The organism is Kribbella swartbergensis (assembly GCF_054784135.1).
On sequence record NZ_BAAGPM010000026.1, the window covers coordinates 1 to 230210 of the forward strand.

The 230210-nt window shown below is 69.2% G+C and carries 205 protein-coding genes, 1 tRNA gene and 1 riboswitch; of the genes, 118 read left to right on the forward strand and 88 right to left on the reverse strand.

Going from position 1 to position 230210, the window contains the following annotated elements; translation table 11 throughout:
• Positions 1-62: 62 nt before the first annotated feature.
• Positions 63-134, reverse strand: a tRNA-Arg gene (locus tag ACYVOK_RS24125).
• Between the two features lie 194 nt (positions 135-328).
• On the opposite strand from ACYVOK_RS24125, the gene ACYVOK_RS24130 reads away from it, so the two are divergent.
• The 11 genes from ACYVOK_RS24130 (at position 329) to prmC (ending at position 12533) form a co-directional block, all read left to right on the forward strand.
• Positions 329-514, forward strand: coding sequence for a PspC domain-containing protein (locus ACYVOK_RS24130; protein ID WP_460664796.1), 186 nt, complete (start codon positions 329-331; stop codon positions 512-514).
• A gap of 45 nt (positions 515-559) precedes the next feature.
• On the forward strand, positions 560-1090 hold the full coding sequence (locus ACYVOK_RS24135) for a hypothetical protein (protein WP_460664797.1): 531 nt from the start codon (positions 560-562) through the stop codon (positions 1088-1090).
• A 73-nt stretch (positions 1091-1163) separates the two neighbouring features.
• Positions 1164-2822: an arginine--tRNA ligase gene (argS, locus tag ACYVOK_RS24140; RefSeq protein ID WP_460664798.1), complete on the forward strand. Its 1659-nt coding sequence runs from the start codon at positions 1164-1166 to the stop codon at positions 2820-2822.
• The gene (gene lysA / locus ACYVOK_RS24145) at positions 2819-4222 is read left to right on the forward strand and encodes a diaminopimelate decarboxylase (RefSeq protein WP_460664799.1); all 1404 of its coding nucleotides are present in this window, start codon (positions 2819-2821) and stop codon (positions 4220-4222) included. Before argS ends, lysA begins: the two co-directional genes overlap by 4 nt.
• Positions 4219-5514 carry a homoserine dehydrogenase gene (locus tag ACYVOK_RS24150; RefSeq protein ID WP_460664800.1) on the forward strand — a complete coding sequence of 432 codons (1296 nt, stop codon included), beginning with the start codon at positions 4219-4221 and terminating at the stop codon, positions 5512-5514. The genes lysA and ACYVOK_RS24150 overlap by 4 nt, the downstream gene beginning before the upstream one ends.
• Positions 5515-5518: 4 nt before the next feature.
• Entirely contained in the window at positions 5519-6595 is a 1077-nt protein-coding gene (gene thrC / locus ACYVOK_RS24155; RefSeq protein WP_460664801.1) for a threonine synthase, read from the forward strand.
• An 11-nt stretch (positions 6596-6606) separates the two neighbouring features.
• The gene (thrB, locus tag ACYVOK_RS24160; RefSeq protein ID WP_460664802.1) at positions 6607-7596 is read left to right on the forward strand and encodes a homoserine kinase; all 990 of its coding nucleotides are present in this window, start codon (positions 6607-6609) and stop codon (positions 7594-7596) included.
• Positions 7597-7949: 353 nt separating this feature from the next.
• Positions 7950-10226, forward strand: a complete 2277-nt coding sequence (gene rho / locus ACYVOK_RS24165; RefSeq protein ID WP_460664803.1) for a transcription termination factor Rho — start codon at positions 7950-7952, stop codon at positions 10224-10226.
• A 109-nt stretch (positions 10227-10335) separates the two neighbouring features.
• Positions 10336-10542, forward strand: coding sequence for a 50S ribosomal protein L31 (rpmE, locus tag ACYVOK_RS24170; protein ID WP_460664804.1), 207 nt, complete (start codon positions 10336-10338; stop codon positions 10540-10542).
• Positions 10543-10632: 90 nt separating this feature from the next.
• Positions 10633-11709, forward strand: a complete 1077-nt coding sequence (gene prfA / locus ACYVOK_RS24175) for a peptide chain release factor 1 (RefSeq protein ID WP_460664805.1) — start codon at positions 10633-10635, stop codon at positions 11707-11709.
• Positions 11706-12533, forward strand: a complete 828-nt coding sequence (gene prmC, locus ACYVOK_RS24180; RefSeq protein WP_460664806.1) for a peptide chain release factor N(5)-glutamine methyltransferase — start codon at positions 11706-11708, stop codon at positions 12531-12533. Before prfA ends, prmC begins: the two co-directional genes overlap by 4 nt.
• Positions 12534-12541: 8 nt before the next feature.
• On the opposite strand, the gene ACYVOK_RS24185 is transcribed toward prmC, so the two are convergent.
• Positions 12542-12742 (reverse strand): hypothetical protein, encoded by a 201-nt coding sequence (locus ACYVOK_RS24185; RefSeq protein ID WP_460664807.1) that lies wholly within the window; start codon positions 12740-12742, stop codon positions 12542-12544.
• Between the two features lie 243 nt (positions 12743-12985).
• Here ACYVOK_RS24185 and ACYVOK_RS24190 point away from each other — a divergent pair, with 243 nt between their 5' ends.
• On the forward strand, positions 12986-13435 hold the full coding sequence (locus ACYVOK_RS24190; protein ID WP_460664808.1) for an STAS domain-containing protein: 450 nt from the start codon (positions 12986-12988) through the stop codon (positions 13433-13435).
• 45 nt (positions 13436-13480) lie between these two features.
• Here ACYVOK_RS24190 and ACYVOK_RS24195 read toward each other — a convergent pair whose 3' ends face one another.
• Positions 13481-14431, reverse strand: a complete 951-nt coding sequence (locus ACYVOK_RS24195; protein WP_460664809.1) for a hypothetical protein — start codon at positions 14429-14431, stop codon at positions 13481-13483.
• Between the two features lie 51 nt (positions 14432-14482).
• Positions 14483-15499, reverse strand: coding sequence for an adenosine deaminase (locus ACYVOK_RS24200; RefSeq protein ID WP_460664810.1), 1017 nt, complete (start codon positions 15497-15499; stop codon positions 14483-14485).
• A 194-nt stretch (positions 15500-15693) separates the two neighbouring features.
• On the opposite strand from ACYVOK_RS24200, the gene ACYVOK_RS24205 reads away from it, so the two are divergent.
• From ACYVOK_RS24205 to ACYVOK_RS24270, 14 genes are all read left to right on the forward strand, one after another.
• Positions 15694-17943 carry a WD40/YVTN/BNR-like repeat-containing protein gene (locus ACYVOK_RS24205; RefSeq protein ID WP_460664811.1) on the forward strand — a complete coding sequence of 750 codons (2250 nt, stop codon included), beginning with the start codon at positions 15694-15696 and terminating at the stop codon, positions 17941-17943.
• Between the two features lie 96 nt (positions 17944-18039).
• Positions 18040-19059 carry an L-threonylcarbamoyladenylate synthase gene (locus tag ACYVOK_RS24210; RefSeq protein ID WP_460664812.1) on the forward strand — a complete coding sequence of 340 codons (1020 nt, stop codon included), beginning with the start codon at positions 18040-18042 and terminating at the stop codon, positions 19057-19059.
• Positions 19059-20177 (forward strand): glycosyltransferase family 4 protein, encoded by a 1119-nt coding sequence (locus tag ACYVOK_RS24215; protein WP_460664813.1) that lies wholly within the window; start codon positions 19059-19061, stop codon positions 20175-20177. Before ACYVOK_RS24210 ends, ACYVOK_RS24215 begins: the two co-directional genes overlap by 1 nt.
• 204 nt (positions 20178-20381) lie before the next feature.
• On the forward strand, positions 20382-20846 hold the full coding sequence (locus ACYVOK_RS24220) for a hypothetical protein (RefSeq protein WP_460664814.1): 465 nt from the start codon (positions 20382-20384) through the stop codon (positions 20844-20846).
• Between the two features lie 123 nt (positions 20847-20969).
• Positions 20970-21185 carry an AtpZ/AtpI family protein gene (locus ACYVOK_RS24225; protein ID WP_460664815.1) on the forward strand — a complete coding sequence of 72 codons (216 nt, stop codon included), beginning with the start codon at positions 20970-20972 and terminating at the stop codon, positions 21183-21185.
• 97 nt (positions 21186-21282) lie between these two features.
• On the forward strand, positions 21283-22065 hold the full coding sequence (atpB, locus tag ACYVOK_RS24230) for a F0F1 ATP synthase subunit A (RefSeq protein ID WP_460664816.1): 783 nt from the start codon (positions 21283-21285) through the stop codon (positions 22063-22065).
• An 82-nt stretch (positions 22066-22147) separates the two neighbouring features.
• Positions 22148-22372, forward strand: a complete 225-nt coding sequence (gene atpE, locus ACYVOK_RS24235) for an ATP synthase F0 subunit C (protein WP_460664817.1) — start codon at positions 22148-22150, stop codon at positions 22370-22372.
• A gap of 30 nt (positions 22373-22402) precedes the next feature.
• Positions 22403-22972: a F0F1 ATP synthase subunit B gene (locus tag ACYVOK_RS24240; protein WP_460664818.1), complete on the forward strand. Its 570-nt coding sequence runs from the start codon at positions 22403-22405 to the stop codon at positions 22970-22972.
• Positions 22972-23769, forward strand: a complete 798-nt coding sequence (locus ACYVOK_RS24245; protein ID WP_460664819.1) for a F0F1 ATP synthase subunit delta — start codon at positions 22972-22974, stop codon at positions 23767-23769. The genes ACYVOK_RS24240 and ACYVOK_RS24245 overlap by 1 nt, the downstream gene beginning before the upstream one ends.
• Before the next feature lie 90 nt (positions 23770-23859).
• A complete protein-coding gene (atpA, locus tag ACYVOK_RS24250; RefSeq protein WP_460664820.1) occupies positions 23860-25497 on the forward strand; it encodes a F0F1 ATP synthase subunit alpha in 1638 nt (545 codons plus the stop codon).
• Positions 25498-25503: 6 nt separating this feature from the next.
• Positions 25504-26415 carry a F0F1 ATP synthase subunit gamma gene (locus ACYVOK_RS24255; protein WP_460664821.1) on the forward strand — a complete coding sequence of 304 codons (912 nt, stop codon included), beginning with the start codon at positions 25504-25506 and terminating at the stop codon, positions 26413-26415.
• A 5-nt stretch (positions 26416-26420) separates the two neighbouring features.
• Positions 26421-27878, forward strand: a complete 1458-nt coding sequence (gene atpD / locus ACYVOK_RS24260; RefSeq protein WP_460664822.1) for a F0F1 ATP synthase subunit beta — start codon at positions 26421-26423, stop codon at positions 27876-27878.
• Position 27879: 1 nt separating this feature from the next.
• Positions 27880-28284: a F0F1 ATP synthase subunit epsilon gene (locus tag ACYVOK_RS24265; RefSeq protein ID WP_460664823.1), complete on the forward strand. Its 405-nt coding sequence runs from the start codon at positions 27880-27882 to the stop codon at positions 28282-28284.
• Between the two features lie 135 nt (positions 28285-28419).
• Positions 28420-28851: a DUF2550 domain-containing protein gene (locus ACYVOK_RS24270; protein ID WP_460664824.1), complete on the forward strand. Its 432-nt coding sequence runs from the start codon at positions 28420-28422 to the stop codon at positions 28849-28851.
• Between the two features lie 29 nt (positions 28852-28880).
• Here ACYVOK_RS24270 and ACYVOK_RS24275 read toward each other — a convergent pair whose 3' ends face one another.
• Positions 28881-30734: a sialidase family protein gene (locus tag ACYVOK_RS24275; RefSeq protein ID WP_460664825.1), complete on the reverse strand. Its 1854-nt coding sequence runs from the start codon at positions 30732-30734 to the stop codon at positions 28881-28883.
• Between the two features lie 130 nt (positions 30735-30864).
• Between ACYVOK_RS24275 and ACYVOK_RS24280 the strand changes: the two genes are divergently transcribed.
• Positions 30865-33366: a DEAD/DEAH box helicase gene (locus tag ACYVOK_RS24280; RefSeq protein ID WP_460664826.1), complete on the forward strand. Its 2502-nt coding sequence runs from the start codon at positions 30865-30867 to the stop codon at positions 33364-33366.
• On the opposite strand, the gene fabV is transcribed toward ACYVOK_RS24280, so the two are convergent.
• Both fabV and murA read right to left on the reverse strand, forming a co-directional pair.
• A complete protein-coding gene (gene fabV / locus ACYVOK_RS24285) occupies positions 33353-34546 on the reverse strand; it encodes an enoyl-[acyl-carrier-protein] reductase FabV (protein WP_460664827.1) in 1194 nt (397 codons plus the stop codon). The two genes, ACYVOK_RS24280 and fabV, sit on opposite strands and share 14 nt — an antisense overlap.
• Before the next feature lie 21 nt (positions 34547-34567).
• Complete coding sequence (murA, locus tag ACYVOK_RS24290; RefSeq protein ID WP_460664828.1) at positions 34568-35854, reverse strand: UDP-N-acetylglucosamine 1-carboxyvinyltransferase; 1287 nt, start codon at positions 35852-35854, stop codon at positions 34568-34570.
• A gap of 50 nt (positions 35855-35904) precedes the next feature.
• On the opposite strand from murA, the gene ACYVOK_RS24295 reads away from it, so the two are divergent.
• Positions 35905-36489 (forward strand): cob(I)yrinic acid a,c-diamide adenosyltransferase, encoded by a 585-nt coding sequence (locus tag ACYVOK_RS24295; RefSeq protein ID WP_460664829.1) that lies wholly within the window; start codon positions 35905-35907, stop codon positions 36487-36489.
• Between the two features lie 36 nt (positions 36490-36525).
• On the opposite strand, the gene sppA is transcribed toward ACYVOK_RS24295, so the two are convergent.
• The 4 genes from sppA to ACYVOK_RS24315 form a co-directional block, all read right to left on the reverse strand.
• Positions 36526-38178, reverse strand: a complete 1653-nt coding sequence (gene sppA / locus ACYVOK_RS24300; RefSeq protein ID WP_460664830.1) for a signal peptide peptidase SppA — start codon at positions 38176-38178, stop codon at positions 36526-36528.
• Between the two features lie 121 nt (positions 38179-38299).
• Positions 38300-39412, reverse strand: coding sequence for a CU044_5270 family protein (locus ACYVOK_RS24305; RefSeq protein WP_460664831.1), 1113 nt, complete (start codon positions 39410-39412; stop codon positions 38300-38302).
• Complete coding sequence (locus ACYVOK_RS24310; protein WP_460664832.1) at positions 39409-40023, reverse strand: RNA polymerase sigma factor; 615 nt, start codon at positions 40021-40023, stop codon at positions 39409-39411. Before ACYVOK_RS24310 ends, ACYVOK_RS24305 begins: the two co-directional genes overlap by 4 nt.
• A 143-nt stretch (positions 40024-40166) precedes the next feature.
• Complete coding sequence (locus ACYVOK_RS24315; RefSeq protein WP_460664833.1) at positions 40167-40499, reverse strand: hypothetical protein; 333 nt, start codon at positions 40497-40499, stop codon at positions 40167-40169.
• A gap of 132 nt (positions 40500-40631) precedes the next feature.
• On the opposite strand from ACYVOK_RS24315, the gene ACYVOK_RS24320 reads away from it, so the two are divergent.
• The 3 genes from ACYVOK_RS24320 to ACYVOK_RS24330 all read left to right on the forward strand — a co-directional run bounded on the left by ACYVOK_RS24320 (position 40632) and on the right by ACYVOK_RS24330 (position 44625).
• Positions 40632-40952, forward strand: a complete 321-nt coding sequence (locus ACYVOK_RS24320) for an STAS domain-containing protein (RefSeq protein ID WP_460664834.1) — start codon at positions 40632-40634, stop codon at positions 40950-40952.
• Positions 40953-41038: 86 nt separating this feature from the next.
• The gene (locus ACYVOK_RS24325) at positions 41039-43018 is read left to right on the forward strand and encodes a protein meaA (protein WP_460664835.1); all 1980 of its coding nucleotides are present in this window, start codon (positions 41039-41041) and stop codon (positions 43016-43018) included.
• Between the two features lie 776 nt (positions 43019-43794).
• Complete coding sequence (locus tag ACYVOK_RS24330; RefSeq protein ID WP_460664836.1) at positions 43795-44625, forward strand: aldo/keto reductase; 831 nt, start codon at positions 43795-43797, stop codon at positions 44623-44625.
• Between the two features lie 953 nt (positions 44626-45578).
• Here the strand turns inward: ACYVOK_RS24330 and ACYVOK_RS24335 are convergent.
• Positions 45579-46067: a pyridoxamine 5'-phosphate oxidase family protein gene (locus tag ACYVOK_RS24335; protein WP_460664837.1), complete on the reverse strand. Its 489-nt coding sequence runs from the start codon at positions 46065-46067 to the stop codon at positions 45579-45581.
• 84 nt (positions 46068-46151) lie between these two features.
• Here ACYVOK_RS24335 and ACYVOK_RS24340 point away from each other — a divergent pair, with 84 nt between their 5' ends.
• The gene (locus tag ACYVOK_RS24340) at positions 46152-48044 is read left to right on the forward strand and encodes a hypothetical protein (protein WP_460664838.1); all 1893 of its coding nucleotides are present in this window, start codon (positions 46152-46154) and stop codon (positions 48042-48044) included.
• Here ACYVOK_RS24340 and ACYVOK_RS24345 read toward each other — a convergent pair.
• From ACYVOK_RS24345 to ACYVOK_RS24355, 3 genes are all read right to left on the reverse strand, one after another.
• A complete protein-coding gene (locus ACYVOK_RS24345) occupies positions 48041-48766 on the reverse strand; it encodes an isocitrate lyase/PEP mutase family protein (RefSeq protein WP_460664839.1) in 726 nt (241 codons plus the stop codon). The two genes, ACYVOK_RS24340 and ACYVOK_RS24345, sit on opposite strands and share 4 nt — an antisense overlap.
• An 8-nt stretch (positions 48767-48774) precedes the next feature.
• Positions 48775-49242 carry a carboxymuconolactone decarboxylase family protein gene (locus ACYVOK_RS24350; protein ID WP_460664840.1) on the reverse strand — a complete coding sequence of 156 codons (468 nt, stop codon included), beginning with the start codon at positions 49240-49242 and terminating at the stop codon, positions 48775-48777.
• Between the two features lie 79 nt (positions 49243-49321).
• The gene (locus ACYVOK_RS24355; protein WP_460664841.1) at positions 49322-50155 is read right to left on the reverse strand and encodes an alpha/beta fold hydrolase; all 834 of its coding nucleotides are present in this window, start codon (positions 50153-50155) and stop codon (positions 49322-49324) included.
• 178 nt (positions 50156-50333) lie between these two features.
• On the opposite strand from ACYVOK_RS24355, the gene ACYVOK_RS24360 reads away from it, so the two are divergent.
• Genes ACYVOK_RS24360 through pdxR form a run of 3 tightly spaced genes read left to right on the forward strand, consistent with a single transcriptional unit; the run spans position 50334 to position 53236 of the window.
• Positions 50334-51254, forward strand: coding sequence for a GTP-binding protein LepA (locus ACYVOK_RS24360; RefSeq protein WP_460664842.1), 921 nt, complete (start codon positions 50334-50336; stop codon positions 51252-51254).
• The gene (locus ACYVOK_RS24365) at positions 51251-51826 is read left to right on the forward strand and encodes a TetR/AcrR family transcriptional regulator (protein ID WP_460664843.1); all 576 of its coding nucleotides are present in this window, start codon (positions 51251-51253) and stop codon (positions 51824-51826) included. Before ACYVOK_RS24360 ends, ACYVOK_RS24365 begins: the two co-directional genes overlap by 4 nt.
• 24 nt (positions 51827-51850) lie before the next feature.
• Positions 51851-53236, forward strand: a complete 1386-nt coding sequence (gene pdxR, locus ACYVOK_RS24370) for a MocR-like pyridoxine biosynthesis transcription factor PdxR (RefSeq protein ID WP_460664844.1) — start codon at positions 51851-51853, stop codon at positions 53234-53236.
• Here pdxR and ACYVOK_RS24375 read toward each other — a convergent pair.
• The gene (locus ACYVOK_RS24375) at positions 53218-53880 is read right to left on the reverse strand and encodes a winged helix-turn-helix domain-containing protein (RefSeq protein WP_460664845.1); all 663 of its coding nucleotides are present in this window, start codon (positions 53878-53880) and stop codon (positions 53218-53220) included. The two genes, pdxR and ACYVOK_RS24375, sit on opposite strands and share 19 nt — an antisense overlap.
• Before the next feature lie 261 nt (positions 53881-54141).
• Between ACYVOK_RS24375 and ACYVOK_RS24380 the strand changes: the two genes are divergently transcribed.
• From ACYVOK_RS24380 to ACYVOK_RS24390, 3 genes are read left to right on the forward strand one after another with little or no spacing between them, the layout of a single operon-like run.
• Complete coding sequence (locus ACYVOK_RS24380) at positions 54142-61680, forward strand: Ig-like domain-containing protein (RefSeq protein WP_460664846.1); 7539 nt, start codon at positions 54142-54144, stop codon at positions 61678-61680.
• Positions 61681-61705: 25 nt separating this feature from the next.
• Complete coding sequence (locus tag ACYVOK_RS24385; protein ID WP_460664847.1) at positions 61706-61888, forward strand: hypothetical protein; 183 nt, start codon at positions 61706-61708, stop codon at positions 61886-61888.
• A gap of 10 nt (positions 61889-61898) precedes the next feature.
• A complete protein-coding gene (locus ACYVOK_RS24390; RefSeq protein WP_460664848.1) occupies positions 61899-62336 on the forward strand; it encodes a hypothetical protein in 438 nt (145 codons plus the stop codon).
• 14 nt (positions 62337-62350) lie between these two features.
• Here the strand turns inward: ACYVOK_RS24390 and mmuM are convergent, their stop codons facing one another.
• From mmuM to ACYVOK_RS24440, 10 genes are all read right to left on the reverse strand, one after another.
• Positions 62351-63226 carry a homocysteine S-methyltransferase gene (gene mmuM, locus ACYVOK_RS24395; RefSeq protein WP_460664849.1) on the reverse strand — a complete coding sequence of 292 codons (876 nt, stop codon included), beginning with the start codon at positions 63224-63226 and terminating at the stop codon, positions 62351-62353.
• Positions 63216-64142: an FAD-dependent oxidoreductase gene (locus ACYVOK_RS24400; protein WP_460664850.1), complete on the reverse strand. Its 927-nt coding sequence runs from the start codon at positions 64140-64142 to the stop codon at positions 63216-63218. Before ACYVOK_RS24400 ends, mmuM begins: the two co-directional genes overlap by 11 nt.
• Before the next feature lie 43 nt (positions 64143-64185).
• A complete protein-coding gene (locus ACYVOK_RS24405) occupies positions 64186-65271 on the reverse strand; it encodes an esterase-like activity of phytase family protein (RefSeq protein ID WP_460664851.1) in 1086 nt (361 codons plus the stop codon).
• A 70-nt stretch (positions 65272-65341) separates the two neighbouring features.
• A complete protein-coding gene (locus ACYVOK_RS24410) occupies positions 65342-66664 on the reverse strand; it encodes an enolase C-terminal domain-like protein (protein WP_460664852.1) in 1323 nt (440 codons plus the stop codon).
• Entirely contained in the window at positions 66661-67575 is a 915-nt protein-coding gene (kdgD, locus tag ACYVOK_RS24415; protein WP_460664853.1) for a 5-dehydro-4-deoxyglucarate dehydratase, read from the reverse strand. Before kdgD ends, ACYVOK_RS24410 begins: the two co-directional genes overlap by 4 nt.
• A 40-nt stretch (positions 67576-67615) precedes the next feature.
• Positions 67616-68527: a LysR substrate-binding domain-containing protein gene (locus tag ACYVOK_RS24420; RefSeq protein ID WP_460664854.1), complete on the reverse strand. Its 912-nt coding sequence runs from the start codon at positions 68525-68527 to the stop codon at positions 67616-67618.
• The gene (locus ACYVOK_RS24425) at positions 68527-69246 is read right to left on the reverse strand and encodes a FadR/GntR family transcriptional regulator (protein WP_460664855.1); all 720 of its coding nucleotides are present in this window, start codon (positions 69244-69246) and stop codon (positions 68527-68529) included. Before ACYVOK_RS24425 ends, ACYVOK_RS24420 begins: the two co-directional genes overlap by 1 nt.
• Positions 69243-70370 (reverse strand): L-talarate/galactarate dehydratase, encoded by a 1128-nt coding sequence (locus ACYVOK_RS24430; RefSeq protein ID WP_460664856.1) that lies wholly within the window; start codon positions 70368-70370, stop codon positions 69243-69245. Before ACYVOK_RS24430 ends, ACYVOK_RS24425 begins: the two co-directional genes overlap by 4 nt.
• A 67-nt stretch (positions 70371-70437) precedes the next feature.
• The gene (gene glmS, locus ACYVOK_RS24435; RefSeq protein WP_460664857.1) at positions 70438-72258 is read right to left on the reverse strand and encodes a glutamine--fructose-6-phosphate transaminase (isomerizing); all 1821 of its coding nucleotides are present in this window, start codon (positions 72256-72258) and stop codon (positions 70438-70440) included.
• A 69-nt stretch (positions 72259-72327) separates the two neighbouring features.
• On the reverse strand, positions 72328-72609 hold the full coding sequence (locus tag ACYVOK_RS24440) for a hypothetical protein (protein WP_460664858.1): 282 nt from the start codon (positions 72607-72609) through the stop codon (positions 72328-72330).
• Positions 72610-72883: 274 nt separating this feature from the next.
• On the opposite strand from ACYVOK_RS24440, the gene ACYVOK_RS24445 reads away from it, so the two are divergent.
• Entirely contained in the window at positions 72884-74761 is a 1878-nt protein-coding gene (locus ACYVOK_RS24445) for a M4 family metallopeptidase (RefSeq protein ID WP_460664859.1), read from the forward strand.
• 6 nt (positions 74762-74767) lie between these two features.
• Here the strand turns inward: ACYVOK_RS24445 and nucS are convergent, their stop codons facing one another.
• Complete coding sequence (nucS, locus tag ACYVOK_RS24450) at positions 74768-75427, reverse strand: endonuclease NucS (RefSeq protein WP_460664860.1); 660 nt, start codon at positions 75425-75427, stop codon at positions 74768-74770.
• A 73-nt stretch (positions 75428-75500) separates the two neighbouring features.
• Here nucS and ACYVOK_RS24455 point away from each other — a divergent pair, with 73 nt between their 5' ends.
• The 6 genes from ACYVOK_RS24455 to ACYVOK_RS24480 all read left to right on the forward strand — a co-directional run bounded on the left by ACYVOK_RS24455 (position 75501) and on the right by ACYVOK_RS24480 (position 81097).
• Complete coding sequence (locus tag ACYVOK_RS24455; RefSeq protein WP_460664861.1) at positions 75501-75824, forward strand: hypothetical protein; 324 nt, start codon at positions 75501-75503, stop codon at positions 75822-75824.
• A complete protein-coding gene (locus ACYVOK_RS24460) occupies positions 75821-76714 on the forward strand; it encodes a class I SAM-dependent methyltransferase (RefSeq protein ID WP_460664862.1) in 894 nt (297 codons plus the stop codon). The genes ACYVOK_RS24455 and ACYVOK_RS24460 overlap by 4 nt, the downstream gene beginning before the upstream one ends.
• Positions 76715-76779: 65 nt before the next feature.
• A complete protein-coding gene (locus tag ACYVOK_RS24465) occupies positions 76780-78555 on the forward strand; it encodes a 3-hydroxyacyl-CoA dehydrogenase family protein (protein ID WP_460664863.1) in 1776 nt (591 codons plus the stop codon).
• A 67-nt stretch (positions 78556-78622) separates the two neighbouring features.
• Positions 78623-79480, forward strand: coding sequence for an ABC transporter substrate-binding protein (locus ACYVOK_RS24470; protein ID WP_460664864.1), 858 nt, complete (start codon positions 78623-78625; stop codon positions 79478-79480).
• 16 nt (positions 79481-79496) lie between these two features.
• Positions 79497-80357, forward strand: a complete 861-nt coding sequence (locus ACYVOK_RS24475; protein ID WP_460664865.1) for an amino acid ABC transporter permease — start codon at positions 79497-79499, stop codon at positions 80355-80357.
• Entirely contained in the window at positions 80354-81097 is a 744-nt protein-coding gene (locus ACYVOK_RS24480) for an amino acid ABC transporter ATP-binding protein (protein ID WP_460664866.1), read from the forward strand. The genes ACYVOK_RS24475 and ACYVOK_RS24480 overlap by 4 nt, the downstream gene beginning before the upstream one ends.
• A gap of 20 nt (positions 81098-81117) precedes the next feature.
• Here ACYVOK_RS24480 and ACYVOK_RS24485 read toward each other — a convergent pair whose 3' ends face one another.
• Positions 81118-82623, reverse strand: a complete 1506-nt coding sequence (locus tag ACYVOK_RS24485) for an Nramp family divalent metal transporter (protein ID WP_460664867.1) — start codon at positions 82621-82623, stop codon at positions 81118-81120.
• Positions 82624-82736: 113 nt separating this feature from the next.
• On the opposite strand from ACYVOK_RS24485, the gene ACYVOK_RS24490 reads away from it, so the two are divergent.
• Positions 82737-83735, forward strand: a complete 999-nt coding sequence (locus ACYVOK_RS24490; protein WP_460664868.1) for an aminoglycoside phosphotransferase/kinase family protein — start codon at positions 82737-82739, stop codon at positions 83733-83735.
• An 8-nt stretch (positions 83736-83743) separates the two neighbouring features.
• Here ACYVOK_RS24490 and ACYVOK_RS24495 read toward each other — a convergent pair whose 3' ends face one another.
• The 4 genes from ACYVOK_RS24495 to ACYVOK_RS24510 all read right to left on the reverse strand — a co-directional run bounded on the left by ACYVOK_RS24495 (position 83744) and on the right by ACYVOK_RS24510 (position 87433).
• Positions 83744-84508: an alpha/beta fold hydrolase gene (locus tag ACYVOK_RS24495; RefSeq protein ID WP_460664869.1), complete on the reverse strand. Its 765-nt coding sequence runs from the start codon at positions 84506-84508 to the stop codon at positions 83744-83746.
• 10 nt (positions 84509-84518) lie between these two features.
• Positions 84519-84812 (reverse strand): hypothetical protein, encoded by a 294-nt coding sequence (locus ACYVOK_RS24500; RefSeq protein ID WP_460664870.1) that lies wholly within the window; start codon positions 84810-84812, stop codon positions 84519-84521.
• Positions 84813-84872: 60 nt separating this feature from the next.
• Entirely contained in the window at positions 84873-86264 is a 1392-nt protein-coding gene (locus tag ACYVOK_RS24505) for a M28 family peptidase (protein WP_460664871.1), read from the reverse strand.
• Positions 86265-86398: 134 nt separating this feature from the next.
• Positions 86399-87433, reverse strand: coding sequence for a fatty acid desaturase family protein (locus ACYVOK_RS24510; protein ID WP_460664872.1), 1035 nt, complete (start codon positions 87431-87433; stop codon positions 86399-86401).
• 230 nt (positions 87434-87663) lie between these two features.
• Here ACYVOK_RS24510 and ACYVOK_RS24515 point away from each other — a divergent pair, with 230 nt between their 5' ends.
• From ACYVOK_RS24515 to ACYVOK_RS24540, 6 genes are all read left to right on the forward strand, one after another.
• Positions 87664-88959 carry a sensor histidine kinase gene (locus ACYVOK_RS24515; protein ID WP_460664873.1) on the forward strand — a complete coding sequence of 432 codons (1296 nt, stop codon included), beginning with the start codon at positions 87664-87666 and terminating at the stop codon, positions 88957-88959.
• The gene (locus ACYVOK_RS24520) at positions 88911-89558 is read left to right on the forward strand and encodes a response regulator (protein WP_460664874.1); all 648 of its coding nucleotides are present in this window, start codon (positions 88911-88913) and stop codon (positions 89556-89558) included. Before ACYVOK_RS24515 ends, ACYVOK_RS24520 begins: the two co-directional genes overlap by 49 nt.
• Positions 89559-89673: 115 nt before the next feature.
• A complete protein-coding gene (locus tag ACYVOK_RS24525; RefSeq protein WP_460664875.1) occupies positions 89674-90774 on the forward strand; it encodes an exo-beta-N-acetylmuramidase NamZ family protein in 1101 nt (366 codons plus the stop codon).
• Entirely contained in the window at positions 90771-91718 is a 948-nt protein-coding gene (locus ACYVOK_RS24530; protein WP_460664876.1) for a GNAT family N-acetyltransferase, read from the forward strand. The genes ACYVOK_RS24525 and ACYVOK_RS24530 overlap by 4 nt, the downstream gene beginning before the upstream one ends.
• Positions 91719-91728: 10 nt before the next feature.
• Positions 91729-92436, forward strand: a complete 708-nt coding sequence (locus ACYVOK_RS24535; protein WP_460664877.1) for a PIG-L deacetylase family protein — start codon at positions 91729-91731, stop codon at positions 92434-92436.
• Positions 92437-92564: 128 nt separating this feature from the next.
• Positions 92565-92804 carry a hypothetical protein gene (locus tag ACYVOK_RS24540; protein WP_460664878.1) on the forward strand — a complete coding sequence of 80 codons (240 nt, stop codon included), beginning with the start codon at positions 92565-92567 and terminating at the stop codon, positions 92802-92804.
• 14 nt (positions 92805-92818) lie between these two features.
• Here ACYVOK_RS24540 and ACYVOK_RS24545 read toward each other — a convergent pair whose 3' ends face one another.
• The 5 genes from ACYVOK_RS24545 to mce form a co-directional block, all read right to left on the reverse strand.
• Positions 92819-94438 carry an AI-2E family transporter gene (locus ACYVOK_RS24545; protein ID WP_460664879.1) on the reverse strand — a complete coding sequence of 540 codons (1620 nt, stop codon included), beginning with the start codon at positions 94436-94438 and terminating at the stop codon, positions 92819-92821.
• Positions 94435-96417 carry a transposase gene (locus ACYVOK_RS24550; RefSeq protein WP_460664880.1) on the reverse strand — a complete coding sequence of 661 codons (1983 nt, stop codon included), beginning with the start codon at positions 96415-96417 and terminating at the stop codon, positions 94435-94437. The genes ACYVOK_RS24545 and ACYVOK_RS24550 overlap by 4 nt, the downstream gene beginning before the upstream one ends.
• 92 nt (positions 96418-96509) lie before the next feature.
• The gene (ccrA, locus tag ACYVOK_RS24555) at positions 96510-97841 is read right to left on the reverse strand and encodes a crotonyl-CoA carboxylase/reductase (protein ID WP_460664881.1); all 1332 of its coding nucleotides are present in this window, start codon (positions 97839-97841) and stop codon (positions 96510-96512) included.
• A 137-nt stretch (positions 97842-97978) separates the two neighbouring features.
• The gene (locus tag ACYVOK_RS24560) at positions 97979-98881 is read right to left on the reverse strand and encodes an anti-sigma factor RsbA family regulatory protein (protein ID WP_460664882.1); all 903 of its coding nucleotides are present in this window, start codon (positions 98879-98881) and stop codon (positions 97979-97981) included.
• An 89-nt stretch (positions 98882-98970) separates the two neighbouring features.
• Positions 98971-99414: a methylmalonyl-CoA epimerase gene (gene mce / locus ACYVOK_RS24565; protein ID WP_460664883.1), complete on the reverse strand. Its 444-nt coding sequence runs from the start codon at positions 99412-99414 to the stop codon at positions 98971-98973.
• Between the two features lie 65 nt (positions 99415-99479).
• Here mce and ACYVOK_RS24570 point away from each other — a divergent pair, with 65 nt between their 5' ends.
• The 5 genes from ACYVOK_RS24570 to ACYVOK_RS24590 all read left to right on the forward strand — a co-directional run bounded on the left by ACYVOK_RS24570 (position 99480) and on the right by ACYVOK_RS24590 (position 104324).
• Positions 99480-100796 carry an AMP-binding protein gene (locus tag ACYVOK_RS24570; protein ID WP_460664884.1) on the forward strand — a complete coding sequence of 439 codons (1317 nt, stop codon included), beginning with the start codon at positions 99480-99482 and terminating at the stop codon, positions 100794-100796.
• A 42-nt stretch (positions 100797-100838) separates the two neighbouring features.
• On the forward strand, positions 100839-102053 hold the full coding sequence (locus ACYVOK_RS24575; RefSeq protein ID WP_460664885.1) for an acetyl-CoA C-acetyltransferase: 1215 nt from the start codon (positions 100839-100841) through the stop codon (positions 102051-102053).
• Positions 102054-102061: 8 nt separating this feature from the next.
• Positions 102062-103018: a methylmalonyl Co-A mutase-associated GTPase MeaB gene (meaB, locus tag ACYVOK_RS24580; protein ID WP_460664886.1), complete on the forward strand. Its 957-nt coding sequence runs from the start codon at positions 102062-102064 to the stop codon at positions 103016-103018.
• Between the two features lie 317 nt (positions 103019-103335).
• Positions 103336-103494 carry a hypothetical protein gene (locus ACYVOK_RS24585; RefSeq protein WP_460664887.1) on the forward strand — a complete coding sequence of 53 codons (159 nt, stop codon included), beginning with the start codon at positions 103336-103338 and terminating at the stop codon, positions 103492-103494.
• A gap of 119 nt (positions 103495-103613) precedes the next feature.
• A complete protein-coding gene (locus tag ACYVOK_RS24590) occupies positions 103614-104324 on the forward strand; it encodes a PH domain-containing protein (RefSeq protein WP_460664888.1) in 711 nt (236 codons plus the stop codon).
• A 5-nt stretch (positions 104325-104329) separates the two neighbouring features.
• On the opposite strand, the gene ACYVOK_RS24595 is transcribed toward ACYVOK_RS24590, so the two are convergent.
• The 3 genes from ACYVOK_RS24595 to ACYVOK_RS24605 all read right to left on the reverse strand — a co-directional run bounded on the left by ACYVOK_RS24595 (position 104330) and on the right by ACYVOK_RS24605 (position 106744).
• Positions 104330-105556, reverse strand: coding sequence for an RNA polymerase sigma factor (locus ACYVOK_RS24595; RefSeq protein ID WP_460664889.1), 1227 nt, complete (start codon positions 105554-105556; stop codon positions 104330-104332).
• 15 nt (positions 105557-105571) lie between these two features.
• Positions 105572-105919, reverse strand: a complete 348-nt coding sequence (locus tag ACYVOK_RS24600; protein WP_460664890.1) for a YciI family protein — start codon at positions 105917-105919, stop codon at positions 105572-105574.
• 78 nt (positions 105920-105997) lie between these two features.
• Positions 105998-106744, reverse strand: a complete 747-nt coding sequence (locus ACYVOK_RS24605) for a maleylpyruvate isomerase family mycothiol-dependent enzyme (RefSeq protein WP_460664891.1) — start codon at positions 106742-106744, stop codon at positions 105998-106000.
• 87 nt (positions 106745-106831) lie between these two features.
• Between ACYVOK_RS24605 and ACYVOK_RS24610 the strand changes: the two genes are divergently transcribed.
• The 6 genes from ACYVOK_RS24610 to ACYVOK_RS24635 all read left to right on the forward strand — a co-directional run bounded on the left by ACYVOK_RS24610 (position 106832) and on the right by ACYVOK_RS24635 (position 114287).
• Positions 106832-107335, forward strand: a complete 504-nt coding sequence (locus ACYVOK_RS24610; RefSeq protein ID WP_460664892.1) for a MarR family winged helix-turn-helix transcriptional regulator — start codon at positions 106832-106834, stop codon at positions 107333-107335.
• A gap of 92 nt (positions 107336-107427) precedes the next feature.
• Entirely contained in the window at positions 107428-109101 is a 1674-nt protein-coding gene (locus tag ACYVOK_RS24615; protein WP_460664893.1) for an acyl-CoA mutase large subunit family protein, read from the forward strand.
• 67 nt (positions 109102-109168) lie between these two features.
• Positions 109169-110839, forward strand: coding sequence for an NAD-binding protein (locus ACYVOK_RS24620; protein ID WP_460664894.1), 1671 nt, complete (start codon positions 109169-109171; stop codon positions 110837-110839).
• Positions 110840-110864: 25 nt separating this feature from the next.
• Positions 110865-111815, forward strand: coding sequence for a co-chaperone YbbN (locus ACYVOK_RS24625; RefSeq protein ID WP_460664895.1), 951 nt, complete (start codon positions 110865-110867; stop codon positions 111813-111815).
• A gap of 113 nt (positions 111816-111928) precedes the next feature.
• A complete protein-coding gene (locus tag ACYVOK_RS24630; protein ID WP_460664896.1) occupies positions 111929-112813 on the forward strand; it encodes a MurR/RpiR family transcriptional regulator in 885 nt (294 codons plus the stop codon).
• A gap of 43 nt (positions 112814-112856) precedes the next feature.
• The gene (locus ACYVOK_RS24635) at positions 112857-114287 is read left to right on the forward strand and encodes a hypothetical protein (protein WP_460664897.1); all 1431 of its coding nucleotides are present in this window, start codon (positions 112857-112859) and stop codon (positions 114285-114287) included.
• Here the strand turns inward: ACYVOK_RS24635 and ACYVOK_RS24640 are convergent.
• Positions 114268-115437 carry a citrate/2-methylcitrate synthase gene (locus tag ACYVOK_RS24640; protein ID WP_460664898.1) on the reverse strand — a complete coding sequence of 390 codons (1170 nt, stop codon included), beginning with the start codon at positions 115435-115437 and terminating at the stop codon, positions 114268-114270. The two genes, ACYVOK_RS24635 and ACYVOK_RS24640, sit on opposite strands and share 20 nt — an antisense overlap.
• Before the next feature lie 94 nt (positions 115438-115531).
• On the opposite strand from ACYVOK_RS24640, the gene ACYVOK_RS24645 reads away from it, so the two are divergent.
• The gene (locus tag ACYVOK_RS24645) at positions 115532-116671 is read left to right on the forward strand and encodes a citrate/2-methylcitrate synthase (RefSeq protein ID WP_460664899.1); all 1140 of its coding nucleotides are present in this window, start codon (positions 115532-115534) and stop codon (positions 116669-116671) included.
• 47 nt (positions 116672-116718) lie between these two features.
• Here ACYVOK_RS24645 and ACYVOK_RS24650 read toward each other — a convergent pair whose 3' ends face one another.
• Positions 116719-118161, reverse strand: coding sequence for a flavin-containing monooxygenase (locus tag ACYVOK_RS24650; RefSeq protein WP_460664900.1), 1443 nt, complete (start codon positions 118159-118161; stop codon positions 116719-116721).
• A gap of 197 nt (positions 118162-118358) precedes the next feature.
• Here ACYVOK_RS24650 and ACYVOK_RS24655 point away from each other — a divergent pair, with 197 nt between their 5' ends.
• The gene (locus tag ACYVOK_RS24655) at positions 118359-118730 is read left to right on the forward strand and encodes a YciI family protein (protein ID WP_460664901.1); all 372 of its coding nucleotides are present in this window, start codon (positions 118359-118361) and stop codon (positions 118728-118730) included.
• 70 nt (positions 118731-118800) lie between these two features.
• Positions 118801-120126, forward strand: a complete 1326-nt coding sequence (locus tag ACYVOK_RS24660; RefSeq protein WP_460664902.1) for an RNA polymerase sigma factor — start codon at positions 118801-118803, stop codon at positions 120124-120126.
• Here ACYVOK_RS24660 and ACYVOK_RS24665 read toward each other — a convergent pair.
• Positions 120089-121042 (reverse strand): sigma-70 family RNA polymerase sigma factor, encoded by a 954-nt coding sequence (locus ACYVOK_RS24665; RefSeq protein WP_460664903.1) that lies wholly within the window; start codon positions 121040-121042, stop codon positions 120089-120091. The genes ACYVOK_RS24660 and ACYVOK_RS24665 overlap by 38 nt on opposite strands.
• Positions 121026-121928 (reverse strand): alpha/beta hydrolase, encoded by a 903-nt coding sequence (locus ACYVOK_RS24670; RefSeq protein ID WP_460664904.1) that lies wholly within the window; start codon positions 121926-121928, stop codon positions 121026-121028. The genes ACYVOK_RS24665 and ACYVOK_RS24670 overlap by 17 nt, the downstream gene beginning before the upstream one ends.
• A 142-nt stretch (positions 121929-122070) precedes the next feature.
• Between ACYVOK_RS24670 and ACYVOK_RS24675 the strand changes: the two genes are divergently transcribed.
• Positions 122071-122901, forward strand: a complete 831-nt coding sequence (locus ACYVOK_RS24675) for a phosphotransferase (RefSeq protein WP_460664905.1) — start codon at positions 122071-122073, stop codon at positions 122899-122901.
• Here the strand turns inward: ACYVOK_RS24675 and ACYVOK_RS24680 are convergent.
• From ACYVOK_RS24680 to arfA, 8 genes are all read right to left on the reverse strand, one after another.
• Positions 122894-123769: an NUDIX hydrolase gene (locus ACYVOK_RS24680; protein ID WP_460664906.1), complete on the reverse strand. Its 876-nt coding sequence runs from the start codon at positions 123767-123769 to the stop codon at positions 122894-122896. The genes ACYVOK_RS24675 and ACYVOK_RS24680 overlap by 8 nt on opposite strands.
• A 10-nt stretch (positions 123770-123779) precedes the next feature.
• Positions 123780-126032 carry a 1,4-alpha-glucan branching protein GlgB gene (gene glgB, locus ACYVOK_RS24685; protein WP_460664907.1) on the reverse strand — a complete coding sequence of 751 codons (2253 nt, stop codon included), beginning with the start codon at positions 126030-126032 and terminating at the stop codon, positions 123780-123782.
• 76 nt (positions 126033-126108) lie between these two features.
• Entirely contained in the window at positions 126109-127521 is a 1413-nt protein-coding gene (locus tag ACYVOK_RS24690; RefSeq protein ID WP_460664908.1) for a maltokinase N-terminal cap-like domain-containing protein, read from the reverse strand.
• Positions 127518-129242, reverse strand: coding sequence for a maltose alpha-D-glucosyltransferase (gene treS / locus ACYVOK_RS24695; protein WP_460664909.1), 1725 nt, complete (start codon positions 129240-129242; stop codon positions 127518-127520). The genes ACYVOK_RS24690 and treS overlap by 4 nt, the downstream gene beginning before the upstream one ends.
• Before the next feature lie 302 nt (positions 129243-129544).
• Positions 129545-129925 carry a type II toxin-antitoxin system HicA family toxin gene (locus ACYVOK_RS24700; protein ID WP_460664910.1) on the reverse strand — a complete coding sequence of 127 codons (381 nt, stop codon included), beginning with the start codon at positions 129923-129925 and terminating at the stop codon, positions 129545-129547.
• Positions 129925-130134, reverse strand: a complete 210-nt coding sequence (locus ACYVOK_RS24705) for a type II toxin-antitoxin system HicB family antitoxin (protein WP_460664911.1) — start codon at positions 130132-130134, stop codon at positions 129925-129927. The genes ACYVOK_RS24700 and ACYVOK_RS24705 overlap by 1 nt, the downstream gene beginning before the upstream one ends.
• 6 nt (positions 130135-130140) lie before the next feature.
• Positions 130141-130866: a sunset domain-containing protein gene (locus tag ACYVOK_RS24710; protein WP_460664912.1), complete on the reverse strand. Its 726-nt coding sequence runs from the start codon at positions 130864-130866 to the stop codon at positions 130141-130143.
• 106 nt (positions 130867-130972) lie between these two features.
• A complete protein-coding gene (gene arfA / locus ACYVOK_RS24715; RefSeq protein ID WP_460664913.1) occupies positions 130973-132061 on the reverse strand; it encodes a channel-forming protein ArfA/OmpATb in 1089 nt (362 codons plus the stop codon).
• Positions 132062-132327: 266 nt separating this feature from the next.
• Between arfA and ACYVOK_RS24720 the strand changes: the two genes are divergently transcribed.
• Positions 132328-132882, forward strand: coding sequence for a winged helix-turn-helix domain-containing protein (locus tag ACYVOK_RS24720; RefSeq protein WP_460664914.1), 555 nt, complete (start codon positions 132328-132330; stop codon positions 132880-132882).
• 59 nt (positions 132883-132941) lie between these two features.
• Here the strand turns inward: ACYVOK_RS24720 and ACYVOK_RS24725 are convergent, their stop codons facing one another.
• Positions 132942-137315 carry a S8 family serine peptidase gene (locus ACYVOK_RS24725; protein WP_460664915.1) on the reverse strand — a complete coding sequence of 1458 codons (4374 nt, stop codon included), beginning with the start codon at positions 137313-137315 and terminating at the stop codon, positions 132942-132944.
• Between the two features lie 351 nt (positions 137316-137666).
• Between ACYVOK_RS24725 and ACYVOK_RS24730 the strand changes: the two genes are divergently transcribed.
• Positions 137667-138272, forward strand: a complete 606-nt coding sequence (locus ACYVOK_RS24730) for a winged helix-turn-helix domain-containing protein (RefSeq protein WP_460664916.1) — start codon at positions 137667-137669, stop codon at positions 138270-138272.
• An 11-nt stretch (positions 138273-138283) separates the two neighbouring features.
• Positions 138284-139444 (forward strand): threonine synthase, encoded by a 1161-nt coding sequence (locus ACYVOK_RS24735; protein WP_460664917.1) that lies wholly within the window; start codon positions 138284-138286, stop codon positions 139442-139444.
• On the opposite strand, the gene ACYVOK_RS24740 is transcribed toward ACYVOK_RS24735, so the two are convergent.
• Together ACYVOK_RS24740 and ACYVOK_RS24745 are read right to left on the reverse strand one after the other, a co-directional pair.
• On the reverse strand, positions 139413-139751 hold the full coding sequence (locus tag ACYVOK_RS24740; protein WP_460664918.1) for a hypothetical protein: 339 nt from the start codon (positions 139749-139751) through the stop codon (positions 139413-139415). The two genes, ACYVOK_RS24735 and ACYVOK_RS24740, sit on opposite strands and share 32 nt — an antisense overlap.
• A gap of 106 nt (positions 139752-139857) precedes the next feature.
• Positions 139858-141846: an alpha-1,4-glucan--maltose-1-phosphate maltosyltransferase gene (locus ACYVOK_RS24745; protein ID WP_460664919.1), complete on the reverse strand. Its 1989-nt coding sequence runs from the start codon at positions 141844-141846 to the stop codon at positions 139858-139860.
• A gap of 265 nt (positions 141847-142111) precedes the next feature.
• On the opposite strand from ACYVOK_RS24745, the gene glgP reads away from it, so the two are divergent.
• Complete coding sequence (gene glgP, locus ACYVOK_RS24750; RefSeq protein ID WP_460664920.1) at positions 142112-144721, forward strand: alpha-glucan family phosphorylase; 2610 nt, start codon at positions 142112-142114, stop codon at positions 144719-144721.
• 24 nt (positions 144722-144745) lie between these two features.
• On the opposite strand, the gene ACYVOK_RS24755 is transcribed toward glgP, so the two are convergent.
• The 7 genes from ACYVOK_RS24755 to glgX form a co-directional block, all read right to left on the reverse strand.
• The gene (locus ACYVOK_RS24755; RefSeq protein WP_460664921.1) at positions 144746-145300 is read right to left on the reverse strand and encodes a DUF2269 family protein; all 555 of its coding nucleotides are present in this window, start codon (positions 145298-145300) and stop codon (positions 144746-144748) included.
• Between the two features lie 162 nt (positions 145301-145462).
• Positions 145463-146347, reverse strand: a complete 885-nt coding sequence (locus ACYVOK_RS24760; protein ID WP_460664922.1) for a transglutaminase-like domain-containing protein — start codon at positions 146345-146347, stop codon at positions 145463-145465.
• On the reverse strand, positions 146347-147174 hold the full coding sequence (locus ACYVOK_RS24765; RefSeq protein WP_460664923.1) for a MerR family transcriptional regulator: 828 nt from the start codon (positions 147172-147174) through the stop codon (positions 146347-146349). The genes ACYVOK_RS24760 and ACYVOK_RS24765 overlap by 1 nt, the downstream gene beginning before the upstream one ends.
• Before the next feature lie 112 nt (positions 147175-147286).
• Entirely contained in the window at positions 147287-147673 is a 387-nt protein-coding gene (locus ACYVOK_RS24770) for a hypothetical protein (RefSeq protein WP_460664924.1), read from the reverse strand.
• On the reverse strand, positions 147670-148080 hold the full coding sequence (locus tag ACYVOK_RS24775; protein ID WP_460664925.1) for a MarR family winged helix-turn-helix transcriptional regulator: 411 nt from the start codon (positions 148078-148080) through the stop codon (positions 147670-147672). The genes ACYVOK_RS24770 and ACYVOK_RS24775 overlap by 4 nt, the downstream gene beginning before the upstream one ends.
• A gap of 28 nt (positions 148081-148108) precedes the next feature.
• Entirely contained in the window at positions 148109-148876 is a 768-nt protein-coding gene (locus tag ACYVOK_RS24780; protein WP_460664926.1) for an SGNH/GDSL hydrolase family protein, read from the reverse strand.
• 60 nt (positions 148877-148936) lie between these two features.
• Entirely contained in the window at positions 148937-151021 is a 2085-nt protein-coding gene (glgX, locus tag ACYVOK_RS24785) for a glycogen debranching protein GlgX (protein ID WP_460664927.1), read from the reverse strand.
• 149 nt (positions 151022-151170) lie between these two features.
• Between glgX and ACYVOK_RS24790 the strand changes: the two genes are divergently transcribed.
• The 6 genes from ACYVOK_RS24790 to ACYVOK_RS24815 all read left to right on the forward strand — a co-directional run bounded on the left by ACYVOK_RS24790 (position 151171) and on the right by ACYVOK_RS24815 (position 156984).
• Entirely contained in the window at positions 151171-152193 is a 1023-nt protein-coding gene (locus ACYVOK_RS24790) for a Gfo/Idh/MocA family protein (protein WP_460664928.1), read from the forward strand.
• Positions 152190-153236, forward strand: a complete 1047-nt coding sequence (locus tag ACYVOK_RS24795; protein WP_460664929.1) for a Gfo/Idh/MocA family protein — start codon at positions 152190-152192, stop codon at positions 153234-153236. The genes ACYVOK_RS24790 and ACYVOK_RS24795 overlap by 4 nt, the downstream gene beginning before the upstream one ends.
• Before the next feature lie 92 nt (positions 153237-153328).
• Complete coding sequence (locus ACYVOK_RS24800) at positions 153329-154108, forward strand: enoyl-CoA hydratase/isomerase family protein (protein WP_460664930.1); 780 nt, start codon at positions 153329-153331, stop codon at positions 154106-154108.
• A gap of 1 nt (position 154109) precedes the next feature.
• Entirely contained in the window at positions 154110-155057 is a 948-nt protein-coding gene (locus ACYVOK_RS24805; protein WP_460664931.1) for a class I SAM-dependent methyltransferase, read from the forward strand.
• A gap of 9 nt (positions 155058-155066) precedes the next feature.
• Complete coding sequence (locus ACYVOK_RS24810) at positions 155067-155927, forward strand: acyltransferase (RefSeq protein WP_460664932.1); 861 nt, start codon at positions 155067-155069, stop codon at positions 155925-155927.
• The gene (locus ACYVOK_RS24815; RefSeq protein WP_460664933.1) at positions 155920-156984 is read left to right on the forward strand and encodes a hypothetical protein; all 1065 of its coding nucleotides are present in this window, start codon (positions 155920-155922) and stop codon (positions 156982-156984) included. Before ACYVOK_RS24810 ends, ACYVOK_RS24815 begins: the two co-directional genes overlap by 8 nt.
• Here the strand turns inward: ACYVOK_RS24815 and ACYVOK_RS24820 are convergent.
• Entirely contained in the window at positions 156981-157724 is a 744-nt protein-coding gene (locus tag ACYVOK_RS24820) for a class I SAM-dependent methyltransferase (protein ID WP_460664934.1), read from the reverse strand. The two genes, ACYVOK_RS24815 and ACYVOK_RS24820, sit on opposite strands and share 4 nt — an antisense overlap.
• 168 nt (positions 157725-157892) lie before the next feature.
• Between ACYVOK_RS24820 and ACYVOK_RS24825 the strand changes: the two genes are divergently transcribed.
• The 3 genes from ACYVOK_RS24825 to ACYVOK_RS24835 all read left to right on the forward strand — a co-directional run bounded on the left by ACYVOK_RS24825 (position 157893) and on the right by ACYVOK_RS24835 (position 160552).
• A complete protein-coding gene (locus ACYVOK_RS24825; RefSeq protein ID WP_460664935.1) occupies positions 157893-158675 on the forward strand; it encodes an electron transfer flavoprotein subunit beta/FixA family protein in 783 nt (260 codons plus the stop codon).
• Between the two features lie 14 nt (positions 158676-158689).
• The gene (locus ACYVOK_RS24830; protein WP_460664936.1) at positions 158690-159652 is read left to right on the forward strand and encodes an electron transfer flavoprotein subunit alpha/FixB family protein; all 963 of its coding nucleotides are present in this window, start codon (positions 158690-158692) and stop codon (positions 159650-159652) included.
• Between the two features lie 75 nt (positions 159653-159727).
• A complete protein-coding gene (locus ACYVOK_RS24835) occupies positions 159728-160552 on the forward strand; it encodes an NAD-dependent epimerase/dehydratase family protein (RefSeq protein WP_460664937.1) in 825 nt (274 codons plus the stop codon).
• Here ACYVOK_RS24835 and ACYVOK_RS24840 read toward each other — a convergent pair.
• A complete protein-coding gene (locus ACYVOK_RS24840) occupies positions 160549-161025 on the reverse strand; it encodes a pyridoxamine 5'-phosphate oxidase family protein (protein ID WP_460664938.1) in 477 nt (158 codons plus the stop codon). The two genes, ACYVOK_RS24835 and ACYVOK_RS24840, sit on opposite strands and share 4 nt — an antisense overlap.
• Positions 161026-161108: 83 nt before the next feature.
• Here ACYVOK_RS24840 and ACYVOK_RS24845 point away from each other — a divergent pair, with 83 nt between their 5' ends.
• The 6 genes from ACYVOK_RS24845 to ACYVOK_RS24870 all read left to right on the forward strand — a co-directional run bounded on the left by ACYVOK_RS24845 (position 161109) and on the right by ACYVOK_RS24870 (position 168351).
• A complete protein-coding gene (locus ACYVOK_RS24845; protein WP_460664939.1) occupies positions 161109-162311 on the forward strand; it encodes a cysteine desulfurase family protein in 1203 nt (400 codons plus the stop codon).
• The gene (gene mnmA / locus ACYVOK_RS24850) at positions 162311-163402 is read left to right on the forward strand and encodes a tRNA 2-thiouridine(34) synthase MnmA (RefSeq protein WP_460664940.1); all 1092 of its coding nucleotides are present in this window, start codon (positions 162311-162313) and stop codon (positions 163400-163402) included. Before ACYVOK_RS24845 ends, mnmA begins: the two co-directional genes overlap by 1 nt.
• On the forward strand, positions 163399-164379 hold the full coding sequence (locus ACYVOK_RS24855; protein WP_460664941.1) for a uroporphyrinogen decarboxylase/cobalamine-independent methonine synthase family protein: 981 nt from the start codon (positions 163399-163401) through the stop codon (positions 164377-164379). Before mnmA ends, ACYVOK_RS24855 begins: the two co-directional genes overlap by 4 nt.
• A 64-nt stretch (positions 164380-164443) precedes the next feature.
• Positions 164444-166573: an NAD-dependent DNA ligase LigA gene (gene ligA, locus ACYVOK_RS24860; protein ID WP_460664942.1), complete on the forward strand. Its 2130-nt coding sequence runs from the start codon at positions 164444-164446 to the stop codon at positions 166571-166573.
• A gap of 546 nt (positions 166574-167119) precedes the next feature.
• Positions 167120-168106: a hypothetical protein gene (locus ACYVOK_RS24865; RefSeq protein ID WP_460664943.1), complete on the forward strand. Its 987-nt coding sequence runs from the start codon at positions 167120-167122 to the stop codon at positions 168104-168106.
• A gap of 20 nt (positions 168107-168126) precedes the next feature.
• Complete coding sequence (locus ACYVOK_RS24870) at positions 168127-168351, forward strand: hypothetical protein (RefSeq protein ID WP_460664944.1); 225 nt, start codon at positions 168127-168129, stop codon at positions 168349-168351.
• 75 nt (positions 168352-168426) lie between these two features.
• On the opposite strand, the gene ACYVOK_RS24875 is transcribed toward ACYVOK_RS24870, so the two are convergent.
• Positions 168427-169074, reverse strand: coding sequence for an ACT domain-containing protein (locus tag ACYVOK_RS24875; protein WP_460664945.1), 648 nt, complete (start codon positions 169072-169074; stop codon positions 168427-168429).
• 293 nt (positions 169075-169367) lie between these two features.
• Between ACYVOK_RS24875 and gatC the strand changes: the two genes are divergently transcribed.
• From gatC to gatB, 3 genes are read left to right on the forward strand one after another with little or no spacing between them, the layout of a single operon-like run.
• Complete coding sequence (gene gatC / locus ACYVOK_RS24880; RefSeq protein ID WP_360488511.1) at positions 169368-169664, forward strand: Asp-tRNA(Asn)/Glu-tRNA(Gln) amidotransferase subunit GatC; 297 nt, start codon at positions 169368-169370, stop codon at positions 169662-169664.
• A complete protein-coding gene (gene gatA / locus ACYVOK_RS24885; RefSeq protein ID WP_460664946.1) occupies positions 169664-171169 on the forward strand; it encodes an Asp-tRNA(Asn)/Glu-tRNA(Gln) amidotransferase subunit GatA in 1506 nt (501 codons plus the stop codon). Before gatC ends, gatA begins: the two co-directional genes overlap by 1 nt.
• A complete protein-coding gene (gene gatB, locus ACYVOK_RS24890; protein WP_460664947.1) occupies positions 171166-172668 on the forward strand; it encodes an Asp-tRNA(Asn)/Glu-tRNA(Gln) amidotransferase subunit GatB in 1503 nt (500 codons plus the stop codon). The genes gatA and gatB overlap by 4 nt, the downstream gene beginning before the upstream one ends.
• 78 nt (positions 172669-172746) lie before the next feature.
• Here the strand turns inward: gatB and ACYVOK_RS24895 are convergent, their stop codons facing one another.
• The 4 genes from ACYVOK_RS24895 to ACYVOK_RS24910 form a co-directional block, all read right to left on the reverse strand.
• Positions 172747-173280 carry a general stress protein gene (locus ACYVOK_RS24895; protein WP_460664948.1) on the reverse strand — a complete coding sequence of 178 codons (534 nt, stop codon included), beginning with the start codon at positions 173278-173280 and terminating at the stop codon, positions 172747-172749.
• A gap of 92 nt (positions 173281-173372) precedes the next feature.
• Positions 173373-174539: a PQQ-dependent sugar dehydrogenase gene (locus ACYVOK_RS24900; protein WP_460664949.1), complete on the reverse strand. Its 1167-nt coding sequence runs from the start codon at positions 174537-174539 to the stop codon at positions 173373-173375.
• A gap of 31 nt (positions 174540-174570) precedes the next feature.
• Entirely contained in the window at positions 174571-174855 is a 285-nt protein-coding gene (locus ACYVOK_RS24905) for a hypothetical protein (RefSeq protein ID WP_460664950.1), read from the reverse strand.
• Positions 174856-175057: 202 nt separating this feature from the next.
• Positions 175058-175333, reverse strand: a complete 276-nt coding sequence (locus tag ACYVOK_RS24910) for an LLM class flavin-dependent oxidoreductase (RefSeq protein ID WP_460664951.1) — start codon at positions 175331-175333, stop codon at positions 175058-175060.
• 552 nt (positions 175334-175885) lie between these two features.
• Here ACYVOK_RS24910 and ACYVOK_RS24915 point away from each other — a divergent pair.
• Positions 175886-178429, forward strand: a complete 2544-nt coding sequence (locus tag ACYVOK_RS24915) for a LamG-like jellyroll fold domain-containing protein (protein ID WP_460664952.1) — start codon at positions 175886-175888, stop codon at positions 178427-178429.
• Positions 178430-178639: 210 nt separating this feature from the next.
• Here the strand turns inward: ACYVOK_RS24915 and ACYVOK_RS24920 are convergent, their stop codons facing one another.
• Positions 178640-178873: a hypothetical protein gene (locus tag ACYVOK_RS24920; protein ID WP_460664953.1), complete on the reverse strand. Its 234-nt coding sequence runs from the start codon at positions 178871-178873 to the stop codon at positions 178640-178642.
• Here ACYVOK_RS24920 and ACYVOK_RS24925 point away from each other — a divergent pair.
• Genes ACYVOK_RS24925 through ACYVOK_RS24935 form a run of 3 tightly spaced genes read left to right on the forward strand, consistent with a single transcriptional unit; the run spans position 178866 to position 185612 of the window.
• Complete coding sequence (locus tag ACYVOK_RS24925; protein WP_460664954.1) at positions 178866-180710, forward strand: hypothetical protein; 1845 nt, start codon at positions 178866-178868, stop codon at positions 180708-180710. The two genes, ACYVOK_RS24920 and ACYVOK_RS24925, sit on opposite strands and share 8 nt — an antisense overlap.
• Positions 180605-185110, forward strand: a complete 4506-nt coding sequence (locus ACYVOK_RS24930; protein ID WP_460664955.1) for a polymorphic toxin-type HINT domain-containing protein — start codon at positions 180605-180607, stop codon at positions 185108-185110. Before ACYVOK_RS24925 ends, ACYVOK_RS24930 begins: the two co-directional genes overlap by 106 nt.
• Positions 185082-185612 (forward strand): DUF4265 domain-containing protein, encoded by a 531-nt coding sequence (locus ACYVOK_RS24935; RefSeq protein ID WP_460664956.1) that lies wholly within the window; start codon positions 185082-185084, stop codon positions 185610-185612. The genes ACYVOK_RS24930 and ACYVOK_RS24935 overlap by 29 nt, the downstream gene beginning before the upstream one ends.
• A gap of 205 nt (positions 185613-185817) precedes the next feature.
• Here ACYVOK_RS24935 and ACYVOK_RS24940 read toward each other — a convergent pair whose 3' ends face one another.
• Both ACYVOK_RS24940 and ACYVOK_RS24945 read right to left on the reverse strand, forming a co-directional pair.
• Entirely contained in the window at positions 185818-187104 is a 1287-nt protein-coding gene (locus tag ACYVOK_RS24940) for a class I SAM-dependent methyltransferase (RefSeq protein WP_460664957.1), read from the reverse strand.
• The gene (locus ACYVOK_RS24945; protein ID WP_460664958.1) at positions 187101-188480 is read right to left on the reverse strand and encodes an FAD-binding oxidoreductase; all 1380 of its coding nucleotides are present in this window, start codon (positions 188478-188480) and stop codon (positions 187101-187103) included. Before ACYVOK_RS24945 ends, ACYVOK_RS24940 begins: the two co-directional genes overlap by 4 nt.
• Before the next feature lie 70 nt (positions 188481-188550).
• Here ACYVOK_RS24945 and ACYVOK_RS24950 point away from each other — a divergent pair, with 70 nt between their 5' ends.
• From ACYVOK_RS24950 to ACYVOK_RS24960, 3 genes are read left to right on the forward strand one after another with little or no spacing between them, the layout of a single operon-like run.
• Positions 188551-189480 carry a 2-hydroxyacid dehydrogenase gene (locus ACYVOK_RS24950; protein ID WP_460664959.1) on the forward strand — a complete coding sequence of 310 codons (930 nt, stop codon included), beginning with the start codon at positions 188551-188553 and terminating at the stop codon, positions 189478-189480.
• Positions 189481-189492: 12 nt separating this feature from the next.
• Complete coding sequence (locus ACYVOK_RS24955) at positions 189493-190590, forward strand: WD40/YVTN/BNR-like repeat-containing protein (protein ID WP_460664960.1); 1098 nt, start codon at positions 189493-189495, stop codon at positions 190588-190590.
• Position 190591: 1 nt separating this feature from the next.
• A complete protein-coding gene (locus tag ACYVOK_RS24960) occupies positions 190592-190858 on the forward strand; it encodes a MoaD/ThiS family protein (protein WP_460664961.1) in 267 nt (88 codons plus the stop codon).
• Positions 190859-190879: 21 nt separating this feature from the next.
• On the opposite strand, the gene ACYVOK_RS24965 is transcribed toward ACYVOK_RS24960, so the two are convergent.
• On the reverse strand, positions 190880-191248 hold the full coding sequence (locus tag ACYVOK_RS24965) for a nuclear transport factor 2 family protein (RefSeq protein ID WP_460664962.1): 369 nt from the start codon (positions 191246-191248) through the stop codon (positions 190880-190882).
• A gap of 69 nt (positions 191249-191317) precedes the next feature.
• Between ACYVOK_RS24965 and ilvD the strand changes: the two genes are divergently transcribed.
• The 6 genes from ilvD to serA all read left to right on the forward strand — a co-directional run bounded on the left by ilvD (position 191318) and on the right by serA (position 199841).
• The gene (gene ilvD, locus ACYVOK_RS24970) at positions 191318-192985 is read left to right on the forward strand and encodes a dihydroxy-acid dehydratase (protein ID WP_460664963.1); all 1668 of its coding nucleotides are present in this window, start codon (positions 191318-191320) and stop codon (positions 192983-192985) included.
• A gap of 279 nt (positions 192986-193264) precedes the next feature.
• On the forward strand, positions 193265-195013 hold the full coding sequence (locus ACYVOK_RS24975; protein ID WP_460664964.1) for an acetolactate synthase large subunit: 1749 nt from the start codon (positions 193265-193267) through the stop codon (positions 195011-195013).
• 76 nt (positions 195014-195089) lie between these two features.
• A complete protein-coding gene (gene ilvN, locus ACYVOK_RS24980) occupies positions 195090-195719 on the forward strand; it encodes an acetolactate synthase small subunit (protein ID WP_460664965.1) in 630 nt (209 codons plus the stop codon).
• Positions 195720-195795: 76 nt separating this feature from the next.
• A complete protein-coding gene (gene ilvC / locus ACYVOK_RS24985) occupies positions 195796-196815 on the forward strand; it encodes a ketol-acid reductoisomerase (protein WP_460665163.1) in 1020 nt (339 codons plus the stop codon).
• A gap of 104 nt (positions 196816-196919) precedes the next feature.
• A complete protein-coding gene (locus tag ACYVOK_RS24990; protein WP_460664966.1) occupies positions 196920-198125 on the forward strand; it encodes a S1 family peptidase in 1206 nt (401 codons plus the stop codon).
• Between the two features lie 117 nt (positions 198126-198242).
• Positions 198243-199841 (forward strand): phosphoglycerate dehydrogenase, encoded by a 1599-nt coding sequence (gene serA / locus ACYVOK_RS24995; RefSeq protein ID WP_460664967.1) that lies wholly within the window; start codon positions 198243-198245, stop codon positions 199839-199841.
• A gap of 113 nt (positions 199842-199954) precedes the next feature.
• Here serA and ACYVOK_RS25000 read toward each other — a convergent pair whose 3' ends face one another.
• On the reverse strand, positions 199955-200521 hold the full coding sequence (locus tag ACYVOK_RS25000) for an O-methyltransferase (protein ID WP_460664968.1): 567 nt from the start codon (positions 200519-200521) through the stop codon (positions 199955-199957).
• Positions 200522-200635: 114 nt separating this feature from the next.
• Here ACYVOK_RS25000 and ACYVOK_RS25005 point away from each other — a divergent pair, with 114 nt between their 5' ends.
• From ACYVOK_RS25005 to ACYVOK_RS25030, 6 genes are all read left to right on the forward strand, one after another.
• Positions 200636-200851, forward strand: a complete 216-nt coding sequence (locus ACYVOK_RS25005; RefSeq protein WP_460664969.1) for a hypothetical protein — start codon at positions 200636-200638, stop codon at positions 200849-200851.
• Complete coding sequence (locus tag ACYVOK_RS25010) at positions 200848-201897, forward strand: 3-isopropylmalate dehydrogenase (RefSeq protein WP_460664970.1); 1050 nt, start codon at positions 200848-200850, stop codon at positions 201895-201897. Before ACYVOK_RS25005 ends, ACYVOK_RS25010 begins: the two co-directional genes overlap by 4 nt.
• A gap of 119 nt (positions 201898-202016) precedes the next feature.
• Positions 202017-203108, forward strand: a complete 1092-nt coding sequence (locus tag ACYVOK_RS25015; protein WP_460664971.1) for a branched-chain amino acid aminotransferase — start codon at positions 202017-202019, stop codon at positions 203106-203108.
• Positions 203109-203320: 212 nt separating this feature from the next.
• Positions 203321-203722: a hypothetical protein gene (locus ACYVOK_RS25020; protein WP_460664972.1), complete on the forward strand. Its 402-nt coding sequence runs from the start codon at positions 203321-203323 to the stop codon at positions 203720-203722.
• A 227-nt stretch (positions 203723-203949) separates the two neighbouring features.
• Complete coding sequence (gene cimA / locus ACYVOK_RS25025) at positions 203950-205539, forward strand: citramalate synthase (protein ID WP_460664973.1); 1590 nt, start codon at positions 203950-203952, stop codon at positions 205537-205539.
• Positions 205536-205772, forward strand: a complete 237-nt coding sequence (locus tag ACYVOK_RS25030) for a hypothetical protein (protein ID WP_460664974.1) — start codon at positions 205536-205538, stop codon at positions 205770-205772. The genes cimA and ACYVOK_RS25030 overlap by 4 nt, the downstream gene beginning before the upstream one ends.
• Here the strand turns inward: ACYVOK_RS25030 and ACYVOK_RS25035 are convergent.
• Genes ACYVOK_RS25035 through ACYVOK_RS25045 form a run of 3 tightly spaced genes read right to left on the reverse strand, consistent with a single transcriptional unit; the run spans position 205763 to position 208844 of the window.
• Positions 205763-207028, reverse strand: coding sequence for an MGH1-like glycoside hydrolase domain-containing protein (locus ACYVOK_RS25035; protein WP_460664975.1), 1266 nt, complete (start codon positions 207026-207028; stop codon positions 205763-205765). The two genes, ACYVOK_RS25030 and ACYVOK_RS25035, sit on opposite strands and share 10 nt — an antisense overlap.
• Positions 207025-207819, reverse strand: a complete 795-nt coding sequence (locus ACYVOK_RS25040; RefSeq protein ID WP_460664976.1) for a sugar phosphate isomerase/epimerase family protein — start codon at positions 207817-207819, stop codon at positions 207025-207027. Before ACYVOK_RS25040 ends, ACYVOK_RS25035 begins: the two co-directional genes overlap by 4 nt.
• Positions 207816-208844, reverse strand: a complete 1029-nt coding sequence (locus ACYVOK_RS25045) for a zinc-binding dehydrogenase (protein ID WP_460664977.1) — start codon at positions 208842-208844, stop codon at positions 207816-207818. The genes ACYVOK_RS25040 and ACYVOK_RS25045 overlap by 4 nt, the downstream gene beginning before the upstream one ends.
• Before the next feature lie 115 nt (positions 208845-208959).
• Here ACYVOK_RS25045 and ACYVOK_RS25050 point away from each other — a divergent pair, with 115 nt between their 5' ends.
• Genes ACYVOK_RS25050 through ACYVOK_RS25070 form a run of 5 tightly spaced genes read left to right on the forward strand, consistent with a single transcriptional unit; the run spans position 208960 to position 214183 of the window.
• On the forward strand, positions 208960-210351 hold the full coding sequence (locus ACYVOK_RS25050) for an ABC transporter substrate-binding protein (RefSeq protein ID WP_460664978.1): 1392 nt from the start codon (positions 208960-208962) through the stop codon (positions 210349-210351).
• 7 nt (positions 210352-210358) lie between these two features.
• Positions 210359-211339 carry a carbohydrate ABC transporter permease gene (locus ACYVOK_RS25055; protein WP_460664979.1) on the forward strand — a complete coding sequence of 327 codons (981 nt, stop codon included), beginning with the start codon at positions 210359-210361 and terminating at the stop codon, positions 211337-211339.
• Positions 211336-212202: a carbohydrate ABC transporter permease gene (locus tag ACYVOK_RS25060; protein ID WP_460664980.1), complete on the forward strand. Its 867-nt coding sequence runs from the start codon at positions 211336-211338 to the stop codon at positions 212200-212202. Before ACYVOK_RS25055 ends, ACYVOK_RS25060 begins: the two co-directional genes overlap by 4 nt.
• A complete protein-coding gene (locus ACYVOK_RS25065) occupies positions 212183-213352 on the forward strand; it encodes an ROK family transcriptional regulator (protein ID WP_460664981.1) in 1170 nt (389 codons plus the stop codon). The genes ACYVOK_RS25060 and ACYVOK_RS25065 overlap by 20 nt, the downstream gene beginning before the upstream one ends.
• A gap of 27 nt (positions 213353-213379) precedes the next feature.
• Positions 213380-214183, forward strand: a complete 804-nt coding sequence (locus ACYVOK_RS25070) for a GNAT family N-acetyltransferase (RefSeq protein WP_460664982.1) — start codon at positions 213380-213382, stop codon at positions 214181-214183.
• Positions 214184-214421: 238 nt separating this feature from the next.
• On the opposite strand, the gene ACYVOK_RS25075 is transcribed toward ACYVOK_RS25070, so the two are convergent.
• The 8 genes from ACYVOK_RS25075 to ACYVOK_RS25110 form a co-directional block, all read right to left on the reverse strand.
• Positions 214422-214793 carry a glyoxalase superfamily protein gene (locus ACYVOK_RS25075; protein WP_460664983.1) on the reverse strand — a complete coding sequence of 124 codons (372 nt, stop codon included), beginning with the start codon at positions 214791-214793 and terminating at the stop codon, positions 214422-214424.
• A 12-nt stretch (positions 214794-214805) separates the two neighbouring features.
• A complete protein-coding gene (locus ACYVOK_RS25080) occupies positions 214806-216029 on the reverse strand; it encodes an RNA polymerase sigma factor (RefSeq protein ID WP_460664984.1) in 1224 nt (407 codons plus the stop codon).
• 11 nt (positions 216030-216040) lie between these two features.
• Positions 216041-216379, reverse strand: a complete 339-nt coding sequence (locus ACYVOK_RS25085) for a YciI family protein (RefSeq protein ID WP_460664985.1) — start codon at positions 216377-216379, stop codon at positions 216041-216043.
• Positions 216380-216511: 132 nt separating this feature from the next.
• Complete coding sequence (locus ACYVOK_RS25090) at positions 216512-217438, reverse strand: serine hydrolase domain-containing protein (RefSeq protein WP_460664986.1); 927 nt, start codon at positions 217436-217438, stop codon at positions 216512-216514.
• A gap of 45 nt (positions 217439-217483) precedes the next feature.
• Positions 217484-218539: a ribonucleotide-diphosphate reductase subunit beta gene (locus ACYVOK_RS25095; RefSeq protein ID WP_460664987.1), complete on the reverse strand. Its 1056-nt coding sequence runs from the start codon at positions 218537-218539 to the stop codon at positions 217484-217486.
• A complete protein-coding gene (locus tag ACYVOK_RS25100) occupies positions 218536-221367 on the reverse strand; it encodes a ribonucleoside-diphosphate reductase subunit alpha (protein WP_460664988.1) in 2832 nt (943 codons plus the stop codon). Before ACYVOK_RS25100 ends, ACYVOK_RS25095 begins: the two co-directional genes overlap by 4 nt.
• Positions 221368-221500: 133 nt before the next feature.
• A riboswitch (cobalamin riboswitch) is annotated at positions 221501-221656 on the reverse strand.
• Positions 221657-221722: 66 nt separating this feature from the next.
• Complete coding sequence (locus ACYVOK_RS25105; RefSeq protein ID WP_460664989.1) at positions 221723-222304, reverse strand: DinB family protein; 582 nt, start codon at positions 222302-222304, stop codon at positions 221723-221725.
• 82 nt (positions 222305-222386) lie between these two features.
• Positions 222387-223661, reverse strand: a complete 1275-nt coding sequence (locus ACYVOK_RS25110; RefSeq protein WP_460664990.1) for a Fic family protein — start codon at positions 223659-223661, stop codon at positions 222387-222389.
• A gap of 107 nt (positions 223662-223768) precedes the next feature.
• Here ACYVOK_RS25110 and ACYVOK_RS25115 point away from each other — a divergent pair, with 107 nt between their 5' ends.
• Genes ACYVOK_RS25115 through ACYVOK_RS25125 form a run of 3 tightly spaced genes read left to right on the forward strand, consistent with a single transcriptional unit; the run spans position 223769 to position 226292 of the window.
• Positions 223769-224596 (forward strand): class I SAM-dependent methyltransferase, encoded by an 828-nt coding sequence (locus tag ACYVOK_RS25115; protein WP_460664991.1) that lies wholly within the window; start codon positions 223769-223771, stop codon positions 224594-224596.
• A gap of 50 nt (positions 224597-224646) precedes the next feature.
• Complete coding sequence (locus ACYVOK_RS25120) at positions 224647-225177, forward strand: RNA polymerase sigma factor (RefSeq protein ID WP_460664992.1); 531 nt, start codon at positions 224647-224649, stop codon at positions 225175-225177.
• On the forward strand, positions 225174-226292 hold the full coding sequence (locus ACYVOK_RS25125) for a hypothetical protein (protein WP_460664993.1): 1119 nt from the start codon (positions 225174-225176) through the stop codon (positions 226290-226292). The genes ACYVOK_RS25120 and ACYVOK_RS25125 overlap by 4 nt, the downstream gene beginning before the upstream one ends.
• A gap of 7 nt (positions 226293-226299) precedes the next feature.
• Here ACYVOK_RS25125 and ACYVOK_RS25130 read toward each other — a convergent pair whose 3' ends face one another.
• The 3 genes from ACYVOK_RS25130 to ACYVOK_RS25140 are packed head-to-tail and all read right to left on the reverse strand — an operon-like array spanning position 226300 to position 227837.
• Positions 226300-226497 (reverse strand): hypothetical protein, encoded by a 198-nt coding sequence (locus ACYVOK_RS25130; RefSeq protein ID WP_460664994.1) that lies wholly within the window; start codon positions 226495-226497, stop codon positions 226300-226302.
• A 9-nt stretch (positions 226498-226506) separates the two neighbouring features.
• Positions 226507-227358 carry a 3-methyladenine DNA glycosylase gene (locus tag ACYVOK_RS25135; protein WP_460664995.1) on the reverse strand — a complete coding sequence of 284 codons (852 nt, stop codon included), beginning with the start codon at positions 227356-227358 and terminating at the stop codon, positions 226507-226509.
• A complete protein-coding gene (locus ACYVOK_RS25140) occupies positions 227355-227837 on the reverse strand; it encodes a GNAT family N-acetyltransferase (RefSeq protein WP_460664996.1) in 483 nt (160 codons plus the stop codon). Before ACYVOK_RS25140 ends, ACYVOK_RS25135 begins: the two co-directional genes overlap by 4 nt.
• A 41-nt stretch (positions 227838-227878) precedes the next feature.
• Here ACYVOK_RS25140 and ACYVOK_RS25145 point away from each other — a divergent pair, with 41 nt between their 5' ends.
• A complete protein-coding gene (locus ACYVOK_RS25145) occupies positions 227879-228667 on the forward strand; it encodes a fumarylacetoacetate hydrolase family protein (RefSeq protein ID WP_460664997.1) in 789 nt (262 codons plus the stop codon).
• Positions 228660-230207 carry a glutamate--tRNA ligase gene (gltX, locus tag ACYVOK_RS25150; RefSeq protein ID WP_460664998.1) on the forward strand — a complete coding sequence of 516 codons (1548 nt, stop codon included), beginning with the start codon at positions 228660-228662 and terminating at the stop codon, positions 230205-230207. The genes ACYVOK_RS25145 and gltX overlap by 8 nt, the downstream gene beginning before the upstream one ends.
• Positions 230208-230210 lie beyond the last annotated feature (3 nt).

Below are 230210 nucleotides of genomic sequence, written 5' to 3' on the forward strand. Positions count from 1 at the left end.
GAACAGGTGAACCCACAAATCGTGGGTTCACCTGTCGCCGATGTCCTGAGACATCACATCCGCGCCCCCGGCAGGATTCGAACCTGCGCACCCGCCTCCGGAGGGCGGTGCTCTATCCCCTGAGCTACGGGGGCTCAGGAACGTGCAGAACAGTAGCAGGTAACTCGCCGGAATCCCGAATCGGGGACCGGTGCGTCGGGTGGGTACCGGAGGCGGGGACCGGGGTGACCCTGACGGGACCCTGGAAGCGCCGTACGGCGGGATCGTGTCCGGCCGGAACGGCGTCATAGTGGTTGTACGGCCCATCAGCGAAAGGAAGTCGGTACCCATGGCTAGCACTCTGGTCCGCCCGTCCCGCGGACGCATGATCGGCGGTGTCTGTGCCGGGCTGGCCCGCCGGTTCGGCATGTCCCCGAACACGATGCGCCTCATCTTCGTGATCAGCTGCATCCTGCCCGGCCCGCAGTTCCTGATCTACATCGTCCTGTGGGCCTTGATGCCGTCGGAGGACTGACCCCGGAGTCCCGCGCTTCCGGCGCCGCATGGCAACCTGCTCCTCATGACAGCAGGCAGGTGGCGCCGGGCGGGTGCGACGGCGGCCGCTCTGCTGCTGGTCGGCGGTGTCGCCGGCGGTTGCCAGGTGGGTCCTGCGCCGCCCGGTCCGGCCGAGCTCCGGACCGGGCCGCCGCCGTGGGACGCTCCGCGTGACGCGGTCTCGTACATCGACAAGGCGGGTTTCGAGCGTCTCCCGCTCGACTTCTCCGGCCCGTCGCCGTACACCCTGACCCTCTCGGTGAGCGTGGACGGCGTCCCGGTGCAGGTCCCGGCCGGTATCGGCGTCGACCGCGTCCGCGCCGAGCAGGCCGCCGTACACACCCACACCTCCGACGGTCTGGTGTACGTCGAGGCGAAGACGACCTCCGAGCGCCCGACGCTGGCCCAGTTCTTCACGCTCTGGGGAGTCCGGTACGACGCCAAGTGCCTGGGTGACGCCTGTCAGTCGTTGAAAGTCGTCGTGAACAACCAGCCGGCCGCCTGGAACGCGGAGCTGACCCCCAACGCGCACGTTCAGATCGCCGCCCGGCACTGACCGTGACGGCCGCGTGTACCGGGCTGTGGATGCTGAGTCAAGGGTTTGGGGGCGTGGCCATTAGGCTGATCCGGTGACTCCGGAACAGCTCGCTGAGAAGATCCTGCAGGCCCTGGCCGCGCTCGCCGACGACGGCGCCATCACCGTCGAGGGCGGGCTGCCGCGCGAGCTGAAGGTCGAGCGACCCAAGAACCCCGAGCACGGGGACTACGCCACCAACGTCGCGATGCAGCTGGGCAAGCGCGCCGGGCTGAACCCGCGCCAGTTCGCGGAGCTGCTGGCGGCCAGGCTGCAGGCCGACGACGCGATCACCGCGGTGGAGATCGCCGGCCCGGGTTTCATCAACATCCGCGTCGCGGCCGACGCCCAGGGCAAGGTCGCGCAGGCGATCCTGGACGCCGGTACGGCGTACGGCCACAGCGACACCCTGCACGGCGAGACGGTGAACCTGGAGTTCATCTCGGCCAACCCGACCGGCCCGCTGCACCTCGGCCACACCCGCTGGGCGGCGGTCGGCGACGCGCTCGCCCGGGTGCTCGCCGCGGCCGGCGCGAAGGTCACCCGCGAGTTCTACATCAACGACCGCGGCGCGCAGATGGACAAGTTCGGCGCCAGCCTGCAGGCCGCCGCGCTCGGTCGGCCGATCCCCGAGGACGGCTACCACGGCGAGTACATCCTCGACCTCGCGAAGCAGATCGTCACCGAGGTCCCGGACATCCTGACGCTGCCCGAGGACGAGCAGCTGGTCGCGTTCCGCGAGGCCGGGTACGAGCGCCAGCTCAAGGAGCAGCAGTCGCAGCTCGAGCACTTCCGGACCAGTTTCGACGTCTGGTTCTCCGAGCGCAGCCTGCACGAGCAGAACGGTGTCGGCCACGCGATCGACAAGCTGCGTGACCAGGGTCACCTGTACGACGCCGACGACGCGCTGTGGATGCGGACGACCGACTTCATCGACGACAAGGACCGGGTGCTGATCCGGTCGAACGGCGAGCCGACGTACTTCGCCTCCGACGCGGCGTACTACGTGAACAAGCGCGAGCGCGGTTTCGACGTCTGCATCTACCTGCTCGGCGCCGACCACCACGGGTACGTGAACCGGCTGAAGGCGATCGCGGCCTGTGCCGGTGACGACCCCGAGTACAACATCGAGATCCTGATCGGCCAGTTGGTCAAGATCCTCAAGGGCGGCGAGGAGATGCGGCTGTCCAAGCGGGCCGGCACCATCGTCACGCTGGCCGAGCTGGTCGAGGAGGGCGGTGTCGACCCGCTGCGGTACACGCTCTGCCGCTACCCGGTCGACTCGCCGCTGACCCTCGACATCGAGGAGATGACCCGCCAGGTCAGCGAGAACCCGGTGTACTACGTCCAGTACGCGCACGCCCGGCTGGCGTCGATCCTGCGCAACGCCGACGAGCTCGGCGTCAAGCTGGACGAGTTCGACCCGGGGCTGCTCAGCCACGAGCGTGAGGGCGACCTGCTCCGCGCGCTGGCCGAGTTCCCGCGCATCGTCGCCACCGCCGCCGAGTTGCGCGAGCCGCACCGGATCGCCCGCTACCTGGAGGACACCGCGTCGGCGTTCCACAAGTTCTACGACAGTTGCCGCGTGCTGCCGCGCGGAGACGAGGAGGTGGAGCCGGTGCACAAGGCTCGCCTGACCCTGGTCGGCGCGACCAGGACCGTACTCGCCAACGGGCTGGACCTGCTCGGCGTCTCAGCTCCGGAGCGGATGTGAGGGCGCACGAGGCGGGGGTGCTGCACGCGGACATCGGCCACCGCGGCCCGGGCTGGCTCCGCGCACCCCGCAACGTCAATGACCTCGTTCCGCAGCTGTGGTCGTCGACCGCCAAGAAGACCGCCGAGGGTTCGCTGGTCGTCGGCGGCGTCGACGTCCGCGACCTGGTCGCCGAGCACGGCAGCCCGGCGTACGTGCTGGACGAGGACGACTTCCGGGCTCGCGCCCGCGCGTTCAAGCACGCCTTCAAGGACTTCGACGTCTACTACGCCGGCAAGGCGTTCCTCTGTACGACGGTCGTGCGCTGGGTGATGGAGGAAGGCCTCAACCTCGACGTCTGCAGCGGGGGAGAGCTGGCTGTCGCTCTCCGGGCCGGCGCCGACCCGCGCAGGCTGGGCTTCCACGGCAACAACAAGTCCGAGTCCGAGCTGGGCCGCGCGCTGGACGCGGGCGTCGGCCGGATCATCGTCGACTCGCTGTACGAGATCGACCGGCTGATCGTGCTGGCCCGCGAACGGGACACGGTCGCGCCGGTGATGGTCCGGGTGACCGCGGGCGTCGAGGCGCACACCCACGAGTACATCGCGACCGCGCACGAGGACCAGAAGTTCGGCTTCTCGATCACCTCCGGCGCGGCTTTCGAAGCCGTTGCCCGGGTCAACGAAGCGCCCGAGCTGGAGCTGCTCGGGCTGCACTCGCACATCGGCTCGCAGATCTTCGACTCGTCCGGGTTCGAGGTGGCCGCGAGGCGGGTGATCGCCTTGCACGCAAGGGTCTCCGAGGAACTCGGTGTCGACATGCCGGAGCTCGACCTTGGCGGCGGCTTCGGGATCGCGTACACCACCCAGGACGATCCGTCCGACCCGGCGCAGCTGGCCACCGAGCTCGGCAAGATCGTCGAGCACGAGTGCCGTGCCTTCGAGGTCGACGTCCCCAAGGTGTCGATCGAGCCCGGCCGGGCGATCGTCGGCCCGGCCGTCTGCACCGTTTACACGGTCGGCACGGTCAAGGAGGTCGAGCTCGACGCCGGCGCCTCCCGCACCTACGTCTCGGTCGACGGCGGGATGAGCGACAACATCCGCGCCGCCCTGTACGACGCCGACTACTCCTGCACCCTGGCCAACCGGTACTCCGACGCCGAGCCGATCCTCGCCCGGGTCGTCGGCAAGCACTGTGAGGCTGGTGACATCGTGGTGAAGGACGAGTTCCTCCCGTCGGACGTGCGGCCCGGCGACCTGGTCGCCGTACCCGGGACCGGGGCGTACTGCCGGTCGATGGCGAGCAACTACAACCACGTACCGCGGCCGCCGGTGATCGCGGTCAAGGACGGTCACACCCGGGTCGTCGTACGCCGGGAGACCGAAGACGACCTGCTTCTCCTGGACATGGGGGCCGAGTGAACGACGACAAACCGCTGAAGGTGGGCCTGCTCGGTTGTGGCGTGGTCGGCACCGAGGTGGTGCGGATCCTGACCGAGCAGGCTGACCATCTCGCCGCCCGGGTCGGCGCGCGGCTGGAGATCGCCGGCATCGCCGTCCGCCGGGCCGGCCGGGCGCGCGACATCGCCGTCGACCCGGACCTGATCACGACCGACGCCCAGGCGCTGGTGTCGCGCGACGACCTGGATGTCGTGATCGAGGTGATCGGCGGCCTGGAGCCGGCCCGGAGCCTGATCCTGACCGCGCTCGAGCACGGCGCGTCCGTGATCACCGCGAACAAGGCGCTGCTCGCCGAGGACGGGCCGACGCTGTTCGCCGCCGCGGAGAAGTACGAGCGCGACCTGTACTTCGAGGCCGCGGTAGCCGGCGCGATCCCGATCCTGCGGCCGCTGCGCGAGTCGCTCGCCGGTGACGACGTGACCCGGGTGATGGGCATCGTCAACGGCACCACCAACTACATCCTCGACAAGATGGACACCACCGGCGCCGGTTTCGACGAGGCGCTCGAGGAGGCGCAGGCGCTCGGGTACGCCGAGGCCGACCCGACCGCCGACATCGAGGGCTTCGACGCCGCCGCGAAGGCCGCGCTGCTGGCCAGTCTGGCCTTCCACACCAGGGTTTCCATCGCCGACGTGCACCGCGAGGGCATCACCGAGGTGTCCGCGACCGACATCGCGTCGGCCCGCGAGATGGGCTGCGTGGTGAAGTCGCTGGCGATCTGCGAACTCGACGAGGCGACCGATTCGGTCAGCGCCCGGGTCTACCCGGCGATGATCCCGGCGACCCATCCGCTGGCCTCCGTCCGGGACGCGTACAACGCCGTTTTCGTGGAATCCAAGGCGGCCGGCCAGCTGATGTTCTATGGTCGTGGTGCCGGCGGCGCCCCGACGGCCAGTGCAGTCCTCGGGGATCTCGTGTCCGCCGCGCGCAACCGGCTCAAGGGTGTGCCGGGGGTCGGCGAGTCGTCGTACACCCAGCGAGCCGTGCGGCCGATGGGCGACGCGATGACCCGCTACCACGTGTCGCTGGATGTCGCCGACAAGGCCGGTGTGCTGGCGGCGGTGGCCCATGCCTTCGCCGAGCACGACGTGTCCATCCAGACCGTCCGGCAGGAAGGCCGGGGCAGTGACGCGCAGCTGGTGGTGGTCACCCACACCGCGACCGACGCCGCGTTGTCCGCGACCGTGGAGGCCCTGCGTGACATGGACATCGTTCGGGAAGTCAGCAGTGTGATGCGGGTAGAAGGCGAGTAGTTCAATGGCTCAGCAGCGGCCTCATCAATGGCGTGGCGTGATCGAGGAATACAGGGACCGGTTGCCCGTTTCGGCGGACACGCCGGTGGTCACGCTCGGCGAGGGCGGGACGCCGCTGGTGGCCGCGCAGTGGCTCAGCGAGCAGACCAACTGCGAGGTCTGGCTCAAGGTCGAGGGCAACAACCCGACCGGCTCGTTCAAGGACCGCGGCATGACGGTCGCGATCTCGCTCGCCGCGCAGGCCGGTGACAAGGCCGTCGTCTGCGCCTCGACCGGCAACACCTCCGCGTCCGCGGCCGCGTACGCCGTCCGCGCCGGGCTGCTCCCGCTGGTCCTGGTCCCGGCCGGCCGGATCGCGAAGGGCAAGCTGGCGCAGGCCATCGTGCACGGCGCGCAACTGGTCTCGATCGACGGCGGCTTCGACGACTGTCTGCGGATCGTCCGCGAACTCGGCAAGAACTACCCGGTCGCGCTGGTGAACTCGGTGAACCCGGTCCGGCTGGAAGGCCAGAAGACCGCCGCCTTCGAGGTCTGCGACGCACTCGGCGACGCCCCGGACCTGCACCTGCTGCCGGTCGGGAACGCGGGCAACATCGCGGCCTACTGGAAGGGTTACCAGGAGTACGCCGAGGACAAGGTGGCCTCGAAGACCCCGCGGATGTGGGGTTTCCAGGCCGAGGGCGCGGCGCCGATCGTGCGCGGCGCGATCGTCGAGCGGCCGGACACCGCGGCGACCGCGATCCGGGTCGGCAACCCGGCATCCTGGACGCTGGCCGAGGCCGCCCGGGACGAGTCCGGCGGCCGGATCGAGATGGTCACCGACGAGCAGATCCTCACCGCGCAGCGTGAGCTCGCCGCGCGTGAGGGCGTGTTCGTCGAGCCCGCCTCGGCGGCCGGCGTCGCCGGACTGCTGCATGCGAAGGCGCAGGGCTGGCTGGACGGCGGCTCGACCGTGGTGATCACGGTCACAGGCCATGGCCTGAAGGACATCGACACGGCGCTCGACCACGCGAACGTGAAGGAATCACCGGTCACCCCGGCCGACACCGACGCGGTCGCACGCGTCGCCGGCCTGATCTGACGGCGGCCGCCGTGGAGACTGTGGAGACGAGGGACGAGCGCCGGCCCTGCGACCAGGTGCGGGTCCGCGTCCCCGCGACGAGTGCCAACCTCGGCCCCGGCTTCGACGCCTTCGGACTCGCGCTCAGCCTGTACGACGAACTGATCGTCACCCCGGGCGGCTCCGGGGTCACTGTCGAGGTGACCGGCCCGGGTGAGGGCGAGGTGCCGCTGGACGAGTCGCACCTCGTCGTCCGGTCCATCCGCCGCGGCCTCGAGGTGCTGGGTGCGTCGGTGCCCGGATTCACCTTGCGTTGCGAGAACCGGATCCCGCACGGCCGCGGTCTCGGGTCGTCGTCGGCCGCGATCGTCGGCGGCCTCGCGGCGGCGTACGGGCTGGCCGGGGTCCGGCTGGATCGCGAGCGTCTCGTCGTGCTGGCGAACGAGATCGAAGGACATCCCGACAACGTGGCCGCGGCCGCGCTGGGTGGGTTCACCATCGCTTGGACAGAAGGCGTTGTGTCCGATGGTGCTGTCGGCCGGGCCGTTCGATTGGACACCGTTGAAGGTCTGGCGGCGGTCGCCTACGTACCCGACAACCGGGTGCTGACGAAGGAGGCGCGCGGATTGCTGCCGGGCGTCGTTCCTCACAGTGACGCGGCGGCGAACGCGGGCAGGGCCGCACTGCTCGTCGCGGCGTTGACCGGACGGCCGGAGTTGCTGCTGACCGCGACCGAGGACCGGCTGCACCAGGAGTACCGGGAGCCCGCGATGCCGGAGAGTCTGGCGCTGGTGCACAAGCTGCGCGGGAGCGGACTGCCGGCGATCGTGAGCGGTGCCGGCCCGACCGTCGTCGTACTGGGCTGCCCAGCTGGAACCTCTTCTCCTGCGGGGAAATCCGCAGGTCAGAGCGCGGTTACGGCCCTGTCCCGCACGGTACCGCCTCCGCCGGACGGCTGGACGCGGTACGACCTGGGGATCGATCCAGTCGGCGTACAGGTCTGGTCACTGGAAGCCGGGTAAGTCGTTCGCCGGGGCGGGAATGACCGGCGACTGACACGCGTTGTACCCCTCGAGTCAGCAGAAGGACCCGCAGTGGTGCTAGTCTCGACTCACCCGATCCCCTCCAGGTGATCGGTGAACTCTCGTCACGATCCGGGCTGTGCTCCCGGCACCCTGTGTTGTGTGGCGACCCTCCTGCGGAACGACCTTGCGCCGCCTGCGCCGGGGATGTCCGGGGGGACTCAGATCGAACGAGAGCCTCTTGTACCCATGTCGCCGCCGCAGCCGGAACAGTCGGCCCCGCGTCGGTCGTGGGTGATGAAACGGTCGATGAGCTTCCGCGTCGTCGACGATCCGTGTGGGAAGGACCTCACGTGACAGAAATTGTTGAAGCCTCCAGCGGCGCCGGCTCCACGCCGGACCCGGGTACCGACGCAGCGGCCACCCCCGCGACGCGTCGCCGGAAGGCCGGAGGCGGCCTCGAGGGCATGCTGCTCCCCGAGCTCAAGCAGCTCGCCGGGACGCTCGGCATCAAGGGCACCGGCGCACTGCGCAAGGGCCAGCTGATCGAGGCGATCAAGGCCGCCCAGGAAAGTGGCGCTGCGAGTGGCGCCGCGGGCGGCGCCGCGGGCGGCGCCGCGGGCGGTTCGCGCCCGAAGGCGAGCCAGCCGACCTTGGACGAGGCCGCCGCCGAGGCGCCCGCGGCCAAGGCCGCGCCGGCCAAGCGGGAGGGCGGCAGCCGCCGGTCCCGCGCCGCGGCCGAGAAGGCCGCCGACAAGGACGCGTCCCAGAACGGTGCCGTTGCCCAGCAGGACGCCGCCGCGGCGGTCGAGACCGCTGCCGCGCCGGCCGCGATCGCAGCCGCCGACGCGCCCGCCGCCGAGGTCGCGACGCAGAACGGCACCACCGTCGCCGAGCCGAGGACCGAGCAGCCCGCCGAGAGCCGTGGCAGCCGGGACGGCGAGGGCGACAGCCAGAACCGCAACCGCGACCGGAGCCGGGACAACCAGGGCCGCGACGGCCAGCAGAGCCGGGCGGACCGCGGCGAGCAGGCCCGGGACCGCAACCGGGACAACCAGGGCCGCGACGGCCAGCAGAACCGCAGCGACCGCGGCGAGCAGAACCGCGCTGACCGGGCCGACCAGAACCGCGGCGACCGGATCGACCAGAACCGCGGTGACCGTGCGGAGCCGAGCCGCGCTGACCGGGCCGACCAGAACCGCGGTGACCGTGCGGAGCCGAGCCGCGGCGACCGTGCCGACAACCGCGGCGACCGTGGTGAGCAGAACCGCGACAACCGCGGGGACCGTGGCGAGCAGAACCGGGGCCGCGACCGGCAGGACCAGAACGACCGCGGCGAGGACGGCGAGGGCCGTCGCCGGCGCCGCCGGGGCCGCGACCGGGACCGCAACCGCGACGGCAACCAGGTTCGCGACGGGGGCCGCAACCGCGGCCGCGGCGAGCGGTTCGACCCGGAGCCGACGATCAGCGAGGACGACATCCTCGTGCCGGCGGCCGGCATTCTCGACGTACTGGACAACTACGCGTTCGTCCGGACCAGCGGCTACCTGCCCGGCCCGAACGACGTGTACGTCGCCCTGTCGATGGTGAAGCGGTACGGCCTGCGCAAGGGTGACGCGATCACCGGTGCGGTGAAGCAGCCGCAGGAGGGTGAGCGCAAGGAGAAGTTCAACCCGCTGGTCCGGATCGACACCGTGAACGGGTCGGACCCGGAGATCGCCAAGCAGCGGCAGGACTTCAACAAGCTGACCCCGCTGTACGCGACCGAGCGGCTGCGACTGGAGACCGAGCCCGGTGTGCTCACCACCCGGATCGTCGACATCGTCAGCCCGATCGGCAAGGGCCAGCGCGGCCTGATCGTCTCGCCGCCGAAGGCCGGCAAGACGATGGTGCTGCAGGCGCTGGCGAACGCGATCACCACGAACAACCCCGAAGTGCACCTGATGGTCGTGCTGGTGGACGAGCGGCCCGAAGAGGTCACCGACATGCAGCGCACGGTCAAGGGCGAGGTCATCGCGTCGACCTTCGACCGGCCGGCCGACGACCACACCACGGTCGCGGAACTGGCGATCGAGCGGGCCAAGCGCCTGGTCGAGCTGGGTCACGACGTGGTCGTCCTGCTCGACTCGATCACCCGGCTCGGCCGCGCGTACAACATCGCCGCACCGGCCAGCGGCCGGATCCTGTCCGGCGGTGTCGACTCCTCGGCGCTGTACCCGCCGAAGCGGTTCTTCGGCGCGGCCCGCAACATCGAGGACGGCGGCTCGCTGACCATTCTGGCCACCGCGCTGATCGAGACCGGCTCGAAGATGGACGAGGTCATCTTCGAGGAGTTCAAGGGCACCGGCAACATGGAGCTGCGGCTGCGCCGCGAGTTCGCCGACCGCCGGATCTTCCCGGCCATCGACGTGGTCGCCTCCGGTACCCGCCGCGAGGAACTGCTGATGAGCAAGGACGAGACCCAGGTGGTCTGGAAGCTCCGCCGGGTGCTCTCCGCGCTCGACGGCCAGGCCGCGCTGGAGCTGCTGATCGGCAAGCTCAAGGAGAGCAAGTCGAACATCGAGTTCCTGCTGCAGGTCAACAAGACCACCCCGTCGGCGGGCGGTCGCAGCACCGACGACGGCAACTAGAAGCACTCGATTACCGGTTTGCCGCCCCCGGGTGGCAAACTGGTCTGTCGGTTCCGGTTCACGTCCGCATCCGTGGGCGACCCGGGGCACCTGAGACCTAGGAGATCCCTTGAAGAGCGACATCCACCCGACCTACGTGGACACCACGGTGACCTGCACCTGTGGGAACACGTTCACCACGCGCTCGACCGCGGAGAACGGCGTGATCCACGCCGACGTCTGCTCGCAGTGCCACCCCTTCTACACCGGCAAGCAGAAGATCCTCGACACCGGTGGCCGGGTGGCCCGCTTCGAGAAGCGGTACGCCAAGAAGTAGCTTTCACACCGCGCGCCGGTCCGCGAGTCGCCGTACTCGCCGGACCGGCGCGCGGTTTGTGCGTGGATCAGCGGAAGGGAGGAGTGCGGCATGTTCGAGGCGGTACAGACGCTCAAGGCCGAGTACGCCGAGCTGGAGCGGCAGATGGCGGATCCGGAGCTGCACTCCGACCAGGCCAACGCCCGCCGGGTCGGCAAGCGGTACGCCGCGCTCGCACCCGTCGTCCGGACGTACGACGAATGGCTGCAGACCGGCGGCGACATCGAGGCGGCGCGTGAGCTCGCGGCCGAGGACCCGGCGTTCGCCGAGGAGGCCGCGAAGCTGACGGCCCGGCGCGAGGAGCTGGCCGAGAAGCTGCAGTTGCTGCTGGTCCCGCGCGATCCGAGCGACGACAAGGACGCGATCCTCGAGATCAAGGCCGGTGAGGGCGGCGACGAGTCCGCGCTGTTCGCCGGCGACCTGCTGAAGATGTACCTGAAGTACGCCGAGTCGCAGAACTGGAAGACCGAGGTGCTCGACTCGGCCGAGTCCGATCTGGGCGGGTACAAGTCGATCACCGTCGCGGTGAAGGCGAAGGGTACGCCGGAGCCGGGTGAGGCGCCGTACGCGAAGCTGAAGTTCGAGGGCGGCGTGCACCGGGTGCAGCGGGTGCCGGTGACCGAGTCGCAGGGCCGGATCCACACCTCGGCGGCCGGTGTGCTGGTGTTGCCGGAGGCCGAGGACGTCGATGTCGAGATCGACCCGAACGACCTGCGCATCGACGTGTTCCGGTCGTCCGGCCCGGGTGGGCAGAGCGTGAACACGACCGACTCCGCGGTCCGGATCACCCACCTGCCGACCGGCATCGTGGTCTCGATGCAGAACGAGAAGTCCCAGCTGCAGAACCGCGAGCAGGCGATGCGGGTGCTGCGGGCGCGGCTGCTCGCTGCCGCGCAGGAGGCCGCCGACCAGGAGGCCTCGGACGCCCGCCGGTCGCAGATCCGGACCGTCGACCGGTCCGAGCGGATCCGCACCTACAACTTCCCGGAGAACCGCTTTTCCGACCACCGGGTCGGCTACAAGGCGCACAACCTCGACCAGGTCCTCGGCGGTGACCTCGCACCGGTGATCCAGGCCCTGACCGACGCCGACCTCGCCGCCCGCCTCGAGGCCGTCGAGAGCCAGTGAGCGTCAAGGCCCTCGTCACCGACGCCGCGACCAGGCTGCGGGAGGCCGGCGTCGCGTCACCCGACTACGACGCCGCCGAGCTGCTCGCCTTCGTCACCGGCTCCAGCCGGCTCAACCTGGCCGAGCCGACCGAGGACCAGCTGCGCCGGTACGACGAACTGATCGCCCGCCGGGCCGCGCGCGAACCACTGCAGCACCTCATCGGTACGGCGGCCTTCCGCTATCGCGAGCTCGCCGTCGGACCCGGCGTCTTCGTCCCGAGGCCGGAGACCGAGGTGATGGTCGGCTGGATCCTCGAGAAGCTGGCCGATGTGGAGTCACCGCTCGTCGTGGACCTGTGCACGGGATCGGGCGCGATCGCGGGAGCGGTGGCGACCGAGCGGCCGGACAGCGTCGTACACGCCGTGGAGCTGTCGCCCGAGGCGTGCGTCTGGGCCCGTCGCAACCTCGCGGGCACCGGTGCCGTCCTGCATGAAGGTGACATCGACGGGTGCCTGCCCGAGTTCGACGGGCAGGTCGATGCGGTGATCTCCAATCCGCCGTACATCCCTTTGACTGCGTGGGAATCGGTCACCGCGGAGGTCCGCGACCACGACCCCGCGCTCGCATTGTGGTCCGGCGACGACGGGCTCGACGAGATCAAGGTCGTGGCCGCGACCGCCGCCCGGTTGCTGAAACCGGGCGGCTGGTTCGCCTGCGAGCACGCCGATGTCCAGGGCGAGTCCGCACCGGCGGTTTTCACCGCGACCGGCCTGTTCACCGAGGTCCGCGACAACAAAGACCTGGCCGGCCGCAACCGCTTTGCGACCGGCCGGAGGATCTGAGCCGCGACCTAGAGCGCGGCGTTCAGTGTGAAGACTGCCGCGGCCATGACGAGCAGTACGCCGGCGGCGGCGAACTCGGCGCGGTCGCCGTGCCGGAGCCAGCAGGCCCGGATCCGGTCGACGGCGGCGTACCACGGCCTGACGGTGAGCGGTGGAGCGATCTGGTCCGTGACTTCGACGGCACACGACGATTCGACGGTGGTGACCACGAAAGCTGCTTTCCCTGCGTGTAGCTCCTCGGGCGGCTGTCTGTGCCCGCCTTCATAACTAACCAGAATCCAAACGGCTGAAACATTGCGGATGGTCAAGGATTCGTCGCAGTCCGTACCCGGCCGCGTCGCCACGTTCGCCGGTGGTTGATCGGCACCGGCCGCGGTGATAGGCATAGCGCGGCCGATCGGTTCTGCCAGTAGCCGGAGCATCGGCCCGGTCCCGACAGGAGACCTGCCGTCATGGCCGAGAAATTGTCCCTTCAGACCGCCGACTCCGGCGAGTACGTGCTCGTGCGGTTGAACGGCGACCTCGAGATGGAGAGCGCGCCGGCCGTCACCGCCGAGCTCAAGCGTCTGGTCGGCCCGCGGCCGCTCGTCGTCGACCTGAGTGGTGTGGACTTCATGGATTCGAGCGGACTCGGTGTCCTGATCGGCGCGCACAAGGCGTCCGCGGCGCTGGGCGGCGCGCTGGTCGTCGCGGGGCCGGGACCCCGGGTGCAGAAGATCTTCCGGATCACCAAGCTGAACAAGGTGTTCACCGTGCACGAGACGCTTGAGGAGGCCGTGGCCAGTCTCGCTGCACCCCTGGAAGTGAAGGCAGCGCCGGTGGAGACCGTGGTGCCCGGCTTCGACGCGGAGAACTCCGATCGAGAGCGGTCAGGCCCTGGACCAGACGGACGAGCCGGCTAGCTGCGGCCCGGCACCGGCCACGTTCGCGAAGGCGAGCTGCATTTCCTACTCGTACACGACGAGCTCTGGCCGCGGCCGCAGCGCCAGCACCTGGGCCGGCGTCATCAGCGGACCGTGCCGGGTGTCCTCGACGCGGAACAGCTTGAAGCCGGCGTGCACGCCGGCGGGCAGGCGCTGGGTCAGCCGTCCCCACGTCTCCAGCTTGTCCGCACGCGCGCCGATCCCGTCCACCGACTTGATCGTCACCACGCCGGGGTGCTTCTTCAGCGCCTGTTCTCCGCTCACGATCCGCGGCGACAGCTGATGAAAGACGAACACCTTCTCCGGCAGCTTGTGCGTCCGGACGAGTCCCGAGAGGTACGACGCGATGCTGTCGAGCTCGGCACCCGTCGTACGGCCGAAGACCCGGCCGGGCACCTGGTTCGGCCCGACCGCCCACTCCGGATCGAACGCCAGCCCGACGTCCGGCTCCTTCAGCCAGCGTTCCAGCCGCTTGACCTCCGGCAGGATCTTCGCGCGACCGGGCTGGATGTCGAGCAGCAACAGCATCCGGTGCTTGCGGGCGACGGTCAGGTATTCCTGGATCTTCGCGTCGGGCAGGCGGCCGCGGTACATCCCGTCCTTGCCGGGCGCGGCTTTCGCGACCACCACGATCAGCTCCATCACCGGCAAAGGCGTCCGGCCCGCGGCGTACGCGCGCGACAGCTTCTCCAGCCTGGCCGCCTTCGTCTCCAGGTCCTTGTCGAGTGGCCCGAGGGCCGGTGAGCCGGGCAGGCCGACGTACGCGACCAGCTGGTACTTCGGGAAGATCGTCCGCCCACCTCGTGGCAGGTCCCCTTCAGCCGGAGCCGGTGGTGGAGAGGGAGTGCTCCTCGACGGGCCGGCTGACGACGGCGGGGGAGTGGCACCCGGTGCCGCTGCCCCCGGTTCGTCGCTACAGGCCGCCACACCTAGCAGCAGCCCGAGCACTGCCATCACCCCTGGAACGCTCCGCACCCCACCTAGGGAACCACGCCGGGCCTGAGAACCCGAGCCAAGCCGTGTCGTCTACGCCTTGGCGACGTACTCATCGATCTCGGCGAGCAGGGCGTTCTTCACCGAGTCCTCCGCGAAGGACACCTGCACGGCGGTCCTCGCCAGCTCGGCCGCACCAGTCTCGTCCAGGTCGAGCAGGCCGGCCGCGACGGCGTACTCGTTGGTGAGGTCGGTGCCGAACATCGGCGGGTCGTCGGAGTTGATCGTGACGACCAGTCCGGCCTCGACCATCGCGCGCAGCGGGTGTTCGTCGTACGACGCGACGGCGCGGGTGGCGATGTTCGACGTCGGGCTCACCTCGAGCGGGATCCGGTGCTCGCCCAGGTACTCGACCAGAGCCGGGTCCTGCATGGTCGACGTACCGTGGCCGATCCGCTCGGCCTTGAGCACCCGGACCGCGTCCCAGATCGTCTCCGGGCCGGTGGTCTCGCCGGCATGCGGCACACTGCGCAGCCCGGCCGCGACGGCGGCTTCGAAGTACGGCTGGAACTGCGGCCGCGGTACGCCGATCTCCGGCCCGCCGAGCCCGAAGCCGACCAGGCCCTGCGGACGGATTGTGGTAGCGATCCGCAGCGTCTCCTCGGCGGCCGGCAGCCCGGCCTCACCGGGGATGTCGAAGATCCAGCGCAGCGTGACGCCGAGCTCCTTCTCGGCGGCGATCCGCGCGTCCTCGATCGCCTCGCAGAACGCCTCGGCCGCGATCCCGCGGAGCACCGACGTGTACGGCGTCACCGTCAGCTCGGCATACTGCAGGTTCTGCGCGGTCATCTCACGGGCGATCTCGTAGGTCAGCAGCCGGACGTCGTCCGGGGTTTTGATCAGGTCGACGACGGTCAGGTAGATCTCGACGAACTTGGCGAAGTCGTCGAACTTGAAGTACTCCGCGAGCGCCGCCGGGTCGGCCGGCACCGGCGACTCCGGGTGCCGGGCGGCGAGCTCGGCGACGATCCGCGGCGAGGCGGATCCGACGTGGTGGACGTGCAGTTCGGCCTTCGGCAGGCCGGCCAGGAACTCCCGCGACACAGTCATGTCCCGGGATCCTAGGCGGGACCACGGCTGGGCAGGGACGAAGCTGACAGTGTTTTGTCAGCAGTGCGCGCTGCGGTGACTCCTGGTGGGGACTCGCGGAGAATCCCCGCGCCGAGCGGTCGGCTCCTAGTAGCGTCAAGCGTCCGGCGGCCCCGCCTGGCCGTCGGTACCACTGCTCATGTGAGGGAGCCGTGATGCGCCGTCCCAGCAAGTTCCTGTCAGCCACTGTCACCACCGCCCTGGCCGCGGCCCTGCTCGCCGGCACCGGCGCCGGCGGCACTGCCGCTGCCGCCGAGCCCGACGAGTACCGCCCGGTGCGCGGCCCGTCGGCCCCCGAGGAGCACCGCTACCGCCAGAAAACCCTGCCCGGCCAAGGCATCCCGCGCGACGCCTACGCGACCGCCGCGGCGCAGGCTCAGCGCATCCCGCAGACCGGCGGGAAGTGGCAGTCGCTCGGTCCCGCCAACATCGGCGGCCGCATCGTCAGCGTGGCGCTCGATCCGCACCGCCGCGACACCGTGTACGCCGCCGCGGCCAGCGGCGGGCTCTGGCGCAGTACGGATGCCGGCCGGACGTTCGCCCCTGCCTGGCCGGACCACTGGACCCAGGCGATGGGAGCGGTGGCGGCGTCGCCGGACGGCACGCTGTACGTCGGCACCGGAGAGCCCAACCCGGGCGGCGGCAGCATCACCTACGAGGGCACCGGTTTGTACGCGTCGAACGACGGCGGCCGGAACTGGCGGGCGATCGGCCTGCGCGACTCCGGCGCGATCAGCGCCATCACCGTCGATCCGCGTGACCCACGCCGGATCTTCGTGGCCGCGGCCGGCTCGCTCTACAACGGCGGCGGCGAGCGTGGCGTCTACCGCAGTCTGGACGGCGGCCGCAGTTGGAGCAGAGTCCTCGCCGGCAGCAACGAGTTCACCGGCGCCACCGAGGTGATGATCGACCCGTCCGACGCCGACCGGCTGTACGCGGTGATGTGGGACCACCGCCGGGTCCCGGAGAAGCGCTCGTACGGCGGAGTCGGGTCCGGCGTGTACCGGTCGACCGACGGCGGCCGGAGCTGGCAGCGGCTGGACAGTCTCGTCCCGGTCGGTCCGGAGGTGGGCCGGATCGGTCTCGGACTCGCGCCGAACGACCCCAAGCGGCTGTACGCGATCCTGAGCAAGGGCAGCGGCGGCAGCGGTACCTTCGACGGCTTCCTGTCGTCGACCGACGGCGGTGACACCTGGACCAGGCTTCCCCACAACACCGACCTGGCGGCGTCACAGTCGAGCTTCCCCTGGTGGTTCGGCAAGGTCTGGGTCGACCCCGACGACGCGAACCATGTGCACGTCGCGGGCGTCGGGCTGCTGACCACCAAGGACGCCGGCCGGACCTGGACCTCCGACACCACGTCGATCCACGTCGACCACCACGCGATGGTCTGGGACCCGCGTTACCCGAGCCGGGTCTACCTCGGCAACGACGGTGGCATGTATCGCTCGGACGCCGACGGCGACGGCGGCTGGGTCAAGGCCGAGCACCAGCCGTACATGCAGTTCTACAGCGCCGCGATCACCCCGCAGGACACCACCCGGTACTCCGGCGGCACGCAGGACAACGGGTCGCTGCGCTCCTGGGGGAGCACGGAAGGCTTCAACGAGTACCTCGGCGGCGACGGCGAGGAGAACCAGATCAATCCGCGGGACAAGCAGAACGTCTTCGCCTGCTACCAGTACGGCAACTGCTTCCGTTCCACCGACGGTGGCGACACGCTGACCTACTTCGGCAACAAGATCGTTTCCGACCGGCGGAACTGGTTCACCCCGATCGAGCTGGACCCGGCCGACCCGAAGGTGCTCTACACCGGCGGCAACCGGCTCAACCGCTCCACCGACGGCGGCGTCACCTGGGCGGCCATCAGTCCGGACCTGACCGGCGGACCCGGCCAGGACAGCTACCCGTTCGGCACCATCACGACCGTGGCGCCGGCGCGCGACGGCCGGACCGTGTACGCCGGTACGGACGACGGCCGGATCTGGGTCACCCGCGACACCGGCGCGACCTGGTCCCTGATCCGTGCCGGCGGCGTCTGGGTCACCCGGATCGCGGTGTCCGCGACCGACCCGGCCCGGATCTGGGTCACTCTGTCGGGCTACCGGAGCGGCTCGGCCTCGCCGTACGTGCTGACCAGCTCCGACGCCGGCCGGAGCTGGTCCGACCTCAGCGGCAACCTGCCGCAGGCGCCGGTCAACGACGTGATCCAGGGTGCCGGGCGCACCCTGTACGTCGCCACCGATCAGGGCGTCTTCGTCAGCCACGACGGCGGACCCCGGTGGCTCCGCCTCGGCCGGGAACTCCCGATGGTCCCGGTCGACGACATCGAGTACGACGGCCGGAACCACCGTCTGGTCGCAGCGACCTTCGGGCGCGGGCTCTACCGGACCACGGTCGGCTGATCCGCGGGCGGTGGCCCGGGTGAAACGCGCCCCGGCCACCGCCCGCGAGGCCACCCACGTGGAGACTGACCGGCATGGAGTGGCACGATTCGGTGCGTGAGTGAGCGCTTCGACTTCACCGGCGACGAGCTGGCACCGGCCTACCGCGCGGCCGTGGACGCCATCGAGGCCGGCGACCTGGTCGTCCTGCCGACCGACACCATGTACGGGATCGCCGCGGACGCCTTCAAGGCCGACGCGGTCCAGCGACTGCTGGACGCCAAGGGCCGCGGCCGCGACATGCCGCCGCCGGTGCTGATCTCGGTGGTCGAGTCGCTGGACGCGCTCGCCACCGACATCCCGGAGGCGGGACGCAAGCTCTGCCAGGAGTTCTGGCCCGGGCCGCTGACGGTGATCTGCCACGCGCAGACGTCGCTGATGTGGGACCTGGGGGAGACCCAGGGGACGGTCGCGCTCCGGGTGCCGGACCACGAGAACACCCGCGAGCTGCTGTCCCGCACCGGGCCGCTCGCGGTCAGCTCGGCCAACCTGAGTGGACGACCGGCCGCGCTGGACGTGTACGACGCCGAGGAGCAGCTGAAGGACGCGGTCGCGGTCTACCTCGACGGCGGTCCGGCGACCGGCGGACAGCCGTCCACCATCGTCGACCTGACCGGCGACACCCCGCACGTCGTCCGCCTCGGCGCCCTCTCCCTCGCCGAGCTCCGCGCCGTAGTCCCCGAAGTCACCTCCGACCTCGAAAACGACCAGCCCGCCGAGGACGAGCAACCGGCCGAGAACCAGAAGCCGGTCGAGGAGAAGTCAGCCGGCGACGAGCCGGCTGCCGAGAAGGCGACTGAGGACAAGAAGCCGGTCGAGGCGGACCAGGACGGCAAGCCGGTTGCCGAGAAGGCGGCCGATGGCGAGGAGCCGGCGGGGCAGAAGGCCGCGGGCGACGAGCCGGCTGCTGAGAAGGCGACCGACGCAACGCCGGTTGCGGATGAGAAGGCGGCCGACGTAACGCCGGTTGCGGGTGAGAAGACGGTTGGTGGGGAGCCAACCGGTGGGGCGGTTGGGGCGTCCAAGTCCGAGGAGACTGACAAGGCGACCGAACCCGATGTGAGGCCTGCGGACTAGTGCGCGAGTACCTGCTGGTCCTGTTCGTGGCCATGGCCACGACCTTCCTGCTGACCGGCGTGGCACGGCAGGTCGCCCTGAGGTACGGCGCCGTGGCCAAGGTCCGGGCCCGGGACGTGCACAAGGTCCCGATCCCGTACTTCGGCGGCGTCTCCATCCTCGGCGGCCTGATCGCCGCCTTCGCCGTCGCCTCCAGCCTGCCCTTCCTCGGCGACAGCCTGCAGGTCGCCCACGACGCCCGGGCGATCCTGATCGGCGGCGTGGTGATCTGTGCCGTCGGCGTGGTCGACGACCTGTACGAGCTGGACGCGATCACCAAGCTCGCCGGTGAAGTCCTCGCCGTCGGCGTGATGGTTGTCCAGGGCATCCAGTTGTACTGGCTGCCGCTGCCCGGCGGTGTGGTCTCGCCGCCGCCCGCGCAACTCGCCGTACTCACCGCCGGGATCCTGCTGGTGTCCTGCAACGCGGTGAACTTCGTCGACGGACTGGACGGCCTGGCCGCCGGGGTGACCGCGATCGGCGCGACCGCGTTCTTCACCTACTCGTACCTGCTGAACGTCGAGCAGAACCTCGACCGCGCGACCACCTCGACGCTGATCACCGTCGCGTTGGCCGGTGCGTGCCTCGGTTTCCTGCCGCACAACTTCTTCCCCGCCAGGGTTTTCATGGGCGACTCCGGTGCCCTGCTGATCGGTCTGATGCTGGCCGCGTCGACGATCAGCCTGACCGGCCAGATGGACCCGAACGCGGTGCCGTACGAGGTCGGCGGGTCCAGCCTGCTGCCGGCGCTGCTCCCGCTGATCCTGCCGATCGCCGTCCTCGCGATCCCGGCGCTGGACCTGACGCTGGCCTACATCCGCCGGACCAAGGCAGGCCGCTCGCCGTTCGCCGCGGACAAACTGCACCTGCACCACCGCCTGATGCAGCGCGGCCACTCGCACCGCCGGGCCGTCCTGCTGATGTACCTGTGGACCGCGTTGATCGCGTACGGCGTGGTGGTCCTCGGACTCGTGTTGTTCTGGTGGACCGCCCTGATCGTGCTGGCCGTCACGGTCACCGCGATCCTGCTCACGACCGGTCTCCCCCGCCGCCACCGGAAACCGCTCGCCAAGGTCTGACGGCGCTCAGGCGGGGACCAGACCACTCGTGCGCGTGGCCTACCGATAGGGTGTGCGTGTACAGCGGCAGGGACCTCGTTTTGCTGACCGTGCAGACTTTGTGCTAGTTTTCACAAGCACCAGCAAAGAACAGTGTCACCCCTGACCCCGCCCACCCGACGACCGAGCCGCGAGACCCGGTCGCCAGCAGGACGGAACCACCAGATGGCTTCCTCGGCCCAGAGCCCGAAAGTCGCCGGCCAGGCAACCAGGCACCCGGCGCTGGCAATGCTGCGTGGCGCACTCGTCGCCGCGCTCGTCGTCGGTGTGAACGCGGCCGCGGTGTCCACGGTCGCCGCCGGCCTCGCCGGGCTGTGGGGTGCATTGCTGGGTCTGCTGATGGTGGTCGTCTTCTCCGGTGCGGGCCTGTTCGCCCTGCACCTGTCCCGCCGGGCCACGCCGACGACGCAACTCGCGGTCGCGATGGCGTCGTACACCGGCCGGATCGCGATCTTCGGTGGCCTGCTCGCCCTCGCGCTGAGCTCGGAAGGCCTTGCCCGGCACGTGAATCTCACCGTGCTCGGGGTCTGCGCGATGGTCGTCGTGATGGGCTGGATGGCCGGCGAGATCTGGGCCTGGTCGCGGCTGCGCGTCCCGATCTACGACCTGGACGGGGAGGTGACCGCATGAGCACCCTGGGTGACGACGTGAACCAGCCGAGCGAGTTCACCGTCCGGCGCTTCCCTGCTGTGGTGGAGGTTACGGGTGCCGATGTGACCGGATCTGTTGCCTCCTGGTACCTTTCGGATGCCAATGAGCGAGCATCAGGATCCGAAGCCATCACCCGGGAACGCGGGCGACGGCTGGCGGGTCCTGTCCTACTTGATCGGCGGTGTCGTGGTGTACGGCGGCATCGGCTTCGGGTTGGATCGCCTGCTCGGCACCCAGTTCCTGCTTCCGGTGGGCATCGTCCTCGGTGCCGGGCTCACCGTTCTGCTGTTGCACTTCCGGTACGGGTCGCGGTCCTGATCCCCACCGGGTCTGACGTTGTTGACCGCCATGCCCTGAGCCGCCCTGCCCTTGCCCACAAGGCGTCCGACTTGAGCACGACGCGAGAGGAGACCCGGTGATTGCCGGCGTTTCGACCGAGTTCACCCCGCCCGGTCCACAGAGTTTCGACACCCCGCCGATCATCGACGGCGTCGACTGGTTCACCAAGCCGGTCCTGGTCGCGGCGCTGTCCGTCGTAGTGATCGTCTGGTTCTTCTGGGGTGCTTCCCGCAAGGCCGAGATCGTGCCGAGCAAGCTGCAGTTCGCCGGTGAGCTGGGCTACAACTTCGTCCGGAACTCGATCGCCCGCGACGCCATCGGCAGCCACGAGCACATGAAGTACGTGCCGTACCTGTGCGGCCTGTTCTTCTTCATCCTGCTGAACAACGTCGCCGCCACGGTGCCGCTGATCCAGTTCCCGACCTTCAGCCACATCGGCTGGGCCTACGTCGCCGCGGTGATGAGCTGGGTGATCTACAACGCGGTCGGGATCAAGAAGCACGGCCCCTGGGGCTACTTCAAGCACCAGACGATGCCGGCCGGCGTCCCGGCCTGGCTGATGCCGCTGATGATCCCGATCGAGTTCATCTCGAACATCCTGGTCCGGCCGGTCTCGCTGAGCCTGCGGTTGTTCGCGAACATGTTCGCCGGTCACATCCTGCTGCTGGTGTTCGTCCTCGGCGGCGAGTACATGCTGCTGCACACCGGCAACATCGGCCTGGCCGGCGTCGGCATCCTGACCCTGCTGATGGGCATCGCGATCGCCGGGCTGGAGCTGTTCGTCCAGTGCATCCAGGCCTACATCTTCGTCGTCCTGACCGCGCAGTACATCGGCAGCGCCATCGCCGAGGACCACTGATCCGCACCACCCGCAGTACTCCCAGACCCGCAGTAACGGAAACCCGGATAGCCCCTATCCGTACCGAAAGGAACAACCTGCAATGAACGCTCTCGAGATTGCCGGCAACATCGCCGTTCTCGGATACGGCCTTGCCGCGATCGGCCCGGGCGTCGGCGTCGGCCTGATTTTCGCCGCCGTGATCAACGGCACCGCGCGGCAGCCGGAGGCACAGAGCAAGCTGCAGTCGATCGCGTGGATCGGCTTCGGCGTGACCGAGGTTCTGGCGATCATCGGTATCGCGCTCGCCTTCGTCTTCCGTTCCTGAGCTACTTCCTCCGACTGACAGGATTCAGACATGTTGACGATGGTGCTTCCGCTGACGGAGGCGGGTGAGGAAGTCAACCCGCTGCTGCCGCACACCGCCGAGATCATTTTCGGTTTCGTCTTCCTGATCCTGCTGGCCATCGCTTTCGCCAAGGTCGTCGTCCCGAAGTTCGAGAAGGCGTACGCCGATCGGACCGCGGCCATCGAAGGCGGGATGAACGAGGCCAAGCAGGCCCAGGCCGAGGCGAAGGCGGCACTGGAGAAGTACAACGCGCAGCTGGCGGAGGCCCGCCAGGAGGCTGCGAAGATCCGTGAGGACGCGCGTGAGCAGGGTGCGCAGATCATCGCGGAGATGCGTGAGCAGGCGAACGCCGAGGCGGAGCGCATCGTGTCGCACGCGCGGACCCAGATCGACGCCGAGCGGGCGCAGGCGGTCGCCGCGCTGCGCAGCGAGGTCGGCCACATGGCCACCACGCTGGCCGGCCGGATCGTCGGTGAGTCGCTCGAGGACGAGGCGCGGCAGCGTCGCACCGTCGAGCGGTTCCTGGCCGAGCTCGAGACGTCGGAGTCCGCACGTCAGGCCGTCGGAACGGACGGCTGATGCGCGGCGCGTCGCAGGAGTCACTCGCCCGGGCCGAGGAGGCCCTGGCGGGTGTCACCGTCTCCGAGGAGCTGGGCACCGAGCTGTTCTCGGTCGCCAAGGTGCTGGACAGCAACGGCGCGCTCCGGCGCGCGCTGACCGACCCGGCCCGCCCGCAGGCCGCTCGCACCGGGCTGGTCGAGCAGCTGTTCGGCGACAGGATCTCCGCCCAGGCGCGGGAGATCCTGACCGCCGCCGTGTCCGGTCGCTGGGTCAGCGGCCGCGATCTCGGCGACGCGCTCGAGCAGTTGAGTGTCGAGGCCGACGTGGCGTACGCCGACGGCCGGGGCAAGCTGGACGAGATCGAGGACGAGCTGTTCCGGCTGGACCGGGTCGTCGTGGCCGAGCGGGCGCTGAGCGACAAGCTGAGTGACCGGAGCATCCCGGTCGGCCTGCGCCAGCAGCTGATCCACGGTCTGCTGGAGGGCAAGGCGGACGCCGTCACCCTGCGGCTGGTCGAGCGCGCGGTGGACGGACGGGGCCGGAGCTTCGCCGCCTCGATGCGGGCGTACCAGGTCGCCGCGGCGGCCCGGCGCAACGCCAGCATCGCCACTGTGCGGGTCGCCACCGACCTGTCCGAGGCGGATCGCACCCGGCTGGCCGAGGCGCTCGGCCGGCAGTACGGCCGGGACATCCAGCTGAACGTCATCGTCGACCCGAGCGTGGTCGGCGGTGTCCGGGTCGACATCGGCGACGAAGTGATCGACGGAACCATCGCGGCCAGGCTCGACGAGGCGCAACGGCGCATCGCGGGCTGACGGCCCTCAACGACAGACAGCGGTTCCCGGGCCCGGCAAAGCCTGTGGGGCCAACAACAGGCCAGCAAGGTCAAGGAAGCAGGAAACACAATGGCTGAGCTCACGATCAGGCCGGAGGAGATCCGGGACGCCCTGGATCGGTTCGTCACCGAGTACCAACCGGCCGAGACGAGCCGGGAAGAGGTCGGCACCGTCATCGACGCCGGTGACGGCATCGCGCACGTCGAGGGCCTGCCCTCGGCGATGACCAACGAGCTGCTCGAGTTCGAGGACGGCACCCGCGGTATCGCGCTGAACCTGGACGTCCGCGACATCGGTGTCGTGGTCCTCGGTGAGTTCGACGGGATCGAGGAGGGCCAGCAGGTCCGCCGCACCGGGCAGGTGCTGTCCGTGCCGGTCGGCGAGGGCTACCTCGGCCGTGTGGTCGACCCGATGGGCAGGCCGATCGACGGCCTGGGCGAGATCAAGGACATCGAGGGCACCCGTGCGCTCGAGCTCCAGGCGGCCGGTGTGATGGACCGCCAGGAGGTCCGCGAGCCGCTGCAGACCGGGATCAAGGCGATCGACGGCATGATCCCGATCGGCCGCGGCCAGCGGGAGCTGATCATCGGCGACCGCAAGACCGGCAAGACGGCGATCGCGGTCGACACGATCATCAACCAGAAGGCGAACTGGGAGTCCGGCGACCCGAAGAAGCAGGTCCGCTGCATCTACGTCGCGATCGGCCAGAAGGGCTCCACGATCGCCGCGGTCCGCGGCGCGCTCGAAGAGGCCGGCGCGATGGAGTACACCACCATCGTGGCCTCCCCGGCGTCCGACCCGGCCGGCTTCAAGTACGTCGCGCCGTACACCGGCTCGGCCATCGGCCAGCACTGGATGTACCAGGGCAAGCACGTGCTGATCGTCTTCGACGACCTGACCAAGCAGGCCGAGGCATACCGCGCGATGTCGCTGCTGCTGCGCCGCCCGCCGGGCCGCGAGGCGTACCCGGGTGACGTCTTCTACCTGCACAGCCGCCTGCTGGAGCGCTGCGCGAAGCTGTCCGACGAGCTCGGCGGCGGCTCGATGACCGGTCTGCCGATCATCGAGACCAAGGCCAACGACGTGTCGGCGTTCATCCCGACCAACGTCATCTCGATCACCGACGGCCAGATCTTCCTGCAGTCCGACCTGTTCAACGCGAACATCCGCCCGGCCATCGACGTCGGTATCTCGGTGTCCCGGGTCGGTGGTGCCGCGCAGGTCAAGGGCATGAAGAACGTGTCCGGTTCGCTGAAGCTGGACCTGGCCCAGTTCCGCGCGATGGAGGCGTTCGCGATGTTCGCCTCCGACCTGGACGCGACGTCGCGCCGCCAGCTCGACCGTGGCCAGCGCCTGGTCCAGCTGCTCCGCCAGCCGCAGTACTCGCCGTACCCGGTGGAGGAGCAGATCGTCTCCATCTGGGCCGGTACGAAGGGTCACTTCGACGAGGTGCCGGTGGACGACGTGCTCCGGTTCGAGCGTGACTTCCTCGACTACCTGCGGCGGGAGAGCAAGGTGCTCGACGGCATCCGCGAGTCCGGCCTGTTCGGCGACGACGAGGCGCAGGCCGTGACCGAGGCCCTGAAGGCGTTCAAGCCGACGTTCCAGACCTCGGAGGGCACGCTGCTCGGCACCGAGGCGGAGGCCGACGCGATGGACGAGGGCGATGTCGAGCACGAGCAGATCATCCGGCAGAAGCGGGGCTGATCGACCGTGCCAGCCAGTCTGCGGGAGCTTCGTGAGCGCCGGGCCTCGGTCTCGACGATCAAGAAGCTGACTCGCGCGATGGAGCTCATCGCGGCGTCCCGGATCGTCAAGGCGCAGCAGCGCGCCCAGGCGGCCGGTCCGTACGCGCGTGAGCTCACCCGTGCCGTGTCGGCGGTGGCGACGTTCTCGAACGTCGACCACCCGCTGACCACCGAGAAGCCGAACCCCAAGCGGGCCGCGGTGCTGCTGATCACCTCCGACCGCGGTCAGGCGGGGGCGTACTCGGCGAACGTGATCCGCGAGGGCGAGCGGCTGCACCAGCTGCTGCGCGAGGAGGGCAAGGAGATCGTGCCCTTCCTCAGCGGCCGCAAGGCCATCGCCTACTACACCTTCCGGCAGCGGGAGGTCGAGCAGTCGTGGAGCGGTGACTCCGACAACCCGAGCTTCGCCCGGGCCCGGGAGATCGCCGACGCGCTGATCGAGGCCTTCCTGACCCCGACCGAGGAGGGCGGCGTGGACGAGATCCACATCGTCTTCACCCGGTTCGTGTCGATGCTGACCCAGCGCCCGGACGTGATCCGGCTGCTGCCGCTCGAGGTCGTCGAGGGCGAGGAGCCGCCGGCGCCGGACGAGGTGCTGCCGCTGTACGAGTTCGAGCCGTCCGCCGAGGACGTGCTGGACGCGCTGCTGCCGAAGTACGTCGCGAGCCGGATCCACTACTGCATGCTGCAGGCGGCGGCGTCGGAGCTGGCGAACCGCCAGCGGGCGATGAAGTCCGCGACGGACAACGCGCAGGAGCTCATCGAGAAGCTGACGCGTGACTTCAACCAGGCGCGTCAGGCGCAAATTACCCAGGAAATCAGCGAGATCGTCGGCGGCGCCAGCGCGCTGGCCGATGCGACCGCCGGGAGCGAGTGAGAGAGATGACTGCCACGGTTACCGAGAAGAACGGCAATGGCGCAGCGGCGGGTTCCGTTGGGCGCGTCGCCCGGGTGATCGGCCCGGTCGTCGACGTCGAGTTCCCTGTGGACGCGATGCCGGAGATCTACAACGCGCTCGAGGTCGACATCGACCTCGGCGACACCAGCCAGACGATCACCCTCGAGGTCGCCCTGCACGTCGGCGACAACATCGTCCGGGCGATCTCGATGAAGCCGACCGACGGCCTGGTCCGCGGCGCCGAGGTGCGCGACACCGGTTCGTCGATCTCCGTCCCGGTCGGTGACGTCACCAAGGGCCGGGTCTGGAACGTCACCGGCAAGTGCCTGAACCAGGACGAGTCGGAGTTCGAGGTCACCGAGCGCTGGCCGATCCACCGCAAGGCGCCGGCCTTCGACCAGCTCGAGTCGAAGACCGAGATGCTGGAGACCGGCATCAAGGTGCTCGACCTGCTCACGCCGTACGTGCAGGGCGGCAAGATCGGCCTGTTCGGTGGTGCGGGTGTCGGCAAGACCGTGCTGATCCAGGAGATGATCTACCGGATCGCCCACAACTTCGGTGGTACGTCGGTGTTCGCCGGCGTGGGCGAGCGGACCCGTGAGGGCAACGACCTCATCAACGAGATGGAAGAGGCCGGCGTCTTCAAGGACACCGCGCTGGTGTTCGGCCAGATGGACGAGCCGCCGGGCACCCGGCTGCGGGTCGCGCTGTCGGCGCTGACGATGGCGGAGTACTTCCGCGACGTCAAGCAGCAGGACGTGCTGCTGTTCATCGACAACATCTTCCGGTTCACCCAGGCCGGTTCCGAGGTGTCCACGCTGCTCGGCCGGATGCCGAGCGCGGTGGGTTACCAGCCGAACCTGGCCGACGAGATGGGCGTGCTGCAGGAGCGGATCACCTCGACCCGGGGTCACTCGATCACCTCGATGCAGGCGATCTACGTGCCCGCGGACGACTACACCGACCCGGCGCCGGCCACCACGTTCGCCCACCTGGACGCGACCACCGAGCTGTCGCGTGACATCGCGGCCCGTGGTCTGTACCCGGCCGTGGACCCGCTGGCCTCGAGCTCGCGGATCCTGGACCCGCAGTACATCGGCCAGGAGCACTACGACGTGGCCGTCCGGGTCAAGCAGATCCTGCAGAAGAACAAGGAACTGCAGGACATCATCGCTATCCTCGGTGTGGACGAGCTGTCCGAAGAGGACAAGATCACCGTCGCCCGCGCGCGCCGGATCGAGCAGTTCCTCTCCCAGAACACCTACATGGCGGAGAAGTTCACCAACATCCCGGGCTCGACCGTGCCGCTGAAGGACACCATCGAGTCCTTCAAGAAGATCGTCGACGGCGAATGCGACCACATCGCCGAGCAGGCGTTCTTCAACGTCGGTTCGCTCGAGGACGTCGAGCGCAAGTGGGCCGAGCTGCAGAAGGAAAACTGAGATGGCCGAGGATTCTGCCAAGCACCTGGAGGTCGCGCTGGTCGCGGCCGAGCGGACGGTGTGGCAGGGCCAGGCCAAGATCGTCATCGCCCGGACCACGGACGGTGACGTCGGTATCCTGCCCGGCCACGCGCCGCTGCTGGGTCTGCTGCAGGGTGGCACCGTCCAGGTGCGGACCGTCGACGACGAGTACTTCGTCGCGGCCGCGCCGGACGGCTTCATCTCGGTGGCGAACGACCGGGTCTCGATCCTGGCCGAGAACGCCGAGATGGGTCACGACATCGACCTGGAGGAGGCCCGCCGCGACCTCGAGCGGGCCCAGGCCACCGGTAGCGACACCGAGGCCGCCCAGGAAGACGTCCGGCTCGCCGAAGCACGGGTGAGGGCCGCCGAGAAGGCGACCTGACCGGGGCGGTGGGGTGGGGCCGCAGTGGCACAGTTCCCACCTGCCATAATTGAACATCGTCACTGACAGTACGGTTCTCCGGCAGTGCCCGGGGCGGTACCGGACCACGGGCACTGGGAATGGGGTCGGCAAGGTATGAGGACAGTCCTCGATGTCGTCGGGGTCTGTCTGCTTGCCGCCGTACTGCTGATCATCGCCTTCGCGTGCCGCCGTCGCTGGTTGTCCAGGGACGGCGGCACGTTCGATTGCAGCCTGCAGTTGGCGGAGAAGGACCATGGTCGCGGCTGGGCCCTCGGCCTGGCCCGCTACGTCGGTGACGACCTGCAGTGGTTCCGCGTCTTCAGCCTGGCCTGGTGGCCCAAGCTGGTGGTCAACCGCCGCCAGCTGGAAGGCATCACCACCCGCCGCCCGATGGGCAACGAACCCCTCGTCACCTATGCCGGCCACGTCATCGTCGACGCGAAACTGCACGACCGGACCGTCCACTTCGCCATGACCGAAGAGGCTCTCACCGGCGTCCTCGCCTGGATGGAGTCCGCCCCACCCAGCAGCCAGACCTACCACTGACGGCAGGTCCGGCCGCTGCCAGGTGAACGTCAGCGCACCGCGCCGTAGATGTTCTGGTCGAGGCCTCCCGCATTGGGGCAGGTGTCGGGCCCGAAGGTGCCGTCCGGGTTGGCGGCCCGGCACTGGAGGACGTCGAAGCCGTCGACACCGTCCACTGGGTAGCGTGGGTCGGTGCCGGGGACGACGTCGCGGTGGTCGGTCCAGGTCATGAACGCGGTCGTGCCCGACGCGGCGATGTAGTTGTAGTCGCCGAAGAACGGGACGTCTCGGTCACCGAACTGTTCGTACTGCGGCATCGTGCGGACGGTGCTCACCTCGCTGCGCGTCCACGTCGCGCCGCCGTTGACCGAGACGGCGTAGAAAGCCGCGAGACCTGCGCCGGCGGACACCGAGCCTGGCGGATTCGTTGCCACCGCACGGTTCCCGACCGGCACACTGCGGAAGTCACGCCCGCCCGGGCCTGAGGCGGCATCGAACCGGCTGTCCTGCCAGACGGCGTGCAACCGCCCGGACTCGGCCACGATGTCGGGGAAGTACTGATGGCCGCGCACCTGCGGATCGATCCGTGCCGGCGTCGTCCAGGAAGCACCGCCCGTCGTCGTCCGCACCAGGTAGATCGACGCCTGACTGCCGACGCCCTCGCTGATCGTGCCGTACGTCGTGCCGGTCGACGTCTGCGAGCCGGGCACGCTTGCGTCGTACACCACGAACACCGCATTCGGATTACCGGACGCGGTCGGGTCGGCCGTGATGCGGACCTGCGAGTTCGCCCGGTGGAAGACGTAGCCGGACCGGCAGGCGAGCGGGCCGTCACCGCAATCGCGCGCGAACGCCCGTGGTTCCGGGCTCGCGCACGCGCCCGGCGTCCCGTCGCCGCGCAGGCAGGCTTCGTACTTCGCCCGGCCGTAAGCGGGAGCCGAGACCGTCTGGTCGCCCGGGTCCCAACCGATGAAGCCGGTCGCCACGGCCGGCTTGGTGAACGACTTCCCGCCGTTGGTCGACTTCACCCACGCGACCGCGTTGCCCTGCATCTGCCCACGGTCCGCACGGAACTCGAACTGTCGCCAGGCGACGTAGACGTCACCGTTCCGGGTGACCGCGATGTCGCAGAACTGGCTGCCGTGCACCGACTCGGAGACCTTCTGGCTGCGGAAGGTCCGCCCGCCGTCGCTCGATCGCGCCAGGAACACCCCGTTGTTCGGGCCGCTCGCGGTGAATCGGGCCCAGCACACGTAGACGTTGCCGTCGTACGGGCTGTCGGCGCCGCGGTCAACCTCGAGTTGGATCTTGTCGTGGAACAGACCGAGGAAGATCGGGCTGGGCGTACCACGTTCGACCAGCGTGGTGAACTCGTACGACGGAGCCGGACCACTCGGCCACGCGTACCGGGCGACCCAGATCGAGCCGAGCGCCGGCCGAGCCCGGTTGAAGCCGATGCCCGCGTAGTAGAGGTGTCCGTGGTTGTCCCAGGCCTGCACGGGGTCGCCGGCGTTGGCGACACCGATCCGCTGCAGCGGCGAGGCCGTACCGGCTGGTGAGGTGTCACCCGGGTAGCCCGGCAGCAGGCTGTTGGTCCACGACGTACCGCCGTTTCCCGAGTAGTAGAAGCCGGCCCAGGTCCCACCGGTCGTCGGGACGGTGCAGTAGTCGTTGGATCCGGACGACATCAGCAGCGGATTGTGCGGCGCCACGCTCGCGGCAGGCTCGTTCTGCTGCCTGTTGTTGGTCGAGCACGCGGCCAGCGCCGCATCCGTGCCGCCGTCGTACCTGATGTACGCGCGGTCACTCACCTTGACGTCTCCTGGTGCCGCACCGGCCGGTACCGACCCGAGCGACGCCACCACACCGGCGCACAACACACCGGCCACCACGAAGCGCTTCACGCCCTCACCCCCTGTGAGAATCCCCTTCCCACAGGAGACGACCGCCCCGGAACCCTGTCAACGGCCCAGACCGAACCGGAAACGGTGTGGTCGCGCGCCTGGCCTGGCGCGTCAGGGACAATGGGTGGTGATGACGCTGACTGAGGTAGTGCCGGGGACGACTGAGCCTGATGACCTGTACGACGCGTTCGCGCGGTGGGTGGGGGAGCAGGGGATCTCGCTGTACCCGGCGCAGGAGGAGGCGCTGATCGAGGTGATGACGGGATCGAACGTGATCCTGTCCACGCCGACCGGGTCGGGGAAGAGCCTGGTCGCCACCGGGTCGCACTTCTCGGCGCTGGCGAACGGCAGACGCACCTTCTACACCGCGCCGATCAAGGCGCTGGTGTCGGAGAAGTTCTTCGCGTTGTGCGACGTCTTCGGGGCCGACAAGGTCGGCATGCTGACCGGCGACGCGTCGGTGAACGCCGGCGCACCGATCATCTGCTGCACCGCCGAGGTGCTCGCCAACGTCGCGCTGCGCGAGGGCGCGGCCGCGGACGTCGGTCAGGTGGTGATGGACGAATTCCACTTCTACTCCGAGCCCGACCGCGGCTGGGCGTGGCAGGTGCCGCTGCTGGAACTGCCGAACGCCCAGTTCGTCCTGATGTCGGCGACCCTCGGCGACGTCGAACGGTTCAAGATCGACCTGTCCCGGCGGACCGGCCGCCCGACCGCGATCGTGTCCAGCGCCGAGCGCCCGGTGCCACTGATCTACAAGTACGTCACCACTGCGCTGCACGAGACTCTCGAGGAGCTGCTCACCACCCATCAGGCGCCGGTGTACGTCGTTCACTTCACGCAGGCCGCCGCCCTCGAGCGCGCCCAGGCGCTGATGAGCATCAATGTCTCCTCGAAGGAGGAGAAGGACAAGATCAACGAGCTGATCGGCAACTTCCGGTTCAGCAAGGGCTTCGGCCGGACCCTCCAGCGGCTGGTCAAGCACGGTATCGGCGTCCACCACGCCGGCATGCTGCCGAAGTACCGCCGCCTGGTCGAGCAGCTCGCGCAGGCCGGTCTGCTCAAGGTCATCTGCGGCACCGACACCCTCGGCGTCGGCATCAACGTCCCGATCAGGACCGTCGTACTGACGGCGCTGAGCAAGTACGACGGACGCCGGCAGCGGATCCTGAAGGCCCGGGAGTTCCACCAGATCGCGGGCCGGGCCGGACGGGCCGGGTACGACACGTCCGGGACGGTCGTGGTCCAGGCGCCGGACCACGTGGTGGAGAACGTGAAGGCGCTGGCGAAGGCCGGTGACGACCCGAAGAAGCAGCGCAAGGTGCAACGGAAGAAGCCGCCGGAGGGTTTCGTCACCTGGGGCGAGGACACCTTCGACCGGCTGGTCGCGGCCGAGCCCGAGGCGTTGCAGTCGCGGATGCGGGTCAGCCACGCGATGCTGCTCAACGTGATCGCCCGCGACGGTGACGCGTTCGAGAGCATGCGGCGGCTGCTGCGCGACAACCACGAGGACTCCAAGGCCCAGGTCCGGCTGATCCGCCGCGCGATCCAGATCTACCGGACGCTGCTGACCGCGGGTGTGGTCGAGCGACTGGACGAGCCCGACGAGTACGGGCGGACGCTGCGGCTGACCGTCGACCTGCAGAAGGACTTCAGCCTCAACCAGCCGTTGTCGACGTTCGCGCTGGCCGCCCTGGACCTGCTCGACCCGGAGAGCCCGGAGTACGCGCTGGACGTGGTCTCGATCATCGAGGCGACACTCGAGGACCCGCGGGCGGTGCTGTGGGCGCAGGAGCACCACGCCCGGGGTCAGGCCGTGAACGCGATGAAGGCGGAGGGTATCGAGTACGACGAGCGGATGGAACTGCTCGAGGACGTCACCTGGCCCAAGCCGCTCAACGAGTTGCTCGAGGCAACGTTCGAGATGTACCGGCAGACGCACCCGTGGATCGCCGAAGCCGGGTTGTCGCCGAAGTCGGTGGTCCGGGACATGTTCGAGCGGGCGATGACGTTCGGCGAGTTCATCGGGTTCTACGGGCTGGCGCGGTCGGAGGGAATCGTGCTGCGGTATCTCAGCGACGCCTACAAGGCGCTCCGGCAGACCGTTCCGCCCGACAAGGTCAACGACGACCTGACCGACATCGTCGAATGGCTCGGCGAGGTGGTCCGGCAGACGGACTCCAGCCTGCTCGACGAATGGGAGGAGCTGACCAACCCGTCGGTCGAGGAGGTCGCCGAGCCGACGCCGGCCGGGCCGCGCCGGATCACCTTGAACAGCAGGGCGTTCCGGGTCCTCGTCCGCAACGCGATGTTCCGCCGCGTCGAGCTGATCTCCCTGCACCGCTGGGCCGAGCTCGGCCAACTCGACGCCGACTCCGGCTGGGACGCCGCCCGGTGGGCCGAGGCCGGTACGGCGTACTACGCCGAACACTCCACCCTGAACACCGGCCCGGCGGCCCGCGGCCCGGCGCTGTTCATCGTCGAGGAGCACCCCGGCTACTGGGAGGTCCAGCAGATCATCGACGACCCCGAAGGCAACCACGACTGGCGGATCAGCGCCACCGTCGACCTGGCCGCCTCCGACGAAGCCGGCGATCTCGTCCTGGAGATGGTGTCGTTCAAGCCCCTGTAGAAGCCGCGGCAGGCCAGTCGACGTCGACCTCGGTCGGGGCCTCGTACTCGACCCCCGGTACGTCGAAGCCGTAGAGCCGTCGTACCTCGGCGAAGAACCACGCGGTGTCGGCGACGTCCGCGAGGTTCTCCTGGGTCGCCGCCTCCCATCGAGCGCGTACGGCGGCTTGGACGTCGTCGGCCAGTTCCCAGCGGTCGAGGCGGATCCGGCCTTCGTCGTCCAGGTCCAGTGGTGCCGAGCCGGTGAGCTGGTCCCACAACGCGATCGACTGCTGGATCGGGGTCTGCAGGCCGTCGCCGAGGACCTTGTGCAGCAGGCTGACGTACAGACCGATGCCGGGGATCGCGGAGGACGCCTGGGTGACGGCGGCGCCGTTCACCGACGTCATCGCCTGCACACCGCCGTCCTTGCCGAGTGTCAGCGCGGTCTGTTCGAGGTCGGCCTTGGCGGCGCCGATCGAGCCCTGCCGATAGATCGGGCCGGTCAGGTCGGAGCCGATGTAGGTGAGCGCGACCGTGCTGAAGCCGGGCTTCAGCAGCCCGCGCTCGTCGAGTGCGGAGACCCAGCGCGCCCAGTCCTCGCCGCCCATCACCTTCACCGTCTGGGCGATCTCGTCGTCGGTCGCCACGTCGATCCCGACCTCCTGCAGGACGGGTGCGCGGTCCTCGAAGGCGAGACTCTTGGTGGTGTGCGGGGAGCCGATCGTCTTGAGCGCCGACTGGTAGGTCTCGCCGTTCCGGGGGTCCACCCGCCGGGGTGCGGCGACGCTGTAGATCAGGTGGTCGATCCCGCCGAACCGCTCGGCGATCAGGTCGAGCACCTCGGTCTTCGTCGTGTCCGCGAAGGCGTCCGCGTTGACGAACCGGAAGTCCCGGCCGAGCTCGGCAGCCAGTGCGGCTGTCTCGGCCGTGCGGTACCAGCCGGCGGTCGCGGTCCGGCGGGCGGTCGGTGCCTTCTCAAAGGAAACACCCACCCCGTCGATGCCGTAGCGCACGAGGCCCGCGATCGTCGCGGCCAGGCCGTAGCCGGAGCTCGATCCGATCACGAGCGCCGTACGGCGTTCCGGCGTACGGCGCTCGACCTGTCCGGCCAGGTCGCGGACCAGGCGGGCACATCCTGCCGGATGCGAGTCCAGGAACAGGAATCCACGGCCGAGAGGCTTGATCACGCGCGCAGTCATGCGCACGACCCTAACCGGCGGCTAGTTCCAGTACATCTCCACGTCGTCCGGCTCGACCGTGACGTCCGCGCCGAGGCGGCGGAGGTTGCCGGCGAAGTCGGTGTAGCCGCGGTGGACGTGATGGGCGGCGGACACCAGGGTCTCGCCTTCGGCTGCCAGACCCGCGAGCACCAGGGCGGCACCGGCCCGGATGTCGCTGGCGACCACCGGCGCACCGGACAGCCGCGGAACGCCGCGGACCACCGCGTGGTGACCGTCGGTCTGGATCTGCGCGCCGAGCCGGGTCAGCTCCTGGGCGAACGTGAACCGGCCCTCGAACAGGTTCTCGGTCACCATCGCAGCGCCGTCACTCAGCGCGTTCAGCGCGATCACGAACGCCTGCAGATCGGTCGCGAAGCCCGGGTACGGCAACGTGACCACGTCCACCGGCTTGGGCCGGTCGTGCATCCGCACCCGGAACCCGGACTCCAGCACGCTGATTTCCGCGCCGGCCTTGGTCAGCTTGTCCAGCGGCAGTTCCAGGTGCTCGGCGTGGCCGTTCGTGATCGTCACGTCGCCTTTCGTGATCGCGGCGGCGAACGCCCAGCTCCCGGCGACGATCCGGTCCGGTACGACGGTGTGCTCGACCGGCTGGAGCGGTCCGGCGACGCCGTTCACCTCGATCCGCGGCGACCCGGCGCCGTCGATCTGGGCGCCCATCTCGACCAGCATCGCGGCGATGTCCTGGATCTCCGGCTCCCGGGCGGCGTTCTCGATCACGGTGGTGCCCCTTGCCAGGACGGCGGCCATCATGATCGTCTCGGTCGCGCCGACACTCGGGAAGTCCAGCCACACCTCGGCACCGTGCAGGCCCTGCGGCGCCTCGGCGATGACGAAACCGTGCGCGATGTGCACCTTCGCACCCATCGCCTCCAGGCCCGCGACGTGCATGTTCAGCCCGCGCGAGCCGATGTTGTCACCGCCCGGCAGCGCCACCTCCGCCCGGCCGCACCGGGCCAGCAGCGGTCCGAGCACCGAGATCGACGCCCGCAGCTTGCGGACGAGCTCGTAGTCGCACTGGTGCCCGACCTCACCCGGTACGGCGATCGTGGCCGTCCGCTCGTCGGCGTCGACCTTCACCTCGCACCCGAGCGTGTCCAGCAACTGGGCCATGAAGGTGACGTCGAGGATGTTCGGGACCTGCCGCAGGAGCGTCGTACCCTCCGCCAGCAGGGCCGCCGCCATCAGCTTGAGCACACTGTTCTTCGCCCCGGCGACCTCCACGGCACCCTCGAGCCGTGCTTCACCCGCGATCCGAAACCGTTCCACCGGTCGACTGTAGCGTTTGACCGATCCGCGCTTTGCGTAGAGTCCTTGCCATGGCTGTGAACTTGACGCGGATCTACACCCGGACCGGTGACGCCGGCGAGACCCGCCTGGGCGACAACTCGACGACCTCGAAGACCGATCCGCGGCTGGCGGCGTACGGCGAGGTGGACGAGGCCAACTCCGCGATCGGAGTGGCCGTCGCCGCCGGGCACCTGAACAGCAACCTGGTGGTGCTGCTGACCAGGATCCAGAACGACCTGTTCGACGTCGGCGCCGACCTGTGCAACCCGATCACGCCGAATCCGGAGTACCCGCCGCTGCGGATCACCCAGGACTACATCGACCGCCTCGAAGGCTGGTGCGACGAGTACAACAGCCGGCTGACCAAGCTTCGGTCGTTCGTCCTGCCCGGCGGCACCGAGGGCGCCGCCTACCTGAACCTCGCCCGGACCGTCGTCCGGCGGGCCGAACGCGCCGGCTGGGCCGCGGTGGAGGCGCTCGGCCCGTCGATCAACCTGCTCGCCATCACCTACCTCAACCGCCTCTCCGACCTGCTGTTCATCCTCGGCCGGGTCGCCAACCTGTCCTCCGGCGGCGACGTCCTGTGGGTGCCAGGAGGCGATCGCACGCAGTGACGGGCAGCCGGGTCCGCGCTCGACGACGCGGCTCAGTCAGACCAGCTGCCAGTTCAGCGGCATCCGCAGCAGGCCCTCGGGTGGTAGGCCCAGGGCGGTGTAGATGCCGGTGGTCAAGCCGTCGAGGGTCAGTGGCTGGGCCCTGACGGCCAGGTCGTCGGTGGTCGTGGGTGCGCGCAGCTGGTCCAGGAAGTTGCGGTGGGGGACCGTGGCCAGGGCGATGTTGTCGCGGTCCAGACCGGCCCGGTTGCAGGCGATGGTCAGCGCGTGCTGGAACCCGCCGAGCTCGTCGACGAGCTTGCGGGCGTGGGCGTCGGCACCCGTCCACACGCGACCGCGTGCGAGAGTCTCCAACTGCTCCTCGGGCAGACCGCGGTCCTGGGCGGCCTTGGCAACGAAGTCCTTGTAGATGCGGTCGAGCGTCTCCTCGAGCCGCGCCCACTGCTCGTCGGTGAACTCCTCCTGGGCGGAGTACATCCGCGCGTTCTCGCCCTCGGACACGGCCTGCTGTGAGATGCCGATCCGGCCGAGCGCGTCCCGTACGACGCCCTTGCCGGACAGCACGCCGATCGAGCCGGTGATGGTGCCCGGCTGCGCGACGATCACATCGGCCGGCATCGCGACGAAGTAGCCGCCGGACGCCGCCACAGTGCCCATCGACGCGATCACCGGCCGCCCGGTGGACCGCAGCCGCAGTACTTCGTTCCGGATCGCGTCCGAGGCGACGTACGAGCCTCCCGGGCTGTCCACGCGCAGTACGACGGCTTTCACCTTGTCGTTGTCGGCGACGGCACGCAGCGCGGCGCCGACCGTGTCAGAGCCCGAGCCGGAACTGCCGAGGGGACTGCTGGAGTTCCGCCCCACGTTGATGGCGCCAGACACGCGTACGACGGCCACGACTGGCTTCTGTGGCCACGGGAGTTGTTTGCGAAGGTCCTGCAGCGTCCGCGGACCACGGCGGATGTACCGCTCGGCCAAGAGGCGTGTGGTCTCGCCGAGTGCCTTCCGCAGCTCGTCGTACACGTCGGAGCGATAGCCGACCCGGTCGACGAGTCCCGCCTCGAGCCCGGCCTGTGCGGGCAGTGGTGCGCTGTCCACGAGCTCCCGCACTCGTGCGGTGTCCAGACGGCGTCGTACGGCGATGCCCTCGACGATCTGCTCGTACGCCGACTCGGCCAGCCGGGACGCCATCTCGCGGGCCGGCTCGGTCATCTCCTTCTCCGTGAAGGTGTCCGCGGCGGTCTTGTACTCGCGGCGCTTGCCGAACTGCGGGATCACGCCGGCCTTGTCCAGCGCGCCGCGGACGAAGACGGCCTGCACGGACACGCCGGTGATCGCGAGATCGCCGGACGGCTGCACCCAGATCTCGTCGAACGCGGTGGCCAGGTAGTACGGCACCGTCCCATGACCGGTCTCGCCGAACGACTCCGTCCACGCCACCGCCGGCTTCCCCGACGTACGGAAATCCGCGACCGCTTCCCGCAGGTCCTGCACCTGGGCGAGCGACAGTCGCTGTCCGCCCAGATGAGCGACCAGACCGACGACCGAGTCGTCGCGGGCACCCTTGCGCAGGGCCGCGACCAACTCACGCAGTGTCGGCAGGTGCCGCGCGCGGAACGCGGCCACCGGCGATGCGGGCGGCGTCTCGAGCACACCCCTGGTCAGATCCAGCTCCAGCAGAATCCCCATGCCACCGACCCTAGACGCCGCCACAAGAACCCTCGGTCTCGATGGAGTCGAAGTACCCGCAGGCCCGGGCACCGAACGGCTTGTAGGTGTCCGGCAAACAGTTCGATGTCGACCGGTGCAGTCAACGGACGGCAGGTGAGGGTGGCGTCGGGTTCTCGTCGGTCCAGCCGGATTCCAGGACGACGGTCGCGGCGAGCTTCCCGCCGTACGTCGAGCTGAGCAGGCGCCCGGTTGCGGGATCGATGATGTACCGGGCGCCGCCGCGGATCATGAAGGTCTTGCCGCCGCTCGGCAGGTCCGGCTTCGTGCCGATGGTGATCTCGGTGCCGAGCCGGCCGATCGGGTCTTCGACACCGGTGCGGACGTGGGTGCCGGGCAGCGCGGCCAGCACGCGAAGGGCCGCGCCGCGGAGCTTCGGTGGCGAGGGCATCTCGAACAACAGCCGCCCGGCTGCGGCGAACACCACGTAGTCGCGTTCGAACGCGGTCGCATCCGGGTCGGCAGTGCGGGCGAGGACGGCGCGGAGCTTCACCGGGTCGGTCGGGAGCGCCGCGATCTGCTGTGCGGTCAGGGACTTGCCGCCGGTCAGGTAGTAGCCGGACGGGGCCTCGTCGAACGCCATCTTGGTCACCACCGGTTCGCTGGGAGCCATGGTGATCGGGTCCTCCTCGTAGACCAGTTGCCATGATCGTGGTGACCCCTGGGCTCGCCACTTGGCCACGTCGGCGGGTGCGGCCGGGCGGTAGCCGAGGTCCACCCAGCCGAACCAGGACTGCACACCCGGCTTCATCGGCATCCAGCTCTCGCCGATCGTGCGCCGCTCCAGCGTGTACTTCGGATTGCCCACCCGCGTCGCCGCACCGATGTGCAGGCTCCGCACTCGGAAGAACTTTCCCGAGACTTTCTCATCTGTTTCCTGCTGCACCGCCGTGGCGATCAGCACCTGGCTCGCACTCGTGAACCGCGGCGCGGTCGGTGTGATGGTCGCCGGAGCCGCCTCAGGTGCGGGGGATCCTCGCAGCAAGGGCACACCCAGACCGACCACCGTCACCACAGCGGTGGTAGCGGTGAGCGCCGTACCGACCCACGCCGCCCTGGCCCGAGCGCGGCGCCGTGTCGGTCGCTCAGCCTCGCGGATCAACTGCTGCACCTGCCGCCGCGCGGCCGCGGTCGTCTCGGCGGTGGGGCCCTCCGGCTCCGGGAACGCCTTGCGGATCCTCTCGAGTTCGTTCACAGCGGGTCCAGGGAGTCTCGGAGGATGCGGCGCGCCCTGGACAGGCGGGAGCAGACGGTTCCGTACGCGATGCCGAGTGCTTCGGCCACTTCGTCGTACGTGAGTTGTCCGATTGCCACCAGCAACAGCACCTCGCGGTCCTTGGCGGAGACCTTCGCGAGGGCGGCGGCGAGTTCGCGGCTCGCGCCCTGCGCGGTGACCTGTGCGGCGATGCGGTCCTCGTGCTCGGTGGAAGCTGTCGGCGGTGGCAGTTTCGCCACCGCACGCCAGGCCCGGACCTCGTCGCGGCGGTGCCGGCGGATGAGGTTCGTCGCGATGCCGTACAGCCAGGCGCGCACCACACCGTTGCGCCGGTCGAACCGGTCGCGCTGCCGGAACGCGATCAGGAACGTCTCCGCCGCGAGGTCGTCCGCGATGTCGGTGCCGAGCCGCCGGGCGACGTACGAGTGCACCTGCGCGAAGTACCGGTCGAAGATCAGCGTGAACCGGTCCGGCTCCCGCACCGACGCCTCCAGCACCCGGCCGTCCTCGTCCGCATCGCTCGCTGGTACGGCGGTGGCCGGCAACCGACCGGGGAACGCAAGCGTCGCCAAGGCCAGGTCGGGCGTCATCGGACTCCTCACGTCTGGTGTGCCGGTCGGCTCACCCTCTTCTTGTCCGATGTCCCCAGACCCCTTCTCGCGATCGCCGCTCCGGGAAGATGACGCGCGAGAACGCTCTCAGGTGGACAGCGTCGTCAAAGACGACGGCAGAGTCAGGAGGCGTCGAGGAGTCCGCGGGCCGCGGCCTCGTCCCGCGGCCAGACGTACACGGTCCAGCCGTCCTTCGTCCGGGCCGCGGTGGCCTTGATGCCGAAGTCCTTCAGCATCGAGACCGTGACCCGGGCCTCGTTGTATGTCGGCAGGGTCCGTACGTCGATCAGCAGGCCGAACGCGTCGCGTTCCGCCGGGCTGTGGTCGACCCGGCGCACCAGCGAGCCGCCTTTCGCCTTCGAGAACGCCCAGCGGCACAGCAGCACCATCAGCCCGGCCAGCGCCATCGCGACCAACGGGAAAAGGAAGTACTGCTCGGCGAACACGGACACCATTGTCTCGCGAAATAAAAGGTCGCGAGGCCTTGGCAACCTTTTGCGTTCCCAGGGAGTCTTTACGTTCACAAGCAGGCACGCTGCAGTGCGGCCGATGACTCGGGGGCCGCCGGGAGAGCGGAGGGCACGGACATGCTCGCACCGACCCATGACAAGCCGAACGTGGTACACCTGACCGGCATCCTGGACGTTCGCTCGGTGGGCGACGTCCGTCAAACTCTCAACCAGGTGATCGACACCTCGGTCGGCGACGTCATCGTCGACCTCGAGGAAGTCGACGCCGTCGACGCGACCGGGCTCGGCCTGCTGGTCGCGACCCATCGCCGTACCCAGTTGCTGGGCCGTCAACTCGTCCTGTGGCACCCGATGCCGTCGGTGGTCCGCATCCTCGCGGTCACCCGCCTGCACCGCGTCCTGCACGTCGAGCGGACTCCGCTGGCGATCAGCGCCTGAGGTGACGGTCAGTGTGATCTAACCCCCTGGTGACTCCGGTCACGAGGTGCGGACTCACCAGGGAACACGGTCCTACTCTCGGGTACATGGCGACCGAGAAGGATCGACCGTGGGTGATGCGGACGTACGCGGGCCACTCGTCCGCGGCGGAGTCGAACGCGTTGTTCCGGCGGAACCTGGCCAAGGGCCAGACCGGGCTGTCGGTCGCGTTCGACCTGCCGACCCAGACCGGGTACGACGCCGATCACCCGCTCGCGAAGGGTGAGGTCGGGAAGGTCGGCGTACCGGTCGCGCATCTCGGCGACATGCGTGCGCTGTTCGACCAGATCCCGCTGGCGCAGATGAACACGTCGATGACGATCAACGCGACCGCGATGTGGTTGCTCGCGCTCTACCAGGTCGCCGCGCAGGAACAGGGCGCGCTGCCCGACGAACTGACCGGCACGACGCAGAACGACATCGTCAAGGAGTACCTGTCCCGTGGGACGTACGCCTTCCCGCCGGACGCGTCGCTGCGGCTGACCACCGACCTGATCGCCTACACGGTCGCCAACATCCCGAAGTGGAACCCGATCAACATCTGCAGCTACCACCTGCAGGAGGCCGGTGCGACGCCGGTCCAGGAACTCGCCTTCGCGCTGTCGACCGCGATCGCCGTACTGGACCGGGTTCGCGACGGCGGCCAGGTGCCGCCGGAGCGGTTCGGCGACGTGGTGCAGCGGATCTCGTTCTTCGTGAACGCCGGCGTGCGGTTCATCGAGGAGATGTGCAAGATGCGCGCGTTCGTGCGGCTCTGGGACGAGCTGACGCTGAACCGGTACGGCGTACAGGACCCGAAGGCGCGGCGGTTGCGGTACGGCGTCCAGGTCAACTCACTCGGGTTGACCGAGGCGCAGCCGGAGAACAACGTCCAGCGGATCGTGCTCGAGATGCTCGGTGTCACGCTGTCGAAGAACGCCCGCGCCCGCGCCGTCCAGTTGCCGGCGTGGAACGAGGCACTCGGCCTTCCGCGTCCGTGGGACCAGCAGTGGTCGCTGCGGATGCAGCAGGTCCTCGCGTACGAGTCGGATCTGCTCGAGTACGACGACATCTTCGACGGATCGCACGTGATCGAGGCCAAAGTGGACGAACTCGTCGCCGGTGCCCGTGAGGAGATCGACCGGGTGCAGGCGATGGGCGGTGCGGTCGCGGCCGTCGAGAGCGGTTACCTGAAGCAGGCGCTGGTCGCGTCCCATGCCGAACGGCGGCAGCGGATCGAGTCCGGTGAGCAGATCGTCGTCGGGGTGAACAAGTTCGAGAACACCGAGCCGTCGCCGCTCACCGCCGACCTCGACACCGCGATCCAGACCGTCGACCCGGCCGCCGAGAGTGCGGCGCTCGAGTCGCTGCGGACGTGGCGCGCCGAGCGGGACCAGAAGGCGGTCGAGGCCGCGCTCGCCAAGTTGCGTGACGCGGCGAAAGGCACCGACAACCTGATGCCGGTCACCCTGGAATGCGCCCGGGCGGGTGTGACGACGGGGGAGTGGGCAGGGGTGCTGCGCGAGATGTTCGGCGAGTACCGCGCACCGACCGGGGTCTCCGGATCGGTCGGCGTCTCGGCCGGCGGTGAGGCCATCGCCGCCGTCCGGTCGAAGGTCGCGGCGACGTCGGAAGAGTTGGGCGGGCGGCTGCGGCTCCTCGTCGGCAAGCCGGGGCTCGACGGTCACAGCAACGGCGCCGAACAGGTCGCCGTACGGGCTCGGGACGTCGGGTTCGAGGTGATCTACCAGGGCATCCGGCTGACACCCGAGCAGATCGTCGCGGCCGCCGTCGCCGAGGACGTCCACTGCGTCGGCCTGTCCATCCTGTCCGGATCGCACATGGAACTCGTCCCGCAGGTCGTCGCCGGCCTCCGCGAAGCCGGCCTCGAAGACGTCCCGGTCGTCGTCGGCGGCATCGTCCCCGACGCCGACGCCCGCACCCTCCTCACCGCCGGCGTCGCCGCCGTCTACACCCCCAAGGACTACGACCTCACCGGCATGATGTCCGACGTAGTAGACGTCATCCGCCGGGCCAACAAGCTCTAAGGCCTTCCTTCCCACGCGTGCTGGAAGGGCTTCTTTCCCACGCGTGCTACGCGGCCGCTCCTCCGTCGCCCCCGCTACGCCCGCTCCCGCCCACCCGATCTTCTGTGCGGGCTATCGCCCTTCCCTGCGGGCTACCGCCCTTCCCTGCGGGCTTAGCGCCCTTGGTTGGCGGGCTGCCGCCCGCGTGCGCGCTCCTGCGTCGCGCTCGGACGACTGCTTGTCGGTGTCCGTCGGCCCGACAACGGGTGTCACGCGGACTGGGGCGTCCCCACGCGAGCTGCGCGGCCGCTCCTGCGTCGCCCCCGCTACGCCCGCTCCCGCCCACCCGATCTCATGTGCGGGCTACCGCCCTCACCTACGGGCTTAGCGCCCTTGGTTGGGGGGCTGCCGCCGGCGTGCGCGCTCCTGCGTCGCGCCCGGTTTCCTGCTGGCCGGTTGTCCGTCACCCCGACAACTGGCGTCATGGCCGACCCGCCACCAGCCTGAACGCGCTCGTGGTGCCACCAGCTGCAGCAGCACGAACGAGACCCGGGGGCGTCCCCACGCGAGCTGCGCGGCCGCTCCTGCGTCGCAACCGCTACGCCCGCTCCCCCCACCCGAGCTTTCCCTGCGGGCTACCGCCCCTCACCTGCGGCTTAGTGCCCTTGGTTGGCGGGCTGCCGCCAGCGTGCGCGCTCCTGCGTCGCGCTCGGACGGCTGCTTGGCGGTGTCCGTCGACAGGCAACTGGTGTCACGTTCGCCGGGGATGTTGTGGGTGGCGTGGTAGAAGGGAGGGCATGGGCGCGAACGGTGAGCAGGCGACTCGGACATTGTCGAACGGTGCGGAGATTCCCGTGCTGGGGCTCGGGGTTTGGCAGGTGCGGGACGGGCGGGAGTGTGAGCGGGCGGTTGCCGCGGCGCTCGAGACCGGGTACCGGCTGATCGACACGGCGCAGGCCTACCGGAACGAAGCGAGTGTCGGGCGAGCGATCCGGAGCAGCGGCATTCCGCGCGAGGAAATCTTCCTGACCACGAAGTTCTATCCGGGAAGCCGCGATCCGTTTGCCGAGGCGCAGAGAAGTTTGGAGCGGCTGGGCACCGACTACCTCGACCTGTATCTGATCCACTGGCCGCAGCGCGGGCCGACGTGGGCCTGGCCCGGTATGGAGCGGGCCAGTGAGGCCGGGCTGGCGCGGGCGATCGGAGTGTCGAACTTCAGCGCCGCGGAACTGCGGGAGCTCTCGAAGGTGAGCCAGATCCCGGCGGCGGTCAACCAGATCCAGTTCAGTCCGTTCGAGTACCGCCGGTCCTTGGTCGAGGCGTGTGAGGACGCGGGCGTGGTCGCCCAGGCCTACAGCCCGCTGGGAACCGGCCGGCACCTCGATGATCCGGTGGTCGGGCGAATCGCGTCCGCAACCGGACGCACTCCCGCGCAGGTCCTGATCAGATGGGCAATCCAGAAGGGCTTGTCGGTCATCCCCAAGTCGACACATCGGGAACGCATCGAGGAGAACTTCGCCGTCTTCGACTTCGACCTGGACGAAGACGCCGTCGCCGCCCTGGACGCCCTGGACACCACCAACCAAACCGCCGACGCCCTGGCCCGCCGCCAGAAATGGTGGTCCTGACCGGGGTTCCGTAGACCCGAGCGATTCCCCGGGTGCGCGTGTCGTGGAACCCACGCATGCTGCGCCCTCTAAACAGGTCCACACCGAGGACAACATATAGACCGAGACGAACGGCGGCCCTGCGGACAACGCCGCTCGGACAAGTCGACCGCGCGATGAAGGAGCGGGCTGCCTAGCCGCCTGGGAATCCCACGCTCAGCGCGACACCACCCGTCTGCCGGACGGACACCGGAGAGCAGGAAACCAAGCGCCGCGCAGGAGCGCGCACGCGGGCGGCAACCCCGCCGGCTGAGGGCGAAGCCCGCACAACAAGCGCGATAGTCCCGCACACATGCGGGCGGCAGACCGCCAACTGAGGGCGGTAGCCCGCGAGGTAGATCGGGTGGGGGGCGCAGCACGCGTGGGCGACTTCCCGATGAGCGTGACCACCACCTGTCTGCCTGACGGACACCGGCCAGCCGAAAATCAAGCGCGACGCAGGAGGCGCACGCTGGCGACAGCCCCGTCAGTTGAGGGCGGCAGCCCGCAGATCGAGGGCGGTAAGCGCGCAGGTGAGGGCGGTAGGCCGCGAGGAAGATCGGGTGGGTGGGAGCGGGCGTAGCGGGCGCGACGTAGGAGCGGCTGCGCAGCACGCGTGGGTGAATTGCACGGTGAGCGTGACCACCACCTGTCTTGCCTGGCGGACACCGGCATGCGGGAAACCGGGCGCACGCAGGAGCCGCGCACGCGGGCGGCAGCCCGCCGACTGAGGGCGGTAGCCCGCACATTGAGGCGGTAGCCCGCGAGGAAGATCGGGTGGGTGGGAGCGGGCGTAGCGGGCGCGACGTAGGAGCGGCTGCGCAGCACGCGTGGGCAATTTCCCGTGAGCGTGACAACCACCTGTCTGGCTGACGGACACCGACAAGCAGTCGTCCGAGCGGGACGCGGGAGCGGCTGCGTGGCAGGGGTGGGGATTAGCCGGGTGATTTCTGCTTGATGAGGTCTTCGACGGATTTGGGGAGGGTGGTTTCGAAGTCGAGGAGTTTGGCCCAGGTGAGGGTGACGGTGATGAGGACCATCTCGGTGTAGAGGCCTTTCACGCCGGTTTCCCACCCGGGGTACTGCTCGTCGGTCATCACCTTGTGGCCGGCCTGCAGGTAGCCCTCCGGGATGCCCTGGACCAGTTCGACCTCGGCGGTGCCGCGCAGCAGCAGGACCTTGGGCGGGAACGCGCCCTTGTCGATGGTGATCGCGACCTTCGGGTTCTTGCGCAGGGCCGCGACCTTCGCCGAGGTCGGCACGGTCGCCATCGCGAGGTGCTCACCTTCGGTCCAGAACCCGATCGGGATCACCCGCGGGTCGCCGTCCAGGCCGTTGTACGCCAGCCGCGCCGGCTCGGGGCCGTGCAGCAACTGCTGTGCGTACGGCTTGGCCAGGATTTCGGCGATCTCGTCCTTGGTCATGGTCCGATCCTTTCGTCGGAGGAGTGTTCTCACCAGGGGGACGGAGCCGATGAGCGGCTTTCGACATCGATAGGTTGGGCAATCGTGGAAATCTTCGGATTCGGTGCGGGCACGGTCCAGGTCGGTGACGACGGCGCTGTCGAGCAGGTGATCCACCCGGACGGCCGGCGCGTGCTGCTCGACGACGAGGGTGGTGTGCACGACACGCTGCATGCCTGGGGCAAGGGGTTCGTGATCACCGACCGGGGAAGCCACCGCTTCGACCATCCGGAGTTGGTGCGCTGGCGGCAAACCGGCATCGACCTGCTCTATCAACTGGGCGGGCTGGAGTTGCGCGTCGGCCGCCGGTTCGGTGACCAGTGGACCGAGACCTACGAGCTCCGCAACGCCGGGACCGCACCGGTCGACATCGGTTCGCTGGCGATCAGTACGCCGTACCGCGACATCTACCGGTCGAGTCGCGAGAGCCTGACCGGCGCGGTCCATGCGCACGTGTGGACGGGCGGCGCCGACGCGTGGGTGTGGGCGGTGCCGATGGACGGCAGCGGTCCTGGCCTCGGCCTGCAGCTCAAGGAAGGCGAGCTGTGGGCGTACTCCGTCGAGTCGCGCGAGGCCGGCACCAGCAGCAACATCCGCGGTCACCTCTACCTGCACGTCACCGACCACGCCCGCGCGCCGCACGCGATGGGCGGTCAGCCGCCGATCACCCTCGCCCCGGGTGCGTCGTACCGCTGGACCTGGCAGCTTTCCTGGTACGACGACCTGCCCGGCTTCCACGCGGATCGGCAACCGCTGATCGACGCGGACACCCTGGCAGCCGAGGTGGGTGAGACGATCCGGCTCACCGGAAGCGGACCGACCGAGGTCACCAGCGACGAGGCCGGCATCCAGCACGTCGAGGCGAAGGACGGCGACCGGACCGCGCGGATCGCCGTACTGTTCCATGAGCCGCTCAGGCAGATCGCCGAACGGCGGGTGCGGTTCATCCTCGACAAGCAGCGCCGGCCGGAGCTGGCGGACAGCCGTCGGTACGCGTTCGTGCCGTACGACAACGAGAGCGGGCTGACCGTGCTCTCCGGGGCGTGGGGCGACTGGTCCGATGCGCGCGAGCGGGTCGGTATGGCCCTTCTGTTGCAGGAGGTTCGCGATCGCGGCTGGGGTGACCGGGCCGAGCTGGACGAGGCGCTCGCCGGGTACGAGCAGTTCGTTCGCGAGCACCTGGTCGACGAGGACGGGACGGTCCATGACGACAGCATCCACAAGGGCCGGGTGCGGCTGTACAACTTCCCGTGGTTCGCGCGGTTCCTGCTCGGCCAGGGCGACCGCGCCGGCGCGACGCGCATCCTCGAGCGGTATTACGAGCTGGGCGGCGCACACTTCCTCGCCTTCGACCTCGGTCCGCTGCTGAGCGAGCTGGAACTGCACGACCAGCTCGTCGAGCACGCGCGCACGTTCCTCGAGTACGGCGACGAACTGCCGCCGCACGAGGTGAACTACGAGCAGTCGATGGTCGCGCCGCTGCTCGAACTGCTGGTCGCGGCGTACCGGATCGCACCCGACCAGATCGACGGCTCCGAATTGAACCGCCGGCTGAAGTGGCTGACCTCGTTCGCCGCCGACCAACCCGACGTACGGCTGCGGCACGTGCCGATCCGCCACTGGGACGGGTACTGGTTCGGCCGCCTGCGGTTGTGGGGCGACGTGTTCCCGCACTACTGGTCCGTGCTGAGTGCGGCCGTGTACGCCGCCTGGCCGCGCGAACTGGTCGGCGAGTCCGACGCGGCCTGGCTGGACGCGGCGAGCGAGGCGATCCTGCGCTCGAATCTGGTCAACTTCGAGGCAGACGGTACGGCGACCTGTGCCTTCGTCTACCCGAGTTGCGTCAACGGACAGCCGGCGTACGTGGCGGATCCGCTTGCGAACGACCAGGACTGGGCGCTGGTCTACGCGCTGAGGTTCAGCAAGGGCAACCTCTAGGCGGAGAAGTCTTCCCCGACCAGAGAGGGCAGCAGGTCCCGCAGTGTGCTCATCAGGTGGTTGTGCACGCTGGTGCCGTACGAGATCCGGATGGCGCCGGCCGCCGTCAGTTCGGCCGGCGTCGGCCCGCCCACCGCCGCGTGGGCGTTGATCGGTCCGCCGATTCCGGTCACGACGTCGGGCAGGACGTCCAGCGGGGCGAAGATCGGGTAGACGCAGTCCGCGCCGGCCCGGCGATAGGCGCGACCGCGCTCGATCGCGTCGGCAACATCCTCGCCGTACAGGAAGGTGTCGACCCGGGCGTTGAGGACCAGGTCCGCGCCGGCGGTGGCGCGGACCTCGGCCAGGTAGTCGGCGAACTGGGCCGGGTCGGTCAGTACACCGTCGATGGAGTCCTCGAGGTTGCAGCCGGCCGCGCCGGTCTCCAGCAGCCGTTCCGCGAACTCCTGTGCCGGCAACCCGTACCCGGCCTCCATGTCCGCGGTGACCGGTACGTCGACGGCCCGGACCATCCGTGCCACCGCGGTGAACATCTCGTCCGGCGGGGTCAACTGCCCGTCGTCGTACCCGAGGACGCGGGCGACCGCACCGCTGCTGGTCGCGACCGCCGGGAAGCCGGCCTCGGCCACGATCCGGGCGGTGACCGGGTCCCAGGCGTTCGGCAACACCAGCGGCGTACCGCCGTGGTGCATCGCCCGGAACGACTGGGCTTGGGATGCCATCGCCCGCCTCAGCTCGGCTTGTAGTGGCCGGGCTCCATCCGCCCGGTGACACCGATCCGGGTCCACGCGTTGATCGTCACGATCAAGGCGATCAACTGAGCGAGGTCCTTCTCGTCGAACGCCTGGGCCGCGACCTCGTAAACCTCGTCGGGAACGTGGTCAACACTGATCAACGTGATCGCTTCGGTCAATGCCAGCGCGGCCTGCTCCTGCTCGGAGTAGAAGGAGCGCGACTCCCGCCAGACCGGCAGCAGGGTGATCCGCTGCTGGTCGTCGCCGAGGTGCAGCAGGTCGAGCGAGTGCATGTCGGTGCAGTAGGCACAGCCGTTCAGCTGGGACGCGCGGATCCGGACCAGGTGCGCCAGCTTGGGGTCGAGCCCGGTGTCGGACACCGCGTCCAGCGCGATCATCGCCTTGTAGAAATCGGGAACCAGGTTGGCGAGCTTGACCCGCCGAGTTGTCGTCGTTGTGCTCATGTCGCCAACCTATGTCCTGATCGGCCCAGGCCCCTGGTCCACCTTCGAGACGATTTCAGGGGCCAATTTTCCCCGGGCCTCAGGCCTCAGGCACGGGTGCGTCCAGGAAGGTCAGCACCACGTCCCGGACCAGGTCGGTGCGCGCGAGGCCGAAGAAGTGGGTAGTGCCGGGGAAAACCGCCAGCTGCGAGCTGGGGACGCCGACGAAGTCGCCGTTCACGTCACCGCCGCGCAGCTGAAGGAACCGGACGGCGTGCTCCAGCTTGACCGCATCGCAGTCGCCGACCGTGATCAGCGTCGGCGCCGCGATGCCGCGGATGTCGTCGTCGGACCAGCCGGCCGTGCCGCGGTCGTAGGTGCCGAGCTTGTCGAGCAGAGTTTGCAGGTGCTCCAGGTCGGGGTGCGGCGACTTGGCCAGGTACTCGGCCTCCATCGGCGTACCGGCGATCATCTCGACCTTCATCTCGCCGACCGCCTCCGCGTTCTCGGCCCGGTCGCCGTCGGGGTGGAACGACACCGAGGAGATGATCGCCTTGCGGATCAGCTCGGGCTTGCGGATGGCCAGATGCAGCGCCACCGCGCCGCCCACGCTGAAGCCGAACACGTCGACCTCCGGTACGCCGAGGTGCTGCAGCAACCCGACGACGTCGGAGGCAAGGTCGGCGGTGCCGAGCGGACGGTCGATGTCGTTGGTCCGCCCGTGTCCCTGGAAGTCGGTGGCGATGACCTGCCGGTTCTCGGCCAGGCTCGGCAGCAGCGGGCCGAACTGCAGGTCGATGTTGAACAGGCCGCCGTGCAGCAGCAGCAACGGCGTGCCGCCCGAGCCGTGGATCTCGTAGTACATCTGCAGGCCGTTCACCGGTGCGTACCCGGACTCCGGTGCGGGCGGAGCTGGGGTGGTGTGGTCGGACACGGTGTCTCTTCCCTTGGTCGTGGCTCGCGATGTCCCAGCGATGCTATCCACCCGGGTCGTTCACCGGCGGCGCGCGCATGTCGGCGACGTCACAGAGAAGTGACTGACTGATCAGTCAGTTACTCGCTACGATGGGGAGCAGATCGGGCATTCCTGTCAATGGAGTGGGGGGCCGCGCATGGCGCTGGTGGAGGTGTCCGCCCGGCGGCGGGCGAAACGCCGCAGGGAGCAGCGGAGGCTGGCAGACCACGTCGACCGGCTGGGGGAGGAGCACCCGCCGATCCCGCTGGACAGCGTCGACTACACGATGCGCCGGCCGGAGGTCCTGGCCGAGCGGTTCGGGCCGGTGCTGTCGTACATGTCGCGGGTCGAGCTCGAGGTCGAGCGCAACGTCCTCGAACTGAACGCATTGCTCCCGGATCCGCCGGAGGTCGATCGGCGGTTCTACGCCGACGTGTGGCTGCCGCAGGAGACGCACCACGGCCTGATTCTCGATCGTCTCCAGGTGCTGGCCGGCCTGGATGCGGCCGAGCCGAACGTGTCCGACGTATCGTTCCGGCTCCGGCTGCTCGGTGCGCTCGGCCGGATCGGCGCCGTACAGGACGTGAGCCGGATGCTCTACTACCTGACCGGGGTGGCCACCGAACGATCGGCGGTCCTTGCCTACAACAAGCTTCACACCGGGCTGCTCGAGCTGGGGGAGCGGGCCATCGCGACCACGGTGGTCGCACCGATCCGCCGCCAGGAGCCCGGGCACTTCGCCTACTACCAGATGGCCGCCCGTGATCTCTGGGAGCACCTGGCCGGCTGGCAGCGGTGGCTGGTCCGGACGTTGCGGAAGCGGACGTTCTCGCCGGTCGGCGTCGGCAACGACGAGCAACGCGCGGAGTTCGGCCGGACGATGCGCGCGCTGGACATCAGCGCCGGCGGCGACCCCGGCCTGCGGAACTACGCCCGTCAGGTGGCCAGGGTCGAGCACGAGTTGCTGTGGGCCGATCGCCGCGGCCTGCGCGTTCCGGAGTACGTGTTCCAGGCGTTCCGGCGGGCGGCCGAGGCGGCGGGGGACCTGCACCCGGTGCGCAGACGGGGCAAGCAATGACCTCTCACCCCGTCCAGGGGCGCAACACCAAGCGTCAGGCGATCATCGAGACCGCCGAGCGCCTGTTCGCCGAGTGCGGGTACGACGCGACGTCCACCGCGCGAATCGCGCAGGAGGCCGGCGTCCCCACCGGCCTGGTGTTCTACCACTTCGCGACCAAGCAGGACCTGCTGCTCGCGGTGGTCCACGAGCGGGCCAGACCCGCCGAGGTACTGCGCGCCGCCGCCCGGGGGCGTTCGCTGCACCGGCGGCTGCGTTCCGTCGTCACCGTGATGTACCAGCAGCTGGAACGCGACCGCTCGGTGCGTATCATCGTCTTCCGGGAGGCGCAGGCCTCTCCCGAGATCGCCGACCGCGCGGCCGAGTTGTTCGCCGAGGCCACCAGCACCGTCGCCGACATCCTCAGCGGCGCCGAGGACGTCGTCGCCGACCCGGACCGGATCCGCGCCGCCGCGGAACTCCTCGTCAGCCGCGTCTTCCTGGACGTGGTCGCCTTCGGCCGGTCCGACACCGAGGCCAAACGTCACACCGCCATGATCAACCTGCTCGAGGAATCCCTGACCGCCCGCTGACAGGTGGCGATAAGGTCCACTGTCATGGCGGGCACTTCGGCGGGGTCGGATCTGCACCTCGATCTGGCGGCGTCGCGGGGGCGGAACGATCTGGTCCGGGCGTTGCACGAGTCGATCCGGAGCGGGCGGTTGCCGGCCGGGACCCGGTTGCCGTCGTCCCGGTCGCTCGCCAGGGACCTCGGGATTGCCCGGAACACGGTGGCCGACGCGTACGGGCAACTCGTCGCCGAGGGGTGGCTGACCGCGCGCCAGGGCTCCGGCACGGTGGTCGCCAACCGCGCGAGCACTCCCCCGGACGCAGTACCCCCGCTCTCGCCGTCGTTGTCCGCGGCAAAGAACTACCGGTACGACCTGACGCCGGGCGCACCCGACCTGTCCAGGTTCCCACGCAGTGAATGGCTGGCCGCCGCCCGGAAGGCGTTGCCGTCGGCACCCAACGAGGCGTTCGGGTACGGCGATCCGCGCGGCCGGATCGAGTTGCGCCGCCAGCTCGCCGACTACCTCGCCCGGGCCCGCGGGGTCCGGGCCGATCCGGAACGGATCCTGATCTGCTCGGGCTACGTGCAGGCGTTGAGCCTGCTCGGCGAGGTGCTGACGTCGCAGGGTGGTACGACGGTGTCGGTCGAGGAGTTCGGGTACGCCCTGCACCTGGACGTGATCCGGTCGCGCGGGCTCGAGCCGGTGCCGGTCCCGGTCGACGAGTTGGGCGCGCAGGTGACCGGGCTGTCGGGGCAGGCTGCGCTGCTGACGCCGGCCCACCAGATGCCGACGGGTGTGCCGCTCGCTCCTGAGCGTCGTACGGCGGCTGTCGAATGGGCCCGCGATGCCGGTGCGGTGCTGATCGAGGACGACTACGACGGTGAGTTCCGGTACGACCGGCAAGCCGTGGGTGCCTTGCAGGCGCTGGATCCCGAGCGGGTCGTGTACACGGGCACGGCGAGCAAGAGCCTCGCGCCCGGGCTGCGGCTCGCGTGGATGGTGTTGCCACAGGCGATGATCGAGCCGGTGATCGCGGCCAAGCGGACCGCGGACCACCAGACCGCGACGCTGGACCAGTTGGTCCTCGCCGAGTTCATTGCCTCGGGTCACTACGACCGGCACATACGGCGCTCGCGCCTGCACTACCGGCGGCGCCGCGACCGCCTGGTCGAACTGCTGGCGGTCCGCGCACCCGAGGTCAAGGTGGCCGGGATCTCGGCCGGTTTGCACGTCCTCCTCGAGGTCCATGGCGACGCCGAGGAGATCGTCGCCCGGGCCGCCCGTCAGGGCCTCGGCCTCACCACCCTCGGCAACTACCACTTCGACCCGACCCCGGCGACCCGCCAGGCGGTCATCGTCGGTTACGGCACCCCGCCCGACCACGCGTTCCCGGGTGCACTGGATCTCCTCTGTCAGGTCCTCGGCGTCTGACCGTCGGCTGAGCCGGCGGCGTCGTCGTCGGAGTCGGGCTCCGCGAGGCGGAGGCCTTCGCCTCGGACGGTGAGGAGAAAACGAGGGTGCGAGGGGTCCTTCTCCAGAAGGTGGCGTAGCCGGCGGACGTGGGCATCGAGGCGGTCACCCGTTCGGTCGAAGGTGTCGCCGAAGACCCTGGCCGCGATCTGCTGCCGGGTGACGACCTCGCCGCCGGCGGCGACGAGCAGGGAGAGCAGGCGCAGTTGGATCGGTGAGAGCGCGAGGGGCCGCCCGTGCCAGGAGGCGGTGAACAGCCGTGGCTGGATCTCGAGCGGACCCCACACCAGCGTCCGGCCCCGGCCGGCTCGCATCATCAGGTCGCGAACGGTGAGTGCGGTCTGGATCTCGGCCTGGCCCTGGCACAGCCATCGGCTGAGCAGGGGCCAGTCCGGCTCGACCAGCCGTAACTCGGCGTAGTTGTCCTCGACCTGGAGCAGGCCGTCGACGTCGGAGTCGGCCAGCCGCTCGGCGTGGTCGGCGTCGACCGCGAGCATCGGCACCAGGCCGACCAGCCCGAGTGACACGACGAGCCGCCAGCCTTCCTCGGGCTGCTCGTGGCGGACGACCAGCCGGATGGCCTGCTCATGGTTGTGTCGGCGCATTCTCAGACACCCCCAGCGCCTGTACGGACGGAACCTCCCCCGAGGTTTACGCACCGCTCACCGTAGGTCTCTGTTGGGTCATGATCCAGATCTCGCGTGTCGGAGAGTTGCACGGAGTCCACGCTCCGCTGTCGGTACCTGTCGGCGAATTGCCGGATTGTGACGGCTGGTGGCGGCCCAGTGAAGGGAACCGCCCGGTGACGCGCGGCGAGGGGGATGGCCAGCCTGGGCTGATCTGCTCAGCGCCAAGAGGGGGCCGCGATGTACGCCGTGCGATGGAATCGGGTTCTGGTCGGCATGATCGTGGGAGCGCTCCTGGTCGGGTCGAGCTCCTTGCCCGTGCTCCCACGACCACCCGCGGCGTACGCGGCCGTGGCGGTGACGCTCGATGCCCCGGCGACCCGGCACAGCGACGGCGCCGAGCTCTCGTGGAGCCGCTTCGTCCCGGACACGACAACGGGCTTCACCAGCTACGAGGTCCACCGGTCGGCGACCGCCGGCTTCACGCCGTCGGCCGGCACTCTGCTGACCACGATCAGTGACATCGGGACCACGCGGTACCGTGACACGACGGCGAAAGCCGCTACGGCGTTCTCGTACAAGGTGAAGGTCGGCTCGCTGGTCTCGGCCGAGCAACGCGTGACCCTTCCGGTCAGTGGCAGGACCGACAAGACGCTCACCGCCCAGGCGTCGTACGTCGCCCAGGACACGACGACTCCGGTCACCTGCTACAACGACTACAACTACGGCGGCGCAAGCTGGTTGCGGATCGGTCCGGCGACCAACGGCGTGGTGCACCGGCCGGTGCTGCGGTTCGACCTGCGGGACATCCCGCCGACGGCGACGGTGACCTCCGCCACCCTGTCACTCAACTACGCCGCGACTGCCAACAGCGCCGGTCAGCTCACCGTTCACCGGCTCAAGCAGCCGTGGACCGAAGGCACCGGCACCGGCCAGTGTGACGGGACCGGCGTGACCTGGAACGAGACGCAGAGCGGTGTGAAATGGGCTGCCGCCGGCAGCGCGTACGACCCCGCGGTCAACGCCTCGGTCGCGGCCAAGGCACGGACCACAGCGGGGACCGACAGCTTCGCCATCGGTGCGATGGTCCAGCGCTGGGTCTCCGGCACGCCGAACCACGGCTTGCTGCTGAAGGCCTCGACCGAGACGTTGCCCACCGCCCAGCAGTACTTCGACTATCGCAGCGACGACTACTCCGTGGCCGCCGAGCGTCCGCGTCTGATCCTCAGCTACACCGACGCCACGGCGCCGCGCCCGCCGCGTGCGGCCGTCGCGGAGCCCGCCTCCGGCCAACTCGTGTCCGGGACCGCCGCGGTCCTCACGGCGGCCGCGGGTGACGACCGCCGCGTGGACAAGGTCGAGTTCCTGGTGGACGGCGTGGTCGTCGCCACCGACACCGCGGCCCCGTGGACGACGACATGGAACTCCACCGGCGCGACCGCTGGCAGTCACACCCTGGCCGTCCGCGCGACCGACGACGCCGGCAACGTCACCACGTCACCGAACAGCTCGATGATCGTGGACAACTCGGCCGCACCGTCGGCCGCTTCCGTCACCTCGCCGGGCACCGGCGCATCGGTGAGCGGCACCGTCACGGTCAACGCGTCCGCCACCGACGACGTCGCCGTGACCAAGGTCGAATTCCTGGCCGACGACGAGGTGTTCGCCACCGACACCGTCGCGCCCTGGTCCGCGAGCTGGAACACCCTCGACACGTTGCGTACGGCGTACGACGGCTCGCACGCCCTCACCGTCCGCGCGTACGACGCCGCCGGCCGCGTGCGGGTGTCGACTGCGGCCGCCGTGACGGTGGCGAACACGGCGGGCACGGCGTACCAGGCGGGGTACGACCTGAACGTGCTCGGCAACGCCGACGATCCGTTTGCGATCCCGCCCACCATCCTGGGCAACGAACTCGCGGCGGGCGTGGACTCCGGCACTGCGACGAAGGACCTGGTGAGCGCACCGGTCGACAGCACCCAGGCGTACCAGTCCGAAACGGCGACGCAGTCCGCCGAGGACACGATCGTGGTGCCGCCGCCACCCGACATGGTGTCGGCGAACGCCTTCCAGGCCGACGTGACGGTGACCAACAACAGCACGGTGACCTGGCGCAACACCGGTAGCACCGACCTGCAGCTCTGGTACCGCTGGTACACCAACGACGGCGTCGTACTGTTCGAGGGCCCGGGGACGGACTACTTCCCGCAGACCGTTCAGCCGGGGCAGAGCAAGCGGATCCCGATCACCGTCGAACCCCCGGCCATCCCGCTGGGCACCGATCTGTCCCAGGTCCGGTTGCGGTTCGACATCTACGACCGGAACGCGACGACCCTGAACAAGTGGTACGCCGGCCGGGGCAACAAGCCGGTCGACCATCCGGTCATCGTGGAGAAGAACCTGGAAGGCGCGCTCGGCCTGGAGAAGTACTGGCAGTACGAGGGCGAGCCGGGCGGCGCCGGCCTGAACGTGCTCACCAACGTTGCCAACGGCAACATGCTGTGGCGCTGGTCACCGTTCTACGCGCCCGGCCGCGGCCTGGCCACGATGCTCGACCTGACCTACAACTCCCTCGAGGACCACTCCGAGTCGCCGGCCGGCAACAACGTCTCGCTGTCGATCTCCGGCCTGACCCGGTGGGGCTACGGTCTGGACATCCACCCGAACAACGCCGACCAGATCAGCGGGAAGTCCCGCAAGTACGTCGTCGTGACCGACGGCGACGGCACCACGCACGAGTTCAAGGGCACCACGAACGCCGACGGCACCACCACGTGGACCGAGCCGGCCGGAGTGAACCTGTACCTGCGGTCGACGACGGATCCGGTCAAGCACTGGGCGCTGACCCGGCCCGACAACGTGACGTTCTGGTTCGACGCCGACGGCTACCCGACGTACCTCACCGACCGCAACGGCAACCAGTTGCGGTTCGAGCTCCAGGACACGCCGCCCGGTGAGGACCCGGGCGGGCCGAAGCGGCGGATCGTCAAGGTCCACGACGCGGCCGGCCGGTTCTTCGAGGTCGACTACTACAGCAAGGCGGAGGCGAAGAAGGCGCACGTCCGCGGCAAGATCCAGCGCATCCTCGACCACTCGCGTTCGGCGCTGGACTTCGAGTACTACGACGACGGAAACCTGCTGCGGATCACCCAGCGCGGTGGCCTGCAGGCCAACGGCACGCGGCTCGCGGACCGATCGTTCGTCTTCACCTACACGGTCCCGAACGGCACCGGCCCGGCGATCCCGGACGCCGCGGCCCGAGTCAACCCGGACCCGCACACGCCGAGCCAGTCGACCCGCCTGTTCAGCATCGGCGACCCGCGCGGCGCCGAGACCACCTTCGCCTATTACGGTCCGTCCGAGGGCGCGCACCTGCGCTGGAAGCTGAAGAGCCGGACAAACCGGTCCGGCAAGACGACCACGTTCGCCTACAACATCACCAGCCGCGTCACCACCGTCAACGCGCCGCTGAGCCGGGACACCGACTACGCCTACGACACGCTCGGCCGGGTCACCACGATGACCAACCCGAACGAGGAGACCACGGCGCTGCAGTGGACCACCGACAACCAGGTGGCCCGGGTGACCGAGCCGACCGGCGCCTATCGCGCCTTCACGTACGACCACAACGGTTACCTGCGCACCCAACGAGACCAGGTGGGCGCTGTCACCACCCTCGAGTACCAGTACCGGGCCCTGGACGCCCGGGACACCGCCGGGCACTGGGGTGTGCTCACCAAGAACATCCCGCCGAAGGGCGTCAGCCACCAGACCACCTGGACACCGGATGCGGCCGGCAACCCGGTGACGATGCGGGACCCGGCCGGTTTCGAGACCCACTACACCTGGAACCTGGCCGGCTCCACCGCGCCCGGCACGGTGGCGCGCATCGACCGTCCACGCGGCGGGCCGATCACCTACCAGTACGACGCGTCCGGCCAGCCGAGCCGGATCGACGAGGCCGGCATCCGCGTTACCACAATGGGATACGACGCGGACGGCCAGCTGGTGTGGGTCCAGGACCCGAACCACCAGGGCGACAGTGGTGCCGACGTCCGGGCGTACCGCTCGTACTTCGACTACGACGCCTTCCACCGGCTGGGCCGGCAGAGCGCCCCGAAGTCCACCTCCACCGACCGCGGCAAGCTGGTCTGGTCCTCGGCGGGGTTCGATGCCAACGACAACATTGTTCGCCAGGTCGATCCGCACTACGGCGGCGTCCTGGACGACGACGAGAGCGCCGGCGTCCGGACCGCGTCGTACGATCCGATGGACCGCCTGCTGTCGCAGGTGAACCCGGACAAGTCGGTGGACCCGCTCGGCGAGCGGACCGAGTACCGGTACGACGACGCCGGCCGGATGGTGGAGACCACCAAGCCGAAGGGCGTGCTCACCGACGAGGCGACCAGTCCGCTCGACCACTCCACCGTGTACGCGTACGACGTACTGGACCGGGTGGTTCGGCAGACCGACCACGGCGTGTCCACCGACGTGCCGCGCAACACCTGGTTGTGTTACGACCTGGCCGGCGACCTGAGGTCGGTGACCTCGCCGCGAGCGGGTCTGAGCAGCCTCACCTGCCCGGCGGCGGCCGCGCAGCCGTTCACCAGCCGCTACACGTACGACGCCGCCCACCGGCGGGTCACCGAGACCGATCCTCTCGGCCACCAGACCCGGACCGCGTTCGACCTGCATGGCAACGTGACCGGGCGCGAGCGCGACATCGAGAGCGGCCGGGTCCAGAAGACCACGACGACGTACGACGTCCGCGACCTGCCGGTCCGGGCGGATCAGAACCTCGACGCCGCCAACGGCAAGACGATCACGTCGCTGACCTTCTACGACGCCAACCGGAACAAGACCAAGACCGTGTCGCCGCGCGCCTTCGACGCGGCCGGACGGCCGGCGTCGTACACCGAGGCGACGTTCTCGCAGTTCGTCACCAGCCACGAGTACGACCCCGTGGACCGGATGGTGAGGACAGTCCAGCCGTTCTCCACCGCGGAGCCGGAGCGGCAGTACGTGCACGTCGCCTACGACGCGAACGGGAACATCCTGTGGCAGTCGTTCCCGGTCGTCACCGCTGATCCCAGCCAGGTGCGCGACAGCGCGAAGACCACGATGACCTATTTCGACCCGGGCTGGATCCGCACCACGAAACGGCCGACCGACCCGCAGGAGGTCTACGACTACGTCGCCCAGGGCTGGCAGCAGGTCATGACGCCGGACGTGAAGGGCAAGCCGGGCACGCCGAACACCGAGCGCCAGATGCGCTGGGACCACTTCCTGGACGGCATGCTGAAGACCCGGACCGACCGGGACGGCAACGACAGCACGTACAGCTACGACGCGAACAACAACATCACCCGGGCCCTGGACGCCTCCGGTGTCAGCGACGCGAACGATCTGCCGGTCGAGACGCAGGCGACCTGGACCGGTTTCGACCAGCCGGGCAAGGTCCGGCACCGCAAGGAGAACGCCGCCACCTGGAAGTTCAGCCGGTACACCTACGACCCGAACGGCAACGTCACCGAGCGCCTCGAGAACGGTGAGGAGAGCGCCTCGACCGGTGCGGAGTCGAAGCGGCCGCGGCAGCATCTGCTGACCTACGACGGCGCCGACTGGCTGGCGGAGCAGCGGGACCTCGGCACCGACGACCAGTGCAAGGACGACCAGCGCGTCGTGAACACGTACTGGGCCACGGGCTGGGAGAAGCAGCGCGACATCTTCCGGGCCAAGGACGGCTGCACGGCCGACGTGTCGACCTGGAAGCAGCGCCAGCGCACGACCTGGCGGCACTTCGACAACGGCAAACTGCAGGACCTGAAGACCCACGCGTACAACGACGACGGCACCAGCCGGGTGACCGAGTCGCACGACATCGGCTACCACGAAGGCACCCGCTACGAGAACGGCAACCGGACGACCGACCGGTTCATCCTGGAGCGGGCCGAGGCCAAGAGCGGTGTCACCACGTGCGTCGGCACCACTCCGTGCCTGGCGGACTGGGACTACGACCCGCGCGGCAAGGTGGTCAAGCACCAGAAGAAGGAGAACAACGTCGCCCGCTACACCCTGGACCAGCCGGGCATGCTGCTGACCGACGACACGATCCGGGCCGGCAACGTCACCACCGAACAGGACGACGGCGACACCGTCAGCAAGTTCTACGAGTCGAACCAGCTCAAGAAGCTTCAGGTCGGCGGCAGCACGTCGTCGGCGGACTTCCGGTACGACGACTACGGCAACGTCGACTGCGTCACCCTCGGCGCGCAGGCCAGCTGCCCCAACGGCGGCTCGACGATGATCACCGACTACAGCTACGACCCGCTGAACCGGCTGTCCACGCAGCGGCAGTACTCCGGCGGCTCGGTATCGGACTCGGCCGAGTACACCTACGACGCCCTCGACCGGGTGACGCGGGAGAAGGAGACCCACTCCGGCGACGCCGCGAACTCGCGGACCACCGACTTCTCCTTCGAGGGCCTGACCAACAACGTCACGGAGGAGAAGCAGACCGGCGGCACCAACCCGAAGACGAAGACGTTCTCGTACGACGCGTTCGGCCACCGGATCTCGATGACCGACACCGTCAACGGGTCGACCCAGACCGACACGTTCACCTACTCCTACGACGTCCACGGCTCGGTCAGCCAGCTGATCGACAGCTCCGGCAAGGTGCGGGCGTCGTACGGGTACGACGCGTACGGCGGCCAGGACTCGCCGGACGACGACGCCCAGGGGCTCACCACCGGTGACCTCAACGACAAGGCGCCGCTGAACCCGTACCGCTACTCCGGACGCAGGCTGGACTCGGGATCCGCGACCGCCACGAAGCCGGCCACGAGCATGGACATGGGCGCCCGCCGGTACGGCGTCGACACCGGGCGGTTCCTGCAGGAGGACATGTTCGGCAACGCCCTCGGTGACCTGCGGCTGACGCTGGACCCGCTGAGCGGCAACCGCTACGCACTGGCGGCCGGCAACCCGGTCAGCTTCGTCGAGGTCGACGGTCACATGCTGATGGCCGACGGCGGCGGTGGCGGCACGTCCGATCCGACCACCGGCGACGACTCCGGCGGTATCGGCAACATCGTGGAAGGCGTCGCCAACGTCGTCGACAAGGTGGCGACCCAGGTGGAGAACCTCGGCGAGCGGGCCCAGGAAGCGGGCCGGGACATCCGGACGATCTCCGCTGCCGTCAGCCGCCTCGGCAAGGAACTCGGGGACAACGTCGACGACCTGATGGACCGGCTGCCCGGTCTTCGCCGGTACGCCGACCGGGCCGAGGACGCCCTGCGCGCCGGTGCCTCCCAGGCCGCCGACAAGCTCCGCTCGTGGGGCCCGGCGATGGAACGCTGGGGCTCCAGGATCAAGAAGGCCGGGTTCATCGGCGGTCTGGCCGGCAACGCCCTGGACTTCACCGGCCAGGTGTTGCAGGGCAAGCCGGTGGGTGAGTCGCTGGTGCGCACCGGGGTCAAAGCCGGTGCCCAGGCCGCCGGCGGCTGGGCGGGCGGCGCCCTTGGTGCCGCTGCCGGAGGCGTCTGCGGTCCCGCCGCGGCCGTCTGCAGTCCGATCTTCGCGGCCGGAGGCGCCGCAGCCGGCGCCTGGGTGGGTGAGAAGGTCGGTGGCTACATCGGCGACGTCATCTACGAAGGCGGGTTCGACAAGGTGGGTGAGGACGTGTCGAATCTCGCCGGAGATGTGGCCGAGGGAGTCGGTAATGTAGGTGAATCCATCAGTAGCGGGGTGGAGGACGCATGGAACTCGGTCTTCTGAGCTCCGGCCGGTCGGAGGTGACCTGATGTACTGGCTCCGGTGGTTCGGTTTCTCGATGCTCGGCATCGCCATCGCGGCTCTGCTGGTCATCCCCTGGCTGCGGGCCAACGGGCGAGCCGACGAGACCGGTGACGCGATCATCGGCTCGCTCGTGGCCGGCGGCATCGCCGCCGCCTGCCTGCTGTGGCGCCGCGATCGGCCGTCGTAGCGAGGGCGGGATGTTCGGGATTCAGCGCTACGCCCGTCCGCGTGGCCAGGGCCGTGATGCCTGGCCGCGCGGAGCCGTGCCCGGTTCGCTGCTGATCGCCCTCGCCGCCGTCGTCGTCTGCCTCTGGGCGCTCGGCCGGGCCGCACAGCGGAGTCCGGCCGCGGTCTCGGTGTGGATCGCGCTCGGCGGTGCAGTCGCCGGCCTGTTCGCCGGCTATCTGGCGATCCGGGCGGTCACGAACCGCTGGCTGGCCGGAGACCGGGAGGAGGGATTCGCGGCGAAGGCCGTGCTGCTGTCACTGGCGGTCGCGATTCCGCTGGCGGTGCTCGGACTCGTGCCGGCGACCCGGCCGTACGCCGTCGCGGCGTTCGCCGGCGGGACCGTCGGGCTCATGCTCGGCAACCTGCACGCCATCTACCGGAGCACCCGTCCCCGCAACAGCGGTTGAGTCAGGGGCCCCGATCAGTTGACGGCGGCGGCCAGTGCCTGGATGTCGGCCGGACCGACCCGGCAGCAGCCGCCGACGTACGACGCTCCGGCCTCCACCCACCCTGACGCGAGCGTGCCGGGGTTGGTGGCGTCGCCGGTCCAGCGGCGGCCGCCGGCGTCCCAGGTCTCACCGCTGTTGGGATAGGCGACGGCGGGTTTGCCGGTGACGGCGACCGCGGTTTCGACCGCGGCCCGGACGTCGCCGGGGGCGCAGCAGTTGATGCCGACAGCAACCACCTGGTCGACCGCGGCGACTGCGAAGGCGTCGGTGAGAGGTTGACCCGCCCGGGTGTGCGAGCCGGTGATCGAGTAGGAGAACCAGGCCGGGAAGTCCAATTCGCGCAGCAGTTCCGCAAGCACGACCGCTTCGTCCACATCGGGGATGGTCTCGACCGCCAGCAGGTCAGGGCCGGCCTTGATCAGCAGCTCCAGCCGGGGCCCGTGGAAGTCACGCAATGCCGTCGCACTCACGCCGTACAGGCCGCGATACTCCGATCCGTCCGCGAGCACAGCGCCGTACGGCCCGACCGACGCCGCGACCAACCGCTGCCGTCCGTCGGTCAGCGAGTCCCGGACCTCACGTGCGATCCGCACGCTGTCACCGATCAACCGCTCGGCCTCGACGCGATCGACCCCGGCACGCTCGAAGCCGGCGACACTCGCCTGGTAGCTGGCCGTCGTCGCGACCATCGCGCCGGCTTCGTAGTACGCCCGATGCACCGCGGCGATCTCGTCCGGAGCGTCCTTCAGCAAGCGCGCGGACCAGAGCTCGTCGGACAGGTCGTGCCCGCGGTCCTCGAGCGCGTTCGACAGACCGCCGTCGAGAACGATCGGCCGCTCAGATGCCATGGATCAGCTCGAAGACCTCGTTGGCGCAGCCCCAGGACAGCGTCACACCGGAGCCGCCGTGGCCGTAGCAGTGGATCACCGGTTCGCCGGTGGTGGTGCGGACGAGCTCGCAGCGGATGGACGGCCGGGCCGGGCGGAGGCCGACGCGGTGGCGCAGCACCTCGGCCTTACGCAGTTGCGGAACCAGCTCGGCCGCGCGGGTGAGGATCTGGTCCGCGGTGGCCGGGTCGACGGCGAGGTTCCAGTTCCCGGGCTCACTGGTACCGCCGACGACGATGTCGTTCTCCCGCGGGATCACGTAGGTGAGGTCGTCGGGCGCACGGTCGGCGATGAGCCATTCGGTCACCCCGCACTGGGCGACGGTCATCACCTGGCCGCGTACCGGGATGACGGTCGGGTCGGCGGCGGTCAGCCGGGCGCCGAGGCCGGTGCAGTTGACGACCACGTCGGCCGTGGTCGGCAGTGCCGACAGGGCCGCCCGGGTCAGGGTGCCGCCGGCGTGCTCGAGCCGCTTGACCAGGAACCGCAGGTAGTCCGGCATCTCGACCACCGGCGCGGTGAACGCCCAGCCGTCCTCGAAGCCGGCCGGCGGCGAGGCGACCCTGGTCAGATCCGGCAGTACGTCGGCCCAGCGCGGATCCGGCGTCCGGTGCACCAGGAACTCGCGTCCGTGCCGCATCCGCACCGACGGCTCGATCTCGGCCAGCTTGGCGAACTCGTCGTACGACGTCCTGGACCAGGCCGCGACACGGTCCTCGGGGGCGGACAGGTACGGGTACCAGATGGCGGCCGCGACCGCCGAGGTCGTCTCCAACGGCAGGTCGCGGGCGAACACGGCGACGTCGTACCCGCCCTCGGCCAGCCGGACAGCACAGCTCAGCCCGATCACGCCCGCACCGACCACGATCACGCGCATTCACTCATTGTGACCCGCGGGTGGTCGTCGCGCCACGGTGACCTCAGCGCAGGTCGACTGCCAGCGAGTAGAAGCGGGTGATCTGGCTGGCGCCGTTGTTGTCGTCGGACAGCAGGTAGAGCTGACGCCGGCCGCCGGGCAGGTGCCCGCCGAGCGCGAGGGCTTCCACGTTGTCGAGCAGCGGGTTCGGCTGCGGCTGCTTCGCCACGGCACCCGACGGCGGGCAGTTCACCAGGTCGAACAGGAGCTTCTTCTGCAGGAACACCGTGTCCGGCGCGTCGGCCAGCGACGTACGCGCGGTGACGTCGGCGGCCCGGCGCAGCGACACCGTGAACACGCGGATCGTGTTTCCGACACCCGGGACGAACGTGCGCTCCATCGACAGCAGTTCGTCCCGGTCCACCACGGCCAACTCGACCAGGGACAGACCCGGATCCGTCTTGTAGGCGTACTGCGCGACCGGCTCGTAGTCGCGGCCCGGCAGACCGGCGTACCGGATGATCCGGTTCCGGGACCGTCCGTCGGCGTCCGTGCCGTCGGGTGCAAGCGGGCCTTCCATCCCGGCGAACAGCGACAGGCCGTCCCGGCTGACCGCGAGCGACTCGAAGGTCGCGTTGTTGGTCGCCTCGCCGGCCGGCGCGACCTGGAAGCGGGCGGGCACCGGCAACGAGCCGGTCTGCAACCCGTCCGACAGCCGGAACCGCCGGATCGACGGCTCCCGCTCGGACGTCGTCAGGATCGTCCGCTCGCCGCGCTCGACGACCAGTCCTTCGCCGTCGAAGTCAGCACCGGTGTACGGCGTACCGTCCGGCCGCCGCAGGATCGTCATCCCGTCGACGCTCACCGTCGGCGTGCTGGAGATCCTCAGGTCGAAGACCCGGGCCGGCGTGCTCGCGACGTTGTCGACCAACGCCACGGCGCTGTTGCGACCGGTCACGTCCAGCGCGGACAGCCCGGCCACGCGTTGTCCCTCGAACTCCGTCTTGTCCAGCCCGTCGCTGAACCCGAGGAACCGTGCGTCCGGCGAGCAGTCGCCGCCGGTGTGACCGGCAGGCGTCGCCGAGGCGGTCAGCGTGGTGGTGAGAGCGGTCAGGACAACAGCAGCGGCGAGCGGCTTCTGCCAGCGCATGACATTCCTCCGGCGAGGTCTGGGCGACTGCAACCGATCGAAACCTACCCCGGGCAACACCAGGTGAACATCAGCGCACCAGACAGGGCCGCTTCGGGTCGAAGACCCAGTCCTTGATCAGGTACTGCATCGCCACCGCGTCGTCCCGGCTCCCGAGCCCCTTGGACAGATAGAGCTCGTGCGCGGCCTGCAAGGCGTCGCGATCCAGTTCGACGCCGAGCCCAGGAGCAGTCGGTACGGCGATCGCGCCGTCGACGATCCGCAGTGGCTCCTTGGTCAGCGCCTGGCCGTCCTGCCAGATCCAGTGCGTGTCCAGCGCGGTGATCTCGCCCGGCGCGGCCGCGCCGACGTGCGTGAACATCGCCAGCGAGATGTCGAAGTGGTTGTTCGAGTGCGAACCCCAGGTCAGCCCGAAGTCGTTGCACAACTGCGCGACCCGCACCGACCCGGCCATCGTCCAGAAGTGCGGATCCGCCAGCGGGATGTCGACCGCGCCGGCCCGGACCGCGTGGGCGAGTTCGCGCCAATCGGTCGCGATCATGTTGGTCGCCGTCCGCAGGCCCGTCGCCCGGCGGAACTCCGCCATCGTCTCCCGGCCGGAGAATCCCGGCTCGGCGCCACACGGGTCCTCGACATATGCGAGGACGCCGCCCAGACCCGAGCACAGCGCGATCGCCTCGCGCACCGGCCACGCGCCGTTCGGATCGACCGTGATCCGCGCCGACGGGAACCGCCTGGCCAGAGCGGTCACCGCCTCGATCTCCGCCGTACCGTCGAACACTCCACCCTTCAGCTTGAAGTCGGTGAACCCGTACCGCTCCTGGGCCGCCTCGGCCAACGCCACCACCGCGTCCGGCGTCAACGCCGGCTGCCGCCGCAACGCCGACCACCGATCGCCGAACCCGTCACCGGTCAGATAGGGCAGATCAGTGCGCTGGACATCACCCACGTAGAACAGGTAGCCGAGCACTGGCACCGTGTCTCGTTGCTGACCGTCGCCCAGCAGCTCCGCAACCGGTACGCCGAGATGTTGTCCCAGCAAGTCGAGCAGAGCCGACTCGAGGCCGGTCACCGCGTGGACGGTCGTCCGCAGGTCGAATGTCTGGAGACCGCGACCACCCGCGTCCCGGTGGGAGAAGGCGGCAGCGACGGACCGGAGGAGCTGGCGGTAGCGCACGAGCTCGTGCCCGACGACGAGCTCGGCAGCTTCCCGGATGGTCCCGGCGATGCTCTCGCCGCCCGGAACCTCGCCCAGGCCGGTGTTCCCCGAGCTGTCGGTCACGATGACCACGTTGCGCGTGAAGAACGGCCCGTGCGCACCGCTCAGGTTGAGCAGCATGCTGTCATACCCGGCCACCGGCACGACCTCGACGGACGCGATGGTCGGCGTCATTTGATCCTGCCGATCAGCTCGGTGAGCTGGGCGAGTTCGTCCTCGGTGAGGTCCTGCAGGGGTGGGCGGACCGGGCCCGCGGAGCGGCCGATCGCGGTCACGCCGGCCTTCACGATCGAGACGGCGTACCCCTTCGTCCGGTCCCGGATGTCCAGGTAGGGAAGGACGAACTCGTTCAGCTTGCGGTACACGGACTCGCGGTCCTGCGCGAGCACGTCGGCGTAGAAGCCGAGGGCGAACTCGGGGACGAAGTTGAAGATCGCCGACGAGTAGGTGCTGACGCCGAGTTGGAGCAGCGGCAGCGCGAAGGTCTCCGCGGTCGGCAGGCCGCCGATGTAGGTGAGCCGGTCGCCGAGGCGGGCGTAGGTGCGGGTCATCATTTCGATGTTCCCGACGCCGTCCTTGAGGCAGACCAGGTTGGCGTTGCGGTCGGCGAGTTCGGCGACGGAGACGTCGGTGAGGATCGCGTTGGCGCGGCTGTAGACGGTCACGCCGAGCGACGTACTGCGGCAGACGGCGGACACATGCTCGATCAGGCCACGCTGGCCCGCCTCGGTCAGGTACGGCGGCAGCAGCAGTACCCCGTCGGCACCGGCGGCCTCGGCGGCCTGAGCCTGAGCGATCGCGGTCCGGGTCCCGCCGGTGGCCGGGGCGATGACCGGTAGCTTGCCGTCGACCTCGGAGACCGCCGTGCGTACGACGGTGTCGATCTCGGCCGCGGTCAGGGAGAAGCCCTCACCGGTCCCGCCCGCGGCGAACAGGCCGGCCACGTCGTACTGGCTCAACCAGGCTAGGTGCTCGCGGTACCCCTGCTCGTTGAAGCTGAGGTCCGCGTGGAAGTGGGTGACGGGGAAGGACAGCAGTCCCGTCTTGAGCTGGGCGGCGAGGTCGGCGGGGGAGTAATGGGTCACGCCCGTCAGCGTAGGAACGGCGGTGGATACCTGTCCAAGATCATTCGTGGATCTCATGATGCTTGGGGAGCATCGTCAAGACGCGCTGAAGGACCGGGTTGGTTGATTCGCGGTGCCAGATCGCGTGGAGTTCGACAGGCTCACCCGGTACGTCGAGATCGCAGTACGCCACGCCCTCGACGCCGAGACCGCGTGCCGACGCGGGGACGAACGCCACCCCGCGACCGGTCGCAACCAGCAGGATCACGGTGAGGATCTGTTGAACCCGCTGCTCGATCCGGGGATGGGAGGCGCCGAGGAACCCGACCGTGAGGTCATGAAAGTAGCGGGCCTGCCTGGGGGAGTAGCCGATCACTTTCTCGTCCGCGAAATCGGCAGGCGCCAACGGACGGCCGAGCGTCGCGAGCCGATGGTTGCCCGGCACAACGGCACACAGCGGCTCGCGGAACACCACCCGCGACTCGAGCATCCGAGCGTCGAACGGCGGCCGGCCCAGACCGAGGTCCAGTTCACCGCGCAGCAGACCCTCGAGCTGTGCGGCCGTCACCCGCTCGTGCAGGATCACGTCGACACCGGGCAACTCCTCGGACATCCGGCGCAGCAACGGGCCGAGGGTCCGGATCGCCGACGTGGCGGTGAAGCCGAGGCGCAGCGTCCCGGCCGCGCCCTGGTCGATCCGGCGGGCCAGGTCGCCCGCGGTCCCGACCAGCGTGAGCAGCCGGCGGGCCTCGGTCAGGAACGCCCGGCCCGCCTCGGTCAGCACCACCCGGCGGTTGTCGCGCTCGAGCAACCGGACCCCGACCGCCCGCTCCAGCTTCTGCACCTGCCGGCTCAGCGGCGGCTGCGTCATGTTCAGCCGCTCGGCGGCCCGCCCGAAGTGCAACTCCTCGGCGACGGCGACGAAGGCGCTCAGTTGGTCGAGCGAGAACGAACGGTCGTGGGCGGGCGTCATCAGGTGCCCGGTTCCGTCAGGCGGTGCCGGGTGTTCGACAGGTGCACGCGCGCCGCGGCCCGCGCCGCCTCGGGATCGGAACGGGCGATCGCGTCGTGGATGTTCTGGTGCTCGAGCACCACCCGGGTCAGGTGAGTCGCGTCCGACATCTCGTACGCCGAATCGAGGCGGGTGCGCGGCAGCATGATCATCATCGGGCCGAGCGAGTCGATCAGGTCGGTGTAGAAGCGGTTCCCGGACGCGGCCGCGATCTTGCGGTGGAACGCGAAGTCCGCCTCGACCGACCGGGCCGGGTCGTCCCCGATCCGCCGGAAGTCGTCCAGCGCCCGCTCGATCGCCTTCAGCTGACGGTCGGTACGACGTACCGCCGCCAGCCCGGCCGCCTCACTCTCCACTCCGATGCGGAACTCGAGCAGCTCCAGCACGTCCCGATGCGACCGTACCTCCCGCAGAGCGAGGTGGTCCGTTGCCTGAGGCACCTCCAGGACGAACGAGCCACGCCCCTGGAACGTCTCCACCAACCCGGCAGCCTGCAACCGTGACACAGCCTCCCGTACCACCGTCCGGCTGACCCCGAATTCCTCGACCAAGGAGCTCTCGGTCGGCAGCCGGTCTCCCGGGGCGATCTCGCCGCTGAGGATCCGGTCCTTCAGCCGCTCGACCAGCTCATGCGCAAGCCCTCGCCGGGCGTCGCGATCCAGCCCCTCCGGCGCGTTCACCGGGTGCCGAACTCGCAGGCGTCGACCGTCCAGGCGGCGCACCGGTCGGACGTGGTGAAGCCGAGGCCTGGGCGGTCGGGCACGAGCATCCGCCCGTCCAGCGTCTCGAGGCGTTCGTTGAACAGCGGGTCGAGCCATTCGAAGTGCTCGACCCAGGGCTCGCGCGGGTACGCCGCGGCCAGGTGGAGGTGGATCTCCATTGCGAAGTGAGGGGCCAACTGGAGTCCGTTGTGGTCGGCGAGCGCGGCCAGGCGGAGGAACGGGGTGATGCCGCCGATCCGGGGCGCGTCCGGCTGGATGATGTCCGCGGCCCGCGCCTCGATCATGCGGACGTGTTCGGTGACGCTGGACAGCATCTCGCCGGTGGCGATCGGGGTGTCGAGTGCGGCCGCCAGTTGCGCGTGCCCTTCGGCGTCGTACGCATCCAGCGGCTCCTCGATCCAGACCAGGCCGAACTCCTCCAGCACCCGCCCGAACCGCAGTGCCGTCGGCCGGTCCCACTGCTGGTTGGCGTCGACCATCAGCGGTACGTCGTCGCCGAGGTGCTCGCGGACGGCCCGGACCCGTTCCAGGTCGATCCGGGTGTCGGGCTGGCCGACCTTGATCTTGATGCCGCCGATGCCGTCCGCCAATGACTTGGCCGCGCGTTCCTTGACCTCCTCGATCGGCGCGTGCAGGAACCCGCCGGAGGTGTTGTACGCGCGGACCGAGTCGCGATGCGCGCCGAGCAGTTTGGCCAGCGGCAGATTCGCCCGCTTCGCCTTCAGATCCCACAGCGCGATGTCGATCGCCGCGATCGCCTGGGTGGCCACCCCGGACCGGCCGACCGACGCACCGGCCCACAGCAACTTGTCGTACACCTTGCCGATGTCCGACGGGTCCTCGCCGATCAGGTTCGCGGCGATCTCCTTGGCGTGCGCGTACTGCGCCGGCCCGCCGGCCCGTTTCGCATAGCTGAAGCCGATCCCGTGCCGGTCCTGCGACGTCGCGATCTCGGCGAACAGCAGCACGATCTCGGTCATCGGCCGCTGCCGGCCGGTCAGCACCTTGGCGTCGCTGATCGGCCGTTCGAGCGGCAGCACGACGGACGAGAGACGGACATGGCGGATCTGGTCGCTCGGCATCCAGTCATCATACAAGTCATAAACCTGTATGACGACTGCCCGGGCGACCGGATCCGCCCGCGGGGTCCTACTCGACGGTGACCGACTTGGCCAGGTTGCGCGGCTTGTCCACGTCGTGGCCGAGGGCAACGGCCGCGTAGTACGCGATGATCTGCAGCGGGATGGTGAGCAGGATCGGGTCCAGCTCCGGCTCGTTCTTCGGTACGACGATCTTCGCCGCCACCCCGTCCGGGATCTCCACGCCCGGGTGCGTCACGACGTACAGCGGACCGGACCGGGCGCCGATCTCGTGCAGCGCGCCGATGTTGCGGTCCAGCAACTCGTCGTCGGGGACGATCGCGACACTCGGCACGTCCGGCGAGATCAGCGCCAGCGGGCCGTGCTTCAGCTCCGAGGTCTGGTACGCCTCGGCGTGCCGGTAGGAGATCTCCTTCAGCTTCTGCGCGCCCTCGCGGGCCACCGGGTAGCCGCGGGTCCGGCCGACGAAGAACAGGCTCTCGTGCTGGGCCAGCCGGCCGGCGATCTTGGCCAGTTCCTCCTCCTGGGCGACGATCTCGGCGATCTGCCCGGGGATCTTCTTCAGGCCCTCGATCAGCCGGCGGCCGTCGGCGGGGGAGACGTCGCGGATCCGGCCGAGGTGGATGCCGAGCATCGCGAACGCGACCGCCATGTTGGTCAGCGCCTTGGTGGACGCCACCGAGACCTCGGGGCCGGCGTGCAGGTAGACACCGCCGTCCACCTCACGGGCGATGCTGGAGCCGACCGCGTTGACCAGGCCGATCACCCGGCCGCCCTTGCGCTTCAGCTCCTGGACCGCGACCAGGGTGTCCAGCGTCTCGCCGGACTGACTCACGGCGATGTACAGGGTGTCCCGCTCGACCACCGGGTTGCGGTAGCGGAACTCCGAGGCCGGCTCGGCGTCGGCGGGGATCCGGGCCACCTCCTCGATGAACTGCGCGCCCATCTGGCCGGCGTAGTACGCCGAACCGCAGCCGAGGATCTTGACCCGCTTGATCTCCCGGGCCTCCCGCGCGTCCATGTTCAGGCCGCCCAGGTGGACGGTGTGGAAGCGCTCGTCCAGGCGGCCGCGGATCGCCCGGCCGACGGCGTCCGGCTGCTCGTGGATCTCCTTCATCATGAAGTGCTCGTGCAGGCCGCGCTCGTACTCGTCGGCCTCCCACTCGACCGTCTTGGCGGTCTTGGTGGTCGGCGACGCGTCCTGGGTGAAGGTGCGGTAGCCGTCGGCGCGGACGGTGGCCAGCTCGCCGTCGTCCAGGTAGACGACCTGGCGGGTGTAGCGGATCAGCGCGGCCGCGTCGGAGGCGACGTGCATCTCGCCGTCGCCGATGCCCAGGATCAGCGGGCTGCCGTTGCGGGCGACCACGATCCGGTCCGGGAAGTCCAGGTCTATCACGGCGATGCCGTAGGTGCCGTCGATCCGGCGCAGGCTGGCCAGCACCTTCTCCTCGAGCGTGTCGCCCTCGGCCTGCTCGATCAGGTGCGCGAGCACCTCGGTGTCGGTGTCCGAGCGCAGCTTGACGCCGGCGTCCTCCAGCTGGGCGCGCAGCGCGGCGGCGTTGTCGAAGATGCCGTTGTGCACGACGGCGATCCGCTCGTTGCCGCTCACGTGCGGGTGTGCGTTGTCCTTGCTCGGGCCGCCGTGGGTCGCCCACCGGGTGTGGCCGATGCCCAGCTTGCCGCCGAACCGCTTCGGCAGCGACGCCTCCAGCTCGCGGACCCGGCCGGCGTCCTTGTGTACCTTCAGCTCACTCGACCCCAGCACGGCGACACCCGCCGAGTCGTAGCCGCGGTACTCCAGTCGCGCCAGTCCGTCCACCAGGATGGGCGCGGCCGGCTTGGTGCCGACGTACCCGACGATTCCGCACATGTGTTCATGCCTTTCGGAGGTTGTCGTGGGAGGGGCCCGCCGCTCGGCGGGCGCACGGGATGGTCGCCGTCAGCCGTAGACGATCCGTCGCAGCTGGCGGGCGGAGAGTTCGGGTGAGCGGACCGGCCAGTGCCGGAGCTCGGTGCCGATGCGGGCGAAGATCTCGTCGTTGCGGGCGCCGTAGGTCTGCAGCTCGCGGTGCCGGCGCCGAACGTACTCCTCGGTCGTCTCGGTGAAATAGGCCAGGACGTCGGCGACCACGCGGCGCGCGTCGTCCGGCGGGAGGCCGGTGGTCCGGCTGATCTGTTCGGCGAGTTCGTCCACCGGACCCGCCGCCGCCTCACTGATCACCCGTCAACTGTGCAGTGTTTCCAGGGTCAACGCAAAGCATCTGCCCGAAATCGGGCAAATTTCACTGAATTGACAACGGGTGCCCACACCGGTGCCGGGCGTGGACCTTACTCCTGTCGTCCCACGTGAGGGAAATCCCCACGTCGGTGCGCCGGGTCTTGCCGGTTCACGGAGCCGGGCGTAGGACTGCCATGAACGGGGCGACCGTCGGGGGGGCCTGGGGGCTGGGTCCGGCCGCGCCCGTCGAATCCGCTCGATCGGGGAGGTCCCTGTCATGCCGAGATCACCTGTCGTGGCCGCTCTCGCGGCCCTCGCGCTGGTCACCGCCGGTGCCGCCACCGCGACCGCCGAGCCGGCGGCCACGACGTCACTCCGGGGCGGGTCGATCGCCCTGTCCGGATCCGACGCCCGCACGTTCGCCGTACCACCGGGGATGGTGAAACTCTGGTCGGCACAGCGTGCCGACGGAGGTACCCAGACCCGTTACCAGCAGATGGTCGGGTCGGCCTCCGTCCTCGGCGGCCAGCTGACCGTACTGACCGACAGGTCCGGCGCGACCGCCGCGGTGATCGGCGCGTACTTCCCCGGTCTGCAGGCCAAGAACAGCGCCGTGGTCTCGGCCGCGAGCGCCCGCGGAGTCGCGGCGAAGCGGGTCGGTGCCGACGGCAAGTGGTCGTCGACGCTGCGGATCGACCCGAAGGACGGCCGGCTGTTCCACGAGGTCGTCAGCCAGCGGATGGAAAACCGCTGGGTGCACTGGATCGACGCGGATACGGGCGCGGTGAAGAAGCAGTACGACGCGGTCGCGCACGGCGACGGTGTCGGAGTCAAGGGCGACACCAAGCAACTCGACACCACCCGGGCCGGGAGCACGTACGTCCTGCGGTCGGCGGACGGGCGCCAGGTGACGTATGACGCCGGCAACCGGGCCGTCCTGCCCGGCGCCCTGATGACCGACAGCGACGACCACTGGAACTTCAACCTGCCGAACCTGCTGTCGCCCAGCCAGGCACCCGGTGTCGACGCGCACTACTACGCCAACGTGACCGACGACTTCTACCGCGAGGTGTTCAAGCGGAACAGCCTGGACAACAAGGGCATGCCGGTCGTCTCGACCGTGCACTTCGCGAACCGGTACTGCAACGCGTTCTGGAACGGCGAGCAGATGGGGTACGGCGACGGCGACGGCAAGACCTGCATCTCGCTGTCCGGCGGCCTCGACGTGGTCGGGCACGAGCTCACCCACGGCGTCACCCAGTTCACCTCCAACCTGATCTACGAGAACGAGTCCGGCGCGCTGAACGAGGCGTTCAGCGACATGATGGGCAACACGATCGAGTTCTACGCGGCCCAGCGCGGTCTGGACCCGGCCGTGTCACCGGACTGGCTGATCGGCGAGGACATCATCCTGTCGCCGGACGCCGCACCCGGCTTCCGGAACATGGGCGACCCGCGTGAGGACGACGACCCGGATCACTACAGCGAGAAGCTGGTCGGTGAGGCGGACAGCGGCTTCGTCCACAGCAACAGCGGGATCCCGAACCACGCCTACTACCTGGCCGTCACCGGTGGCCGGAACGCCGGCTGCGACACCGTCGGGTCCAACGGTCACACCCACACGGCCGACTGTGACGTCGTGGTTCCCGCCGTCGGGTTGAACACCGCCCGGAAGGTGTTCTACGACGGGTTCACCAGCCTGCCGGAGTACGCGAACATGTGCGACGCGCGGAACGCCACGGTTGCGGTCGCGGGCGCGAACCGGGCCGCCATCAGCGCGGCCTGGGCAGCCGTCGGCCTGCACCAGGGCTGCACGCCGGGCACCCCGCCGCCACCGCCGTGTGTCGGTGATCCGGACGCCACCATCCCGTTCGAGTCACCGCACCCGTACGGCAACAACGGTGACTGCACCTGGACCTTCGACAACGGGTCCGGCGGGTTCGCGTTCCACTTCAGCCTGCTCGACACCGAGAAGGACTTCGACTACGTCATCGTGTACGACGGGAACGGCAACGAACTCGCCCGCTACACCGGCCTGCACCGCAACGGCGCCACCTCACCGTGCATCAGCACGTCGACCGGCTCCGTCCGCCTGCTGACCGACCCGGCGGTCACAGCCCAGGGCTTCATCGTGGACGCGGTGGTCGCCTGCTGAGAGGAGTCAGAACAGCCGGAGTACGTCGGACTCCATGCCGCGCAGCGCGTCGTAGTCGACGGTCAGGCACTCCAGGCCTCGGTCGGTAGCCAGGACCTTGGCCTGGGGCTTGATCAGCTGGGCGGCGAAGATGCCGCGGACCGGGGCGAGCATCGGGTCGCGGTTGAGGAGTTCGACGTACCTGGTCAGCTGCTCCACGCCGTCGATCTCGCCGCGGCGCTTCACCTCGACCGCGACGTGCCGGCCGTCCGCGTCCCGGCAGAGCAGGTCGACCGGCCCGATCGCGGTCGGGTACTCGCGCCGTACCAAGGTCCAGCCCTCGCCGAAGGTGTGGACGTGCTCGGCCAGCAGCTCCTGCAGGTGCGCCTCGACGCCGTCCTTGATCAGTCCGGGGTCGGTGCCCAGGTCGTAGGCGGTGTCGCTGTGCACCTCCTCGATCGTGATCCGGAGCTCCTCGCCGGCCTTGTTGGTGACGCTCCAGACGCCCTCTTCTTCCGTGAGCCTGCACGGCGGGGACATCCAGTTGAGCGGTTTGTACGACCCGCCGTCGGCGTGGATCAGCACCGATCCGTCCGCCTTCACCATCAACAACCGCGGCGCCATCGGCAAATGAGCCGTCAGCCGCCCGGAGTAATCCACAGAACAGGTAGCAATCACCAAGCGCACGAGAAAGCACCGTAGTCGACAACCGGCGCGGAACCTATGCCGCCGGGCCGTCCGGGGTGGCAGGCTGGTGGGCATGATGCCGAAGGTCAGCGAGCGGGCGATCGCCGAGTACGACGGGGTCGCGGCCGGGCTGGAGTCGTCCGGAGTGGTCCGGGGCAGCATGTTCGGCATGCCCTGCCTCAAGATCGGGCGCAAGATGGTCGCCGGGCTGTACGGCGACGCGATGACGTTCAAGCTGCCGCCGGAGCCGCGGGAGCGGGCGCTCGGTCTGCCGGGGGCGGAGCCGTTCGACCCCGGCATGGGCCGTCCGATGAAGGAGTGGGTGCTGATCCCGCTGAGCCAGGCCGCGGTGTGGCCGGACTACGCGGCCGAGGCGTTGGGGTACGTGCGCGAATGAACCTCATGTGTCCCGCGCGGATCCTGTTGCTGCCCGGTGATGTGGTCGAGGCGGCGGTGGGAGATCGGATCGCACAGGTGTATGCGGGGCCGTTCGAGGCGGCCGCCGGGGCTCGGTTGGCGGAACGGCTCGGGGTGCGGCTGACCGTCGTACCGGAGCTGGTACGGCGGTCCGACGACGAGCTGCAGGCGATCGCGGACCTGCACCGGGGCGAGACCGTGATCGTGCTCGGGGTGGATCTCGGGCTGCGGCTGCCCGCGGTCGTCGAACACAACGGCGACGGGTGGACCCGTGTCCCGAGCGACAACGAGCTCACGCTGGCGACGTACGAGCAGGCGGCGGAGAAGTTCCGGGATTCGATCCCCAAGGAGCCCGGCCCACTGCTGATGGAGCTCATGGACCTCCTCGCCGAGCGGGTCGGCCCCGGTGCCCGCGTGCTGGAGCTCGGCAGCGGGACCGGCCGTGGCGCGCTCGAGCTCGAGCGCCGGGGCATGACGGTACGACGGACCGACGCGGCCGCCTCGTTCATCCAGATGATGCGGGCCGACGGGTACGACGCCGACCGGCTCAACGCACTCACCGACGACTTCGGCGGTCCGTACGACGCCGTGTTCGCCAGCGCCGTGTTCCTGCACTTCGATCGCGCCCAGCTGGCCGACGTACTCAGGAAGGCGGTCCGGGCGGCGCCGCTGCTGGCCTTCACCACGCGGGAGGGCAAGGGCGAGGAGTGGTCGAACCGGTTCCTCGACCTGCCCCGCTACTTCGTCATGTGGCAGGAGGAGCCGCTGCGCGGGCTGCTCGCCGACACCGGCTGGACGGTCGATCACCTCACTCGCGACGAGGGCCGCAACGGCGGGTGGTTCCAGGTTCTGGCGAGCCGCGCCGTGTGAGGTTGGCCTCCCGGGGTGACTCAGCTCATGGGCGGACCACTGGGCGGACTGGCATAGTTCGGAGCATGGCTCGGGAACTGAAGACGGTCGGTGTGGTCGGTCTCGGCACGATGGGCGCCGGGATCGCGGAGGTGTTCGCGCGCAACGGGCTGACCGTGGTCGGCGTCGAGCGCGACGAGGCGGCGGCGGAGCGCGGCCGCGGGCACATCCAGCACTCGACCGACCGTGCGGTGAAGCGCGGCAAGCTGTCGGTCGAGGAGCAGCAGGCCCTGTTCGACCGGGTCACCTTCGCCACCGACCTGGAGGCGCTCGCCGACTGCGACCTGGTCATCGAGGCCGTGGTCGAGCGGCTCGAGCTCAAGCGCGAGGTGTTCTCAGCGCTGGACAAGATCGTCCGCGAGGACGCGATCCTGGCGACCAACACCTCGTCGTTGTCGGTGACCGAGATCTCGGTCGCCACCGAGCGCCCGGGCCGCGTCGTCGGCATGCACTTCTTCAACCCGGCGCCGGTGCAGGAGTTCGTCGAGGTGATCAAGACGGTCGTCACCGAGCCGCACGTGGTCGAGGACGTGCAGGAGCTCGCCCGCCGGCTGGACAAGGTCCCGGTGGTCGCGGCCGACCGGGCCGGTTTCATCGCCAACGCGCTGCTGTTCGGCTACCTGAACCACGCGGTCTCGATGGTCGAGTCTCGCTACGCCACCCGCGAGGACGTCGACGCGGCGATGCGGCTCGGCTGCGGCTATCCGATGGGCCCGCTGGCGCTGCTCGACCTGATCGGCCTCGACACGGCGTACGAGATCCTCGACACGATGTACAAGCAGGGCCGCAACCGCCTGCATGCGCCGGCCCCGATCCTCAAGCAGATGGTCACCGCCGGCCTGCTCGGCCGCAAGACCGGCCGCGGTTTCTACACCTACGAAGCGCCCGACTCCCCGGTCGTGGTCGACGACGACCTCACCCCGAAGCCCAGCGGCAAGGAGACCGTCGTACGCCCGGTTCGCCAGGTCGGCGTGGTCGGCTCCGGGACGATGGCGGTCGGCATCATCGAGGTCTGCGCCAAGGCCGGGTACGACGTCGTCTACGTCGCCCGCGGCACCGAGAAGGTCGACCGGGTCCGGGCCGCCCTGGAACGCTCGCTGGAGAAGGGCGTCCAGCGCGGCAAGCTGTCCTCCGACGAGCGCGACGCGGCCCTGCGCCGGATCGTCGGTACGGCGAAACTCGACGACCTGGCCACCGTCGACCTCGTGATCGAGGCCGTGGTCGAGGAACTGAGCGTCAAGCAGGCGCTGTTCGAGACGTTCGACGAGATCTGCAAGCCGGGCGCGATCCTGGCCACCACCACCTCGTCGCTGCCGGTCATCGACCTGGCGATGGCGACCAAGCGGCCGGGCGACGTGGTCGGCCTGCACTTCTTCAACCCGGCACCGGTGATGAAGCTCGTCGAAGTGGTCAGCACCGTGAGCACGTCCCCGGACGTGGCGGACACGGTCGCCGAGCTGGCCGTTGCCGCCGGCAAGCACCCGGTGCGGTGCGGTGACCGGGCCGGGTTCATCGTGAACGCGCTGCTGTTCCCGTACCTGAACGACGCGGTCCGGATGCTCGAGGCGCACTACTCGAACGTCGACGACATCGACGCCGCGATGAAACTGGGCTGCCGCCTCCCGATGGGCCCGTTCGAGCTGCTCGACGTGGTCGGCCTGGACGTCGCGCTGGCGATCCAGCGCACCCTGTACCTGGAGTTCCGCGAACCCGGCTTCGCCCCGGCCCCGCTGCTCGAGCACCTGGTCACCGCGGGCTACCTCGGCCGCAAGACCGGCCGAGGCTTCCGCGACTACAGCTGAGAGCATGCTGCTCGGCGCTCCGGACTCCTCGATGGTTTGTGTCCGTTCGTGCCTCTACGCTGCTGCCATGATCTCTCGTTCAGTCGTGGCGGTGCTGGTCGCGTTTGCTTGTGCCGGTTTGGCTGCCTGTGCTCCGGAGGACGAGCCGGCCGGTTCGACGACACCGTCCGCGGCCGATGCTTGTACCAAGGACAAACTGGCGCTGAAGGTGCCGGGGACGTTCTCCGTCGGGACCGACAAGCCGGCGTACGAGCCGTGGTTCTCCGGCGACGACCCGAGTAACGGCAAAGGATACGAGTCGGCGGTCACGTACGCGGTTGCGGAAAAGCTCGGCTTCCAGCGCGCCGAGGTGAAGTGGCAGACCGTGCCGTTCAACGCGGCGTTCGCGCCCGGGCCGAAGAAGTTCGACGTGGACGTCAACCAGATCTCGATCTCCGAGGATCGCCGCAAGGCCGTCGACTTCTCCACCGGGTACTACGACGTCCGGCAGACGGTGATCACCACGGCGGGCAGCAAGATCGCCGGCGCGAAGTCGGTCGCCGAGCTGGCCGACGCCAAGCTCGGGGCCCAGGTGGGGACGACGAGCTACGTGGCCCTGCGCGACGTGATCAAGCCGAAGCAGTCACCGGCCGTGTTCGACACCAACGACCTGGCCGTGCAGGCTCTGAAGAACAAGCAGATCGACGGCATCGTGGTGGATCTGCCGACCGGCTTCTACATGACCGCTGCGCAGCTCGACGGCGGCAAGATCGTCGGCCAGCTTCCGGCTGCCGGCCAGACCGAGCAGTTCGGCTTCGTGCTGGAAAAGGGCTCGGAGCTGACGCCGTGCGTCTCGCAGGCCGTGGATGCGCTCAAGGCCGACGGCACACTCGCGAAGCTCCAGCAGCAGTACCTCACCGCGGAAGGCGCGCCAGAGCTGTCGTGAGCCTCGTGGGGGAGTGGTGAGGAGTTCCGACGGCTGGCAGCCGTCGCAGCTACAGCTCGAGCGGCTCGCATACCGGCGGCGGCGCACGCTGCGGTCGGGTGTGATCGCCGGGATCAGCACCGTGGTCCTGCTCGGGCTGATCGTGCTCGGCATCGGGTCCACGCCCGGCTGGCCGCGGGTCCGGGAGACGTTCTTCGACGTCCACCGGGGGTGGGACGCGTTGCCGGTCGTCGCCCAGGGCCTCTGGCTGAACATCCGGGTGATGCTGGTCTGTGCCGTCCTCATCCTGATTCTGGGACTGACCCTCGCGATCCTGCGGACGCTGCGCGGACCGGTGTTCTTCCCGCTGAGGATCTTCGCCGCCGCCTACACCGACGTGTTCCGCGGGCTGCCGCTGCTGCTGGTGATCTTCCTGCTGGGCTTCGGCGTGCCCGCCCTCCAACTGCGGGGGCTGCCGAACCAGGCCGTCATCTGGGGCGGTGCCGCGCTGGTGCTCACGTACTCGTCGTACGTCGCAGAGGTCTTCCGGGCGGGAATCGAGTCGGTGCACCCGTCCCAGCGAGCCGCCGCGCGCTCCCTCGGGCTGTCGCACCGCCAGACGCTGCGATTCGTCGTATTGCCACAGGCTGTTCGGCGGGTGCTGCCGCCGCTGCTGAACGACTTCGTGTCGCTGCAGAAGGATTCCGGCCTGATCGCGGTGCTCGGCGTGATCGACGCCATCCGGGCCGCGCAGCTGGAGACGGCCGAGGACTTCAACTTCACTCCGTACGTCGTGGCCGGATTGCTGTTCGTCGCGTTGACGATCCCGCTGACGCGGCTGACGGACTGGGTGGCGCGCAGGCAGGGCTGGTACGGCGGGGGAGGTGGTCCGGTGTGAGCCTCTTGTCGATCCGCGGGGTGCGGAAGGCGTTCGGGGCGAACGTCGTGCTCGACGAGTTCGACCTCGAGGTGGAACAGGGCGAGTGCGTCGTCCTGATCGGTGCGTCCGGCTCGGGCAAGTCGACGTTGCTGCGCTGCGTGAACCTGCTGGAAACGGTCGACGACGGCGTCATCGAGCTCGACGGCACCGACATCACCGATCCCCGCGCCGAGGCCGACCGGATCCGCGCCGGCATCGGCATCGTCTTCCAGGCCTACAACCTGTTCCCGCACCTCACGGTGCTCGACAACGTCACGCTGGCGCCGATCCGGGTTCACCGGGTACGCCGTGATGTCGCGCGAACCCGGGCCCTGGAGATGCTGGAGCGGGTCGGGCTCGCGGACAAGGCGATGGCCAAGCCCGACGAGCTGTCGGGCGGGCAGCAGCAACGGGCCGCCATCGCCCGGGCGCTGGTGAACTCGCCGAAGCTGATGCTGCTCGACGAGGTCACGTCCGCGCTGGATCCCGAGCTCGTCGGCGAGGTGCTCGATCTGCTCCGCGAGCTGAAGGCCGACGGCATCACGATGCTGATCTGCACCCACGAGATGACGTTCGCCCGGGACGTGGCCGACAAGGTCTGCTTCCTCCACCAGGGCCGCCCGCTCGAGGTCGGGCCGCCCCAGCAGGTCCTCGCCGATCCCCGCGAACCCCGCACCCGCGAATTCCTCAGCCGCATCATCTCCTCGGGCCGCCTCTGAGCCGGTACCGCGGACGTTCGTCAGAACGTGACCAGCGGGTCACCGATGAAGTCGGCGATGAAGTTGACGAAGAAGAACCCGAAGAACAGGAAGTTCAGCAGCAGGATCAGGTAGTGCCACGGGCGCGGCCGGGCCGGCTCCGGCAGCTTGCTGTTCAGGTACATCAGCAGGAACGGGTAGATCAGCGCGCCCAGGTTCGACATGTTCGCCGACCACTGGACCAGGCCGACCGGCACGGCCAGGTGGATGACGATCGAGATCACCACCAGCAGCAGGATCATGAACGGGTAGTAGAACTTCCGCGGGTCGCCCTCGATGTGCGCCCGCAGTTTCGAGCTGCTGGCGTGGGAGGCGTCGGTGGTGACCCGGACCATCGCCTCGAAGATGCCGAGCTGGGTGCTGAACAGGATCAGCACACCCATCAGCAGGGCGATGTAGAACACGAAGCTGCCGTACTCGCCCCGCAGTACGTCGGCGACGAAGGTCGGCACGTTGGCCTGGGTCGGCCCCTCGCCGCGGATCTCGACGGCCCGCGTCATCAGGATCGTCGGCAGCAGCATGCCGAGCATGGCGCCGACGAAGAAGACACCCCACATGTCGATCAGCAGCAGGCGGTACCAGCGCCGCCACAGGCCGCGGTTCTTCTCGTCGTCCGGGAACGTGACACCGCTGGCCAGGACCTGCTTCCGCTCACCGCGCATCCCGGCGAGGTAGCCGGCCCGGTGGCCCATGCCGTAGCCCTTGTCCCGGTAGTGACCGAGGACGTACCAGTTCAGTCCGGAGGCGAGCGCGGTGAACCCGGCGAGCGCCCCCAGTTGCGTCGCCGAGATCCCGTCCGGCGGGGCGGCCGGGGTGAAGAAGCCGCTGATACCGTCCCACCAGATCCGGCCCGGGACGAGCACGATGTCGATGATCAGCAGGACGACGAGGATCGTCACCACCATCATCCAGTTCGCGAGCTCCAGGGCACGGCTGATCCGGCGGGCCGCCGCGGTGATGGCGAACACCAGGACGAGCAGCAGGATCGCGTAGATCCTGGGTTCCTCGGCGTCACCGGAGCCGGCCACCCGGCCGTGCACCAGGGCGTACACCCCCTGCCCGGCCGATGCCGCCCAGCCGCCGGCGATGAACGCGAAGATCACCAGGAACACCGAGACCGGAACCCAGAAGAACCAGCCCGGCGGGACGCGGCCCCACCCGACGACCGGCACCTCGCCGGTGGCCACGACGTACCTGGCGCACTCGACGTTGTAGAAGGTCTGCAGCAGCGCCGACACGGTGATGATCCAGCCGACCCCGACGAAACCGTACTGGCCCACGCTGAGCGGGCCGAGCAGCCATTCGCCGCTGCCGACCGAGATCCCGAGCGCGATCAGGCTCGGTCCGACGGCGAACTGGATCAGCTCGCGGGGACCCAGGCGGCGGACCTTGAAGACCTCCTCCGGGGTCGGCAGGTCCTGCACCGTCAGATCGGGGCGGCTGACGCCGAGCGGGTAGGTGTTCTCCGACTGCGTGATATCGGCCATCTGACTCTCCTCCGGCCAAGCGGACGGCTCCGACCGTCACGCCCTGTCCTGATGGTCACGCGCCGTCGCGGGGTTGGCAAGACCGTGCCGGGACCGAGACCTAGGGTGGGGGCGTGAAGAGACGGTTGCCCGCGCCACGGTCGCTGTTGGCGGATGCGGAAGGTCAGTGGGTACGGCGCTGGACCGGTGACGACTGGTTTGCCGAGGCCGACCGTTGGGTGCGGGAGCGGTTGGCCAGGGCCGGGACCGCCGTGACCGGGGAACCGGTGCCGTACAAGATCCGCTTCTGGGCGGCCGTCTGGTGCTACCCGACCGACCGAGGGCTCTTCTGGTTCAAGGAGAACAACCCCGGTCAGGCCTTCGAGGCCGCGCTGGTCGGTGCGATGGCGGAGGCGCTTCCGCAGCACGTTGTCGCACCACTAGCGATCGACCCGGACCGCGGCTGGCTCCTGACCGCCGACCAAGGCCTGACACTCGCCGATCAGAATGGCGCCGAATGGCATCGGCTCGTCGTCGAGTACGCCGCCTTCCAGCGCGACACCGTTCCACTCGAGCAGCCCTTGCTCGCCAGCGGGCTGACCTCCCTCGCGCCGTCCCAGCTGACCGGAGCCGTCCACGGCATCGCCGACTGGTTCGGCTCGTTGGCAGCCGATCATCCCCTGCGCCCCGACGCGGCGACGTTGTCCGGCCTGCGACGGGCCGCCGAGGCCGTCGCCGAGGTGGAGAAGTGGCTGCCGGGCGTCGTCCCGATGGCGCTCGATCAGAACGACCTGCATGCGCGAAATGTGTTCCGGCCCGATCCCGGCGGTCCGTTCCGGTTCTTCGACTTCGGCGACGCGATCTGGGGTCATCCGTTCGCCACGCTGGCCAGCGTGCGTGACGACGTCGACGACGCGGTCGTGACGGCGTACCTGGCGGAATGGTCGGACCTGGCGCCGATCGCCGTACTGCGCAAGGAGCTGGAGATCGCGGAGCCGCTGCACACCGTTCACCGGATGGTGTCCTGGCATCGTCTGCTGCGCCACGCGGACGAGATCGAGTGCGCAGCCTGGACCGAAAACGTCGACCACTGGCTCCGTGAACTCGTCCGGGCCTACGGCTCCACGTCGTAGCGCCGCAGCTAGGGCAGGAACGGCGTCAGTGTGGTGAGGAAGTCGTCGAGGCGTTCGGCGTGGACCCAGTGGCCGGCCTCGGGGATTTCGGCGTACCGGACCTGGGGGAAGTACGACGCGATGGTCGCGCGATGGTCCTGCTGGACGTAGTCGGACTTGCCGCCGTAGATGAAGAGTGTCGGGCCCTCGTAACGCAGCCCCTCGACGGCCGGCCAGCCGGAGATCGCCGGCAGTGCGGCCTCGATCACCGGCAGGTTCGGGCGCCAGCGTGCGCCCGCGTCGTCGAGGATCAGGTTCTGCAGCAGGAAGGCGCGGGTGCCGGGGGACTGGACCGCGCCGGCCAGTTGGGCGTCGACGTCGGCCCGGCGCTGCACTGCCGACAGGTCGGCGTTGCGCATGGCGCGGGCGTACTCGACGAAGGCCGGGGGATACGCGACCGGCGCGGCGTCGACGACGACCAGCCGCTCGACGACCTCGGGGTGCTCGAGCGCGGTGAGCATCGCGGTCTTGCCGCCCATCGAGTGACCGACCAGGGCGACCGGCCCGGCGCCGAGCGACTCGATCGTCTCGCGGACGTCCTCGGCCATCTCCGGGTAGCTCATCGTCTCGGTGTGCGGTGACGAGCCGTGGTTGCGCAGGTCGAAGGCGAACACGCGATGGTCCCCGGACAACCGCCGGGCCGCGGTCATCCAGTTCCGGCCGGAGCCGAACAGGCCGTGCATGACCACGACTGGCGTACCCGTTTCGCCGTACGACGTGACCGGAAGCTTCATGTCCTGCCTTTCAGCGGCGGCGTTGCCAGCAGGCGGAGTGCCAGTGGCGTCGCTCGTCGAGGGACTGGGCGCCGCCGATCGCGGCGAGCAGGCTGGGGTTCTCCGGCCAGACCACGACGTGCGGCGTGGCCGGCGGGATCAGCTGGTCGCACCCCGGGCAGCGGTAGGGCTTGCTCGACGCCGAGCCGGACACGCGGCGGACGAGCCAGTCGCCGTCGGACCGAGCCTCCCGCGCCTGGGTACCGCCGAGCAACGGCCGGTCGTTGACGGGCCGTTGCCACTTCGACGGTTTTCTGCGCGACATAGCCCCTCAAGGCTAGCCGTGTGGGGCAGGTCACCCGGGGGTGCCTGCCCCACCACCCGGTCAGCCCCGGGCGACGGCGTACGCCGCGGTGCCGATCAGCTCCATCGAGACCTGGAGGCGCTCCAGGCTGACGTTCTTCGCGATGGTGTCCTCCGGCGAGTGGTACGGCGGCTCGAGGAAGGCCGGCGAGATCTCACCGCGCCAGGAGAAGTTGGCCGACGCGATGCCGACCTCCTGGAACGACTGGTGGTCCGACGCGCCGCGCTGCACCGGGCCGACCATCTGTGGGTCGTACCCGAGCCGCTGACCCGCCGCCCGGACCGCGTCCGTCGCCGTGTTCGCGAGGCCGGTGAACGACAGCAGCCAGTACGTGATCGCCGGGTCCCAGCTGGTCGCGACCATGTCGTTCTGGAACACGGCCTTGTGCCGGTCCCGCTGCTCCTGCGACAGCTGCGCCACGTGGTAGCGGGAACCGATCAGGCCCTGCTCCTCCGAGCCCCACAGCGCGAACCGCAGCGTGGCTTCCGTCGGGATCCGGCTGAACACCCGGGCCAGCTCCAGCGTCAGCACGGTGCCGGAGCCGTCGTCGTTCGCACCCGGTGCGCCGATCACCGAGTCGTAGTGGCCGCTGACCACCACGATCGGCGAGTTCGGCCCGCCCTTGCCGCGCCGCTCGCCGATCACGTTGTTCGAGATCAGCCCGCGGTGCGCCTTGGTGCTGATCCGCAGCGGCAGCGAGTTCACCACCGCGAGGGCCTCGCGGATCAGCCGCTTCTGCACCTGGGCCACCCCGATCACCGGGATCGGCGCATTGGTCAGGCCGGCCGGCGAGAACGCCTGCGCCCGGCGCGGGAACACCAGGTCGGCCGGAAGCAGGATGACACCGACAGCACCCCGGGCCGCGGCCTCCGCGACCAAGGCAGGACGGGCGGCCGCGTTGTCGTCGGCGATCACGATCGACCCGGCGACGGTGGCCGGCCAGACCGGAGCGGTCGCCGGACCGACGTCGCGGACCGGACCTTCGACGGTGACGTCCAGCTTGCCGCCGGGCGCGGCGCCGGCCTGCCAGCACAGGTCGTTCGGCAGGATGTTGCGGACGTCCTCGATCTGGGCGAGGAACTTGTCCGCGACCGGGAACGGCTCCAGCCGGGTGTGGTAGCCGAACTTGTCGAGCTGGCCGGCGATGTAGTCGGCCGCCCGCTTCTCGCTCTCCGTACCGCCGATCCGTGGCCCGATCTCCTCGGACAGGACCTGCAGGTGGCGCAGCGCCCTCTCCGAGGACAGGGTCGACACGATCTGCCGGTCGTACCGGTCCAGGTTCGGGCGGTTCACCGCGCCGGGACGCTGGTCGTCGGCGGCCCAGGCCGGAGCGGCAGGCAGTGCGGTGGCGGCGGTCACTCCGGCGACGGCGCCGAGCAGGCCGCGGCGACTCAAACCGGATCTTTCGGTCATGCAGGTCTCCTCACAAGGTGGTGCGGCCCCGAGAGCAGAGACCGTAACCGATCAATCACCCGGGGCGCTGCATCTCGTGAGGTTTTTTCCTGAGCAGTGAGGGGAATCCCGCACCTGGAGCGGCGTACGGCGTACTACGCCTGCTGAGCCCGGAGGTCTTCGCCGACCTCGTGCAGGTGCTGCAGACCCAGCCGGTACGACTCGACCAGGCTCGTGCTCAGATACGGCATCCCGATCCGGGCGCAGTACGAACGGACGATCGGCTGCGCGAACCGCAGGTTCGCCCGCGGCATGCTCGGGAACAGGTGGTGCTCGATCTGGTAGTTCAGGCCGCCCATCATCCAGTCGGTGACCAGGCCGCCGTTCACGTTCCGCGACGTCAGCACCTGCTTCTCCAGGTGACCCCAGGTGGTGTCGGCGTCCGGCATCTCCATGCCCTTGTGGTTCGGCGCGAACACGCTGCCCAGGTGCAGGCCGAAGACCATGTGGTGGATCAGGGCGAACAGCACCGCCTGGCCCGGCGACATGATCAGGAACAGTGCGCCGAAGTACAGCACCAGGTGAGCGGCGATCAGGCCGAGTTCGAGCCGGGCCTCGCGACGCGGCCGGCCGAGCAGGAAGCGGATGCTGGAGACCTTGAGGTTGAACCCCTCGAGGGTGAGCAGCGGGAAGAAGATCTTGGCCTGGTTGCGGCTCAGCCAGCCGTGCAGACCGGTCCGGCCCTCCGCCTGCTCCAGCGTCCAGACCAGCACGCCCTCGCCGACGTCGGGGTCCTTGTCGGTGTGGTTCGGGTTGGCGTGGTGACGGTTGTGCTTGTCGTTCCACCAGCCGTAGCTCATGCCCAGCAGCACGTTGCCGTGCAGCATGCCGATCCAGTCGTGCAGTTTGCGGGAACCGGCGATCTGCTGGTGGCCGGCGTCGTGGCCGAAGAACGCCGCGCGGGTGGTGAGGATGCCGAGCGGGATCGCCAGGAACAGCACCCACCAGGAGGTGCCGAGGATCGCGACCCCGGCCCAGGTCGCGGCGAGCAGGGCGACGTTGATCCCGATCGCCATGACGTAGGCCGCGGTCCGCCGCTCCAGGAGTCCGGCGGCCTTGATCTCGCGCAGCAGCGGCGCGAAGTCGCTGCCTTTGGTGACAGTGGGGGGTGAAGCCGTTGGCTGAGCCATCAGGTCCTCGTCTCGAAGCGGTGGGGGCCTAGGCGTACAGCCACGGCCAGCGTACGGCATCAACCCTCGTCGCCCTAACGGCCGAAAACATGAGTGCTATCACCCGAACACGATGTGGGGACAGTGCCCCGGCAACGGTGGATCTAACACCCCTGAGACCCGGATCACCTTCGGTCATGATGGTGGGTGGACGGGCCACGCCGTACGGGCCCCCGAACGGGAGAGACACGATGACCACCATGGCCACCCCGGCGCCGCCGCTGCGGTACCCCAAGCTCGCACAGCCCTGGATCGCGCTGTTCCTGGCGATTCTGGCCGAGATCGGCATCGCCTTCTTCGTGCTCAACGTGGTGGCCGTCCCGCTGATCGCGGTCTGGGTCGGCATCCCGATGCTGCTCGCGTTCGTGCCGGCCACCCGCTGGTTCGCGAACTGCCACCGGACCATGCTGGCCGGCTTCCTCGGCGAGCCGATCCCGCGCCCGTACAAGAAGCCGCCGGTGCCCGGCATCCTGATGTGGCTGCGGACCACGCTGACCGACCCGGCCACCTGGCGTGACATCGTCTGGCTGCTCGTCAACGCGGTGCTCGGGTTCACGTTGAGTCTGCTGTCCGCGGTGCTGTTCCTGGCCACGCTGTTCTACCTGGTCTATCCGCTGCTCGTCGGCGTCACTCCGGAAGGTGTCTTCACCGAGCCGTTCGGCGGGCTGATCACGGTGAACTTCTGGACCAGCTTCCTGCTGTTGCCGCTGGCACTGATCGCGTTCATGATCTGGCACGCCGCCGGCGAGCGGCTGCTGAAGGCGAACGCGTACATCGCCCGCTCGCTGCTCGGCCCGACCGAGAGCGCCAAGCTGGCGCTGCGGGTCCGTGAGCTGGCCGAGTCCCGCGCGGAGACCGTCGACACCCAGGCGGCCGAGCTGCGCCGGATCGAGCGCGACCTGCACGACGGCGCCCAGGCCCGGCTGGCCGCGCTCAGCATGAATCTGGGTATGGCCGAGGAGATGGTGAACCGCGACCCGGCCCAGGCGGCCGCTCTGCTGACCGAGGCCCGCGAGTCCGCCAGTACGGCGTTGTCCGAGCTGCGTGACCTGGTGCGCGGCATCCACCCGCCGGTGCTCGCCGACCGCGGCCTGGAGGGAGCGGTCAAGGCGCTCGCGCTGACCTGCCCGTTCAAGGTCGACGTCACCTTCGAGATGCCCGGACGGCCACCCGCGCCGGTCGAGTCGGCGGCGTACTTCGCGGTGGCCGAGGCGCTCGCGAACGCGGTGAAGTACTCGGGCGCGACCACCGCCTGGATCCAGATCACCCACGAGCAGGAGCGGCTGCACATGATCGTCGGTGACGACGGCGTCGGAGGTGCGGAGGTCAGGCCCGGTGGCGGTCTGTACGGTATCGAGCGGCGGCTGGCCGCCTTCGACGGTACGTTGACCGTGGTCAGCCCGACCGGCGGGCCGACCACCGTGATCATGGAGCTGCCTTGCGAGTCCTCATCGCTGAAGACCACGCCCTCCTCCGGGACGGCCTGATCCGCCTGCTGGAGGCGCACGACTTCAAGGTCGTCGAGGCAGTCGACAACGGCCCCCGGCTGGTGCCGGCCCTGGTGGAACACCGTCCGGATGTGGCCGTGGTCGACGTACGGCTGCCACCCACGTTCACCGACGAGGGTCTGAAAGCGGCGATCGAGGCGCGCCGCCAGGTGCCCGGCCTGCCGATTCTCGTGCTGTCGCAGTACGTCGAGCAGCTGTATGCCCGCGAGCTGCTGACCGGGGGCGGCGGCGCGGTCGGCTACCTGCTGAAGGATCGCGTCTCGAACGTCGCCGAGTTTCTGGACTCGGTACGACGGGTGGCCGCCGGCGGGACCGCGATGGACCCGGACGTGATCGGCCAGCTGCTGGCCCGCAACACCCGGGACGAACCGATCGGCCGCCTCACCCCGCGCGAGGCCGAGGTCCTCGGACTGATGGCCGAGGGCCGCTCGAACGCCGCCATCGCCGGCGCCCTCTTCATCACCGAGAAGGCCGTCAGCAAACACACCAACAACATCTTCGCCAAACTCGACCTGCCCCCGTCGGAAGACGACAATCGCCGGGTGATGGCAGTCCTCACCTACCTGTCCTCCCGCTGAGTTGCGCGGAGCTGTTCGGGTAAGCGTTTGTCGGTAATCCGTTGACCTTTGACTGAAGGCGTCGGTAAGTTTTCAACCCAGTCCTGCATGATCCACGATCTGGGTGGTGGTGGCGATGGCGGTCCGGACCGGCGCGGAGCGTCTGGCCGGCGAGCCGGGGCTGGTGGGCGACGGACGCCTTGGGCTGATCACGAACTTCACCGGCGTCCTGCCCGATCTGCGACCGACCGCGGTCGCGCTGCTCGACGCCGGCCTCCGGTTGACCGCCCTGTTCGGACCGGAGCACGGTCTGCGCGGCACCGCCCAGGCCGGCGCGAGGGAGGCCGAGGGCATCGATCCCGACACCGGACTGCCGGTCTTCGACACCTATGATCGGCAGGGTTCCGCGCTCGACGAACTGTTCGCGGACGTGGATGTGCTGCTGTTCGACATCCAGGACATCGGGACGCGGTTCTACACCTACATCTGGACGATGTACGACTGCCTGCAGTCGGCCTCGCGCCTCGGCAAGCGCTTCGTCGTCCTCGACCGGCCGAACCCGCTCGGCGGTCTGCGCGTCGAGGGTCCGCTGCTGGAACCGGGGTTCGAGAGCTTCGTGGGCCGCGCGCCCATCCCCTTGCGCCACGGCGTCACGGTCGGCGAATTGGCGCTGCAGCTGGGCGAGGCCGAGGTCATCCCGATGGACGGCTGGGCCCGCGACTCGTGGGGGACCGGTGCGGTCTGGGTGCCGCCGTCGCCGAACATGCCGACCCTCGACACCGCCCTCGTCTATCCCGGCACCGGGCTGTTCGAAGGCACCAACCTCAGTGAGGGCCGCGGCACCACCCGCCCGTTCACGACGATCGGGGCGCCGTACCTCGACGAACGGTTCGTGCCGGCGCTGCGCGACTTCGAGTTGCCCGGCGTCGTCTTCCGCCGTACCTGGTTCGAACCGGTCTTCAGCAAGTACGCCGGTGAGGTGGTGCCGGGTGTCCAGCTTCACGTCGTGGATCCGGCGACGTACGAGCCGGTGCGGACCGCGCTGGAGATGCTGCACGTGATCGCGCAGCTGTATCCGGACGACCTGACACTGCTGCCGTCGCTCGACAAGCTGTGGGGCTCCGACTCGTTGCGCACGGCACTCGAAGCCGGCGACGACCCGTTGACGCTGTTGCCTGCGGCAACACTCGACTGGGTGCGGCCCGGCGTACTGCTCTACGAAGGGAGCGAGCGATGATCCGGTCCTTCGAAGTCGGCGACGGGCCGGTGCTGGCCGAGGCGTGGACGGCGGCGGCACCGGCGGATCCGATCGGGTACCGGCGCTTCCGCAATCTCTTCCTGCTCGACCGGAACTTCGACCCGGCCGGGCTGAAGGTTGCCGTGGACGACGATCAGGTGGTCGGCGCGGCATACGCCGTACGACGTCTGGTCGCTGCCTCCGGCGACGACCTCGAGCCGTCCTCCGGGTGGATTCCGTTCTTCTTCGTGCACCCGGATCATCGCGGTCGCGGACTCGGCCGGGAACTGCTGACGGCGGCTCTGGACTGGCTTCGGAGCGTCGGGCGGACCGAGGCGTACTTCTCGTCGTACACGCCGAACTACTTCCTGCCCGGTCTGGACGTCGATCGGTATCCGTCCGCCGAGCGGTTGCTGTCGGCACTCGGGTTCGAGCCTCAGTACGACGCCGTGGCGATGGACCGGAGCCTGGTCGGCTATCAGATCCCGGCCGAGGTTCGTGCGCAGATCGCCGGGTTGACGGCTGCCGGCTACACCTTCGGTACGCCGGACGGCGACGAGCTGACCTCGCTGATCGCGATCGCCGGCTCGGAGTTCAACCCGGACTGGGCCCGGGCGATCCGGGAGGCAGTCGTCGGCGGGATGCCGCTGGAGCGGATCGTGCTGGCGCGGGATCCCGCCGGCCGGGTGCTCGGCTGGGCGATGCACGGCACGTACGAGGGCGTCATCGACCGGTTCGGGCCGTTCGGCGTACTGCCGGCCTCTCGTGGCACCGGGCTCGGCAAGGTGCTGCTGCATCTGACGCTGGAGCGGATGGCCGGGCTCGGCGCGCACAGCGCATGGTTCCTCTGGACCGGCGAACAGTCGGCCGCCGGGCAGCTCTATCTCAAAACCGGATTCACCATCACCCGCAAGTTCACCATCCTCCGGGCGCCACTGAAGTGAGGAGTTGCCTGTGACCAGAACAGTGCTCGCCGTCGGAGCGCACATCGGCGACATGGACCTGACCGCCGGCCCCACCCTGGCCAAACTGGTCCTGGAAGGTGCGAACGTGACCATCGTGGCGCTGACGCCGGGGGAGCGCGGCCACCCGCGGCTGGCGCCGTCGGAGTACAAGAAGCAGAAGATCGCCGAGGGCGAGGAGTTCGCGTCGGCCATCGGCGCCGACTTCGTCGTCCTCGACCACAGCGACGGCTTCCTCCCCGACACCGACGAGGTCGCGACGGAACTCGCCACCATCATTCGCGACAAACAGCCCGACACCCTCATCACCCACTGGAAGCACAGCATCCACCGCGACCACGAACACGCCGCCCGCCTGTCCGAACGCGCCCGCTTCCTCGCCGGCCTCCCGTCCGAAGGCGTCGGCAGGCTGGACGACTACCCGCGCCACTCGGTCCGGACCTTCCTGCACGCGGAGAACTGGGAAGACATGGAAGGCTTCCAGCCGACGCTGTACGTCCCGATCCCGGACGAAGCCTTCTATCGCTGGGTCTCCGCCATCCGCCACCAAGCCTTCGCCCGCGGCGAAACCTACGGCTTCCGCTACATCGACTACTACACAGCCCTCATGACCACCCGAGGCTGCCTGGCCGGCTACCCCCGAGCCTGCGCCTTCCGCTCCACCCCCACCCCCGAAATCACCAAACTCCCCGCCCCGTAGCCGGAACGGACACCAGGCTTTTCGCAACTCTCTGTAACAACCCTGGGCGTCGGCCGATGGAGTCAGTGGGGGTGTCATCACTCAGGGCAGGCGAATCGGGCGTCGGCTGGTGGCATCGAGGGGGAATGATGGGCGCAGCAATTCAGGGGTATCTGGCCACATCCGGGATCCTCGCGCTGGTCGGGGGTGTGATCGGCTGGTTCGTCTTCAACCAGGTGGCGACCCCGGCACCGAACTGCATCCTGCCGGGTTCGGACACGTGCCTCGAGGCGTTCGGCATGACGTTCGTACCGTTCGTCGTCTTCACCGCCGCCATCGGCGGCGCCATCGGCCTGGCCGCCCAGTTCATCAAAGGCGAGCTGTTCTAGGCGGCGCCGGCGTACTAGGAGGCGTCGGCTTTGCGGACCCAGACTTCTCGGATGATGAGGAGGAGGGCGGCGGCGCTGGGGATGGCGAGGAGGGCGCCGACCACGCCGAGGAGGGCGCCGCCGAGGAGGGCGGCGATGACGGTGACGGCGCCGGGGATGTCGACGGCGCGGCGCATGATGCGGGGCGCCACGATGTAGTTCTCGATCTGCTGGTAGACGATGCCGTACGCGAGGCAGGCGACGCCGATCCACAGGCCCTCGGTGAAACCGATGAGGGCGACGATGACGACACCGATGAGGCCACCGACCATCGGGATGAACGCGGTGAACATCACCACGATCGCCAGCGCCAGGGCGTACTCGCGCAAGCCGACGATCTGCAGGAACACGAACATGAAGAACCCGGCACACGCCGCGACCAGGAACTGGCCGCTGACGTAGCCGCCGACCCGGCTGAGGACCTCGTCGCCGAGGATCGAGACGCGGGTACGCCGGCTGGCCGGCACCAGGCTGTACGCCGCCCGCTTCACCGACGGGAGGGACGCGAGGAAGTACAGCGTCAGGATCAGGATGGTGAAGCCGGAGAACAGGGCGTTCGCCACCACCTTGCCGACGCCGAGGATGCCGCCGAAGGCGCGCTGGGCCAGGGCCGGGTCCTGGATGTAGTCCTGGGCCTTCTGGATGAACTGGTAGCGGTCGTTGAGTTCGTTGAGGGTCTCCGACTTGGTGAGCAGGTCGAGCCACTCGGGTGCGTTCTTGATCAGGCTGTTGATCTGTTCGGTGACGACCGGGACGATCGCGAAGCCGACGCCGGCCACCGCGAGGATCATCAGCAGGAACACCACGCCGACGGACAGGCCGCGCTTCAGGCCGCGGCGCATGAACCACTCGACCAGCGGGTTCAGGCCGACCGCGATGAACATCGAGACCAGCAGCAGGATGAGGACCGATCGGGCCTGGCCCAGGGCGTTCCACAGGCCCCAGGCGACGAGTACGCCGAGAGCCGCGAAGAACCCGAACATGAACGGGTTCGACCGCCGCAACGGCGGCCCCGGCCGGCCCATGCCGACATCCGGATGCCGCTCGTCGATCAGCAACTCCCCGGCAAAATTCTCCTCCCCCTGCCCCGCCTCAACCTCATCCGCAGCCCTACCAGCCGACCGCGCAGCCCCCGCCGCCTCATCAGCCTTCCCAGCAGCACTCTCCGCCTCGTCCGCCGCGTCGTCAGCCTTCCCAGCAGCACTCTCCGCTTCGTCCGCCGACTCATCGGCCTGGTCGGCGGACTCGTCCGCCTGACGCGCGGAGGTGCCGGCCGTGCTTGCAGCACTCTCGGCGTCGTGGGCTGAGTCGCCGGCCTTGCTCGCAGCTCCAGCCGCCTTGTCCGCAGAGTCGTCGGCGGTGTCAGCAGCACCCGCCGCCTTGTCGGCGGAGTCATCGGCCTTGCCGGCCGAGGTGTCTGCCTTTTCGGCGGAGGATTCGGCCGCGTCGGCGGAGTGGTCGGCTTCTTCGGCGGAGGTTTCGGCTCGGGTGGCGGCGGCTTCTGCCTCGGCGGCGGCGGACTTGGCCTCGCGGGCTGCCTTTGCGAGGTCCTGCTCGGGCGTCGCTGTGGAGTTTTCGTCGCCGGGTGGCGTCACATCTTGTCCTTCGGGGATCGCGCGCCGGAGGCGGCCTCGTCGGTCTTCTCGTCGTCGGCGGGCTTGGCGTCGCCCGGCGTGGCCGAGGCGTCGACGACCGCCTGGACCCGAGTCTCCTCGTCCGCGAGGTCATTCAGCCGGAACTCGTCGATCTTGGTCGCGTCGGCCGGCTCGGCGTCCACCGGACCACCGGCGGTCTTGCCGGCCAGCTCGTCGGAGACCTTGGTGTCGACCCGCAGCGGGGTGTCGATCCGTGTCTCGTCCACGCGCGCGTCACCGGCAGCGACGCCCACGAACGGGCTCGACCCGGTGAACGGGCCGTCCTCCTCGTCGTCCTCGCCGGACGAGGCCGCGGCCTTCGGCGCAAAGGGGCTGTCGGCCGGAGCGTCGTCCTTCGGCTTGGCTGCGAACGGGCTGTCGGCGGGTGCTTCGTCCTTGGCCTTGGGGGCGAAGGAGCTGTCAGCCGGGGCCTTGTCCTTCGCGTTGGGGGCGAAAGGGCTGGTGGCGGGCGCTCCATCGTCGGTCTTCGCCGGGTACGGGCTCGAGGCGGCCCGGGGCGCGAAGGGGCTGTCGGCCGGCGCTTCCGCCGAAGCCGGAGTCGCGGCAGACGCGGGAGCCGAAGGCGAAGCCGAAGCCGAAGTCGCGGCCGAAGCCGGAGTCGCGGCCGAAGCCGGAGTCGCGGCAGACGCCGGAGCCGCAGGCGAAGCCGAAGTCGGAGCCGAGGCCGAAGTCGGAGCCGAAGTCGGAGCCGAAGTCGGAGCCGAGGCCGAAGTCGGAGCCGAAGTCGGAGCCGAGGCCGAAGTCGGAGCCGAGGCCGGAGCCGAGGGCGAAGCCGGAGCCGAGGGCGAAGTCGGGGCGGTGGACGCAGGAGTTGCCGGGGAGGAGTTCTGCGGGCGGGCGAAGGGGCTCACGTACGCCGGGGCGGCGGTTTCGGAGTCGAGTTCGGCGGCCTGGCGGGCGATGTTGCTGGCGATCTCGTTCAGGCCGGCGATCTGGGTGAGGATGCCGTCGCGGCGCTTCGCCAGCCGCTCGGTCTCGCGGGCGATGATGGTGCGCGACCGCTCGGCCTCGTCGGCGGCGTTGGCCAGCTCGGCCTCGGCCCGGGTGCGGGCGGTGGTGAGCAGCTGCTCGGCCTCGCGACGGGCGCGGGCCAGCGTCCGCTCGGCCGACTCCTCGGCCTCGGCGCGGATCTTGCGGGCCTGCTCGGTCGCCTCCGCGACGCGCCGCTCGGAGGCTTCCGCGGCCTCGCGCATCTGGGTGGTCAGGTTTTCGGTGTCGGCGGCGATCTGCTGGTGCTTGTCGGCCAGCTCCTTGGCCTGCTGCTCGCGCTCGTCGGCCAGCCGGGCCCGGAGGGCGGCGGACTCGCGCTGGATAGCGGTCCGGATCTTCTCGGCCTCGTGCAGCGCGCCGTTCTTCAGCGTGCTGGCCTGCGACTCCGCCGTCAGCATCAGCTGCTCGGCCTTGCGCCGGGCGGTCTGCAGCACCTCGGCGGCCTCGGTCTCGGCGGTACGGCGGATCTCGGCGGCGTCACCCTCGGCGGTCCGGCGCATGCTGTCGGCCTCGTTCAGCGCGACGGTGCGGATGTCCTCGGCCTCGCGCTCACCGGCGGCCCGGGTGGCGGCGGCTTCCTTGGCGGCGGCGGCGCGGAGCTCGTCGGCCTCCCGGCGGGCTTCCTCGAGCGCCTCGGACGCCTGGTCCTGGGCCAGCCGGAGGATCTGCGCGGCCCGGTCGCCGAGACCGGCGTACGACGGGTTGGCGCTGGCCTCGAGCTGGCGCCGGGTCTCCTCGAGTTGCCGCTGCAGCGGGGCGACACTGCCCTGGAGCTCGTCGGCCCGGTTCCGCGCCTCGACGAGTTGCATCTCCAGCGCGCGGACGTAGTCGTCCACGGCCTGCTTGTCGTATCCGCGCCGGCTGACCGGGAAGCCCCCGGCCGCGGTCGCCGTACGGTCGAAGAACGGCAAGCTGGACTCGTCAGGCATTCCCGAGATTCCCTTCTGGCGGCTCGTTGTGAATCCTCCACCTTAAGCCTGTCAGAACCCGGCGTGACCAGCCAATCCGCCCCTGGGGACAGCTACCTGTCGCGGAACCGATTGATGGCCGCTTCGTGCTGGGCGCGCAGTTCCGGGTTCCGTACGCCGAGGCCCTCGGTCGGGGCCAGCGTGAGTACGCCGACCTTGCCCTGGTGCAGGTTGCGGTGGACGTCGTACGCCGCCTGCGCGGTCTCCTCCAGCGGGTACACCTTGCTCACCGTCGGGTGGACCATGCCTTTGGCAATCAACCGGTTGGCCTCCCAGGCCTCGCGGTAGTTGGCGAAATGGGAGCCGATGATCCGTTTCAGGTTCATCCACAGGTAGCGGTTGTCGTACTCGTGCATGAACCCCGACGTGGACGCACACGTCACGATCGTCCCGCCGCGCCGGGCGACGTACACCGACGCCCCGAACGTCTCCCGGCCCGGGTGCTCGAACACGATGTCCGGGTCGTCACCGCCGGTCAGCTCCCGGATCCGGGCGCCGAACCGCTTCCACTCCTTCGGGTCCTGGGTGTTCTCGTCGGACCAGAACTTGTAGCCCTCGGCGGTCCTGTCGATGATCAGCGAAGCGCCCATCGACCGGCAGATCTCCGCCTTCTCCGGCGACGACACCACGCAGACCGGGATCGCCCCGCCGTTCAGCGCGAACTGCGTCGCGTACGAACCGAGCCCGCCGGACGCACCCCAGATCAGGACGACGTCACCCTGCTTCATGTTGGCGCCGTTGGCCGAGACGAGTTGCCGGTAGGCCGTGCTGTTCACCAACCCTGGGGACGCGGCCTCCTCCCAGGTCAGGTGGTCCGGTTTCGGCATCAGCTGGTTCGACTTCACCAGCGCCAGCTCGGCCAGGCCGCCGAAGTTGGTCTCGAACCCCCAGATCCGCTGCTCGGAGTCGAGCATCGTGTCGTTGTGGCCGTCGGGCGACTCGAGTTCGACCGAGAGGCAGTGCGCGACCACCTCGTCGCCGGGCTTCCAGGCGTTCACGCCGGGGCCGGTGCGCAGGACGACGCCGGCCAGGTCGGAGCCGACCACGTGGTACGGCAGGTCGTGGCGGGCGGTCAGCGGCGACAGCTTCCCGTACCGCTTGAGGAAGGAGAACGTCGACACCGGTTCGAAGATCGACGTCCAGACGGTGTTGTAGTTGATCGCACTCGCCATCACCGCGACGAGAGCCTCACCCGGTCCGAGTTCCGGTGTCGGGACCTCGTCGAGATGCAGGCTCTTGCGCGGGTCCTTCTCCTTGCTGTCCAGACCCTCGAACATGGACGTCTCGTCGGCGTGCACGGTGATGCCCCGGTAGTGGTCGGGTACGTCGAGCGCACCGACGGCAGCGGTGTCACCGGACAGAATCGCGTCGAGGATCTGCTTCACGTCGTACCTCCTGCAGCGGCGGTCTGGGGTGAGCGGAACTTACCGCTGAGTATGCACGTCTGGCTGTGCCCTGTAACACAGCCGGGCACGGGTGAGACGACCGTCACTTTTCCAGTCCACCGTTGTCAGTGGTCTTATCAGCGCAGGCGGGTGTGCAGCCGTACCTCGGTGAAGTCGTCACCCGACCTCAGCTGGACCAGGTCGCACAGCTGGTTGGCCAGCCAGACCCCGCGGCCGCCGAGCCCGTCGAGCGGCGGCAGCACCCGGCCGACGAGCAGATCGTCGATCCGCCCGCGGTCGGCCACGTCGCAGATCAGCGCGCCGTCCTCGATCCAGACCGACAGCGTCCCGCGACCGCCGCCGAACCGGATGCTGTTCGTGCAGATCTCGTGCAACGCGAGCGCCAGGTCGTCCAGCCGGTCCCGGGACACCCCGAACGACGATGCCCGCGCGTTGACCCACTGCCGCACCTGCCCGAGCTCGGCCAGGCCGAATTCCCACCGTTCGGCCCGGTCCGGTACGCCGCTCAGCGCCGTACGGAACGTCTTCTCCGCAAGGGCTTGCGCGCCCGAGTGGGTGGCGGTCGGGTCGATCCCGACCGAGGCCTCGAACGGGCAGAGCAGCCGGAAGTCCTTGTCGTGCGCGAACGCCACGTCGAGCAGCGCCTCGTGCAGCAGGGCTTCGTCGTACTCGGCCGCGCTGCGACCGGCGTAGGCGGGCTCATCGAGGCCGCGGACCGGGCGGCCGGCGTTGCGCTCGAGCACGTCCCGCCACAGCGGGATGAGCCGGGCCGGGTTGCGGCCGGCCTCGGTCATGTCGATGAAGCCGACCTGCTCGGCGTCGGCCCCGAGCGCCTCGCGCAGGCCGGCGATGCGGGCAGGCGGCAGGGCAGCCACGATCGCCTCACCTGTTGCCAGGCCGTCGCGGACGAAAGGTGTCGCGAGCCGCACGAACTCCTCGTCCGATCCGTAGACGAAGGCGCCGTGCCGGAACGCCGTCGGCACACCGTCCAAGGAGTCGGTGGCGCTGTCCCTCAGCACCCGAACAGCGTAGACCGGGAACTGCCGATGAGCAGTGGTTCGGCGCGTGCCGTCACTGCCCGTCCGGGGGTGGTGACGGTGAGGTTTCCTCAGCTGTGCCGAGCGGGCTCGACGAGCTCGACCAGGACACCACCGGCCGAGCGGGGGTGGATGAAGTTGACCCGCGATCCGGCCGTCCCCCGCTTCGGCTCGTCGTACAGGAGCCGCGCGCCGCGTTCCCGCAGCGTCGCCGAGACCGCGTCCAGATCCCGCACCCGGTAGGCGAGCTGCTGGATCCCCGGCCCGCGCTGGTCGAGGAACTTCGCGATCGGCGACGTCTCCGACAGCGGTGCCAGCAACTGGATCGACGACCCGGAGTCGCCCACTCTCAGCATCGCCTCGCGGACACCCTGTTCCTCGTTGATCTCCTCATGCGCGACGGTCATCCCGAACACGTCCGCGTAGTACCGGACGGCCTCGTCGAAGTCTGCGACGGCGATGCCCACGTGGTCGATCGCCTCGAACAGGGTCTCGGTGGCGGTGAGGTGGTCCATAGCGCCAGCGTGGACCAGCCGGCTGGGCGAAGCCAATGGAAAGTGGCCGATGCGACACTGAACGTGTGGCGGGGGATGTGGGCATCACCGTGGTCATCGGTCTCGGCCGGCTGCTGGCGGCCGTGCGGCCCTGGCGCGCGCCCGGCGCCTTCCGTGAGCACGGCCTGACCCTGGCCACCCTGACGACCCTTGCCGCGCGCAACCATCCGGGCGACGTCGCGCTGATCGACGACGAGGGTCCGCTCACGTACGCCGGCCTCGAGCAACTGACCCACGAACCCGTGACCGCCGAACGGATCGCCGTCCGCGAGCCGAACGGGAGGTCGTTCGTCGCCGCAGTCGTGTCCGGGCTGCGGGCCAACGCGGACGTCGTCCTGGCCGACCCGCGTGCACCGGCTGTCGAGGTGGGGACGCGACGGGCCGGGCCGCGTGGACAGGTCGTGGTGATGACGTCCGGAAGCACCGGTACGCCGAAGGCCGTCGACCGGAAGATCAGTACGGCGCAGGCTGTGCCGATCGCGACCCTGGTGCGCCGATTGCCCTTGCGGCGTGGGGTTCCGATGGTCGTCACGCAGCCGTTGTTCCACGGGTTCGGGCTCGGGTTCCTCGCGTTGGGGCTGGCGTTCGGGATGCCGGTCGTCGTACGGCGGCACTTCGACCCTGACGAGGTTGCCGCCTTCCTGCGCGACCACCCCGGCGCCCTGCTGACTGGCGTACCACCGGTCCTGTCGAAGGTCGCGCGGACCGGGGTCGAGGTGCCGCTCAGTGCCGTGGTGAGTGGGGCCGGGCAGTTGCATCCGGCCGTCGCGGATCGGCTGACCAAGGCGTTCGGGCCGACGCTGTTCAACCTCTACGGATCGAGTGAGCTGGGCTGGTCCACCCTCGCGACGCCGGCCGATCTGCGGGAGGCGCCGGGCACGATCGGTCGCCCGGCGGCCGGCGTGCAGGTGGCGATCCTCGGCGATGACGGCCGACCGGTGCGGGCCGGCGAGGTGGGTCATCTGTGGGTCGGTGGGCGCTTGGCCGGCCGGATGGCGGACTCCGGTGATCTCGGGCACCAGGACTCGGCCGGGCGGTTCTTCGTCGACGGGCGGGCCGACGACCTGATCGTGACCGGCGGGGAGAACGTGTTCCCGGTCGAGGTCGAGAACGCGCTGCTCAGTCACCCGGCCGTGGCCGAGGCGCGCGTGGTCGCCGTACCGGACCAGGAGTACGGGGCCCGGCTCGAGGCGCACGTCGTACGCCGGGGCCCTGTCGACGCCTGGGAGTTGCGCAGGCACGCCGGGACCCGGCTCAGCCCGGCGAAGGTGCCGCGATCGATCACGTTCGTGGACGGGCTTCCGGTCACGTCGACCGGCAAACCGGTTCGACATGTGACCTGATCGACAGCGGCGTACCAGTGCCGTCGCAGGTATCGTGAAAACATGTCTGACGCCACTCGCAGCTCGCAGAACCAAACCGTCATAGTCGCCGGCGCGCGCACCCCGATCGGGCGGCTGCTGGGTGGCCTCAAGGGCTTCACCGGCGCCGAGCTCGGCGGGTTCGCGATCAAGGGCGCACTGGAGAAGGCCGGAGTCGCACCCGACCAGGTCGAGTACGTGATCATGGGCCAGGTGCTGCAGGCCGGCGGCGGCCAGATCACCGCCCGCCAGGCCGCGGTCAAGGCCGGCATCCCGATGGACATCCCGGCCATCACCATCAACAAGGTCTGCCTGTCCGGCCTGAACGCGATCGCGCTCGCCGACCAGCTGATCCGCGCCGGTGAGTACGAGATCGTCGTCGCCGGCGGCATGGAGTCGATGACGAACGCGCCGCACCTGCTGCCGAAGTCCCGCGAGGGCTTCAAGTACGGCGACGTGCCGCTGGTCGACTCGATGGCGTTCGACGGGTTGTGGGACGCCTTCACCGACCAGGCGATGGGTGCGCTCACCGACCAGGCGAACGCCGAGGGTCTCGAGCTCAGCCGCGAGGAGCAGGACGAGTTCAGTGCCCGCTCGCACCAGCTGGCCGCGGCGGCCTGGAAGAACGGCGTCTTCGCCGACGAGGTGGTGCCGGTCGAGGTGCCGCAGCGCAAGGGCGACCCGATCGTCGTCGACAACGACGAGGGTGTCCGCGCGGACACGTCGGTCGAGGCGCTGGCCAAGCTCCGGCCGGCCTTCGGCAAGGACGGCACGATCACCGCCGGGTCGGCCTCGCAGATCTCCGACGGCGGCTGCGCCGTGGTCGTGATGAGCAAGGCGAAGGCCGAGGAGCTGGGGCTGAGCTGGATCGCCGAGATCGGCGCGCACGGCTCGGTCGCGGGCCCGGACTCGACCCTGCAGAACCAGCCGGCGAAGGCGATCGTCAAGGCCTGCCAGAAGGAAGGCATCGAGCCGGGCGCGCTCGACCTGATCGAGATCAACGAGGCGTTCGCGGCCGTCGGTATCGCGTCCGCGCGCGAGCTCAAGATCGACCTCGACAGGGTCAACGTGAACGGCGGTGCGATCGCGCTCGGCCACCCGATCGGCATGTCGGGCGCCCGGCTCGTGCTGCACCTGGCGCTGGAGCTGAACCGCCGCGGTGGCGGCGTCGGCGCCGCGGCACTGTGCGGTGGCGGCGGTCAGGGCGACGCCCTCATCGTCCGCGTACCCCAGAGCTGATCCGGCTGATGCCGCGACGTACCGCCCCCGTCGGAGAGTTGGTCGAGCGGGCCCGGGAGGGTGACTCCCGGGCCGTCGCCCGGCTGATCTCGCTGGTCGAGGACGAGTCGCCGCTGCTCCGCGAGGTGATGGCGGCGCTGTCGCCGTACGCCGGTCACGCGCACATCGTCGGCATCACCGGCTCACCCGGTGTCGGCAAGTCCACGTCGACGTCCGCGCTGGTGTCGGCGTACCGGCAGGCCGGGAAGCGGGTCGGTGTCCTCGCGGTCGACCCGTCGTCGCCGTTCTCCGGCGGCGCGTTGCTCGGGGACCGGGTGCGGATGCAGGACCACGCCACGGACACCGGGGTGTTCATCCGGTCGATGGCGTCACGCGGTCATCTCGGCGGGCTGGCCTGGTCGACCCCGCAGGCGCTGCGGGTGCTCGACGCGGCCGGGTTCGACGTCGTCCTGGTCGAGACCGTCGGCGTCGGGCAGTCCGAGGTGGAGATCGCCGGGATGGCCGACACGACGCTCGTCCTGCTCGCGCCGGGAATGGGTGACGGGATCCAGGCGGCGAAGGCCGGCATCCTCGAGGTCGGCGACATCTACGTGGTTAACAAGGCCGATCGGGACGGCGTGCAGAACGTCACCCGGGACCTGCGGGCCATGCTCGCCCTGGCCGAGCGGCCGGAGGGCGCGTGGTCGCCGCCGATCCTCAAGACGGTGGCATCCCGCAACGAAGGGGTCGCCGAGGTGGTCGCGGCGATCGAGGAGCGGCTGGCCTGGATGACGGCGAACGGCGTACTGGACGAGCGCCGGCGCGGCCGGGCCCGGGAGGAGATCGAGGCGATCGCGATGACCGCGCTGCGGTCCCGGTTCGCCCACCTGCACGGCGACGCCCGGCTGGACGTGCTGGCCGCCAAGGTCGCCGAGGGCAACATGGATCCGTACACCGCCGCCGACGAACTGATCGACGCCCTCTGAGCGGTACGGCGACAGGCCCCGAAAGTGCCGGATTCTGCAACACTCGACCACGGTGTGTCACATTGTGTCGACGGAGGGGCCGGAGTGGTTCCAGGACCGGATTCGGGCAGAGAACCGGGATTTCCGCGTCACGGTGCGATCCGCGTCTCACGGCGGCGCGCCGGTGGCTGCCATGCCCCAGAATCCGTTACAGAATGGGTCTTGTAGCTGGTGAGCATTGTGCGGTGGGCTGTGTTCAGTCAGTGACAATTGGTGACGGTCCGTGATACAAACACACAACACAGTCGACCGAGTGGTTGCGAACGAGGAGTGGTGACATGCCGAAGAAGCTGTTGATCTGGTCGGTCATCGCCTTTGCCGGCTTCTATCTGTTCACTCAGCCGGCGAACGCCGCCGACGCGGTGGGAGGCGCGTTCTCGGCCGTCGGCGACGCGTTCCAGAGCGTGATCACCTTCCTGACCGCACTGTTCAACTGATCTGCTGTCCGAGTGTCCCGTGCCGAGTGATCGTGCGGGACACTTGGCTGTACGGAGCCACCAGGTTGGGTGGCCGACAGCGGGTTACGGTGCCGATTGCGGTGTAGGGGAGTGAGCGGATGGCCGGAATAGGCCTGTTCCGGATCTTCGACCCGAAGGTCCGGCGCCATCTGATCTCGGACGAGGGCGAGGTCGTCATCGACGAGGTCAGGCACCACTGGGTGGTGTTCATCGTGCCGATGCTCGAGGTCGTGCTCGCCGCCGTGCTGCTGGTGACGCTGGTGACCACCTCCTTCGGCGGTGAGCAGGTCGTGCTCGCGATCGTGCTGGTGCTCCTCAGCCACGCGTTCTGGCAGTTCCTGACCCAGCACCGGGACCGCTTCGTGGTCACGAACATGCGGGTGATGCGGATCCGCGGTGTCTTCTCCCAGACCGTCGCCACCACCCCGATCGCCCGGATCCTCGACATCACGCTGGCCAAGCCCTGGGTCGGCCGGGTCTTCGGCTACGGGCACTTCATCTTCGAGTCCGCGGCCCAGGACCAGGGCTTCCGGGAGATCAAGTTCGTCAGCCGCCCGGACGACCGTGACCTGACCATTCAGCGAGTCATCCAGCGCACCGGTCTGCGCGCATCGGCCAGCGTCGACGTCGTGCAGGGAGACGACGACACCGACGACGACGGCACCGGCCCGATCGGGATGGACACCGCGGCGGAGGTCACCGCGACCACTGCACCCGCGCCCGCTCCGTCGGCCCGCCCGGCGTCGTCGGGCGCCAAGTCGATCTTCAACAGCGAACAGGGCAACTGGAACGATCCCGACCGCGACTGAGTCCGTCAGCGGGCCAGGTCGAGGAACCGCTGCCGGCGGCGTGCGCGATGTGCTCGTTCCGGATCCGTGGCGGGACCAGCAAGCGCCTTGGTGAGCTCTGCGGCCGCTTCGGCGTACCGGTGGTCGCGTGCGAGTAGTTCGGCGCGTACGGCGTACCACCGAGGGCTCGGCGGGAGCTCCTCCAGCAACGCGAGTCCGGCCGCCGTGCCGTTGGCCTCGGCGGCGGCGACCGCGCGGGCCAGCAGGGCCGATGTGCTGGGCGCGATCGCCACCAGCAGGTCGTACAGCCGGAGGATCTCGCGCCAATCGGTGGCCGCGTAGCTGGGGACGCGGGCGTGCTCGGCGGCGATGGCGGCCTGGAGTTGGTAGGCGTCGGCCTGCTGATCCGAGCGGAGCAGCGAGTCGTTCAGCAGCGCGATCCCGCGGTCGATCGCGGCCGTGTCCCACAACGTCCGGTCCTGCTGATCGAGGGTGACCACGTCGCCGTCCGGGTCGAGCCGGGCCGGGCGTCGTGCCTCGGTGAGCAACAGCAGAGCCAGTACGGCGGAGGGCATCGGCTGCTCGGGAAGCAGTTCGTGGAGTAGCTCGGCCAGCCGGACCGCCTCGGCGCAGACGTCGACGTCGTACGCCGACTGTCCCTCGACCGGCGCGTGTCCGGAGGTGTAGAGGCTGTGGATGACTCCGCAGACGGCCGGCAACCGCTCGGGCAGTTCGTCCTCGCTCGGCACCCGATAGGGGATCCGCGCCGCGGCGATCTTCTGCCGGGCGCGGGTCAGCCGCTTCATGGTCGCGACCTCGGTGGTGAGCAGTACGCCGGCGATCTGGGCCGGCGACAGACCGCACAACGTCCGTAGGGCCAGGGCGATCCGGGTCGACGGCGACAGTGCGGGATGACAGCAGGTGAAGATCAGCCGGAGCAGGTCGTCCTGCACCACGCTGTCCGGGACTCTCCCGTCCGGCCGGCTGAGCTCCATCAGTTCCAACCCATCCCGTTCCTTGCCGGCGCGGAGCCGCTCGCGACGGATGATGTCGATCGCCTTCCGGCGCGCCGTGACGGTCAGCCAGGCGCGTGGTTCCGGCGGTACGCCGGTGACCGGCCAGGCGCCGAGGGCCGCCAGGGTCGCTTCCTGGACGGCGTCCTCGGCGAGCTGGACGTCGCCGACGGTCCGGATCAGGGTCGCCAGGATCCGCGTCCCCTCGACCCGGATCGTCTCGGCGAGAGCGTCGTCCATGCTTCGACGTGGTCCCTATTTGGCGAGGATGACCGGCCGGACCTCGACGGCGCCGTTCCACGCGGCCGGGATCTGTGCCGCGATCGCGATCGCCGCCTCCAGGTCCTCGGCCTCGATCAGGTAGTAGCCGGTCAGCGCTTCCTTGGTCTCGGCGTACGGCCCGTCCGTGGTGACGACCTTGCCGCCGCGGGCACCCTCCACCCGGACGACGGTCGCCGTCGGCGTCGGATGCAGCACGGCACTCGCCTTGACGCTGTCGGCGTGGTCCACCCCGAACTGCCGGTACTCCGCCAGCTCACTCGCCTGCTCGGGCGCCCACCAGTCGACGTCCGCGGTGTAGGTCAGTGCAAGGTACTGCGCCATCGGAACACTCCTTCGTCACAAGGCCCACTGTGGCCCCTCGGCAACTGAACGAACGGCCGGTCGCCACCAGGACATCCCTCAGGTCGTGCATTCCGCGAGCCGGGCCCGGAACTCCCGAACGACGTCCTCGTCGCCGGCGGACTGGATCGCGGACGCGTCCAGCCGGCCCCACAACCACAGGAACACGGCGTCGGCTGCCCCGAAGACCTCCGCGGCCACCTCACCCTCGGCCTCCGGACTGACCACGACACTCGTCGCGTCGGCGCGAACCGTCCACGACCGTTTCCCGGCCGTGATCCGCACCGCCGCGTCGACGGGGTGCTCGGTGTCGCCCTCTTCCCACCAGGGGCCGGCGAGGGTGGGGAAGAGCACCTCGTCGATGCCGTCGAGAGCCAGTTCCGGGTCGATCGGCGTGACCACGTCGTGAGCCTGCTCGACGTCGATCCGGTGCACCACGGTTTCGAGCGCCATCCGCCGGTACCAGAACCCGGAGGTCTTGTCGTCCGGGTTGAACGTCCAGGTCGCCCGTCCGGTCCCGGCCTGCTCCAGCGCGTCCACGACCGCCGTCCGCGCTTCGTCGTACAACTCGAGCGCGTCGCGGTCGCCGAAGTCCGGCGGCCACGGATCCGGCAGCGCCGCGAGCCGCAGCACCTCGACCTTGTGCAGGTAGACGGTCGCCACGTGCCGCACCACCGACTCCACGGTCCACCCGGGACAGTTCGGCACCGCGGCGCCCAGCCCCATCCGGCCGACCTCGGCGAGCCGCGCGGACTCCGCCCGCAACTGCGCGAGGTAGAAATCGGCCTGTTCCGTCGAGAGCGTCATACGGCTGAGCATGACACCCCCGGCAGACACTTTCGGATACTGCGAGCCCGCAGCGCCTCTCGCCGGCCGGCGGCTAATCTTCGGCACATGGCAAGGAAGAGGGCGTTGCCGTTCGATCCCATTGACGAGGCGTCGCGGCAGTGGGGCCGGCGGTGGGGTGCGGTCGAGCAGATGCGGGCCGTCACGTCGCTGATGCGCGCCCAGCAGATCGTCATCGGCGAGCTCGACGAGATCCTGAAGAAGCACGGCCTGACGTTCGCGCGGTTCGAGGCGCTGGTGCTGCTGACGTTCTCCCGGCGCGGGTCGCTGCCGCTGGGCAAGATGGGCGAGCGGCTGCAGGTGCACCCGACGTCGGTGACGTCGATCGTCCGCCGGCTGGAGGCGGCCGGGCTGGTGACCCGGACGCCGCACCCGGACGACGGCCGGGCCGTCCTCTGCGAGATCACGCCGGAGGGCCGGGAGGTGGTCGAACGGGCCACCGCGGACCTGGTCGCCGCCGACTTCGCCCTGTCCGGCCTGACCGACGAGCAGCTGAAGATGCTCTGGTCCGTCCTCGAACCGCTCCGCCACAACGCCGGCGACTTCACCTGACCCCACGCCTGACCCAGGGCGCGACCCGCCAGGGATTGGAAGTAGTTGGACGTCCTAGTATTTTGGGACCAGGTCCTGAGGAGGTCTGACTGATGGATGCCGAGCAGATCGCGGCCGGCCGGAGCCGGTGGCAGCAGCGCTACGACGCGGCGCGCAAGCGGGAGGCGGATTTCACCACGCTCTCCGGCACCGAGGTCGAGCCCGTCTACGGGCCTCCCGAGGGGGTCGACGACCCGCGGATGGAGCGGATCGGCTGGCCGGGGGAGTTCCCGTTCACCCGCGGGCTGTACCCGACCGGGTACCGCGGCCGCACCTGGACGATCCGCCAGTTCGCCGGCTTCGGCAACGCCGAGCAGACCAACGAGCGCTACAAGATGATCCTGAACGGCGGTGGCGGCGGCCTGTCGGTCGCCTTCGACATGCCGACGCTGATGGGACGCGACTCCGACGACCCCAAGTCGCTCGGCGAGGTCGGCCACTGCGGCGTCGCGATCGACTCGGCCGCCGACATGGACCGGCTGTTCAAGGACATCCCGCTGCAGGACGTCACCACGTCGATGACGATCTCGGGTCCCGCCGTACCGGCCTTCTGCATGTACCTGGTCGCCGCCGAGCGGCAGGGCGCCGACATCACCAAGCTGAACGGCACGCTGCAGACCGACATCTTCAAGGAGTACATCGCGCAGAAGGAGTGGCTGTTCCCACCGGAGCCGCACCTGCGCCTGATCGGCGACCTGATGGAGTACTGCGCCGCGACCATCCCGGCGTACAAGCCGCTGAGCGTGTCCGGCTACCACATCCGCGAGGCCGGCTCGACCGCCGCGCAGGAACTCGCGTTCACGCTCGCCGACGGGTTCGGGTACGTCGAGCTGGGCCTGTCGCGTGGGCTCGACGTCGACGTGTTCGCGCCCGGCCTGTCGTTCTTCTTCGACAGCCACCTGGACTTCTTCGAGGAGATCGCGAAGTTCCGCGCGGCCCGGCGGATCTGGGCCCGCTGGCTGCGCGATGTGTACGGCGCCAAGACCGAGAAGGCCCAGTCGCTGCGCTTCCACACCCAGACGGCCGGAGTCTCGCTGACCGCACAGCAGCCGTACAACAACGTCGTACGCACGGCCGTCGAGGCGCTGGCCGCCGTCCTGGGCGGGACGAACTCCCTGCACACGAACGCGCTGGACGAGACGCTGGCGCTGCCGACCGCGGAGTCGGCCGAGATCGCGCTGCGGACCCAGTCGGTGCTGATGGAGGAGATCGGGGTCACCAACGTCGCCGACCCGCTCGGCGGGTCCTGGTACGTCGAGGCGCTCACCGACAAGCTCGAGGAGCAGGCCGAGCAGATCTTCGCCCGGATCAAGGAGATGAGCCCGGACGGCACGATGACCGGCGGCATCCTGCGCGGGATCGAGGACGGCTGGTTCATGGCCGAGATCGCCGACGCGGCGTTCGAGTACCAGCAGAAGCTGGAGAAGGGCGAGAAGAAGATCGTCGGCGTGAACACCCTGACCGACACGGTCTCCGGTGAGCTGTCGATCCTCCGGGTCAGCCATGAGGTGGAGATCGAGCAGTGCCGGGTGCTGGCGGAGCGCAAGCTGCACCGCGACGAGGACCGCGTGCGTCGTACGCTGGCCGCTCTGGTCGAGGCGGCCGGAGGGACCGGCAACCTCATCGAACCCATGCTGGAGGCGGCGCGTGCGGAGGCCACGATGGGGGAAATCTGTCACGTTCTTCGGGAACTCTGGGGCGAGTACCGAGAGCCCGCCCGCTTCTGAGGACAGTCCGGCAGAGCCCGGGCCGGCAACACCCGGCCCCGTCGTCGGGCGCGCCGACGGTCGCGGCGTGGTCGTCTGTGGTTCCGACCGCACCATGCTGCGGGTCGTCACCGAACTGGTCGGCTCCGGCGAGCGGGTCACCGCCATCGTCAACCCGGCGTCGCGGCACTACGAACGGATCGGTGAGCTCGGCGCGCACGTGATGGGCGTGCGGGTGGTCAGCGAGGCGCTGCTGCGTCGCGCGGGAATCGATGCGACGGACGGCGAGCCGTCGAGCGCACGTGCGCTGGTGCTGCTGGACAACGACGACGTCCGCAACGTCCACACCGCGTTGACCGCGCGGGACATGGATCCGGACCTGCGCATCGTCGTACAGATGGTGAACCCGCGGCTCGGTGCCCAGTTGCACAGCCTGCTCGGGGACTGCGTGGTGATCTCAGGGCCGTCGCTTGCCGCGCCGGCGTTCGTCTCCGACGCGCTGGAGGACGACGAGCTGACCTGGCTCGATCTCGGCGGCCGCCGGCTGGTCGCCGGTCAGGCCGAGCTGATCCGCGAGCCGCATCTGGCCGTACTGGCCGACACCACGTCGTCGGCGACGCCGGATCTGCTGCCGATCTCGAGCGCCGACCCGACCGGCGACATCGTGCTCGGCACCGGTGTCCGCAGCGTCTGGCGGACCAAGGACGTACGGCGGGCCGGCTGGCTGATGGCGATCCGCGACGTCTTCGACCGCCGGGTACGGCGGATCGCCGCGGTGATGGCGTTCCTCGTGGCGATCGGGACGGTGCTGACGCACTACATCGCGCACCCGAACATCGACTGGTGGCGTGCGCTCTACCTGGCCGCGGGTGCGGTGACATCGGCCGGGATCGAGGACGACACGTTCTCCGAGGCGGAGCCGTGGGCCAAGGTCGCCGCCGTCCTCGTGCAACTGACCGGCATCGTGCTGATGGCGCTGCTGACCGCGGTGGTCGTCGACTCCCTCATCGGCGCCCGGCTGTCCCGGGTGATCGGCGGGGTTCGCGGCCGGCCGCGCAACCACGTCGTCGTCTGCGGTCTCGGTACGGTCGGTGCGCGGGTGCTGGAGATCCTGGCCGAGCGTGGCGTCGCGGTCGTCGGGGTCGAGCAGGACGAGGACGCGCCCGGCGTCCAGACCGCGCATCGGCTGCGGATCCCGGTGGTGATCGGGGACAGCAGCAACGAGGAGACGCTGCGGTCGGCCGGTGCCCAGCGCTGTCAGTCGGTGCTGGCGATCACCAACGGCGACATCACCAACCTCGAGTCCGCGATGGTCGTCCGCGAGCTGAACCCGGAGGCGCGGATCACGATGCGGATGTTCGACCACGACCTGGCCCAGCGGGTCGAGCGCAGGCTCGGCCTCGGGCACAGCCGGTCGGTGTCGATGCTGGTCGCGCCGGCGATCGCGGCGGCGGTGGCGAACCGGCGCAACCAGGTGACCGTGCCGGCCGGTCGCCGGGTGCTGCTGCTCACCGAGGTGACGGTCGAGCCCGGATCGATCGCGGTCGGCCTGCGACTGGGCGAACTGGACGAGGCGGGCGGCCTCCGGGTCCTCGCCCGCCAGGACGGGACCACCTGGGACTGGTCCCCGGCGTACGACAAGGTGCTCAGGCCGCACGACCGGATCGCCGTCGCCGGCACCCGCAGCGGCCTGGCCAGGCTCCTGCTGGCGACCCGGGCACAACGCGCCGAGGCCGCGTCGGGGAGGATGGACCCGTGAACGTGAACCGAATGCGAGGGCAGTCGTGAGTCAGTCGAACTTCTCCCGTCACGGGGCGATCGATCTGTCGTCCCTGCGCAAGCCCGGGGCGCCCGCCGGCCCCGCCGGCGCATCGGCCGCAGGTGGTGCTCCGGCTGCCGGCGGCGGCGCGTCGGGCTCGTATGTGCTGAACGTCAGCGAGGCGACCTTCCAGGCCGACGTCATCGAGCGGTCGCTGCAGGTCCCGGTGGTGGTCGAGTTCTGGTCGCCTCGGTCGCAGGCCTCGACGGCGCTCAGTCAGGTGCTGGCCCGGCTGTCGACCGAGTACGGCGGCAAGTTCCTGCTGACCCGGATCGACATCGACGCGAACCCGCAGCTGGCCCAGGCGGTCGGCGTCCAGTCGGTTCCGCTGGTGATCGCCGTACTGCGGGGTCAGGTGGTCCCGTTGTTCCAGGGCGCGCCGGCGGAGGCGGAGGCCCGGCAGTACCTGGACCAGTTGCTCAACGTCGCGGTCGCGAACGGCATCACCGGCCGGGCCGAGCCCGTCGGCCCCGCCGCCGACGGCGAGGACGAGGCCGGGCCCGCTCCGGACCCGCGGTACGAGAAGGCGGAGAACGCGGTCGGCGCCGGTGACCTGGACGGCGCGATCGCGGCGTACGAGGAGCTGCTGAAGGAGACCCCGAACGACGCCGAGGCGAAGTCCGGGCTGGCCCGGGTCCAGCTGGTCAAGCGCACCCAGAACGCGCCGGCCGACATCCGGACCCGCGCCGCGGACAACCCGACCGACGTCGAGGCGCAGAAGCTGGTCGCCGACGTCGACCTGATGGGCGGTCACGTCGAGGACGCGTTCAACCGGTTGATCAACACCGTCCAGGCGACCTCGGGCGACGACCGGAACGCGGCCCGGCTGCACCTGCTGGAGCTCTTCGAGGTGGTCGGCACCGACGACGAGCGGGTGGTCAAGGCACGGCGGCGGTTGATGGCCGCGCTCTTCTGAGCTGAATCCGATCAGACCCCTCGGCCGGTGGCCGAGGGGTCTTTTCGTGTGTCCGTTCCCGGCCGTGTGTGAACTCTTGCAATCCACGCGATGATGGTTTGAGAATAATTCACATGAGCGTTCTCGCCGAGTCGCCGCAGCCGAGCCTCGAGGCCCGGATCAACGGGCTGCTGCCCGCGCTGAGTCCCGCGCAGGCCCGGATCGCCACCGAAGTACTGCGGGATCCGGCCGGCGTGGCTGCCTCGACGATCGGTCAGCTCGCCGCCCGCTGTGGCACCTCGCTGCCGAGCGTGACGCGGTTCTGTCTCGCGCTGGGGTTGTCCGGGTACGCCGAACTGCGCCTGGCACTCGCGGCCGAGAGCGGGCGCACCAGCAGCAGCTGGGAGCGGGGGACCGGTGCCGAAGTCCGGCCTGACGACTCGCTGGACGACGTCCTGCGGACCCTGCTGCGCGCCGACACGCGCGCACTCGAGGACACCGTCGCCTCGATCGACGTGAACGCGCTGGGCCGTGCGGTGCAGGCGATCTCGGACGCACGGCGGATCGACATGTACGCCGTCTCGGGCTCGGCGTCGGTCGCGGAGGATCTCCGGCTCCGGCTGCACCGGATCGACCGGGCCGCGAGCACCTGGAGCGACGTGCACAACGCGCTCACGAGTGCGGCGCTGCTCGGTCCGGGTGATGTTGCCCTGGGCATCTCACACAGCGGCGAGACGGTCGAGGTGCTGGAGCCGTTGCAGCGCGCCGGTCGAGGCGGTGCGACAACTGTTGCCGTCACCAACTACCCGCGGTCACCGCTGGCTTTGTGTGCTGACGTCGTACTGCTGACCGCTGCTCGTGATGTCACGTTCAGGACCGGCGGGATGTCGGCCCGCCACGTGCAGATGCTCGTTCTCGACGCCCTCTATCTCGGGGTGGCTCAACGCGACTACCCCTTGGCCGAACAGGCCTTCGATGCGACCGCGGAAGCCGTCGCGTCACACCGCAAGCGCCCCTGATCCGCCCCTGAACAGCTCCGTCCACCCGCCCGTGAGGAGAACCATGCAAAGCCCGCACCGCTCCCTTGGTCCCAGCCGTCGCGCGCTCCTGCTCGGCGCCGGCGCGACCGCCTTGACCGCCGCCGCGTCGACCACCTCGGCCGCAGCGTCGACCACCTCAGCCGCCGCTTCCGGCCCACCGGCCGCCGCCGCCGCGGCCGGCGCCGCCCTCGACCCCGCCGCCGGGTCGGTCTCGCCGGCTGTGATCCCGTCGCCGGACGACCTGCCGCTGACCGGTGGCCCGGAGTTCCCGATCGGGTTGTTCTGGCCGCCGCACCCGTACGCCAGCACGCCGGAGCGGTACGCCGAGATCAAGGCGGCCGGCTTCGACTTCATCATCTCCGGCAACTACGCCGGCGACGGCAACATCTTCCGCTACCAACTCGACCTGGCCCGCACCGCCGGGCTGCAGATGCTGATCTCCGACGACATCCAGATCCGCAACATGTCGCGCTGGTTCTCGATCTCGGACAACCCGGCCGACTTCCTCAGCGTGACCCCGGCGGAGGCGCGGGCGCTCTACATCCGCGCCCGCGACGCCTACGGCCCGTTCTCCTCACTGGCCGGTTTCAACCTGTACGACGAACCCGGCGCGGGCTGGTTCGGCACGCTGGCGAAGGCGGTCGCGGTGTCACGCGAACTGGCTCCGCGGCTGCTGCCGTACATCAACCTCTTCCCGTCCAACGACCCGGCGTACTACCGCAGCTTCGTCGACGTGGTGAAGCCGTCGCTGATCTCGTTCGACCGGTATCCGCTGCTGTCCGAGGGCCGGGAGGACGGGAACTACTTCCACAACTGGGCGATCGTCCGCGACGCCGCGCTGCACGGTGACATCCCGGCGTGGGTGTTCATCCAGACTCTTGCCTACGACAACCATCGCGAGCCGACCGCGGCCGAGCTGCTGTGGCAGGTCAACATCAGCCTCGCCTACGGCGCCAAGGGCATCCAGTACTTCACCTACTGGACTCCGGAGGCGGCACGCGGCGAGGGCTTCGGCCCGGCGCTGATCACGGTCGACGGCCAACGCACACCTCGGTACGCCGCCGCTCGCGCGATCAACACGACGTGGCTGCATCAGGTCGGTCGCGAACTGAAGCCGCTCGTCTCCGAATCCGTTGTCCACGCGAACGAGACACCGCTGCCGAACGGGACGGTGGGGTTCACGCCGACGGCGTTGATCTCTGCCGTCTCCGGATCGCCGGTCGTGGCCGGAACCTTCCGGTCTCGCGACGGTTCGGCCGATCGTTGGGTGTTGGTCGCCAACCGGTCGCACTCCGCCGAGGCGCGGGCGACGCTGACGCCGAACGCCGGTGGGGTCGCGGCGGTAGCGGTGTTCGACCCCCGGACGCAGACCTACGCGCAGCGCGGTGTCGGGGACATTCCGGTGAAGCTGGCCCCCGGCGCCGCCACGCTGCTCAGGCTCCAGGCTCGCTGAGGCCCGTGTAGATCCCCAACGCGCGGAAGCGCAGAGCCGGCGCCGCGTACTCCTCCAGCGCATGGGCGGTCCATCCGACCATCCGTGCCAGCGCGAACAACGCGTCGCCGGCATCTGCCCGGAACTCGAAGGCGTGCATCATCGCCGCCACGGCGAGATCGCTGTTCGGGAACGACGGCATCCGGCCGCTCAGCACCTGAACCGTCTCCACGACCGGGTGGTCGCCGAGCATTCCGAGCAAGACCTCGGCCCGCGGGTCGCGCTCGCGGTAGATCCGGTGCCCGAACCCGGGCACCGGTTCGCCGGAGCGGAGTTGGTCGGACAACGCCTGGAGAGGATCACGCTGCGCTCGCTGGAGGAAGTCGTACGCCAGCGTGGGCGCGGCGCCGTGGTACTGACCGTCCAGTGCGCCAAGTCCTGCCGATATGACGGCGTACAGGTTCGCCCGGGCGCTGGCCGCGACCCTGGCCGCGACCGTCGACACTGCCAGCCCGTGGTCGGCCAACAGGATCAGGGCGGCCTCGAGTAGCTCTGGCCGTGGTCGGTGTGAGGACAGCTTCGGCCAAAGTCGCTTGCCGAGTGAGTCCTGGGCGTTTGCAGTCGGCCCAGGCAGCGCGGCGACCAGTGCGCCGATCAGCTTCTCGGCGGCCAGGGTTACCGATCGGGGTGTCAGGTCGAACCGCATCGGATCGGCGGCTCCCAGTACGGCGACGGCCACGCGCAGACGGTCCGTCAGGCGAGCTGAGTCGGGGAGGACGCTCATCGCGGACCGGGCGAGTTGGACGGCGTCCTGTGGCGCGGGAAAAGGCTGCTGTTCGGCTAGTTCGCCGGTCCAGAGCAGGTGTGCCACGGACTCGGCTGTCGAGCCCGCGGCGAGCTCTCGGACGGAGTGGCCGCGGTAGTAGAGCTCGTCGTCCCGCAGGAGCGTGAGCTCGGTCTCGATCTGCTCGACGACACCGGAGTGCTCCACGGACTTGCTCGCCAGCCGCTCGACCTCCGAGGCCGCGAACAGGCTGCCGCGGCGGCCACGAGCCCGGACGCTCGTCAGCAGCCCGCGGCTCGCGTACGCGTAGATCGTCTCCGGCTTCACCTTCAGCCGGCGGGCGACCTCGGCCGTGGTCAGGTAATTCTCGTCACTCTGCTGGCTCATCCAGCGCTCCTCCGAGCGTCTGCGGGGTTCTCGCCCGGCTCATGTTGACTGGATCAATATTGACAATCATTGATTGCGTGTCAACTCTGAAGACATGTCAACGACAATCAATGTCCCGCCTGGTCTGCGCAACGTTGTCGTCACCGAGACGACCCTCGGTGACGTGCGCGGTGACGAAGGGTTCTACCACTACCGGCAGTACTCGGCGATCGACCTAGCCAAGTCGAAGACCCTCGAGGACGTCTGGTACCTGATGTTCGAGGGTCACCTCCCGACGACCGAGGAGCGCGATCGCTTCGTCGCCGAGGTGGCGCCGTTGCGCGTGCTGCCGGACGAGGTTCGCGCGGTCCTGCCGGCGATTGCCACCGCCGGCCCGGAGTTCAACCCGCTCGCCGGTCTGCGCACCGCCTTGTCGCTCCTGGCCGCCGTACGGAATCTCCCCAAGCTGTGGGATGCCGATCCGGTACGCCGCAAGGCCGACGCGATGCTGGTGTGTGCGGTGACTCCGACGATCCTGGCGGCGCTGTACCGCCTCCGCGAGGGTCAGGAACCGCTCGAGCCGCGGGCCGACCTCTCCGCCGCGGCCAACTGGCTGTACATGGTGACCGGCTCCGAGCCCAGCGCCGTCCAGGCCGCTGCCATCGAGGCCTACCTCGTCGCGACCGTGGACCACGGCTTCAACGCCTCGACGTTCACCGCGCGGGTGATCGCGTCGACGGGTGCCGACGTCGTGGCCGCCATCGCGGGTGCCATCGGCGCCTTCTCGGGTCCGCTGCACGGTGGAGCGCCGGATCGCGCGCTGGCGAGCCTGGACGAGATCGGCACGCCCGACCGGATCGACGCCTGGGTGCGCGAGAAGGTCTCGGCGGGGGACCGGATCATGGGCTTCGGGCACGCGGTCTACCGGACCGAGGACCCGCGGTCGCTGATGCTGCGCGACATCGCCCGCGGCCTGGGCGGGGACCTGGTGGACTTCGCCACCACCGTCGAGCAGCGCATCGTCGACGTACTCGCCGAACTCAAGCCCGGCCGCAACCTCTACGCCAACGTCGAGTTCTACGCCGGCGTCGTGATGGAACTCTGCGGCCTGCCCCGGCCGATGTTCACGCCCACCTTCACGGTCAGCCGCGTGATCGGCTGGTCGGCCAACATCCTCGAACAGTCGCTGGACCCCAAGATCATCCGCCCGGCCGCCACGTACGTCGGCCCGCAGCCACCCGTACCGGTGCCGTAGCACGATCGCAGGCCTGTTGGCGGGCTTTCTGTCCGCCCACAGGTCTGTCAGGCGGCGGGTTTGAACTGCATGGCGTTGTCGGTGACCGGGCCGAAGCGCAGGAGGAGCAGGTCGCGGGGGTAGTTCTGGCGGAGGCGCCAGGGGCCGCGGGTGCCTTGGCGGGGGAGGACCGCCGCGGCTCGCCGGATGTAGCCCGACGACAGGTCGACCACGGGGCGGCGTGGGGCGTCGTACTCGGACGGGTCGATCTCGGGGACACAGATACTGCTGCCGGTGGCGGTGAGGTGGTTGAGCAGTCGGCAGACGTACTGCGACGTCAGGTCGGAGCGGAGCGTCCAGGAGTTGTTGGTGTAGCCGATGCACCACGCCAGGTTCGGTACGCCGTTCAGCCTCATGCCCTTGTAGACGAACCTGTCGTGCGGGTCCACCTGCCGACCGTCGACTGTCAGCTGGATCTTGCCGAGCGCAACCATCCGCAGTCCGGTCGCCGTGACGATCAGATCGGCTTCGAGTTCCTGCCCGGAGCGCAGTCGCAGACCGGACCGCGTGAAGGTCTCGATCTCGTCGGTGACCACGGACGCCGAGCCATCTCGCAGTACCTCGAACAGGTCCGCGTCCGGCACCAGGCAGAGCCGCTGATCCCATGGCTTGTAGCGCGGAGTGAAGTGCGGGTCCACCGGTATCGAGTCCGGCAGTTGCTTGGCCACAGTACTGTTCAGGAGCCACGCTGCATGTGCCGGCCACCTTCGGAAGGCGTTGTAGACCGCCGTACTGAAGGCTACGTTCTTTCCCCGGATCACCCGGTGTGCGACCTTCTCGGGCAGTACGGCGCGCAGCCGGTCGGAGAACGCGTCGCGAGCGGGTCTGGACGCGACATAGCTCGGGGAGCGCTGCAGCATCGTCACGTGCTCCGCCGTCCGAGCCATCGCCGGTACGAGCGTGACAGCCGTCGCACCGCTGCCGATCACCACCACGCGCTGACCGGTGTAGTCCAGGTCGTCCGGCCAGTGCTGCGGGTGCACTACTCGTCCTTCGAACTCACTCTGGCCCGGGAAGTCGACCACATGGCCCGAGTCGTAGTCGTAGTACCCGCTGCACACATACAAGAAGGAGCACGTGTACGACGCCTGCGTCGTCTCTACGGTCCAGAGTGCGTCCTCCGACGACCAGGACGCCCGTACGACGCGCTGCCCGAAGCGGATGTGCTTGTCGATGCCGTAGGTGGACGCTGTCTCGTGCAGGTACTCCATGATCGCCGGGCCGTCCGCGATCGCCTTGGCCGCCTTCCACGGATGGAACGGGAAGCCGAGCGTGAACATGTCGGAGTCGGACCGGATGCCGGGGTAGCGGAACAGGTCCCAGGTCCCGCCGATGCTGTCGCGCGCCTCGAGGATCGCGTACGACCGGTCCGGGCACTGCGTCCGGAGTCGGTAGGCCGCGCCGATCCCGGACAGTCCGGCGCCGACGACGAGGACGTCCAGGTGCTCCATGAATGCCTCCTGGGTGCCTGTTGAGTTCCTGGTCAAGACTACGCGGCGTGGGCAGGATGGTGCCGTTCGTGCACGTCGCGTCACGGTGAGGTGAGCCGGAAACATGACTGGGAAATTCGCGAGCGGTGCTGTCGATTCCGCCTGCCGCCGATCGTCAGCAAGATGTCCAGTACAAGCGCGAGGCAAGGGAGCCGGAAATGGCGCAGTACATGTTCCTGCTGTTCGACAGCGAAGAGTGGTACGACAACGTCACGCCGGAGGAGTGGCAGCAGGCGATGAAACTGCACGGTGCGTTCATGGAGGCCGTGGAGAAGGCGGGCGCGCGGGTCCTCGGCGGCGAGGCACTCGAGCGGTCCAGCACCGCGAGCACGGTGCGGCAGCGCGAGGGCGCCGAGCCGCTGGTCACCGACGGGCCGTTCATCGAGACCAAGGAGGCGCTCGGCGGCTTCTACGTGATCGAGGCGCGCGACCTCGACCAGGCGCTCGAGCTCGCCAAGCTCTGCCCGTCGGGGAACGTCGAGGTCCGCCCGGTGATGGACACCTCGGCGGACTCGCAGCCACCGGCCTGACGATGACGCACCAGCGGGTACGCCGACGGCTTGCAGACGCCGGCGTACCCCGGCTCACCGCCCGGGTGGTGTGACAGTGGGAGTGTCGGCGGTCGAGGTCGCGCGGGTGGTGGACCGGGCGCACCGGGAGAGCTGGTCGACCGTCCTCGCATCGGTGGTGCGGCTGACGCGGGATCTGGACCTGGCCGAGGACTGCACGCAGGACGCGTTCGTGCAGGCGTTGCGGACCTGGCCGGACGGCATCCCGTCGAATCCGGGCGGCTGGCTGACCACGGTCGCCCGGCGGCAGGCGCTCGACCGGATGCGGCGGGAGACGACCCTGCGGCGGAAGCTTCCGCTGCTGGTGGAGGATCCCGTCGCTCCGGGCGACGAGGAGCAGCCGACGGATCCCCTGCGGCTGGTGTTCACCTGCTGCCACCCCGCGCTGGCGCGGGAGTCGCAGATCGCGCTGACGTTGCGGCTGATCTGCGGCCTCACCACGCGCGAGGTGGCGGCCGGCCTGCTGATCAGCGAGCCGACGGCGGCGGCGCGGATCACCCGGGCGAAGAAGAAGATCGCCGCGGCCTCGATCCCGTACCGGATCCCGGCCGACGACGAGTTGCCGGCACGGCTGGACGCCGTACTGACCGTCGTCCATCTCGTGTACACGGCCGGGCACGTGGCGGCGGGGTCCGAGCTGACGCGCACGGATCTGACCGGGCGGGCGATCGAGCTCGCGCGGCTGCTCGTGCGGTTGATGCCGGACGAGCCGGAGCCGCAGGCGTTGCTGGGTTTGCTGTTGATGACGGAGGCGCGCGGAGACGCGCGGCTGAGCGAGGACGGGGAGTTGGTGCTGCTGGCGGATCAGGACCGGTCACGATGGGACGCCCGGATGCTGGCAGAAGGTGTGTCGAGGGCGACGGCCGCGTTGGAGCGCGGGCACGGTCGCTTCGCTCTGCAGGCGGCCGTCGCCGGACTGCACGTGACCGCGCCGTCGTGGGAGAAGACGGACTGGGGTCAGGTGGTGCGGATGTACGACGCGATGATGGTCAGCTGGCCGACGCCGATCGTCGCGCTCAACCGAGCCGCCGCCCGCAGTCTCGTGCCGGGCGCCGACCTCGGCGCGGTCCTCGCCGAACTGGATGCCCTCAGCAACGAACCGGCCCTGGCGTCGTACGCCTACCTGCCGGCCGCGCGCGCCGACATCCTGACCCGCCTCGGCCGCACCCAGGAAGCGGCCGACGCCTACCGAGCCTGGCGATCACCCTCACCGCCAACGAAACCGAACGCCGCTTCCTCACCCACCGCCTGTCCGCCCTCCCCAGCTGACCGCTTGAGATTCGGCCGGCATTCCCCAGCTCCTGCAAATGAGCTCGGTCTCACTCCGGCAGCTGGAGGGGGAGTCCGAATCGGGTGACGAGAGCGGGGTTGCTGAAGGCGTGGATGTGGCTGAGACCGGTTGGGGTGGGGGTGAGGACGGCGAGTCCGTACGCCCGGTATGTCGCGTGGTCGTCGCGGAGGTAGGCAGCGGCGGCGGGCTGACCGTTGGCGAACGTGCCGATCATGCGCCAGTCACCGGGGGAGCCGACCGCCTGCTCCAGCAGCCGCAGGCAGGTGACGCGGCCGGAGAACCAGGTGCTCGTACCGACCAGCTCGATCGCCGCGTCGGTCCGCAGGGCTCGTTCGAGCGCTGCGACGTCGGCCTTCTCGAAACCCTCGATGTAGGTGTCGAGCAGGGCACGCGCCTGCGGGTCCGTAGGCTCGACGACCGACGAGCGATCGGGCGCCGCCTCGTCCAGGCGGGCCCGCGCCCGTTGCAGCGTGCTCTTCACCGCCGCGACCGTGGTGTCGAGCATCACCGCGACCTCCGCGGCAGGAAAGGCGAGGACCTCCCGCAGGATCAGTACGGCGCGCTGCCTCGGGGCGAGGTGTTGCAACGCCGCGATGAGCGCCAGCCGGAGGCTCTCCCTGGTGGTCACGATCGTCGCCGGATCAGAGGACACCAACGCGTCGGGAAACGGCTCCACCCACGCCACATCGGTCGGTGACGCAGGGCCGGTGGGGTCGTCGCCGGGCGCGCCGAGCCCGGACGGCAAAGCCCGCCTGCCGCGCTGCTCGAGCGCGGTCAGGCAGGCGTTGGTGGCGATCCGGTAGAGCCAGACCCGCAGCGACGACCGTCCTTCGAAGGCGGAGTACGACCGCCAGGCCCGCAGGTACGTCTCCTGCACGAGGTCCTCGGCCTCGTCCACCGAGGCGAGCATCCGGTAGCAGTGCGCCAGCAGTTCCTTCCGGAACGGTTCGGTACGGCGTTCGAAGTCAGCCCTGCCCGTCATCACGCTTCCCTGTGTACAGCAGGTGAGGGCGAACCCAGTCGGCCATCCGCCGGATCGCGTCGTCGGCCTCCGGCGCCCGGCCGGCCGCCATCTGGAAGGTGTGCTGCATGTCGGGGAACACGTCGAGCCGCACCTCGACGCCCGCCGCCCGCGCTTGCGCGGCGAGTGAATGGGCGTCGTCCAGCAGCACCTCGTCGCCGCCCACCTGGATGTACAGCGGCCCGAACCCGGACAACTTTCCGTACAACGGATTCGCCAGCGGATCCCGCGGATCACCGTCCGGGCCCAGGAACGTCCCGGCGAGTTCGCGCACCAGGTCCCGGTGGAAGAACGCGTCCCGCTCGCGATTGACGTCGTACGACGACCCGGTCGCCTCCAGGTCCACCCACGGTGAGATCGCCAGTGTGGCGACAGGCAACGGCAGGCCGAGCTCCCGGGCCTGCAGTTGCGTGGTGATCGCCAGCCCGCCCCCGGCGGAGTCGCCGCAGAACGCGACCGCGCTCACGCCCTGGTCGAGCAGCCACCGGTACGCCGCGGTCGCGTCCTCCACCTGAGCCGGATGAGTGTGATCAGGAGCCAGCCGGTAGTCGAAGACCAGCGCCCGCGCCCCGACCGCCCGCGCGAGGTGCCCGAACAGCTTCCGGTGCGAGTACATCGACCCGCCGACGAATCCGCCGCCATGCATGCACAGCAACACCCGGTCCGGTACGGCGCCCTTCGGCACGATCCACAACGCGGGCAACTCCTCCACCGAGATGTAGTCCACTCCCGGTGGTTCGCGGGTGAGACCTGCCCACGTGTGGTCGGCGGCCTCCTGATCCACCGGCTGCTCCACGCGTGCCGCTTCCCAGTGCCGTCGTACCGCCTCGGATTCCTTGCTCGGCATTTTCCCTGTCCCTTCGTCGACAGTCACGGTCGCGTATAGAGACCGGAGAGCCGCCCGAAAGGAATCGGTGCCGTGCTCCACCGGAGTACGAGTGCGCTAATCCAGTTGGCGTGGCCGGGCAGGGTTTGGCAGAGTCTCGCGGGTGGAGCTGATCGGCCAGGGGATGGAAGGTGCCGTCTACGATCTCAGGGACGGCCGGGTTCGCAAGATCTGGTTCGATCGGCGGCCGGACGACGTACGCCCGCTGAAGGCGTTCCTGGACGAACTGCCGCCGCTGCCGTTCCGTACGCCGCGGATCCACGAGATCACTGCGGACGCGAACGGGCAGGCCGTCAGCGAGGAGGACCTGCTCACAGGCACGGCGCTGCACGAGGCCGGGCTCACCGAGGAGCAGGCGCTCGACGCGTTCGTCGCCGTGGTCGAGGCACTCGGTACGACCACACCGGGCCCGGCGAGCAAGGCGCTCCTGGTCCTGAACCAGCCGTTCTGGCGCGACGACCTGTCCTGGGGCGAGGCGCTGGCAGACCTGGTACGCCGACGTGCCGCCGAGTCCCGTCATCACCTCGAGCGCGACGTCGCCGACTTCGGCACCCTGCTCGAGAGCCTGACGACCCGGTTGGCTTCGATCGAGCCCGAGCGGCTCAGCGCCGTGCACGGTGACATCTGCCAGCCCAACCTGCTGATGGACGGCCCGCGGACGGCTGCGGTACTGGACTGGGGTTTCTACTCGACGGCCGGTGACAACACCTTCGACGCCGCGTTGGCGGCCGGTTTCTTCGACATGTACGGTCCGGACGCGCAGCGGCTCGACAATCTGCTGCTGGACCGGTTCGAGCGGCTCGGGCACGACCGGCAGCGGATGTACCTGTACCGCGCGGCGTACGCCATCACCACCGCGACGATCTACGACGCGGACGCCAACGACGGCCACTACGCCTGGTGCGTCGCCACTCTCAACCGGTTGGCTAGATGATCGGCTCGCCGCCGCGCAGGTTGTGAAGCATCGACGGGTTGCGGAGGATGCGCGGCAGCCGGCGCACGTTCAGCGGCGAGACGAGTCCCTCCAGAGCGTCGGGCGCGTGCCAGCCGATGGACCGGATCTCGAAACCGTCCGGGTGCAGGGTGTCGATCAGTGACGGGTCGTGGACACCGCCGTCGTACAGGATCTCGACGGCGTCACCCCAGCCCTCCCAGCGCGGCAGCCAGTCGATCGCGAGTACGCTGAGCAGCGGCAGAGCGACCCCGATCTCCTCCTCCATCTCACGGGACGCCCCGGTCGCCGGGTCCTCGTCCGGCTCGACCACACCGCCGGGCAGCTCCAGATCCTTCTTGTAGCTGACCTGACACAGCAGCACCCGCCCGGCGGTGTCCCGCACGACCACGTGGGCGATCACGCGCTTCTTCGGCAGCGTCGAGTCCATCAGGGCGGTCCAGCCCGTCACCGTGTCCGGACGTGGGTCGTCCTTCCGCATCCCGTACACGGCCACGTCGCGGCGCTCGTCGTCCACCAGCGCCGCACCCCGCAGTACGCCCTCGCGCCGGAAACCGGACCGGATCGCGACCCGGGCGGACGCATGGATCTCCGGATCCACCTCGACCTGCAGCCGCTCCAGCCCGAGCTCGTCGAAGGCATAGTCCGCCACCAGCCGGACCGCCCGCTGCGCGACGTCAGGCCCGCCGTTCATCGCCCAGGTGACCACGCCGACCCCGGGCGTCGTCCGGCGTACCTCGACGGTGCCGACCGGGCCGCTGTGCTCGACCTCGAAGATCACCACGTGCTGATCCTGCTGGGAGGGTCGCAGGCTCAGCTCACCATCGGTCAGCGGATGTACGGCGGTCACTCCGTGAACGCTACCCGGTGAAGCGAAGGTACACCGTCGCCAGGGGTGGGACGGACAGCTCGGCGCTGGTCTCCATGCCGTGCCAGCTCGGCCCGTTGGCCTCCACGCTGCCGAAGTTGCCCACACCGGAGCCGCCGTAGGCCTCGGCGTCGGTGTTGACCGCCTCCTCCCAGACACCCGAGTACGGGAGGCCGAGCCGGTAACCGTGGTGCGGGATGGCGGAGAAGTTCACCACGCAGGCAATGGTGGGCTCGCCGTCGTCGCCGTACCGGACGAACGAGAACACGTTGTTGCCGGCGTCGTTGGCGTCGATCCAGGTGAACCTGTCCGGCGCGTGGTCGGTCCGCCAGAGTGCCGCGTTCTCGCGATAGACCCCGTTCAGGTCGCGGACCAGTTGCTGCAGGCCACGGTGGTCGGTGTGGTCCAGCAGCCACCAGTCGAGTTCGCCCTTCTCGGACCACTCCGACTCCTGGCCGAACTCGCAGCCCATGAACAGCAGTTGCTTGCCCGGATGCGCCCACATCATCGCCAGGTACGCGCGCAGGTTCGCCAGTTGCTGCCAGCGGTCGCCCGGCATCTTGCGCAGCAGCGAACCCTTGCCGTGGACAACTTCGTCGTGGGACAGCGGGAGGACGAAGTTCTCCGAGTACGCGTACATCATCGAGAACGTCAGCTCGTGGTGGTGGTACTGCCGGTGGACCGGCTCGTGCGCCAGGTAGCGCAGCGAGTCGTTCATCCAGCCCATGTTCCACTTGAACCCGAACCCGAGCCCGCCCAGGTGCGTCGCCCGGGTGACACCCGGCCACGACGTGGACTCCTCGGCCACCGTGATGACACCGGGGACCCGCTTGTAGAGCGTCGCGTTCATCTCCTGCAGGAACGACACCGCCTCGAGGTTCTCGCGGCCGCCGTACTGGTTCGGCACCCACTGGCCCTCGCCGCGGGAGTAGTCGAGGTAGAGCATCGACGCGACCGCATCGACCCGGAGGCCGTCGATGTGGAACTCCTCGGCCCAGTAGGTCGCGTTCGCGACCAGGAAGTTGCGCACCTGCGGCCGGCCGAAGTCGAACACCAGCGTGCCCCAGTCCGGCTGCTCGCCGCGGCGCGGGTCCGGGTGCTCGTACAGCGGCGTCCCGTCGAACCGGGCCAGCGCCCAGGCGTCCTTCGGGAAGTGCGCCGGCACCCAGTCGACGATGACGCCGATCCCGGCCTGGTGCAGCCGGTCGACCAGGAACCGGAAGTCGTCCGGGTCGCCGAACCGCGAGGTCGGCGCGAAGTACGACGTCACCTGGTAACCCCACGAGCCGCCGAACGGATGTTCCATCACCGGCATGAACTCGACGTGGGTGAAGCCCATCTCGTTGACATAGGCAACGAGCTCGTCGGCCAGCTCGCGGTACGACCGGCCCTTGCGCCAGGAGCCGAGGTGCACCTCGTACACGCTCATCGGCTCGGCGTAGGCCTGCGACGCCGCGCGCCGCTGCAGCCAGTCGGCGTCGTTCCACTCGTACGTCGACTCGTGCACGACGGACGCGTTCGCCGGGGGAGTCTCGGCCAGGCTGGCCATCGGGTCGGCCTTCTGCCGCCAGACGCCGTCGCGACCGCAGATGTCGAACTTGTACCGCGTCCCCGGTCCGACCCCCGGGACGAACAGTTCCCACACCCCGGACCCGCCGAGGGAGCGCATCGGATGCGCCCGGCCGTCCCAGAAGTTGAAGTCCGCGGTGAGGCGGATGCCCTGTGCGTTCGGGGCCCAGACGGCGAACGACGTCCCCGTGATGGTCCCGGCCGGGCCGTCGTACCGGCGGACGTGCGCGCCGAGCACCGTCCACAGCTGCTCGTGCCGGCCCTCGCCGATCAGATGCAGGTCGACCTCACCGAGCGACGGCAGGTAGCGGTACGGGTCGTCCACCTCGACCGCGGGGCCGTCGGTGTAGCGGACCTCGAGGCGGTAGTCGGGCACCTTGTCGGTGTCGAGCACACCGACCCAGACGCCTTCGAACTCGTGCCGCAACTCGAGTCGCTGGTCGTCCCACAGCACCGTCACCGACTGGGCGAACGGGCGCAGTACGCGCACCGTGACACCGCTCTCGCCCAGGTGCGGCCCGAGGACCTGATGAGGATCGTGATACGTCCCGCCGACCAGTCGTTCCAGCACCGTCCGTTCGACCGGAACCGCCGTCACGACAGGTTCCTCGGCCGCCGCCGGCGGCGTCTCGAAAGGCTCGGTCACCGGTGCGGTGTCGCGCTCGCTCGATCCCATGAACTCCATCCTGCCCGATATTCGGCCATCTACCGCACCCCCGTACCCGACGAGGCGCGACGTACACGCAAGGTCGTCAGTGCCCGGCCAGTTGGGCGGCCGCGGCGAGGGGGATGGGGAGCCAGGTCGGACGGTTGCGCGCCTCGTACAGGGTCTCGTAGACGACCTTGTCGGCCAGGAACGCGCTCAGCAGCACCCCTTGCTGCCGTGGATCCGTGCCCGCCACCTCGGCGTACCCGTCGCAGAAGGCCTGCTGGTTCCGGTCCGCCCACTCGGCCGCCCGGTAGGCGATCTGCTGGTCTCCCTGGTGATCGGCCAGCAGCGACCGGGCCGCGTAGTCGAACGACCGCAGCATCCCCGCGATGTCCTTGATCGGGGTGTCCAGCGCCCGCCGCTCGATCAGCGACTTGGCCGGCTCGCCCTCGAAGTCGATCAGCTTCCAGCCGTCGATCGTCCGCAGCACCTGACCCAGGTGGAAGTCACCGTGGATCCGCTGCACCGGGATCGGCTGGCCGTACACCGCGAGCGCCTCGAACGCCCGGGCCAGCCCGGGGGCGTACGGCGCCAGCTCCGGGATCGCCGCGGCCGCCGCGTCGAGCCGGCGCCGCATCGCCGCGGCATGCTCGACCAGCTTCGCCGGCTCCCAGATGTCGGTGCCGAGCGCCTTCGCCAGCTCGGAGTGCACCTGCGCCGTACTCGCGCCGAGCCGGTGCGACTCGCCCGCGAAGTCACCGCCGACCTCCTCGGCGTGCAGGTCGCCCTCGGCGTACAGGTCACGGACCGACGAACACGCGAACGCCCAGCCGTCGGTCGCGTTCTTCTGGAACACCGTCATCATCGCCAGCTCGCCGGTGTCGGTCCCGCCGCCCGGCCGCGGCCAGGTGCCCCGCGCGGAGCCGAGCACCTCCGGAACCAGGTCGGACCCCGCCTCGGTGAGCGCCGACTCGATCTCGACCCCGGGATTGCTCCCGGGCTCGAGCCGGCGGAACACCTTCAGCAGCGCCACGTCGCCGAACACCAGCGACGTGTTGCTCTGCTCCACCGTGAGGACGAGCGACTGCGCGTTCTCCGGTACGACGGTGGGCCGCTCCGGAGCGTGGACGGGATGGAACTCCAGCCCGTCCAGCCGCCGTCCGTGGGTGAGCCCGTCCAGCCAGTACGGCGTCGCCTCCTTGTCGTGCAACGCGTCGTACACCCAGACCTGGGTGTCGCCCAGGTCCTGCTCCTCCCACTCACCGACCAGGGCGTGGCCGAGGTTCTCGACCGGTTCGCGGTGGTAGCTGAGCGGCAGCTGGTACACCCGGATCGGGAAGTCCGATCCGGGCGGGCCGGAACAGTAGACGAACCCGATCCGGACCGCGGGCCAGGCGCCCTCGTCCGACAGCCACACCGAGGTGGCCATCGCTTCGACGTGGACGTCGTGTCCCTTCTCGCCGAACCACCGCTGGCCCGAGCAGAAGGACTGGACCTGGTCCAGATGGGAAGTCACGAAATGCTCTCCTCATGGTCAGCCGGCCTGTTCACCGGCAGCCGGAACCAGTAGAAACCGTGCGCGCCGAGCGTCAAAAGGTAGGGCAACTCACCGATGGTCGGGAAGTGCACCCCGCCGAGCAGCTCGATCGGCTCCACGCCCTGCCACTGGCGCAGGTCCAGCTCGATCGGCTGCGGGAACCTCGACAGGTTGTTCACGCACAGCACCACGTCGTCACCGAACTCGCGGACGTACGACAGCACGCTGGGGTTGGAGCCCCCCAGGTCTGTGAAAGTACCCATGCCGAAACACGGGTGCTGCTTGCGGGTCTGGATCATCCGCCGGGTCCAGTGCAGCAGCGACGAGGCGTTCTCCATCTCGGCCTCGACGTTGACCGCCTGGTAGCCGTAGACCGGGTCCATGATGACCGGCAGGCTGAGCTTGCCCGGGGTGGCGGTGGAGAACGACGCGTTGCGGTCCGGTGACCACTGCATCGGGGTCCGCACACCGTCGCGGTCGCCGAGCCAGATGTTGTCACCCATGCCGATCTCGTCGCCGTAGTACAGGATCGGCGAACCCGGCAGGCTGAGCAGCAGCGCGGTGAACAACTCCATCTTGTTGGTGTCGTTGTCCAGCAGCGGCGCCAGCCGCCGGCGGATGCCGATGTTGGCCTTCATCCGCGGGTCCTGGGCGTACTCGGACCACATGTAGTCGCGGTCCTCGTCGGTGACCATCTCGAGCGTCAGTTCGTCGTGGTTGCGCAGGAAGATGCCCCACTGGCAGGTGTCCGGGATCTCCGGGGTCTGGGCCAGGATCTCCGAGATCGGGAACCGCGACTCCCGCCGTACCCCCATGAAGATGCGCGGCATCACCGGGAAGTGGAACGCCATCTGGCATTCGTCACCGCCCGACGAGCGGTCGCCGAAGTACTCCACCACGTCGGCCGGCCACTGGTTCGCCTCGCACAGCAGCACGCGGTCCTCGTAGTTCGCGTCGACCTCCTTGCGGACCCGCTTGAGGAACTCGTGCGTGCGCGGGAGGTTCTCACAGTTGGTGCCCTCCTGCTCGAACAGGTACGGCACCGCGTCCAGCCGGAAGCCGTCCACGCCCAGGTCGAGCCAGAACTTCAGCGCCTCGATCATCGCGTCGCCGACGGCCGGGTTCTCGAAGTTCAGGTCGGGCTGGTTGGAGTAGAACCGGTGCCAGAAGTACTGGCCGCGGACCGGGTCCCAGGTCCAGTTCGACGTCTCGGTGTCGACGAAGATAATGCGGGCGTCGGCGTACTTGTCGTCGGTGTCGGACCAGACGTAGAAGTCGCCGTACGGGCCGTCCGGGTCCTCCCGCGACGCCTGGAACCAGGGGTGCTGGTCGGAGGTGTGGTTCATCACGAAGTCGACGATCACCCGGATCCCGCGCGCGTGCGACTGGTTCAGGAACTCGGCGAAGTCCGCGATCGTCCCGACCTCCGGCATCACCCCGGTGTAGTCGGAGATGTCGTAGCCGCCGTCGCGCAGTGGCGACGGATAGAACGGCGGTAACCAGAGACAGTCCACCCCGAGCCACTCGAGATAGTCGAGTTTCTCGGTCAGGCCCTGCAGATCGCCGATGCCGTCGGCGTTCGAGTCCTTGAAGGACCGCACGAGGACCTCGTAGAAGACGGCCCGCTTGAACCACAGCGGGTCACTCTTCGTCAGTCCGTGGTGCTGCTCCGGCAGCATGTCGGTCACGCTCACCTCCATCGGGTGTCTCCAAACCTAGCGGTACTGCGGACTGTCGCCACAGATCGCGGCGACAGTGTGGGTGGACTTTCCCGGGCGTGCTCTGGTTCCCATACCCCGTTGCGGAGTTCGTACTCAAGGCAGGGGAGGATCGCAGGCTGTGTCCGGGGTGGTCCAGGTGATGTGGTGACGCCGTGGGGTGGGCGGTACCGGCCAGGCGTTGCGCTCAGTCTGACGGTCCTTTGCCAGTACAAGCAAATAGGGGCCTGATCGCCTTATCCGCGGGTCGCGCGGAGGGTCCTGCCAGAGGCGCTGCCGGGTCGTCAGCGCCGCGATCGCTCGTCGCGTTCGCGGCCTCGGCGGCTCGATCCGCGCCGGCCGCCGGACCGCTGGTCCGGCTTCTGCGGACTGACCGCACCCTGGGCGTGGGCTATCCCACGGTTGACCTGTTCCGGCGTCAGTTCGAGGCTCTTGCCCGACTTGCCCGTGCCGAACAGATCCTCGGGACTCATGCCGGCCTGCTTCGCGATGCTACGCATCGTCCCCGGTTTCAGGTCCTGGCCGCCGTGATTCGGGACGACGATCGTCTTGTCCGCCTTCCGGAACATCACGTGACTGCCCTTCTGCCTGACCTCAGCAAAACCGGCCGCTTCCAGATCCTTGGCCACTTTGCGGTACGGCTTGGGGCTCCAGCCGGCCGCCATCAGTCCACCTCGACGGTGAGGACCAGTTCCTCGGGTACTCCGACCTCCTCGACCAGGAAGGCGACGGCCTGGCGTAGGTCTTCGATCGCCTCTTCACGGGTGTTGCCCTCCCCGTTGGCGAACGCGTCCGGCGTCAGCGCCGCCGCGGCGCTCCAGCCGCCGGTCTCGTCCTGCTCGACGGTGTAGGGAACGTGGATCTGGCGCTTCATGCGGTCCTACTCCTGAGGGCGCGGGTCCGTGGACTTGCGGGGGCGGCGGGTGTACTTGGTGAAACCGGCGCGTTCGGCGTCGGCCTCGGTGCGGAACCAGACCTGGGGTTTGGTCCGGCCGTAGTACGGCGAGTCAGGGGTGTGGAACAGCATCGAGGTGGCGTTGCCCTTGATGGTGAACCCGTCCGGCGGACCCTGGTGCGGTACCGCGTCGGCCGAGCCTTCACCGTATCGCCCGGGCGGTACGTCGACGTGCACCTGCGCCAGTGTCCCGTCGGTCTCCTCGTCCTCCGCGTGGTCGAACAGCGTCGGCTCCGCGACCCGATCAGCCTCCATCCGCCGGCTGAACGCCGGCGCCTCCTCGACACGCCCAGTCTCCTCAACGGCCCCCACCGACTCGACGCGCTCCGTCTGCTCGACGGGCCGAGTCTCCCGCGCGGTTTCCGTCGGCTCGACGCGTGCCGTCTGCTCGACGGGTGGTGGATCCTCGACGAGGTCTGGTTCCGGGGGTACGTCGGTGGCGCGAGGCGGGCGTGGTTCCGCGGGCGCGTTTGCCGCTCCGACCGCGGCGCCGACGAGGACCTCTTCCTTCTCCTCCACCGGCTCCTCGACGACGGTGGCGTCGGCCGGCGCCGGGTGCTCACGCCGTACCAGCAGGAACCAGGTGATCGCGGCACCGAGCAGGAACGCGAGCAGGGACCACAGCCAGTTGTGGCGCAGCAGCCAGCTCATCGGCGCGCTCCCCGCGCCGGCAGCAGGCGATGTGCCAGCCACGCGGCCGCGCTGCCGAGCAGGAACGCGACCAGCAGCAGGATCCAGGTCTGTGCGATCAGCCAACTCATGAGTTCCCTTGCAGTACTCGAAGCTCGACCCGGCGGTTCGCGATCCGGCCGTCCGGGGTGTCGTTGGACGCGACCGGGAAGGCCTCGCCGTACCCGTGCGCGAGGAGCCGGTTCGCGGGGACGCCGAGCCGCACCAGCGTCGCCTTGACCGCGGCCGCGCGCCGCTCGGACAGCGGCAGGCTGTCGGCGGGGGAGCCGAGGTTGTCGGTGTGACCGGCGACCTCGACCCGGACGGACGGGCACGACTTCAGCAGCGCCGCGGCGCGGACCACGGACGGTTTCGACGCGTCGTTCACGATCGACGTACCGGACAGGAAGATGATCGGCTGCTGCCGGGTGAACTCCGACAGCCGGCTCCGGAACGTCCGGCACGCCTCGCTGACCTCCGGCTTCGGCGGCGCCGGGGTCTCCAGTTGATCGGCGATCACCGCACCCGGGACCGCTTTCGCCGCGGCTCGCGCGACCGTGGCCTTGGTGGCCTGGTCCGGCACCTTCCCGGTCAGCGTGATCGTCGTACCGTCGTACCGCACCGACGCGTCGCCGGTCCCGATCGCCAGTGCGTGGATCAGGGCCGACAGCGGGGCGGCGTCGGCCAGGCCGTTCGCCGCGTCGATCGTGGTCCGGTCGTCGAACTCGCGGTCCTCGCCGAGCACCTCGTCGACCTTGGCCGCGATCGCGTCCTTGACCGCCTTGTCCTTGACCGTCGCCTGCACGCGGATCGCGCTATTGGTCCGCCCGACCTCGAACGACGGCACAGCGGCGACCTCGGCGGGCGCCTCGGTCGGCGGGGGAGACGGTGTACCGCCTTCGACCCGGACCGCGCGGACACCGTCGACGCTCTCGAGGACGTCTTTGACCAGCGCCGGATCGACACCGGCGGGTACGGCGACGGTCGCGTCGCGGCCGTCCACCTCGACCTCGGTGCCGTGGATGCCGCGGGCCTGCAGTGCCGCCAGCGACCGATCCCGGAGTTCGTCCTCGGTGGTGCCCGCCTTGGCCGGAATCAGCACAGCGGTGAGCAACACGGGTACGGCGAGGGCCGCGAGCAGCCAGACGACGACCGGCCGCCGAACGTGTCCGGGCACTGTTCCTCCGTCGGATGCGGTCAGAGTGACCGTGCGCGAGGAGACTACTCCGCCGTGCGCTCGGTCCGCACACCCGGCCAGGGGAGCGGGCTGATGATCACGAGTACATTTTTATTCGGATTGTTTCTTTTCTTAAGCTCGTCCTCGGATGGTGTCCTGTCTCGGACAGGTCGCATATGTGCCAGCCCGGCGTGGAGGAAATCCCTTGACTTACTTCGCGCCGTAAAAGGTACTTGTGCCTGGCGTTTGACCAGGAGGGGGCTCGGATGTCGTCGGATTCGTCGTTGATCATCGGGGTGGCCACGTCCACGGCCGAACGGTTGCAACTCGTCCGGCTCCTGGGTGCGGCGGACGCCTTGCTGCTGGTGTCGAGCGCGGACCAGGCCCGCGCGTTCCTCGAACTCACCGCGACGACCTCGCCCGCGGGTCCCGTCGTACTCACGCCGACCGTGTTTCCGGCGGCAGACGACGAGACTGCTGCGGTTGCCCCGATCGAACCAGTGCCGAGGCCGGTTCCGGTGGCGGACGAGGAGCCGGAACTCTTCCTGGACGTGGACCGGCGGGTCGTGCGGTGGAAGGACCGTGAGGTGCCGCTGACCCGGCTGGAGCACGACTTCCTGCACTGCCTGGTGAAGGAGCCGGGCCGCGTCTGGACCTACCAGCGCCTGCACCACGCCGTCTGGGGCAACGAGCACCTCGGCCACGGGTCGCACATCCACTCGGTCGTCAAACGCCTCCGCCAGAAACTCGCCAACCTCGGCGCCACCGTCACCATTCACGCCGTCCGCGGCGTCGGCTTCCACCTCCTCCCGACCGCCTAGGCACCGAAGAACCGGCCCCACTCAGAATTCCGAGTGGGGCCGGTCTCAGGTGGTGAGTGCTAGCGGATGGACTTCAAGGCGAAGTCCTCGGTGACCGGTTCGCCGGCCACGAGCCGGGTGGTGCGGGTCTGGGGCCGGTAGCCGTCCTTCGCGGCGATCAGGGTGAGCGGGTTGTTGCGACGGTCCAGCCAGTAGGCGTAGTTGCCGTCCTTGTCGGTGATGAAGGTGTAGGACTGGGCCCACGAGTCGACCTGGACGATCGCCCCCGGGAGCGGAGCCGTGACACCGGACGGGCTGACGCCCGAAACGGTGCCCTGCAGCTTGCTCCAGGTCGTCGGCGGGGTGACGTTCATCGTCACCGCCACCGGTGCGACCTGGTACGGCGTGTTCTCGCCGATCGTGACCGACCCGCTGTAGGTACCCGGCTGGTCGACACTCGCGGCGAGCGTGACCTTGACCGTCGTCGACGCGCCCGGGGCCAAGGTCGCCTCGGTCTTGTCGATCGACAGCCAGCTCACGTCCGCCGACGACTCGGCGCAGTCCTCGAGACCCGGCAGGGCCTCGCTGTCCACCGTGGCGGTGAAGCCGCCGGAGGATCCGCCGACCTTGTAGAAGCCGCAGGCCGCACCACCGCGGTACCGCGGCAGGTTGGCGTTCGGCAGCGCCGACCAGGCATCGGCGGCCGGGTCGTAGGCGAAGCCGGCGTTGGTGACGGCACCGGCCTGGACACCGCCGACGACGAGCAGCTTGCCACCGGCGACGGCGTACGACGCCGCCCAGTGGTCCGACGGCGCGTCGGCGACCGGGGACCAGGCGTTGGTGCCCGGGTCGAACACGTACGCCGCCTTGTGCGATGTCGAGCCGTCGTTGCCGCCGGCGCAGTACAGCTTGCCGTCGATGGCGCCGCAGGACGCGAACGCGACCGACTTCGGGTAGTTCGGCAGGGTCTCCCAGCTGTTCGCCGCCGCGTCGTAGCGGACGACGGTGTTGCTCATCGGGAGGCAGCTGGAGGTCGTGCAGCCTCCGACGGCGTACAGCTTGCCGTCGACCACAGCTTGGCCGGCTGCGGCCCGCGGAGCCGGGTTGGCGGCCACCGGGGTCCAGGCGTTGGCGGCCGGGTCGTACGACCAGGTCTCCGCGGCCGGACCGGAGGCACCCCAGCCGGAGCCGGCGATGATCTTGCCGCCGACGACTCCGACGGTGATGGCGTTCCGGGCACCCGGCAGCGGAGCGATGGCGGTCCAGGCCAGCGTCGCCGGGTCGTACACGTAGCTGTTCGCGGTCGACGCACTACCGTTGCCACCGGCAATCGAATAGATCTTGCCGTCCAGGTTGACCACCCGGTTGTCCATCACGGTCGACGGGTAGTCGGCGATGTCGGTCCACGGCGCCGCGAGCGGCTTCGCGGCGGCCGGCGTACCGGCCGTCTTGCCCGACAGCAACTGAGCGAACGAGGTGGGCACTTCGAGCCGCTGCAGCGGGGCACCGGTGCTGTTCAGCACCTGGGTCTTGCTGGTGGTGGTGCCGTTCGCGTTCTGCAGCACGAAGCCGCCGTCGCGCTCACCGAACTTCACCTCGACCGGCGCGCCGCCGGTGTTGGTCACGGTGAACGACTTGGTCACCTTGCCGGTGGGCAGTTTCAGGTTGCCGCTGACGCTGCCCGGGGTGACGGTCAGCTTGCCGGCCGCCAGCGTGTAGTCGGCCGTCGTGGTCCAGTCCGCCTCGACCGGGACGGTCTGCGACGAACCGACGTAGTTGCCGGCCTTGGCGGTGAAGCCCTGGTCGCCGGCTTCGGAGGTGTAGAGCCAGTAGAAGCCGTCGTTCAGGCCGGTGTCCTCGGGCGTCGCCACGGTGGTGCCGGTCTCGGCGGCGTTGCCGTCACGGGTGACGACCGCACCGTTCACGAAGCCGTTCGTGTTGGCGTCCTTGACGTTGCCGACGACGATGCCGCCGCCGACCGGCTCACAGCTGACCTGGCTGCCGATCAGCACGTTGTCGACGATCCACCACCACTCGTACGAGGCGTTGTAGTAGTGGAACCGGACCTGGACGGCGGGCTTGCCGGCCGCCTGCGGGATCGCGATCTCCTTGACCCCGCGGGTGTCCGCGGCCTGCGTGAGCACCGTGGTCCAGGTGGCTCCGCCGTCGATCGACAGATCCACGTCGGCCTTCTCGCCGCCGAGCCAGTTGAGGTCCTGGTTGAACCGGATCACCGGAGCGGCGACCGCGCTCAGGTCCACGACCGGGCTGACCAGCGAGGTGTCCTGCGAACCGCCGGAGCCGTACTTGTCACTGTCGACGACCGCGAACTTGCCGGTGCCGCCGGCCAGGTTGCCCCGGTTGCCGGGGTCGTTGAACTGCCAGACCTGGCCGTTGCCCTTGTTGTCGACGACCGTCCAGTTGCCCGGCTTGGCGCCGGTGTCGAACGTCTCGAAGACGCCGTCCGAGCCCCAGGTGTAACCGGGCGCGGTGGTGCAGGCGTCAGTGCGGACCGGGACCGCGACGTTCTTGGTCAGGTTGCCGGCGCCGACCGTGATCGGCTGGCTGACGGTCTGGTAGCCCGGGTACTGCGACTCGATCTTCAGCGAGTACGACGCGTTCGACGGCACCTTCAGGCTGAACCGGCCGTTGCTCGGCGTCGTGTAGTCGAACACACCGCCCGGACCCTCGACGCTGACCTTCGCGTACAGCGGCCAGCCGTGGCCGGAGCCGTCAGTGACGGTGCCGCCGACGCTGACCTGCGGAGCGCTCTCCAGCGCGTAGTTCTTGGTCGTGGTGGTGCCGGTGGTGATCGTGGCGGTGTCGGTCTGGGTCTTGTACCCGAACGACGCCACGGTCAGGTTGTAGCTGCCGGCCGGCAGCACGGTCGAGAACGCACCGGTGCTGGTCGTGGTGACGACACGGTCCGGCTGGCCGGCCGCCTTCACCGTGACGCTCGCGCCGGCCAGCGGGGTTCCGCCGGTCGCCGCGGTGACCGTACCGGCCAGGGTGCCGGTGTCGCCGATCGGAGCGGCGTTCAGCAGAGCCAAGGCGTCCAGCCGGCCCTGACCGTAGACGTTGTTGTTCTCCGCGGTGCCACCGCACTGGCTGTCGGCCTTGTCGATCGCCGTGCCGTTGAGCAGCGCACGGGTCGCGTCGACGTCGCCCTTCAGCACCGGTGAGGCCGCCCACAGGAGTGCGACGGCGCCCGCGAGGTGCGGAGTGGCCATCGACGTACCGTTGAAGCTGGCGTAGCTGCTGCCGGGCACGCTGGACCGGACGTTGACGCCCGGGGCGGAGATGTTCGGCTTGATGGTGCCGTTCTGACCGACACCGCGGCCGGAGAACGACGCGATGGTGTTGTTGATGTCGTAGGCGCCGACCGAGTAGTTGCTGGTCAGGGAGCCCGGCGACCCGCTGCTCTGGCAGCCGAGGGAGCCGCTGTTGCCGTTCGCCCAGGCGCCGAAGATGCCGGACTGCTTCCAGGCGTTGGTGATGTCCTCCATGAACGGGTCGTTCGACGGCTGGGTCGAACCCCAGGAGTTGTTGATGATGTTCGGGCGCTTGCTGGCGTCCGGGTTCTGGCCGTTCAGGTCGGTCGGCTCGAGCATCCACTGACCCGACTCGATCAGCGCCGCGTCGCTCGGGCAGCAGCCGTTCGCCGCGATCCACTTGACCGCCGGCGCGACGCCGATCTGGTTGCCCGCGCCGTCGTCGCCGGCCATGGTGCCCATCGTGTGGGTGCCGTGGCCGTTGCCGTCCGACGGTGCGTTCGGCGAGGTGCCGGCCGCGTCGAACCAGTTGTAGTTGTGGTTGAACGTGCCGTCGCCGTTGTTGCCGCGGTACTGCTTCACCAGCGCCGGGTGGTCGTACTGCACACCGGTGTCGATGTTGGCGATGACGACGCCGGCGCCCTTGTCGCCGTACTGCGACCAGACGTCGTCGGCGTTGATGTTCGCGATACCCCACTCGAGCGCGTTGATCTCGTTGGCCCGCTCGGCCGGGGTGATCTTCGGGACCTCGACGACGGTCGGGTTGTAGAGCCCCTCGACCTCGCTGTGGTCGGCCAGGTTCCGGGCCAGCTCGAGCGTGCCGCTGGTGATGCGGATCGCGTTCGTGCCCCAGAAGGCCTTGTACTGCACGTTCTGCGCGTCCAGTTCGGCGCGGACCCCTGCCTGGCTCTGCGCGGCGGTCTTCTTCAGTGCCGCGGCGACGGCGGTGCCGCGCTCGTTCCAGTCACTGATCCGGCCTGCGGCGGTCAGGTCGGCCTTCGCGGTGAACCGGACCCAGTAGTCGGTCGCCTCCTTGGCGTCCTTGCCGTCCAGTTTCGCCAGCAGTTCCGGCTTGATCTTGCTCGCCGGTGCCGGCGTGGCTTCTGGTTTGGTGGGTGGTCCTGAATCGGTCACCGCCTGGGCCTGGCCGGCGGCGGCCATCCCGGTCGCGACGACTGCCACCGTCGCCAGGGCACCCACCAGAGATCTGGCGAGTCCCCTTCGTGGTTGATGTGACATCTCTGCAGCCCCTCACTGGTAACGACCCCGAGTCGACTCCCCCGAGTCATCTGGTGCAGAGGTACAGGCGGAGTTCGCCGGCCGGGCGGATGAACCGGTTGAGCGAACGCTGCGTGCCCCCCAGGTCGCGGCATGTGACACCGCGAGCCTGAGGTGGACCTTATGTGTCAGAACAACGCGGCAACAAGCACACTTCGTGAGCAAGCTGTGACTAGCTGTAGAACCGATCGGGGCAACGTGGTCAAACGTTGTCAGTTCGTTGACGATCCGAGGCAGGGTTGACATCGTGATCAGATGGTCACCGCCCGTGTTCCCGCCCCTGCGGACGTCGATCTGACCACGACCGACCGGAAGCCGTTCCCGCTGCTGATTGCGGTGGCAGCCTCCCCGGAGGAGCGTGTCCGGCTCGCCGAACTCGTCGACGACGTCGCGCCGTTGCTGCTCGTCTCCAGCCTCGAGGAACTGCGCAAGCTGTTGGAGCCCTCGCCATCACCGCCGCCGGCATCCGAACGTTCCGAGCCGCCGGATCCCGCGGAGCTCGGCTCGCCGGCAGTGAGAGCGTCCACGCTTGAGCCCGACGCCGACGCACTCACCGTCGACCGGATCCGATCCGTCGCCCGGTGGGGTGGTCGTGAGGTCCAGCTCACCGAGTTGGAGCACGACCTGCTCACCCGGCTGATGTCGGCGCCGGTGCGGGTCTGGACGTACGACGCCCTGCACCAGACCGTCTGGCGCAACCGGCACCTCCGCGGCACGGCCGACATCCACTCGGTGGTGAAACGCCTCCGCCGCAAACTCGACGACCTTGGCACCACGGTCACCATCGACGCGGTCCGCGGCACTGGTTTCCGCCTCACCGACCACCAACGCCCCACGATCACGAATCTGCGCGCGGGGTAGGTTCACCAGGTGTGACGTTCTCAGCGCTGAGCCATCTGGAGTGCCCGAAGTGCGGCCGGACGCACGACGCCGATCAGGTGATCGGGCTGTGCCCGTGTGGATCACCTCTGCTGGTGCGGTACGACGTACCGTCGGTGAGCCTGACCAAGGACGAACTGGCCGCGCGGCCGCCGGACCTGTGGCGGTATCACGAGCTGTTGCCGGTCCGTTCGCGAGAGAACGTGGTGACGCTGGGGGAGGGGATGACTCCCTTGCTGCCGTTGCCGCGGTACGGGCGGGAGATCGGGGTCGAACGGCTGCTGATGAAGGACGAAGGGCTGATCCCGACCGGCACGTTCAAGGCGCGCGGTGCGGCGGTCGGGGTGTCACGGGCGTACGAGCTCGGCGTACGGCGGATCGCGATGCCGACCAACGGGAACGCCGGGTCCGCCTGGGCCGCGTACGCCGCGCGGGCCGGGATGGAGGCGTTGATCGCGATGCCGGTCGCGGCACCGGAGATCTGCCGGCGCGAGGTGAAGGTCGTCGGGGCGCGGTTGCACCTGGTCGACGGGCTGATCGGTGACGCGGCGGCGTACATCCGCGAGCAGCAGGGGTACTTCGACGTCTCGACGTTGAAGGAGCCGTACCGGATCGAGGGCAAGAAGACGATGGGCCTGGAGATCGCCGAGCAGCTCGGCTGGCGGCTGCCCGACGTCATCCTCTACCCGACCGGCGGCGGGGTCGGCATCATCGGCATCTGGAAGGCGTTGACCGAGCTGCGCGAGCTCGGCTGGGTCGACGGCCCGCTGCCACGCCTGGTCGCCGTCCAGTCCACCGGCTGCGCGCCGATCGTCCGGGCGTGGGAGAAGGGCCTGCCGGAGAGCGAGCCGTGGCCGGATGCGAAGACGGTTGCCTTCGGCATCACCGTGCCGAAGGCGCTCGGCGACTTCCTCGTCCTGCGGGCGATCGCGGACACCGGCGGCTGTGCCGTTGCCGTCGACGACGAGTCGATCCTGGCCGAGCAGCACCGGCTCGCCGAGCTGGAAGGCACCTTCGTCTGCCCCGAAGGCGCCGCCACCCTCACCGCCGTCCGCCACCTCCGCACCACCGGCTGGATCCACCCCGACGACCAGGTCATCGCCCTGAACACCGGCCTCGGCCTCAAGTACCCGGAGACTGTTCCCCTGTCTTAATGGACCTGGCTCTCTCCCACCAGGTGGCGAGGACCAGACCGGTCACGGTGCCAAGACCGAAATACAGCACGTACTGGTCCTCCCGCAGCTCGCCGTCGATCGGCAGCACGAGAAGGACACAGAACAGCGAGAACGCGGCGCCGGCCAGGAGCAATCGCTCGGCCAGATCCCGTGGACTGAACCACTGCCACAACACGCCGACCAGTACACCGGCCAGCCCGAGCCCGCCGTACCACAACTCAGCGGTACCGTCGACCACCTCACCCGAGCCGGGTGCGATCGACCCGGCAGCCCGTCCGGCGATCACCGGGGCGAGCCAACCGGTTCTGCGACGGGTCTCCGCCGAGAGTCGTTCGAGAACGGGCATCCTCTTCCCCCACTTCGCCGTGGGGGAGAGGATCTCACGGATCAGGTCAGGCCTGGCCGCGGCGGACGGCGAGGATGTGGGCGGGGTCGCCGTTGGGGTCGAGTTTGACGTAGTTGTCCCGGCCCCAGCGCCAGGTGGAGCCGGTGATCTCGTCGTACACGGTGAAGGTGTCCTCGGGGCGCATGCCGAGCGCGGCCATGTCGAGGTGGACCATCGACTCGCGGACCGAATGCGGGTCGGTGTTCACCACCACGATGACCGTGTCGCTGTGCCCGTCCGGCCCGGTGATCCGCTTCGAGTAGCACATGATCGCGTCGTCCTCGACCGTGTGCAGGTGCAGGTTGCGCAACTGCTGCAGGGCCGGGTGCCGGCGGCGGATGTTGTTCAGCAGCGTCAGGTACGGCGCCAGCGTGCGGCCCTCGCGTTCGGCCGCCTCCCAGTCCCGCGGACGGAACTGGAACTTCTCGGTGTCGAGGTACTCCTCCGACCCCGGCCGCAGCGCGACGTGCTCGAACAACTCGTATCCGGCGTACACACCCCAGGTCGGTGACGACGTCGACGCGATCGCGGCCCGGATCTTGAAGGCGCCCGGACCGCCGTACTGCAGGTACGCGGTCAGGATGTCCGGCGTGTTGACGAAGAAGTTCGCCCGCAGGTAGTGCGCGGACTCCTTGGTCAGCTCCTGCAGGTACTCCTCCAGCTCCCACTTCTCGTTGCGCCAGGTGAAGTACGTGTACGACTGGTGGAACCCGACCTTGGCCAGTTCGCGCATCATCGGCCGCCGGGTGAACGCCTCGGACAGGAACACCACGTCCGGGTCGGTCTTGCGGATCTCGCCGAGCAGGTACTCCCAGAAGTTGACCGGCTTGGTGTGCGGGTTGTCGACCCGGAACACGGTCACCCCGTGCGAGATCCACAGCCGGACGATCCGCAGCACCTCGGCGTAGATGCCCTCGGGGTCGTTGTCGAAGTTGATCGGGTAGATGTCCTGGTACTTCTTCGGCGGGTTCTCGGCGTACGCGATCGAGCCGTCCGCCCGGACCGAGAACCACTTCGGGTGCTCCTTGACCCACGGGTGGTCCGGTGACGCCTGCAGGGCCAGGTCGATGGCGACCTCGAGACCGAGCTCGCGGGCGCGGCCGACGAAGTACTCGAAGTCCTCGAAGGTGCCGAGCTCGGGGTGGATCGCGTCGTGCCCGCCGTCCTCCGAGCCGATCGCCCACGGCGACCCAGGGTCACCCGGCTTCGGGTCGAGGGTGTTGTTCGGGCCCTTGCGGAACGAGTGACCGATCGGGTGGATCGGCGGCACGTAGATGATGTCGAAGCCCATCCGGGCGACCGCTTCCAGCCGCTTCGCCGCGGTCCGGAAGTTGCCCGAGGTCCACTTCCCGGTCTCCTCGTCGTACTTCGCACCCTCCGAGCGCGGGAAGAACTCGTACCAGCTGCCGTACAGCGCCCGCTGCCGGTCGACCCACACCGGGTAGGTCTCGGACGAGGTGATCAGCTCACGCACCGGGTAACGCCCGAGCGCGGCCCGGACCTGCGGCGAGATCCCCGCGGCCAGCCGGGCCTCCGGCGGCAGCGCGCCGTTGGCCAGTGCCTGCGCGGCGTCGCTCAGCGTCGCCCGGTCCGCCCGTACGACGGGGGGCACGCCGGCGGCGGCTCGGTCGAAGAACGCGGCGCCCTCGGCGAACATCAGGTCCACGTCGATCCCGGCCGGCACCTTGATCTCGGCGTTGTGCCGCCAGGTCCCGTACGGGTCGCTCCAGCCCTCGATCGCGAACGTCCACGCGCCCTGCTCGTGCAGCGTCACGTCGACGGTCCACCGGTCGGTGCCCTGCCCGACCGGGGTCATCAGCATCCGTCTCGTCTGTCCCGACGGTGAGGTCAGCACGACGTTCGCGTTCACCGCGTCGTGGCCCTCGCGGAACACCGTGGCGGCGATGGTGAACGTCTCGCCGACGGCGGCCTTGGCCGGATACGCTCCGGCGTCGACGGTCGGGCTGACGTCGGTGATCGGGATGCGCCCAGTCATGGCGTAGACGAACCTTCGCTTTCCGAATCGGATCCGGCGGATGGGGAACGTACCTGGAGAACTACAGGACTGACGTTATCGGTTCCCAGGCACACCGGGTGACATGCAGTGCAGTTTCCGTCCGCACGGTCCGGACACGGTTCGTTCCACAGCGTGGAACACCGGTGACCACTCCCCGGAAAGGTCTCTGCAAAATCTTGCTCGTGTTGCAAGATCGATGCATCCCGGGCGTGCTCTGCGGGCCGGGGGCTTGTACGGTGTCCCGGTGCGAGCGATACGACGATTCTCCGTCCGCCCTGTCCTGCCCGAGCAGCTGACCGGCCTGGGCACCCTGGTGAACAACCTCCGCTGGGCCTGGCACCCCGAGACGCAGGACGTCTTCGAGGCGGTCGACCCGCAGCTGTGGCGGAGCACCGGCGGTGACCCGGTCAAGCTTCTCGGTGAGGTCCCGGCGGCCCGGCTCGACGAGCTGGCCAACGACCATGGTTTCCTCCGCCGGCTCGAGCTGGCGGTAGCCGACCTGAACGGCTACGTGTCCGACGACCGGTGGTTCCAGAGCGAGGCAGGCTCGCCGGTCAGCTCGGTGGCGTACTTCTCCCCGGAGTTCGGCATCACCCACGTGCTGCCGCAGTACTCCGGCGGCCTCGGCATCCTGGCCGGTGACCACCTCAAGGCGGCCAGTGACCTCGGTGTGCCGCTGATCGGTGTCGGCCTGCTGTACCGGCACGGGTACTTCGCCCAGTCGCTGAACCGCGAGGGCTGGCAGCAGGAGCGTTACCCGCTGGTGGACCCGGACGGGCTGCCGATCAGCCTGCTCCGCGACGGTGACGCACCGGCGACCATCACGCTGACGCTGCCGGGCAACCGGCAGCTGCACGCCCAGATCTGGGTCGCCCAGGTCGGCCGGGTGCCGCTGCTGATGCTCGACTCCGACATGGAGGAGAACGAGCCGGCCGAGCGCGAGGTGACCGACCGGCTGTACGGCGGTTCGACCGAGCACCGACTGCTCCAGGAGCTGCTCCTCGGCGTCGGCGGCGTCCGCGCGGTCCGCGCCTTCTGCCGGATCACCGGTCACCCGGCGCCCGAGGTGTTCCACACCAACGAGGGCCACGCCGGCTTCCTCGGCATCGAGCGGATCCGCGAGCTGGCCGCCGACCAGGGCCTCGACTTCGACACCGCGCTCGAGGTGGCCCGCGGCGGCACCGTGTTCACCACCCACACCCCGGTGCCGGCCGGTATCGACCGGTTCCCGGTCGAGCTGATCCAGCAGCACTTCTCGCCGGACGCGTTCGGTGAGGGCGTCCCGGTCGACCGGATCCTCGAGCTCGGCGCCGAGGACTTCGAGGGCGGCGACCCCGGTGTGTTCAACATGGCGATCATGGGCCTGCGGCTGGCCCAGCGCGCCAACGGCGTCTCGAAGCTGCACGGTGTGGTCAGCCGCGGGATGTTCTCCGGGTTGTGGCCGAGCTTCGACGCCACCGACGTACCGATCACCTCGATCACCAACGGCGTGCACGCGCCGACCTGGGTGGCGCGGGAGATCAACGACCTGACGCGGGCGACCACCGACACCGCGGCCTTCGACGGCGACGGGATCTTCGCGGGCCTGGACCAGGCCACCGACGCGCAGATCTGGGAAACCAAGCGGATGCTGCGGCAGCGGTTCATCGACGACACCCGGGCCCGGGTCCGGCAGTCGTGGCTGAACCGCGGTGCCAGCGAGGCCGAGCTCGGCTGGGTCGACTCGATCCTCGACCCCGACGTCCTGACCGTGGGCTTCGCCCGGCGGGTTCCGTCGTACAAGCGGCTGACGCTGATGCTGAGCGACCCGGCCCGGCTGAAGGCGCTGCTGCTGCACCCGGAGCGGCCGATCCAGATCGTCATCGCCGGCAAGGCGCACCCGCACGACGAGGGCGGCAAGAAGCTGATCCAGGAGATGGTCCGGTTCGCCGACGACCCGGAGGTGCGGCACCGGATCGTGTTCGTGCCGGACTACGACATCGCGCTGGCTCAGCCGATGTACCCGGGCTGCGACGTGTGGCTGAACAACCCGCTGCGCCCGTACGAGGCGTGCGGCACGTCCGGGATGAAGGCGGCGCTGAACGGTGCGCTCAACCTGTCCATCCGCGACGGCTGGTGGGACGAGTGGTACGACGACGAGTTCGGCTGGGCGATCCCGTCCGCGGAGGGGATCGAGGACACCGACCGGCGCGACGACCTCGAGGCGCACGCGCTGTACGACCTGATCGAGAAGCAGGTCGCGCCGCGGTTCTATGACGCGGAGCCGGGGCAGCCTTCTCGATGGATCGAGATGCTGCGGCACACGATCAAGGAGCTCGGCCCGAAGGTGCTGGCCACCCGGATGGTCCGCGACTACGTCGAGCGGCTGTACGTCCCGTCGGCGCACTCGTCGCGATCGCTCAACGCGACGTACGACGGTGCGCGCGAACTGGCCGCGTGGAAGAAGAAGGTCCGGGCGGCCTGGCCGCAGATTCGGGTCGACCACGTCGAGCTCCAGGGCCTCGGCGACGTACCGCAGCTCGGCACGAACGTCGGCATCCGGGCCTTCGCGGCACTCGGCGACCTGACGCCGAACGACATCGACGTCGAGGTGGTGCACGGCCGGGTCGACTCCAACGACGAGATCACCGACCCGGTCCGGGCGTCGCTGTCGCTGGCGGAGACGTACGACGGCAACCGGCACCGGTACGAAGGTGAGCTGAAGCTGGACCGGACCGGCCCGTTCGGCTACACCGTCCGCGTCGTCCCGAAGCACTCGGGCCTGGCGAGCCCGGCCGAGCTCGGCCTCGCCGCCGGCCCGTCCGACCCGGAGGACCCGTCCACTCCGGACCTGCCGGTCGGCTCCGAGTTCTGACCGCGCGCCAAGGCCCCGCCTGCCTCACCAGGCGGGGCCTTGCGCGTTCTCCGTCCGCTTCCTCCTGCGGAGCAGACCCCAGGGTTTGAAGACCGACAGCACGATCGCGAACGTCAGCAGGGTCGGCGAGACGATCGGCGGGTAGATCATGTCGCCGAGGGGGATGCCGAGGTCTCCGGCTTCGGCGCGGTCGGCGATCTCGGCCACGCCCGGTCGCAGCGACACCAGCACCAGCGCGCTCAGCAGCAGGTTGAGGAACAGCTTCACCACGACCCACCAGTACTTCGTCAGGCCGTACTTGCTGCCCACCGCCAGGAGTACGCCGGTCACCAGGCAGACGAGCCCGGACACCGTCATCGGCCACACCGTCACCAGTTCGAGCACCCGGAAGCACAACGCCTTGGTGCTCTCGCTGTCGGTCCCGAGCGCGGTGAACGTCAGCACCGCCATCACCACGTCGATACCGAACCACGAACCGACCGACGCGATGTGCAGCACCAGCACCGCCTTCCGCGTCCTCCCGCCCAACCGCCACGGCCTCGCCGCCGCCGTCGTCGCCTCCAGCGTTGCGCTACTCATCTCCTTCTCCCGTCCGCTCGGATCACTTACTACGATCCTGAGCCGCCCGGGCCATGGCGCGCGTCGTCCCGACGAAGGCATTGGACGTACAGCATCCGACGTACCTGACGGTGAACCGCGGTCGGTTCGCCTGGTGGGTGATGCCGCGTGGGTGTCAGTCGCCTACGCCGCCGGGCGTACCAGGTCCACCCACCTGTGCGGGGCGCCGGTGGGGGAGGTGATGTAGGAGCGGCCGGTGGGTCTCAGGGCAGGGTCGGACTGGTAGCGGGTGGCCAGTTCTTTGGTGGCGGTTTCGTCTCCGTTGTCTGAGGCAACCAAGAGCCGGGCGATCTCGTCGGTGAGGTCGACATCGGCGCCCTCCAGGGTGTCCGACATGGTGCCCCAGTTGTCCCAGAGCAAGAGCTCGTCGCCCTGGAGATGGGCGAGCTGGTAGTGGACGTAGTTGCGGATGAACCAGCCGCCGTGGAGCCGCAGCGGGGCGTCCGGGTTGGGGTCGGCGCCGAAGGTGTCGCCGTCGAGTTCGCCGGACCGGTAGCCCAGCCACACCTCGGCGGCGGACCGGAACGGCCCGGCCGGCATATCCTGGACGTCGAAGGGGAAGCCCTCGTCGGCCGGATCCATCTGTGCGTCGATCATCACCCAGCGGTCGCCGTTCCAATACTCCGCGACGACGTGGTCGTGGTTGAAACCCTGAGCGAAGTAGTCGCCGAACCCGATCCGGCTCCGGGCCGGAATCCCCTTGTGTCGAAGGGCTGACACGAACATCAGGGTGTAATCGCGGCAGCACCCGACGATCCGGTCGGCCGGCTCGCGCGGCTCGGCGAGCGGCGTACCGTTGCGTTTCCGATCCGTCGTCAGTATCGATGCGACCCACCGGTGGTCGATTTCCGCCAGCCGCTCGCCGGTGAACTCGATCCCGCCGGCGCGGTAGTGGATGAGCAGGTTGCGGACCACAGCCGCGATCCCGGGGATGTCGTCCGGCAAGGCGTCGTACAACCCGGCGTGCACACCTGGGTCGCTGTACTCCGTCTGAACCACATAGTCCATCAGGGCTTCCTTCCACGAAGAATCGGCTGGGCGATGTCGACGGCCGGCTGATCGCGGGGGATCAGGTGACAGTCGGGCAGGTAGACCTCACGCGGCGGCCCGGCGGTCCCCACTCCGGTCGACCGGACCCAGTCACCGACCAGGTCGTAGGCGAGCATGATCCGCGGGTACACGCATTCGTCCATGGTGATCGTGCAGTACGCCTCCCGATGCGCCGGTTCGACCCGGATCGCGATCGGCCCGGACGGATCGACGAGTCCCCCGAACGGCACGCACACCTCGACGGTCGCCTCGGCCTCCGGCGTCACGGCACCGTGGTAGATCACCCACGACTCACCGGTCAGCGTCGCCCCGGCGGACCCGAGGTACCGGCGGATGTCGTCGGTCGAGGTCACGATCACCCCGATCAGCGACTGCTGGTCGGTGTCCTGCCGGATGGTGGCGACCTTCGTCTCGGGTACGTCGCGGGTCAGCACCGGACGCGGTGACAGTCCCGGGGTTCCGGATCGCGAGAGGCGGTCCCGCAGGTACTCCAGGGTGGCGCGTCGTGCCGCGGTGGTCGCCTCCTCGGCGGCCCACCATCGGTCCAGCCGGATCAGTGCCTGTTCGTCCGACCCCGCCAGAACTTCGGCGATCGTGGTCAGCGGCATGTCGAGTTGCCGCAGCACACTGATCCGGCGGGCGCGTTCGAGTTGCTCCTCGTCGTACAGGCGGTAACCGTTCGACGGGTCGACCTGCGCGGGTGGGAGCAGCCCGGACACGTCGTACAACCGCAAGGCCTTGTGCGAGAGCCCGGTACGGCGCCCGAACTCGCTGATCGTCAACACGCGACCATCAAACCCCTTGCCCTTGGGGCAAGGTAAAGCCAGTCCGCCCCTCGCTCCGCTCGGGGCGGGGATGAGGGGACGCCTCGCCCGCTTCGCTCGGGGTGCGGGGGGGTCAGGTGGGGAACGCCTGTAGGTCTGGCTCGACCCAACCATGTCGTGCGGCTGGGGAAGCAAGGGTGCGGGAATGGTAGAAGCGGGTCAGCAGACGCTTGTCCAGCAAGCCCGGGTTGCGCTTCAGTAGCTCGTCGAAGGTCTCGTCGGGCGCCTCGGCCATGTGGTACGCGGTCAGCTCCACCCACGCCCGGCTCACCGTCGCGTTGTACTTCTGCGGCGCCCCGGCGTACCGCGCAGTCCGCTGGATCCCGTCACTGATCAGGTCGACCGCAGCAGCCGTCCCACACCGCCGTACGGCGAGCCACGTGAGCTTCACATGCTCCCGATGCCCGAACCGCTCAGCGGTGGCCATCACCTCACCCATCAACTCGTCGAACGTACTCACACCGCCCCCAAGGCCGTCAGCACCCGCCGTGCCTGATTCACCGCGCCGGGCGCGATCCCCGCCAGCGCCCGCCCTTCCAACTCCGCAAACGCCCGCTGCACCCGCCCGGCGCTCTTCACACCAACAGTCGTCAGCGAGATCTCCACCGCCCGCCGATCACCCGGTCGCGGCGCTCGCTTGATGTGGCCCTTCTGCTCCAGCCGATCCAGTACGCCGGTCAACGTCGTCGGCCGAACCCCGGCCGCGGCCCCGAGCTCCGACACGGTCCGTCCGCGCCCGTCGGCCAGGTTCGCCAGCACGTTCAACTCGGAGGCCGTCAGTCCCAGATCGGCCAGCTCCGTTCCCAGCACCTGCAACGTCGCATGCGTGGCTCGCTGCAGCACCACCAACACCAGTTCATTTTCCACGGATCCAGATTATCCGGATCCGTAGTAATTACCCAGTGATTTTCCCAGCCAGTACGGCGAGGAGCGCGTCGGCGTGGCGGCGGTACCCGAGGTTGTTCGGGTGGAAGCTGTCCGGGGCGAGCAGGCCGCGCCACGGTGGGCGGGCGTGGCGGGAGACCTCGGCGACGGGGAGGCCGCGGGCGGTCGCGGTGGTGCTGATGAAACGGTTGAGCCCGGCGACGTACGGGCTGCACACGCCGCCGACGGTCCAGAAGCGGTCGGGAACGGTCAGGTCCATCACCACGGACGTGGCCGGCAGCCGGCCGATCAACTCGCGCAACTGGCCGCGGAACCGCTTGGGCGGGGTGGCGAGGATGTCGTTGTTGCCGATCCCGCAGGTCACCAGGTCGGCGTCGAGTCGTTCGGCCAACGGAAGCTGGTCCTCCAGCACGTGGCGGGTCTGCGCACCGGACCGGGACAGGTTGACCACACGCCACGGACGGCCCGTCCGGCGCAGTGCGTTCAGCACCTGGCCGACGTACCCGTGCAACGGCGACGACGCGCCGAGCCCCTGCGCGGTCGAGTCCCCGAGCACGACCCACAACGGCCCCTCAGCGGCGAGCGCCTCCTCGTTCTGCCGGGTCCAGAAATCCGCGTAGGTCCGGGCCTGCACGTCCACGTACGCGACCCCGTCGACCCACCGCAGGAACGCATGACGCGACGTCGTCCGCTCGGCCACGCCCAACCGCGTCACCGCTCTGTGCAGCGCACCGATCGGCGTCGTACGTTCCCGGACCTCTCGGCGCAGCAACAACATCGGTCCCCCACGGATGAACAGAAGGTGACCGGTGAATGTACTGCAGGAAGGTTAACGAGCTCAGAGTGCGCGCAGCAGCACCAGGCAGCGCGGCGCCAGTGGAACCGTGGCACCGGCCTCGACCTCGGTGACCATCGAGTTGCTGGTGTCGAGGACGACCTCGTACGCCGGCGCCCAGGAGGCATCGGGTACGACGACCTGCCGCGTCTCCGGCGTCGCGTTCAGCGCGAGCAGGAACGAGCTGTCGGTCAGCGCGTTGCCCTCGGCATCGGTCGCCCGGAGCGCGTCACCGGCCAGGAACATCCCGATCGTCCGGAGGTTCCCGTCGTACCAGTCCGCCTCGGTCATCTCGCCACCGTGCGGAGCGATCCAGGACAGGTCCTTGCGCCCACCCGGTACGACGGGCTCGCCGGAGAAGTAGTGCCATTGCCGCAGCACGGGGTGAGCCGCCCGCAAGGCGATCAGCTTCTTCGTCAGCTCCAGATGGTCGGACCAGGCCTCGGGCAGCGACCAGTCGAACCAGGAGATCTCGCTGTCCTGGCAGTACGCGTTGTTGTTGCCGAGCTGAGTCCGTCCGCACTCGTCGCCGGCGGTGATCATCGGTACGCCGGTCGACAGGATCAGCGTGGACATCAGATTCGCCATCTGCCGTTTGCGCAGCGCGATCACGGCCCGGTCGTCGGTCTCGCCCTCGACGCCGCAGTTCCAGGACCGGTTGTCGTCGGTGCCGTCGCGGTTGTCCTCGTGGTTGTCCTCGTTGTGCTTGTGGTTGTAGCTGACCAGGTCGCGCAGGGTGAACCCGTCGTGCGCGGTGACGAAGTTGATCGAGGCGTACGGGTACCGCCCGTCGTCGCCGTACAGGTCGCTCGAACCGGACAGGCGGTAGGCCAGGTCCTTGACGCCGTCGGAGGTGTTGCGCCAGACGTCGCGCACGCTGTCGCGGAACTTGCCGTTCCACTCCGACCACGGGGGGCCGAAGTTGCCGACCTGGTAGCCGAACGGACCGATGTCCCACGGCTCCGAGATCAGCTTGACCCGGCCGAGTACCGGATCGGCCGCGACCTCGGCCAGGAACGGATGGTCGACCGTGTCCACCTCGTGCCGTTCGTTGCGGATCAGGGTCACGGCCAGGTCGAACCGGAACCCGTCGACGCCCATCTCCTCGACCCAGTACCGCAGCGAGTCCATCACCAGCCGGCGGACCTGCGGGTGCGCGGTGTTGACCGAGTTGCCGGTGCCGGTGACGTCGTACATCGTCCCGCCGTGACCGAGCCGGTAGTACGCCCGGTTGTCGATGCCGCGGAAGCTCAGCGTCGGCCCGTCGAAGCCGCCCTCGGCGGTGTGGTTGTAGACCACGTCGAGGATCACCTCGATGCCGGCGGCATGGAACGCGGCCACCATCGCCTTGAACTCCGCGACCTGCTCACCGCGCGAACCCGACGACGAGTACGGCGCGTGCGGAGCGAAGAACCCGAGGCTGTTGTACCCCCAGTAGTTCGGCAGGCCACGGGCCGCGATCGCCGGTTCGGTGAGGAAGTGGTGGATCGGCAGCAGTTCGACCGACGTGACACCGAGGTCGACCAGATAGTCGATCACCGCGGGATGCGCCAGACCGGCGTACGTCCCGCGCTGATGCTCGGGTACGCCGGGATGCAGCTTGGTGAACCCCTTGGTGTGCAACTCGTAGATGACCGTCTCGCCCCAGTGCACCGGCCGGCTGATGGGGGGCGGCGGGTCCGACGGGGCGACCACCACGCCCACCGGGACATGTCCGGCGGAGTCGCCGTCGGAGGAGTCGTAGATCAGCGGACTGGAATAGTCGAGGGTGCCGTCGACCGCCCGCGCGTACGGGTCGAGCAGCAGCTTGGACGGGTTGAACCGCAGCCCGTGGGACGGGTCGAACGGACCGTGCACGCGGTAGCCGTACCGTTGCCCATGGCCCACTCCCGGGACGAACCCGGTCCAGAACTCGCCGGTGTGGGTCAGGTCGAGGTTGCGCTGGCTGCCGTCGTCCGCGATCAGCGCGAGTTCGACCCGCTCGGCCGACGGGGCCCAGAGGGTGAAGGTCGTCCCATCGGTCTGGACCACTGCCCCCGGTTGGAGTCCGGTGTCGAGAGCACTCGGGGCGGCGGTCGCTTCGGTCACCGGCACATTCTGCACAGTCCGGGGTGGGTTATCGATAACTGAGGTGGTTATGTTCGTGAGACGGTAGTTGCGAACGCCTGTGCGCAATGATACGCAAGGATCGTTACTAAATTCCGGACTCCAGCAGCAGCGCCCGAGTAGGGGATCACATGTCGGAAGAGTTGGCCGGTCTGACCGTCGGTCTGATCGGTGCTGGCAACATCGCACACTTGCATGTCGCCGCGTGGAAGGCGCTCGGCGCCCGTGTCCTCGTGCACTCGATCGAGGGCGCCGAGGAACTCGCGGACCAGTACGGGCTGGAGGTCACCGCGTCCCTGGACGGCTGCCTGGCCGAGTCGGAATTCGTCGACGTGGTCACGCCGTCGGTCACGCACAAGGAGGTCGCGCTGGCCGCGATCAAGGCCGGCCGGAACGTGATCTGCGAGAAGCCGCTGACGCTGACCGCGGCCGACTCGCACGAGGTGATCGCGGCCGCCGAGGCGGCCCGCGTGCGGGTCTACCCCGCCCACGTGGTCCGCTTCTTCCCGGCGTACGTCGCCGCTCACTCGGCCGTCCAGGAGGGCCGGATCGGCGACGTCGCGGTGGCCCGGTTCTTCCGGCAGGCGTCCTCGCCGGCCGGCGGCGGGTGGTACCGCGACGTGGCCCGGTCCGGGGGCGTGATCATGGACCTGATGGTCCACGACCTCGACCAGGCGCGCTGGCTGTGCGGCGAGGTCGCCACGGTGTACGCCGTACAGAACCCACCGACCGTGGACGGCGTCAGCCCGGTCAACGTGGCCGCGCACGTCACGCTCACGCACGAGTCCGGAGCGATCAGTCACTGCCGGGCGACCTGGGGCGCGGCCGGGACGAAGTTCCAGTCCGGATTCGACGTCGCCGGTGCGACCGGTGTGCTGAAGTACGCCTCCGGTGCGGACTCCGGGTACGCCGAGGAACTGCAGGACGGCGCGGCCGCCGGTGACCTGCTGATCCCGGCCAACACCCTGGGCGAGAGCCCTTACCTCACCCAGCTGCGGGAGTTCGCGGTGGCGCTGCGAGGCGGCCCGGAGCCGCGGGTCGCCGCCGCGGACGGCGCGGCCGCGGTGTACCTGGCCGAGGCGGCCCGCGCCTCGATGGAGACCGGCCGCGTGATCGACATGAAGAGCTTCGACCCGACTGGAGCGGCAGCATGAGCAATCTGAAGGTCGCGATCGCCTCGTTCGCGCACACGCATGCGGCGTCGTACGCCTCGTTGCTCGCCGCGATGCCGGACGTCGAGGTGCTGGCCGCCGATCCCGACGGCGCGTCCGCGCCCGATCCAGGCCCGCGGGGCGCCGACTTCGCCGCGCAGTTCGGCCTCCAGTACGTCGACACGTACGAGGAACTGTTCGCCTGGGAACCGGATGCCGTCGTGGTGACGAGCGAGAACGCGCTGCACCGCGACCTGGTCGAGCGCGCGGCCGCGGCCGGCGCGCACGTGCTCTGCGAGAAGCCGCTGGCCACCGAGGTCGCCGACGGTGAGGCGATGCTGGCCGCGTGCGAGGCCGCGGGCGCGATCCTGATGGTCGCCTACCCGGTGCGCTTCTCACCGTCGTACCTGCGGCTGCGCGCCTCGGTGGAAGCGGGCCTGCTCGGCGAGGTGTTCGCCGTACTCGGGACGAACAACGGCAAGATCCCGTACGCCGCGCGTCAGTGGTTCACCGACGCCAAGCTGGCCGGTGGGGGAGCGCTCGTCGACCACACGGTGCACTGTGCCGACCTCATCGACGGCCTGACCGGCGGTGCGTCCGCGAAGCGGGTGTACGCCGCGGCCAACCGCGTGCTGCACCAGGACAAGGGTGTCGACGTGGAGACCGGTGGCCTGGTGACGATCGACTACGACAACGGGCTGCTGGCAACCATCGACTGCTCGTGGAGCGTGCCGGACAACGGCCCGACCTGGGGCGGCGTGTACCTGCAGGTGACCGGGACCAACGGGTCGGTGGAGATCGAGCCGTTCCTGCCGCACGTCGCCGGGACCGACGCCTCGGGCGAGGTGTACCTGCCGATCCACGACAACTTCGACGTGTCGATGCTCTCGACCTTCCTCAGCGCGGTGCGGAAGTCGGGCCGGGCGGTGGCCGGTCAGACGCCGGCCGTCGTACCGCAGCCCGACGGTGCGGTCGGCCTGCGTACCCTCAGGATCGTCGACGCGGCGCGGCGGTCGGCGATCTCCGGTCAGCCGGTCGAGTTGTAGCCTCCCCGCAGTACCTCCGCCGGCGGTGGTCCGGTACGGTTCCGGGGATGTGACCGACGGGTAGGACCCCGGGACCGTAAAGGAGCGAGGCGATGGGCGAGTTCGTCAACCTCACCGTGAGCGACGGTGTCGGCACGATCCGGCTGGACCGGCCGAAGATGAACGCGCTGAACGTGCAGGTCCAGGAGGAGATCCGGGCCGCCGCCCTCGAGGCCGCCGCGAACGACGAGGTCCGCGCGGTGGTGATCTACGGCGGCGAGAAGGTGTTCGCGGCCGGCGCGGACATCAAGGAGATGGCCGACATGTCGTACGCCGACATGGTCAAGCGCTCCGGGCCGCTGCAGTCCTCGCTGTCCGCGGTCGCCGCGATCCCGAAGCCGACGGTCGCCGCCATCACCGGGTACGCCCTGGGCGGCGGCTGCGAACTGGCCCTCTGCGCGGACTACCGGATCGCCGCCGAGGACGCCAAACTCGGGCAGCCGGAGATCCTGCTCGGCATCATCCCCGGCGCCGGCGGCACCCAGCGGCTGTCCCGGCTGATCGGTCCGTCCAAGGCCAAGGACCTCATCTACACCGGACGGTTCGTCGACGCCGCCGAGTCACTCTCGCTGGGCCTGGTCGACAAGGTGGTCCCGGCGGCTTCGGTGTATCAGGAGGCCGTCGCCTGGGCGTCGCAGTTCTCCCGCGGCGCCGCGATGGCGTTGCGGGCGGCCAAGGAGGCGATCGACGCCGGGCTCGGCGTGGACCTGCAGACCGGCCTGGAGATCGAGCGGCAGCAGTTCGCCGCGCTGTTCGCCACCGAGGACCGCGGGATCGGGATGAAGTCCTTCGTCGAGAACGGCCCGGGCAAGGCCGAGTTCAAGGGAATCTGAAGTGACCACTTCCGCTGAGAAGCCGGCCGCCACCGCCGAAGAGGTCGAGGCGGCCTGGAACGACAACAAGCTCGCCCAGGTGCTCTACCACGACTGGGAGGCGTCGACGTACGACGAGAAGTGGTCGATCTCGTACGACGAACGCTGCGTCAGCTACGCCCGGGACCGGTTCGTCGCGATCGCCGGAACCGACGGCTGGCCGTACGGCAAGACCCTGGAGATCGGCGCCGGCACCGGCTTCTTCACGCTCAACCTCAAGCTGGCCGGCGTCCTCGACGAGGCACATATCACCGATCTGTCGCCCGGCATGGTGGAGGCGGCCAAGAGGAACGCGCAGACCCTCGGGTTCGCGATCGAGGGCCGGGTCGCCGACGCCGAGAAGCTGCCGTACGACGACGACACCTTCGACCTGGTCATCGGGCACGCCGTCATCCACCACATCCCGGACGTCGAACTCGCCTTCCGCGAGATGCTGCGGGTCCTCAAGCCCGGCGGGCGTTTCGTCATCTGCGGTGAGCCGACCCGGTACGGCGACTACGTGGCCCGGCGGCTGTCGCGCTTCACCTGGTGGGCGACGACGAACCTGACCAAGCTGCCCGCCTTGTCCGGGTGGCGGCGGCCGCAGGAGGAGCTGGACGAGTCCTCTCGGGCGGCTGCCCTGGAGGCCGTGGTCGATCTGCACACGTTCGACCCGGACACGCTGGCGCGGATGGCGACCCGCGCCGGGGCGACCGGCGTACGAACCGTCACCGAGGAGCTGCTGGCGGCGTGGGTCGGGTGGCCGATCCGGACGTTCGAGGCCGCCGTACCGGAGCAGAAGCTCGGCTTCGGGTGGCGGATGTTCGCGTACAAGTCGTGGCTGCAACTGTCGAAGGTGGACAAGGTTCTTTCGGCGGTCGTTCCCGACGAGCTGTACTACAACGTCTCGATCACCGGGCGCGCGCAGTAGGGTGACTGGATGCGGTTGCTGACCGTGGCGAATCTGCGCTGGGTGGTGCGCCATCGGGCCTGGACGCCGTACTACCTGAAGCGCTACTGGCGGTTCGCCTGGTTCAAGCTGCGTCACCCCGGTGTGGTCACCGAGGGATTCGTCTTCCTCGGCAAGAAGCTGGAGATCGTGGCGCGGCCCGGTCACGGCCGGATCATCCTGGGCAAGTGGGTGCACCTGGGTGACGAGACCCGGCTGCGCGCGCACGAGGGCACGCTGCGGATCGGCGACAAGGTGGTGTTCGCCCGCGACGTCACGGTGAACTGCTACCTGGACATCGAGATCGGCGCCTCCACCCTGATCGCCGACTGGACCTACATCTGCGACTTCGACCACAAGACCGACGACCTCGGCCTGCCGATCAAGGACCAGGGCCTGGTGAAGTCGCCGGTCCGGATCGGCCCGGACTGCTGGCTGGCCACCAAGGTCACCGTCACCCGCGGAACCGACATCGGCCGCGGCGTGGTGATCGGCGCGAACAGTGTTGCCCGTGGCAACATTCCTTCGTACGCCGTCGCGGCCGGGGTGCCGGCCGTGATCGTCGCCGACCGCACCACCCGGTACGCCGCCGACGCCACCCGCCGGGCCTACCTGGCCGGGCTGGCGGAGGCGAACGAGCGCACCGCGGCCCGCCTCCGCGCCGGTGCTGCCCCGGTCGCTCCGCGTAAGAACGGCGTACCGGGGGAAGCTGAGGGTGACGGCGGCGACGCGACCGGTGAAGCAAGTGGCGACGAGGGGTTCTCAAGTTACTCACCAGTCGGGCACTATGTCCCGCACCAGCGGTCGGACGCCGACCGGTTGACCGTCGGAGAGGAGACGCAGCGTGGCTGACCAGCCCGGGACCGACCGGTCCGCGCGGTCGCTCGACCAGGCGGCGGCCGACGACTCGATCACGCCGGCGAGCAGCACGGCGGCCGACCCGGTTCCGGCCGGGGCCGAACCCGGCGGCGCTACGTTGGAACCAGCGCTTGAAACGGGCGCTGAACCGCCGGCGGCGGTTCGCGACATCGGTGTGAACCGAAGGCTGGACCCAGAAGTGCAGGTAACCGACGGCAGGACGGCGGCACCGGCCCCGCTCGCGGGCGCCCGGCGCAGGTTGTCGCCGCGCCCCGTCCCGGTCAGCCGGCGCAGGAGACCGCCGGCCACGGCGACGGACGAGGAACCGACCCCGGCTGAGGAGATGGACGACGTGGGTACGCACGACGAGAAGGCGGACCAGGACAAGGCGGTGACTCCGGCGGACGACGCGGCCGGCCGCAAGGACGGTGCCGCGGAGGCCGCGGGGCGTGGCGTGACCACCGCGACCAAGCCGTCCCGGCCGAAGACCGCGGCGGAGATCGTCGCCGAGCAGCGCGCCCGGGAGAAGGCCGCGGCCGAGTCCGGCACCGCGGCCGAGTCCGGCACCGCGGCCGAGTCCGGCGCGTCGGCCGCGGCCGCGAAGGATGCCGGTGGCAAGGATCCGGCCGGCACCGCGGCGACCACGCCGGTGAGCAGGGTGCCCGCGGCAGCGAAGACGAGTGCCTCCGGCAACAAATCGGCGTCGTCGCCCGCGAAGGGGTCGTCGGCCGGGAAGGGCAAGCAGGCGCTCAGTTCGGTGGGCTCCGGAGTCCGGCGGCTGCGGAACCTGATCGCCTCGCTGATCTGGCTCGCCGCGGTGATCGCGGCCGCGGTCCTGGCGCTCGGTGCGCTGTTCACCGCGCTCGACCAGACCAACCAGAGCAACGAGATCGTCCGCTGGGTGCTGGAGCGCGGGACCGACCTGGTGGGCCCGTTCAAGGACCTGTTCCGGCTCGAGACCGCGAAGAACACCCTGCTGGTGAACTGGGGGATCGCCGCGCTGGTCTACCTGGTCGCCGGCAAGATCCTCGAGCGCTTCGTACGTCCTTAGCTCGTTCGTGGCCTGGCCACGAGGATGAGGTCGAGGGATTCGTCCAGGTCGCCGGGGCGGATCTCGAAGTCCTCGTGGCCGGTGCTCCGGACGAGGTCGGCCAGGTTCGCGTCCCAGGCGTCGTACCCGGCGGCCAGCTGAGCGTCCACGCACGAGCCGTACTGCGATTCCCACGTGCGCAGGCGGTTGCCGTGGTGGAGACCGAGCGCGTGCGTGATCTCGAAGGCGGGCTCGACCAGTTCGGCGAACTCCGCGGCGGTCAGTTCGCGGGTGTGGTACCAGTTGCCGCTCGGGAAGGTGAGCCGGTTCGGCGTACTGAGGACGAGGGTGCCGCCCGGGGCCAGGATCCGCGCGCACTCCGCGACGAACCGCGGCTGTTCCCACAGGTGCTCGATCGTCTGCAGCGAGGTGATGAGCTCGAACGTCGCGTCGGCGAACCCGGTCTGGACGAGATTGCCCTGCACCACATTGATCTGTGGATAAACCCGGCGGACGTGCCGAAGCGTCGTATCTTCATAGTCGAGACCGGTCACGGAGTCCGCCCCGGCCAGGCGGACCAGCTCCGCGCCGTAGCCCTCGCCGCAGCCGGCGTCGAGGACCCGGCCGGTCGACCGCAGGTTCTGCAGGTCGAGATGGGCCGTGATCCAGCGGTAGGCGGCGTCATGGCGCGCGAACCAGTAGTTCTCGTGCCAGATCCCGGGCGCCGTTCTTTCGCCGGTGAGCGGTAACGTCTCGGTCACCTGAGTCAGCCTAGTGTGCGGTCGGACGTCACAGCCGTGTCCACTTGTCCTGTGCCCCCGGCTCGGATAAGCACGGTGTGATGGGACTCGCACGGGAGGATGTTTCTCGTGAGTAACATCCGTGGCAGGCTTGGGAGAGACCGTTAACCAGAAGGGGTCCCACACGCTATGAAGATCGTCGTCTGCGCGAAGTTCGTGCCGGATGCCACCGCGGACCGCCGCTTCCGCCCGGAGGACAACACGGTGGACCGGGCCGGTGTCGACGGGCTGCTGTCCGAACTGGACGAATATGCCGTCGAGACCGCGCTGACCGTGAAAGAAGCCGGCGATGCCGAGGTGACCATCCTCACCGTGGGGCCGGAGCAGGCCGCCGACGCGGTGAAGAAGGGTCTGCAGATGGGTGCGGACGCCGGTGTCCACGTGATCGACGACGCGATCCACGGGTCGGACGCGGTGGCCACCTCGCTGATCCTGGCCAAGGCCCTGGCCAAGCTCGAGGCGGACCTGGTCGTGTTCGGGATGGGGTCGACCGACGGGTCGATGGGTGTGGTCCCGGCGATGGTGTCGGAGCGGCTCGGCCTGCCGGCCGTGACGCTGGGTTCGGAGGTGACCGTCGACGGCAACACCGTGCGGATCCGCCGCGACGGCGACACCGCCAGCGACACGATCGAGGGCACGCTGCCGCTGGTGCTGAGCGTTTCGGACCAGGCCAACGAGCCGCGGTACCCGTCGTTCAAGGGCATCATGGCGGCGAAGAAGAAGCCGGTGGAGACCTGGTCGCTGGCCGACCTGGAGATCGCGCCGGAGCAGGTCGGCGCCCAGGCTGCCTGGACCGAGGTGCTCGAGGTAACCGCCCGGCCGCCGCGGACCGCGGGCACGATCGTCACCGACGACGACGGTAGTGGGGCTGCCCAGCTCGTTGAGTTCCTGTCCACCAACAAGTTCCTCTGAGGGGCGATCAGTTCATGTCGAACGTTCTGGTTCTCGTTGACCACACCGCTGGCAAGGTCCGCAAGACCACCGCTGAGCTCCTCACCATCGCCCGCCGCCTCGGCGAGCCGGTCGCCGTGTTCGTCGGCGACGGCGTGCAGGAGGCGCTGCCGGCGCTCGGGCAGTACGGCGCGACCAAGGTGATCGCGCTGACCAACCCGGAGCTGACCCAGTTCCTGGTCGCGCCCAAGGCCGAGGCGCTGCAGCAGGTCGCGGCCAAGGTCGAGCCGGCCGCGATCCTGATCTCGTCGAACGCCGAGGGCAAGGAGATCGCCGCCCGGCTGGCGGTCAAGCTGGAGTCCGGCCTGATCACCGACGCCGTCGACGTCCAGGCCGGCGACGGTGCCGGCGGTCCGGTCACCACGCAGTCGGTCTTCGCCGGCAACTACACGGTCCAGGCCAGGGTCACCCACGGCACGCCGATCATCACGGTGAAGCCGAACGCGGCCACCCCGGAGGCGGCCGAGACCTCGCCTGAGGTGGAGGAGTTCGACGTCACGATCTCCGACCCCGCCAAGACCGCGAAGATCGTCGACTCGAAGCCGCGGGAGGCGACCGGCCGTCCGGAGCTGACCGAGGCCGCGATCATCGTGTCCGGCGGTCGCGGGACCGGCGGTGACTTCGGGCCGATCGAGGCGTTCGCCGACTCCCTCGGCGCCGCCGTGGGTGCGTCCCGCGCGGCCGTCGACTCGGGGTGGTACCCGCACGCCTACCAGGTCGGCCAGACCGGTAAGACGGTCAGCCCGCAGCTGTACGTCGCGGCCGGCATCTCCGGCGCCATCCAGCACCGCGCCGGCATGCAAACCTCGAAGACGATCGTGGCGATCAACAAGGACGAGGAAGCCCCGATCTTCGAGCTGGTCGACTTCGGCGTCGTCGGCGACCTGCACAAGGTCCTCCCGGCCGCCACCGAAGAGATCACCAAGCGCAAGTCCTGATCCCCGGTCCAGACGGTCCGGCTCGGTTCCCCTCCCGAGCCGGGCCGTCGCAGTCCGGCGGCTAGCATGCGCTGAATGCGGATCTGGGTGAGTGGTTCCAGCGGGAAACTGGGCAGCGAGGTCTGCCGGCAGCTCGCGGCCGACGGGCACGAGGTGGTCGAGGCCGATCTGGTGGGTCCCCGGCCCGTCGATCTCACCGACCGCGATGCCGTCGCGCGGTCGCTGCGTGGTGCGGACGCGATCGTGCACTGCGCAGGAATCCCCAGCCCGGAGAACATCGCTCCGGTGGAACTGGTGCGGATCAACGCGCTCACGACGTTCAACGCCCTCGAGGAAGCCTGGACCCAGGGCATCCGGACCGCGGTGCTGGCGTCCAGCGGCTCGATCTACGGCACGGCCTGGTCCCCGGAGGAACTCACCGTTCCCGAGGTCCCGATCGACGAGGACACCCCACTGCGGTTCGTGGACCCGTACGCGCTGACCAAGGACATCCTGGAGCGCACCGGCGAGATGTACGCCCGCCGCGGCATGCAGATCACCGCCCTGCGGTTCCACTGGATCCTCACGCCGGACGAAGTACGCCGCTACATCACCGACGCACCGCTCGAGGACAATCGCCGCAACCTGTGGGGGTACGTCGACCTGGCCGAGGCGGCCCGGGCATGCATCCTCTCGTTGCGGCCTCGCTCGGCAGACGAGCGCTATCACGCATTGCTGATCGCGGCCGAGGACACCGGTCTGCGGCAACCCACCAGCGACGTCCTGGCGCAGCACCTGCCGGACACCGAGATCCGCAGCGACCTCCCCGGCACGGCGTCCCTGTACGACTGCAGCAGGGCCGCGAAGGTGATCGGTTGGACCCACCACAGTCGCTGGCGGCGCTCCGCGACGTACGCCTAGCTCCAGACCCGGCGGCGGGAGTCGACGCCTGTGCCGTACTCGGGATCCCGGCCACGGATCAGCAGCCAGTGCTCGGTGGCCCGGGCTCGGTAGAGGCGGAGGTCTGCCGGACCGCGGAGTTCGTCGGCGGTGAAGGTGCGGAGTTCCGGGAGCCGGGCGGAGTAGAACGCCGCACAGCGTTCCAGTTCGTCATCGGGGACCAGTTCCGCGCGGGCACGGAGGTAGACGGCGGACGCGTGGCCGATCGCGACGCTGGAGTCGAAGATCGCGATGCTGACGTTCGGGTTCCGCGCCAGGTTGAGCGAGTGCTCAGAGTCAGGGGACGAGGCCCAGTAGAAGTCCCTGTGGCCGTCGGGAGTGAAGTAGACCGGGGTGGCCCACGGCAATCCGCCGGCGTCGACGGTCGCCAGTGTCATGTACTTGTTGGCTTCGATGACGGCGGCTGCCCGCCGCTCGAGGATCTCTTGTGACATGCGACCAGTGTGCGGGCCGGTCGTCCCACCGTTGAGGCCCGAGGAGCGGGAGCTGGGGCGGCGGACATACTCTTGAATCCGTTATGACTTCTTCCGACCGCCGCACGGTCTATCTGGACCACGCGGCGACGACTCCGATGCTGCCGGCCGCGATCGAGGCGATGACCCGTCACCTCGCCCGCACCGGCAATGCGTCGTCCCTGCACGGCTCCGGTCGCGCCGCCCGCCGGACGGTCGAGGAGTCCCGCGAGACGATCGCCGCGGCGCTGGGCGCACAGCCGAGCGAGGTCGTGTTCACCTCAGGCGGTACGGAGGCCGACAACCTCGCCCTGAAGGGGCTGTGGTGGGCCCGGCTGGCCGAGGACCCGCGTCGCCGCCGGATCCTGCTCAGCGGCATCGAGCACCACGCCGTACTGGACCCGGCCGTATGGCTGGCGCAGCACGAGAAGGCCGAGATCGAGTGGCTGCCGGTCGACGAGCTCGGGCGGGTGCGGCCGGACGACGTACGGCGGGCTGTCGAGGCGGACCCGGAGTCCGTGTCGTTCGTCACGTTGATGATGGCGAACAACGAGGTCGGCACGCTGCAGCCGGTCCGGGAGGTCGCCGAACTGGCCCGTCAGTACGAGATCCCGGTGCACACCGACGCCGTCCAGGCGGTCGGCCAGGTGCCGGTGGACTTCGCGGAGCTGGGGGTGGACGCGATGACGGTGTCCGCGCACAAGCTCGGCGGTCCGTACGGCATCGGCGCCCTCGTCGTCCACAAGGAGACCAAGCTGACGCCGATCCTGCACGGTGGCGGCCAGGAGCGCGACGTCCGGTCGGGCACACTCGACGCGCCCGCCACCGCCGGATTCGCGGTCGCCGTGGAGCACGCGGTCAAGCACCAGGCGGACGAGGCCCGCCGGCTCACCGAGTTGCGCGACGCCCTGATCGACGGTGTCGTGAACACGGTCGAGGGCGCGCAACTGTCGGGTGACCCGACGGACCGCTTGCCCAATAACGCACACTTGTCCTTCAGCGACTGCGAGGGCGACTCGCTGTTGCTGCTGCTCGACGCCCGCGGCATCGAGGTCTCCACCGGGTCCGCGTGCAACGCCGGGGTCGCCGAGCCGAGCCATGTCCTGCTGGCCATGGGGTACGACGACCAGCGGGCGCGCGGGTCGCTCCGGTTCACCCTGGGGCACACCAGCACCCGCGCCGACATCGACGCCGTACTGGACAACATCGGACCGGTGGTGGAGCGGGCCAAGTCCGCCGGTCTGCAGAACGTGGGAAGGAACACCTGATGCGGGTACTCGCAGCCATGTCCGGCGGGGTCGACTCCGCCGTGGCGGCGGCGCGGATGACCGAGGCCGGGCACGACGTGGTCGGCGTGCACCTGGCACTCAGCCGGAACCCGCAGTCGTACCGCAGCGGTGCACGCGGCTGCTGCACGATCGAGGACTCCCGCGACGCCCGCCGGGCCGCCGACGTGATCGGCATCCCGTTCTACGTCTGGGACCTGGCCGAACGGTTCCACGCCGACGTGGTCGAGGACTTCGTCAGCGAGTACGCCGCCGGCCGGACGCCGAACCCGTGTCTGCGCTGCAACGAGAAGGTCAAGTTCAGCGCCGTACTGGAGCGGGCGCTGGCGCTCGGCTTCGACGCGGTCGCGACCGGGCACTACGCGCGCATCGTGGAAACCGACGCCGGCCGCGAGCTGCACCGGGCGGTGGACCCCGCGAAGGACCAGTCCTACGTGCTCGGCGTGCTGACCCAGGAGCAGTTGCGGCATGCCTTCTTCCCGCTCGGTGACACGGTCAAGACCGAGGTCCGCGAGGAGGCCGAGCGCCGCGGGCTGTCGGTGGCGGCCAAGCCGGACAGCCACGACATCTGCTTCATTGCCGACGGCAACACACCGGCCTTCCTCAGCAAGCATCTGGGCGAGGCGCCGGGTGACATTGTCGACGCGCAGGGCAACAAGCTCGGCGAGCACAAGGGCACGCACGGTTTCACCGTCGGTCAGCGCAAGGGCCTGCGGATCGGTACGCCGGCCGCGGACGGCAAGCCGCGGTTCGTCCTGGACATCAGCCCGGTCGACCGCACCGTCACCGTCGGGTCGCGGGAGGAGCTGGCCGTGTCGCGGCTGACCGCGTCCAGGCCGCGCTGGTGCGGACCGGAGCCGACGTCGGAGCTGCACGTGACAGCCCAGTTGCGCGCGCACGGCGAGGAAGTCGCGGTGACCGCACGGGTCGAGGGCGATCAGATCGTCGTCGACTTCGACCAGCCGACCTCGGCCGTGGCCCCCGGTCAGGCGGTCGTCCTCTACGACGGGACACGGGTCATCGGCTCGGCAACGATCGACACGGTATCCCGCGTGACGGCACAGCACGCATGAGGACGACCGGTCTGGGTTCGCTGCCTGGGGAGGACCTCCGGGAGTGGACGAAGGTTCTGCTCGACGCGGTGGACATACCGTTCTTGGCCGAACTGCCGGCACGTCCGTACGGCGACATGCTCAGCCGGGCGGTCGCCGTACTGCCTGAACTGGCGGCAGACGTGCAGCCGGCCGGGTGGCGGCTCACCGGTGGTAGCGATCCGCGGGCGAGCCTGGACCAGCGGCGGGCTCGGTCGCTGCTTGCCGAAGACCTCGACGTGCTGGAAGAGCTGGCGGACGGTTACAACGGGCCACTGAAGCTGCAGCTGACCGGGCCGTGGACTCTGGCCTCGACGGTCGAGCTGCCGCGTGGCGACAAGGTGCTGGCGGATCATGGAGCTCGGCGGGACTTGGCCGAGGTTCTGGCACTGGGGCTTGGTGAGCACGTCGCAGAGGTACGACGCCGGGTGCCGGGTGCGGAGCTCGTCGTACAGATCGATGAGCCGGGGTTGCCCGCAGTACTCGCTGGAGCTGTGCCGACGGCGTCCGGTTGGGGCAAGCATCGGTCTGTGGACGGTCCGGGTGCTGTGGAGCTGCTGAGCCTGGTGACCGGTGCTGGACCGACTGTGGTGCATTGCTGCGCCGCGCGACCGCCGATCGAGGTCTTCACCAAAGCCGGTGCCACAGGCGTCGCGGTCGACGTCGCGCTGCTGACCGACTCCGCCTGGGAGCAACTGGCCCTCGCCGCCGAGGCCGGCACCGCCATCTACGCCGGCCTGGTACCCACCACAGGCCGGATCCCCGACCCCGAGCAGGCCGCCGATCCCCTGGTCCGCCGCTGGCGCGAACTCGGCCTGGACCCCGAACTCCTCAAGCAGGTCGTCATCACCCCCACCTGCGGCCTGGCCGCCGCCCCCACTCCCTCCGACGCCCGCCGCCGCCTCGACCTGCTACGCCGCACCGCCGACGCCGTAGCCGAAGCCGCCGAAAACACCTGAACCTCCGCCGCCGCCCCTAACCAATGGCCCGAAAAACGTCTGAGGTGGGTTGTAGGTTTTGCCTATGAGTGCGGAGATCCCGGAGACGACTGCTGCCGAACAGCCTGCTGCGCCGCCCGACGTGCGTGAGCGGCACGCCGCCTTGAGCCAGGAGATCGAGGAGCACCGGGTCAGGTACTACCTGGCCACCTCGACCATCTCGGACGCGGACTTCGACGCCCTGATGCACGAGCTGGAGGCGATCGAGGAGCAGTACAACGAGCTCCGCACCCCGGACTCGCCGACGCAGAAGGTCGGCGTACCGATCTCCACCCTCTTCACCCCGGTGCAGCACCCGACCCGGATGGAGAGCCTCGCCAACGCGTTCTCCGCCGAGCAGATGGAGGCCTGGGCCAAGCGCCTCGAGCGCGAGGTCACGGTCAAGCAGATCCACGACAGCGGCTTCCTGTGCGAGCTGAAGGTGGACGGCCTCGCCCTCGACCTGGTGTACGAGAACGGCAAACTCGTCAGCGGCGCGACGCGCGGCGACGGCCGCACCGGTGAGGACGTGACGCTCAACGTCCGCACCATCAAGAGCATCCCGAACGAACTGCAGGGCGACGACCTGCCGTCGTTCCTGGAGGTCCGCGGCGAGGTGTACTTCCGGGTCGAGGACTTCGAGGAGCTGAACGCGCAGCTGGTCGAGGCGGGCAAGGACCCGTTCTCCAACCCGCGCAACAGCGCCGCCGGGTCGCTGCGGCAGAAGGACCCGCGGGTGTCGGCGAGCCGCCCGCTGCGCTTCGTCGTCCACGGCCTCGGCCGGATCGACGGCTACCACGTCCACCGGCTGTCCGAGGCGTACGAGCAGCTCAAGGCCTGGGGTCTGCCGGTCAGCGACCGCGCCCGCAGGGTCGAGACGCTCGACCAGGTCAACGAGTTCATCGCGTACTACGGCGAGAACCGGCACTCCGTCGACCACGAGATCGACGGAGTCGTGGTCAAGGTGGACGAGGTCGACCTGCAGCGTGCCCTCGGGTCCACCTCGAGCGCGCCCCGCTGGGCGATCGCGTACAAGTACCCTCCGGAGGAGGTCACCACCAAGCTCCTCGACATCAAGACCAACGTCGGGCGCACCGGGCGGGTCACGCCGTACGGCGTCATGGAGCCGGTCCGTGTGGCGGGGTCGACGGTCGAGTTCGCCACCTTGCACAACGCCCAGGAGGTCAAGCGGAAGGGCGTTCTGATCGGGGACACGGTCGTACTGCGTAAGGCGGGTGACGTGATCCCGGAGATCCTCGGCCCGGTGGTCGAGCTGCGGCCCGACGACGCCCGTGAGTTCGTGATGCCGACCGAGTGTCCGTCCTGCGGTACGACGCTGCGCCCGATGAAGGAAGGCGACGTCGACATCCGCTGCCCGAACTCGCAGTCCTGCCCGGCGCAGCTGCGGGAGCGGATCTTCCACCTGGCCGGGCGGTCCGCGTTCGACATCGAGGTGCTCGGGTTCAAGGCCGCGGACGCGCTGATCGCCGACGAGCTGATCACCGACGAGGGCGACCTGTTCGCGCTGACCGAGGACGACCTGAAGCGCAGTTCGTTCTTCACCACCAAGGCAGGGTCGCTGTCGGCGAACGCCCAGCGCCTGCTCGCGAACCTCGAGACCGCCAAGACCCAGCCGCTGGCCCGCGGCCTGGTCGCGCTGTCGATCCGCCACGTCGGCCCCACGGCAGCCCAGGCACTCGCGGCCGTGTACGACGACATCGAGGCGATCCGGGCGGCGAGCGAGGAGGAGCTGTCCGAGATCGAGGGTGTCGGTCCGACCATCGCCCACGCGGTGATCGAGTGGTTCAAGGTCGACTGGCACCAGGCCATCGTGGACAAGTGGAAGGCCGCCGGCGTGCAACTGCGTCAGGAGCGCACCGGTCCGAGCGTGCCACAGACGCTGACCGGCCTGTCCATCGTGGTGACCGGCACGGTGGAGGGCTTCAGCCGGGACGAGGCGACCGAGGCCATCGTCAGCCGCGGCGGCAAGGCGGCCAGTTCGGTCTCCAAGAAGACGTCGTTCGTCGTGGTCGGCGACTCGCCTGGGTCGAAGTACGACAAGGCCGTCCAGCTCGGTGTCCCGATCCTCGACGCCGCCGGCTTCCGGGTTCTGCTCGACGAGGGCGCCGACGCCGCCGGCAAGGTCGCCGCCACACCCGAGCCCGGCGACGCCTAGCCGGATTTTCGCTCGCGGACAGATGGATCCGGCGGCCGTGCTGAGCCGTCGGACTGTTAACTTTGCACGTCGACACGTGGGTCAAAAGGAGCGAATATGACGACGCCGCCACAGGGACCGTGGGGTCCTGGGCAGCCGGGGGGCCAGCCGGGCGGGCAGCAAGGGGGACCGGGGGGCCAGCCTGGGCAAGGTGGCGGCTGGGGACAGCAGCCTCCGGGCCAGGGTGGTGGCGGTTGGGGTCAACGTCCCCAGCAGCCCGCCCAGGGTCAGCCCCCGCAGCCCCAGCAGCCTCCGCAGCACGGTCAGCCCCCGCAGCAGGGCGGTTGGGGACAGCAGCCCGGCCGGCCGCAACCGGGTCAGGGAGGGCAGGAACCTGCTCAAGGCGGTTGGGGGCAGCGTCCCACGCAGCCGAGCGGAAGTTCCTACCAGCAGCAGCCTTGGAGCCAGCAGAGCCCGCAGCAAGGTGGCTGGCACCAACAGCAGGGCCAGCCCCAGTGGCAGCCGGGCGGCGGTGCCAAGGGACCCGGTGGGCTCGGCAAGGACAAGATGCCGCTGCTGATCGGTGGTGGCGTGGTCGGCATCGTGCTGATCGGCCTGCTCATCTTCCTGGGCGTCAGGGCGCTCGGCGGTGACGACAAGCCCGAGGCCGGCCCGACGACGCAGCAGACCGGCGAGCCGACCAGTGGCCCGTCGAACGGCGGCGACAACGGTTCGCTCGGCAACGCGACCGGTCAGGCCAAGACGGCCACCGAGAAGCTCCAGAGCGACGGCTACCAGTGCAGCGACCTGTTCAACACCGGCCAGGGCGCGCACCGCGGCTGCTTCAAGTACGACGGCCCGACCGAGGCCGAGGCGATCTTCCAGTTCCAGCCCGACGGCACGATCATCGGCGTACTCGTGAAGTCGGAGAACGAGGAGAACGTCAACAACGCCGGCGTCACGTTCGACGCCGCGGTGCAGGCGATCGGCAACGACACGTTCGGCGGCAGCGAGGTCAAGAAGATCCAGGACGCGGTGAAGGTCGGCCAGAAGTCGCAGAAGGTCGGCAGCACCTGGGGCGAGTTCGAGCTGCGCAACGACGGTGACCGGCTGCAGCTGTCCGGCGGCAAGTCCGGGGCCGACTCGTTCGACCTGCCGCGGAAGAGCTTCGACACCACCGAGGCCCAGCTGGTCGCCGCGCTGAAGGCGAAGAAGTACGTCTGCACGACCTCCTGCAGCAAGCAGGTCGGCAGGTACGGCTCGCAGCGGGTCTACTCCTACGCCAGCAGGGAGGAGGGCATCCGGTCGCTGGAGATGAGCGCCTCGGGTGACCCGAAGGATGTCAAGGCCGCGCTCCCGGCGGCGGTGAACGACGCGTTCGGTGCGTTGAAGGGTGCGGACGTCGCGGCGCTGAAGTCGTACGTCCAGGCGCACAGTGACGGCAAGTCGTACGCTGCTTATGTGGCCGGATGGCGGGTCGAGATCATCGCCAACAACGAGGACTCCTACTCGTCGTCACGGATCTCGATCAGCTACGAGACGTTCTACGTCTGAGCACGGACGACGGGAGTCGGATGAAGTTCCCCAGGGAGAAGCGGGAGTCGCGGACGGTGGTCACCCCGCCGCCCGAGGCGGTCCGGCGCGTCGACGGCGGCGGTCCCTGGGGACCGACCCAGTTCGACCTCCCGGACCGGGGCGGCCGCAACGGCCAGACGATCCTGATCGTCGTCCTGGTCGGCGTCGTGGTCCTGCTGGTCCTGGCCGGTCTCTGGGTCTTCGCCTACTTCCGCTTCAGCTAGCAGTTTTCAGCTGGAAACGCCGAAGCCTCCCTCACCACCGCGGTGGTGAGGGAGGCTTTCGTGTGTGTACGACGGTTACGCGGTGGCGCGGATGGTGACGGCGAGCGAGGCCAGGTAGCTCAGCCGGGCGACCTCGGACCCGAGGAACTCGGGCCCGCCGCGACGCCCGATGACCAGAATGCGGCGGCCGGACTCCAGCGGCGCCGCGACCAGGACCGACTCGGCCAGGCCCTTGTGCTGATCCGGGGCGGCCAGCGTCCGCGCCTTGTCCAGCGGCAGCCAGGTCTCGGCCACGTCGCCGAACTCGGGCGTGGCACTCGTCTCCAGCGCGACCTTCACCTCACTGCCGGTGCCGTCGAGGAGCGCGGCCCAGTCGGCGTGCAGTACGGCGGGTGCCTGCTCGACCAGGATGTCGATCGCGTCGACCGGGGCCGACGTCATCTGCTCGACGGCCTCGAGGTCCATGTGCAGTCCGCCGCCGGCGCCGTACCGGGAGAACCAGATCACTTCGACACCAGGTACGCCGTTGCAGGCGGAGACCAGGCGGTCCGGCAGCACACCGGGTGGCAGGTCGACCACGATGTCGTCGACGGCGGTGCCGTTCTCTCGCCGGTGCTCGACGATCTCGATCGCGTGGATGTCGGCATTCACCTCACCGAGGGCGGTGGCCACCGTGCCCAGCGAACCGGGACGGTCCGGGATGATCAATCGCAGCAGGAACACCGAACGATCATCTCCCAGCCGATCACCATGCGCGTAACGCCTTGTCGCCGCCAATGTTACAGAGCGGAGCGCAGGGACACGCCCGGCCCTCTCAGGAGATGAGCTGTGCCCTTGCCTGGCCCACCTCACCGCCCCGGTCAGGGCCCTGCCCGCCCCACCCACCCTCGCGGGCCGGAGGCGCATTGTCCACAGGTCGGGGAACGGGGCAACACGAGCGTCACAACTGCCCCCTAAGATGGCTCAGGTATCACCGAGAGCCTCTCGGTGTTCCTGCGAAACCATTGGATCAGTTCATGCCATCGATTACCCGCGAAGAGGTTGCGCACCTGGCGCGACTGGCGCGGATCGAGCTCACCGACGCCGAGCTCGACCACCTCGCACCCCAGCTCGACCAGATCATCACGCTGGTCGGCCAGGTCAGCGAGGTGGCCGCGGACGACATCCCGCCGACCTCGCACGCCCTGCCGATCACCAACGTGATGCGCAAGGACGAGAACGTGCCGTGTCTCACACCGGAGCAGGCACTGTCCGGCGCGCCGGCCGCGGAGGAGCAGCGATTCCGGGTGCCGCGGATCCTGGAGGAGGACTGATGGCTGACCTCACCAGGAAGACCGCGGTCGAGCTCGCGGAGCTGATGACGTCCGGCGAGGCCAGCTCGGTGGAGATCACCCAGGCCCATCTGGACCGGATCGCCGCCGTCGACGGCTCGGTGAAGGCGTTCCTGCACGTCGACGCCGAGGGTGCGCTGGCCCAGGCCGCCGAGGTGGACAGCAGGCGCGTGGCGGGGGAGAAGCTCGGCCCGCTCGCCGGTGTCCCGCTGGCGCTGAAGGACGTGCTCACCCAGGAGGGCGTCCCGACAACGGCCGGCTCGAAGATCCTCGAGGGCTGGAGGCCGCCGTACGACTCGACCGTGGTGAAGCGGTTGAAGGCGGCCGGCATCGTCATCCTCGGCAAGACCAACATGGACGAGTTCGCGATGGGTTCCTCCACGGAGAACTCTGCGTACGGCGTCACCCACAACCCGTGGGACCTGGACCGCATCCCGGGTGGTTCCGGTGGCGGCTCGTCGGCGGCCATCGCGGCGTACCAGGCCCCGCTCGCGATCGGCACCGACACCGGCGGCTCGATCCGGCAGCCGGGCGCGTTCACCGGCACGGTCGGGGTCAAGCCGACGTACGGCGGGACGTCGCGGTACGGACTGATCGCGCTGGCCTCCTCGCTCGACACGCCTGGTCCGTGCGCGCGGACGACGCTGGACACCGCGCTGTTGCACGAGGCGATCGCCGGGTACGACCCGATGGACTCCACGTCGATCAACCAGCCGGTCCCGCCGGTGGTCGAGGCGGCGCGGCGTGCGGACGTCACCGGGCTGCGGATCGGCGTGGTCAAGGAGCTCGGCGGTGAGGGCTACCAGCCGGGTGTCGAGGCGCGCTTCCACGAGGCGGTCGAGCTGCTCACCAAGCTCGGTGCCGAGGTGGTCGAGGTGTCCTGCCCGCACTTCCAGTACGCGCTGCCGGCGTACTACCTGATCCTGCCGAGCGAGGCCTCGTCCAACCTGGCCAAGTTCGACGCGATGCGGTACGGGCTGCGCGTCGGCGACGACGGCGTGAACAGCGCGGAGAAGGTGATGAGCCTGACCCGCGAGGCCGGCTTCGGCGACGAGGTGAAGCGGCGCATCATGCTCGGCACGCACGCGTTGTCCAGCGGCTACTACGACGCGTACTACGGCCAGGCGCAGAAGGTGCGGACATTGATCCAGCGCGACTTCGCCAATGCCTACGAGCACGTCGACGTGCTGGTCTCGCCGGCCACCCCGACGACCGCGTTCCCGATCGGCGACCGGGCCGACGACCCGATCGCGATGTACAAGAACGACCTGTGCACGATCCCGGTCAACCTGGCCGGCAACGCGGCCGCGTCGTTCCCGTGCGGCCTGGCCGACGAGGACAACCTGCCGGTCGGCTTCCACGTGATGGCGCCGGTGATGCGCGACGACCTGCTGTACCAGGTCGGCTCCGCGCTGGAGGCCGCGCTGGCCGAGCAGTGGGGCGGCGTTCTGATGACCAAGGCTCCGGAGCTGGAGGTGACCCGATGACCATCGCCGCGGACGTCATGCCGATCGACAAGGCGCTGGAGCAGTACGACCCGGTGATGGGCCTCGAGGTCCACGTCGAGCTGAACACGAAGTCGAAGATGTTCTGCGGCTGCCCGACCGAGTTCGGCGCGCCGCCGAACACGCAGACCTGCCCGGTCTGCCTCGGCCTGCCGGGTGCGCTGCCGGTGGTGAACGAGCGAGCGGTGGAGTCGGCGATCAAGATCGGCCTGGCGCTGAACTGCGAGATCGCCGAGTGGTGCCGGTTCGCCCGGAAGAACTACTTCTACCCGGACATGCCGAAGAACTTCCAGACCTCCCAGTACGACGAGCCGATCGCGTACAACGGGTGGACCGAGGTGGTGGTCGACGGCGAGACGTACCGGATCGAGATCGAGCGCGCCCACATGGAGGAGGACACCGGCAAGTCCACTCACGTCGGTGGCGCGACCGGCCGGATCCACGGTGCCTCGCACTCGCTGGTCGACTACAACCGGGCCGGTATCCCGCTGATCGAGATCGTCACCAAGACGATCGAGGTCCCGGGGGAGAAGGCGGCCGCGGTGGCGCGCGGGTACGTGAGCATGCTGCGCGACCTGCTGCTGGCCCTCGGCGTCTCCGACGTCCGGATGGACCAGGGTTCGCTGCGCTGCGACGCGAACGTCTCGCTGAAGCCGCGCGGCTCCTCGACGTTCGGCACCCGGACCGAGACCAAGAACGTGAACTCGTTCCGCTCGGTCGAGCGCGCGGTCAGCTACGAGATCAGCCGGCAGGCGGCGGTCCTGGCGTCCGGCGGCAAGGTCGTGCAGGAGACCCGGCACTGGCACGAGGACACCGGGATCACCACGTCCGGCCGGGAGAAGTCGGACGCGGAGGACTACCGGTACTTCCCGGAGCCCGACCTGGTCCCGGTCGCCCCGTCCCGCGAGTGGGTCGAGGAGCTGCGCGCTTCGTTGCCCGAGGCACCTTCGCTACGGCGGACGCGGCTGCAGCAGGATTGGGGTTTCACCGACCTGGAGATGCGCGACGTCATCAACGGCAACGCGCTCGAGCCGATCGTCGCGACGGTCGAGCTCGGCGTGACGCCGGCCGCGGCGAAGAAGTGGTGGCTGGGTGAGCTGGCCCGCGCCGCGAACGAGTCCGGTCAGGACCTGGACGCCCTCGGTGTCGGCCCGGCCGAGGTCGCCGAGGTGCAGAAGCTGGTCGACGACGGCAAGCTCAACGACAAGCTGGCGCGGCAGGTCTTCGACGGCCTGATCAAGGGTGAGGGCACGCCGGCCGAGATCATCAAGGCGCGCGGCCTCGAGCTGGTCTCGGACGACTCGGCCCTGATCGACGCGATCGACCGGGCCATCGCGGCCAACCCGGACGTGGTCGAGAAGGTTCACTCCGGCAAGCCGGCCGCGGCGGGCGCGCTGATCGGCGCCGTCATGAAGGACATGCGCGGCCAGGCCGACGCCGCCAAGGTCCGCGAGCTCCTGAACGCGAAGCTCGGTATCTGACGAGTCCGACCACGTAGCGGGCCATCGCGCGGGCTGGTGCCGGGTCCTGGATTCGTCCAGGGCCCGGCACAGCTGGTTCTAGGCGGCGTTCCGGTGCGCCGGCGTCTCCTGGGGAGCGTCGGCGATGACCTGGCGTTCGACCCGGCCGTCGTCCACGTCGTCGGCGTCTGCGAGCAGCGTTCGGGCGACCGAGAGTTCCTCGACCGGGCAGCGGACCTCGTAGCGGGTCGGCACCACCTCGGTCGCCACCACGTCCGGCCGGTTGCGGATCAGGCCGCGGAACAGACCCCCCAGTGTGCCGAGCAGGCCGCCGTACACGAAACCCCAGGCGACGACGGCGAGGCCGGTGAGGCTTGTCTCGGCCACCAGGGTGATGAAGACGCCGGCCAGCAGCCCGAGGACGGCGCCCTGGAGCGCACCGACGGCGGTCAGTCTGGCGACCGGGACCGCCTGCGATTTCCGGGCCAGCCGGAGGTCGGCGCCGACGATGTCCAGCGACCCTGCGTCCATCCCGTAACTTCGCAGGTAATCCACTGTCCGGCGGGCATCCTCGAAGCTGCTCACCGAAGCGATCACGCTGCTGGGAACCACGGGCGCCTGGTCGGGCCGCATCACCAACTCCTCCCTCACTGCACTGGTGTGTCTGGGGTTTCCTCCACTAGTACCAGACGACTGGGAAGCCCAAACGGTTGGCGAGTTGCCGCTCAGCGGCTGATCGTGATGCGGAGGATGCGATCGTCGCCGTCGCGGGTGTCGCCGCGGCCGTCGGTGTTCGACGTGGTCAACCACAGCGAGCCGTCCGGTGCGGCCTCGACCGTGCGGAGCCGGCCGAACTGGCCGGTGAAGAACGCCCGCGGCTCACCCGTTCGCTTGCCTCCGGCAACTGGTATGGCCCAGAGCCGTTCACCCCGCAGCGACGCCATGAACACGTGGCCCTGGGCGAACGCGATCCCGGACGGCGAGGCGTCACTGGTACGCCACTGCGCGATCGGGTCGGTCATCCCGTCCAGGCCCTCGATCCCCTCCGCGGCCGGCCAGCCGTAGTTCGCACCGGACGTGATCGCGTTGAGCTCGTCCCAGGTGTTCTGGCCGAACTCGGCGGCGTACAACTGGTTCCCGTCGAACGCGATCCCCTGCACGTTGCGGTGACCCTTCGAGTACCAGATCCGGCCGCCCGGGTTGCCGGGCGCGGCCTTGCCGTCGGTCGTGATGCGCAGGATCTTGCCGCCGAGCGACCCGTCGTCCTGCGAGGTCGGCCGGTCGGCGCCGTCACCGGTCCCGGCGTACAGGAAGCCGTCCGGCCCGAACCGCAGCCGGCCGCCGTTGTGGATCGACGCCGCGGGGATCCCGTCCAGAATCACCTGCTGGTCGCTGAGCCGGTTGTCCCGATAAGTGATCCGGGCGATCCGGTTGTCCCCGCCGGTGCTGTAGTACGCGTAGATGTACGGGCGGCTCGGGTACTGCGGGTCGACCGCCAGCCCGAGCAGCCCGCCCTCCGACGACGGATCCACCCCGTCGACCTCACCGACCTCGGTCACCCGCCCGCCCGCGACCCGCTTGATCTTCGCCGAGTCGCGTTCACTCACCAGCGCACTCTGATCCGGCAGAAACGCCAACCCCCACGGCACCTCGATCCCCGTCGCCACCGTCGACGCCACCCCCAACCGCACCGGCCCCTGCGCCGTCGCAGTAGTCCGCGGCGGCGCAGACGCACCCGGGCCCGTCGAGGAAGGGCTGGTCGGCGCTGGCGCAGTACTGCTGGGACTCGTTGCCGAGGTCCCCGAACCGGACGACTCGCCGCCGTTGTCGTCGCCGGTGCACCCGGCCGCGAGCGCGAGCGCCGCCACCATCACCGCTGCACGAGCCTTCACGCCGTCTCCTCAGGTCGATGTGCCTCCCAAGTTAGCGGCCCACACCAGCCCGTACGCCGGCCATCACCCAACCTGCAACCAATTCGAGAGACCGCATCGCAGCCTCGCGCGACACCCCCCGGCAACCGCAGCCAGTCCGCGAAGCGGGCGAACCGGTCGCCTCGTGCAGCGCGATGAAGCGGACGGCGACGTCGCCCGGCGTACCGACGAGATAGCCGCCGCGGCGCCGGGGAGGTGGTTCGGTCCCGCCGTACGACGCGACCTCGCCTTCCAGATAGGCGATTCCCGGCGCGGCGTCGGCCCAGACGCGGTCCACGCGCAGGATCCCGGTGGAGATGAACGGCGGCGGGTCATCGACGACCTCGTCCAGCAGTCTCCGCCGGGCGATGAGGTCGGCCCGGCGTTGCGCAGTAGATGATCACGCTGTCGCCCAGCCGCGCCGCGCCGGCGCAGCCCGGCCGGGTCACGCCGGCCCCGTAGATCGGGACCTCAACCCACGGGCCCGCGGCGTCAGCTCGCTACCCGACCATGCCTCCCGGATGAACCGCACGCCCTCCTCGAGCAGCGCCGCGCCGACGCCGTCGGTCGAGGCCGAAGGCCGCGAACTCCCCCTCCAAATACGCTTGCCCGGCCCCGAGCATCATCCGCCCGCCCGGCATCGGATCCACCACGGCAGCCTCTTGAGCCACCCGTAACGGCTGATGCAAAGGCAAGACCAGAATGTTCGTCCCCACCGTGGATCCGCCTCGTCCGCGCCGGCAACATCCAACCCGACTCAGGTGGTGCCCAGGCACCCTAAGCCGTCAAACCCAACCGATCGCAACCATCACCTCCTCAACCCGCTCCCCGCCGGACCACCCTCCCGTACATCCATCAACACCCCGAACTCGATCTCCACCCCGCCCGCCACCCCCCACCGTCGAATGCCGATGCTGCGCACATTTCATGCATTGCAGTTATGAATGCGACCAGGTGACGAGCACTCCTGGCGCCTGACGGCGGGTTGATTGACGACGTGCCCCCACTCCGCCACTCCCACGTCTGAACTTGTATGGGTCAGTTGTATGGGTTGTACCTGTTTGGTCACCCTTCGCAACCCTGAGGGTTCAGACCGCATCTGTGGCTCGGGGGAGTCGAAGAGCGGTGGGGACATGAGCCGGTGGAGTCTGCCCAACGGGCGGAAGGCGAAAATTCAGCGTGCAGGGACGGTAGTCTGCGCGTTTGCTGTCGGAGTCGCCGGGTGGCTGGCGGTCATGCCAGCTGACGCTCAGCCCGCCGCTGTCGCGAGCACAGCTGCCGACGATTCTCCGACACAACGCGCGAAGGCGTCGGGAGACCGGGTCGAGGTGCTCGAGAAGCGCACCGAGACGTCTCAGACGTTCGCCAACCCCGACGGCACATTCACGCTGGAGCAGTCGAACATCCCTGTTCGCACCCGGCGCGGCGACCATTGGCTTGACATCGACACAACCCTTGAGCGAAGCCCGGACGGGCGCATTCGGCCGAAGGCGGCCGCGTTCGACATGAGCTTCTCCGCCGGCGGCACGGATCCCCTCATCGTGATGAAATCCGATGGCAGCGAGCTGAAACTCTCCTGGCCGGGCACGTTGCCTGCGCCGGTCGTTGCCGGTGACAACGTGACCTACCGGAACGTGCTGCCAGATGTCGACCTGAAGATCACCGCCGCGCCCGACACGTACAGCGAGGTCCTCGTCGTCAAGACGCCGGCCGCTGCCCGCCTTCCGCAGCTGCAGAACCTCGACATGCAGATGGAGGCTCCCGGTCTCACCGTCTCGGAGACACCGTCTGGTGCCATCCAGGCGAAGGACGATCTGGGAAAGGTTGTCTTCACCGGTCCGCAGCCGGTCATGTGGGACTCACGAGGCGAGGCACAGGCCCCCACCGACGACGATCGAACCGAAGCTCCCCTCGAGGGCGACAAGGTCGTCCAGATTCCCGTGTCCGTCACCGACGATTCCCTCACTGTCAGTCCTGCAGCGAGCCTCGTCAACGACTCCGCCACGGAGTATCCCCTGCACATCGATCCTGTCTTCAGCTCCGCGCAATCCGGCCGCGCAATGATCAACGAGCACTATCCGACGACGTCGTCTTGGAACTGGGCAGGCCCGGAAGGCGTGGGCTATCAGTCCTTCGAGCCGTGGAGCCGTAAGCGGCTGATCTACAAGATGGGCATTTCCGGTCTCGCCGGCACCCACATCACGTCGGCCGTCTTTGGTGCGTACGAGACGTGGGCGGCCAGTTGCACCAAGAAGGAGGTCCAGGTATGGAAGACCGCCGCGATCAATACGGAGGTCAACTGGAGCAACGGCTCCGGCTCCAACGTCTGGCTCAAGCCGCTCGCATCGGTCATCGACGCCGTTGGCCGCGACGAGTGCACCCCGAACGGCAAGTGGCTCGAGTTCAACGTGATCACCGCCGTAGCCGAACAAGCCGCGGCTCGCAGCGGCTGGGTGCACCTCGGCCTGCGCGCCGCAAGTGAGACGGACTCGATGGCTTGGAAGCGGTTCCACGCGGCCGTCAAACTCACGATCGGATACAACCGGATCCCAGTGGTCTCCGGTGCGCGCACAACCGATCCCACGATGGGTTGTGCGACCGACTACCAGAACCCCTCGAGGGTGAACCAGGCCAGCCCCGTTCCGCACATCAAGATCCTCGACGACGACCTCCAGCCGTCGCAGGCCGGGTTCGAGTTCTGGTACAACGGCCAGCAGACCCCGGCTCAGCGCCTCACCAGCGTGACCAAGGTCAGCAGCAGCACCACGGACTACACACCGCAGAGCGATGTTGCCACGCTTGACTCCAACCGGCTCATCGGCTGGCGGGCACGAGCCTGGGACGGCGTGGATTACTCGGCATGGTCACCGATGTGCTGGTTCATCATCGACACCTCCAAGCCGGGTCCTCCGGCCATCGATGTCCTGTCTGGCGAAGACGTCGTGTACTCGCTCGGGCAGCAGGTCGACGTGAAGATCGTCGCGACCGCGGTCGACCAGAACTACTTCCGGTACACGATCGATACCGAGGAACCCACTAGCCCAATCATCCCCGTCAGCCCCGGCACCTTCAGCTTCACGGTCACCAAGACAGGACCAACGGTGATCAGAGCATGGAGCTACGACCGCAGCGGAAATCAAAGTGCCACGTACGGAGAGGTCTTCGTCGTGGTGAAGACCGGCGATCCGGTTGGCGTGTGGCAGATGGACGAGGGAGCCGGAACGACGCTCGCTGACACCAGCGGCAAGGCTCGGCCGGTTACTCTCAATGGGGATGCCAGTTGGGCTGCGGGAGACAGGTGGGATCCGTCCCTCATGCTCAAAGACTGGTCGGTCAAGTTGGCCGGCACGGGTACCGCGTCATCGGCGGCCACCAACATCGTCGACACGAGCCGAAGCTTCAGCGCCAGTGTGCGGGTCAAGCTGCCGAACACTCCGGGACGGCAGGTAGCCCTCAGCGAGGATCGCGCGGGGACCAGCGGTTTCAGCCTCGGCGTTCTGAGTCAGAACCTCGCCGATCCGGCTGAGCCCAAGGCTGTCTGGTTCTTCTCGATGCCCGATCCCGATGGCTCAGGGGACCTCACAGTGACGTCCGCCCCAACGCCCTACGCGGCCGGTGACTGGGTCTATCTCACTGGTGTCTACAACTCCGGTGACCACTCTCTGACCTTGTTCGTAGACACGCAGGCGTATTCCAAGAGCGAGCTCCCGCCGACACGCGACAGCGCTGGGGCGGTGCGAATGGGAACCGGCACGGCAGCTGGCGTCGCGTACCCGGTCGATGGACAGGTCGATGACGTCCGCATTTACCCAGGACCGATCGACGACGACGCCGTCAAAACTGACATGGCTGATTCCGCCCCGACCAGCTGATCTGAGGACGTCTAACCATGCAATCACTTCGCCACAAGCGGTCAGCCATGACCGCGATCGTGACCCTGCTCGGCCTCAGTTGGTGGCCGGAGTGGCGTCGCATGTCCCTGAGGCCCAGGCCAAACCCGTGGGGCGTCCGGCGCCGGCGGTCCAGCAGGAGAAGCCGACGCCAGGAAAGGACTTCGTACCTGCAGCGGTACGGCAGTCCAATCAGGCGGTCGCGGCCTCGAAGGCTTCGGCGGCGCCGGTCTGGCCGGAGGCGTCGACCACGCTGATCGGCACTGCGGGCCCGTTGGAAAGTAGTGCGACGACTTCGAGCGGCTCGCCTGTTTCCGCCGTCGTCACGTCTTCCGCGAAGAGCGCGGCATCTCCGTTGGTGAAGCTCGAGGTGCTCGGTAAGGACGAGAGCAGCCGGCTGGGAATCGCCGGTGTCGGGATGCGCATCGCCCGAACGGACGCACAGGCCGTGCCCGCACGGGTGAAGGTCTCGTTCGACTACTCGAAGTTCGCCAATGCGTTCGGGGGCGACTGGTCCGCGCGGCTCAGGCTGGTCGAGTTGAGCTGCGATGCGGCTGGCAAGTGCGTCCAGCAGCGAATCCTTCCTGCGGCCCGCAACGACGTGGAATCCAAGACCGTGTCAGGTGAACTCGAGCTCGCGTCGCCACCCGCCACCACAGGCTCCGCCAAGCAATCGACCGCTCAGTTCACCACGATGGCCGTGACCGCCGGCGTGTCCGGTCCGACTGGTTCGTACGCCGCGACGTCGCTGTCTCCGTCGTCGGTCTGGAATGTCGGCGCGCAGACCGGTGACTTCACCTGGAACTATCCGCTGCGGGTTCCGCCAGGCACCGCCGGGCCTAAACCGGAGCTGTCGATCAACTACAGCTCCGGATCCATCGATGGCCAGGTTGCCTCGACCAACAACCAGACTTCGTGGGTCGGCCAGGGGCACTCGCTCGAGCCAGGTTTCATCGAGCGCAAGTACGTGTCCTGTGCGGACGACATGGTCGGCAGCAACACCACAGTCAAGACCGGGGACCTGTGCTGGAAGTCCGACAACGCCATCCTGTCCTTGGGAAGTCATTCTGGTGAGCTGCTGAAGATCAGCTCGGACACGACGAACAAGATCGACACGTTCCGCTTGAAAAACGACGACGGATCGCTGATCCAGCGCAGGTACGGCGCGACCAACGGGGCCCGCGACGGTGAGTACTGGCTGGTGACGACGACTGACGGTACGAAGTACCACTTCGGGCTCAACCCGGTAGTTCCGGGATCGACTCGGGCGAACTCGGTGAACACCGTGCCGGTCTTCGGTAACCAGGCCGGCGAGCCCTGTCACGCGAGTACGTTCGCCGCGTCGTACTGCACTCAGGCATGGCGATGGAACGTCGACCGGGTTGTTGATCTGAGCAACAATCTGATGAGCTACCGGTACGTCCAGGAGAACAACTACTACGGGCGGAACAACAACACCGGCGTCTCGCTCTACCAGCGCGCGAGCTACCCCTGGATCATCGACTACGGCAAGGTGGCCGGGGCGACCGAAACGACCACGGCTGCCCCGACCCGGGTCTGGTTCGGAGTGGCGGAGCGCTGCACGCCGAGTGGAACAGTCACCTGTGACCCGGCGCAGTTGACGGCCGCGAACGCGGGTTACTGGCCCGACACGCCGTTCGACCAGGTCTGCACGTCGTCGACGTCGTGCCCGAACCGGACGGCTCCCTCCTTCTTCACCCGCAAGCGGCTCGCCACCGTCAATACGGAGGTCCTCAAGGGGACGGCGTACTCACCGGTCGACACCTGGACCCTCACGCAGGACTACCCGTCATCCGGTGACGGCAACCGCTCACTCTTCCTGCGGTCGATCACTCACCAAGGCAAGGTCGGCGCAACCCTGACCAACCCGGCCGTCACCTTCACCGCGATCGACAAGCCCAACCGAGTCGACGCCATCGGTGACGGCGCCCCGGCGATGATCAAGTACCGGGTGTCGTCGATCGCCTCGGAGTCCGGGCAGATCATCAGCGTCAACTACAGCGGCGCCGACTGCACGCCGACATCCAAGCCCTCCGACCCGGCCACGAACACCAGGCGCTGCTTCCCGTCTACTGGACGATCGACGGCGGAGCCGAGCCGACGATGCACTGGTTCCACAAGTATGTGGTCAACTCCGTGGTCGTCGACGACGCCAACACCGACGCTCCTGACCACCTCAAGTCCTACGACTATCTGGGCACACCGGCCTGGCACTTCGACGACAACGAGCTCACCCTCTTGAAATACCGCAGCTGGGGCGATTGGCGGGGCTACGCGCGGGTCAACGTCAAGACCGGCTCTGTCGGCGATCAGACCCAGACGCAATACAACTTCTTCCGCGGTATGCACGACGACTATCTGGACAAGAACGGAACGAATCGAAAGACGGTGATCGTCGCCGATAGCCAAGGCGACACGATTCTGGACGCGAACCGGTACAACGGATTCATTCGTGAGCAGATCACCTACGACGGCGCCGGAGGTCCGGAGATCGAAGGAGCCATCAACAGCCCATGGGTCGCGGCGACTGGCTCGGTCGGTGGCGACACGGCGATGCTCCTTCGAACCAAATCGACGGTCAGCAGGACTCGTCTGAGCAGCGGCAGCCACCGGAGGGCAGGAACGGTCACGACCTTCGACAGCGTGGGTAACCCCACCACGGTCGACGACCTTGGTGATCTCGCTGTCACGTCCGATGACCGTTGTACCCGCTACACCTACAATCGGAACGACGCGCTGTGGCTTCTCGGTTCGATCAGCCGGGAGGAGAAGGTCTCGGTCGCTTGCAGCGTGACGCCGAGCCGTCCGAGTCAGGTCATCTCCGATCAGCGGAGCTACTTCGACGGACAGGCGAACCTCGCGGTCGCGCCGGTGCGTGGCCTCATCACCAAGGTCGAGAGCATGAGCGGCTGGTCCTCGGGGCCGGTGTACGAGCAGCGCGCCCGGACCGTCTACGACTCGCTGGGCCGCGTCATCGAGACCTATGATGGTCTTGACCGGCGTACCAGCAGGGTGACCTTCACCCCAGCGACCGGCGGACCGGTCACCGGAATGTCGACCGAAGATGCCAAGGGCTTCGTCAGCTCCACGTTGATCGAGCCGGCCTGGGGCTCGACCGTCGCCGAGGTCGACCCGAACGGACGTCGAACCGACCTGACCTACGACGCCTTCGGTCGTCTGACGGCGGTCTGGCTTCCGAACCGCTCGAAGTCCGGCGGTGCGACGGCGTCGATGATCTTCAGCTATCTGGTGTCCAAGACTGCGCCCAACGTAGTCGCGACCCAGGAACTCAAGCCTGACGGCACCTACAAGACGAGCCGGACGTTGTTCGACGGGCTGCTGCGGCAGCGCCAAGTGCAGACTCCCGCGGCGACCGGGGTCGGGCGCGTGCTGATGGACACCAGGTATGACAACCGGGGCAACGTGGCCAGCCAGGACGGGCCGTACTACGACAACACGTCGGCACCTTCCAATGCGCTCTTCGATGCCAATGAGCCGAATCTGCCGGCGCGCACCTTGAATACGTACGACGGTGCCAACCGCCTCGTACTGTCGCAATTCGTCGTACAGAACGCCGAACGGTGGCGGACCGAGACGATCTACGGTGGCAACGCGGTCGCGGTGATTCCTCCGGAAGGTGACACGACCACCATCAAGATGCTCGATGCCCGTGGAAAGGTGACGGAACTCAGGCAGTTCCACGGGCGTGCTGCTGGAGGCGAGTACGACTCGACTCGGTACACCTACACCCCCGACGACCAGCTCGAGTCGGTGACGAATGCGACCGGCAGCGTGTGGCGCTTCGACTACGACCTGCGGGGTCGGCAGATCAGCACCGAGGATCCCGACAAGGGAACCACGACGTCCGCGTACGATGCCGCGGACCGGTTAGTGTCCTCGACGGATGCCCGCGGACAGACGCTGTTCTACTCGTACGACGAGCTCGACCGAAAGACTGCAGTTCGCAACGGTTCTGCGACTGGCCCGGTTCTGGCCAGCTGGGTCTACGACACACTCGGCAAGGGACTCCTGACCTCCTCCACCCGGACGATCAACGGAAACAACTACGTCTCCGCCATCACCGGTTACGACCTGATGGACCGTCCGATCGGCACCCAGGTCGTGATCCCGGCGTCCGAGGGCAAATTGGCCGGTACGTACTCCAGCGCCACGTCGTACAACCCCGACGGAAGTGTCCGCCGGGCGAAGTTGCCAACCACGCCGGGCCTTCCCGATGAGACGGTCGACCTGTACTACGACGCGGCCGGCAACCTCGACGCGATGCTCGGATGGCAGGCGTATGTCAGCGGGACGAAGTACGGCGAGTACGGGGACCCGCTGCAGTATCACGTCGGCCAGAAGACCGGCCAGACCGCTTACCAGTCCTTCGAATACGAGCAGGGGACCAGGCGTCTGGCGAAGATGAAGGTCGACCGCGAAGGCGTATTGCAGACCGACGACACCTTTACCTACACCTACGACGACGCGGCGAACGTCACGTCGGTCTCGCACCAGTTCGGTACGTCGCTGGACCTTCAGTGCTTCGCCACTGACCACCTGCGGCGGACCACGGAGGCCTGGACTCCGGCAGGCAGCTGTGCGGACGCCCGTTCCGCATCCACCTTGGGTGGGCCGGCGCCATACTGGCAGTCGTACTCGTACGACGCTTCGGGCAACCGCACGAAGCTCGTTGACCACAAGCCGGCTGGTGAGACCACCTCCACCTACACGTATCCGGCGGCAACTGCCGTCCGACCGCACGCCGTGACGGGCGTGTCGGCAGCCGGTCCTTCCGGCACCTCTGTGGACAGCTATGCCTACGACGCGGCGGGCAACATGTCGTCCCGAACCGTTGGTGGCGACACCGACACGTTCACCTGGGACCCGGAGGGTCACCTAGCGTCGGTCACCGGCGCTGCTGGCGATACGAGCTTCGTCTATGACGCGGACGGTACCCGCCTGATCCGCCACGATCCGAAGGGAGCGACTCTCTACCTCGCGTCGGGTGAGGTGCGTTGGGACAAGGCTGCGGACTCTGTGTCGTCGACCAGGTACTACGACTTCAACGGTGCGACCGTTGCGATGCGCAACAGCAGCACGTCGGTCGAGTACCTGATGGCGGATCCGCATGGCACCGCCACGGTGTCTGTTGATGGCTTGACGACTACGGTGTCTCGCCGCCACATGGACCCGTTCGGCAACCCGCGCGGGGCGATCTCGCCGACGTGGGAACCGAACACGCGAGGCTTCGTCAACGGCGTCGACGACCCATCAACCGGTCTGACCCATTTGGGCGCTCGTGAATACGACCCCAAGCTTGGCCGCTTCATCAGTGTCGATCCGCTGCTGGATGTCGACGATCCTAAAACGCTGAATGGCTATCGCTACGGCAACAACAGTCCGGCCACCTACAGCGACCCGGACGGTCTGCGGGAATTCGATCCTGAGCCGTCGCCCGGCAGCGGCATGTCGGACACGGAGTTTCAGGACCTGCTGGACAGCATCTCGAGCACCCCTGAGGAGATCGATCGCGAAGTCGAAAAGCAGCAGGTCGCGAAGATCACCAAGCACCGCGAGGCCAAGGCCCAGGCGCAGAAGAAGATCAAGAAGGTCGTCAAGGACCTAGTCAAGATCGTTGCCGACGAACTAGGCATCACCGACGCCCTCAACTGCTTCACCAACGGCGATCTAGGCGCCTGCGTAGCCACCGGCGTAACCGTGCTGTCCTCCTTCGCCGGCGGCATAGCCGGCAAACTGATCAGCAAATACCTCTTCCACGCCAAGAAGGCCTGGAAACTCATCGGCCGAATCAAAGACCTGGTCGGCGAGGCCATAGACGGCATCAAAGGCCTACGCAAAGCAGAAGACGAGCTCAAAGCAGCCAGTTGCGCCGCCAACTCCTTCAAACCCGGCACCCTCGTCCTACTCGCCGACGGCAAGCGAAAACCCATCGAGGAGATCAAACTGGGCGATCAAGTGGTGGCAACGGATCCGGCGACGGGAAAATCTGTGTCTAAGCCCGTCGTGGCCACCATCATCGGTAAGGGCGTCAAGGACCTTGTCGAGCTCACGATGGCCGGATCGCGTGAGGCCGGTGTCGCCGAGATCCACAAGGTCACCGCGACGGCCGGGCATCGCTTCTATCTGCCGGCTAGCCGGATGTGGGTTGACGCCGAAGACCTGCGGGTCGGTGCCCGACTGTCGACGGATAGCTCCGCGAAGGTCGCAGGGCTCGTCGAGATCCGCAGGTACGCGGCGCCGGCAACGGTCTACAATCTCACGATTCTCGGCATCCACACCTACCACGTGGGCCTGATGTCGGCGCTCACCCACAACTGCAAACGGGCCGGGATGGACTTCACCGACGCGGAGCGCGAAGCCGTCTATGATCGCAATCTCGAAGCCAATGGGGGAACGCTGGTCTGCGAGTACTGCGGTCGCCAGGTGGTTCGGCGTCCGTCCGAGAAGGGAGTTCCCGGACGGCCGGACGACGCACAGATCGACCACGTGGAGGCGAAGGTGAACGGCGGGCATGGTGGCGCACACAACGGTGCCGTGGCGTGTCGCCGCTGTAACAACGCGAAATCTACGAAGACAGTGTTGGAGTGGGACGATGAACTACGTGCCTGGCTCAGCGATTGAGCGCGATGGCGGTGATCAGCCGAACGCCGGGCTGTTCAAGGTGTCCTTCGAGTTGCCGGAAGAGACGAGGCTCTGGGCGCCGGGGTCAACTGAGCTGCTATGGGTTGAGAAGACGTCGGTGCAGGGCGAGGGCATCGTCAGGAACGTGCCCTTCTACGTCAAGGATGTCGCGTACGGCGACACCGTTCGGGTGCGAGTCGACCACGCCGCGAGGCAGCTGGTCTTCGACGAGATCGCCGGGCGGTCGGGAAACTCGACCGTCCGGGTGATCGTGAAATCGGAAGAGGGACGTGAACGCCTAGAGGCGATTCTTACCGAGCACCAATGCTCGTGGGAGATCGATTCGACAGACTTGCTCTGGGCCATCGACGTGCCCTCCGAGGCCGATTACGCGGACCTCAGGGTTGTGCTGGCGGCCTTGGTCGAGTCTGGACTGGTCGGAGTCGAGGAGGCGTACGTCTCGGTCAAGCACCTGACCGATCTCGAGAGGTTGTCAGGTTAGCTGGCTGTAGGTCGAGTCAAGTCGCTTGATAGGGGGAGGGGATCGCTCCGCCGGGTTCGTACGTGTTCGCCGTCACTCCTTATGACCTGATGGACCGTCCGATCGGCCCTCGGGTCGTTGTTGACGCCGGCCGCTGCGTTGGCCGGACGGCAGGAAGCCCGGCGGATCCTCCGGTTCGGGAGGATCCGCCGGCGTGCGGCGCGGCTCAGCTGAGCCAGGTTGGTCTGAGGGGGAAGTGGGCGTTGGCGTCTTCGTCGAGTTTTACGGCCAGGACCTGGTGGAGTTGGGTGTTGTTGCGTTCGAAGCCGACTCGGCAGGCGGCCAGGTAGAGGCCCCAGATCTTGGCGATGGGGTAGCCGACCTCGGCGACTGCCTCGTCCCAGTGGGTGACCAGGTTGTCGGACCAGGCGGCGAGGGTGAGGGCGTAGTGTTCGCGCAGGTTCTCCTCGTGGCGGACCTCGAAGCCGGCGTCCTGGGCCTCGGCGATGATCCGGCCGGAGCCGATCAGTTCGCCGTCGGGGAAGATGTAGCGGTCGATGAACGCGCCGGTCGAGCGGTACCGGTTGTCCGGCCGGGTGATGCTGTGGTTGAGCAGCCGGCCGCCGGGCTTGAGCCGGTCGAGCAGGAAGCCGAAGTACGACGGGTAGTTCCGCACCCCGATGTGTTCGGTCAGGCCGATCGAGCTGATCGCGTCGAAGTCCCGTTCGGCGACGTCGCGGTAGTCGAGGAACCGGACCTCGGCCAGGTCCTCCAGGCCGTCGCGTTTGATCGCCTCGGCCGCCCACTCCGCCTGGGCCGACGACAGCGTGACGCCGAGCGCCTTGACGCCGTACTCGCGGGCCGCGTGCCGGACCATGCCGCCCCAGCCGCAGCCGACGTCGAGCAGCCGCATGCCGGGCTTCAGGTCCAGCTTCCGTGCGACCAGGTCGTACTTCTCGTACTGCGCCTGTTCCAGCGAGGCGTCCGCGGTCGGAAAGACCGCGCAGGTGTAGGTCATCGACGGGCCGAGGATCCACTCGTAGAACCGGTTCGACACGTCGTAGTGGTGGTGGATGGCCGAGCGGTCCCGGCTGCGGGAGTGCCGCAGTCCTTCGAACGTACGGCGCCACTTCGGCAGGTGCTCCTGTGGTGGCGGAGGCGGCGGCTTCAGGTGGTTCCAGCCCAGCCCGCGGACGATGCGCAGCGCCTCGGCCGGCGTGGGCCGGTGGAAGTGCAGGTGGTTGAGCATCAGCCGCATCAGCGCGTACGGGTTGCCCGGGTGGATGCCGGTGATCTCCAGGTCACCCATCACGTAGGCACGGACCATGCCGAGGTCGCCGGGCGCGGTCAGCACGTAGGACAGCCCGCGCTCGGAGGCGAGATGCATGTGGATCGGCGAGTCTTCCGGTCCGGTCGCGCTGCCGTCGTACGCCGTGAACCGGAAGGGCAGCCCGTCCGGAGTCACGGCCGTGAGTGCGTCGGCGATCGAGACCCGGGTCTCCAGGGTGGTCATCGGCGTGTCACCGCCTTCTCGTAGAGCCCGGTGAGCCGGGCGTCAGGGTCGTAGCGTTTCTTCACCTCAGTCAGGGCCGAGACGTTGTAGAGCCGGTCGAAGGTGTCTCGGTCGTAGTAAGCGTCGGAGTACAACGACTTGTGCCCGTCGAACTCCGCGACGGCGGCCTCGATCCGGCGGTTGACGTCTCCGTCGGCGGCGCCGGGCGCGATCGGCACGGTGCCCCAGAAGCCGACGTTGACGTACGTCGTCCCCGGCTCGAGCGGGTAAAGCGGCCAGGCCGTCGTACCGCGGAGCCGCAACGGGCACAGCCAGACCGGGCGCATCCCGACCTCGGCGTCGAACCAGCGCAGGAACCCGGCCAGCCGGTTGACCGGGATCTCCACATCCTGGACGACGCGTTCGCGTTCCGGCCGGCCGCGGCGGCGATCGATGCGCGCGGCAACGTGGTACCGGTTCTCGAAGCCGACGATCTTGTGGAACACATCGCTGCGCCGCCAGCGCTTGGGCCACAGCCGCCGGACCAGGGGTTTCTGCGCACCGAACGCGGCCGAGCACCAGAACCAGTCGGTGTCCCAGCGCCACAGGTAGTCGTGCGCGGTGAGGAAGTCCTTCGGCCGCTGCTGGATCGAGCGGTAGTAGATCTGCTGACCGGTGTAGTCGCTCGTCTGCACCGCGGCGTCGCTGTTGCGGCCGAGCGTCAGGTACGCCTCGGACGGGCTGAAGGCGACACCGTCCACGAAGTGCACCGGCTCGTCGTCGTACATGCCCGAGGCAACGATCTCCTCGATCGCGGCGCCCAGCCGGTCCAGTTCGATCCGGACGTGCCGGAGCGCGATGTAAGGCGAGATGCGGTCGAGTTCGATCCGCAGCCGGGTCGCGTAGCCGAGGGTGCCGTAGGAGTTCGGGAAGGTCCGGAACAGGTCCGCGTGCTCACCGTCCGGCCGGGCGGTGACGATGTCGCCGGCGCCGGTGAGGATGTCCATTTCGAGCACCGACTCGTGCGGCAGGCCGGCCCGGAACGACGACGACTCGATCCCGAGCCCGGTCACCGCGCCGCCGAGCGTGATGGTCTTCAACTGCGGGACGACCATCGGCGTCAGCCCGTGCGGGAGGGTCGCCGCGACCAGGTCCTCGTATGTGCACATGCCCTGGACGTCGGCCGTCCGAGCGACGGGGTCGACGTCGATCACCCCGGTCAGCCCGGACACGTCCAGACCGGGCCGGTCGAGGTCCGTCCGCGGCCGGAACAGGTTCGAGCTGCGCTTGGCCAGCCGCACCGGCTCTCCTGGAGGGATGCGCTGGTACGACGACCGCAGCCGCCCCACCGCTTGATCGTGCGCGACGGTCGTGGCCACATCCGGTGTCGAAGGCACCGGTCCAATGTACGACGAACCTGTGGGCGACGGGATGAAAATTGTCCGACCGGGCGAGTAGGTTCTGGACATGGCTGATGTGAAGGCATGGCTGCCGTGGGAGGACGCGGACGCGACTCTCGGTGGGCTGCCCGCGGGATTCGACGTGGAGTGGTACGCCGGTGGCGAGCCGCCGGCGTCGCTGGACCGGGTGGAGTTCTACGTGCCCGCGTACATGGGCGGTCCCGAGGTGGTCGAGGTCGTCCGCGACATGCCGGCGCTGAAGGTCGTGCAGCTCCAGACGGCCGGTTTCGAGAACGTGCTGCCGCATCTGGCCGAGGGTGTGACCTTGTGCAACGCCCGGGGTGTCCACGACGCGTCCACCGCCGAGCTCGCGGTCGGCCTGATCCTGGCGTCGTACCGTCGCCTCGCGCGTGCCGTCCGCAACCAGGCCGAGCAGGTCTGGCCGACGTCGTACGACGAACTGGACGACTCGCTCGCGGATCGGACCGTGCTGATCCTCGGGTACGGGTCGATCGGCGAGGCGCTCGAGCGGCGGCTGACCGGGTTCGAGTGCGAGATCATCCGGGTCGCGCGGCGGGAGCGGGAGGGTGTGCACCCGATCACCGAGTTGCCGGAGTTGCTGCCGCTCGCGGACGTCGTCGTCCTGCTGACTCCGGCGACGCCTGAGACGCGCGGGCTGGTGGACGCCAAGTTCCTCGCCCAGCTGAAGGACGGCGCGCTGCTGGTGAACGTCGCGCGTGGTGTCGTCGTTGACACCGACGCACTACTGGCCGAGTTGTCCACCGGCCGGGTTCGGGCCGCGCTGGACGTGACCGATCCCGAGCCGTTGCCGGTCGGGCATCCGCTGTGGTCTGCTCCGAACGTGCTGATCAACCCGCACCGCGGCGGCGCCTCGACGGCGTTCGCGCCGCGGGTGGCCCGGCTGGTCCGCGCTCAGCTGGAGCGGTACGCCGCGAGCGAACCATTGATCAACGTGGTGGGGGGTCCACCGCGGTAAAGGAGGACGATGATGTCCGAGGCCGTACTGCTGATCGGGACCAAGAAGGGGCTCTGGATCGGCCGCAGCGACGCCGAGCGCCGCGACTGGACGCTCGACGGTCCGGTGCCGCAGTTCGAGATGCAGGGCGTGTACGCGGTGGGGATCGACACCCGCGGCGACCGGCCGCGCGTGTTCGCCGGTGGGACGAGTGAGCACTGGGGGCCGGCGGTCTTCCACAGCGACGACCTCGGCAAGACCTGGGACGAGCAGCCGGAGGGCTCGATCGGGTTCCCGACGGAGGCCGAGACCTCGCTCGAGCGGGTCTGGCAGATCCAGCCGGGTCCGCCCGGTCAGCCGGACGTCGTGTACGCCGGGACGCAGCCGTCCGCGCTGTGGAAGTCGACCGACGGGGGAGTGACGTTCGAGCTGGTCCGCGGCCTGTGGGACCACCCGCATCGCAAGGACTGGGGTGCCGGGTTCGGCGGTCAGGCGGTCCACACCGTGCTGCCGCATCCGACGGATCCCGACCGGGTCAGTGTCGCGATGTCGACCGGCGGGGTCTACCAGACGACCGACGGCGGCGAGTCGTGGTCCCCGGCGAACCAGGGGATCAAGGCGTACTTCTTCCCCGATCCCTACCCCGAGTTCGGTCAGTGTGTGCACAAGCTGGCCGCGCACCCCGACGTACCGGAGCGGATGTTCGCGCAGAACCATCACGGCGTCTACCGGTCCGACAACGGCGGGAAGACCTGGGAGTCGATCGCGGACGGGTTGCCGTCGGACTTCGGGTTCCCGATCGCGGTGCATCCGCATGAGCCGGAGACGGTGTACGTCTTCCCGCTGGTCGCCGACGGGAACCGGATCCCCACCGACGCGAAGTGCCGGGTCTTCCGTTCCCGCGATGCCGGAGCAACCTGGGAGCCGCTGTCGAAGGGGTTGCCGGACGTGCCGTCGTACGCGCCGGTCCTACGCGACGCGATGTGCACGGACACGGCCGACCCAGCGGGGGTGTACCTCGGCACCCGGGACGGCTGCGTCTACGCCAGCGCGGACGCGGGCGACACGTGGACCGAGGTCGCGCGGCACCTGCCGGACGTGTTGACGGTACGAGCCGCAGTGGTGGGCTGACGTGGCGATCGGGGTCAAGCTGCCGACCGTGCTCAGACCATTGGTCGGCGGCGCCGAACGGGTCGAGGCCGACGGCGCCACCGTCGGCGAGGTCGTCGCCGCCCTGGACCCGGTCCTGCGGCGACGCCTCACCGACGAACAGGGCGCCGTACGACGCCACGTCAACATCTACCTCGGCAACGACAACATCCGCGACCTCGACGGCCTCGGCACCCCGCTCAAGGACGGCGACGAACTCCTCATCCTCCCCAGCGTCGCCGGCGGCTGAGACCTCACAAAGGGACGCGGACTAACGCCAGGTGCCGGTCCAGTCGTACAGCGCCGCAGTCGTCGCGTACTCACGGAGGTAGCCGACCCGGCCGCCCTCGAGCCGCGCCACGGTCGCGCCGTCGAACGCGCCGGGCTTGCCCTCCCAGGTGCACTCGAAGTGCCACTCGGCGACAAGCATCGAGCCGGCCGAGGCCTCCGTGGTGATCTCCCACCGGTCGACGGTGCCGCCTGCTGTGAACCAGGCGTTCATCCACTGCTCGACCCGCTCCCGGCCGCGATAGACCGGTCCGTAGGACTCGATCACCACGCAGTCCTCGGTGAGCGTGTCGAGAACCGCCGGTATGTCGTGCCGTCGCCAGGCATCGATGTAGGTGCGCAGTTGGTTCACCGGCCTCAGGGTAGGCCGGTGAACCGACAGGCGGGTTACTGCGCGAAAGCCCAGCCGTAGAGTGTGGGCATGGTCGATGTGAAGCCACGCAGCCGGACGGTCACCGACGGACTCGAGGCGACTGCCTCGCGCGGCATGCTCCGCGCGGTCGGGATGGGCGACGACGACTGGGCGAAACCGCAGGTCGGCGTCGCGTCGAGCTGGAACGAGATCACCCCGTGCAACCTGTCCCTGGACCGGCTCGCGAAGGCGGTCAAGGAGGGTGTGCACGCGGCCGGCGGCTATCCGCTGGAGTTCGGCACGATCAGCGTGTCCGACGGCATCTCGATGGGCCATGTCGGCATGCACTACTCACTCGTCAGCCGGGAGATCATCGCCGACTCGGTCGAGACGGTGATGGAGGCCGAGCGGCTGGACGGCTCGGTGCTGCTGGCCGGCTGCGACAAGTCGCTGCCCGGCATGCTGATGGCCGCGGCCCGCCTCGATCTCGCGTCGGTCTTCCTGTACGCCGGTTCGATCATGCCGGGCCGGCTCGGCGACAAGGACGTCACGATCATCGACGCCTTCGAGGCGGTCGGCGCCTGTGTTCGCGGCCTGATCACCCGGGAAGAGGTGGATGCGGTCGAGCGCGCGATCTGCCCGGGCGAAGGTGCCTGCGGCGGCATGTACACGGCCAACACCATGGCCGCCTCCGCCGAGGCCCTCGGCATGTCGCTCCCCGGTTCGGCGGCCCCGCCCGCGGTGGACCGCCGCCGCGACGGCTATGCGCGCAAGTCGGGTGAGGCCGTCGTCGGCCTGCTGCAGAAGGGGATCACGGCCCGCCAGGTCCTCACCAGGGAAGCGTTCGAGAACGCCATCGCCGTGGTGATGGCGCTCGGCGGCTCGACGAACGCCGTACTGCACCTGCTCGCGATCGCGCGCGAGGCCGAGGTCGACCTGACCCTGGACGACTTCAACCGGATCGGCGACCGGGTGCCTCACCTCGGTGATCTCAAACCGTTCGGGCGCTACGTGATGACGGACGTCGACCGGGTCGGCGGCATCCCGGTGGTGATGCGCGCGCTGCTCGACGCCGGCCTCCTGCACGGTGACTGCCTGACCGTGACCGGCAAGACGATGGCCGAGAACCTGGCCGACATCGCCCCGCCGGACGTCGACGGCACGATCATCCGCGCCCTGGACAAGCCGATCCACCACACCGGGGGCATCACCATCCTGCACGGCTCGCTTGCTCCCGAGGGGGCGGTGGTGAAGAGCGCCGGGTTCGACTCGGACGTCTTCGAAGGTACGGCGCGCGTCTTCGACGGCGAGCGTGGAGCGATGGACGCGGTGGCGACCCTGGTTCCGGGCGACGTCGTGGTGATCCGCTACGAGGGCCCGAAGGGCGGCCCCGGGATGCGCGAGATGCTCGCCGTCACCGGTGCGATCAAGGGTGCGGGCCTCGGCAAGGACGTCCTGCTGCTGACCGACGGCCGTTTCTCCGGAGGTACGACCGGACTCTGCGTCGGTCACGTGGCCCCCGAAGCCGTCGACGGCGGCCCGATCGCGTTCGTCCGGGACGGTGACCGGATCACTCTCGACGTGAAGAACCGGACCCTGGAACTCCACGTCAGCCCCGAGGAACTCGAGGACCGCCGCAAGGGCTGGCTGCCGCAGGCCCCGAACATCACCAAGGGCGTCCTCGGCAAGTACACCCGCCTGGTCCGCTCGGCCTCGGAGGGCGCTGTCTGTATCTAAGACGGCCATCTCAGATCATGGGATGCCGGGCTGCCTGACTTGACCCGGTCGCGGTGTGTCGGCGAGTGTTGCCTACATGCGATCGATTCTCCTCGTACTTGTGCGGCGCGCCGACTGACGCGACCAGCAGAGTCGAGCGCGCCCCCTTCAGCCCACCCGGCGGAGGGGGTTTTTTGTTGCCAATGCGACTATCCGCGACCCGGATGAGCATTGCCGGCAGCCAAGCGCGAGGATGGATCGGTCGCGAAGCCAAATCGTGACAGGACAAGGAAGGCACTCATGAGTGAGCAGCTGACCGGGGCACAGGCTCTGATCCGCGCACTGGAACATGCCGGGGTGGACACCGTCTTCGGCATCCCGGGTGGCGCGATCCTCCCGGCGTACGACCCGATGCTCGACTCGACCCAGATCCGCCACATCCTGGTACGTCACGAGCAGGGCGCCGGCCACGCCGCCCAGGGGTACGCCGCGGCGTCCGGCAAGGTCGGCGTCTGCATGGCCACCTCCGGACCGGGCGCGACGAACCTGGTGACGCCGATCGCCGACGCGTACATGGACTCGGTCCCGCTGGTCGCGATCACCGGTCAGGTGGCCAGCGCCGCGATCGGCACGGACGCCTTCCAGGAGGCCGACATCCGCGGCATCACGATGCCGATCACCAAGCACAACTTCCTGGTCAACGACCCGAACGACATCGCCAGCACGGTCGCGGAGGCGTTCCACATCGCCTCGACCGGCCGGCCCGGCCCGGTGCTCGTCGACGTGACCAAGGACGCGATGCAGGCCAAGGTCGACTTCCAGTGGCCGACGGAGCTCTCGCTGCCCGGCTACCGGCCGGTGACCCGCCCGCACCCCAAGCAGGTGCGTGAGGCGGCCCGACTGATCGCGGCCGCCGAGAAGCCGGTCCTGTACGTCGGCGGCGGCGTGATCCGGGCCAAGGCGCACGCCGAGCTGAAGGAACTGGCCGAGCTGCTCGGCATCCCGGTGGTCACGACGCTGATGGCCCGCGGCGCGCTGCCGGACACCCACGAGCTGCATTTCGGCATGCCGGGTATGCACGGCTCGGTGTCCGCGGTCGGCGCACTGCAGCGCTCCGACCTGCTGATCTGTCTGGGTGCACGGTTCGACGACCGCGTGACCGGCAAGCTCGACTCGTTCGCGCCCGACGCGAAGGTGATCCACGCCGACATCGACCCGGCCGAGATCGGCAAGAACCGGGCCGCGGACGTGCCGATCGTGGGCGACTGCAAGGAGGTCATCACCGACCTGATCGCCGCGCTGCGGACCGAGATCGCCAACACCGGCCGCACCCCGTCGTACGAGACGTGGCGCCACCAGCTCGACGCGGTGAGGACGAAGTACCCCGTCGCGTACGACGAACCCGAGGACGGCAGCCTGTCACCGCAGTACGTGATCGAGCGGATCGGCAAGATCGCCGGCCCGGACGCCGTCTACACCGCGGGCGTCGGTCAGCACCAGATGTGGGCCGCGCACTACCTGCCGTTCGAGAAGCCCGGCCACTGGCTCAACTCCGGCGGCCTCGGCACCATGGGGTACGCCGTTCCGGCCGCGATGGGGGCCAAGGTCGCCCGGCCGGACAAGACCGTGTGGGCGATCGACGGCGACGGCTGCTTCCAGATGACCAACCAGGAGCTCGTCACCTGCGCGCTGGAGGGCATCCCGATCAAGGTTGCCGTGATCAACAACCAGTCACTCGGCATGGTCCGGCAGTGGCAGACGCTGTTCTACGACCAGCGCTACTCCAACACCGACCTGCACTCGGCCCGGATCCCGGACTTCGCCAAGCTGGCCGAGGCGATGGGCGGTGTCGGGCTGCGCTGCTCCGACCGCGACTCGGTGGACGCGACGATCGAGAAGGCGATGGCGGTCCACGACGCGCCGGTGGTGGTCGACTTCGTCGTGCACCGCGACGCGATGGTCTGGCCGATGGTCGCGGCCGGCACCAGCAACGACGACATCCAGATCGCCCGGGACATGGCGCCCACCTGGGAAGCCGAGGAGCTCTAGTGACTGAGCGAAGCGAAGGCACAATTCAGCACAGCGTCCATGCGACATCGTCGCCCGCAGCGAAGCGAGGACGATGATGTCGAAACACACACTGTCGATCCTGGTCGAGAACAAGCACGGTGTGCTGGCCCGGGTGGCGGCGCTGATCTCCCGCCGCGGGTTCAACATCGATTCGCTCGCGGTCGGGCCGACCGAGCACCCCGAGGTGTCCCGGATGACCATCGCGGTCAGCGTGGACGAGCAGCCGTTGGAGCAGATCACCAAGCAGCTGAACAAGCTGGTGAACGTGATCAAGATCGTCGAACTCGAGCCCAGCCAGACGGTGCAGCGGGAACTGCTGCTGGTGAAGGTCAAGGCGGACACCCTGACCAGGGGACAGGTGCTGGAGACCGTCCAGCTGTTCCGTGCGAAGGTGGTGGACGTGGCTCCGGACGCGATCACGATCGAGGCGACCGGTAATCCCGAGAAACTCGAGGCCATGCTCCGGGTGCTGGAACCCTTCGGCGTCCGCGAGCTGGTGCAGTCCGGCATGGTGGCGATCGGCCGGGGCAGCCGCTCCATCTCCGACCGCACACTGCGGCCGGTCCCGGTGCCACCGCCGCACGTCGCGTCGGGCACCCCGACCGTGCAGGCGCAACCGGCCGAACGACCCCACCACCCGGTGCCGGCGCCGCCGCCGGGCCGATCCGTCGCCCGTCAGAGCTGAGTCCGCCAGGCTGAGCCCGCAACCCGCGCCGTACCCCCATCAACTCAGAGGAGAAGTGCCACCAGTGGCAGCAGAAATGTTCTACGACGACAACGCCGACCTGTCGGTGATCCAGGGCCGCCACGTGGCCGTTCTCGGTTACGGCAGCCAGGGCCACGCCCACGCACTGTCGCTGCGCGACTCCGGTGTCGACGTCCGCGTCGGCCTGCCGGAGGGTTCGAAGAGCCGGGCCAAGGCCGAGGCCCAGGGCCTGCGGGTGGTCACCCCCGCCGAGGCGTGTGAGGAGGCCGACGTGATCGTCGTCCTCGCGCCGGACCCGGCCCAGCGCAAGCTGTACGCCGAGGCGATCGAGCCGAACCTGGTCGACGGCGACGCGCTCGTCTTCGGTCACGGCTTCAACATCCGGTTCGGCTACATCAAGCCGCCGGCCGGCGTGGACGTGTTCATGGTCGCCCCGAAGGGCCCGGGTCACCTGGTCCGCCGGGAGTTCTCCGAGGGCCGCGGCGTACCGGTGCTGGTCGCGGTCGAGCAGGACGCCTCCGGCAAGGCCTGGGACCTGGCGCTGTCGTACGCCAAGGGCATCGGCGGCCTGCGCGCCGGCGGCATCAAGACCACCTTCACCGAGGAGACCGAGACCGACCTGTTCGGTGAGCAGGCCGTCCTCTGCGGTGGTGTGTCCGCGCTGATCCAGGCCGGTTTCGAGACGCTGACCGAGGCCGGCTACCAGCCGGAGGTCGCGTACTTCGAGTGCCTGCACGAGCTCAAGCTGATCGTCGACCTGATCTACGAAGGCGGTATCGCCAAGCAGCGCTGGTCGGTGTCCGACACCGCCGAGTACGGCGACTACGTGTCCGGCCCGCGGATCATCGACGCGTCGGTGAAGGCCCGGATGAAGGAGGTCCTGAGCGAGATCCAGGACGGCACCTTCGCCGCCCGGTTCATCGCCGACCAGGACGCCGGCGCGCCGGAGTTCGCGGAGTTCCGGAAGCAGAGCGAGTCCCACCCGATCGAGGCCGTCGGCAAGGAACTGCGCGGCCTGATGGCGTGGGTCAAGTCCCACGACGAGGACTACGTCGAGGGCACCGCGGCCCGCTGACGCACGACAAGGGAGAGGTCCGGGCGCCCAGCTGGGTGGCCCGGACCTTCTCCTTTGGCACAATCGGTGACGAATCCGACGCGCTGTGGGGGAGGTGACCGGTGGTGGAGGACGGCAGGCACGCGCTGCCGCGGCCGCCTCGGCGGGTCCCCGCGGGCGCGTCCACGCTCACCCAGCTCCAGACCGGGACGCCGAGACCGCCGCAACCACCGCGCCCGGCCCGGCAGCCGTGGAAGTTCGGCCGCTTCCTGGCCGGTTTCGTCGTCACCCTCGTCATCCTCGCCGCCGGTGCGACCGCCGGCTGGTACGTGCGCGCGGAGAGCCTGCGGATCGACACCGAGAAGGTCCGCGAGACGGTCAGGTCCGGCGTCGTCCGCGTCCTCGCCACCACCTGCGAGGGCACTGGTGAGGCTACCGGCGTCCTGGTCGGTGACGGCCGGATCCTGACCGCCGAGTCCGCCGTCAAACAGCCGCTGTCGCTGGTGATCGTGACCGAGGACGGCCGGGTCCGGCGGGCCAACCCGCTCGGCATCAGCGCGGACGGAGTCGCCGTACTGCGCCTGATCGGGCGTCTCGACCACGAACCGGTGCCGCTCGCGACCGCGGATCCCGACCCCAAGGCCGAACGCGCCCTGCTCGGCTACACCGCGGCCCGGCAGCTCACCGCGCGATCCGTCGGTACGGCGGAACAGCCGCAGGCACTCAGTTCGGTGATGAACGCGGCCAAACTCGGCGGACCGGTCGTCGACAAGTCCGGCCGGGTGGTCGGCCTGGTCACCGGTGAGACGGTCGCGACGAGCACGATCGTTCCGGTGGAGAAGCTGCGGCAGTACGTGGCACCCAACGCTGCCGGGCTCACGCCCGAGCCGGGTGGGACCTGTGAGCGGTCGCGGGGCCCGCAGACCGCGATGGTCCCGGATCTGCTGGTCGCGTCGACCCCGCTCGCGGTGGAGTCGCAGAAGCTGCTGGGCACCTACCTGACCCTGCTGAACCGGCACGACTTCGCCGGGCTGCGGCAGCAGGTCTACTCGAGGCGGCTGATCCGCGCCTACCCGGAGGAGAAGGACCGCGACCGCCACCAGACGTCGTACTTCTTCGGCGCCAGGGTGACCGAGGTCAGCAGGCACGGCACGGCCGGCGCGAACGTGCGGATGGCCTTCACCGTGCTGTTCTCGCCGAACGCCAACGGCGCGCAGGGGCAGACCTGCAACCGGCTGGACGTGCGCTACCAGCTCGTCCGGGAGAGCGGCCGGCTCCGTCTCGACCTGGGCACGTCGGTCACCGACCCGCAGAGCTGCGACACCGACTGACCGGATCCTGGGTGCCTCGGCGGGCACCGGATCGGACGGGGTACTATCGGTCACAGCGGGCACAGCGCGGTGCTCAGACTCAACGAGCCCCTACCGCTTCTGCAGGAGACTTCTCCCATGACTGACGTAACCCGGCCCGTCGTCCTGATCGCCGAAGAGCTCAGCCCGGCCACCGTCGAGGCGCTCGGCCCCGATTTCGAGATCCGGCACACCAACGGCGCCGACCGCGCCGAACTGATCCCGGCCATCGCCGATGTCGACGCGATCCTGATCCGCAGCGCCACCAAGGTGGACGCCGAGGCGTTGGCCGCCGCCAAGCGGCTCAAGGTGGTCGCCCGGGCCGGTGTCGGCCTCGACAACGTGGACGTGAAGGCCGCCACCCAGGCCGGTGTGATGGTGGTCAACGCGCCGACCTCCAACATCGTCAGCGCCGCCGAGCTCGCGGTCGCGCTGCTGCTGGCCACCGCGCGCCGGGTCCCGGCCGCCGACCAGTCGCTGAAGAACGGTGAGTGGAAGCGCAGCAAGTACACCGGGGTCGAGCTGTTCGAGAAGACCGTCGGCATCGTCGGGCTGGGCAAGATCGGTGTCCTGGTCGCGCAGCGGCTGGCCGCCTTCGGCATGAACGTGATCGCCTACGACCCGTACGTGCAGGCCGGCCGGGCCGCGCAGATGGGGGTCCGGCTCGCGTCCCTGGACGAGCTGCTGTCGGTCAGCGACTTCATCTCGGTGCACCTGCCGAAGACCCCGGAGACGATCGGCCTGATCGGCGACGAGGAGCTGCACAAGGTCAAGCCGGAGGTCATCATCGTCAACGCGGCCCGCGGCGGCATCGTCGACGAGCAGGCGCTCTACAGCGCGCTCAAGGAGGGCCGGGTGGCCGGCGCCGGCCTGGACGTGTTCGCGACCGAGCCGTGCACCGACTCGCCGCTGTTCGAGTTCGAGAACGTGGTCGCCACCCCGCACCTGGGCGCCTCCACCGACGAGGCGCAGGAGAAGGCCGGTATCGCGGTCGCCAGGTCGGTCCGGCTCGCGCTGTCGGGTGAGCTGGTTCCGGACGCGGTCAACGTCCAGGGCGGCGTCATCGCCGAGGACGTCCGGCCGGGCATCGCGCTCACCGAGAACCTCGGCCGCATCTTCACCGCGCTGGCCGGCGGTGTCGCGCAGCAGCTCGATGTCGAGGTCCGCGGCGAGATCACGCAGTACGACGTCAAGGTGCTCGAGCTGGCCGCGCTCAAGGGCGTGTTCGCCGACGTGGTCGAGGACAACGTCTCGTACGTGAACGCGCCGCTGCTGGCCGCCGAGCGCGGTCTCGAGGTCCGTCTGCTCACCGACCACGACAGCCCGGAGCACCGCAACCTGATCACCCTGCGCGGCACCCTGGCCGACGGTGCCCAGGTGTCGGTGAGCGGCACGCTGGTCGGCGTACGGCAGTCGGAGCGGCTGGTCGAGATCGACGGGTTCGACGTCGAGATCGAGCTGTCGGCGCACCTGGCCTTCCTCACCTACGAGGACCGGCCGGGCATCGTCGGCCAGATCGGCCGCATCCTCGGCGACGCGGACGTGAACATCGCCGGCATGCAGGTCAGCCGGGACCGCAAGGGCGGCAAGGCGCTGGTCGCACTGGCCGTCGACTCCGCGATCCCCCCGGCGGTGCTGGACGACATCGCCACCGCCGTTCAGGCCGACACGGCCCGGACCGTGGACCTCGACGCCTGATTCACCCGAACGACTGCTTTACTGGAGGCAGGTCAGCCGCCCGCAGGCGCATGGCGGCCGACCAGGGCCCGAGCCCCATGGCTCGGGCCCGCCTCATGTCCGGCGTCTGATGTCTAGCGTCTGGTGGCGAGCAGTACGGCGGCGTCCGCGGCCACCATCACCTCGACGGTGGTGAACCGCTTGTCCATCAGCCACTCCTGCCGCAGCGTGTCGACCCGGCCCTCGTACATCGGCGGCCAGACCGCGGACGGCGTGAAGTCGTCCAGGACGACGAAGCCGCCGGGCTCGACCACGTCGGCGATGATGTCGCGGGCCGAGATCTTCGCCTCGCGCGCGTCCACGAACAGCAGGGAGAACGGGCCGCGCTCGATCAGCGCGGTCCAGTCGGCCGAGACGACCTCGATCCGCTCGTCGTCGGCGAACAGCTCCGCCACCGCCTTGGCCAGCTGCGGATCGCTCTCCGCGGTGACGATCTTCGTCTGCTCGGTCGCGCCGCTGCGCAACCAGGCCGAGCCGACACCGCAGCCGGTGCCGAGCTCACCGACGATGCCGGTCTTGGACGCCGCCAGGGTGGCGAGCAGCCGGCCGGTCTCGTTCCGGGTCGAGCTGACGAATCCGCGCCTGCCGGACAGGCTGAGGGCCGCCGACACCAGCGGCGGCAGTTCTGGAGGAGCGCTCACCGGCTGAGAGTCGCACAGCATCGGTCCAGTCATCGCACCGAGATCTCACATCCCGGGACAACCTGCCCGCATAGTGGTGAGATAGTCGGACGTCAGAGTAAATTCGGTCGGGTCGTGCCGCCCGCAGCTGTCGGCATTCGCAGTGTCGGCAAGACCCATCCGGAGAGCAGCATGTACGACATGTATCCAGCCAACTGGCCCGCGATCGACGCCAGGGAACGGAAGGCGGCTCGCCGTCGCCGTCCGGCCCGCCGTACCGCCGACTCGGCCGAGGTCAAGGCTGCGCAGGAAGCCATCAACCGCGTCTACAACGGAGAACCGAAGAAGTGACCGAGCAGAAGACCTTCAGGCTGGCCGTGGTCCCGGGGGACGGGATCGGACCCGAGGTGACCACCGAGGCGCTGAAGGTGCTCGACGCGGTCGCCGCGCAGCACGGCGTGACCTTCGAGCGGACCGAGTACGACCTCGGCGCCCGGCGCTGGCACGCCACCGGTGAGACGCTGCCGGACGCCGAACTCGAGGAGATCCGCACACACGACGCGATCCTGCTCGGCGCGATCGGTGACCCGACCGTGCCATCCGGTGTGCTCGAGCGCGGCCTGCTGCTGAAGCTCCGGTTCACCCTCGACCACTACGTGAACCTGCGGCCGTCGAAGATCTACCCCTCCGTCGGCTCCCCGCTGGCGAACCCGGGCGAGGTCGACTTCGTCGTCGTCCGCGAGGGCACCGAGGGCCCGTACGTCGGCAACGGCGGCGCCCTGCGCGTCGGTACGCCGGCCGAGATCGCCACCGAGGTGTCGGTCAACACCGCGTACGGCGTGGAGCGGGTGGTCCGCGACGCGTTCGCCCGGGCCCAGGCGCGGCCGCGCAAGAAGCTCACGCTGGTGCACAAGAACAACGTGCTGGTGCACGCCGGCCACCTGTGGAAGCGGACCGTGGACGCGGTGGCCGAGGAGTTCCCGGAGATCACCGTGGACTACCTGCACGTCGACGCGGCGACCATCTTCCTGGTCACGGACCCGGCCCGGTTCGACGTGATCGTCACCGACAACCTGTTCGGCGACATCATCACCGACCTGGCCGCCGCGATCAGCGGCGGTATCGGGCTGGCCGCGAGCGCCAACATCAACCCCGACCGGACCGCGCCGAGCATGTTCGAGCCGGTGCACGGCTCCGCCCCGGACATCGCCGGCCAGCAGAAGGCCGACCCGACCGCCGCGATCCTGTCCGCCGCGCTGCTGTGCGACCACCTCGGCCTGACCGAGGCCGCGCGCGCGATCGAGGCGGCCGCCACGGCCGACATCGAGGAGCGCACCGGCGCCGCCCGGACCACCGCCGAGATCGGTGACGCGATCGCCAAGCGGGCAGCAGGCTGAGGCTCGCATGACCACTGAGGTGAGAGGTACGGTGCGGCTATGAGCGAGCGGAGCGAGCGACCCAATAACACTGCCGCCATCGCGCTCATGCCGGAACCGAGCGCCAGCGAGGTGCAGGCATGAGCGCCGATCTGCAGTTCACCGTTGAGCCAAACACCCATCCGGCCAGCGACGACCAGCGCGCCGCGATCCTGGCGAACCCGGGATTCGGGCAGAACTTCTCCGACCACATGGCCATCGCCACCTGGACTCCGGAGTTCGGCTGGCACGACGCGAGGATCACCGCCTTCGGGCCGCTGGAGCTGTCTCCGGCCACCGCGGTGTTCCACTACGCCCAGACCATCTTCGAGGGGATGAAGGCCTACCGGCATCCCGACGACTCGATCCACCTGTTCCGTCCCGAGGCCAACGCGGCCCGGTTCGCGCGGTCCGCGCACCGGCTCGCGCTGCCGGAGCTGCCCGAGGCGGCGTTCCTGGACTCGCTGCGGAAGCTGGTCGAGATCGACCGCGCCTGGGTGCCCGGCGGCGGCGAGACGTCGCTGTACCTGCGGCCGTTCATGTTCGGCTCGGACCCGTTCCTCGGCGTCCGGCCGTCGGCGCAGGTCACGTACTGCGTGATCGCCTCCCCGGCCGGCTCGTACTTCGCGAACGGCGTCAAGCCGGTCCGGATCTGGCTGAGCGAGGAGTACACCCGAGCGGCCCCCGGCGGCACCGGCGCGGCGAAGACGGGCGGCAACTACGCCTCGTCGCTGCTCGCCCAGGCCGAGGCCATCGAGCAGGGCTGCGACCAGGTCGCCTTCCTCGACGCGGTGGAGAAGAAGTGGGTCGAGGAACTCGGCGGGATGAACCTGTACTTCGTCCTCGACGACAACTCGGTGGTCACGCCGGAGCTGTCCGGCACCATCCTCGAGGGCGTCACCCGGGACTCGATCCTGAAGCTCGTCACCGACCTCGGGCACCACGTCACCGAGCGGAAGATCTCGATCGACGAGTGGCGTGACGGCGCCGCGTCGGGCCGGATCCGCGAGGTCTTCGCCTGCGGCACCGCCGCGGTGATCACGCCGGTGGCGTCGCTGAAGTGGAAGGGCGGCGAGGTGCAGGTTGCCGACGGCAACGGCGGCCCGATCACCGCGGCCGTCCGCAGTGCCCTCCTCGACGTCCAGTACGGCCGCGCGGCCGACCCGCACGGCTGGATGACCCGCGTCTGCTGATCCCTCCGGCACATTGACGACCCGCTCCTGCACTCAGGAGCGGGTCGTTGCACGTGCGCTCCGGCCGATTCGACACAGGGCACCAGATGCCGATGGCAACAGCCGACGGCCCGGTCGAGCCTGCGGGCAGGCGACTTCACAGGATCTTCTCAGGTCTCAGCGGTGGACTGACGGTCGCCGCCGGCAGCCGCGGTTGGGTAGGGTCGGGGGCCATGAGCAGCTTCCCGGACGACGTCGAGGCCTACTACGCGGAGCTCGCCGAGCGGCGTGGCTGGTCGCCCGAGACGGTGGCCGCGATGCGGTCGACCGTGGAGCTGATCCGGGACCTCGACCGCGGCACCGCTCCGCGGACGTACGGCGCGCTCGCCAACGAGGACGACGGCACGGACTGGCTGTTCGAGGCGGTCTGGCACGAGCGGGAGTGGGTCGTCGTCCGGCAACTCGGCGCGGCCGAGGACGGCACGCTGACCCGCTACTGGTGGCAGCGGATCGAGGACGACGAGGGCATGCTCACCGACAAGGCTCTCGACCGCGACGAGTGGGGCCTGCGCCCGCTCACCCGCGAGGACTTCTACACCGCCTGGGACGACCCGGGCTCGTCGCTGACGGCGTAGAACCTGGACTCTGCGGGACCCCGCAGTACTGAATGTTCGTGATTCGAGACGCTGCCGCCACCTGGTGGACCTGTTGTGGCAGACTGCCAATGTCATGAAGAACTACCGGGTCATTATTCCCTAGGCGCGCTCAGCACAGTGGTACCTGAGCGCGCAGACCTCTCGCACCTTGCGGGAGGTTTTTTGTTTGCCCGGCAGTACACCGCCAGCCCCCCGGAAGGCCGACCATGAGCATCTCGGACGAGTTCCACGTCTACGACACGACTCTGCGCGACGGCGCGCAGCAGGAGGGGCTGGCGCTGTCCGTGGCCGACAAGATCGCCATTGCGCAGCACCTGGACGACCTGGGAGTCGGCTTCATCGAGGGCGGCTGGCCGGGCGCGGTGCCGAAGGACACGGAGTTCTTCGAGCGGGCCCGGACCGAACTGCACCTGCGCAACGCCACGTTCGCCGCGTTCGGCGCGACCCGCAAGCCTGAGTCCGCGGCCGCCGACGACCCACAGGTCGCCGCGCTCCGTGAGTCCGGCGCCTCGGTCGTCACCCTCGTTGCCAAGAGCCACGACGCGCACGTCGAACGGGCCTTGCGTACGACGCTCGACGAGAACCTGCGGATGGTCGCCGACACGGTCCGGCACCTCCGTGAGAACGGCCAGCGGGTCTTCCTCGACACCGAGCACTTCTTCGACGGCTACCGTGCCAACCGGGCCTACGCGCTCGAGGTGGTCCGGGTCGCCGCCGAGGCCGGCGCCGACGTCGTCGCCTTGTGCGACACCAACGGCGGCACGCTGCCGCGGGAACTGCAGGACATCGTCCGCGACGTCCTCGAATCCACCGGTGCGCGTCTCGGCATCCACTGTCACAACGACGCCGGCTGCGCGGTGGCGAACTCGATCGCCGCCGTCGAGGCCGGCGTCACGCACGTCCAGGGCACGATCAACGGGTACGGCGAACGCACCGGCAACGCCGACCTGCTGGCGATCGTCGCCAACCTCCAACTGAAGCGCGGCATGGAGCTCCTGCCGCCGGGCAACCTCGCCGAGTCGTTCCGGATCGCGCACGCGATCGCCGAGGTGACGAACGTGCCGCCGTCGACCCGGCAGCCGTACGTCGGTGTGTCCGCCTTCGCCCACAAGGCGGGGCTGCACGCCAGTGCGATCAAGGTGGACCCGGACCTCTACCAGCACACGGATCCGGCCCTGGTCGGCAACGACATGCGGATGCTCGTCTCCGAGATGGCCGGCCGGGCCAGTGTCGAGCTGAAGGGCCGCGAGCTCGGCTTCGACCTCGGCAACGACCGGGAGCTCGTCAGCCGGGTGACCGACCGGGTCAAGGAGATGGAGGCACGCGGGTACACGTTCGAGGCCGCCGACGCGTCGTTCGAGCTGCTGCTGACCGAGGAGGTCACCGGTCGGCGGGCCAGCTTCTTCGACGTCGAGTCGTGGCGGGTGATCACCGAGTCGCGCGCCGACGGCGAGGCGGTGTCGGAGTCCACGGTGAAGCTGGTCGCCGGCGGCGAGCGGGAGATCGTCACCGGTGAGGGCAACGGTCCGGTCAACGCCCTCGACCACGCGCTCCGGACCGCGATCGAGCGCGCGTACCCGGTGGTGAACAAGTTCGAGTTGGTCGACTACAAGGTCCGCATCCTCGACCAGGGCCACGGCACCGACGCGGTGATCAGAGTCCTGATCGAGACCGCGGACGGCGAAGGCTCCTGGGTGACGGTCGGAGTCGGCCACAACATCGTGGAGGCGTCCTGGGAAGCCCTCGTCGACGGCTACACCTACGGGCTGCTGCGTCACAAGGAGGTCGCCCGATGAGTCTCCTGGCGGTCGAACGAACTGTCACGGTCTTCACCGCGCGCGTGGTGGAGACCGACGGTCTGCTGGCGCGGATCGCGGTCATGCTCAACCCGTACGACGTTCGCGAGCTGTCGCTGTCCTTGGACGACCTCACGCTGAGGGTCACCGTCGAGGGCGACGGGTTCGACGCCGGCCGGGTCGCCGCCCGGCTGAGGAAGATCATCGGCGTCCTGGACGTCGACTACCGCTGATCGTCCGATTCGAGGTCGAGCGCCAGCGCGGCGGTCCAGGAGAAGTCCCGGGCACCGCGAGCCGCACCGGTGAACGGCTCGACGTACTCGGCGAACCGCGTCGCCGCGGCGAGGTCCAGTACGTCGGCGCGGACGGTCCCGGCCAGTTCGTGCTCGCCGAGTTGGACCAGCCCCCGGTGAATCAGCCAAGCGGTGTTGAACCAGCTCGGCCCACGCCAGTATCGTCCCGGCTCGAACTCCGGCCCGGTCAGGTCGTAGCTCGGCACCATCCGCACCGCGCCCAGCCGGAACCTCGGCCCGCGCGCCGTCGCCAGCAACTCGTTCGCCTGCGGCAACCCCGGCACCAGCAACGGAATCAGCCCCGACACGGTGTCCGCACCGACCAGCGCGCTGCCGTCGGCGCGCAGATCGCGGGCCCGGAAGTTGCCATCGGCAAACAGGTCGCCCAGCGACGTGGTCAGCTCGGCAGCCGCGGTGAGGTGAGGCGTGGGGTCGACGGCGAGGGCCTTGGCGATCGACGCCAGTGCGTGCTCGGAGCTGATCAGCAGCGCGTTGAAGCACGGATCTTCCAGGGCGAAGGCGAACGGCGTCCGTGCGTCGTCGTACCCATGGTCCCGGTAGGTGGCGGCCAGCTGAACGTAGCGGCCGTAGTCGAGATCGGTCGGCCGGTCGTCGTCGCTGGCGTGGTCGGTGTCGCGCCGGGTGAACGAGTCGAGCGGCGCGGGCCGCACCCGTGCGAGGGCCTCGTCCCACGCGGGACTGTTGTCCATCCCGGACTCCCACGGATGCACGATCGCGACCAGGCCGTGCCCGCCGAGATCCCGGCGTTCCCGCAGGTACGCGTGCCAGGCGACGAGCTTCGGATACATCCGCTCGAGGAAGCCGCGCCGTACCGACTCGTCTTCGTCGGCCTGATGGGTGAGCCAGACCGCGAGCGCGTGCACCGGCGGCTGCACGATCCCGGACGTCTCGACCCCTCCGCGCGTCACCGCCTGCCAGAAGTCCGGACCGGGAAAGTACGCGTCCCGCGGGACACTGGGGGAGAAGCTGATGTGCGGGATCCGCCCGTCCGCCCACTGCGAGCCGAGCAACGACTCCAGCTCGACCTGCGCGCGGCGCGGCGAGAGATGGCGCAACCCGATCGCGATGAACGCCGAGTCCCAGCTCCACTGATGCGGGTAGAGCGAGTGCGACGGCACGGTCGAGTGCCCGGTCCAGTTGCCGAGGAGGACGCGTGCTGCCGCCGGCCTGATCACGCGTACCGCCTGACCACGGCCGGAATCGAGCGCACCGCCTCGACCGGGTCCCCGCTCAGCCGGCACTCGACCGCGAGGTAGCGGTCGTAACCGATGGCGTCGAGCGCACCGAGGAACGCCGCCCAGTCGAGATGCCCGGCGCCCGGCTGCAACCGGTTCGAGTCGCTCAGCTGCACGTGGCCGATGTAGGGGGCGGCGGCAACGATCGCCGCGGACGGGTCGGCCTCTTCGATGTTCATGTGGTAGCTGTCGATCCCGATCCGCACCGAGTCCAGCCCGACCGCCTCGATCAGCTTGGCCGCCTGCTCCAGCCGGTTGACCATGTGGTCCTCGTACCGGTTCAGCGGCTCGAGGAACAGCTCGACACCTTCGGCCGCGGCATGCTCACCGAGCTCACGCAGCCCGTCGAGCAGGACCTGACGATCGCCGGCCTCGTCCCGCGGCGGCTCGAACGGTGGCAGTCGCCGGGAGAACATCCCGTACGACGCCGGGGTCTGCGCCCCGAGCCCACCCAGCTCCGCCATCACCGACAGCTGGGACTTCAGCTGCACCAGAGCGTCCGCCCGTTGCTCCGGGTCGAACGCTCCGAAGAAGTGCAACATATCGACACACACCGTCGGCATCACGACTCCGTCGGCCTTCGCCTTCCGCAACTCCGGCAACCGGTCGCGGAAAGCCAGGTCGCCACGCCCGCGAAGCTCGATCGCGTCGTACCCGGCGGCGACCGCGAAGTCCCACTTCTCCTGCAGGGTGTCACCGGGCAGCAGTTGCTCCTGGCAAGCGATCTTCATCGGAACTCCAGCAGTACTTGAAGAGCGTCACCGGGACGCGTGTCGAGCAGGGTATAGGCGTCCGCGGCGTCCTCCACCGGAACGCGGTGACTGATCAGCGGCTCCACGTCGACCTGGCCGCTGCCGACCAGACCGAGGAATGTCGTCTGCAGGCGGTCGACCGACCACCGCCCGGCCAGCTCCGGCGGCACACCGCCGATCTGCGAGCTCACCAGCTCGACCCGGTTGTGGTGGAACTCCTCACCGAGCCGCAACGCCTCGCCGGCTCCCTGATAGAAGCCGGAGGCAACCACGCGCCCGCCGACGGTGACGGATCGGATCGCCTCGTGCAGGGCGGCGTACACCCCAGACAACTCGATCGCCGTGTCGGCCCCGGCCGGGCTCACCTCGCGCAGACGCTCGGCCACCGTCCCCGGCGCCAGTGACTCGACGGCCCCGAACCGCAACGACTCGTCCCGTCGGGCCGGCACCGCGTCAACCGTCACCACCCGCGCGCCGCTCAACGTCGCCAGCCGGGTCGCGAGCAGCCCGATCACACCCTGTCCGAAGATCACGACCAGATCGCCGAGCGTGATCCGGGCGGCGAGGATCGCGTTGAAGGCGATCGCCCCGACCCGCGCGAACGCGGCCGCGGCGAGATCGACACCGGCCGGCAACTGATGACCGGCCAGCTTCTCCGCCGGTACGACGGCCTCACTGCGATGACCCCAGATGCCCCAGACCTGGTCGCCGACCGCCACATCCTTCACGTCGTCGGCCACCTCGATGACCTCACCGGACTCGGAGTACCCCCAGCCGACCACCGGGAAGGCCACCCCGGCGGCGGAGTCGCGGAACAGCCGGGCGTCCGGATCCCACGTGCGGGTCAGGTACGGATTCGTCCCGCGGTACGCGGTCAATTCGGTGCCGGCCGAGATCCCGGAGTACGCCGTACGTACGCGGACGTGGCCGGGGAGCAGCGGAGGTGGGTCGAAATCGACCACCTCGGCGACGCGGGGAGCGGAGAACTGCACGACGCGGGCCATGGGCACCTCCGACGCTGACGAGCGGGACAGGAACAACAAATCATCCGAACTTAGGTCTTGTCAAAACGCATAAGTCCTGGTGTTATGCGGGATGACCGTCCATCGAGGAGGACGCATGGCACGTCTGACCAGGGTGCTCTCCATCGCGTGCGCCCTGCTGTTCACCGCGGGGTTGCTCACGTCCTGTGGCAACGATTCCGCGAGCGGTGACCAGCGCAGCATCACCGTCTGGTCGCTGGAGAACGTCTCCGGCCGGCTCGAGACCACGCGCGAGATCCTGAAGAAGTTCACCGCCGACACCGGGATCGAGGTGAAGCTCGTCGGTGTCGACGAGGCACAACTCAGCCAGTTGGTGATGTCGGCCGCCGCGGCCGGCAAGCTGCCCGACGTGATCGGCGCGGTCCCGCTCGCGGCGATCCAGCAGTTGTCGAGCAACGGGCTGCTCAATCCCGACGTCGCGGGTCAGGCGGTGGACGCTCTTGGTGAGTCCACCTTCAACCCGCGCGCGCTCGAGCTGACCCGCAACGGCGACCAGCAACTCGCCGTGCCGTCCGACGGCTGGACCCAGCTGCTCTTCTACCGCAAGGACCTGTTCGCCGCCGCCGGTCTGCCCGCGCCGACGACGTACCAGGCGATCGAGACCGCGGCGCGCACACTCGACAAGGGCCAGCTCGAAGGGATCGCACTGGCCACCGATCCGGCCGATCCGTTCACCCAGCAGAGCTTCGAGCACCTCGCCCTGGCGAACGGCTGCCAGCTGGTCGATGCCGAGGGCAACGTCACGCTCGACAGCCCGGCCTGCCGGAACACCTTCAGGTTCTACGGCGACCTGGCCACGAAGTACTCCGCTGCCGGCACCCAGACCGTGGACTCGACGCGTGCGTCGTACTTCGCGGGCAAGTCCGCGATGGTGGTCTGGTCGTCGTTCCTGCTCGACGAGCTCGCCGGGCTGCGTGACGATGCCCTGCCGAGTTGCGAGCGGTGCGAGAACGACAAGAGCTGGCTGGCGCGCAACACCGGCGTCGTCACCGCTGTTCAGGGTCCGGACGGCAAGGAGCCCGCGCAGTTCGGCGAGCTGACCGGCTGGACGGTCACGAAGACCGCGAAGGCCGACGCCTCCCGCCAGTTCGTCGAGTACATGCTGGATCAGGGCTACGAGCAGTGGTTCGGGATGGCGGCCGAGGGCAAGTTCCCGGTACGGCGGGGGACCACGGCGGACCCGGACAAGTTCGACCGCGCCTGGGACAGGGCGGACATCGGCGTCGACGCGCGCAAGCCGCTGGCCGCCATCTACCCCGCACCGGTGATCGCCGAACTGCGGGACGGCCTGGGCAAGATGCAGCGCTGGGGGATCACCGAAGGGCAGGGCACTCTGGTCGGCGCCACCCTCGGCGAACTTCCGGTGCCGAAGGCCATCAGTGCGCTGGCCGGCGGCCAGGTGACCGCCGACGAGGCCGCGAAACAGGCGGCCGACGACGTCACCGCGATCGAGGACACCTTGGGGTGAGGCGGACATGACCACTGTGACCGAACGACCACCGGCCGCCGAGCCGGTGCACCGCTCCACCCGCAACACCGCCCGCCGCCAGGAGAACCGGGCCGGCCTCGCGCTGGTCTCGCCCACCCTCCTGATCGTGCTGGTGGTCGTCGTACTGCCGATCATCTGGACCGTCGTGCTGGCGTTCCAGAACGTCCGGCTGGTCGACATCCAGAGTCAGGGTCTGTGGGGCCACTGGACGCTCCGCAACCTCGAGCGCGTCTTCAGCTCACCCGGGTTCTGGTCTTCGCTGTGGACGACGCTGGTCTACACGATCGGTTCCACGCTCGGCTCGATCCTGGTCGGCCTGCTCGCCGCCCTCGCGCTCCGCCGGCCGTTCCGCGGCCGCGCACTGATCCGCGGCGCCATGCTCCTGCCGTACGTCGCTCCGGTCGTCGCCGTCGCGTTCGTCTGGCAGGTACTGCTCAGCCCCGACCTCGGCGTCGTGAACCACTGGGGTGTCAACGTCTTCGGGTGGGACCGGCCGATCGCGTTCCTCACCCAGCGGTCGTACGACGTGCTCGGGGTGCCGGTGCCGATGGCGCTGTTTACCGTGATCGCGTTCGAGATTTGGCGGTACTTCCCGTTCGCGTTCCTGTTCCTGCTCGCCCGGCTGCAGGCGGTTCCACCGGTGCTGGAAGAGGCGGCGGTCGTCGACGGGACGACGCTGTGGCAGCGGTTCCGGTTCATCCTGCTGCCGCAGCTGATGCCGGTGATCGCGTTGCTGTCGGTGCTGCGGTTCATCATGACGTTCAACAAGTTCGACGACGTCTATCTGCTCACCGGCGGCGGCGCCGGGACCGATGTGGTCGCCGTCCGCGTCTACCGGTTCCTGACCGCACGGTTCGACGTCGGGCTGGCCTCCGCGCAGGCCGTCGTACTGGCCGCCGTGCTGATCGTGTTGCTCGGCCTGTACTTCCGGTTCTGGGGCCGGCGTACCCAGGAGGATGAGTCGTGACGAAGGCTGCGTTCCAGGAGAAGTTCTTCGGCGTGATGCGCTGGGTGGTGATCGCCGCGCTGGTGGTGGCGACGCTGTTCCCCTTCTACTACATGGTCCTGCTGTCGGTGAAGCCGATCGACAACCTGCTGCTGGACCCGGGCCGGATCTGGGTGTCGGTGAGCGAGTTCACCGCCGACTCGTACCGGCAGGTCCTGACGTCGGTCGAGGACGGCGGCCAGGGATTCCTCACCATGCTGCGGAACTCGGCCCTGGTCTCGATCGGTGCCGTGATCCTCACCCTGCTGGTGGCGATCCCCGGCGCGTACGCCGTCAGCCGGCTGAGGTTCACCGGGCGACGCAAGGTGAGTGCGCTGTTCCTCGGCGTCTACCTGTTCCCGGCGACGCTGCTCGCCGTACCGCTGTTCGTGATGTTCGCGAAGGCCGGGCTGCAGGGCAGCCTGGTCGGTCTCGTCATCGTCTACATCGCGCAGACCGTGCCGGTCGCGATCTACATGCTGCGCAGCTACTTCGCCACCGTGCCGGTGAGCGTGGAGGAGGCCGCCGCGCTGGACGGCTGCTCGCGGCTGGCGATCGTACGGCGGGTGGTGCTGCCACTCGCCGCGCCGTCGGTGATGGCCACCGGGCTGTACGTTTTCATGATCGCGTGGAACGAGTTCCTCTTCGCACTGCTGTTCCTGGCCGCCGAGCCGACGCGCTGGACGGTGTCGCTGGGCCTGCAGCAACTCGCGAACGGAGTGGAGGTGCCGAAGACCGTGCTGATGGCCGGCTCGGTTGTGCTGACGCTGCCGGTGGTACTCATGTTCTATGCGGCGGAGCGGATGCTGACGGAGGGTTTGACGAGTGGGGCAGATAAGAGCTGACGTCACGACGTCCTCAGGTCACCTCCTGGAGTTCGTCCGGACCGGCCGTGCCCGGACCCGGGGCGAGCTCCAGGAGTTGACCGGTCTGTCCCGGTCCACGGTCGGGCTGCGTCTGGACAGCCTCGTGCGCCGTGGCTGGTTGCGGGAGGCCGGGTCCACCACCTCGACCGGCGGCCGGCCACCCGTCGTACTGCAGTTCGACGAGAGTCACGCCGTGGTGCTCGCGGCCGACCTCGACACGCGGCACGCCCGGGCCGCGGTGATGGATCTCGGCGGGCGGGTGCTGCAGGAGACCTCCGGCGAACTCGTGATCGCGGAAGGTCCGGTGCCGGTGATCGACACACTGGCGTCGTGGTTCACGTCCCTGCTCGACGCCGCCGGCCGATCGCTCGACGAGGTGGCCGGCATCGGACTCTCGGTGCCGGGGCCGGCCGAGTTCGAGGCGGGCGTGGTGGTCCGGCCGCCGATCATGCCGGGCTGGGACGAGTACCCGATCCGCCAGCACCTGCGCCGGATCTTCGACGTACCGGTGCTGGTGGACAACGACGCCAACGCGATGGCGCTCGGGGAGCAGTCCGCCGGGTACCCGGACTGCCCGGCCTTCGTGCTGGTGAAGGTGTCGACGGGGATCGGTGCCGGCGTGGTGATCGGCAACCGGGTGTTCCGGGGCATCGACGGGGGAGCGGGGGACATCGGGCACATCCGGGTCCGGGACGCGGGCGACGCCAAATGCCAGTGTGGCTCCGTTGGTTGTCTCGCCGCGGTCGCGAGTGGTGGAGCAGTGGCGGCGGCGCTGACCGAGCTCGGCGTCAACGCCCGCTCCGGCGCTGACGTCCGTGAGCTGCTGCGGGCCGGTCAGCCGGATGCCCTGCGCCTCGCCCGCGAGGCGGGCCGGCGCGTCGGTGAGGTGCTCGCGACGGTGGTCAGCGTGATCAACCCCGGCGTTCTGATGATCGCGGGCGACCTGGCCGACACCGACTTCATCACCGGCGTCAACGAGGTCCTGTACCAACTGACGCTCCCGCGGGCGACCCGGCATCTCAAGGTCGTGCCCGCCCAACTCGCCGACCAGGCCGCCCTCCAAGGCATGGCTCGCCTGGTCGTCGACGAGGTCTACTCACCCGCCGCAGTCGACGCCCGGCTGTTGTAGCCGGTCCACCCGATCAAAGGCCTCGCCGTGGAGCTCCTGCCGAATCGGGAAGTCCATCGCGTACGTCGGCTGTTCGAGGCGGAGCATCTCGCGCTGGTCATCGACGCCGTGATTGCGGGGAACAGCCCGGCACGCGTGTGGGCCGACGACTCCGGGGCCGGGTCAGCGCTCGTCTGGGATCGACATCACAGCGTGTACTTCGCCGGCTCGGTGGAGGACGCGCAGGAATGGCGCGCGCTGTTCGACCGGGAGATCGCGCCGCTCGGAGACGGTGTGCTCAAGATCTACGCGACTCCCGACGCTGCCGGGACGGTGTTCGCGGGATTGCCGTTGCAGCGGCGTGAACGCGTCCTCTACCGCGGACACGGTCCGGTCGCTCACGATTGGAGCCGGCGGCTGCCGCCCGGATTCCACCTCAGCGCCATCGATGACCTGGGCAGTGGTCTCGGCGGACTTGCGAACGCGACGGACGTCATCGCCGAGATCGAGTCCACCTGGGCATCGATCGCGGACTTCCTGCGTACCGGATTCGGTTTCGTTGCCCATGACACCGAACAGATCGTCAGCTGGTGCGTCGCCGAGTTCGTCAGCGACGGGAAGTGCGGCATCGGCATCGAGACGATCGGGAGCCACCGCGGGCGCGGCTTCGCAACCCTGACCGCGAGTGCGTTCACCGAGCACTGCGCCGAGCGGAACATCACGCCGTACTGGGACGCCTGGACGAGCAACCGCCCCTCGACCGCAGTGGCAGAAAAGCTCGGCCTCCGAAAGATCGAGACCTATCACGTCTCCCTGGGCGACTTCAAGGACGTCCACCCCCCGAGGCGATGACCGAAGCGCCTCGGCCGCCACGCGGGTGGTTCACCTGAGACGGGTGCCGTGCGGAGCGCGGCTTAACCGCGGGGTAGGTGGCTCACCTGGGACGGGTGCTGTGCGAGGCGCGGGCTGACCGCGGGGTGGGTGGCTCACCTGGGACGGTGATGTGTGGAGGGTGTTTGGCTGCGGGGTTGGTGGTTGTGCTGGGAGCGATGGGGTGGGGTGGGAGGGTGGTTGGCCGGGGGCGGGTGGTTCAGGTCGGGTGGGTCTGTTGGATGACCCAGCCGTTGCCGTCTGGATCGTCCAGGGAGGTGAACCTGCCCCAGGGGGCGTCTTGGATGTCCTCGTTCAGCGTTAGTCCGCGGCCGGTTAGCTCGGCGGCTGTGGCGTCGACGTCGTCGCACTCGATCACCAGGCCCTTCAGCGAGCCGGGTGGCATCGTGGGGAACCACGTCACCAGAGTGATCGACGTGCCACCGCCGGGCGGCTGCAGCTGGACCCAGCGCAGTTCGCCGAACATGTTGTCGGCGCGCACGTCGAAGCCGAGCTTCTCGGTGTAGAAGGCCTTCGACCTGTCCTGATCGCTGACCGGGACGGAGACGATGAACAGTGATTGCAGAGCCATGATTCGCTCACTTCAGGAAGGACGGGTCAAGTCGTTGCGGCGATGGATGAGGTGCTCACGTTCGGCCGAGTTGGTGGCCCGAGCGATCGCCTCGGTGTAGGCCTGCACCGCCTCGGTGTCACGCCCGAGCCGGCGCAGCAGCTCGGCGCGCGCGGCCGGTAACAGATGCGAGGAGGCAAGCGTCCCGTCGGCGGCGACGCTGTCGAGCAGCGCCAGACCGGCGAGTGGGCCGTCGGCTTCACCGACCGCGATGGCGTGGTTGAGCGCGACCATCGGCGACGGCGCCGTCGCGAGCAGGACACGGTAGAGGTCGGCGATCTGCGCCCAGTCGGTGTCCGCGGCGGTGGGCGCGTTCGCGTGTACGGCGGCGATCGCGGCCTGGATCGCGTACGGACCGGACGCTCCCAGGTGCATGGCGTGGGACAGCAGCTGGCGCCCCTCGGTCATCAGCTGGTGGTCATAGTGGGACCGGTCCTGGTCGGGGAGCAGGACAAGGCTTCCGTCAGGCGCCCGGCGAGCAGCGCGGCGCGCGTCGGTGAGCAGCATCAGCGCCAGCAGTCCGGTGACCTCTGGTTCGTCCGGCATCAGCGCGTGCAGCGCCCGAGTCAGGCGTATCGCCTCGTCACACAGCTCGTCCCGGATCAGCGCCGAACCGGACGTGGCGATGTAGCCCTCCGTGAACAACAGATAGAGGACCGAGAGGACGGCCGGCAGGCGGTCCGGCAGTTCGTCACGGCGGGGCACCCGGTACGGGATCCGCGCGTCGCGGATCTTGGCCTTGGCTCGTGCGACGCGCTGGGCGATGGTGGTCTCGCTGGTGAGGAACAGCCGCGCGACTTCGGCGGTCGAGAGTCCGGCCAGGCACCGAAGGGTGAGCGCGACCTGGCTGCCGGGGGTCAGCGCCGGATGGCAGCAGGTGAAGAACAACTGCAGCCGGTCGTCGGGGATCGGCCCCGGATCCACGGTCTCAGGTGGAGGAGTCTTCATCGTGGCCGCCAGTTCGGACAGTTTCGCGGCTTGCGTGCGGGCGCGCCGGATCCGGTCGATGGCCCGGCGACGGGCGGTCGTCACCAGCCAGGCGGCGGGGTACTCCGGCACCCCGTCGCGTGGCCAGGACGAGGCGGCGATCGCATAGGCGTCGCCGAGCGCCTCCTCGGCCAGATCGATGTCGCCGAGGAGGCTGATCAACCGGGCCAGCACGCGGCCGTGTTCGCTCCGGAAGACCGTGCTCAGCACGTCGTCGGCGTTCAGTTCGGCTCCACCGGTCGGACCTCGACAGTTCCGTGGGTGGCTCCCGGGCAGCGGGCCGCCCAGTCGATGGCCTGGTCGAGGTCGTCACAGTCGATCACGAACACGCCGCCGAGTTGCTCACGCGACTCGATGAACGGGCCGTCGGTCACCAGTCGCCGGCCGTCGCGCACGGCCACCGTGGTGGTCAGCGCCGCCCGCTGCAGCCGCGGCCCGCCGCGCAGCACCCCGGCTTCGGCTGCCTGCTTGAAGTAGGCGGCGTAGTCGGCGTCGAGCTGCGGCCAGTCGAACTCGGCGTCGCGCGACTCGTCTCGGTAGATCAGGATTGCGTACTCCATGGTCGGTCCCTTCTAGCGTCTGTTCCTCGGTGGCCCTCGGTGTGCCACGGCGAGTAGACGAGCGGGCGCGACGTCCCTCGACATTCCTCCAGTGTGACCGTCGTCACATTGCCGGCCAAGGTCGGTTGGGTGTCACAACACCGGCAGGACGTGCGCACGGATCAGGTCGAGGGCCGGTCGCCAGTCGGGTGGCAGGTCATCTGCCGGTGGCGGGCCGAATCGGAAGTTCGGGAACCCGGTCGTGACGATCACCGCTCCGGCCGACGGGACCACGAGGAGATGCTGACCGGCCCAGCCGCCGGCCAGCAGTGACTCGCCGCCGATCCAGGTGAGGAAGCCGTACGGCAGGCCCTCGGGCGGACCGCCGGCCGACTGCGGCCGCCGGAACTCGGCGAAGTACGCCGGGGCCAGCAGTTGGCGGCCGTGCCAGGTCCCGTCGGACAGCCACAGTCGGCCGATCCTGGCGAGGCCGTCGGCGCTGATGCTCAGATGCGCGTACCCGAACGGGATCCCGTCCGGGTCGCACCGCCACTCCGCCTGAGTGATTCCGAGCGGTTCGAACAGTTCGCGCCGGGTGACGTCCGCGACAGACTCGCCCAGCAACTCGCAGGCCGCGGCCGACAACAGGTGTGCCGCCCCGTCGTCGTACCCGAAGCGGCTGCCAGGCTCGTGTTCCTGCGGTGCGCCCGCGATCCGCGCGACCTGTCCACCCGGCAGGGCCGTCAGTTCGTCGACGTCCTCGATCCGGGCACCACGGGTCATGGTCAGGAGATGACGCCAGGTGTGCGGTTTCCCGCGCAGCGCGGGCAAGATGGCACCGACCGGACTGTCGACATCCGGTAGGAGGCCACGCCCGGCCACGACGCCGAGCACCGTCGCGAGCACGCTCTTGGTTACGGAGAACACGTCCGCGACCAGCGGCCCGCGCAGGTGCTCGTCGACGACGAGCGAGCCGCGGACGACGATCTGCAGATGGCTCGTGTGGGCATAGCGCGGGTCGGTGGTCGCCGTGGCGACCACCTTTCGCGCCGCGGCCAGGATCGGCTGACGCTCACCCACGCCGGGACCGCACCGATCGTCTCGTCATGGAGTCAATCTAGAAGGTCAGTCCCAGCTGAGTCCGCTGGACGACTGGTACTCGATGACGCGGGTTTCGAAGAAGTTCTTCTCCTTCTTCAGGTCCATCACCTCCGACATCCAGCCGAACGGGTTGCGGGTCTCGCCGAAGATCGGGGCGAGGCCGATCTGTTCGGCGCGGCGGTCGGTGATGAAGTGCATGTACTGCTCGCACAGTTCCGCGGTCAGCCCGAGCATGCCATTCGGCATCGTGGCCCGCCCGTAGGCGACCTCGAGCTCACACGCCTCGGTCAGCATCTGCCGCACCTCGGCCTGGAACCCGGCCGTCCACAGGTGCGGATTCTCCTGCTTGATCTGGTTGATGCAGTCGATGCCGAAGTTCAGATGGATCGACTCGTCCCGCAGGATGTACTGGTACTGCTCGGCGATCCCGACCATCTTGTTGCGCCGGCCGAGCGACAGGATCTGCGCGAACCCGGTGTAGAACCACATCCCCTCGAACACCACGTAGAACGCGATCAGGTCCCGCAGGAACGCGGTGTCGGCCTCCGGCGTCCCGGTGCGGAAGTCCGGATCCTCCAGGTGCCGGGTGTACTTCAGCGCCCAGGCGTCCTTGTCCGAGATCGACGGCACCTCCCGGTACATGTTGAACAACTCGCCTTCGTCCAGGCCGAGCGACGTACAGATGTACTGGAAGGTGTGCGTGTGCACGGCCTCCTCGAACGCCTGACGCAACAGGTACTGCCGGCATTCGGGGTTGGTCAGTTGCCGGTACACGGCCAGCACGATGTTGTTCGCGACCAGCGACTCCGCGGTGGCGAAGAAGCCCAGATTGCGCTTCAGCATCAACCGCTCGTCCTCGGTGAGGCCGTCACGAGACTTCCACAAGGCGATATCGGCCTGCATGGACACCTCGGTCGGCATCCAGTGGTTGTTGCAGGCGGCAAGGTACTTCTCCCACGCCCAGCGGTACTTCAACGGGAGCAACTGGTTGACGTCCGCCCGCGCATTGATCATCGCCTTGTCCGCCACCTCCACCCGGGAGGCGCCCACGGCGATCTCGCCCAGTCCGGTGGGGGTCACTGGCACGCCTCGCAATCCGGGTCGTCGATGGAGCACGCGGCCCCACTCAGCTCGGGCAGAGCAACCGGTACGGCGTTCAGCCGGCCGTCGGTGCCCTGCAGCGTCGACTTCTCCACGTGGGTCGCTGACTGGGAACGGAGGTAATAAGTCGTCTTGAGGCCATGGCGCCATGCCGACCGGTAGAGCTCGTCCAGCGCCCGTCCCGACGGCTGCGCCATGTAGAGGTTCAGCGACTGTGCCTGGTCGATCCACTTCTGCCGCCGCGACGCCGCCTGCACCAACCAGTGCGGGTCGATCTCGAACGCGGTGGCGTACAACTCGCGCAGGTCGGCCGGGATCCGCTCGATACCGGCCAGGACGCCGTCGTGGTACTTCAGATCCGACACCATCACCTGGTCCCACAGGCCGCGCGCCTTCAAGTCGGCGACCAGGTACGGGTTCGCCACGGTGAACTCGCCGGACATGTTCGACTTCACGAACAGGTTGCTGTACGCCGGCTCGATCGACTGACTCACCCCGCAGATGTTGGAAATCGTCGCGGTCGGCGCGATCGCCATCACGTTCGAGTTGCGCATACCGTCCCGGAGCACCTTGGCGCGCAAGGCGTCCCAGTCGAGGATCGTAGTCTTGTCGACGATCACGTCGCCGTCTCGCGCGGTCTCGAGCAGAGCGATCGAGTCGATCGGCAGAACGCCCTGGCTCCACAGTGAACCGTCGTACGTCGAGTAGCGGCCGCGTTCGGCCGCGAGGTCGCTGGACGCCTCGATCGCGTGGTAGCTGATCTGCTCCATCGAACGGTCCGCGAAGGCGACGGCCGCGTCGGAGGAGTACGGGATCCGTAGCGCGAACAGCGCGTCGGCGAATCCCATCAGGCCGAGGCCGACCGGGCGGTGCCGCTGGTTCGCGCGCTCGGACTCGGGCGTGGTGTAGAGGTTCACGTCGATGACGTTGTCGAGCATCCGCACTGCCGTCTTCACGGTGTCGCGCAGCAGTTCGGCGTCGAGGCCGCCGTCGGTCAGGTGCGCGACCAGGTTCACCGAACCCAGGTTGCACACGGCCGTCTCGTCGACGGTGGTGTTGAGGGTGATCTCGGTGCACAGGTTCGACGAGTGGACCACGCCGTCGTGCTGCTGCGGCGACCGCAGGTTGCAGGCGTCCTTGAAGGTGATCCAGGGATGTCCGGTCTCGAACAACACGGTCAGCATCCGCCGCCACAACTCCACCGCCCGGACCCGGCGGAACACCCTGATCTCACCACGGTCCGCGGCTTCCTCGCAACGACGGTAGGCCTCGGCGAACGCGGCGCCGTACAGGTCATGGAGGTCCGGGACCTCGTCGGGGGAGAAGAGCGTCCACTGGCCGTCGGCCTCGACCCGCTGCATGAAAAGGTCGGGCACCCAGTTGGCGGTGTTCATGTCGTGGGTCCGGCGACGCTCGTCGCCGGTGTTCTTGCGCAGATCGAGGAACTCCTCGATGTCGATGTGCCAGGTCTCCAGGTACGCACAGACCGCACCCTTCCGCTTGCCACCTTGGTTGACCGCTACAGCGGTGTCGTTGGCGATCTTGAGGAAGGGGACGACGCCCTGCGACTCGCCGTTGGTGCCGCGGATCTTCGCGCCGATCCCGCGGACCGGGGTCCAGTCGTTGCCGAGGCCGCCGGAGTACTTCGCCAGCAGCGCGTTGTTGCGAATCTTGGTGAAGATGCCCGCCAGGTCGTCCTGGACGGTGGTCAGGAAACACGACGACAGCTGCGGCCGGGTGGTGCCGGAGTTGAACAGCGTCGGCGTCGACGACATGAACCGGAACGAGCTCAGCAGCTCGTAGAACTGGATCGCCCGCGCTTCCCGGTCGTCCTCCCGCAGCGCCATCCCCATCGCAACCCGGAGGAAGAACGCCTGCGGCAGCTCGTACCGGACCTTGTCGATGTGCAGCAGATACCGGTCGTAGAGCGTCTGCAGACCCAGGAACGTGAAGTCGAGATCCCGCTCCGGCCGGATCGCGGCGGCGAGCCGAGCCAGGTCGAAGTCAGCCAGCTCCGGGTCGAGCTGCCCCGCGTCGATCCCGGTCCGGACGTACTCCGGGAAGTACGCCGCGTACTCCGTGGCCATGTCGGCCTGGCTGGCCTGGCGCGGCTCACCCTGGACCCGACCGAGCGTCTCGCGCCGGATCTGGTCGAGCAGCAGACGCGCCGCCGCGAAGCTGTACTGCGGCTCGGTCTCGACGTAGGCCCGGGCGGCCATCACCAGCGCGAGCTCCACCTCGTGCTGCGCGATGCCGTCGTAACAGGAGCCGAGGGTCTCGTCCAGGACGAGGTCGGGATCGACCGCGTCGAGCCCGTCGGCCGCTTCCGCAACAATCAGGCGCAGCCGGTCGACGTCCAGCGGCGCGGTGCTGCCGTCGGCGGCGCGGACGGTGATCGTGGGTTTCTCGGCGACGCCGGCCGGGTCCGCAGGCGTGCGGGCCCTGCTGCGCTCCTCCCGGTAGAGGACGTAGGCCCGGGCGACCTGGTGCTCACCGGCGCGCATCAGCGCCAGCTCGACCTGGTCCTGGATGTCCTCGACGTGGACGCTGCGCCGGGCCTGAAGATGGCGGGGGCCGCGACTGGTCAGGGCGTCGACGACCCGGCCGGTCAGGTCGGCCACCAGGTCCCGGACCCGATGTGTCGCGGTGGCGTCGGCACCCTCGACGGCGAGGAACGCCTTGGTCATGGCGACGGCGATCTTGCCCTGGTCGAACGCCGTTGTGCTGCCGTCGCGGCGTACGACGGTCAGCTCGATCGACCGCGTCGGCCCGTTGGCCGCCGGTCGTGATGAGGAAGTGACGGTCACAGATGCTCTTTCCACGTGAGTTCGAAGGTCCGTGACTCGTGAATGGGGCGCACGACGGGACAGGCAGCACCGGCCGGGTCTACTGCCGTCACGCCCTGCGACCCACCCTCGAGGTCTCGGACCGCGCGCACCGGCGGTGCACGCGCCGGTGGCAGGTATCCGGACTCGCGGACGGTCTCCGCTCACCGTTGCGGGGCAGCTCCGGACTCGCACCGGATTCCCCTCTTGCCTCGGAGCGGCCCACATCTTGTGGTGCCGGTCGCTCCGAACCACCAGCAGTAGTGATGCTAGGTGGCTGGAGCTAGATCTTGTGGTAGCGCCACGCCGCGTGTCGCGCATCTTGTGGTCCGGGGGCTCACGCTGCGGCCGCGTAGAGATTCTGGAGCGTCATGATCTCCGAGCCGTGATGGATGAGCTCACGGTTGAGCCGCAGTACGACGTGGCCGAACGGCTCGGCCGCGTCGAGCTCGGACGCCTGGCTGAGGCCGACCGTCATCACCTCGTCCTCGTCGAGTGCCGCGATCGAGTCCTGCCACGCGTCCACCCAGTGCGTCAGCCAGGCCACCGCGTCCCGGGCGTTGCCGTGCAAGGTGATGTCCGCCCGGCCTTGCCGCCGCTCGCCGAACGTCCACTCCCAGCGCTCGAAGAACTGCTCGGTCAGATGCGCGATCAGCCAGGCGATCGTGCGCGGCCCGCGGTGGTCGGGCTCGGCCGGCCACTGGGCCACCCATTCGCCGGAGCCGAGGGACCGGAACCGGCCGGCGTAATGGCGGCGGACGACGGTCAGCGCCTCGCCGCTCGGCTGCCAGAAGTACTGCTCGTCGGTCAGCTCGGCGAGCCGGCCCGACAGCACCATCCAGCTGAAGCCGAGCTGGCCGCGCACCATCGCCATCGCCGACGGGCGGTGCAGGATGTCCCAGTCGAACGGCTCCGGCATCACACTTCCTCACGCTCCTGGGTCGGATTTTGCGGCAGGATCGAACATGTGTTCGAATTGTTGCCCGAGCGGGAGGAGAAAGTCAATGTGCGCGGTGTGTCGGTTCTGGCCTCGGTGGCACTGGTCTGGTAGGTGGCTCGATCCTGGTGTCGGCGGCCGGGCTGGCGAAACGTCGTTCCAGCAGGGTGAAGGCGTCGATCAGTTCAGGCGCCTCGTAGACCCTGTTCCGGCGGCCGTCGGTGATCTCGCGCAGCACGCGCGCCTCGACCAGCCGGGCGAGTGCCTGGTTGGCGGCCTGTTGCGAGCGGTCGATCAGCCGGGCCGCGCCGGCCAGCGTGAGCACCGGCGCGGCGGGCAGTGTCTCGATCAGCAGTTCCACGGCCGAGCCGGCCCGGACCGGTGCGGCCCGCTCGCGCCAGGCGGCCTTGAGGTCGGCCGCCGCCCGCTCGAACCGGGCCGCCTCCGCGGTCGCGTGGCTGCACGCGGCGGCGAACATGAGCAGCCATTGGTTGGCCGCCGTCCGGGCGCGCGGACTCGTCGGCTTGCCCGTGTGCCTGAAGGCGGTGAGCGCTTCGACGTACTGCGTCGCGTGGGTGGCCAGCGACAGGGACACCGGTGGGACGGTCCGCTGGACCAGGCCCTCCGCGCGCAGGATCAGGTGGATCAGCGCGCGACCGGTCCGGCCGTTGCCGTCGGCAAAGGGGTGGATCGTCTCGAACTGCACGTGCGCGATCGCGGTCTTCGCCAGCACCGGCAGGGGAGATTCGCGGACGAAGGCCATCAGGTCGGCGAGGAGTTCGGGGACCAGTTGAGCCGGCGGCGGGACGTAGTACGCCTCGGCGGGGGAGCGGCCGCCGATCCAGTTCTGCAGGTACCGGACCTCGCCGCCGAGCTCCGGATGTGGCGAGTGCGCCATCAGCCGCCGGTGAGCCTCGAGCAGGTGCTCGACCTCGAGTTTGTCACCGGCCTGCACGGACTCGGTCGCCCACGTCATCGCGTCGACGGCGCCGAGCACCTCCTCGGCGGTCACGTCCCGCTGCCGCTCCCGCAGTACCTCGGCCTTCAGCAGCCGACGCGCCCCGACGACCAGGCCTTCGATCTGGGACGACCCGACGGCCTCGGCCCGGAGCAGCAGTCGTGCGAGCGCCTCGCTGTTCGTCAGTACGGCGGCAGTCGCATCGAGGCGGCCGAGATCGCCGGCCGCATCCTCCAGTGCGGCGAGCACCTCGTCGCTCAGGTCGAACGTCCGCCCGGCCAACGGATCCGGGAAGTACAGCTCGTACGACCCGCCCAACCGCTCCGCCCGGGTGAACCCGTCCGGATGCCCGGGCCACCGATGTAGCTCCACCCGCGCCATGACCACACTCCTTCTCTGTTCAAGGTTAGCGCATAACCTTGAACGAGCACACTGCTGCACTGTGCCCCTCCACCCACCGTGACCCGTCAGGTTGGCAGGCTGGGCAGGTGACGCTGGATGCGGATGCACTGCGGATGGTGGCGGCGAACGAGGCGGACTGGGATGCCCGGGCGCCGTTGCATGCGGCGAGCGACTTCTACAGTCGGCCGGCGGAGTTCTGGTTCGCGGACTACGAGTGGGAGGATCTCGGTCCGCTCGACGGGCGCGACGTACTGCATCTGCAGTGCCACCTCGGGACCGAGACCATCGCGTTCGCCCGTCAGGGAGCGCGCACGACCGGTCTGGATCTGTCCGCGCGGTCGCTGGAGCAGGCCCGGCGGATCGCGGCCGAAGCAGGGGTGGACGTGGAGTACGTGCACGCCAATGTGTACGACGCGGTGGACGCGCTGCCGGGACGTCAGTTCGACATCGTCTACACCGGCAAGGGTGCGCTCTGCTATCTGCCTGACCTCGACCAGTGGGCGAAGGTCGTCCGCGAGCTCCTCAAACCCGGTGGAGTCCTGTATATCGTCGAGTTCCACCCGCTGCTCAACGCACTGCGTCCGGTCGCGCTCCCCGGTGAAGCCGACGACCTGACCATCCGCACCGACTACCTCGAAGGCCGCGGTCCGATCGCCCACGACTCGACCGTCACCTACACCGGCGACGAGGTCCCCGGCCGCCAGCGCAGCTACGAATGGCGGCACGGCCTCGGCGAACTCGTCACCACCCTCGCCGCCACCGGCCTGGCCATCACCTCGCTGCGCGAGTCCGAGGTCCTGCAATGGCCGCGCTGGCCCGCCATGCAGCAAACCCCTGAGGGCTGGTGGCGTCTCCCCGACGACGCACCACGTATTCCACTTCTCTTCGCCTTGAAGGCCACCAGACCCGTCTGAACGTTGGCCCCGGCGACTCAACCTTTCGGCCACGGGTTCGTCGTTCAGGTATGGGGCTGATGATGGGAGACCTGGTGGCCGCCGACGATCCGGGTGGGGTGGCGTCCGGCGATCCGCCGTTCGAAGTGTTGTTCCGGGCGCACGCGGACCGGCTGGTGCGGTTGGCGCACCTGCTCGGAGCCGAGGATCCGGAGGACGTCGTCCAGGAGGCGTTCTGCCGCCTGTACGCCGTACCTGACGACCACCGGATCGGGAACGTGATCGCGTACCTGAACCGGATCGTGGTCAACGAGGTGCGGAGCCGGCAGCGCCGCAAGGTAATCGCCGACCGGAAGACAGTCCATCTCGTCACGGCGGCTCCCGCGAGCGAGCAGGTCGAGCGCGACGAGTCCGTCCTGGGCCTGATGCGGGCCCTCGATCGGCTGGCGCCTCGGCAGCGCGAGGCCCTGGTACTGCGCTACTGGCTGGATCTGCCGTTGGCCGACATCGCGACCGCCATGCGGGTGCGCGTCGGCACCGTCAAGTCACTCGTCAGCCGCGGCCTGGCCCGGCTTGCCACGGAACTCGAGGATCACCGATGAACGACACCGAGCGTCAACTCAGGACCGAACTGGACCGGGCCGCGTCGGCGGTTCGGGTCGACGTCGACCGCCTGTGGAACGCGGTGCACGAGCGCACCGCCGGAGCGGGACCGGCAGTCCACGCGAGGCCGTGGCGCCGGCGACTGGCGCCGTACCTGGCCGCTGCCTCGGTCGCGACCGTTCTGGTCACCGTCACCGTCGGCGCTGTTATTGCCGACGGCAACGAACAGCCCGCGGCGACCACGAGCACACCACCGGCGAAGCCGCGGACCAATGAGCCGGCGGCAGGGCCGGCCGCCGGACCGATCGGCGACTGGGCCTGCCGCCATCGGACACTCATCACGCCAGGCACGAACTCGGTGACGGGCAAGCCGATCCGCGCCGTGATCGCTCCTGGTCAAGCGCCGACGGAGGCGATCGAGTACGGCGTACCGCGGTACAACATCACGGTGAAAGGGCAGACCGGCGTCCTCGAGTACGGTGACGCGGCCGGGCGACGTATCGCCCGGACCGAACTGACCCGAGCCGGGACCGGTTGGCTGATCGGCAAGCGCACGGTGTGTTCGGGCCCGGCCGCGGATCCGTCACCGGATCCGATCCAGCTCGGCCGGCACACGCGATCCCCGCTGCCGCTCGATCCGCGGGCGGCGCAGCTCACAGCGACCCCGATCATCGGTACGCCGATCCTCGTCGACGACCGCACGTACTACGACCCGGCCGGCATGCTCCGCCAGCGCACGCTCTACGCCTTCCAGACGAAGGGCGGCTACCAGTTCGCGAGCATGCCCGCCGACGACGGTTCGTACGACAACCGGGCCCAACCGGAGGACCTGATCGGCGGCGCGGACCGCGTCCAGCCGACGGGCACCGACGACACTCGCCCCTTCGCCGGTCGTGAGCGCCTGAGCCTGGTCCTCAGCTACCTCACCGACGACAAGACCGTCGAAGGCCTGACGGTCCGGAGCGCCTCGACCGGCACCACCGGCCCGGCCCAGCGTTTCGACTTCCCCGGCGGCCGCACCCTCTACACCGTCGTCTCACCCACAACCGTCGACGGCGACGCCCTCGTCACCGTCCACCGCACCACGCGAGACGACCCACCCCGCCGCTTCTAGACGTGCCCTAGCGGCGTTGCTGGGGGCCGCGGATGGCGACGTACAGGAGGGAGACGCCGGCGGCGGCGATGATCGGGCCGACGACGGCCCAGAAGCTGCTGCCGGTCATGGAGCTGCCTTCGAGGTAGCCGAGCCCCTGGAACGTGAAGATCGCCCCGGACACGGCCAGCAGCAGTCCGATTGCGATCGCGACGATCTTCCCCATATGCCGACCCTAGCCGAGTAGCTCGTCGCACAACGCGACGAGCTGCAACCGCAGCGGCCGGGCCCGACCCGCGAAGTCCCGTTGGGCCGCGGCGTACTCCGCCTTGCCGGCCGGCGTCTCGATCGGGACGGGGAAGTAGCCGAGGGCGGACAGGTCGTACGGCGACGCGCGCATGTCGAGGGTGCGGATGTCGCGCGCCAGTTCGAAACAGTCCATGAGCAGTGAGCTGGGCGTGAACGGCATCAGCTTGCAGGCCCATTTGTAGAGGTCCATGTTCGCGTGCAGGCAGCCGCCCTGTTCCATCGACGGCTGGGACTCGCGGGTCGGCTGCAGCACGTTCAGCCCGCGAGCCGGTGCGGTGAAGAACCGGAAGGCGTCGAAGTGGGAGCACGCGACCTTGTGCGACTCGACCACCCGATCGGTGCCCTCGGCACCCAGTCGCAACGGCCACTTCTCGTGCCGTACGGCGTTCGTCCGGTAGACCATCGCCCATTCGTGCAGCCCGAAGCAGCCGAACTGCGGCTGACGGTCCGCGGTCGCGGCCAGCAACTGCCGGATCCACGCGATGCTCTCGGCACGCCGCCGTACCTCGGCCGGGTCGAGGAAGGCGGCGCCGTCGGCGTACGTGTAGCCGCGACGCCCGGCGTACTCCGTGGCCTCGAGCAGGCGCACCCCAGGTCCGGGATGCCAGACGCGGAGCTGGTTGGGGCGGGTGGGGTAGTAGGTGAAGAGGAAGTCCTCGACCGGGTGTGCCTCGCGGCGCTTCCGGCGATCGAGGTGATCCGCGACCAGCTTGTCGACGCGGGCACGATGGGCGTCGGCGTACGACGTCCACTCGGCGGGGCTCAGCGTGATCGTCACAGGTCCAGGGCGAAGGCGTAGAGGTCGATACCGGGGATCGGCGACCAGTCGCGGTCCGGCCGCCGGACGAAGCCCAGGCGTTCGTAGATCCGGTGGGCGGACCGCATGTACGTCGCACTGCTCATGACGAGCCGGTTCAGGCCGAGCTCGCGGGACCGCTCGATGCAACGGACGGTCAGCGCCGTCCCGACGCCCAGCCCGCGTGCGCGCCCGGACACTGCCAGCATCCGGAACTCGCCCTCGTCGTCCAGGCCGATCTCCCGGTAGATCGAGCCGGGCGGGCAGTAGGTGACGGTACCGAGCAGGCCGGTGGCATCCGCCGCGACCCACAGCTCCGCCTTGGCCGCCCGGTCCGCGGCAGCACGCAGCGTCATCGCGTAGTCGCCCTTCACGAAACCGTCGTGGGCGTACGCCTCCACGGTGAGCTCCCCGACAGCGTCGTACTCGCTCGCGCGGGCCAGCCGGATCTCAGTCGTCACCGGATAACTGTCTCAAACCGCCGCGACGGTAGGCTCGGGCCGTGCGTATCGCCAGATTCTCCGTGGACGACGAACCGAAGTACGGCGTCGTCGAGACCGACGACCCCGAGGGGCTCGTCGGCACTGTCTCCGTACTCGACTCGGACCCGCTCTACCGGCCGGTCCAGTTCACCGGGGAGAAGCTGCAATTGGCCGACGTCCGGCTGCTCGCACCGGTGATCCCGCGCAGCAAGGTGGTCTGCGTGGGCCGCAACTACGCCGCGCACGCCGAGGAGCTCGGCAACGAGGTGCCCGCCGAGCCGATGATCTTCCTGAAGCCGAACACCTCGGTGATCGGCCCGCGCGACGGCATCGTGTACCCGGAGCAGACCAACAACCTGCACTTCGAGGGCGAGCTGGCGATCGTGATCGGCCGGATCTGCCGCGACCTGCCCAAGGAGCGGGTCAACGAGGTGATCTTCGGCTACACGGTGGCCAACGACGTGACCGCACGCGACCTGCAGCAGAGCGACGGGCAGTGGGCCCGGGCCAAGGGGTACGACACGTTCTGCCCGCTCGGCCCGTGGATCAGCACCGAGCTCGACGTGTCCGACCTGCGGGTCACCACCGAACTGAACGGCGAGCCGAAGCAGGACGGGCGGACCTCGCAGTTCATCTTCGGCATCCCGGAGGTGCTGGCCTACATCACCTCCTTCACCACGCTGCTGCCCGGCGACGTGGTGCTCACCGGCACCCCGGCGGGTGTCGGCCCGATGCTGCCCGGCGACGAGGTGTCGGTCAGCATCGAAGGAATCGGAACTCTGACGAACAAGGTGATCGTGCGTGACTGACCGGCCTGCCGCTGCTTCCTTCGACGACGACGGCGGCGTTCTTGGCGGCCTCGAACCGACCCAGGTGCGTCTCCGGTTCGCGCCGAGCCCGACCGGCTACCTGCACGTCGGCAACATCCGGACCGCGCTGTTCGCCTGGGCGTTCGCGCGGCACTACGGTGGCAAGCTGGTGCTGCGGGTCGAGGACACCGACGTGGCCCGCAACACCCCGGACGGCTTGTCCTACACGCTGGCGTCGCTGCGCTGGCTGGGCATCGACTGGGACGAGGGTCCGGAGAAGGGCGGCGAATTCGGCCCCTACCTGCAGTCCGAGCGGATGGACATCTACGCCGACGTGGTCGCGAAGCTTCTCGCGGCCGGCAAGGCGTACCACTGCTACTGCTCGCAGGAGGAGCTCGACCAGCGCCGGGAGGCCGCGCGCACCGCGGGGCAGCACAGCGGGTACGACGGCCACTGCCGCAACCTCACCGAGGAGCAGGTCACGGCGTACGTCGAGGAGGGCCGCCGGCCGGTGGTCCGGCTGCGGATGCCCGACCGGCCGATCGTGTTCGAGGACCTGGTCCGCGGCGAGATCACCTTCCTGCCCGAGAACCTGGGCGACTACGTCCTGGTCCGGGCGAACGGTCACCCGCTCTACCCGCTGGTGAACCCGGTCGACGACGCGCTGATGGAGATCACCCACGTCCTGCGCGGCGAGGACCTGCTCCCGTCGACGCCGCGGCAGATCGCGCTCTACGAGGCGCTCGCCGAGATCGGCGTCGGCAACGGCCGGACGCCGCGGTTCGGCCACCTGCCGTTCGTGATGGGCGAGGGAAACAAGAAGCTGTCCAAGCGTGACCCGGGCTCGGGACTGGGCGAGTACATGGAACGCGGCTTCCTGCCCGAGGGCCTGCTGAACTACCTCGCCCTGCTCGGCTGGTCGATCGCCGAGGACCGCGACGTGTTCACGATGGCGGAGATGATCGAAGCGTTCGACATCCGCAAGGTGAACGCGAACGCGGCCCGGTTCGACCCGAAGAAGTGCGAAGCGATCAACGCCGCGCACATGCGGCTGCTGGCCCCGGAGGAGTTCGCCCAGCGGATGATCCCGTTCCTGGCCAAGGAGGGGGTGCTGCCGGCCGAGCCGTCCGACGACCAGCTCGCGGTACTGCGCGCCGCCGTACCGCTGGTGCAGGAGCGGATGAACACGCTGTCGGAGTCTGTCGACATGCTGGGATTCCTGTTCCTCGACGAGGACGCGTTCACCATCGACCCGGATGCGGCGGCGAAGGTCCTCACCGGCGACGCGGGCGCCGTACTGGAGGCGTCGGTGAAGGCGCTGGCCGATGTCGAGTGGACGACCGAGGCGATCGAGGCCGCGTTGCGGGCGTCGCTGATCGACGGGCTCGGGCTGAAGCCGAAGAACGCGTTCGGCCCGGTCCGGGTGGCGATCTCCGGGCGCCGGATCTCGCCGCCGTTGTTCGAGTCGCTGGAACTGCTCGGCCGGGACAGGTCGCTGCACCGCCTCGAGCAGGCCCGCGCCTCTCTACCGACGGACTAGACG

What these genes read in the sequence shown, in the direction of transcription:
- ACYVOK_RS24350 (WP_460664840.1), bottom strand. Translation starts at nt 49,242, where the DNA reads ATGAGCACAACGACGACAACTCGGCGGGTCAAGCTCGCCAACCTGGTT.
- ACYVOK_RS24615 (WP_460664893.1), top strand. Translation starts at nt 107,428, where the DNA reads ATGGATGCCGAGCAGATCGCGGCCGGCCGGAGCCGGTGGCAGCAGCGC.
- ACYVOK_RS24325 (WP_460664835.1), top strand. Translation starts at nt 41,039, where the DNA reads ATGGCGACCGAGAAGGATCGACCGTGGGTGATGCGGACGTACGCGGGC.
- ACYVOK_RS24760 (WP_460664922.1), bottom strand. Translation starts at nt 146,347, where the DNA reads ATGGACTATGTGGTTCAGACGGAGTACAGCGACCCAGGTGTGCACGCC.
- ACYVOK_RS24405 (WP_460664851.1), bottom strand. Translation starts at nt 65,271, where the DNA reads ATGCGCTGGCAGAAGCCGCTCGCCGCTGCTGTTGTCCTGACCGCTCTC.
- ACYVOK_RS24280 (WP_460664826.1), top strand. Translation starts at nt 30,865, where the DNA reads ATGACGCTGACTGAGGTAGTGCCGGGGACGACTGAGCCTGATGACCTG.
- ACYVOK_RS24505 (WP_460664871.1), bottom strand. Translation starts at nt 86,264, where the DNA reads ATGACCGAAAGATCCGGTTTGAGTCGCCGCGGCCTGCTCGGCGCCGTC.
- ACYVOK_RS24935 (WP_460664956.1), top strand. Translation starts at nt 185,082, where the DNA reads ATGAACTACGTGCCTGGCTCAGCGATTGAGCGCGATGGCGGTGATCAG.
- ACYVOK_RS24200 (WP_460664810.1), bottom strand. Translation starts at nt 15,499, where the DNA reads ATGACTGTGTCGCGGGAGTTCCTGGCCGGCCTGCCGAAGGCCGAACTG.
- atpA (WP_460664820.1), top strand. Translation starts at nt 23,860, where the DNA reads ATGGCTGAGCTCACGATCAGGCCGGAGGAGATCCGGGACGCCCTGGAT.
- ACYVOK_RS24955 (WP_460664960.1), top strand. Translation starts at nt 189,493, where the DNA reads ATGTCCGAGGCCGTACTGCTGATCGGGACCAAGAAGGGGCTCTGGATC.
- serA (WP_460664967.1), top strand. Translation starts at nt 198,243, where the DNA reads ATGACTGACGTAACCCGGCCCGTCGTCCTGATCGCCGAAGAGCTCAGC.
- ACYVOK_RS24705 (WP_460664911.1), bottom strand. Translation starts at nt 130,134, where the DNA reads ATGAAGCGCCAGATCCACGTTCCCTACACCGTCGAGCAGGACGAGACC.
- ACYVOK_RS24295 (WP_460664829.1), top strand. Translation starts at nt 35,905, where the DNA reads ATGGCTGTGAACTTGACGCGGATCTACACCCGGACCGGTGACGCCGGC.
- cimA (WP_460664973.1), top strand. Translation starts at nt 203,950, where the DNA reads ATGAGCATCTCGGACGAGTTCCACGTCTACGACACGACTCTGCGCGAC.
- ACYVOK_RS24310 (WP_460664832.1), bottom strand. Translation starts at nt 40,023, where the DNA reads ATGACGCCCGACCTGGCCTTGGCGACGCTTGCGTTCCCCGGTCGGTTG.
- ACYVOK_RS24640 (WP_460664898.1), bottom strand. Translation starts at nt 115,437, where the DNA reads ATGAGCCAGCAGAGTGACGAGAATTACCTGACCACGGCCGAGGTCGCC.
- ACYVOK_RS24430 (WP_460664856.1), bottom strand. Translation starts at nt 70,370, where the DNA reads ATGCCGAGCGACCAGATCCGCCATGTCCGTCTCTCGTCCGTCGTGCTG.
- ACYVOK_RS24400 (WP_460664850.1), bottom strand. Translation starts at nt 64,142, where the DNA reads ATGCGCGTGATCGTGGTCGGTGCGGGCGTGATCGGGCTGAGCTGTGCT.
- ACYVOK_RS24650 (WP_460664900.1), bottom strand. Translation starts at nt 118,161, where the DNA reads ATGGAGCACCTGGACGTCCTCGTCGTCGGCGCCGGACTGTCCGGGATC.
- ACYVOK_RS24700 (WP_460664910.1), bottom strand. Translation starts at nt 129,925, where the DNA reads ATGGCGGCCGGCTGGAGCCCCAAGCCGTACCGCAAAGTGGCCAAGGAT.
- ACYVOK_RS24950 (WP_460664959.1), top strand. Translation starts at nt 188,551, where the DNA reads ATGGCTGATGTGAAGGCATGGCTGCCGTGGGAGGACGCGGACGCGACT.
- ACYVOK_RS24525 (WP_460664875.1), top strand. Translation starts at nt 89,674, where the DNA reads ATGGCGGTCCGGACCGGCGCGGAGCGTCTGGCCGGCGAGCCGGGGCTG.
- ACYVOK_RS24420 (WP_460664854.1), bottom strand. Translation starts at nt 68,527, where the DNA reads ATGACGCCCGCCCACGACCGTTCGTTCTCGCTCGACCAACTGAGCGCC.
- ACYVOK_RS25030 (WP_460664974.1), top strand. Translation starts at nt 205,536, where the DNA reads ATGAGTCTCCTGGCGGTCGAACGAACTGTCACGGTCTTCACCGCGCGC.
- ACYVOK_RS24595 (WP_460664889.1), bottom strand. Translation starts at nt 105,556, where the DNA reads ATGGACGACGCTCTCGCCGAGACGATCCGGGTCGAGGGGACGCGGATC.
- ACYVOK_RS24315 (WP_460664833.1), bottom strand. Translation starts at nt 40,499, where the DNA reads ATGGTGTCCGTGTTCGCCGAGCAGTACTTCCTTTTCCCGTTGGTCGCG.
- ilvD (WP_460664963.1), top strand. Translation starts at nt 191,318, where the DNA reads ATGGTCGATGTGAAGCCACGCAGCCGGACGGTCACCGACGGACTCGAG.
- ACYVOK_RS25120 (WP_460664992.1), top strand. Translation starts at nt 224,647, where the DNA reads ATGGGGCTGATGATGGGAGACCTGGTGGCCGCCGACGATCCGGGTGGG.
- ACYVOK_RS24895 (WP_460664948.1), bottom strand. Translation starts at nt 173,280, where the DNA reads ATGCGGCCCGACCAGGCGCCCGTGGTTCCCAGCAGCGTGATCGCTTCG.
- ACYVOK_RS24605 (WP_460664891.1), bottom strand. Translation starts at nt 106,744, where the DNA reads ATGACGCTCTCGACGGAACAGGCCGATTTCTACCTCGCGCAGTTGCGG.
- ACYVOK_RS24790 (WP_460664928.1), top strand. Translation starts at nt 151,171, where the DNA reads ATGTCGGAAGAGTTGGCCGGTCTGACCGTCGGTCTGATCGGTGCTGGC.
- ACYVOK_RS24495 (WP_460664869.1), bottom strand. Translation starts at nt 84,508, where the DNA reads ATGAAGCTTCCGGTCACGTCGTACGGCGAAACGGGTACGCCAGTCGTG.
- mce (WP_460664883.1), bottom strand. Translation starts at nt 99,414, where the DNA reads ATGGACCACCTCACCGCCACCGAGACCCTGTTCGAGGCGATCGACCAC.
- ACYVOK_RS24840 (WP_460664938.1), bottom strand. Translation starts at nt 161,025, where the DNA reads ATGTCACAAGAGATCCTCGAGCGGCGGGCAGCCGCCGTCATCGAAGCC.
- ACYVOK_RS24530 (WP_460664876.1), top strand. Translation starts at nt 90,771, where the DNA reads ATGATCCGGTCCTTCGAAGTCGGCGACGGGCCGGTGCTGGCCGAGGCG.
- ACYVOK_RS24345 (WP_460664839.1), bottom strand. Translation starts at nt 48,766, where the DNA reads ATGGCATCCCAAGCCCAGTCGTTCCGGGCGATGCACCACGGCGGTACG.
- ACYVOK_RS24810 (WP_460664932.1), top strand. Translation starts at nt 155,067, where the DNA reads ATGCGGTTGCTGACCGTGGCGAATCTGCGCTGGGTGGTGCGCCATCGG.
- ACYVOK_RS24390 (WP_460664848.1), top strand. Translation starts at nt 61,899, where the DNA reads ATGTTCGGGATTCAGCGCTACGCCCGTCCGCGTGGCCAGGGCCGTGAT.
- ACYVOK_RS24800 (WP_460664930.1), top strand. Translation starts at nt 153,329, where the DNA reads ATGGGCGAGTTCGTCAACCTCACCGTGAGCGACGGTGTCGGCACGATC.
- ACYVOK_RS24670 (WP_460664904.1), bottom strand. Translation starts at nt 121,928, where the DNA reads ATGCCGAGCAAGGAATCCGAGGCGGTACGACGGCACTGGGAAGCGGCA.
- ACYVOK_RS24780 (WP_460664926.1), bottom strand. Translation starts at nt 148,876, where the DNA reads ATGTTGTTGCTGCGCCGAGAGGTCCGGGAACGTACGACGCCGATCGGT.
- gatC (WP_360488511.1), top strand. Translation starts at nt 169,368, where the DNA reads ATGCCATCGATTACCCGCGAAGAGGTTGCGCACCTGGCGCGACTGGCG.
- gatB (WP_460664947.1), top strand. Translation starts at nt 171,166, where the DNA reads ATGACCATCGCCGCGGACGTCATGCCGATCGACAAGGCGCTGGAGCAG.
- fabV (WP_460664827.1), bottom strand. Translation starts at nt 34,546, where the DNA reads ATGACTGCGCGCGTGATCAAGCCTCTCGGCCGTGGATTCCTGTTCCTG.
- glgB (WP_460664907.1), bottom strand. Translation starts at nt 126,032, where the DNA reads ATGGGATCGAGCGAGCGCGACACCGCACCGGTGACCGAGCCTTTCGAG.
- ACYVOK_RS24135 (WP_460664797.1), top strand. Translation starts at nt 560, where the DNA reads ATGACAGCAGGCAGGTGGCGCCGGGCGGGTGCGACGGCGGCCGCTCTG.
- ACYVOK_RS24455 (WP_460664861.1), top strand. Translation starts at nt 75,501, where the DNA reads ATGATGCCGAAGGTCAGCGAGCGGGCGATCGCCGAGTACGACGGGGTC.
- ACYVOK_RS24645 (WP_460664899.1), top strand. Translation starts at nt 115,532, where the DNA reads ATGTCAACGACAATCAATGTCCCGCCTGGTCTGCGCAACGTTGTCGTC.
- ACYVOK_RS24630 (WP_460664896.1), top strand. Translation starts at nt 111,929, where the DNA reads ATGAGCGTTCTCGCCGAGTCGCCGCAGCCGAGCCTCGAGGCCCGGATC.
- ACYVOK_RS24610 (WP_460664892.1), top strand. Translation starts at nt 106,832, where the DNA reads ATGGCAAGGAAGAGGGCGTTGCCGTTCGATCCCATTGACGAGGCGTCG.
- ACYVOK_RS24485 (WP_460664867.1), bottom strand. Translation starts at nt 82,623, where the DNA reads ATGGCCGATATCACGCAGTCGGAGAACACCTACCCGCTCGGCGTCAGC.
- ACYVOK_RS24710 (WP_460664912.1), bottom strand. Translation starts at nt 130,866, where the DNA reads ATGAGCTGGCTGCTGCGCCACAACTGGCTGTGGTCCCTGCTCGCGTTC.
- ACYVOK_RS24270 (WP_460664824.1), top strand. Translation starts at nt 28,420, where the DNA reads ATGAGGACAGTCCTCGATGTCGTCGGGGTCTGTCTGCTTGCCGCCGTA.
- thrC (WP_460664801.1), top strand. Translation starts at nt 5,519, where the DNA reads ATGGCTCAGCAGCGGCCTCATCAATGGCGTGGCGTGATCGAGGAATAC.
- ACYVOK_RS24385 (WP_460664847.1), top strand. Translation starts at nt 61,706, where the DNA reads ATGTACTGGCTCCGGTGGTTCGGTTTCTCGATGCTCGGCATCGCCATC.
- ACYVOK_RS24320 (WP_460664834.1), top strand. Translation starts at nt 40,632, where the DNA reads ATGCTCGCACCGACCCATGACAAGCCGAACGTGGTACACCTGACCGGC.
- treS (WP_460664909.1), bottom strand. Translation starts at nt 129,242, where the DNA reads ATGGAGGTGAGCGTGACCGACATGCTGCCGGAGCAGCACCACGGACTG.
- ACYVOK_RS24130 (WP_460664796.1), top strand. Translation starts at nt 329, where the DNA reads ATGGCTAGCACTCTGGTCCGCCCGTCCCGCGGACGCATGATCGGCGGT.
- ilvN (WP_460664965.1), top strand. Translation starts at nt 195,090, where the DNA reads ATGTCGAAACACACACTGTCGATCCTGGTCGAGAACAAGCACGGTGTG.
- ACYVOK_RS24375 (WP_460664845.1), bottom strand. Translation starts at nt 53,880, where the DNA reads ATGCGCCGACACAACCATGAGCAGGCCATCCGGCTGGTCGTCCGCCAC.
- ACYVOK_RS24245 (WP_460664819.1), top strand. Translation starts at nt 22,972, where the DNA reads ATGCGCGGCGCGTCGCAGGAGTCACTCGCCCGGGCCGAGGAGGCCCTG.
- gatA (WP_460664946.1), top strand. Translation starts at nt 169,664, where the DNA reads ATGGCTGACCTCACCAGGAAGACCGCGGTCGAGCTCGCGGAGCTGATG.
- ACYVOK_RS24845 (WP_460664939.1), top strand. Translation starts at nt 161,109, where the DNA reads ATGACTTCTTCCGACCGCCGCACGGTCTATCTGGACCACGCGGCGACG.
- ACYVOK_RS24745 (WP_460664919.1), bottom strand. Translation starts at nt 141,846, where the DNA reads ATGACTGGGCGCATCCCGATCACCGACGTCAGCCCGACCGTCGACGCC.
- ACYVOK_RS24825 (WP_460664935.1), top strand. Translation starts at nt 157,893, where the DNA reads ATGAAGATCGTCGTCTGCGCGAAGTTCGTGCCGGATGCCACCGCGGAC.
- ilvC (WP_460665163.1), top strand. Translation starts at nt 195,796, where the DNA reads ATGTTCTACGACGACAACGCCGACCTGTCGGTGATCCAGGGCCGCCAC.
- ACYVOK_RS24755 (WP_460664921.1), bottom strand. Translation starts at nt 145,300, where the DNA reads ATGAGTAGCGCAACGCTGGAGGCGACGACGGCGGCGGCGAGGCCGTGG.
- meaB (WP_460664886.1), top strand. Translation starts at nt 102,062, where the DNA reads ATGCCGCGACGTACCGCCCCCGTCGGAGAGTTGGTCGAGCGGGCCCGG.
- ACYVOK_RS24220 (WP_460664814.1), top strand. Translation starts at nt 20,382, where the DNA reads ATGGCTTCCTCGGCCCAGAGCCCGAAAGTCGCCGGCCAGGCAACCAGG.
- pdxR (WP_460664844.1), top strand. Translation starts at nt 51,851, where the DNA reads ATGGCGGGCACTTCGGCGGGGTCGGATCTGCACCTCGATCTGGCGGCG.
- ACYVOK_RS24465 (WP_460664863.1), top strand. Translation starts at nt 76,780, where the DNA reads ATGGCTCGGGAACTGAAGACGGTCGGTGTGGTCGGTCTCGGCACGATG.
- ACYVOK_RS24795 (WP_460664929.1), top strand. Translation starts at nt 152,190, where the DNA reads ATGAGCAATCTGAAGGTCGCGATCGCCTCGTTCGCGCACACGCATGCG.
- ACYVOK_RS25125 (WP_460664993.1), top strand. Translation starts at nt 225,174, where the DNA reads ATGAACGACACCGAGCGTCAACTCAGGACCGAACTGGACCGGGCCGCG.
- ACYVOK_RS24190 (WP_460664808.1), top strand. Translation starts at nt 12,986, where the DNA reads ATGGCCGAGAAATTGTCCCTTCAGACCGCCGACTCCGGCGAGTACGTG.
- ACYVOK_RS24720 (WP_460664914.1), top strand. Translation starts at nt 132,328, where the DNA reads ATGTCGTCGGATTCGTCGTTGATCATCGGGGTGGCCACGTCCACGGCC.
- ACYVOK_RS24550 (WP_460664880.1), bottom strand. Translation starts at nt 96,417, where the DNA reads ATGCCTGACGAGTCCAGCTTGCCGTTCTTCGACCGTACGGCGACCGCG.
- ACYVOK_RS25045 (WP_460664977.1), bottom strand. Translation starts at nt 208,844, where the DNA reads ATGGCCCGCGTCGTGCAGTTCTCCGCTCCCCGCGTCGCCGAGGTGGTC.
- ACYVOK_RS24470 (WP_460664864.1), top strand. Translation starts at nt 78,623, where the DNA reads ATGATCTCTCGTTCAGTCGTGGCGGTGCTGGTCGCGTTTGCTTGTGCC.
- ACYVOK_RS24330 (WP_460664836.1), top strand. Translation starts at nt 43,795, where the DNA reads ATGGGCGCGAACGGTGAGCAGGCGACTCGGACATTGTCGAACGGTGCG.
- mnmA (WP_460664940.1), top strand. Translation starts at nt 162,311, where the DNA reads ATGCGGGTACTCGCAGCCATGTCCGGCGGGGTCGACTCCGCCGTGGCG.
- ACYVOK_RS24335 (WP_460664837.1), bottom strand. Translation starts at nt 46,067, where the DNA reads ATGACCAAGGACGAGATCGCCGAAATCCTGGCCAAGCCGTACGCACAG.
- ACYVOK_RS25015 (WP_460664971.1), top strand. Translation starts at nt 202,017, where the DNA reads ATGAGCGCCGATCTGCAGTTCACCGTTGAGCCAAACACCCATCCGGCC.
- ACYVOK_RS24575 (WP_460664885.1), top strand. Translation starts at nt 100,839, where the DNA reads ATGTCTGACGCCACTCGCAGCTCGCAGAACCAAACCGTCATAGTCGCC.
- ACYVOK_RS24920 (WP_460664953.1), bottom strand. Translation starts at nt 178,873, where the DNA reads ATGCGCATCCCGACACCGGCGATTCCCAGCCGGCTGCTCTCGTCCTTA.
- ACYVOK_RS24655 (WP_460664901.1), top strand. Translation starts at nt 118,359, where the DNA reads ATGGCGCAGTACATGTTCCTGCTGTTCGACAGCGAAGAGTGGTACGAC.
- ACYVOK_RS25040 (WP_460664976.1), bottom strand. Translation starts at nt 207,819, where the DNA reads ATGAAGATCGCTTGCCAGGAGCAACTGCTGCCCGGTGACACCCTGCAG.
- mmuM (WP_460664849.1), bottom strand. Translation starts at nt 63,226, where the DNA reads ATGGCATCTGAGCGGCCGATCGTTCTCGACGGCGGTCTGTCGAACGCG.
- ACYVOK_RS24855 (WP_460664941.1), top strand. Translation starts at nt 163,399, where the DNA reads ATGAGGACGACCGGTCTGGGTTCGCTGCCTGGGGAGGACCTCCGGGAG.
- atpD (WP_460664822.1), top strand. Translation starts at nt 26,421, where the DNA reads ATGACTGCCACGGTTACCGAGAAGAACGGCAATGGCGCAGCGGCGGGT.
- ACYVOK_RS25110 (WP_460664990.1), bottom strand. Translation starts at nt 223,661, where the DNA reads ATGGCGCGGGTGGAGCTACATCGGTGGCCCGGGCATCCGGACGGGTTC.
- ACYVOK_RS25050 (WP_460664978.1), top strand. Translation starts at nt 208,960, where the DNA reads ATGGCACGTCTGACCAGGGTGCTCTCCATCGCGTGCGCCCTGCTGTTC.
- ACYVOK_RS24205 (WP_460664811.1), top strand. Translation starts at nt 15,694, where the DNA reads ATGCGCCGTCCCAGCAAGTTCCTGTCAGCCACTGTCACCACCGCCCTG.
- ACYVOK_RS24730 (WP_460664916.1), top strand. Translation starts at nt 137,667, where the DNA reads ATGGTCACCGCCCGTGTTCCCGCCCCTGCGGACGTCGATCTGACCACG.
- glmS (WP_460664857.1), bottom strand. Translation starts at nt 72,258, where the DNA reads ATGTGCGGAATCGTCGGGTACGTCGGCACCAAGCCGGCCGCGCCCATC.
- ACYVOK_RS24830 (WP_460664936.1), top strand. Translation starts at nt 158,690, where the DNA reads ATGTCGAACGTTCTGGTTCTCGTTGACCACACCGCTGGCAAGGTCCGC.
- ACYVOK_RS24265 (WP_460664823.1), top strand. Translation starts at nt 27,880, where the DNA reads ATGGCCGAGGATTCTGCCAAGCACCTGGAGGTCGCGCTGGTCGCGGCC.
- ACYVOK_RS25020 (WP_460664972.1), top strand. Translation starts at nt 203,321, where the DNA reads ATGAGCAGCTTCCCGGACGACGTCGAGGCCTACTACGCGGAGCTCGCC.
- ACYVOK_RS24360 (WP_460664842.1), top strand. Translation starts at nt 50,334, where the DNA reads ATGGCGCTGGTGGAGGTGTCCGCCCGGCGGCGGGCGAAACGCCGCAGG.
- ACYVOK_RS24240 (WP_460664818.1), top strand. Translation starts at nt 22,403, where the DNA reads ATGTTGACGATGGTGCTTCCGCTGACGGAGGCGGGTGAGGAAGTCAAC.
- ACYVOK_RS25075 (WP_460664983.1), bottom strand. Translation starts at nt 214,793, where the DNA reads ATGGCTCTGCAATCACTGTTCATCGTCTCCGTCCCGGTCAGCGATCAG.
- ACYVOK_RS24500 (WP_460664870.1), bottom strand. Translation starts at nt 84,812, where the DNA reads ATGTCGCGCAGAAAACCGTCGAAGTGGCAACGGCCCGTCAACGACCGG.
- ligA (WP_460664942.1), top strand. Translation starts at nt 164,444, where the DNA reads ATGAGTGCGGAGATCCCGGAGACGACTGCTGCCGAACAGCCTGCTGCG.
- ACYVOK_RS24870 (WP_460664944.1), top strand. Translation starts at nt 168,127, where the DNA reads ATGAAGTTCCCCAGGGAGAAGCGGGAGTCGCGGACGGTGGTCACCCCG.
- prfA (WP_460664805.1), top strand. Translation starts at nt 10,633, where the DNA reads ATGTTCGAGGCGGTACAGACGCTCAAGGCCGAGTACGCCGAGCTGGAG.
- ACYVOK_RS24515 (WP_460664873.1), top strand. Translation starts at nt 87,664, where the DNA reads ATGACCACCATGGCCACCCCGGCGCCGCCGCTGCGGTACCCCAAGCTC.
- ACYVOK_RS24940 (WP_460664957.1), bottom strand. Translation starts at nt 187,104, where the DNA reads ATGACCACCCTGGAGACCCGGGTCTCGATCGCCGACGCACTCACGGCC.
- sppA (WP_460664830.1), bottom strand. Translation starts at nt 38,178, where the DNA reads ATGGGGATTCTGCTGGAGCTGGATCTGACCAGGGGTGTGCTCGAGACG.
- ACYVOK_RS24835 (WP_460664937.1), top strand. Translation starts at nt 159,728, where the DNA reads ATGCGGATCTGGGTGAGTGGTTCCAGCGGGAAACTGGGCAGCGAGGTC.
- ACYVOK_RS24585 (WP_460664887.1), top strand. Translation starts at nt 103,336, where the DNA reads ATGCCGAAGAAGCTGTTGATCTGGTCGGTCATCGCCTTTGCCGGCTTC.
- ACYVOK_RS24635 (WP_460664897.1), top strand. Translation starts at nt 112,857, where the DNA reads ATGCAAAGCCCGCACCGCTCCCTTGGTCCCAGCCGTCGCGCGCTCCTG.
- ACYVOK_RS24510 (WP_460664872.1), bottom strand. Translation starts at nt 87,433, where the DNA reads ATGGCTCAGCCAACGGCTTCACCCCCCACTGTCACCAAAGGCAGCGAC.
- ACYVOK_RS24460 (WP_460664862.1), top strand. Translation starts at nt 75,821, where the DNA reads ATGAACCTCATGTGTCCCGCGCGGATCCTGTTGCTGCCCGGTGATGTG.
- ACYVOK_RS25130 (WP_460664994.1), bottom strand. Translation starts at nt 226,497, where the DNA reads ATGGGGAAGATCGTCGCGATCGCAATCGGACTGCTGCTGGCCGTGTCC.
- ACYVOK_RS24540 (WP_460664878.1), top strand. Translation starts at nt 92,565, where the DNA reads ATGGGCGCAGCAATTCAGGGGTATCTGGCCACATCCGGGATCCTCGCG.
- ACYVOK_RS24600 (WP_460664890.1), bottom strand. Translation starts at nt 105,919, where the DNA reads ATGGCGCAGTACCTTGCACTGACCTACACCGCGGACGTCGACTGGTGG.
- ACYVOK_RS25085 (WP_460664985.1), bottom strand. Translation starts at nt 216,379, where the DNA reads ATGGAGTACGCAATCCTGATCTACCGAGACGAGTCGCGCGACGCCGAG.
- ACYVOK_RS24365 (WP_460664843.1), top strand. Translation starts at nt 51,251, where the DNA reads ATGACCTCTCACCCCGTCCAGGGGCGCAACACCAAGCGTCAGGCGATC.
- atpE (WP_460664817.1), top strand. Translation starts at nt 22,148, where the DNA reads ATGAACGCTCTCGAGATTGCCGGCAACATCGCCGTTCTCGGATACGGC.
- ACYVOK_RS24975 (WP_460664964.1), top strand. Translation starts at nt 193,265, where the DNA reads ATGAGTGAGCAGCTGACCGGGGCACAGGCTCTGATCCGCGCACTGGAA.
- ACYVOK_RS24925 (WP_460664954.1), top strand. Translation starts at nt 178,866, where the DNA reads ATGCGCATCGCCCGAACGGACGCACAGGCCGTGCCCGCACGGGTGAAG.
- ACYVOK_RS24380 (WP_460664846.1), top strand. Translation starts at nt 54,142, where the DNA reads ATGTACGCCGTGCGATGGAATCGGGTTCTGGTCGGCATGATCGTGGGA.
- ACYVOK_RS24445 (WP_460664859.1), top strand. Translation starts at nt 72,884, where the DNA reads ATGCCGAGATCACCTGTCGTGGCCGCTCTCGCGGCCCTCGCGCTGGTC.
- ACYVOK_RS24225 (WP_460664815.1), top strand. Translation starts at nt 20,970, where the DNA reads ATGAGCGAGCATCAGGATCCGAAGCCATCACCCGGGAACGCGGGCGAC.
- ACYVOK_RS25055 (WP_460664979.1), top strand. Translation starts at nt 210,359, where the DNA reads ATGACCACTGTGACCGAACGACCACCGGCCGCCGAGCCGGTGCACCGC.
- ACYVOK_RS25105 (WP_460664989.1), bottom strand. Translation starts at nt 222,304, where the DNA reads ATGCCGGAGCCGTTCGACTGGGACATCCTGCACCGCCCGTCGGCGATG.
- ACYVOK_RS24410 (WP_460664852.1), bottom strand. Translation starts at nt 66,664, where the DNA reads ATGACGCCGACCATCGCGTCCGTCGAGGTCGTGCCGGTGGCCGGGTAT.
- ACYVOK_RS24590 (WP_460664888.1), top strand. Translation starts at nt 103,614, where the DNA reads ATGGCCGGAATAGGCCTGTTCCGGATCTTCGACCCGAAGGTCCGGCGC.
- ACYVOK_RS24665 (WP_460664903.1), bottom strand. Translation starts at nt 121,042, where the DNA reads ATGACGGGCAGGGCTGACTTCGAACGCCGTACCGAACCGTTCCGGAAG.
- ACYVOK_RS24865 (WP_460664943.1), top strand. Translation starts at nt 167,120, where the DNA reads ATGCCGCTGCTGATCGGTGGTGGCGTGGTCGGCATCGTGCTGATCGGC.